225 protein-coding genes, 2 tRNA genes and 5 pseudogenes (2 of these 232 running past the window's edge) are annotated in these 230,686 nt (G+C 34.2%); 135 read left to right on the top strand and 97 right to left on the bottom strand.

Annotated features, from left to right (window positions below; translation table 11 throughout):
* The 5 genes from SYN6308_RS04980 to SYN6308_RS24445 all read left to right on the top strand — a co-directional run.
* Positions 1–174, top strand: the 3' portion of a protein-coding gene (locus tag SYN6308_RS04980) for a type II toxin-antitoxin system RelE family toxin (RefSeq protein WP_017293336.1). The gene continues 138 nt to the left of window position 1, outside the view; only the last 174 of its 312 coding nucleotides appear in the window; its start codon lies off the left edge, out of view; its stop codon occupies positions 172–174.
* A gap of 185 nt (positions 175–359) precedes the next feature.
* Positions 360–590 carry a hypothetical protein gene (locus SYN6308_RS04975; protein ID WP_017293335.1) on the top strand — a complete coding sequence of 77 codons (231 nt, stop codon included), beginning with the start codon at positions 360–362 and terminating at the stop codon, positions 588–590.
* Positions 571–765, top strand: coding sequence for a type II toxin-antitoxin system RelE family toxin (locus tag SYN6308_RS04970; RefSeq protein WP_017293334.1), 195 nt, complete (start codon positions 571–573; stop codon positions 763–765). Before SYN6308_RS04975 ends, SYN6308_RS04970 begins: the two co-directional genes overlap by 20 nt.
* Positions 766–933: 168 nt before the next feature.
* A complete protein-coding gene (locus tag SYN6308_RS04965) occupies positions 934–1,275 on the top strand; it encodes a hypothetical protein (protein WP_017293333.1) in 342 nt (113 codons plus the stop codon).
* Positions 1,272–1,451 carry a hypothetical protein gene (locus SYN6308_RS24445; protein ID WP_144051396.1) on the top strand — a complete coding sequence of 60 codons (180 nt, stop codon included), beginning with the start codon at positions 1,272–1,274 and terminating at the stop codon, positions 1,449–1,451. Before SYN6308_RS04965 ends, SYN6308_RS24445 begins: the two co-directional genes overlap by 4 nt.
* A gap of 43 nt (positions 1,452–1,494) precedes the next feature.
* Here the strand turns inward: SYN6308_RS24445 and SYN6308_RS04955 are convergent, their stop codons facing one another.
* On the bottom strand, positions 1,495–2,388 hold the full coding sequence (locus SYN6308_RS04955) for a bile acid:sodium symporter family protein (protein WP_017293331.1): 894 nt from the start codon (positions 2,386–2,388) through the stop codon (positions 1,495–1,497).
* A gap of 210 nt (positions 2,389–2,598) precedes the next feature.
* Complete coding sequence (pheS, locus tag SYN6308_RS04950; protein WP_017293330.1) at positions 2,599–3,594, bottom strand: phenylalanine--tRNA ligase subunit alpha; 996 nt, start codon at positions 3,592–3,594, stop codon at positions 2,599–2,601.
* 264 nt (positions 3,595–3,858) lie between these two features.
* On the opposite strand from pheS, the gene SYN6308_RS04945 reads away from it, so the two are divergent.
* From SYN6308_RS04945 to pyrF, 4 genes are all read left to right on the top strand, one after another.
* A complete protein-coding gene (locus SYN6308_RS04945; RefSeq protein ID WP_017293329.1) occupies positions 3,859–4,524 on the top strand; it encodes a response regulator transcription factor in 666 nt (221 codons plus the stop codon).
* A 48-nt stretch (positions 4,525–4,572) separates the two neighbouring features.
* Positions 4,573–6,015 (top strand): FAD-dependent oxidoreductase, encoded by a 1,443-nt coding sequence (locus tag SYN6308_RS04940; RefSeq protein WP_017293328.1) that lies wholly within the window; start codon positions 4,573–4,575, stop codon positions 6,013–6,015.
* 4 nt (positions 6,016–6,019) lie between these two features.
* Positions 6,020–6,658 carry a dTMP kinase gene (gene tmk, locus SYN6308_RS04935; RefSeq protein ID WP_017293327.1) on the top strand — a complete coding sequence of 213 codons (639 nt, stop codon included), beginning with the start codon at positions 6,020–6,022 and terminating at the stop codon, positions 6,656–6,658.
* A 246-nt stretch (positions 6,659–6,904) separates the two neighbouring features.
* Entirely contained in the window at positions 6,905–7,597 is a 693-nt protein-coding gene (gene pyrF, locus SYN6308_RS04930; protein WP_144051395.1) for an orotidine-5'-phosphate decarboxylase, read from the top strand.
* On the opposite strand, the gene SYN6308_RS04925 is transcribed toward pyrF, so the two are convergent.
* From SYN6308_RS04925 to SYN6308_RS04910, 3 genes are all read right to left on the bottom strand, one after another.
* Entirely contained in the window at positions 7,594–8,787 is a 1,194-nt protein-coding gene (locus SYN6308_RS04925; RefSeq protein WP_017293325.1) for a substrate-binding domain-containing protein, read from the bottom strand. The two genes, pyrF and SYN6308_RS04925, sit on opposite strands and share 4 nt — an antisense overlap.
* 395 nt (positions 8,788–9,182) lie before the next feature.
* Positions 9,183–9,908 (bottom strand): hypothetical protein, encoded by a 726-nt coding sequence (locus SYN6308_RS04915; protein WP_017293323.1) that lies wholly within the window; start codon positions 9,906–9,908, stop codon positions 9,183–9,185.
* A gap of 11 nt (positions 9,909–9,919) precedes the next feature.
* Positions 9,920–11,647, bottom strand: a complete 1,728-nt coding sequence (locus SYN6308_RS04910; protein ID WP_237741258.1) for a VWA domain-containing protein — start codon at positions 11,645–11,647, stop codon at positions 9,920–9,922.
* Between the two features lie 146 nt (positions 11,648–11,793).
* Between SYN6308_RS04910 and SYN6308_RS04905 the strand changes: the two genes are divergently transcribed.
* The 6 genes from SYN6308_RS04905 (at position 11,794) to SYN6308_RS04880 (ending at position 14,151) form a co-directional block, all read left to right on the top strand.
* A complete protein-coding gene (locus SYN6308_RS04905; RefSeq protein ID WP_017293321.1) occupies positions 11,794–12,090 on the top strand; it encodes a hypothetical protein in 297 nt (98 codons plus the stop codon).
* A 6-nt stretch (positions 12,091–12,096) separates the two neighbouring features.
* Positions 12,097–12,498: a type II toxin-antitoxin system VapC family toxin gene (locus tag SYN6308_RS04900; RefSeq protein WP_017293320.1), complete on the top strand. Its 402-nt coding sequence runs from the start codon at positions 12,097–12,099 to the stop codon at positions 12,496–12,498.
* 120 nt (positions 12,499–12,618) lie between these two features.
* Entirely contained in the window at positions 12,619–12,915 is a 297-nt protein-coding gene (locus SYN6308_RS04895) for a hypothetical protein (protein WP_017293319.1), read from the top strand.
* An 8-nt stretch (positions 12,916–12,923) separates the two neighbouring features.
* Entirely contained in the window at positions 12,924–13,325 is a 402-nt protein-coding gene (locus SYN6308_RS04890; RefSeq protein WP_017293318.1) for a type II toxin-antitoxin system VapC family toxin, read from the top strand.
* A gap of 120 nt (positions 13,326–13,445) precedes the next feature.
* Complete coding sequence (locus SYN6308_RS04885; protein ID WP_017293317.1) at positions 13,446–13,742, top strand: hypothetical protein; 297 nt, start codon at positions 13,446–13,448, stop codon at positions 13,740–13,742.
* A 7-nt stretch (positions 13,743–13,749) separates the two neighbouring features.
* A complete protein-coding gene (locus SYN6308_RS04880) occupies positions 13,750–14,151 on the top strand; it encodes a PIN domain-containing protein (protein ID WP_017293316.1) in 402 nt (133 codons plus the stop codon).
* Positions 14,152–14,344: 193 nt separating this feature from the next.
* Here the strand turns inward: SYN6308_RS04880 and SYN6308_RS04875 are convergent, their stop codons facing one another.
* Positions 14,345–17,161 (bottom strand): DNA methyltransferase, encoded by a 2,817-nt coding sequence (locus tag SYN6308_RS04875; protein ID WP_017293315.1) that lies wholly within the window; start codon positions 17,159–17,161, stop codon positions 14,345–14,347.
* A gap of 76 nt (positions 17,162–17,237) precedes the next feature.
* Between SYN6308_RS04875 and pcrA the strand changes: the two genes are divergently transcribed.
* The 7 genes from pcrA to SYN6308_RS21760 all read left to right on the top strand — a co-directional run bounded on the left by pcrA (position 17,238) and on the right by SYN6308_RS21760 (position 21,779).
* Positions 17,238–19,562, top strand: a complete 2,325-nt coding sequence (pcrA, locus tag SYN6308_RS04870) for a DNA helicase PcrA (RefSeq protein WP_017293314.1) — start codon at positions 17,238–17,240, stop codon at positions 19,560–19,562.
* Between the two features lie 84 nt (positions 19,563–19,646).
* On the top strand, positions 19,647–20,003 hold the full coding sequence (locus SYN6308_RS04865; RefSeq protein WP_017293313.1) for a nucleotidyltransferase family protein: 357 nt from the start codon (positions 19,647–19,649) through the stop codon (positions 20,001–20,003).
* The gene (locus tag SYN6308_RS04860) at positions 19,982–20,452 is read left to right on the top strand and encodes a ribonuclease toxin HepT-like protein (RefSeq protein WP_017293312.1); all 471 of its coding nucleotides are present in this window, start codon (positions 19,982–19,984) and stop codon (positions 20,450–20,452) included. The genes SYN6308_RS04865 and SYN6308_RS04860 overlap by 22 nt, the downstream gene beginning before the upstream one ends.
* A gap of 187 nt (positions 20,453–20,639) precedes the next feature.
* Complete coding sequence (locus tag SYN6308_RS04855) at positions 20,640–20,981, top strand: nucleotidyltransferase domain-containing protein (RefSeq protein ID WP_017293311.1); 342 nt, start codon at positions 20,640–20,642, stop codon at positions 20,979–20,981.
* Positions 20,978–21,193, top strand: a complete 216-nt coding sequence (locus SYN6308_RS25970) for a HEPN domain-containing protein (RefSeq protein WP_083879524.1) — start codon at positions 20,978–20,980, stop codon at positions 21,191–21,193. Before SYN6308_RS04855 ends, SYN6308_RS25970 begins: the two co-directional genes overlap by 4 nt.
* Positions 21,194–21,219: 26 nt before the next feature.
* Positions 21,220–21,459 carry a DUF6364 family protein gene (locus SYN6308_RS04850; RefSeq protein ID WP_017293310.1) on the top strand — a complete coding sequence of 80 codons (240 nt, stop codon included), beginning with the start codon at positions 21,220–21,222 and terminating at the stop codon, positions 21,457–21,459.
* Positions 21,456–21,779 (top strand): type II toxin-antitoxin system VapC family toxin, encoded by a 324-nt coding sequence (locus tag SYN6308_RS21760; protein ID WP_017293309.1) that lies wholly within the window; start codon positions 21,456–21,458, stop codon positions 21,777–21,779. Before SYN6308_RS04850 ends, SYN6308_RS21760 begins: the two co-directional genes overlap by 4 nt.
* Here SYN6308_RS21760 and SYN6308_RS04840 read toward each other — a convergent pair.
* Positions 21,776–21,994 carry a hypothetical protein gene (locus SYN6308_RS04840; RefSeq protein WP_017293308.1) on the bottom strand — a complete coding sequence of 73 codons (219 nt, stop codon included), beginning with the start codon at positions 21,992–21,994 and terminating at the stop codon, positions 21,776–21,778. The genes SYN6308_RS21760 and SYN6308_RS04840 overlap by 4 nt on opposite strands.
* Before the next feature lie 84 nt (positions 21,995–22,078).
* Here SYN6308_RS04840 and SYN6308_RS04835 point away from each other — a divergent pair, with 84 nt between their 5' ends.
* The 10 genes and pseudogenes from SYN6308_RS04835 (at position 22,079) to SYN6308_RS21755 (ending at position 32,145) form a co-directional block, all read left to right on the top strand.
* The gene (locus SYN6308_RS04835; protein ID WP_017293307.1) at positions 22,079–23,128 is read left to right on the top strand and encodes an ABC transporter transmembrane domain-containing protein; all 1,050 of its coding nucleotides are present in this window, start codon (positions 22,079–22,081) and stop codon (positions 23,126–23,128) included.
* Between the two features lie 79 nt (positions 23,129–23,207).
* Positions 23,208–23,996 carry an ABC transporter ATP-binding protein gene (locus SYN6308_RS04830; RefSeq protein WP_017293306.1) on the top strand — a complete coding sequence of 263 codons (789 nt, stop codon included), beginning with the start codon at positions 23,208–23,210 and terminating at the stop codon, positions 23,994–23,996.
* Between the two features lie 135 nt (positions 23,997–24,131).
* Positions 24,132–24,446 (top strand): annotated as a pseudogene (locus SYN6308_RS04825) (asparagine synthase-related protein); the annotation flags it as partial.
* 242 nt (positions 24,447–24,688) lie between these two features.
* The gene (rsmD, locus tag SYN6308_RS04820; protein ID WP_017293304.1) at positions 24,689–25,213 is read left to right on the top strand and encodes a 16S rRNA (guanine(966)-N(2))-methyltransferase RsmD; all 525 of its coding nucleotides are present in this window, start codon (positions 24,689–24,691) and stop codon (positions 25,211–25,213) included.
* A gap of 58 nt (positions 25,214–25,271) precedes the next feature.
* Positions 25,272–28,370, top strand: coding sequence for an efflux RND transporter permease subunit (locus tag SYN6308_RS04815; RefSeq protein WP_017293303.1), 3,099 nt, complete (start codon positions 25,272–25,274; stop codon positions 28,368–28,370).
* A gap of 145 nt (positions 28,371–28,515) precedes the next feature.
* Positions 28,516–29,568, top strand: coding sequence for a class 1 fructose-bisphosphatase (fbp, locus tag SYN6308_RS04810; protein ID WP_017293302.1), 1,053 nt, complete (start codon positions 28,516–28,518; stop codon positions 29,566–29,568).
* A gap of 72 nt (positions 29,569–29,640) precedes the next feature.
* The gene (locus tag SYN6308_RS04805; RefSeq protein ID WP_017293301.1) at positions 29,641–29,904 is read left to right on the top strand and encodes a hypothetical protein; all 264 of its coding nucleotides are present in this window, start codon (positions 29,641–29,643) and stop codon (positions 29,902–29,904) included.
* 190 nt (positions 29,905–30,094) lie between these two features.
* A complete protein-coding gene (locus SYN6308_RS04800) occupies positions 30,095–30,319 on the top strand; it encodes a DUF433 domain-containing protein (RefSeq protein ID WP_017293300.1) in 225 nt (74 codons plus the stop codon).
* Between the two features lie 92 nt (positions 30,320–30,411).
* Entirely contained in the window at positions 30,412–31,701 is a 1,290-nt protein-coding gene (locus SYN6308_RS04795) for a lipid-A-disaccharide synthase-related protein (RefSeq protein WP_017293299.1), read from the top strand.
* A gap of 6 nt (positions 31,702–31,707) precedes the next feature.
* Positions 31,708–32,145, top strand: a complete 438-nt coding sequence (locus SYN6308_RS21755; protein WP_017293298.1) for a pentapeptide repeat-containing protein — start codon at positions 31,708–31,710, stop codon at positions 32,143–32,145.
* 164 nt (positions 32,146–32,309) lie between these two features.
* Here SYN6308_RS21755 and SYN6308_RS21750 read toward each other — a convergent pair whose 3' ends face one another.
* On the bottom strand, positions 32,310–33,716 hold the full coding sequence (locus SYN6308_RS21750; RefSeq protein WP_017293297.1) for an acyl-CoA dehydrogenase family protein: 1,407 nt from the start codon (positions 33,714–33,716) through the stop codon (positions 32,310–32,312).
* A gap of 193 nt (positions 33,717–33,909) precedes the next feature.
* Between SYN6308_RS21750 and SYN6308_RS04780 the strand changes: the two genes are divergently transcribed.
* The 3 genes from SYN6308_RS04780 to SYN6308_RS04765 all read left to right on the top strand — a co-directional run bounded on the left by SYN6308_RS04780 (position 33,910) and on the right by SYN6308_RS04765 (position 39,686).
* Positions 33,910–35,712, top strand: a complete 1,803-nt coding sequence (locus tag SYN6308_RS04780) for a serine/threonine phosphatase (protein ID WP_017293296.1) — start codon at positions 33,910–33,912, stop codon at positions 35,710–35,712.
* Between the two features lie 233 nt (positions 35,713–35,945).
* The gene (locus SYN6308_RS04770) at positions 35,946–37,343 is read left to right on the top strand and encodes an amidase (RefSeq protein ID WP_017293295.1); all 1,398 of its coding nucleotides are present in this window, start codon (positions 35,946–35,948) and stop codon (positions 37,341–37,343) included.
* 417 nt (positions 37,344–37,760) lie between these two features.
* Complete coding sequence (locus tag SYN6308_RS04765) at positions 37,761–39,686, top strand: FAD-dependent oxidoreductase (protein ID WP_017293294.1); 1,926 nt, start codon at positions 37,761–37,763, stop codon at positions 39,684–39,686.
* Positions 39,687–40,147: 461 nt separating this feature from the next.
* On the opposite strand, the gene SYN6308_RS04760 is transcribed toward SYN6308_RS04765, so the two are convergent.
* The 4 genes from SYN6308_RS04760 to SYN6308_RS04750 all read right to left on the bottom strand — a co-directional run bounded on the left by SYN6308_RS04760 (position 40,148) and on the right by SYN6308_RS04750 (position 42,724).
* Positions 40,148–41,569 carry an efflux RND transporter periplasmic adaptor subunit gene (locus tag SYN6308_RS04760; protein ID WP_026101928.1) on the bottom strand — a complete coding sequence of 474 codons (1,422 nt, stop codon included), beginning with the start codon at positions 41,567–41,569 and terminating at the stop codon, positions 40,148–40,150.
* Between the two features lie 103 nt (positions 41,570–41,672).
* On the bottom strand, positions 41,673–41,813 hold the full coding sequence (locus SYN6308_RS25115; RefSeq protein WP_192816146.1) for a hypothetical protein: 141 nt from the start codon (positions 41,811–41,813) through the stop codon (positions 41,673–41,675).
* 3 nt (positions 41,814–41,816) lie between these two features.
* Positions 41,817–41,906 (bottom strand): cytochrome b6-f complex subunit PetN, encoded by a 90-nt coding sequence (petN, locus tag SYN6308_RS21745; RefSeq protein ID WP_017293292.1) that lies wholly within the window; start codon positions 41,904–41,906, stop codon positions 41,817–41,819.
* A 68-nt stretch (positions 41,907–41,974) separates the two neighbouring features.
* The gene (locus SYN6308_RS04750; RefSeq protein WP_017293291.1) at positions 41,975–42,724 is read right to left on the bottom strand and encodes an LmeA family phospholipid-binding protein; all 750 of its coding nucleotides are present in this window, start codon (positions 42,722–42,724) and stop codon (positions 41,975–41,977) included.
* Positions 42,725–42,997: 273 nt separating this feature from the next.
* Between SYN6308_RS04750 and SYN6308_RS04745 the strand changes: the two genes are divergently transcribed.
* The gene (locus SYN6308_RS04745; protein ID WP_017293290.1) at positions 42,998–43,747 is read left to right on the top strand and encodes a hypothetical protein; all 750 of its coding nucleotides are present in this window, start codon (positions 42,998–43,000) and stop codon (positions 43,745–43,747) included.
* A gap of 91 nt (positions 43,748–43,838) precedes the next feature.
* Here SYN6308_RS04745 and SYN6308_RS04740 read toward each other — a convergent pair whose 3' ends face one another.
* The 3 genes from SYN6308_RS04740 to SYN6308_RS04730 form a co-directional block, all read right to left on the bottom strand.
* On the bottom strand, positions 43,839–44,432 hold the full coding sequence (locus SYN6308_RS04740; protein ID WP_017293289.1) for a TerD family protein: 594 nt from the start codon (positions 44,430–44,432) through the stop codon (positions 43,839–43,841).
* A gap of 81 nt (positions 44,433–44,513) precedes the next feature.
* On the bottom strand, positions 44,514–45,089 hold the full coding sequence (locus SYN6308_RS04735) for a TerD family protein (RefSeq protein ID WP_017293288.1): 576 nt from the start codon (positions 45,087–45,089) through the stop codon (positions 44,514–44,516).
* Positions 45,090–45,243: 154 nt separating this feature from the next.
* Complete coding sequence (locus SYN6308_RS04730) at positions 45,244–46,128, bottom strand: alpha/beta fold hydrolase (protein WP_017293287.1); 885 nt, start codon at positions 46,126–46,128, stop codon at positions 45,244–45,246.
* A 389-nt stretch (positions 46,129–46,517) separates the two neighbouring features.
* On the opposite strand from SYN6308_RS04730, the gene petP reads away from it, so the two are divergent.
* Positions 46,518–46,718, top strand: coding sequence for a cytochrome b6f subunit PetP (petP, locus tag SYN6308_RS04725; protein ID WP_017293286.1), 201 nt, complete (start codon positions 46,518–46,520; stop codon positions 46,716–46,718).
* 73 nt (positions 46,719–46,791) lie between these two features.
* Positions 46,792–47,892 carry a Get3/ArsA fold putative tail anchor-mediating ATPase NosAFP gene (locus SYN6308_RS04720; protein WP_017293285.1) on the top strand — a complete coding sequence of 367 codons (1,101 nt, stop codon included), beginning with the start codon at positions 46,792–46,794 and terminating at the stop codon, positions 47,890–47,892.
* Between the two features lie 143 nt (positions 47,893–48,035).
* Here SYN6308_RS04720 and SYN6308_RS04715 read toward each other — a convergent pair whose 3' ends face one another.
* Positions 48,036–48,821 (bottom strand): DUF4388 domain-containing protein, encoded by a 786-nt coding sequence (locus SYN6308_RS04715; RefSeq protein WP_017293284.1) that lies wholly within the window; start codon positions 48,819–48,821, stop codon positions 48,036–48,038.
* A 133-nt stretch (positions 48,822–48,954) separates the two neighbouring features.
* Between SYN6308_RS04715 and SYN6308_RS04710 the strand changes: the two genes are divergently transcribed.
* Positions 48,955–49,548 (top strand): helix-turn-helix domain-containing protein, encoded by a 594-nt coding sequence (locus tag SYN6308_RS04710; RefSeq protein WP_017293283.1) that lies wholly within the window; start codon positions 48,955–48,957, stop codon positions 49,546–49,548.
* A gap of 120 nt (positions 49,549–49,668) precedes the next feature.
* Here the strand turns inward: SYN6308_RS04710 and prfB are convergent.
* Together prfB and SYN6308_RS04700 are read right to left on the bottom strand one after the other, a co-directional pair.
* A protein-coding gene (gene prfB, locus SYN6308_RS04705) for a peptide chain release factor 2 (RefSeq protein ID WP_144051394.1) occupies positions 49,669–50,773 on the bottom strand; the annotation gives its coding sequence in 2 pieces (ribosomal slippage) (positions 49,669–50,700 and positions 50,702–50,773; 1,104 coding nt in all).
* A gap of 316 nt (positions 50,774–51,089) precedes the next feature.
* A complete protein-coding gene (locus tag SYN6308_RS04700) occupies positions 51,090–51,665 on the bottom strand; it encodes an RNA recognition motif domain-containing protein (protein ID WP_017293281.1) in 576 nt (191 codons plus the stop codon).
* Between the two features lie 510 nt (positions 51,666–52,175).
* Between SYN6308_RS04700 and SYN6308_RS04695 the strand changes: the two genes are divergently transcribed.
* Positions 52,176–52,352 (top strand): NblA/ycf18 family protein, encoded by a 177-nt coding sequence (locus SYN6308_RS04695; RefSeq protein WP_017293280.1) that lies wholly within the window; start codon positions 52,176–52,178, stop codon positions 52,350–52,352.
* Between the two features lie 151 nt (positions 52,353–52,503).
* Positions 52,504–52,818 carry a nucleotidyltransferase family protein gene (locus SYN6308_RS04690; protein ID WP_017293279.1) on the top strand — a complete coding sequence of 105 codons (315 nt, stop codon included), beginning with the start codon at positions 52,504–52,506 and terminating at the stop codon, positions 52,816–52,818.
* A 238-nt stretch (positions 52,819–53,056) separates the two neighbouring features.
* Here the strand turns inward: SYN6308_RS04690 and SYN6308_RS04685 are convergent, their stop codons facing one another.
* From SYN6308_RS04685 to SYN6308_RS04670, 4 genes are all read right to left on the bottom strand, one after another.
* Positions 53,057–54,064: a sirohydrochlorin chelatase gene (locus tag SYN6308_RS04685; RefSeq protein ID WP_026101927.1), complete on the bottom strand. Its 1,008-nt coding sequence runs from the start codon at positions 54,062–54,064 to the stop codon at positions 53,057–53,059.
* Between the two features lie 345 nt (positions 54,065–54,409).
* Complete coding sequence (locus SYN6308_RS04680) at positions 54,410–55,252, bottom strand: Rpn family recombination-promoting nuclease/putative transposase (protein ID WP_017293277.1); 843 nt, start codon at positions 55,250–55,252, stop codon at positions 54,410–54,412.
* A 79-nt stretch (positions 55,253–55,331) separates the two neighbouring features.
* Positions 55,332–56,261, bottom strand: a complete 930-nt coding sequence (gene prmC / locus SYN6308_RS04675; RefSeq protein ID WP_026101926.1) for a peptide chain release factor N(5)-glutamine methyltransferase — start codon at positions 56,259–56,261, stop codon at positions 55,332–55,334.
* 1 nt (position 56,262) lies between these two features.
* Entirely contained in the window at positions 56,263–56,718 is a 456-nt protein-coding gene (locus SYN6308_RS04670) for a hypothetical protein (RefSeq protein WP_017293275.1), read from the bottom strand.
* A gap of 608 nt (positions 56,719–57,326) precedes the next feature.
* On the opposite strand from SYN6308_RS04670, the gene SYN6308_RS21740 reads away from it, so the two are divergent.
* The 5 genes from SYN6308_RS21740 (at position 57,327) to katG (ending at position 65,025) form a co-directional block, all read left to right on the top strand.
* Positions 57,327–58,103, top strand: coding sequence for a pilus assembly FimT family protein (locus SYN6308_RS21740; protein ID WP_017293274.1), 777 nt, complete (start codon positions 57,327–57,329; stop codon positions 58,101–58,103).
* 47 nt (positions 58,104–58,150) lie between these two features.
* Positions 58,151–58,597 carry a type IV pilus modification PilV family protein gene (locus tag SYN6308_RS04660; protein ID WP_083879522.1) on the top strand — a complete coding sequence of 149 codons (447 nt, stop codon included), beginning with the start codon at positions 58,151–58,153 and terminating at the stop codon, positions 58,595–58,597.
* Positions 58,578–59,504 (top strand): PilW family protein, encoded by a 927-nt coding sequence (locus tag SYN6308_RS04655; protein ID WP_017293272.1) that lies wholly within the window; start codon positions 58,578–58,580, stop codon positions 59,502–59,504. The genes SYN6308_RS04660 and SYN6308_RS04655 overlap by 20 nt, the downstream gene beginning before the upstream one ends.
* A 235-nt stretch (positions 59,505–59,739) precedes the next feature.
* Positions 59,740–62,343, top strand: coding sequence for a hypothetical protein (locus SYN6308_RS04645; protein WP_017293270.1), 2,604 nt, complete (start codon positions 59,740–59,742; stop codon positions 62,341–62,343).
* A gap of 501 nt (positions 62,344–62,844) precedes the next feature.
* The gene (katG, locus tag SYN6308_RS04640; RefSeq protein ID WP_026101925.1) at positions 62,845–65,025 is read left to right on the top strand and encodes a catalase/peroxidase HPI; all 2,181 of its coding nucleotides are present in this window, start codon (positions 62,845–62,847) and stop codon (positions 65,023–65,025) included.
* 662 nt (positions 65,026–65,687) lie between these two features.
* On the opposite strand, the gene SYN6308_RS04635 is transcribed toward katG, so the two are convergent.
* Positions 65,688–65,774, bottom strand: a tRNA-Ser gene (locus SYN6308_RS04635).
* 250 nt (positions 65,775–66,024) lie between these two features.
* Here SYN6308_RS04635 and SYN6308_RS04630 point away from each other — a divergent pair.
* The 3 genes from SYN6308_RS04630 (at position 66,025) to hslO (ending at position 67,848) form a co-directional block, all read left to right on the top strand.
* Positions 66,025–66,306, top strand: a complete 282-nt coding sequence (locus tag SYN6308_RS04630; RefSeq protein ID WP_017293268.1) for an RNA recognition motif domain-containing protein — start codon at positions 66,025–66,027, stop codon at positions 66,304–66,306.
* Positions 66,307–66,537: 231 nt separating this feature from the next.
* Positions 66,538–66,852, top strand: coding sequence for an STAS domain-containing protein (locus SYN6308_RS04625; protein WP_017293267.1), 315 nt, complete (start codon positions 66,538–66,540; stop codon positions 66,850–66,852).
* A gap of 96 nt (positions 66,853–66,948) precedes the next feature.
* Positions 66,949–67,848, top strand: coding sequence for an Hsp33 family molecular chaperone HslO (gene hslO / locus SYN6308_RS04620; protein ID WP_017293266.1), 900 nt, complete (start codon positions 66,949–66,951; stop codon positions 67,846–67,848).
* Positions 67,849–67,959: 111 nt separating this feature from the next.
* Here the strand turns inward: hslO and SYN6308_RS25735 are convergent, their stop codons facing one another.
* Positions 67,960–68,088, bottom strand: coding sequence for a hypothetical protein (locus SYN6308_RS25735; RefSeq protein WP_017293265.1), 129 nt, complete (start codon positions 68,086–68,088; stop codon positions 67,960–67,962).
* A gap of 109 nt (positions 68,089–68,197) precedes the next feature.
* On the opposite strand from SYN6308_RS25735, the gene lipA reads away from it, so the two are divergent.
* From lipA to SYN6308_RS04570, 9 genes are all read left to right on the top strand, one after another.
* The gene (gene lipA / locus SYN6308_RS04610; RefSeq protein ID WP_017293264.1) at positions 68,198–69,112 is read left to right on the top strand and encodes a lipoyl synthase; all 915 of its coding nucleotides are present in this window, start codon (positions 68,198–68,200) and stop codon (positions 69,110–69,112) included.
* A 145-nt stretch (positions 69,113–69,257) separates the two neighbouring features.
* Entirely contained in the window at positions 69,258–70,430 is a 1,173-nt protein-coding gene (locus SYN6308_RS04605; RefSeq protein WP_017293263.1) for an NAD(P)/FAD-dependent oxidoreductase, read from the top strand.
* A 310-nt stretch (positions 70,431–70,740) separates the two neighbouring features.
* Positions 70,741–70,998 (top strand): type II toxin-antitoxin system Phd/YefM family antitoxin, encoded by a 258-nt coding sequence (locus SYN6308_RS04600; RefSeq protein ID WP_017293262.1) that lies wholly within the window; start codon positions 70,741–70,743, stop codon positions 70,996–70,998.
* Positions 70,999–71,003: 5 nt separating this feature from the next.
* Positions 71,004–71,258 (top strand): Txe/YoeB family addiction module toxin, encoded by a 255-nt coding sequence (locus SYN6308_RS04595; protein ID WP_017293261.1) that lies wholly within the window; start codon positions 71,004–71,006, stop codon positions 71,256–71,258.
* 253 nt (positions 71,259–71,511) lie between these two features.
* Complete coding sequence (locus tag SYN6308_RS04590) at positions 71,512–71,964, top strand: SRPBCC family protein (protein ID WP_017293260.1); 453 nt, start codon at positions 71,512–71,514, stop codon at positions 71,962–71,964.
* A gap of 67 nt (positions 71,965–72,031) precedes the next feature.
* Positions 72,032–72,958 carry a class I SAM-dependent methyltransferase gene (locus SYN6308_RS04585; RefSeq protein WP_017293259.1) on the top strand — a complete coding sequence of 309 codons (927 nt, stop codon included), beginning with the start codon at positions 72,032–72,034 and terminating at the stop codon, positions 72,956–72,958.
* A 319-nt stretch (positions 72,959–73,277) separates the two neighbouring features.
* Positions 73,278–74,147 carry a carbohydrate kinase family protein gene (locus tag SYN6308_RS04580; RefSeq protein ID WP_017293258.1) on the top strand — a complete coding sequence of 290 codons (870 nt, stop codon included), beginning with the start codon at positions 73,278–73,280 and terminating at the stop codon, positions 74,145–74,147.
* Between the two features lie 161 nt (positions 74,148–74,308).
* A complete protein-coding gene (locus tag SYN6308_RS04575; protein ID WP_390090986.1) occupies positions 74,309–75,094 on the top strand; it encodes a M15 family metallopeptidase in 786 nt (261 codons plus the stop codon).
* A 226-nt stretch (positions 75,095–75,320) separates the two neighbouring features.
* Positions 75,321–75,749 (top strand): YlqD family protein, encoded by a 429-nt coding sequence (locus SYN6308_RS04570; protein ID WP_017293256.1) that lies wholly within the window; start codon positions 75,321–75,323, stop codon positions 75,747–75,749.
* A gap of 121 nt (positions 75,750–75,870) precedes the next feature.
* Here the strand turns inward: SYN6308_RS04570 and SYN6308_RS04565 are convergent, their stop codons facing one another.
* The 3 genes from SYN6308_RS04565 to SYN6308_RS04555 all read right to left on the bottom strand — a co-directional run bounded on the left by SYN6308_RS04565 (position 75,871) and on the right by SYN6308_RS04555 (position 81,303).
* Positions 75,871–77,217, bottom strand: coding sequence for a cytochrome P450 (locus SYN6308_RS04565; RefSeq protein ID WP_017293255.1), 1,347 nt, complete (start codon positions 77,215–77,217; stop codon positions 75,871–75,873).
* 94 nt (positions 77,218–77,311) lie between these two features.
* The gene (locus tag SYN6308_RS04560; RefSeq protein WP_017293254.1) at positions 77,312–80,887 is read right to left on the bottom strand and encodes a glycosyltransferase; all 3,576 of its coding nucleotides are present in this window, start codon (positions 80,885–80,887) and stop codon (positions 77,312–77,314) included.
* 59 nt (positions 80,888–80,946) lie between these two features.
* On the bottom strand, positions 80,947–81,303 hold the full coding sequence (locus SYN6308_RS04555; RefSeq protein WP_017293253.1) for a hypothetical protein: 357 nt from the start codon (positions 81,301–81,303) through the stop codon (positions 80,947–80,949).
* 40 nt (positions 81,304–81,343) lie between these two features.
* On the opposite strand from SYN6308_RS04555, the gene SYN6308_RS04550 reads away from it, so the two are divergent.
* Complete coding sequence (locus SYN6308_RS04550; protein ID WP_017293252.1) at positions 81,344–81,613, top strand: DUF6439 family protein; 270 nt, start codon at positions 81,344–81,346, stop codon at positions 81,611–81,613.
* Between the two features lie 30 nt (positions 81,614–81,643).
* Here the strand turns inward: SYN6308_RS04550 and SYN6308_RS04545 are convergent, their stop codons facing one another.
* The gene (locus SYN6308_RS04545; RefSeq protein WP_017293251.1) at positions 81,644–83,206 is read right to left on the bottom strand and encodes a glucosyltransferase domain-containing protein; all 1,563 of its coding nucleotides are present in this window, start codon (positions 83,204–83,206) and stop codon (positions 81,644–81,646) included.
* Positions 83,207–83,396: 190 nt separating this feature from the next.
* On the opposite strand from SYN6308_RS04545, the gene pntB reads away from it, so the two are divergent.
* The 5 genes from pntB (at position 83,397) to SYN6308_RS04520 (ending at position 87,746) form a co-directional block, all read left to right on the top strand.
* On the top strand, positions 83,397–84,833 hold the full coding sequence (gene pntB / locus SYN6308_RS04540) for a Re/Si-specific NAD(P)(+) transhydrogenase subunit beta (protein ID WP_017293250.1): 1,437 nt from the start codon (positions 83,397–83,399) through the stop codon (positions 84,831–84,833).
* Between the two features lie 189 nt (positions 84,834–85,022).
* Complete coding sequence (locus SYN6308_RS04535) at positions 85,023–85,565, top strand: hypothetical protein (RefSeq protein WP_017293249.1); 543 nt, start codon at positions 85,023–85,025, stop codon at positions 85,563–85,565.
* Positions 85,565–85,918 (top strand): hypothetical protein, encoded by a 354-nt coding sequence (locus SYN6308_RS04530; protein WP_017293248.1) that lies wholly within the window; start codon positions 85,565–85,567, stop codon positions 85,916–85,918. Before SYN6308_RS04535 ends, SYN6308_RS04530 begins: the two co-directional genes overlap by 1 nt.
* Positions 85,919–85,927: 9 nt before the next feature.
* Positions 85,928–86,440 (top strand): hypothetical protein, encoded by a 513-nt coding sequence (locus SYN6308_RS04525; protein ID WP_017293247.1) that lies wholly within the window; start codon positions 85,928–85,930, stop codon positions 86,438–86,440.
* 109 nt (positions 86,441–86,549) lie between these two features.
* The gene (locus SYN6308_RS04520) at positions 86,550–87,746 is read left to right on the top strand and encodes a DNA double-strand break repair nuclease NurA (RefSeq protein WP_017293246.1); all 1,197 of its coding nucleotides are present in this window, start codon (positions 86,550–86,552) and stop codon (positions 87,744–87,746) included.
* A gap of 97 nt (positions 87,747–87,843) precedes the next feature.
* On the opposite strand, the gene SYN6308_RS04510 is transcribed toward SYN6308_RS04520, so the two are convergent.
* On the bottom strand, positions 87,844–88,410 hold the full coding sequence (locus SYN6308_RS04510) for a hypothetical protein (RefSeq protein WP_017293245.1): 567 nt from the start codon (positions 88,408–88,410) through the stop codon (positions 87,844–87,846).
* Between the two features lie 412 nt (positions 88,411–88,822).
* Between SYN6308_RS04510 and SYN6308_RS04505 the strand changes: the two genes are divergently transcribed.
* The 3 genes and pseudogenes from SYN6308_RS04505 to urtE all read left to right on the top strand — a co-directional run bounded on the left by SYN6308_RS04505 (position 88,823) and on the right by urtE (position 92,027).
* On the top strand, positions 88,823–89,737 hold the full coding sequence (locus SYN6308_RS04505; protein WP_017293244.1) for an NAD(P)H-dependent glycerol-3-phosphate dehydrogenase: 915 nt from the start codon (positions 88,823–88,825) through the stop codon (positions 89,735–89,737).
* Between the two features lie 344 nt (positions 89,738–90,081).
* Positions 90,082–90,813: pseudogene (gene urtD / locus SYN6308_RS04500) on the top strand (urea ABC transporter ATP-binding protein UrtD); the annotation flags it as partial.
* A gap of 512 nt (positions 90,814–91,325) precedes the next feature.
* Positions 91,326–92,027 carry an urea ABC transporter ATP-binding subunit UrtE gene (gene urtE, locus SYN6308_RS04495; RefSeq protein WP_017293242.1) on the top strand — a complete coding sequence of 234 codons (702 nt, stop codon included), beginning with the start codon at positions 91,326–91,328 and terminating at the stop codon, positions 92,025–92,027.
* A gap of 18 nt (positions 92,028–92,045) precedes the next feature.
* On the opposite strand, the gene SYN6308_RS04490 is transcribed toward urtE, so the two are convergent.
* Positions 92,046–93,164: an FAD-dependent oxidoreductase gene (locus SYN6308_RS04490; protein ID WP_017293241.1), complete on the bottom strand. Its 1,119-nt coding sequence runs from the start codon at positions 93,162–93,164 to the stop codon at positions 92,046–92,048.
* A gap of 170 nt (positions 93,165–93,334) precedes the next feature.
* Between SYN6308_RS04490 and SYN6308_RS04485 the strand changes: the two genes are divergently transcribed.
* Together SYN6308_RS04485 and SYN6308_RS04480 are read left to right on the top strand one after the other, a co-directional pair.
* Positions 93,335–93,946, top strand: a complete 612-nt coding sequence (locus SYN6308_RS04485) for a DNA-binding protein (RefSeq protein WP_017293240.1) — start codon at positions 93,335–93,337, stop codon at positions 93,944–93,946.
* Positions 93,947–94,573: an RES family NAD+ phosphorylase gene (locus tag SYN6308_RS04480; protein ID WP_017293239.1), complete on the top strand. Its 627-nt coding sequence runs from the start codon at positions 93,947–93,949 to the stop codon at positions 94,571–94,573.
* Between the two features lie 82 nt (positions 94,574–94,655).
* Here the strand turns inward: SYN6308_RS04480 and SYN6308_RS04475 are convergent, their stop codons facing one another.
* Positions 94,656–94,955 (bottom strand): hypothetical protein, encoded by a 300-nt coding sequence (locus SYN6308_RS04475; protein WP_017293238.1) that lies wholly within the window; start codon positions 94,953–94,955, stop codon positions 94,656–94,658.
* 117 nt (positions 94,956–95,072) lie between these two features.
* A complete protein-coding gene (locus SYN6308_RS04470) occupies positions 95,073–95,411 on the bottom strand; it encodes a hypothetical protein (protein WP_026101923.1) in 339 nt (112 codons plus the stop codon).
* A 79-nt stretch (positions 95,412–95,490) separates the two neighbouring features.
* Here SYN6308_RS04470 and rsmI point away from each other — a divergent pair, with 79 nt between their 5' ends.
* The 4 genes from rsmI to SYN6308_RS04450 all read left to right on the top strand — a co-directional run bounded on the left by rsmI (position 95,491) and on the right by SYN6308_RS04450 (position 98,389).
* Positions 95,491–96,318 (top strand): 16S rRNA (cytidine(1402)-2'-O)-methyltransferase, encoded by an 828-nt coding sequence (rsmI, locus tag SYN6308_RS04465; protein ID WP_017293236.1) that lies wholly within the window; start codon positions 95,491–95,493, stop codon positions 96,316–96,318.
* 241 nt (positions 96,319–96,559) lie between these two features.
* On the top strand, positions 96,560–97,765 hold the full coding sequence (locus SYN6308_RS04460; RefSeq protein WP_017293235.1) for a tetratricopeptide repeat protein: 1,206 nt from the start codon (positions 96,560–96,562) through the stop codon (positions 97,763–97,765).
* A gap of 112 nt (positions 97,766–97,877) precedes the next feature.
* Positions 97,878–98,096, top strand: coding sequence for an addiction module protein (locus SYN6308_RS04455; protein ID WP_017293234.1), 219 nt, complete (start codon positions 97,878–97,880; stop codon positions 98,094–98,096).
* Complete coding sequence (locus tag SYN6308_RS04450) at positions 98,093–98,389, top strand: type II toxin-antitoxin system RelE/ParE family toxin (RefSeq protein ID WP_017293233.1); 297 nt, start codon at positions 98,093–98,095, stop codon at positions 98,387–98,389. The genes SYN6308_RS04455 and SYN6308_RS04450 overlap by 4 nt, the downstream gene beginning before the upstream one ends.
* On the opposite strand, the gene sfsA is transcribed toward SYN6308_RS04450, so the two are convergent.
* From sfsA to SYN6308_RS04430, 4 genes are all read right to left on the bottom strand, one after another.
* The gene (gene sfsA / locus SYN6308_RS04445) at positions 98,352–99,107 is read right to left on the bottom strand and encodes a DNA/RNA nuclease SfsA (protein WP_017293232.1); all 756 of its coding nucleotides are present in this window, start codon (positions 99,105–99,107) and stop codon (positions 98,352–98,354) included. The two genes, SYN6308_RS04450 and sfsA, sit on opposite strands and share 38 nt — an antisense overlap.
* 61 nt (positions 99,108–99,168) lie before the next feature.
* Positions 99,169–99,645 (bottom strand): Dps family protein, encoded by a 477-nt coding sequence (locus SYN6308_RS04440; RefSeq protein WP_017293231.1) that lies wholly within the window; start codon positions 99,643–99,645, stop codon positions 99,169–99,171.
* Between the two features lie 198 nt (positions 99,646–99,843).
* Entirely contained in the window at positions 99,844–100,344 is a 501-nt protein-coding gene (locus SYN6308_RS04435) for an anti-sigma factor family protein (RefSeq protein WP_237741257.1), read from the bottom strand.
* 47 nt (positions 100,345–100,391) lie between these two features.
* The gene (locus tag SYN6308_RS04430) at positions 100,392–101,054 is read right to left on the bottom strand and encodes a sigma-70 family RNA polymerase sigma factor (protein ID WP_026101921.1); all 663 of its coding nucleotides are present in this window, start codon (positions 101,052–101,054) and stop codon (positions 100,392–100,394) included.
* A 362-nt stretch (positions 101,055–101,416) separates the two neighbouring features.
* Here SYN6308_RS04430 and SYN6308_RS04425 point away from each other — a divergent pair, with 362 nt between their 5' ends.
* The 5 genes from SYN6308_RS04425 to map all read left to right on the top strand — a co-directional run bounded on the left by SYN6308_RS04425 (position 101,417) and on the right by map (position 107,536).
* Positions 101,417–102,328, top strand: coding sequence for a branched-chain amino acid transaminase (locus tag SYN6308_RS04425; protein WP_017293228.1), 912 nt, complete (start codon positions 101,417–101,419; stop codon positions 102,326–102,328).
* Positions 102,329–102,442: 114 nt separating this feature from the next.
* A complete protein-coding gene (locus tag SYN6308_RS04420) occupies positions 102,443–103,132 on the top strand; it encodes a phosphatase PAP2 family protein (RefSeq protein WP_017293227.1) in 690 nt (229 codons plus the stop codon).
* 159 nt (positions 103,133–103,291) lie between these two features.
* Positions 103,292–105,043 (top strand): ArnT family glycosyltransferase, encoded by a 1,752-nt coding sequence (locus tag SYN6308_RS04415; RefSeq protein WP_017293226.1) that lies wholly within the window; start codon positions 103,292–103,294, stop codon positions 105,041–105,043.
* 369 nt (positions 105,044–105,412) lie between these two features.
* On the top strand, positions 105,413–106,654 hold the full coding sequence (locus SYN6308_RS04410) for a hypothetical protein (protein WP_017293225.1): 1,242 nt from the start codon (positions 105,413–105,415) through the stop codon (positions 106,652–106,654).
* Between the two features lie 27 nt (positions 106,655–106,681).
* On the top strand, positions 106,682–107,536 hold the full coding sequence (gene map / locus SYN6308_RS04405) for a type I methionyl aminopeptidase (protein ID WP_017293224.1): 855 nt from the start codon (positions 106,682–106,684) through the stop codon (positions 107,534–107,536).
* 111 nt (positions 107,537–107,647) lie between these two features.
* Here map and SYN6308_RS04400 read toward each other — a convergent pair whose 3' ends face one another.
* Positions 107,648–107,938 (bottom strand): Mo-dependent nitrogenase C-terminal domain-containing protein, encoded by a 291-nt coding sequence (locus tag SYN6308_RS04400; RefSeq protein ID WP_017293223.1) that lies wholly within the window; start codon positions 107,936–107,938, stop codon positions 107,648–107,650.
* A gap of 211 nt (positions 107,939–108,149) precedes the next feature.
* Between SYN6308_RS04400 and pgl the strand changes: the two genes are divergently transcribed.
* From pgl to SYN6308_RS04380, 4 genes are all read left to right on the top strand, one after another.
* Complete coding sequence (pgl, locus tag SYN6308_RS04395) at positions 108,150–108,857, top strand: 6-phosphogluconolactonase (RefSeq protein WP_017293222.1); 708 nt, start codon at positions 108,150–108,152, stop codon at positions 108,855–108,857.
* A 95-nt stretch (positions 108,858–108,952) separates the two neighbouring features.
* Positions 108,953–109,462, top strand: a complete 510-nt coding sequence (locus tag SYN6308_RS21735) for an FHA domain-containing protein (protein ID WP_017293221.1) — start codon at positions 108,953–108,955, stop codon at positions 109,460–109,462.
* A gap of 3 nt (positions 109,463–109,465) precedes the next feature.
* Positions 109,466–111,802 carry a DHH family phosphoesterase gene (locus SYN6308_RS04385; RefSeq protein ID WP_017293220.1) on the top strand — a complete coding sequence of 779 codons (2,337 nt, stop codon included), beginning with the start codon at positions 109,466–109,468 and terminating at the stop codon, positions 111,800–111,802.
* Between the two features lie 323 nt (positions 111,803–112,125).
* Entirely contained in the window at positions 112,126–112,767 is a 642-nt protein-coding gene (locus SYN6308_RS04380) for a DNA-3-methyladenine glycosylase family protein (protein ID WP_017293219.1), read from the top strand.
* 121 nt (positions 112,768–112,888) lie between these two features.
* Here the strand turns inward: SYN6308_RS04380 and SYN6308_RS04375 are convergent, their stop codons facing one another.
* Both SYN6308_RS04375 and SYN6308_RS04370 read right to left on the bottom strand, forming a co-directional pair.
* On the bottom strand, positions 112,889–113,467 hold the full coding sequence (locus SYN6308_RS04375) for an esterase/lipase family protein (protein WP_026101919.1): 579 nt from the start codon (positions 113,465–113,467) through the stop codon (positions 112,889–112,891).
* Between the two features lie 121 nt (positions 113,468–113,588).
* Positions 113,589–114,671 (bottom strand): PIN/TRAM domain-containing protein, encoded by a 1,083-nt coding sequence (locus SYN6308_RS04370; RefSeq protein WP_017293217.1) that lies wholly within the window; start codon positions 114,669–114,671, stop codon positions 113,589–113,591.
* Positions 114,672–114,851: 180 nt separating this feature from the next.
* On the opposite strand from SYN6308_RS04370, the gene SYN6308_RS04365 reads away from it, so the two are divergent.
* Entirely contained in the window at positions 114,852–115,151 is a 300-nt protein-coding gene (locus SYN6308_RS04365) for a YggT family protein (protein WP_017293216.1), read from the top strand.
* A 194-nt stretch (positions 115,152–115,345) separates the two neighbouring features.
* On the opposite strand, the gene SYN6308_RS04360 is transcribed toward SYN6308_RS04365, so the two are convergent.
* From SYN6308_RS04360 to SYN6308_RS04350, 3 genes are all read right to left on the bottom strand, one after another.
* Positions 115,346–116,131 (bottom strand): phosphate ABC transporter ATP-binding protein, encoded by a 786-nt coding sequence (locus SYN6308_RS04360; protein WP_017293215.1) that lies wholly within the window; start codon positions 116,129–116,131, stop codon positions 115,346–115,348.
* Positions 116,132–116,213: 82 nt separating this feature from the next.
* On the bottom strand, positions 116,214–118,082 hold the full coding sequence (gene pstA, locus SYN6308_RS23265; RefSeq protein ID WP_017293214.1) for a phosphate ABC transporter permease PstA: 1,869 nt from the start codon (positions 118,080–118,082) through the stop codon (positions 116,214–116,216).
* Positions 118,075–119,214 carry a hypothetical protein gene (locus SYN6308_RS04350; RefSeq protein ID WP_017293213.1) on the bottom strand — a complete coding sequence of 380 codons (1,140 nt, stop codon included), beginning with the start codon at positions 119,212–119,214 and terminating at the stop codon, positions 118,075–118,077. Before SYN6308_RS04350 ends, pstA begins: the two co-directional genes overlap by 8 nt.
* A 257-nt stretch (positions 119,215–119,471) precedes the next feature.
* Between SYN6308_RS04350 and SYN6308_RS04345 the strand changes: the two genes are divergently transcribed.
* Positions 119,472–120,548 carry a PstS family phosphate ABC transporter substrate-binding protein gene (locus SYN6308_RS04345; RefSeq protein WP_017293212.1) on the top strand — a complete coding sequence of 359 codons (1,077 nt, stop codon included), beginning with the start codon at positions 119,472–119,474 and terminating at the stop codon, positions 120,546–120,548.
* Positions 120,549–120,794: 246 nt separating this feature from the next.
* Here the strand turns inward: SYN6308_RS04345 and SYN6308_RS04340 are convergent, their stop codons facing one another.
* On the bottom strand, positions 120,795–121,682 hold the full coding sequence (locus SYN6308_RS04340; RefSeq protein ID WP_026101918.1) for an IS982 family transposase: 888 nt from the start codon (positions 121,680–121,682) through the stop codon (positions 120,795–120,797).
* A gap of 333 nt (positions 121,683–122,015) precedes the next feature.
* On the opposite strand from SYN6308_RS04340, the gene kaiC reads away from it, so the two are divergent.
* Genes kaiC through SYN6308_RS04325 form a run of 3 tightly spaced genes read left to right on the top strand, consistent with a single transcriptional unit; the run spans position 122,016 to position 125,052 of the window.
* Complete coding sequence (gene kaiC / locus SYN6308_RS04335; protein WP_017293210.1) at positions 122,016–123,536, top strand: circadian clock protein KaiC; 1,521 nt, start codon at positions 122,016–122,018, stop codon at positions 123,534–123,536.
* Positions 123,537–123,588: 52 nt separating this feature from the next.
* Positions 123,589–124,530 (top strand): protein translocase subunit SecF, encoded by a 942-nt coding sequence (gene secF / locus SYN6308_RS04330; protein WP_017293209.1) that lies wholly within the window; start codon positions 123,589–123,591, stop codon positions 124,528–124,530.
* A gap of 51 nt (positions 124,531–124,581) precedes the next feature.
* The gene (locus tag SYN6308_RS04325; protein ID WP_017293208.1) at positions 124,582–125,052 is read left to right on the top strand and encodes a DUF2214 family protein; all 471 of its coding nucleotides are present in this window, start codon (positions 124,582–124,584) and stop codon (positions 125,050–125,052) included.
* 297 nt (positions 125,053–125,349) lie between these two features.
* Here the strand turns inward: SYN6308_RS04325 and SYN6308_RS04320 are convergent, their stop codons facing one another.
* From SYN6308_RS04320 to SYN6308_RS04310, 3 genes are all read right to left on the bottom strand, one after another.
* Entirely contained in the window at positions 125,350–127,470 is a 2,121-nt protein-coding gene (locus SYN6308_RS04320; protein WP_017293207.1) for a GumC family protein, read from the bottom strand.
* A gap of 78 nt (positions 127,471–127,548) precedes the next feature.
* Positions 127,549–129,114: a polysaccharide biosynthesis/export family protein gene (locus tag SYN6308_RS04315; RefSeq protein ID WP_017293206.1), complete on the bottom strand. Its 1,566-nt coding sequence runs from the start codon at positions 129,112–129,114 to the stop codon at positions 127,549–127,551.
* 23 nt (positions 129,115–129,137) lie between these two features.
* Positions 129,138–129,560: a hypothetical protein gene (locus SYN6308_RS04310; protein WP_017293205.1), complete on the bottom strand. Its 423-nt coding sequence runs from the start codon at positions 129,558–129,560 to the stop codon at positions 129,138–129,140.
* Between the two features lie 372 nt (positions 129,561–129,932).
* On the opposite strand from SYN6308_RS04310, the gene tnpB reads away from it, so the two are divergent.
* Entirely contained in the window at positions 129,933–131,111 is a 1,179-nt protein-coding gene (gene tnpB / locus SYN6308_RS04305; RefSeq protein ID WP_017293204.1) for an IS200/IS605 family element RNA-guided endonuclease TnpB, read from the top strand.
* A 24-nt stretch (positions 131,112–131,135) separates the two neighbouring features.
* Here tnpB and rplA read toward each other — a convergent pair whose 3' ends face one another.
* From rplA to rplS, 6 genes are all read right to left on the bottom strand, one after another.
* On the bottom strand, positions 131,136–131,846 hold the full coding sequence (rplA, locus tag SYN6308_RS04300; RefSeq protein WP_017293203.1) for a 50S ribosomal protein L1: 711 nt from the start codon (positions 131,844–131,846) through the stop codon (positions 131,136–131,138).
* A 168-nt stretch (positions 131,847–132,014) separates the two neighbouring features.
* Positions 132,015–132,440 carry a 50S ribosomal protein L11 gene (gene rplK / locus SYN6308_RS04295; protein ID WP_017293202.1) on the bottom strand — a complete coding sequence of 142 codons (426 nt, stop codon included), beginning with the start codon at positions 132,438–132,440 and terminating at the stop codon, positions 132,015–132,017.
* A gap of 15 nt (positions 132,441–132,455) precedes the next feature.
* A complete protein-coding gene (nusG, locus tag SYN6308_RS04290; RefSeq protein WP_017293201.1) occupies positions 132,456–133,070 on the bottom strand; it encodes a transcription termination/antitermination protein NusG in 615 nt (204 codons plus the stop codon).
* Complete coding sequence (gene secE / locus SYN6308_RS04285; RefSeq protein WP_017293200.1) at positions 133,070–133,309, bottom strand: preprotein translocase subunit SecE; 240 nt, start codon at positions 133,307–133,309, stop codon at positions 133,070–133,072. The genes nusG and secE overlap by 1 nt, the downstream gene beginning before the upstream one ends.
* Positions 133,310–133,417: 108 nt before the next feature.
* A tRNA-Trp gene (locus tag SYN6308_RS04280) sits at positions 133,418–133,490 on the bottom strand.
* 114 nt (positions 133,491–133,604) lie between these two features.
* A complete protein-coding gene (gene rplS, locus SYN6308_RS04275) occupies positions 133,605–133,994 on the bottom strand; it encodes a 50S ribosomal protein L19 (protein WP_026101917.1) in 390 nt (129 codons plus the stop codon).
* A gap of 145 nt (positions 133,995–134,139) precedes the next feature.
* On the opposite strand from rplS, the pseudogene SYN6308_RS21720 reads away from it, so the two are divergent.
* Both SYN6308_RS21720 and SYN6308_RS25730 read left to right on the top strand, forming a co-directional pair.
* Positions 134,140–136,695 (top strand): annotated as a pseudogene (locus SYN6308_RS21720) (AAA-like domain-containing protein); the annotation flags it as partial.
* Positions 136,696–137,580 carry a WD40 repeat domain-containing protein gene (locus SYN6308_RS25730; protein WP_306301636.1) on the top strand — a complete coding sequence of 295 codons (885 nt, stop codon included), beginning with the start codon at positions 136,696–136,698 and terminating at the stop codon, positions 137,578–137,580. It begins immediately after the preceding pseudogene.
* 229 nt (positions 137,581–137,809) lie between these two features.
* Here SYN6308_RS25730 and SYN6308_RS04265 read toward each other — a convergent pair whose 3' ends face one another.
* Positions 137,810–138,451 (bottom strand): cofactor assembly of complex C subunit B, encoded by a 642-nt coding sequence (locus SYN6308_RS04265; protein ID WP_017293197.1) that lies wholly within the window; start codon positions 138,449–138,451, stop codon positions 137,810–137,812.
* A gap of 57 nt (positions 138,452–138,508) precedes the next feature.
* Positions 138,509–139,246 (bottom strand): response regulator transcription factor RpaB, encoded by a 738-nt coding sequence (gene rpaB, locus SYN6308_RS04260; RefSeq protein ID WP_017293196.1) that lies wholly within the window; start codon positions 139,244–139,246, stop codon positions 138,509–138,511.
* Between the two features lie 440 nt (positions 139,247–139,686).
* On the opposite strand from rpaB, the pseudogene SYN6308_RS23260 reads away from it, so the two are divergent.
* The 3 genes and pseudogenes from SYN6308_RS23260 to mgtE (SYN6308_RS04245) all read left to right on the top strand — a co-directional run bounded on the left by SYN6308_RS23260 (position 139,687) and on the right by mgtE (SYN6308_RS04245) (position 146,414).
* Positions 139,687–142,541: pseudogene (locus SYN6308_RS23260) on the top strand (class I SAM-dependent DNA methyltransferase).
* A 290-nt stretch (positions 142,542–142,831) separates the two neighbouring features.
* On the top strand, positions 142,832–144,763 hold the full coding sequence (locus SYN6308_RS04250) for an ABC-F family ATP-binding cassette domain-containing protein (RefSeq protein WP_017293195.1): 1,932 nt from the start codon (positions 142,832–142,834) through the stop codon (positions 144,761–144,763).
* Between the two features lie 253 nt (positions 144,764–145,016).
* Entirely contained in the window at positions 145,017–146,414 is a 1,398-nt protein-coding gene (gene mgtE, locus SYN6308_RS04245) for a magnesium transporter (protein WP_017293194.1), read from the top strand.
* 108 nt (positions 146,415–146,522) lie between these two features.
* Here mgtE (SYN6308_RS04245) and SYN6308_RS25725 read toward each other — a convergent pair whose 3' ends face one another.
* Positions 146,523–146,657 carry a hypothetical protein gene (locus SYN6308_RS25725; RefSeq protein WP_017293193.1) on the bottom strand — a complete coding sequence of 45 codons (135 nt, stop codon included), beginning with the start codon at positions 146,655–146,657 and terminating at the stop codon, positions 146,523–146,525.
* A gap of 20 nt (positions 146,658–146,677) precedes the next feature.
* Between SYN6308_RS25725 and SYN6308_RS04235 the strand changes: the two are divergent.
* Positions 146,678–147,052 (top strand): annotated as a pseudogene (locus SYN6308_RS04235) (RNA-guided endonuclease InsQ/TnpB family protein); the annotation flags it as partial.
* Here the strand turns inward: SYN6308_RS04235 and SYN6308_RS21705 are convergent.
* The gene (locus SYN6308_RS21705; protein ID WP_017293191.1) at positions 147,049–147,231 is read right to left on the bottom strand and encodes a hypothetical protein; all 183 of its coding nucleotides are present in this window, start codon (positions 147,229–147,231) and stop codon (positions 147,049–147,051) included. The pseudogene SYN6308_RS04235 and the gene SYN6308_RS21705 overlap by 4 nt on opposite strands.
* A gap of 155 nt (positions 147,232–147,386) precedes the next feature.
* Here SYN6308_RS21705 and mgtE (SYN6308_RS04225) point away from each other — a divergent pair, with 155 nt between their 5' ends.
* Positions 147,387–148,787: a magnesium transporter gene (gene mgtE, locus SYN6308_RS04225; RefSeq protein WP_017293190.1), complete on the top strand. Its 1,401-nt coding sequence runs from the start codon at positions 147,387–147,389 to the stop codon at positions 148,785–148,787.
* Positions 148,788–148,808: 21 nt separating this feature from the next.
* Positions 148,809–150,335, top strand: a complete 1,527-nt coding sequence (locus tag SYN6308_RS04220; RefSeq protein WP_158412748.1) for a WD40 repeat domain-containing protein — start codon at positions 148,809–148,811, stop codon at positions 150,333–150,335.
* A 69-nt stretch (positions 150,336–150,404) separates the two neighbouring features.
* On the opposite strand, the gene SYN6308_RS04215 is transcribed toward SYN6308_RS04220, so the two are convergent.
* Positions 150,405–151,007 (bottom strand): tellurite resistance TerB family protein, encoded by a 603-nt coding sequence (locus SYN6308_RS04215; protein WP_017293188.1) that lies wholly within the window; start codon positions 151,005–151,007, stop codon positions 150,405–150,407.
* A gap of 432 nt (positions 151,008–151,439) precedes the next feature.
* Here SYN6308_RS04215 and SYN6308_RS04205 point away from each other — a divergent pair, with 432 nt between their 5' ends.
* Entirely contained in the window at positions 151,440–152,675 is a 1,236-nt protein-coding gene (locus tag SYN6308_RS04205; RefSeq protein ID WP_017293186.1) for an RNA-guided endonuclease InsQ/TnpB family protein, read from the top strand.
* Between the two features lie 50 nt (positions 152,676–152,725).
* Positions 152,726–154,036 (top strand): PQQ-dependent sugar dehydrogenase, encoded by a 1,311-nt coding sequence (locus tag SYN6308_RS04200; protein WP_017293185.1) that lies wholly within the window; start codon positions 152,726–152,728, stop codon positions 154,034–154,036.
* Between the two features lie 117 nt (positions 154,037–154,153).
* Here the strand turns inward: SYN6308_RS04200 and SYN6308_RS04195 are convergent, their stop codons facing one another.
* The 3 genes from SYN6308_RS04195 to SYN6308_RS04185 form a co-directional block, all read right to left on the bottom strand.
* On the bottom strand, positions 154,154–155,260 hold the full coding sequence (locus SYN6308_RS04195; protein WP_017293184.1) for a metallophosphoesterase family protein: 1,107 nt from the start codon (positions 155,258–155,260) through the stop codon (positions 154,154–154,156).
* Positions 155,253–156,227, bottom strand: a complete 975-nt coding sequence (holA, locus tag SYN6308_RS04190; RefSeq protein WP_017293183.1) for a DNA polymerase III subunit delta — start codon at positions 156,225–156,227, stop codon at positions 155,253–155,255. Before holA ends, SYN6308_RS04195 begins: the two co-directional genes overlap by 8 nt.
* Positions 156,228–156,438: 211 nt before the next feature.
* On the bottom strand, positions 156,439–157,236 hold the full coding sequence (locus SYN6308_RS04185; protein ID WP_017293182.1) for a hypothetical protein: 798 nt from the start codon (positions 157,234–157,236) through the stop codon (positions 156,439–156,441).
* Positions 157,237–157,522: 286 nt separating this feature from the next.
* Here SYN6308_RS04185 and SYN6308_RS04180 point away from each other — a divergent pair, with 286 nt between their 5' ends.
* On the top strand, positions 157,523–157,711 hold the full coding sequence (locus SYN6308_RS04180) for a type II toxin-antitoxin system HicA family toxin (RefSeq protein WP_017293181.1): 189 nt from the start codon (positions 157,523–157,525) through the stop codon (positions 157,709–157,711).
* Between the two features lie 3 nt (positions 157,712–157,714).
* Complete coding sequence (locus SYN6308_RS04175) at positions 157,715–157,930, top strand: type II toxin-antitoxin system HicB family antitoxin (protein ID WP_026101916.1); 216 nt, start codon at positions 157,715–157,717, stop codon at positions 157,928–157,930.
* Between the two features lie 9 nt (positions 157,931–157,939).
* Here the strand turns inward: SYN6308_RS04175 and SYN6308_RS04170 are convergent, their stop codons facing one another.
* Complete coding sequence (locus SYN6308_RS04170) at positions 157,940–158,176, bottom strand: hypothetical protein (protein WP_017293179.1); 237 nt, start codon at positions 158,174–158,176, stop codon at positions 157,940–157,942.
* Positions 158,177–158,288: 112 nt separating this feature from the next.
* Between SYN6308_RS04170 and SYN6308_RS04165 the strand changes: the two genes are divergently transcribed.
* From SYN6308_RS04165 to SYN6308_RS04130, 8 genes are all read left to right on the top strand, one after another.
* Entirely contained in the window at positions 158,289–161,909 is a 3,621-nt protein-coding gene (locus tag SYN6308_RS04165; protein ID WP_017293178.1) for an FtsK/SpoIIIE domain-containing protein, read from the top strand.
* A gap of 65 nt (positions 161,910–161,974) precedes the next feature.
* A complete protein-coding gene (locus tag SYN6308_RS04160; protein WP_017293177.1) occupies positions 161,975–162,265 on the top strand; it encodes a nucleotidyltransferase family protein in 291 nt (96 codons plus the stop codon).
* A 10-nt stretch (positions 162,266–162,275) separates the two neighbouring features.
* Positions 162,276–162,608, top strand: a complete 333-nt coding sequence (locus tag SYN6308_RS04155; protein ID WP_237741256.1) for a HepT-like ribonuclease domain-containing protein — start codon at positions 162,276–162,278, stop codon at positions 162,606–162,608.
* Positions 162,609–162,710: 102 nt separating this feature from the next.
* Positions 162,711–162,986 (top strand): hypothetical protein, encoded by a 276-nt coding sequence (locus SYN6308_RS04150; RefSeq protein ID WP_017293175.1) that lies wholly within the window; start codon positions 162,711–162,713, stop codon positions 162,984–162,986.
* An 86-nt stretch (positions 162,987–163,072) separates the two neighbouring features.
* Positions 163,073–163,366 carry a hypothetical protein gene (locus SYN6308_RS04145; protein ID WP_017293174.1) on the top strand — a complete coding sequence of 98 codons (294 nt, stop codon included), beginning with the start codon at positions 163,073–163,075 and terminating at the stop codon, positions 163,364–163,366.
* A 222-nt stretch (positions 163,367–163,588) separates the two neighbouring features.
* Positions 163,589–164,311: a GNAT family N-acetyltransferase gene (locus SYN6308_RS23255; protein ID WP_017293173.1), complete on the top strand. Its 723-nt coding sequence runs from the start codon at positions 163,589–163,591 to the stop codon at positions 164,309–164,311.
* A gap of 33 nt (positions 164,312–164,344) precedes the next feature.
* Entirely contained in the window at positions 164,345–165,409 is a 1,065-nt protein-coding gene (locus SYN6308_RS23250) for a hypothetical protein (protein ID WP_017293172.1), read from the top strand.
* A gap of 119 nt (positions 165,410–165,528) precedes the next feature.
* Positions 165,529–166,098, top strand: coding sequence for a Uma2 family endonuclease (locus SYN6308_RS04130; protein ID WP_017293171.1), 570 nt, complete (start codon positions 165,529–165,531; stop codon positions 166,096–166,098).
* Positions 166,099–166,129: 31 nt separating this feature from the next.
* Here the strand turns inward: SYN6308_RS04130 and SYN6308_RS04125 are convergent, their stop codons facing one another.
* The 6 genes from SYN6308_RS04125 to SYN6308_RS04100 all read right to left on the bottom strand — a co-directional run bounded on the left by SYN6308_RS04125 (position 166,130) and on the right by SYN6308_RS04100 (position 171,518).
* Entirely contained in the window at positions 166,130–166,678 is a 549-nt protein-coding gene (locus SYN6308_RS04125) for an NADH-quinone oxidoreductase subunit B family protein (RefSeq protein WP_017293170.1), read from the bottom strand.
* On the bottom strand, positions 166,666–167,382 hold the full coding sequence (gene hoxU / locus SYN6308_RS04120; protein WP_017293169.1) for a bidirectional hydrogenase complex protein HoxU: 717 nt from the start codon (positions 167,380–167,382) through the stop codon (positions 166,666–166,668). Before hoxU ends, SYN6308_RS04125 begins: the two co-directional genes overlap by 13 nt.
* A 179-nt stretch (positions 167,383–167,561) precedes the next feature.
* The gene (locus SYN6308_RS04115; protein ID WP_017293168.1) at positions 167,562–168,203 is read right to left on the bottom strand and encodes a Uma2 family endonuclease; all 642 of its coding nucleotides are present in this window, start codon (positions 168,201–168,203) and stop codon (positions 167,562–167,564) included.
* A gap of 130 nt (positions 168,204–168,333) precedes the next feature.
* Positions 168,334–169,926 carry a NuoF family protein gene (locus SYN6308_RS04110; RefSeq protein WP_017293167.1) on the bottom strand — a complete coding sequence of 531 codons (1,593 nt, stop codon included), beginning with the start codon at positions 169,924–169,926 and terminating at the stop codon, positions 168,334–168,336.
* A 110-nt stretch (positions 169,927–170,036) separates the two neighbouring features.
* Positions 170,037–170,543 carry a bidirectional hydrogenase complex protein HoxE gene (hoxE, locus tag SYN6308_RS04105; protein ID WP_026101914.1) on the bottom strand — a complete coding sequence of 169 codons (507 nt, stop codon included), beginning with the start codon at positions 170,541–170,543 and terminating at the stop codon, positions 170,037–170,039.
* 270 nt (positions 170,544–170,813) lie between these two features.
* Positions 170,814–171,518, bottom strand: a complete 705-nt coding sequence (locus SYN6308_RS04100) for a sirohydrochlorin chelatase (RefSeq protein ID WP_017293165.1) — start codon at positions 171,516–171,518, stop codon at positions 170,814–170,816.
* 23 nt (positions 171,519–171,541) lie between these two features.
* Between SYN6308_RS04100 and SYN6308_RS24820 the strand changes: the two genes are divergently transcribed.
* Complete coding sequence (locus SYN6308_RS24820) at positions 171,542–171,706, top strand: hypothetical protein (RefSeq protein ID WP_017293164.1); 165 nt, start codon at positions 171,542–171,544, stop codon at positions 171,704–171,706.
* A gap of 107 nt (positions 171,707–171,813) precedes the next feature.
* Entirely contained in the window at positions 171,814–172,575 is a 762-nt protein-coding gene (gene fabG / locus SYN6308_RS04090) for a 3-oxoacyl-[acyl-carrier-protein] reductase (RefSeq protein ID WP_026101912.1), read from the top strand.
* Between the two features lie 94 nt (positions 172,576–172,669).
* Here fabG and SYN6308_RS04085 read toward each other — a convergent pair whose 3' ends face one another.
* Entirely contained in the window at positions 172,670–173,281 is a 612-nt protein-coding gene (locus tag SYN6308_RS04085; protein WP_017293162.1) for an aspartyl protease family protein, read from the bottom strand.
* A 126-nt stretch (positions 173,282–173,407) separates the two neighbouring features.
* Here SYN6308_RS04085 and SYN6308_RS04080 point away from each other — a divergent pair, with 126 nt between their 5' ends.
* Positions 173,408–174,568, top strand: a complete 1,161-nt coding sequence (locus tag SYN6308_RS04080; protein ID WP_017293161.1) for a cysteine desulfurase family protein — start codon at positions 173,408–173,410, stop codon at positions 174,566–174,568.
* 47 nt (positions 174,569–174,615) lie between these two features.
* Here the strand turns inward: SYN6308_RS04080 and SYN6308_RS04075 are convergent, their stop codons facing one another.
* Positions 174,616–175,611 carry an aldo/keto reductase gene (locus tag SYN6308_RS04075; protein ID WP_017293160.1) on the bottom strand — a complete coding sequence of 332 codons (996 nt, stop codon included), beginning with the start codon at positions 175,609–175,611 and terminating at the stop codon, positions 174,616–174,618.
* A 390-nt stretch (positions 175,612–176,001) separates the two neighbouring features.
* Here SYN6308_RS04075 and thrC point away from each other — a divergent pair, with 390 nt between their 5' ends.
* Positions 176,002–177,108, top strand: coding sequence for a threonine synthase (gene thrC, locus SYN6308_RS04070; RefSeq protein ID WP_026101911.1), 1,107 nt, complete (start codon positions 176,002–176,004; stop codon positions 177,106–177,108).
* Between the two features lie 92 nt (positions 177,109–177,200).
* Here thrC and SYN6308_RS04065 read toward each other — a convergent pair whose 3' ends face one another.
* On the bottom strand, positions 177,201–177,566 hold the full coding sequence (locus SYN6308_RS04065; protein WP_237741255.1) for a 4a-hydroxytetrahydrobiopterin dehydratase: 366 nt from the start codon (positions 177,564–177,566) through the stop codon (positions 177,201–177,203).
* 112 nt (positions 177,567–177,678) lie between these two features.
* On the opposite strand from SYN6308_RS04065, the gene SYN6308_RS04060 reads away from it, so the two are divergent.
* Positions 177,679–178,098 carry a hypothetical protein gene (locus SYN6308_RS04060; RefSeq protein WP_017293157.1) on the top strand — a complete coding sequence of 140 codons (420 nt, stop codon included), beginning with the start codon at positions 177,679–177,681 and terminating at the stop codon, positions 178,096–178,098.
* Positions 178,099–178,144: 46 nt separating this feature from the next.
* Here SYN6308_RS04060 and SYN6308_RS04055 read toward each other — a convergent pair whose 3' ends face one another.
* Complete coding sequence (locus tag SYN6308_RS04055) at positions 178,145–178,723, bottom strand: TerD family protein (RefSeq protein ID WP_017293156.1); 579 nt, start codon at positions 178,721–178,723, stop codon at positions 178,145–178,147.
* A 12-nt stretch (positions 178,724–178,735) separates the two neighbouring features.
* On the opposite strand from SYN6308_RS04055, the gene lpxD reads away from it, so the two are divergent.
* From lpxD to SYN6308_RS04040, 3 genes are all read left to right on the top strand, one after another.
* Positions 178,736–179,785: a UDP-3-O-(3-hydroxymyristoyl)glucosamine N-acyltransferase gene (gene lpxD / locus SYN6308_RS04050; protein WP_017293155.1), complete on the top strand. Its 1,050-nt coding sequence runs from the start codon at positions 178,736–178,738 to the stop codon at positions 179,783–179,785.
* 277 nt (positions 179,786–180,062) lie between these two features.
* A complete protein-coding gene (locus tag SYN6308_RS04045) occupies positions 180,063–181,352 on the top strand; it encodes a CO2 hydration protein (RefSeq protein WP_017293154.1) in 1,290 nt (429 codons plus the stop codon).
* A 260-nt stretch (positions 181,353–181,612) separates the two neighbouring features.
* Positions 181,613–182,881 (top strand): dihydrolipoamide acetyltransferase family protein, encoded by a 1,269-nt coding sequence (locus SYN6308_RS04040; RefSeq protein WP_017293153.1) that lies wholly within the window; start codon positions 181,613–181,615, stop codon positions 182,879–182,881.
* Positions 182,882–183,004: 123 nt separating this feature from the next.
* On the opposite strand, the gene SYN6308_RS04035 is transcribed toward SYN6308_RS04040, so the two are convergent.
* Entirely contained in the window at positions 183,005–183,646 is a 642-nt protein-coding gene (locus tag SYN6308_RS04035; protein WP_017293152.1) for a Uma2 family endonuclease, read from the bottom strand.
* Positions 183,647–184,361: 715 nt separating this feature from the next.
* Between SYN6308_RS04035 and SYN6308_RS04030 the strand changes: the two genes are divergently transcribed.
* The 3 genes from SYN6308_RS04030 to SYN6308_RS04015 all read left to right on the top strand — a co-directional run bounded on the left by SYN6308_RS04030 (position 184,362) and on the right by SYN6308_RS04015 (position 187,884).
* Entirely contained in the window at positions 184,362–185,474 is a 1,113-nt protein-coding gene (locus tag SYN6308_RS04030; protein ID WP_017293151.1) for a geranylgeranyl reductase family protein, read from the top strand.
* 221 nt (positions 185,475–185,695) lie between these two features.
* Positions 185,696–186,235, top strand: coding sequence for a phycobiliprotein lyase (locus SYN6308_RS04025; RefSeq protein WP_017293150.1), 540 nt, complete (start codon positions 185,696–185,698; stop codon positions 186,233–186,235).
* A 119-nt stretch (positions 186,236–186,354) separates the two neighbouring features.
* On the top strand, positions 186,355–187,884 hold the full coding sequence (locus SYN6308_RS04015; RefSeq protein WP_144051393.1) for a M16 family metallopeptidase: 1,530 nt from the start codon (positions 186,355–186,357) through the stop codon (positions 187,882–187,884).
* Between the two features lie 114 nt (positions 187,885–187,998).
* Here SYN6308_RS04015 and SYN6308_RS04010 read toward each other — a convergent pair whose 3' ends face one another.
* The 3 genes from SYN6308_RS04010 to SYN6308_RS25720 all read right to left on the bottom strand — a co-directional run bounded on the left by SYN6308_RS04010 (position 187,999) and on the right by SYN6308_RS25720 (position 188,720).
* Positions 187,999–188,265, bottom strand: coding sequence for a type II toxin-antitoxin system YafQ family toxin (locus SYN6308_RS04010; RefSeq protein ID WP_017293147.1), 267 nt, complete (start codon positions 188,263–188,265; stop codon positions 187,999–188,001).
* Between the two features lie 6 nt (positions 188,266–188,271).
* Positions 188,272–188,529: a type II toxin-antitoxin system RelB/DinJ family antitoxin gene (locus tag SYN6308_RS04005; protein ID WP_017293146.1), complete on the bottom strand. Its 258-nt coding sequence runs from the start codon at positions 188,527–188,529 to the stop codon at positions 188,272–188,274.
* Between the two features lie 68 nt (positions 188,530–188,597).
* A complete protein-coding gene (locus tag SYN6308_RS25720; RefSeq protein ID WP_272943050.1) occupies positions 188,598–188,720 on the bottom strand; it encodes a hypothetical protein in 123 nt (40 codons plus the stop codon).
* Between the two features lie 182 nt (positions 188,721–188,902).
* On the opposite strand from SYN6308_RS25720, the gene SYN6308_RS04000 reads away from it, so the two are divergent.
* Positions 188,903–189,406, top strand: a complete 504-nt coding sequence (locus tag SYN6308_RS04000; protein WP_017293145.1) for a hypothetical protein — start codon at positions 188,903–188,905, stop codon at positions 189,404–189,406.
* A 90-nt stretch (positions 189,407–189,496) separates the two neighbouring features.
* Here the strand turns inward: SYN6308_RS04000 and SYN6308_RS03995 are convergent, their stop codons facing one another.
* Positions 189,497–190,231, bottom strand: a complete 735-nt coding sequence (locus SYN6308_RS03995) for a dienelactone hydrolase family protein (RefSeq protein ID WP_017293144.1) — start codon at positions 190,229–190,231, stop codon at positions 189,497–189,499.
* A 317-nt stretch (positions 190,232–190,548) separates the two neighbouring features.
* On the opposite strand from SYN6308_RS03995, the gene SYN6308_RS03990 reads away from it, so the two are divergent.
* Positions 190,549–191,196 carry a Crp/Fnr family transcriptional regulator gene (locus tag SYN6308_RS03990; protein WP_237741254.1) on the top strand — a complete coding sequence of 216 codons (648 nt, stop codon included), beginning with the start codon at positions 190,549–190,551 and terminating at the stop codon, positions 191,194–191,196.
* A gap of 116 nt (positions 191,197–191,312) precedes the next feature.
* On the opposite strand, the gene SYN6308_RS03985 is transcribed toward SYN6308_RS03990, so the two are convergent.
* Both SYN6308_RS03985 and SYN6308_RS03980 read right to left on the bottom strand, forming a co-directional pair.
* On the bottom strand, positions 191,313–193,049 hold the full coding sequence (locus SYN6308_RS03985) for an ABC transporter permease (protein WP_237741253.1): 1,737 nt from the start codon (positions 193,047–193,049) through the stop codon (positions 191,313–191,315).
* Between the two features lie 182 nt (positions 193,050–193,231).
* Complete coding sequence (locus tag SYN6308_RS03980) at positions 193,232–194,293, bottom strand: ABC transporter ATP-binding protein (RefSeq protein ID WP_017293141.1); 1,062 nt, start codon at positions 194,291–194,293, stop codon at positions 193,232–193,234.
* Positions 194,294–194,551: 258 nt separating this feature from the next.
* On the opposite strand from SYN6308_RS03980, the gene SYN6308_RS03975 reads away from it, so the two are divergent.
* Positions 194,552–195,901 (top strand): TldD/PmbA family protein, encoded by a 1,350-nt coding sequence (locus tag SYN6308_RS03975; protein WP_017293140.1) that lies wholly within the window; start codon positions 194,552–194,554, stop codon positions 195,899–195,901.
* Between the two features lie 97 nt (positions 195,902–195,998).
* On the opposite strand, the gene SYN6308_RS03970 is transcribed toward SYN6308_RS03975, so the two are convergent.
* Positions 195,999–196,400 (bottom strand): fasciclin domain-containing protein, encoded by a 402-nt coding sequence (locus SYN6308_RS03970; RefSeq protein WP_017293139.1) that lies wholly within the window; start codon positions 196,398–196,400, stop codon positions 195,999–196,001.
* Between the two features lie 272 nt (positions 196,401–196,672).
* Between SYN6308_RS03970 and SYN6308_RS03965 the strand changes: the two genes are divergently transcribed.
* Entirely contained in the window at positions 196,673–198,052 is a 1,380-nt protein-coding gene (locus SYN6308_RS03965; RefSeq protein WP_017293138.1) for a TldD/PmbA family protein, read from the top strand.
* A gap of 20 nt (positions 198,053–198,072) precedes the next feature.
* Here SYN6308_RS03965 and SYN6308_RS03960 read toward each other — a convergent pair whose 3' ends face one another.
* The gene (locus tag SYN6308_RS03960) at positions 198,073–198,336 is read right to left on the bottom strand and encodes a hypothetical protein (protein WP_017293137.1); all 264 of its coding nucleotides are present in this window, start codon (positions 198,334–198,336) and stop codon (positions 198,073–198,075) included.
* Between the two features lie 384 nt (positions 198,337–198,720).
* On the bottom strand, positions 198,721–200,601 hold the full coding sequence (locus SYN6308_RS03955; RefSeq protein WP_026101910.1) for a cation:proton antiporter: 1,881 nt from the start codon (positions 200,599–200,601) through the stop codon (positions 198,721–198,723).
* 219 nt (positions 200,602–200,820) lie between these two features.
* On the opposite strand from SYN6308_RS03955, the gene SYN6308_RS03950 reads away from it, so the two are divergent.
* From SYN6308_RS03950 to SYN6308_RS03925, 5 genes are all read left to right on the top strand, one after another.
* Entirely contained in the window at positions 200,821–202,494 is a 1,674-nt protein-coding gene (locus SYN6308_RS03950) for an ArnT family glycosyltransferase (RefSeq protein WP_017293135.1), read from the top strand.
* Complete coding sequence (locus tag SYN6308_RS03945) at positions 202,491–202,799, top strand: hypothetical protein (RefSeq protein WP_017293134.1); 309 nt, start codon at positions 202,491–202,493, stop codon at positions 202,797–202,799. Before SYN6308_RS03950 ends, SYN6308_RS03945 begins: the two co-directional genes overlap by 4 nt.
* Positions 202,800–203,363: 564 nt before the next feature.
* Positions 203,364–204,035, top strand: coding sequence for an HAS-barrel domain-containing protein (locus tag SYN6308_RS03935; RefSeq protein WP_017293132.1), 672 nt, complete (start codon positions 203,364–203,366; stop codon positions 204,033–204,035).
* Positions 204,036–204,292: 257 nt separating this feature from the next.
* Positions 204,293–207,112 (top strand): preprotein translocase subunit SecA, encoded by a 2,820-nt coding sequence (secA, locus tag SYN6308_RS03930; protein ID WP_017293131.1) that lies wholly within the window; start codon positions 204,293–204,295, stop codon positions 207,110–207,112.
* An 89-nt stretch (positions 207,113–207,201) separates the two neighbouring features.
* A complete protein-coding gene (locus SYN6308_RS03925) occupies positions 207,202–207,546 on the top strand; it encodes a hypothetical protein (RefSeq protein WP_017293130.1) in 345 nt (114 codons plus the stop codon).
* Positions 207,547–207,690: 144 nt separating this feature from the next.
* On the opposite strand, the gene SYN6308_RS03920 is transcribed toward SYN6308_RS03925, so the two are convergent.
* From SYN6308_RS03920 to dusA, 5 genes are all read right to left on the bottom strand, one after another.
* Positions 207,691–208,308: a DUF3011 domain-containing protein gene (locus SYN6308_RS03920; RefSeq protein ID WP_017293129.1), complete on the bottom strand. Its 618-nt coding sequence runs from the start codon at positions 208,306–208,308 to the stop codon at positions 207,691–207,693.
* Complete coding sequence (locus tag SYN6308_RS03915) at positions 208,293–209,231, bottom strand: TAXI family TRAP transporter solute-binding subunit (RefSeq protein WP_017293128.1); 939 nt, start codon at positions 209,229–209,231, stop codon at positions 208,293–208,295. Before SYN6308_RS03915 ends, SYN6308_RS03920 begins: the two co-directional genes overlap by 16 nt.
* Before the next feature lie 156 nt (positions 209,232–209,387).
* Positions 209,388–210,101, bottom strand: a complete 714-nt coding sequence (gene rnc, locus SYN6308_RS03910; RefSeq protein ID WP_017293127.1) for a ribonuclease III — start codon at positions 210,099–210,101, stop codon at positions 209,388–209,390.
* 96 nt (positions 210,102–210,197) lie between these two features.
* Positions 210,198–210,335, bottom strand: a complete 138-nt coding sequence (locus SYN6308_RS24815; protein WP_017293126.1) for a hypothetical protein — start codon at positions 210,333–210,335, stop codon at positions 210,198–210,200.
* Between the two features lie 5 nt (positions 210,336–210,340).
* The gene (gene dusA / locus SYN6308_RS03900; protein ID WP_017293125.1) at positions 210,341–211,363 is read right to left on the bottom strand and encodes a tRNA dihydrouridine(20/20a) synthase DusA; all 1,023 of its coding nucleotides are present in this window, start codon (positions 211,361–211,363) and stop codon (positions 210,341–210,343) included.
* Positions 211,364–211,507: 144 nt separating this feature from the next.
* On the opposite strand from dusA, the gene SYN6308_RS03895 reads away from it, so the two are divergent.
* Positions 211,508–212,458, top strand: coding sequence for a DUF4351 domain-containing protein (locus SYN6308_RS03895; protein WP_017293124.1), 951 nt, complete (start codon positions 211,508–211,510; stop codon positions 212,456–212,458).
* A gap of 324 nt (positions 212,459–212,782) precedes the next feature.
* On the opposite strand, the gene psb35 is transcribed toward SYN6308_RS03895, so the two are convergent.
* Entirely contained in the window at positions 212,783–212,989 is a 207-nt protein-coding gene (psb35, locus tag SYN6308_RS03890) for a photosystem II assembly protein Psb35 (RefSeq protein ID WP_017293123.1), read from the bottom strand.
* A 284-nt stretch (positions 212,990–213,273) separates the two neighbouring features.
* On the opposite strand from psb35, the gene SYN6308_RS03885 reads away from it, so the two are divergent.
* Positions 213,274–215,325 carry a GspE/PulE family protein gene (locus SYN6308_RS03885; RefSeq protein WP_017293122.1) on the top strand — a complete coding sequence of 684 codons (2,052 nt, stop codon included), beginning with the start codon at positions 213,274–213,276 and terminating at the stop codon, positions 215,323–215,325.
* A 275-nt stretch (positions 215,326–215,600) separates the two neighbouring features.
* On the opposite strand, the gene SYN6308_RS03875 is transcribed toward SYN6308_RS03885, so the two are convergent.
* A complete protein-coding gene (locus SYN6308_RS03875) occupies positions 215,601–218,420 on the bottom strand; it encodes a hybrid sensor histidine kinase/response regulator (RefSeq protein ID WP_017293120.1) in 2,820 nt (939 codons plus the stop codon).
* Positions 218,421–219,014: 594 nt separating this feature from the next.
* Positions 219,015–220,490, bottom strand: coding sequence for a glycogen synthase GlgA (glgA, locus tag SYN6308_RS03870; protein ID WP_017293119.1), 1,476 nt, complete (start codon positions 220,488–220,490; stop codon positions 219,015–219,017).
* A 556-nt stretch (positions 220,491–221,046) separates the two neighbouring features.
* On the opposite strand from glgA, the gene SYN6308_RS03865 reads away from it, so the two are divergent.
* Together SYN6308_RS03865 and SYN6308_RS03860 are read left to right on the top strand one after the other, a co-directional pair.
* Positions 221,047–221,802, top strand: a complete 756-nt coding sequence (locus tag SYN6308_RS03865; RefSeq protein ID WP_017293118.1) for a peptidylprolyl isomerase — start codon at positions 221,047–221,049, stop codon at positions 221,800–221,802.
* A 203-nt stretch (positions 221,803–222,005) separates the two neighbouring features.
* Positions 222,006–222,599 (top strand): Uma2 family endonuclease, encoded by a 594-nt coding sequence (locus SYN6308_RS03860; protein ID WP_026101907.1) that lies wholly within the window; start codon positions 222,006–222,008, stop codon positions 222,597–222,599.
* Positions 222,600–222,603: 4 nt separating this feature from the next.
* On the opposite strand, the gene SYN6308_RS03855 is transcribed toward SYN6308_RS03860, so the two are convergent.
* From SYN6308_RS03855 to SYN6308_RS03835, 4 genes are all read right to left on the bottom strand, one after another.
* Complete coding sequence (locus SYN6308_RS03855; RefSeq protein WP_017293116.1) at positions 222,604–223,251, bottom strand: glycosyltransferase; 648 nt, start codon at positions 223,249–223,251, stop codon at positions 222,604–222,606.
* Between the two features lie 21 nt (positions 223,252–223,272).
* Positions 223,273–223,638, bottom strand: a complete 366-nt coding sequence (locus SYN6308_RS03850) for a hypothetical protein (protein WP_144051391.1) — start codon at positions 223,636–223,638, stop codon at positions 223,273–223,275.
* A gap of 31 nt (positions 223,639–223,669) precedes the next feature.
* Positions 223,670–223,945, bottom strand: coding sequence for a hypothetical protein (locus tag SYN6308_RS03845; RefSeq protein WP_017293114.1), 276 nt, complete (start codon positions 223,943–223,945; stop codon positions 223,670–223,672).
* Positions 223,946–224,232: 287 nt separating this feature from the next.
* Positions 224,233–225,153, bottom strand: coding sequence for an Hpt domain-containing protein (locus SYN6308_RS03835; protein ID WP_017293112.1), 921 nt, complete (start codon positions 225,151–225,153; stop codon positions 224,233–224,235).
* Positions 225,154–225,434: 281 nt separating this feature from the next.
* Between SYN6308_RS03835 and queG the strand changes: the two genes are divergently transcribed.
* The 3 genes from queG to SYN6308_RS03820 all read left to right on the top strand — a co-directional run bounded on the left by queG (position 225,435) and on the right by SYN6308_RS03820 (position 227,492).
* A complete protein-coding gene (gene queG / locus SYN6308_RS03830; protein ID WP_017293111.1) occupies positions 225,435–226,379 on the top strand; it encodes a tRNA epoxyqueuosine(34) reductase QueG in 945 nt (314 codons plus the stop codon).
* Positions 226,380–226,410: 31 nt separating this feature from the next.
* The gene (locus SYN6308_RS03825; RefSeq protein WP_017293110.1) at positions 226,411–227,064 is read left to right on the top strand and encodes an HAD-IA family hydrolase; all 654 of its coding nucleotides are present in this window, start codon (positions 226,411–226,413) and stop codon (positions 227,062–227,064) included.
* Positions 227,065–227,375: 311 nt separating this feature from the next.
* Positions 227,376–227,492 carry a photosystem II reaction center protein I gene (locus tag SYN6308_RS03820; protein WP_017293109.1) on the top strand — a complete coding sequence of 39 codons (117 nt, stop codon included), beginning with the start codon at positions 227,376–227,378 and terminating at the stop codon, positions 227,490–227,492.
* 98 nt (positions 227,493–227,590) lie between these two features.
* Here SYN6308_RS03820 and SYN6308_RS03815 read toward each other — a convergent pair whose 3' ends face one another.
* From SYN6308_RS03815 to SYN6308_RS03800, 4 genes are all read right to left on the bottom strand, one after another.
* Complete coding sequence (locus SYN6308_RS03815; RefSeq protein WP_017293108.1) at positions 227,591–228,406, bottom strand: SWIM zinc finger family protein; 816 nt, start codon at positions 228,404–228,406, stop codon at positions 227,591–227,593.
* Between the two features lie 110 nt (positions 228,407–228,516).
* Positions 228,517–229,356 (bottom strand): M90 family metallopeptidase, encoded by an 840-nt coding sequence (locus tag SYN6308_RS03810; RefSeq protein WP_017293107.1) that lies wholly within the window; start codon positions 229,354–229,356, stop codon positions 228,517–228,519.
* 108 nt (positions 229,357–229,464) lie between these two features.
* Entirely contained in the window at positions 229,465–230,010 is a 546-nt protein-coding gene (locus tag SYN6308_RS03805) for a hypothetical protein (RefSeq protein WP_017293106.1), read from the bottom strand.
* 35 nt (positions 230,011–230,045) lie between these two features.
* A protein-coding gene (locus tag SYN6308_RS03800; RefSeq protein WP_017293105.1) for a lysylphosphatidylglycerol synthase domain-containing protein crosses the window boundary here: on the bottom strand, positions 230,046–230,686 show its 3' portion. The gene runs 277 nt beyond the window's last position; only the last 641 of its 918 coding nucleotides appear in the window; the start codon falls outside the window, past its right edge; the stop codon is at positions 230,046–230,048.

The following is a 230,686-nucleotide window of genomic DNA, read 5'->3' as shown; positions in this document are numbered from 1 at the left end:
AAATTTTTAACGGGAAAACTGAAAGGTTATCTTAGTATAAGGGCAGTAGGACAGCGTTATCGAATTATTTATCAGATAGAAAAAAGTGAAATTATTGTGATTATTTTGGCAGTGGGATTAAGATCAGAAGGTAATAAAGAAGATATTTATTCACGGTTTAAAAAACTTTTGTAGAACAAATAAAATTAAAAGTTATATCCGCTTATCTTTTCATTTAGTTATCGTAATCAACGTAAACAATATTTAAACAAGGTTTTAAGCTAATAAGTGAGGAAGTTCGATCGCGCAGCACCGTTTCACGATCGAACCCCTTAAAAGATTAACTATAATTGAGATTATACTGAAAATGGGAAATTAAAATGCGATCGCCAAATACTTTAACAAAAAATCAAGAAAAAAAACTTTCTTTGCAGTATATTACTAATCAAGAAGGGGAAAAAATTGCAGTTATTTTGCCCATTGAAGAATTTGAAGAATTACTGATGGATATAGAAGATTTAAAAGATATTTATGAAAGACAAAATGAAGAATTGACAGAGCATGAAGATTTTATTCAAGAATTAAAAAGCGATGGATTATTACCAAATTAAGTGGACTAATAGTGCTAAAAAAGAACTTAAAAAGTTAGACAAAAATATTATTCCTCGCTTAATTAATGCGGTTGAAGAATTAGCCAAAAATCCTTATCCTCAAGGAGTAAAAAAACTTGTTAATTCAGAAAATAATTATCGAATTAGGGTAGGAGATTATCGGATAATTTATTAAATAAAATCCTCTGCACTTATCATCTATATTATCAAAGTTGGCAATCGTCAAAGTATTTATAAAAGGTAAAATGAAGATACGATCACGAAGTGGCGCTGTGCGATCGAACACTTTTTGCTATAATAAACTATTGAATCATCAATTAAGTTTTTTAGAAAATGATAAATTATGGCTGATTTATCTCCAGAAAATAAACTAATAATCAATCATCTTAAAGATAGATTGTTAGAAATTTTGAACGAAGCTAAAAAAGTTGAGTTTTTGTTATTACAGCGTTTTGGTGAAAATTCAGAGACTTTAATCAGTTTAGAACAATTAACCGAAATTAGTGAACAAGCAAAATCTCGATTTTCTAAACTTTCTACTCTACAAATATATATTGCAGAAGCACAACCAGAAATCTCATCTTCTTTGCTACAATTTATCAATGAGTCAATTACGAATATTCAAACAAAAATTCCTGCCTTAGAACAAAGTATTATAGAAATTAAATTAGATTGGAGTTTATGATGAATCAAGAACCAAAAATCCCAAATCCTGAGAAAATTGCTCAAACTATAAAAAAAGCTCGTCTTGCTTGTCGAGAAATGGAATTAGCAGGATTAGAATTGGAGGAGGCGATCGCACTACTAGAACAAGAAAATCGTAATCAACGCAAAAAATATTTACAAAAAGTTTTAAGCTAATAAGTGAGGTAGTTCGATCGAATTTATCAAACAAACTATTTTTTTAATCCAATTTTTGGCTATTTTCATTTTTGAGATTCTGCTTACTATATAGATAACAAATAATGCTTCCCGTGATAAACATAATTAAAGAATAAATTGCAGGAGCGATGGCAATGGTAGGATTATTTAACAATGTACTAGATGTGGCGATCGTAATGCCTAGAGTACCATTTTGGATGCCAGATTCGATCGAAATAGCAGAGGATTGCCGAAAGTTTAAACCGACTAATCTAGCCACAACTAAGCTCAGGATAATCGCTAAAATATTTAATGTGAGAGTCGGTAAACCCGTTTCTTGAAAAAAGGGAATGACATTTTCTCTATCTTTTAAGATAGCACCTAAAACGATAATGGCAATAAAGATTCCTGATGCGATTTGAAAGGGTTGTTGTGCTTGACGAGCAAAATTAGGTTTCCAACTTCTTAGGTACATTCCTATTATTATAGGTACGATCGTAATAATAAGTATCTGAAAAATGGTTTTGACTACGGGTAAGGCAATATATTTTCCTTCTCCCATAAATATACTCATGGCAAAGTTAACCAGAAAAGGAATGCTAAAGATAGTAATAAAACTAGATATAGCAGTTAAAGCAATGGATAAGGCAACATCACATTTTCCTAGATAAGAGTATAAGTTAGAAGTTGCGCCTCCCGGACAAGCGGATAAGAGAATAATTCCAACGGCAAATTCTGGTTTTAAATCCCAAAAATACATTAAGGTAAATGCAATCACAGGTAAAAGGATTAATTGACAAAATAACCCTGTCAATACTGCTTTCGGTTCGATCGTAATTGTTTTAAAATCTTTGATGGTAAGAGATAATCCCATGCCTAACATAATTATTGTTAAGGCTAAAGGTAAGAAAACCTCGGTTAATAAATTTCCCTGCATGGAATTTTAAGTAAAGAGTAAGGAGTAAGGAGTAAGGAGTAAGGAGTAAGGAGTAAGGAGTAAAGATTAAGGAGTAAGGAGTAAGGAGTAAAGTAGGGGCTTAATATATTAAGCCCTCCCCCATCAGAAAATAATAACTATTTGTTAATTCTACCTGTCCACCTGCCTCTTATTTTCATTATCCATTTTCAATTCTCAATTCTCCATTATTTAGAATTGTTGTAAAAAACGAAGATCGCTGTTGTATAATCGGCGAATATCGTCAATTTTGTGCAAAATCATCGCAAAACGCTCCACGCCTAACCCCGCAGCAAAACCACTATATACTTCTGGATCATATCCTACTGCTTTTAGGACATTAGGATCAACCATGCCACAGCCTAACACTTCTAACCATTTTCCTTGCCATTGTACATCAACTTCTGCTGATGGTTCGGTAAAGGGGAAGTAACTAGCGCGGAAGATTGTGGGTAAGTCATCACCAAACATTTGTCTTAAAAACTCTTTGATTGTGCCTTTTAAGTCACTAAAAGTTAAGCCTTTATCAATGGCGAGGATTTCGATTTGATGGAAAACGGCGGAGTGGGTTGCGTCAACGGTATCCCTTCTATATACCCTACCCGGTGCTATAATCCTCAAGGGTGGCTCATTTTTTTCCATATACCTAATTTGTACGGAAGAAGTGTGAGTACGCAATAGGCTACCATCTTCAAAGTAGAAGGTATCTTGCATATCCCTAGCAGGATGATCTTCGGGAGTATTCAAAGCGGTAAAATTATAATAATCACTCTCAATTTGAGGTCCTTCTGCTATACTGTACCCTAACCCTACAAAAATATCTATAACTCGATCGATCGTACTTTGTAAAGGGTGAGATTTACCTAAAGCATAGCTAACCCCCGGCATCGTCACATCGAGGGTTTCGGTTAAGATTTGACGGTTAAATTCCGCCTGTTGTAACTGCGTTTGTTGATGGCTGAGGGTATCTTGAATTTGATTTTTGATGTCATTGGCAATAGCGCCAATACGAGGTCTATCTTCGGCGGATAATTTACCCATTTCCTTTAAAATAAGGGATAATTCCCCTTTTTTGCCTAAATAGCCTACTCTTAATTCTTCTAACTTTTGTAACGTTGATGCCGATTCGATCGACTTTTGTGCAGTTTCTTGTAAAATATGTAATTGAGATTCTATATTAGTAGTCATAAATAATAATAAACAGTAAATGGAGAATGGAGAATTGATAGTATTATCCACTGAAATTTAGAGTTCACCCTTCGACTTCGCTCAGGGTAAAATTTATTGAACGTTATTTTGTTAGACGTGCAATTTATTACACGTTGTGTGATTGATTCACCACCCATAATCACTTCTTACTCATTACTCATTACTCATTACTTCACTATTTTTTCATAGGACGGTAATTTTTAGGATAAGATTAAAATATGTTCCCTCAATTTAGTTGACATTATGCCTCTGCAAATTCTTGTCACCGATGATGATCTCGTTATTAGAAGACTAATTCAAGATTGTTTAGAAATACATGGTTATTCGGTTATTCTAGCAGGAAATGGAAACGAAGCCCTATATTTAGCTCAACAATATCATCCTCATTTACTCATTTCTGACATCAAAATGCCTCACAAAGACGGCTATCATTTAGTGAAAGAATTACGTCAAAATCCTCATTTTCGTTTGTTACCTGTAGTTTTTTTGACTAATAAACACTCGATCGAAGATAAAATAAATGGTTATCAGGCTGGTTGTGATGCTTACTTACCTAAACCTTTTGAGCCTAGTGAATTAACGGCTATTGTAAAGCATTTATTGGAACGATCGCAAATTATTCAAGCAGAATTATTATACACGGAAATTGAACATCAATATGCTTCTTCTTCCATGAATTTTAAATATAATTATCCTGATACTTTAACCCATAATAATCTACATTTTACTAATCGAGAAAATGAGGTTTTAAAATTATTAAGCCAAGGTTTATCTAATGTTAAAATAGCCGAAGAATTATATTTAAGTCCAAAAACGATCGAAAAATATGTTGGCAATTTATTAAGAAAAACTAACTCTAATAATCGGACAGAATTAGCTAGTTTTGCTTTTAAAAATAAGATTGTTTAAGTTGTTTAAAAAATAAAATAAAATTACGATAATTATCACAATTTAAACATGAAAAGAAAATATGATTTAGTCATAATTGGAGGCACGAAACAGGCTTTTTTTTCCGCAGAATATGCAGTTAAATTAGGTGCTAGAGTTGCTTTAATTATAGATAATGATTACTTTTTGAGCAAATATCAAAAGAATATTTCATTAAGTTCGATTATGAAGGAGCAATGCTCGATCGAGTTTAAAAATGAGTTATTATTATTAGATAATCAGATAAATTATCAAGATTTGATAGCAGAAAAAAAGAAGATTCTCTTAAATAAATATATACCTAATTTAGAGTTATTGGGAGTAGATATAATTTTCAGTAAATGTAAATTTAGTCAAGAAAAAAAGCTAACTTTATTAACAGATAGAGAAACTATAAATAGTTCAAGTTATTTATTAGCTATGACAGCCGAGCAACTTTTCTATAAGGAGAAAAAAGCTAATAAAAATAATCATATTTTAACCATTAATGAGTTACTTTTTACTAAAAACTGGGAAAGTTTACCCGAAAATTTAACCATAATTGGAGATGATATTACTGCTGTTTATTTAGTCAATAAATTACAGCAACTTAATAAAAAAATTACCTTAATTTGTCCTTCTCAACAAATTTTACCCTCAGAAGATGAAGATATATCTTATCAATTGCAATTATTTTTAGAAAGCAAAGGAATCAAAATCTATCTTAATACTAATGATACTGGTTTCGATCGCAAAGTAGGTCTGCTTGATCAAGCAACTTCCGATGACGATTTGAAAACACAGCGAGTCACAACTTCTGATGACGATTTGAAAACATTGCGAGTCACAACTTTAACAGAAAATGTATGGAGAGGGGATAATATTGGATTAAGCAACTTAGGTATTAAGAATCATCAAGGCAAAATCAAAGTTAACTCGAAACTGCAAACCAAACACCCAAAAATTTATGGTTGTGGTGACTTATTGGGGGGTTATGCTTTAGAATCTTTGACAGAATACGAGGCTAAAATTGCCGTTAATAATGCTTTATTTTTTCCTCATCAAGAGATTAACTATAGCAATATTCCCTATAGTTTAAAAACTAATCCCCCTATTTATCGATTAGCATATACAGAAAAACAAGCTAGATTTTTATTATCAGAAAAGACAAAAGTATTCAAAGTTTTTTGTTTATTAAAGTCTCCTCAAAATTGGCAACAAGAAATTACTTTTCTTAAAATTATTTTAAATAAAAATAACGAGATATTAGGATTTCATTCCTTCGGTTTTGGGGTAGAAGAATTGATAACAGCTATAACTTTTATCAAGAAGCATAATTTAAACTTAAACTATCTATTTAACATAAATTTTGCAAATCTTCATACTCAACAATTAATGGCAGAAATTGATAAATCTTGGAAAAAAGAAAATCAGAGACAACATCAGATTATACTAGATTTAGCAGAAACATTTTTTATTTGGAAACGCAGTTAATTTTATGATAATTAATACAGTAGAAAAACAAGGCTATTTTATCGTTTTAGAAGGTATAGACGGAGCTGGTAGTACTACCCAAGCTGATTTATTGCAAGATTATTTTCTTAAAAATGAAGAAAAAGTGATCATTAGTCCAGAACCTTCTAATGGTAAAATAGGTAAATTATTAAGGGAATTTTTAGCTAATCAAAATCTATTTTCTCATCAGGATTTATATGATCAACAAATGGCTTATTTATTCGCTGCCGATCGACATTATCACCTGTATAATAATCTTGATGGGGTAAAAAAACTCACGTCAGAAAATACCCATGTTATCACCACTAGATATTATTTTTCTTCCCTTGCTTATAATGCGAAAACTGAAAAAGAATTTGAGTTTGTTAGTTTTTTAAATAAAGACTTTCCTCCTCCAGATTTTTTAATCTATCTTGACATTCCTGTGGATATTGCTTTAAAAAGAATACTCGATCGAACTACCCTAGAAACTTATGAGACAAAAGAAAAATTAACCCAAGTCAAGGCAAATTTTGACAAAATTTTAGTCAATTATTCCCATAAATATTTACAGATAGATGCCACTAAAACTAAAGAAAAAATACATAGGGAAATAGTAGATTTTCTTTCCTTGAATTTGTAGGGGAGGTTGAGGCAAAGTTTAAGGAAATAATTAGGCATTGCCTCATAGTATTTTAAAGAGGAGGGGTATCCCAAAAGATATTAAGTAAAGTCATAAAAAAAATCAATATTTTGAGACTTTGTTTAAATAAAATTTAGATAATTTAGAAGTGATTTTTGATGATATAATTAAGGTTATTATGAATGTTTATTACCTAATTCTTAACCTTCATCAATATTCAATTATTCCTCTGCTGAGTATCACAACATAATGATCCAAGATAAAATTATTGTACCTCTTGACGTACCCGATTTAGAAAGTGCGATCGAGCTAGTTAAATTGTTACCAGAAGTCAGTTTTTGGAAAGTAGGATTAGAATTATTCGTTGCCACAGGTGCAGATATACTAAAATTTTTGCAGGATGAAAATAAACGTATATTTCTTGATCTCAAATTCCACGACATCCCTAATACCGTCAAAAGTGCTACTCGATCAGCTTTAAAACATGACGTTGACTTATTAACCATTCATGCCACTGCGGGGAGAGAAGCCCTAACTGCCGCCAAAGAAGTGGTAAAAAATAGTGGTACAACCCGTTTAAAATTGTTAGCCATTACCGTTTTAACGAGCATTAACACCCGTCAATTAGCTTTTGACCTCAAAATTCCTCTAGAGTTGTCTGAGTACGCCTTAAATAACGCCCTAATGGCTCAAGAATGTGGTATAGATGGAGCAGTGTGTTCTCCCCATGAAGCACAAAAATTAAAAGAAGTTTGTGGGAAAGATTTTATATTGGTTTGTCCCGGAGTGCGTCCAGTATGGGCTACAGCAGGAGATCAACAAAGAATTATGACTCCAGAAAAGGCATTACAAAAAGGTGCTGACTATCTTGTCATCGGGCGCCCTATCACTCAAGCGGAAAACCCTCCTGAAGCATGGGCTAAAATTATCAACGCCTAATTACTACGATACCAAACTTTTTGAATTTCATTGATTATTTCTGGATTTGGACTTGATTTAACAGTAACGGAAGGGTTAATTTCTACTCCTGAAATCCTTTGATTCCATGGGCTATTTATTAAAGATTGTAAATCCAGATTATTGACAGGGCGAAAACCATAGTTTGCAAAAATTATTTGTTGTTCATCTTCTGTTAAAAAGTCGAGAAATTTTTGAGCAGATTTTGCTTCAGCATTACTAACATTTTTCTGCACGATCGCACCCATAATAGTTGTTTCCATGGTAGGATTAGGATAGTAAATTTGATAGCCTTGGTTTTGATTTTGTTTTGCTTCCTGCCAACGATATAAAGCGATACTTTCATAAACCGTAGCCACATCAGCATCATTAACTCCCCTAGCGATGAACTCTTGTAGTAAAATATCAGTTGATCTAGGGGGTTGATAAACCGATTGTTTTATAAGTTGGAAAAGTTTGCTTATTTCTGGATTATTAACATCATTTACCGTTAAATTATTTTGATTTAACTCACTTTTTGCCCATAAACTTAAAGTTAATTGACCAGAGTTCGATCGAGTGGGATCAGTGGTGATAAAATCAAAACTACCCCATGTTTTTTTACCCCCTAATTTATCCCAATTTCTGGTAATTAAAGCATTTTCTAAAGTTTGCCAATTAAACTTATTATCAGGAAATAAAACCTTTCCTCTTTCTTCCCAAGCAATAGCTACTAATAAAGTTTTAGCTAAGGCTTGAGGAGGATTATAAAATATTTTTGTTTCCCCTTGGGCTTTTAATTTAGTTTCTAATTCATTAATTAATTCACCATTAGCAGGGATTAAAATAGTTGAATTAAAATCATTTTTTTCATCAATAAAATTAGTAATAATATCCTGTGAGCCTTGAAACTTTAAATCTAAATTAATCTGGGGATTTTCTTGCTCAAATTTTTTCTCTATCTCCTCCAAAACTTCTTTTAATTCTGTGCCACTAACTATAGTTATATTAGTTTTCAGTCCAAAAAAAGGCGGTAAATAAGTTATCCCTAAAGAAGCTAAAATAATTGCGATCGAAATACCTTGATTGATTGGTTTATTAGCATTATTATTAGTTGATTTATTCGCAACAATATTACCTGATGTTGAAGGAATTTTCAACATTGTTAAAAATTTTTGTGTTAACTTATTCATAACTTTTATCAAAAATAAACTATTTTCTCTTTATTATACTTTTATTTCTATTTTGTACTTAATTACTAAAATTAAAGTTATTATGAATAATAGATTTTTTATTCCCTCGTAGGGGTTAAATAATATTCAATCCTTCCCCCCTTGTTGATTATGGGAAATGCCTAATAGTATTTTCATCTTCTTGTGTATAAATTTTTTCTCGATTAAGATATTCTTCTTTCACTCCTAATTTAAAAGTAGGGAAAGAATAGTTTTTTTTAGGTTTAATTGTTATAGAAATATCCACTTCTTCCCCTTCTTGAATATTATCAGGTAAAGTTTCTAATCAAATAATTGTTTGTCCTTTTATATAACCTTTCATTTTTCTATGCTATTATTTTTTAATAATAATTATATTAGACTAATAAATCAACGTTATCTTGAAAATTTTTCAATTCTTCACTTAAACTTTTTAATTCTTGAATTTGCTCAGAATTACTAAGATCAGATGTTCTTAATTTATTCTGTAAATTTTGTAAAATTCCTCCTAATTCGATAATAATATTTACCAAAGAAAAAACTTGAGCTTCCCTTGCGTCTTGCCCTTCTAAGGCTAATTCTATATTATTTTGTAAGGTATTTTCTATTTGTTTTAATTGTCTTAATGCCATTCCTCCGCTATATTTTTGTTTAGTTTGCACTTCTTCTAATTGTTTGTTTAAATCGTCTATGGATAATAGAGAATCTCCCCCGTGTAATCTTCTACTTAGTCTCTCAATTTTTTCTGGTAATTCTAAGGTTCGATCGCACATATATTGTACAGTAGTTAATAAGTCTAATTGCCAAGAATCTTGTAAGAGTTTTTCAGCTTCTAGGCGTAAACTTTCAGATTTTTTGATTAATAATTGGGCTTGATTTTTAGCGTTATCTAATTCTGTTTCTAAAGCCGTATTTTCTATATCAATATCTTCCTCAACTTGCTTTTCTTTACTAGCTAAAACCATCGAACTGATGATCACGATCGAACCTGATACTGGTAACATAATAAAAGAGGATAAATTGGCAATTCTTACTCCTAAAAAAAGAGCAATACCACCGATTAAAACTCCTAAAGGATAATTGAGAGGATTAACTAATTTCATCAAAAACCTCCTTAAAATTCCACTTGCAAATTATTCATCACCTGATCTATAGTATTAGGATCACCTTTACGATAATAACCACTATTTATTTTGGCAATTTCTTCTAAAATTTGAGCATTAAATTCGCCATCTTTACCATAACCAACGGTAAAAAAAGCAATTCTTTCATCACTATTAAAACCACTTTTTTGTAATTCTGTTTCTAAATTTGCTAAACTTATGCCACTGCCAGAATCTTCTCCATCGGTAAGAATTAACACCGCATTAATGGTATTTTGTTTCAAATTTTTTCTTAACCAATCCCTTGCAAATAAGGCACTATCATATAATCTTGTACCGCCTCTAGCTTGTAAACTACTGATATATTTTATGCCCTCGTTTTTGCCTTCAGGAGTGCCTTTAATTATCACAGGAGGATTAATTTCATCACTAAAAGTTATTAAAACTATCTCCTCTTTTATGCCTAAATTATTCACATAATTAAACAAAGTATTTTTCACCGCCGTTATCTTTTCCCCTCGCATTGAACCAGAAATGTCCACAACGATCGCTACTTGGGAAGGTTTTTTGGCATAATCCTGCCAATTTTTCAGCATTGCCTCTACTACTTCAGGCTTGGGAGGGCGATAGGATTCATAATTAGGGTTAGGATTTACTCCAAATTGAGCGCTAAATTTGTTACTCAAGGGAATACCAGACACCCCGGGGCGCAATCCTAATTCACTGGCGAGGGTTTGCAATTCGGGAGTCAACATGAAATCTAATACTTTTTGTGCGCCTTCTCTTTCTTCGGGCGACACCCAAGAAGCGTTGGGTAACATCCCTCGAATGTTAGAGCTAAAGGTGGCTTTGGGATATACTGCTTGATACTGGTTATTGCCTTGACTGTTGGCACGAATAACTAAAGACTCATACACAGAGCCTACATTTGCCCAAAAAATGCCATTTTCTACCATAGAATTAGCTAAAGATGCCGTAGATACGCCGTAACGGGTAACTTTTTCTTGGATAGCTTTCACTTTATCCTGATATTTGCTTATATCTTCTATGGTTAAGTCTTGGGGAGGTTTATTGGCAACGGAAGCGAATTGAGCTATTAATGTTTGCAATCCAGAGTTCGATCGAGTGGGCGCCGTTTGGACAAAATAGATAGGTAGGGGTTGACTATTGGGATCTAATTCTTGATAATTATTATACTGGGCTAAATCTGTGTAAATATTAGCTTTTTTTTCCAAAGCAGGGGCTAACTCCTTAGTTGTCATAAACACCATGGGGCTAAAAACGATAAGAGGAGTATCAGTGATAGCAGGAATATACTCTTTTCCCGGGAAAATCTTGTCGATTTGATAAATAAACTGATTTTGATATATTTCTCCATCCACAGCAATTAAAGAGGGAAATCGCTCATCATCAGGAGAAATCCCCCCTGCGGATAATTGTTGAGCTAGTAATACAACTTCGTTGATGACATCACCACTTCCTTTGGCATCACAGGTTAAATAAAAGGGTTTTCCGTTACTCAATTTGGGATTAGTCGCATTAAGTTTTGTTGCAGTTTGTTGACAAAATTCCCCTAAATCGCTACCGACTAAAAATTTAATGGGAATACCCGCAGGTTGATTATTATTATTTACTGTGCTTTGGGTACACCCCGTTACCAATAAAAATGAAAGTATGGGGAATAATAACTTAGACTTTAAAACCATCGATCGAACCGTTATAGTTGATGATTTGATCATAGTCGATCGAGCCAAAAAATTAGATTAAGTAATTGTTAAGTTTAAAAGTAATTTAGATTAAACTAAACATATTTAAAAGGTTCGATCGAATTAATTTTAAGTTATAATCAGATTATCTTAATAAAAAATAAATAGAGGTAAATATCATGTTATCAACGGATATTAGACAAGAAATAATAGTTAAAAGAATAGAAGATATAGTATCTATTTTAATGTCAGAACGTCCTTTATTTAAAGAAGAACTTGATTATGACAAAACAGTGACACACTTAGCGGAAGTTTTTGAAAAAGCATTATCGGTAAATGAATTTAATAATGTATCAGAAGAAAGCCTTAAAAATCGTTGCAGTGGCATTATGTCATTACATCTTTTAGCTAAAATAGGTGAAGAATTTACCCCCAAACAAATGGCTATTTTTGATGATGCAATTAAACGTAAATAAAAAATTATGGATTATTTATTAGACACCAATATTGTTTCCTTCGCACTCAAACACAATTCAATAATTTTGCAAAAGATTGAATTAATTAAAGCCCAAGAAAAAAATATTTCTATCAGTTGTATCACTTATTTTGAAATTAGACGAGGTTTTTTAGCAGTTGATGCACCAAAACAAAGAAAAAATTTTGCAGAATTTTGCCTAGATTATCAAATTATTTTATTAGATGATTTAGCAATTTTAGAAAAAGCTGCTCAAATTCATGCTAACCTCAGATTAAGAGGTTTACCTATTCAAACCGAAGATATTTTAATCGCTTCTACGGCAATTATTAAAGATTTAATTATGGTTTCTAATGATAGTGATTTAACCAGAATTGAGGGTTTAAATTTAGAGAATTGGATAGAATAAATAGGCACTTTTTAGGTTGGGTTAAATGAAATGCAACCCAACAAATCGATCGATTCGTGAGGCAACTAATTTTAAGTTATGATAAGATAATCTTAATAAAGACTAAATGGAGGAAATATCATGTTATCAACGGATATTAAACAAGAAATAATACTTAAAAGAATCGAGAATATAGTATCTATATTAATGGATAAAGAGCCTTTTTTTAAAGAGGATCTCGATTATAGGGAAACGGTACATGAGTTAGTTACACGGCTTGAAAAAAACAAGTCTTTGGAAGAATTTAATGGGATGTCTGATGAAGAATTAAAAGATTTTAGTAGTAGCATAATGTCCTTAAATATGTTAGCAAAAGTGGGTGAGTCTTTTACTCCCCAACAGATGGCAATTTTTGATGAAGCAATTAAACGGAAATAAAAATTTTTATGGATTATTTATTAGATACAAATATTGTTTCTTTTATTATTAAAGATAATCTTCAGATTCTTCAAAAAATTAAAGACATTAAAGAACAAAATAATAAGATATTTATTAGTTGTATCACTTATTTTGAAATAAGGAGAGGTTTTTTAGCCATTGATGCACCTAAACAAAGGGAAAGATTTAACAAATTTTCTCAAAATTATCCGATTATTTTATTAGATGATTTAGCAATTTTAGAAAAAGCTGCTCAAATTCATGCTAACCTCAGATTAAGAGGTTTACCTATTCAAACCGAAGATATTTTAATCGCTTCTACGGCAATTATTAAAGATTTAATTATGGTTTCTAATGATAGTGATTTAACGAGAATTGAGGGTTTAAATTTAGAGAATTGGATAGAATAAATAAGCACTTTGTAGGTTGGGTTAAATGAAATGCAACCCAACAAATCGATCGATTCGTGAAGAAAATAATTTTAAGTTATGATAAAATAATATTAATCAAGACTAAATGGAGGAAATATCATGTTATTAACAGATATTAAACAAGAAATAATAGTTAAAAGAATAGAGAATATTGTATCTATTTTGATGGATGAAGATTCGTTATTAAAAGAAGATTTAGATTATCGAGAAATAGTAAAACATTTGGTAAATCTTACTCAAGAAAATTTGACCTTTGAAGACTTTGATAGTATGCCAGATAGCGAATTAAAAGAACATTGTAGCTTTGTTATGGCGACAGAAGTTTTATCAAAAATTGGTCACGAATTTACCCCTGAACAAATGGCAGTTTTTGATGATGCAATTAAAAGAAAATAGGTGATTTATGAGCTATTTATTAGATACAAATATTGTTTCTTTAGCTATCAAAGATAATTTAAAAATTAAAGCTAAACTCGAAGCAATAAAATTTCAAAGAAACAAAATTTATATTAGTTGTATCACTTATTTTGAAATTAGACGAGGTTTTTTAGCAGTTGATGCCCCAAAAAAAAGGGAAAGATTTAATCAAATGTACCAACAATATCCGATTATTTTATTAGATGATTTAGCAATTTTAGAAAAAGCTGCTGAAATTCATGCTAACCTCAGATTAAGAGGTTTACCTATTCAAACCGAAGATATTTTAATCGCTTCTACGGCAATTATTAAAGATTTAATTATGGTTTCTAATGATAGTGATTTAACGAGAATTGAGGGTTTAAATTTAGAGAATTGGATAGAATAAATAGGCACTTTTTAGGTTGGGCTAAATGAAATACAACCCAACTAAAACTATTGTAAAGATGTAAAATTTCACGTCTCTACTGCAATTTTTTCCAGATGTCTAATGTCTAAATAAATTAAAATAAATTAAATAAAATTGTTGTTGGAATAGGCTACCGCTTACCCAACCTACTGACGGGAAATAACAAAAACATTTATTTTTTTCTGCTTTTTTTCTTCTCTGTTTTTAATAAGGGTGCTGTGATATTTTCATATAAATTAAACAAAAATTCGATGCGATTTAATTCACTAGAAAAAGTCTGTTTTGTATAGCATAAATCCACTGCTTTGTCAAGGGCTTGATGCGCTTTTAATAAGTCCCTTGGCATGGTTAATCGATCGTACAAATCGGCTAAACTACTATCAGGATATTGTGTTCTAATATCAAGGATTTTTTGAGCTAAATTAGCTACTTTTTCCCGTTGTTTTTCCGTCACATTGTCAGGAAAAGGATAGTTATTATAAACAATTGAACTTGAGTATTGATAGTCACTTTTCATTCTTCCACATACATATTTAACCCATGTCATGTGCATTTCTGAGGTTAAAATTCCGAATAAAAATAAATCATGAGATGGAATAATTAAACAACTTCCACTAGCAATAATTTCTTTCTTATTAATACCAATAGGAATATATTTTCTATTTTCAGAAGATACTTTAGGTATCAGAATATAATCTATATTAGGTTGTCTAATTTCACCAAAAATAGATGGAGTTTGAGCAAGTTTTACTGTTGTTTTTCTTCCACTACTTTCACGATAATTTTTTACTTGTTTTATTGTTTCTAAAACTAAAGGCATTTTTTTTAATTCATTCGGGTTAACATCTACAAGCCATAAACACCAACGTTTGATATTATTAATAAATTCTTTTCCACCTGAATATAGTTTAATATATTGTTTTGCTAAAGGTTCTTTTTTTATAAACTCTTTTTTTTCTTCATCTGATAAAATTAAAATTCCATTATCTATCGGCATACTACCATAATTTATTGCAGGAAAATTCGATAAAGGTTGATTTCTTTTAGATATAATTAAATCATTACCTTCTACTAAATAAGGATTAATATTTTTAACAATTTTTTCAGTTGCTTCACCTCTAATATCAAGATAGTCAAAAAGTTTTTTTTCAAGAATATCGAAATTAGCAAAACCAATAATAACACAATGAACAGCCGCTTTTCCTTTTGCTTCATTAGTCCATTTAAAACTACGATGAGCAAAATGAATTTTAATGTTATATTTTGTATATAACTCCTGCCATAAAATGCTTACTTGTTCCCCCTGAGAAATAGAATTTGTACTCACAAAAGCACAACGAATATTAGTATTTTGAGTAAACTGAGAGGCTTTTAAATACCATGCACAAACATAATCTAAAACTCCTGCATTTTTTACTCCATTAAAGACTAAATTCATATCAGCTTTTTGGTGAGAATATTGTTCTTTCTTACCAACAAAAGGAGGATTACCAAAGATAAAATTAAAAGAAAAATTAGATCCTCCTAAATCCCCCTTAATAAGGGGTACTTTGCTATTATTCTCCCCCCTTAATAAGGGGGGTTGGGGGGGATCAATAATATTTTTCCAATCAATTTGTAAAGCATTTCCATGAACAATTTTAGCGGATTTTTTCAGAGGTAAACGGACAAAATATTGACCAAATTCATTACTAACTTTAATATTCATTTGATGATCAATTAACCACATAGCAACCTCGGCAATTCTCACCGCAAATTCATCATATTCGATGCCAAAAAATTGATCGACATCCACTTTAATAATATTGCGAATATCTAACTCTAATTGTCCTTGTTTATTTAACTCTTTTAAGATTAAAATTTCTAAATCTCGTAACTCTCGATAACTAACAATTAAAAAATTACCACATCCACAGGCAGGATCAAGAAATCTTAAATTAGCAATTTTTTCGTGAAATTCTTTGAGTTTATTATGATTAGTTTTTATCTTCTCAAACTCATTATATAAGTCATCTAAAAACAGGGGCTTAATAACTTTTTGAATATTTTTTTCTGAGGTATAATGAGCTCCTAAATTACGTCTTTGACTAGGATTCATCACTGCTTGAAACATCGAACCAAAAATCGCAGGAGAAATTTTACCCCAGTCTAAAGCACAGGCTTTTAATAACATTTCTCTCATTTCTCGATCGAAATAAGCTGGAGGTAAACCTTCTTCAAATAACTTGCCATTTATGTAGGGAAATTGAGCTAAATTTTCATCTAAAATTTTTAGTCTTTTATCTTCTTCACGATTTAAGGTATCAAAAATTAAGGTTAAATGTCCAGCTAAATCGCTACCATCTTCTTTGGTGTGTAAATCGATATATTCTTGGAAAATATTTTTATTAAAAATGCCTGTATCGTCAGCAAATAAACAAAATAATAATCTAACTAAATAAACCTCTAAATTATGTCCAGTATAACCAATATTTAAGAGTCGATCGTGCAATTCTCCCATTAATTCGGCGGCGTGAATATTAACGGGATCACTATCTTTATATTCTCGTTTTTTATACCCTGCTATAAAGTCAAATAAATGAACATGATCAACAAATTCAGTCAGTAAAAATTCATGGTTAACATCATTTTCTAAGTCGTATAATTTAAACTTAGCAAAGTCTGAAATGAGGATATATTTAGGCAATTCATGATCTTTTAATCCGGGGAAATAATCAATGGCTTGTTGATAGGCTTTCTCTAAATTTTTGCCTTTAGATTTATGCTCAACTAAAATAACTCCTTTCCATAATAAATCAATAAATCCTTGTTTATTGTCTAATTTTTTGACAGATTTTTCAAAGGTAGCAACGCGCCTTCTTGGCACTCCAAAAACATCAAAAAAATTATCCCAAAATGATTTAGCTTCAGCATTTTCTGAGGTTTCATTAGCCCATTCTCGACTAAAATTTAAGGCTCTATTTTTAATTTCATTCCAACTTAAAGGCATATATTTAGTATCCGATAAAATTCTTAGACCTTATTATGATAGAATTAGGTTTGATAGCTCTTTTAAATTCTGCTTTATGAACTCTAATCTTGATTTCCTTCATCATCTAAACCTCTGTCAACGTCAAGCCGTAGAACATTTTTGCGGACCATTATTAGTAGTTGCTGGTGCAGGTTCAGGTAAGACAAGAGCATTAACCTATCGTATTGCCAATTTGATCTTAACCCATAAAGTCGCCCCTGAAAATATTTTAGCCGTCACCTTTACCAATAAGGCGGCAAGGGAAATGAAAGAAAGAATTGAGAAAATTTTTGCGCAGAAAATAGCAGAAGAAAAACATGGGCAACGGCTAGATTTATTATCAGAATTAGAACAGAAAAAAATACAATCTCAAGTTTATAAAAATACCATAAAACCCCTCTGGGTGGGTACTTTCCATAGTTTATGTGCCAGAATTTTACGGTTTGATATAAATAAATATCAAGATGAAAAAAGTCGAGTTTGGCAAAGAAATTTTACGATTTTAGATGAGTCTGATGTCCAAAGTTTAGTTAAGCAAATAGTGACTAAAAAACTCAACCTTGATGATAAAAAATTCGAGCCTCGCAAAATGCGTTTTGCTATTAGTAAGATCAAGAATTTAGGGCTTACTCCTCAACAATATGCCATAGAAAATCCAGACTATAAGGGGAGAGTAATAGCTGAAATTTATGAAGAATATCAAGCTCAATTAGCAGGAAATAATTCCCTAGATTTTGATGATTTATTATTAATTCCTGTGCGTATTTTTCAACAAAATGAATCCGTTTTAGGTTATTGGCATAACCAATTTAAACATATTTTAGTGGACGAATATCAGGATACTAACCACATTCAATATGAGTTAATTAGGCTTTTATCTACTAATAATGAACCTAAAAAACAAGATTGGAATTGGCAAAATCGATCGATCTTTGTAGTAGGAGATGCAGATCAATCTATCTACTCTTTTAGGATGGCAGATTTCACAATTTTATTAAATTTTCAAGAAGATTTTGGGGATAATTTAGCGGATAATATCACCGAAACCATGATAAAATTAGAAGAAAATTATCGATCGAGAGAGAACATTTTACAAGCGGCAAATCACCTCATAGAAAAAAATACCCAACGCATTGATAAAGTCTTAAAAGCCACGAGAGGAGAAGGAGAAACCATCTATACCTATCGAGGAGATAACGAGAGAGAAGAAGCTAGTTTTGTGTGTCGAAAAATTCAACAATTAGTCAAAGAAAACCCTGAATTAAATTGGGGAGATTTTGCTATTTTATATCGTGTTAACTCTCAATCACGCCCCTTTGAAGATGAATTAATTAATAAAGGTGTTCCTTATAATATAGTAGGTGGTTTAAAGTTCTATGAAAGAAAAGAAATTAAAGACGCTTTAGCCTATTTAAGATTAATAATTAATCCCGCAGATACCGTCAGTTTATTGCGTATTATTAACACTCCTAGAAGGGGAATTGGTAAAACCACTGTTGATAATTTAATGACGGCTTCCCAAGAATTAAATATCCCTTTATGGGAAATAATTAATGATCAAACATCTGTAAATACGATCGCAGGAAAAGCCGCTAAAAAAGTTAATCAATTTGCGGAAATAATTAGCGATTGTCAAAATAGAATTAAGGAAAATTCCGCCTCAGAAATTCTGAATCAAATTCTCAATCTTTCAGGTTATTTAGACGACTTAAAACAACAAGGCACGGATGAAGCAGAAAACCGAGAAGAAAACCTCAACGAATTAGTCAACGCTATGCTTCAATTTCAAGAAGACAACGAAGACTCCAGCTTGGAAGGGTTTTTAAGTAGTGCTTCCCTCGCTTCAGATTTAGATAACTTGGAAGAAGGAGAAAAAGCTGTTTCCCTGATGACACTGCACTCCGCCAAAGGTTTAGAATTTAATGTCGTGTTTTTAGTGGGTTTTGAGCAAGGATTGTTACCCCATAATCGCAGTTTGCGAGATGAAATGGAATTGGAAGAAGAAAGACGGTTGTGCTATGTTGGTATGACAAGAGCTAAGGAGCAATTATTTATCACCTATGCTCGAGAAAGATATTCTTGGGGTAATTTAGATTATTGTACCCCTTCGCAATTTTTGGATGAGTTACCTGCAGATTTGCTCAGTAGTAATTTAAACTCCCGTCAATCTATCTCGAAAAAGGCTAAATCGGAAGCCGAAGTTAAAGCAACTTGTCAGGAATCATGGCAGGAGGGCGATCGAGTGTATCATCCCATATTCGGTGACGGTATTGTTACAAATTTATTGGGATTAGGCAAAAAAAATACTTTAGTTGTGCAATTCGAGTCAGCGAGAAAAATTATTAATCCCAGTCACACCAAACTAGAAAAAATTACTTAATTGATGTTTTTGTTTATTTTGTTGGGTTGCAATTTATTGCTCCCATTTTGATAAAATTTAGGAAAATCTTTTAAAAACTACTACATGACTTTGTTTTCTACTAAGAAACTCGATCGAATTATCGCAGAAGAACGATTAAAATTAGAAACTCAGCGTCAAAGCCTACTGAAAAAAACGTGTCAATGGTTAGATAAATTTTCGATCGAATATGGTATAACTCAAGCCTATATATTTGGTTCTGTTACTCGTGCAGGAAAATTTCATCATCATTCAGACATTGATTTAGCCGTGGAAACTATTAACCCAGAAAAACACTGTCAAGCCATTAGTTTACTCTCAACTTATCTTGAAAGAGATGTAGATTTAATCAAATTAGATTCTTGTCATTTTGCTCACCGTATTCGTCAAACAGGGATTTTATGGACAAAAACACCTTTATAATTTTAAAAGCTGATCTTAATGCCCAAATACAGTTAATGGCAAGTATTGAGCAAAAACTTCAAGCTCGATGTGAAAATTTAGAGTCAGATGATATTATTCGCTTAGAAAGTATTGCCTATCAAATTCATAATCTTTATAATGCCACAAAAGATTTATTAAAAATTGTCGCAACCTATTTTGAAAACCACATCACAGAAACTTCTCGATGGCATAGCCTTTTATTACACAGAATGAGTCAAGAAATACCAGAAATTCGCCCTGCTTTAATTTCCCAAGAAACCTACAATATTTTAGACAGTTTGAGGGGATTTCGTCACTTTTTTCGTCATGCTTATAATACAGCGATCGAATATAACCAGTTAAAATCAAATTTAGATAAAGCTCTTAATTTATCATCAAATCTAAAAAAAGATTTAAAAATATTTCTTGAACAAATCACCACTAATTAACCAAATATTTCTGCATCTAAACGCATCTTGATCGCCGTTACCATGCCATGAATAAGTTGTGTGAGCAAATTTTGAAGGCAATAATCTTAAAACGCTATAATCACAATTAATAAAATCAACATTTGTTAAAATTAATTCGATGTCTAATAATGTGAGCAATTTAATCAATTTAGGGAGATAAAAGTCAGTGCTAGAGTCGTCCATAAAAAACACTGTTAACCTAATCGAACCAAGTTTAAGAAGATTTGAAAAGTCTCTAAGATACTTATACGGGAAAGATATTGACAAGATTATTTTATTTGGTTCTCAAGCAAGAGGAGAAGCAACGATCGATTCTGATGTGGATATTTTAGTTGTGACTAAAGCAAAATTAACCGAACAAAAACGAGATGAATTAATTAGAGAAATTAGCGATTTTTCCATCAACGAAAATATTTTATTTAATGTTATTGAAATGTTAACAACAAGATTTGAATTAGAACAAAGTCCTTTGCTCATCAATATCCGTAGAGAGGGTATTGTCTTGTGAGGAGTAATACTGAAATCAAATTACTATTGAGCAAGGCTAAAGACACCCATAAAGCATCTTTAGTGCTGTTAGAGAATCATTTACTTGAATCTGCCGTTGGGAGAGCTTATTACACCATGTTTTATGTGGCTCAAGGGTTTCTTTTATCAAAAAATCTTTCTTTTTCGAGTTATAAATTAAACCATAAATGCTATTATAATCACAATGAATAAAACTAAAACTTGTTGAAATTAAGCTCATGGAAACGGAAACAATTACCTTAGAATTATCCAAAAATTATCTAATGTTTGCTGAATACTATGCCAAAAAATATGGTATCAGTATCACTGAGATGTTTGTTGATTATTTAAAGACTCTTGAAAAGATAGAGCAAAAATCTTATTATCCCTCCCTAGAAAAAATAACAGGATTTATTTCCGAAAATATAGACGCAGAAAAAGTTTATCAAGATTATTTAACCGAAAAATACAATCCGTGATTCTAATTGACTTAAATATTATTTTAGATGTAGTTCAACATCGACAACCTTATTACCCTTATTCAGCAAAAATCATCGATAGTATTGTTATGGGTAAAAATAAAGGTGCTGTTTCTATTCATTCCGTTACTACTCTTCATTATCTCGTTAATAAATACTGTGGTTTTGAAAAAGCCCAAGAAGTTATTGCTTGGTTGTTACAACACTTTGAAGTAATCTCTCTTGAAAAAAAAGATATATTAAAAGCCTATTCTCTGCAATGGAAAGATTTTTTCAACTCTCCTGTTTTAGCCATAACTCCAGAAAATTTTATCATCTAAAACAAACTCTCCCAACCATGTAAGATAAAATCGTAAAAATAAACATTCATTAACCTGATATGCTCAAATATGTCTGCATCTAAATCCATTGCGATCGCCGTTACCATTCCATGAATAAATAAAATTATCTTTATGCTGGTTAAACTATAGTCAAAGTCCATTATTATATTAAGATCAAATACTCTGGATTTATTGAAATCTTTAGGCTTCGTCATGGTTGTTGATCAAGTTGAGGCAAATGGTCAACAATTAATTATTTTAAAAAAAGTTTAGTTCTTTTATCAGTCACTTCAACAAATATGACAGTAGTAAATAAGTTAAAAAAATATATCTCAAAGCCTAATCTCTGGTTAGCTAGTATTGTTAAACAAAACTGGAGATTGGGTTTTCTCTCCATTGGATTAGGACTTTTTGCCTCCGTATTAGAAGGTTTATCAACCTCTTTAGTGTTGCCTTTGACTAGCTATTTAAGTAACAGTAATTCTTCACAAAATCAAAATGTATTTCCTAAACCCATTGAACAAATCGGTGAGTTTTTTGGCATAGAAAATCCTTTTGTCATTTTCGTTATCTTATTTTGGTTCGTAATAATTTTCAAAAATAGTACTAAATACTACTCAGATTTTAACATCAACAAATTAAAGTTTTATACAGGTAAAATTATCCGTGAACAAATTATTAACAAGTTTTTTGAATCAGACATATCTTTATATAATTCCGCAAAAACTGGTGAATTAACAGCTCTAATAAATGATCATACAGAACGTTGTCAGGAAATAAGTGCGAATTTTTTCACCCTTATTAGTGAATTTACAACGATTATTTGTTTATTAGCCGTTGCCATTTATTTATCTCCTCAAATAACCTTGATTGGTATCATTAGTTTTAGTGGTTTGGTATTCGGTTTAAAATCTTTATTATCTAAAATCAAAGTTAAAAGTCATAAAGTTGCTAATGAAACAACAATATTTTCAGGGTTAATTCTAGAAATTTTAGACGGTATCAAAGTAATAAAATCCTTTGATTTGGAAAATAACAAAAGGAAAGAAACTCAAATGACTTTAGATTCTCGATGTCATTCAGAAATACAGTTATACAAGTATGCTTGTGCTGTCAATCCCATAACTGAAACTTTAGGAATAAGCACATTGTTAGTAATTTTAATAGCTTTTTATTTTCTAGGCGATGGGAATTTTTTACCAATTTTGTTAACTTATACTATTGTGATGCTAAGAACAATACCTCGTATTAATTTTGCCAATAACCTTATTTCTTCTTTTTCAATTAGGGAAGGTAGTCTTAATCTAGTTTATCAATTTTTATGGGATATATACTTGGCGAGGGCATAACTTGAGTTTGGTGAAGGTAGGCAAAAGGCAAGTAGGCAAGAGGCAACTGTACATTTTGCAACATCAAATTATAACCTTGATGAGTATAACTCATCAAAAAATTAAACAAGGTTCTGTATCGTTTACGGGTATTAAGAAAAAAATATCCATAGAAAATGTTACTTTTCAATATCCTAATACTAAAAAATCAGTCATCAAAAATCTATCTCTAAATATTAAAAATGGACAAAAAGTTGCTTTAGTCGGACAATCGGGTAGCGGTAAATCAACTTTAGTAGATCTGTTAATGCGTTACTATGATCCCAGTGAGGGCAATATTTTTATTGATGGGCAAGACTTAAAAAATATAAATCTGTCCCAGTGGCGTTCTTATACAGCTATTGTCAGTCAAGATACTTTTCTGTTTAATAGCACTATTTTAGAGAATATCCGCTACGGTAATTTAACAGCATCGGATGAAGAAATCAGGGAAGCCACACAAAATGCCTATGCAATGGAGTTTATTGAACGTTTACCTCAAGGTTTAAATACAATAGTAGGACAGAGGGGAGTGATGTTATCTGGGGGACAAAAACAAAGAATCGCCATCGCCCGTGCATTTTTACGCAATCCTCAATTATTGATTTTAGATGAAGCTACCAGTGCTTTGGATACTGCTTCTGAAGTCTTTGTTCAAAAGGCGATCGACAAAATTAGCGAAGGGAGAACGGTTATTACTATTGCTCACCGATTATCAACTATAAAAAATGCAGATGTTATTGTGACAATGCAATCGGGAGAGATAATAGAAAAAGGTTCTCATGAAGAACTTTTAGGCAAAAAACATTATTATTGGAAACTTCATAATTCTGCTAATATAGCAACATAAAGGCAAGTATAATTGAATGATATAGAAAACTGAGGTACTACTAAAAAAATACTGTAGAAATTATATGAACATAGGTGGATTCTGTAATTGGCAAAAATCTAATATTTTAGATGTACCTTTAGCCCTTTAACAGATCAACGTTTTTTAGATTTCATGGCTAGTGTACCTACTTCCGAAAAAAATAAATCAACTTTGCGTAACCCTTTTAAATATGTTTTACCAAAAGAAATTCATGAAGTACCGAAGAAAGGTTTTTCAACTCCTTTACGCCAAATATTACAATCTGTTCAGACAAACCAATTATTATCTGATCACAAAATTTTAAATAAACAGGGTATTGATTCTATATTGAAAACACATCAATACGGACAGGTGTATAGAACTGGTTTACTATTTCGGATTTTAATTTTTGGGCATTGGCTTAATCATTTTCAACCAGAAATCGATTAATGAAATTAAATGATGAAAGTCATCCTTAAAAATTAATTGTAATCAACATATTTAATTTTTCAATATATTAAAACCAACAGTCGTTCATATAAAGAAAGCGAGTACCGTCGTTTCTCGATCGAACCATCTAAACTAGGATTAAAAGAAAGAGAATAACCAATGAGGATATTTGCTAAACTGATAACAAAGTACACATGAGAAAGAGTGACAAATTATGACAACAACACCTAAATTATTATAGAATGCGAATCTACGGCAACAGAGAAATTAAAACCCTATCAGGAAATGATACTCGCCCTACCACATCTAAAGTTCGGGAGGCTTTATTTAATATTTGGAAAGACTATCTTGAATCGGCATCTTGGTTAGATTTATGTGCAGGAAACGGTACAATGGGGGCAGAAGCCCTTTGTCGAGGAGTTTCTGAGGTGGTAGCCATCGAACAATCGTCTTTAGCCTGTCAAATTATTCGAGAAAATTGGCAAAAAGTAGCTCAAGAAAATCAACAATTTAAGGTTTTAAGGGGAGATATTTTACAAAGATTAAAGAGTTTAAAAGGACAAAAATTTGATCTAATTTACTTTGATCCACCTTATCACAATGATCTGTACGATCGAGTTTTAAACTTAATTTATGATTATGAATTACTAAAAGGACAAATAGCTGTAGAATATGATCCCAGAAAATCAAAAATTAGTGAACAACAAAAACTAACCTTAGTGCAAACAAAATTTTACGGTAATATCGCCCTTAATTTTTACTGTTAAAGTTATAATCGATCGTAACAAAACTTAATAGTCATTTCGATCGAACTCTACTAACATTATGTCCTTTCATGTGTCCACATGGTCAGTTAAAAATCCTGTCTCTGTCTTAGTCTTATTCCTGTGTCTGAGTATTTTTGGGATATTCTCCTTTTTTCAGTTAGGCATCAATGATCAACCAAACATAGATATACCCTTAGTTCAAGTTACCATAACTCAGCGCGGAGCAGGACCTGAAGAATTAGAATCTCAGGTGACAAAGTTAGTGGAGGATGCCGTAGCGCCCATTAACTTAGTGGATAATATTGTTTCTACCGTCAGTGATGGTGTGAGCGTCACGGTGATAGAGTTTGAATTGGAAGCAGACGCAAATCAGGCTACTAATGATGTTAGAAATGCCATCGCACAAATAAGACAGGATTTACCGCAGGATATTAATGAGCCGATCGTACAGAAGTTAGACTTTGCAGGAGGTGCTATCATGACTTATGTGGTATCCTCCGATAGTCGCTCAGTGGAAGAATTAACGGATATAGTAGATAGACGCATCGCTAGGGATTTAGCCAACGTTTCAGGGGTTGCCCAAATTAACCGCATCGGTGGTTTTGATAGAGAAGTAAGAGTCGATTTAGACCCAAAAAGGTTACAAGCCTATAATATCACCGCCACAGAAATTAATGAGCAAATTCGCAACCTCAATCTTAACCTCTCAGGAGGAAAAGCCGAAATTGGTGGACAAGAACAGAACATTCGTACCCTTGGCAGTGCCTTAACCGTCAGACAGTTAGCAGATTATCGAGTAATTTTAGACAATGGGGATACTATTCCCTTAAACCAGTTGGGTACAGTTAAAGATGATTTTGCGGAAGCTACTCAATTAGCCTACTATAATGGTGAGCCTGTAGTGGGTTTTTCTATTTTAAGGGGTACAGGTACAACCCTTGTCACTGTGGCGGATAATGTCGAGAAAAAGTTAGTCGAAATTAAACAATCTCTCCCCTCTGATATTAACATTGACTTGATTTTTACCCGTGCCACCGCCATTCGAGATTCCTATCAAGGTACGATCGATTCTTTAATAATTGGCTCTATACTTACAGTTATCAGTGTCGGTATCTTTTTAAGAGATTGGCGCGCCACCCTCATTACTGGTTTAGCCTTACCCCTTTCCATCATCCCGACTTTTATGGTGATGAGAGCGCTTGATTATACTCTCAACGGTATGAGTTTATTAGCTTTAGCCTTAGCTATGGGAAATTTAGTCGATGATGCTATCTGTATGATTGAAAACATTGATCAACATTTGAGCATGGGCAAAAAACCCTATCAGGCGGCAATGGATGCGGCGAGGGAGATTGGTTTAGCGGTAGTGGCAACCACCGCCACAATAGTTGCGGTTTTCTTACCCGTTGCCTTTATGGGAGGTGTGCCGGGGCAGTTTTTCCAACCCTTTGGGGTGACGGTGGCAGTAGCTACGATGTTTTCTACCCTCGTGGCAACTACCATGACTCCTATGTTAAGCGCCTATATTCTTAAACCAAAACCCCTTAACAAAATCAATGATTTATCTAATAATCGTCACAAAATTCATCCCTATGGCACGGTTTTAAAATGGGCATTACGCAATAAAGTTACTACCATTATCATCGCTATTGCTTTCTTTATCGGTAGTCTGCAACTTGTGCCTTATATTCCTCAAGGTTTATTTAGTGAAGGTGACACGGGTTTAAGTACTATTTCGATCGAATTACCACCCTCCTCTACTCTAGCAGATACTCGCTCGATCGCTTTACAAGTTACCGATAAATTAAAACCAAATCCAGTCGTTAAGAGTATTTTAGCGGATATAGGAGGAAGTAAAATTAACGAAGGTACGATGTATGTTAATCTTGTGCCAAAAGATGAGCGAGACATCACTCAACAGGAATTTCAAAGCCAAATGCGCGACTATTTTCGCACCATAGCTGGTGCAAGAGTGACATTTCGCTCTCAAGGTGCAGGAGGAAGCAGTAAAGACTTAACCATCGTCTTAAAAAGCGATAATGGACAGATTTTGACAGAAACTGCCAAAAAATTAGAAACGAGCATGAGGGGTATTTCTGGATTAGTAGAGGTGTCTTCTAGTGCCAGTTTAGTCAAATCTGAGATTATTATTCAACCCAACTTCCAAAAATCCGCCGATTTAGGGGTTTCTGTCAACTCGATCGCGCGTACCGCTTCCCTTGCTACCATAGGGGATAATGACTCTAATCTAGCTAAATTTAACTTAGTCGATCGACAAATTCCCATTCGAGTCCAAATTAACCCCTTATATCGTGGCAACATCGACACCCTAAAAAATCTCAAAGTACCTAGTAACAACGGTACATTAGTCACCCTAGCCAGTGTAGCAGATATTCGCCTCGCCAGTGGACCTGCGGAAATACAACGTTATAACCGTCAAAGAAAAGTGGAGTTGGGGGCAAACTTAGAAGGAATTGCCCTTGGGGATGCCTTAACCGCCGTCAATAATTTACCCGTCATGTCTCCTTTACCCAGTGAAGTATCTCAAGAACCTGCTGGAGATGCAGAAATTATGAGGGATATTTTCAGTCGTTTCTTAGGGGCTGTTGCCCTCGCCATTGGTTGTATTTATGGTATATTAGTTCTATTATATAGTAACTTCTTTTATCCCCTTGCCATTCTTATGGCGTTACCCTTATCTATCGGAGGGGCGTTATTAGGCTTGTTAGTCACTCAAAAAGAGTTAGGATTATTCGCCCTCATCGGTATCGTTTTATTATTGGGCTTAGTTACCAAAAACGCCATTTTATTAGTGGATTTTGCTATCTCAGGAATGAAAGAGGGAAGATCACAATTTCAAGCGGTGGTATATGCGGGAGTTTCTCGATTGCGCCCCATTCTGATGACATCCATTTCAACTATGGCGGCTATGTTGCCCATTGCCTTAGCTTGGGGTGCAGATGGTGAAATTAGAAGCCCTATGGCGATCGCAGTTATCGGAGGTTTTACTACATCAACCCTACTAACCTTAATTGTTGTGCCTGTCACCTTTACCTATGTGGACAATTTCGTCCATTGGTTAGGTAAGATATTTAAACAAGAGGAAGTAAAACAAGTGCAACAAGTCTTAGAATTAGAGGAAACCTTGAAGAATTAAGAATTAAGAATTAAGAATTAAGAAGTGGTTATAGGAGGTAAATCAATTTCTCAACGTGTAATGAATTATACGTCTAACAAAATCACGTTCAATAAATTGAACTCTAAATTTTTTATTAAAAACGATTCACTATTAACAAAAATCTATGGATTCATCAGAATTAATCATCCCAGAATATAGTCTCGATCGAGATTGTACCACCTTATCCCGTCATGTTTTGCAACAACTCAACAGTTTTTCCGCCGATGCTCAAGATTTGAGCGCCCTAATGAATAGAATAGCCTTAGCAGGAAAACTAATCGCCCGTCGTCTCAGTCGTGCAGGTTTAATGGAAGGTGTCTTAGGTTTCACCGGAGACAGTAATATTCAAGGAGAATCCGTGAAAAAGATGGATGTTTACGCTAACGAAGTCTTTATTTCTGTATTTAAACAAAGTGGTTTAGTGTGTCGTCTCGCCTCAGAAGAAATGGACAAGCCTTATTATATCCCCGAAAATTGCCCCATTGGACGCTATACTTTACTTTATGATCCCATTGATGGTTCATCCAATGTAGATATAAACTTAAATGTCGGCTCAATTTTTGCTATTCGTCAACAGGAAGGAGAAGATTTAGACGGAGAAGCCAAAGATTTATTGCAAGACGGCTCAAAACAAATCGCCGCAGGATATATTTTATATGGACCCGCCACAGTTTTAGTTTATACTATGGGTACTGGTGTTCACTCTTTCTTTTTAGACCCCAGTTTAGGTGAGTTTATCTTAGCACAGGAAAACATCCAAATTCCTGATCACGGTTCAGTATATAGTGTCAATGAAGGAAATTTCTGGCAGTGGGATGACTCTATCCGTAATTATATCCGTTATGTTCATCGTCATGATGGTTATACAGGGCGTTATAGTGGTGCATTAGTAGGAGATATTCACCGTATTTTAATGCAAGGAGGAGTATTTTTGTATCCGGGTACAACGGATAAGCCCGAAGGCAAATTAAGATTATTATATGAAACTGCACCTTTAGCTTTTATTGTTGAACAAGCGGGAGGAAAAGCCTATGATGGATTAACCAGAATATTGGATATTGTACCCGATCGAATCCATTATCGAACCCCTGTTATTTTAGGAAGTAAAGAAAATGTGGAGTTGGTGCAATCTTTTCTTAAACAAAATGATAATACATCAAATGTAATTGCGAGGTAACGAAGCAATCTCTTGTAATTAGAGGATCAATTTTTGAGAGACAACTAATGAACAAAATAGGAGAAAAAACTAATGACAGAAGTAAAAATTAAAGAAAAAATTAATAATTATTTAGATAAATTATCTACTCCTAAATTAGAAGAAATAGCTATTTATATTGAAAAAATTTATCAACTTGAATTTGATCAAAATAAATCTGAAAAACAACCATCAGCACTAGGGAAAAAATTAAGGGCTATTAGAGCTGAAATTATTGCCGAAGGAGAATCTTTATTAACAGCAGAAGAAGTGGAAATAGAGAAAAAAATTAGACAAGGAGAATATCGAATTAATTAACTAATTAAGTAAGTGAGTAAGTGAGTAAAATTAATTGTGCATTTTATTTCTCTCAAATCTTTGATAATAATGGAGTTGAATCGGGCAGCTTCGCTGTGCCTTTGGTATCATTTATATACAATTAATTTTGCCTAAGTACTTATATATGATAAAGACTTTTATATAATAATTAAAACTAAAAAACTTGATTATGAATTACCAAGATATTATTACGATCGAATCAGGAAAACGTAGTGGGAAACCATGTATTCGAGGGATGCGTATAACTGTATATGATATTTTAGAATATTTAGCAGGAGGTATGACAGAAGCAGAAATTCTTGAGGATTTTTCAGAATTAAAACCCGAAGATATTAAGGCTTGTTTATTGTTTGCTGCCGAAAGGGAAAAAAAATTATTTGTTGCGGCACTATGAAGCTATTATTATGCAATTTTATGAAAGTAAAACAGAAAGTATTTTAATCTTAAATTGAATAAAAAATTATCTTATCAAAACCTCGATCGAATATGAGTAATCCAGTAAAATTATTAGTAATAAGTAATGGACACGGTGAAGATATTATTGCTGTAAAAATTATTAACAAAATTAGAGAAATTAGCCCTAATATTTCGATCGTATCCTTACCCTTAGTCGGCGAAGGTTTTGTCTATACTCAGGAAAATATACCCCTTATTGCCCCCGTGAAAAAAATGCCGTCAGGGGGTTTTATTTATATGGATAATAAACAGCTATGGAAAGATGTTAATAACGGTTTAATTAGCTTAACTTTTACTCAATTTAAAGCTGTTCAATCTTGGGCAAAAAAAGGCGGTTATATCTTAGCAGTGGGTGATATTTTACCTCTTTTATTTGCATGGTTAAGCGGTGCAAATTATGGTTTTATTGGTACAGCAAAATCAGAATATTATTTACGAGATGAAGAAGGTTTTTTACCAAATATTTCTAAAATTGATCGCGCAGCGCCACTTCGTGATCGAATTTTTGGCTCAATCTACTATCCTTGGGAAAAATGGTTAATGAAAAATAAACGCTGTTTTGGTGTTTTTCCCAGAGACTCTATCACCACAGAAGCTCTACAAAAAAATGATATTTGTGCCTATGACTTTGGTAATCCCATGATGGATGATTTATCCATTGCCTCTACTTATCCCGATGAAATACACTTATTAAAAATTTTACTCCTTCCCGGCTCAAGACTTCCCGAATGTATAGATAATTGGCAATTGATCCTTATGGCTATTGATGATATTATTGATAGTCAATCTCAAGATTTAATTTTTGTGGGTGCGATCGCACCTTCATTAAATCTCAGTAATTTTACGGAAATATTAAAGCAAAAGGCATGGCAAGAAGCCCCAATAAATAAAATAAATTCAGTAAATATACTGATTAACGATCGACATGGAATAGTATTTACTAAAAGAAAGGCAAAATTAATTTTAACTCAAAATGCTTACGCCCAATGTTTGAACTATTGCGATTTATCTATAGCTATGGCAGGTACAGCCACCGAACAATTTGTAGGATTAGGGAAACCTGTTATTGCCTTTCCGGGTAATGGGGCTCAATATAACCAAAAATTTGCTCAAAATCAAAGCCGTTTATTAGGCATTTCTCTACAATTAGTTAATCACCCTCAACAAGTAGCAGAAAAATTGCAACAATTATTGTCTCAACCAGATTTATGGCAATTCATCGCTGTTAACGGCAAAAAAAGATTAGGAGATACAGGCGCATCGCAAAAAATAGCGAATTTTATTATCAAAAAAATAAACCCTTTAATGGATAATAGTTAATCAATTATGGATGTTCAAGAATTAATCGAAAGATACCATCGAGGAGAAACCAATTTTCAAAAAGTTGATCTTCATGGGCAAATACTAGGGAATATTAATTTAAGTCGCATCAATCTCAAAGAAGCCGATTTGAGTGACGTTAATTTAGTTGGTTGCCTTTTACCCCAAGCTAATCTCAAAGAAGCTAATCTTAGTAATGCTATTATCCAAGGGAATTTAACGGAAATCAATCTTATTCAAGCTAATTTAACCAGTGCTAATTTAACCGAGTCTGATTTAACCGATAGTAGTCTTCGTAACGCTATTTTAACAGAAGTCAATTTTTCCCATGCCATTTTAACCTGTAGCCTTTTACACGATAGTAATTTGAAAAAAGCAAATCTCAGTCATGCCAAAATGGTTAACTGTCTTTTAAGTCGTGCAAATTTAACCGATGCAAAATAGATTGTGAATTTTAAAATTAATTAAAATAACTTACATCTTTGTTGCCTTTTGCCTTTTGCCTTTTGCCTTTCATAAAGTAAACATACAATTAATTTTGCCGACTCACTTATCCCCTAGTTTTCCTGTTTCCCTGTTTTTCTATCTTCCCTAACCTCCCCAACTCCCTAACCCCCTAATAAAAATAAAGACTCCTGTAAGACTGGTATTGTCTGCCCTGATACGCTATAAACTAAGGCTTCTCGATAATAACGGTTAGCAGAATTATCATCCTGATTTGCTTGTCCTTTACTGCTAATAATACCAGCCATCGAGCTACGAAATGCTAAATTAATTGCCTTACCTCTTAAAGATAATTTTTCCCTAAAATCTGCATCTGGATTGTCAACCATAGTTAACATATTAACTTGTAAATCTTCTATTTCTTGTTTTAGTTGATTATAAGTATCATTTACTTGGGTTAACTGCAATTTTTGGCAATTCTCCCTTAATATTTCCAATGCACCTTGAGCGCAACCGAGGGCAAAAAACCCATTATGTAAGACATTTTTCTTATCTTTTTCATGGATAGCATTGGCAGGTTTAATCATTATCACATCTTCTTCAGATAAAAACCATTGATTCAAAGTTGCAGTTACCGTATTTGTACTATTCATCGCACAAAGTTTCATTACTGAGCTAAACTGTAAATTTTGTTGAGGAGAAAAGGGTAAAATTCCATATAACTCAGTTCGATCGATCATAGTCGCACCAATGATAAAATAATCAAAAATCCCATAACCCGTAATCCAAGGCACAAAACCCGTTAATTCATAACCACCCTTAACAGGAATAGCCCTTAAACATGGTTTTCCTTGTCTTCTTAAATGGGAAAAACCAACTCCACAAAAGAGATTTTCCTCAAGAATTTTTGACAAATATTTGTGCTGAATTTCTGCACTACTTTGAGCTAACATCACCATCGCACTTTGATGCTGAGTTTGTAAAAAAGATAACGCCCCAGAATATTTTGCTATCATTATTTGCCACGAATAAAAACCCTTATTACTCATCCCTAAACCCCCTAAATTTTTACCTAGTTTTAATCTCAAGAAATCAGGATTAACTCTATTCATTAAATTTAACTTTTCTTTAAGAATATCAGGATTTCGATCGAGCAAATGAGCTTGAGGTAAAATTTCTGTCTTTAAAAAATCTTCAGCACTATTTAAAATAAGAGTTTCTGAGTCGGGAATGGAGTTATTTTCCTCTAGGTTTTCTACCGCTATTAATAAAAGTCTTTCCTTAAACTTTCCCTTCAGATTTGCTTTGTTTTCCCTAATTTCTGCAATTTTATTTTTATCTAAATTATGACTAAAAATAAGAGCTTCTATTACCTCATAAACATCCGCTATTTCTTCCATCAAATCAGATTCTTGAGCCGTTAAAACTTCTTGGGATTCTTCCACTAATTTTTGTTTAAGCGCTTTTTTATATTCATTAATATTTAATACTTTTACTTGACTTTTTTTATTCTTTGTGTTGATAATTTCTGGTATTTTATCTCTAACTAATTTCGGATATTTAGGGATCATAAATAGGCTTTGTCCTATATATTTTTTAATCTTTTGTAATTGCTTAATATCTTAAACCCATCTCCTGTCTTCCTGTTTGTTTTCCTATCTCCTAACTTCATCAACAAATTTATAGTTCACCTCTATTATTGATCAATTTTTTTCAACCATCAACTATATAATGTTTAATTATAAGTAGTCAGGATGATGCGATATGTCGATCGAAAATAATTTAACAACTCCAGTATATCAATGTGTTATTAGTTGTGATAAAAAGAAAAACCCCACTATTCCCTTTGTTTTTCCTACGGATGAAAACCTTTCCCCTCATAGATATATTTTAACTTCTCCCCTAGAAGATACTTCTTTATCTCCATTTTTTAGTAGTAACGATCGTCACTACTATGCCTTAGAAGTGGAAGACACTCAACCCACCCAAAGAGGCATTTTAGACGATAACTTAGATCAAGTAGAAAGTTTTGAACGAGACAGTTTAAAACAAGCAGGAATCCCTGATTTAGCCTTTGCATACCTAACTTTAACCGAGTATAACCCCACCATCCCCGAACTTTTAGACGGTTGGGAAGACGAAGAAAACGATCAAGAATTTATTATTATCAGTCAAAATCAAAATTATCCAACCTTAGAAAAATATTTAAGCACTACCCCGTTAGAGATAACCAAAGTTTTACCCTATCTACAAAAAATGGCAAAACTCTGGAAAAGTTTTTCTAAGATAGAGTGTTGTGAAACTTTACTGCGAATTGATAACTTAAAAGTGTCCGATGAAGGTACATTAATCTTAGATAAAATATACCTCGATCGAGCCAATGATCCCCCATTATTACGACAATTAGTAGAAATATGGGCATATTTGCTCGAAGAATTAAAAGGAGACTATAAAACCATCATCACCGACTTAATGATCAAAATTGAATCAGGAGAAATTGATGATATTAAAGAACTTCGATCGGAATTACAATCAATTCTACAAGAAATAGAAATGAAACTAATTTTAGCCCAAGAACAAGAAGATCAAGAAGAAGATGTGATCTTCATACCCGGAGAAGACGAATTACAAGACTTAGTCAATCAATTTGAAGACGAAGAATCAGACGGAGAAGAAGCCACCCAGATTAACAATCCCGATGGAGATGATCAACCTACCGTTGTTTTACCCATGAGACTCTTAAGCGTAACCGACGTTGGCTTAAGTGACATCGGCAGAAAAAGAGGACACAACGAAGACTGTTTTGCCATTGAAACATCCATTCGGAAAAAAGAAAGCTCTCAAGGCTCATATTTTAGCGCTAAAGGACTCTTTATCGTATGTGATGGTATGGGAGGTCATGCTTCTGGAGAAGTCGCCAGTGCCATGGCAGTAAAAAATATTTATCGTTATTTTCAACAACATTGGACAGATGAAATACCCAACATAGAAGTAATCAAAGAAGGAATCCTCCAAGCTAATGAAGCCATTTATACCGCCAATATTCAAAAAGGGCAAACAGGCTCAGGAAGAATGGGGACAACTTTAGTCATGACACTTCTTCAAGACACCAAAATTGCCATTGCCCATGTCGGCGACAGTCGTATTTATAAAGTAACCCGCAAATGGGGATTAGAACAACTCACGGTAGATCATTCCGTAGCACAATCAGAAATTAAACAGGGCATAGAATCAGACGTAGCCCATGCCAGACCTGATGCCTACCAATTAACTCAAGCCCTCGGACCGAGAGACAATGCTTTTGTCAATCCTGACATTAACTTTTTTGAACTCAAAGAAGATACTTTATTATTAATGTGTTCTGATGGTTTATGTGACAATGACTTATTAGAAAATCATTGGGAAACTACGTTATTACCCTTAATTAGTTCTAAAGCCAACCTCGACACAGCAATTACCCAAGTAATTGATCTAGGTAATCAAATCAACGGACACGATAACATCACCTGTATTTTAATTCGCATCAAAGTACAACCCAACCTTGAGCATCAGAATCCCATTTTTTAGAAAAGTAGGGACGCAAGGTTTGCGTCCCATATAAGGTTTGCATCCCATATAAGGTTTGCATCCCATATAAGGTTTGCGTCCCATATAAGGTTTGCGTCCCATACAAGGTTTGCGATGGAGGTAGGGGTTTATGGTATAAACCCCATTGGTATAAACTCCATTGGTATAAACCCCATTGGTATAAACCCATTGGTATAAACCCCGTTCAAGAAGAAGTAAAATATTTTAACCTTATGACAAATAATCTCGAATCTCTCTCCGCTTTAACATTAAGTAAATTAATCCATGACAAAGAAATTTCCCCTCTGGAATTAACTACCTTTTTTGCCGAAAGAATTACTAAAATTGACCCCCAATTAGGTAGTTTTGCCCATATGTCGATCGAAACCGCCTTAGAATCCGCCAAAATTCAAACCGAAATACTAGGAAAAACCCCAGACACTGCCGAATTACCCTTATTTTTCGGTATTCCCACAGCCATCAAAGACTTATACCCCGTCAAAGGAATGCCCATAAGCTACGGCAACGGCTTCATCAAAGATCAAATCTCCGACTACGATGGCGGTATCGTCAGCAAAATTAAACAAGCAGGATTTATCATCATCGGTAAAACCGCCACATCCGAATTAGGCTCATTACCCTATATCGAATCTGTAGGAATGCCCCCCTGTCGCAATCCTCATAACCTCGAATATACATCAGGCGGATCAAGTGGCGGAGCTGCTGCTGCCGTAGCAGGAGGATTAATTCCCATTGCCCCCGGCTCAGACGGAGGAGGTTCTGTACGAGGACCCGCTTTTTGCTGTGGTTTAGTGGGTTTAAAGCCCTCCAGGGGACGTATTTCTAATGCCCCCGTAGGAGATTATTTAGGAGGAATTGCCACCCACGGTTGTTTAACTCGTACCGTAGCCGACAGTGCCGCCCTATTAGATGTTCTCTCAGGATACATCACAGGAGACCCTTATTGGTTAGATAATCCTGAAACTTCCTTTTTACAAGCCCTAACTCAAAACACAGGTAAATTAAAAATTGCCTTTGCCACAGAGGTTTTACCCACAGGAAAAGCCCATGACATTATACAGTTACAAGTAAAAAATACCGCCCATAAATTAGAAGCCATGGGACATCACTTAATCGAAATTGTCCCTGATTTCAGTACCTTAGTAGAGCCTTTTATTACCATTTGGCGATCGAGTATTACAGTCGCAGGATTTCCAGATCAAATATTAAACCCTATGAATCGATGGTTAAAAGAGCAATCTCAAGATTTAGGAGAATATTTAAGAGCATTACACCAAATGCAAGTGATTTCCCGACAAATAGTCGCCCTTTTCGATGATTTTGACGTTTTACTCTTGCCTACTTACCTTCAACCCCCCATTCGAGTGGGAGAGTGGGCTGATTTATCCCCAGAGGAAACCCTACAAAAAATCATTGAATGGATTACTCCTTGTCCTGCTTTTAATGCCACAGGGCAACCCGCTATGGCTATTCCCACAGGCTTTACTCCCCAAGGCTTACCTATAGGCGTTCAATTAGTCGGCAAACCTAATGATGAAAAAACTATTTTACAATTAGCTTATCAGTTAAGCGAGGAAGCATCTAAGTTGACTGGTGAGGGTAGGCAATAGGCAACAGGCAACAGGCAACAGGCAATTTCTCTCAAAAATTTCCCCTTTTTTAAGCAGGGTTTTTTCAAGGAGGGAATCTTTTTTTCATCAAAACTCATTACTTATTACTTATTACTCATTACTTATTACTTATTACTTATTACTTATTACTTATTACTTATTACTTATTACTTAAAAAACACCTTGACGATCGTTGCTTTTTCTGTTAAAATTTATATAATGGGAGTATAAGCATTTTCAGAAATAGACAAAAAGATTCCCATTATGATCTTTATATTATTGTGACATAATAGTTAGCAAAAGTCAAGATAAAATAAGATTTTTTTTCTCCCCCATTCAAAAGAAAAAATCGAGGGATATTTTTGGTAAAGTAATGTAAAGTTTATTTACATCTTATTTTAAAGTCAAAAGTATTCCATGAATAGTTTTATCTCTCGTCGTAATCTGCTTAAATTATTTACTTTTACGGGTATTCTCGGTATTCTGGGTTACTCAAGGGTAGTAAAACCTCAACCAACTATTCATCGATGGGATACTTTAACTCTACCTCGCAAACTTAGTAACCCGAAAAAAGTAGTCGTCATTGGTGGTGGCTTGGCGGGTTTAGCCTCCGCTTATGAATTGAGTAATCGAGGTTTTGAGGTGACTCTGTTAGAAAAATCGCCTCAGTTGGGGGGTAAAATTGCTAGTTGGGATATTCAAGTGGGGGAAGATAACTTTAAAATGGAGCATGGTTTTCATGGTTTCTTCCCTCAATACTATAATCTTAAAAGTATTGTTAAGGAGATTAGTATTGAAAATAATTTTCAATCCCTTGATTATTATTCGGTATTGTTTAAGGGTGATAAGTATAAGCCTGAGAATTTTCGCCCTAGTCATTCTTCTTTTCCTTGGAATATCGTTGATTTAGCTATTTCCTCCCAAAATTCTCTCCATTGGGGCATTAATCTGGCAAATCCTGAACATTGGCGCGTTTTTCATGCTATTACTAGCTTTAATATTCCTGATAGTTACTATAGCTTAGATGATATTTCTGTTACTGATTGGGCAAATAAAGGTATCCCTCAAGGTTTGTTTGATTTATATTTCCTTCCCTTTGCTAAGTCTTCTCTTAATGCTCCTGATGTTTTAAGTACTGGTGAACTAATGCAGTTTTTCCATTTCTATTTTTTTGGTAATCCCGAAGGGTTGGCTTTTAATGGTACGATCGATGATATGGGTAGGAGTTTAGTTAATCCCATTGCGGAAAATATCACTAATAATGGCGGTAAAATTATCACGGAAGCGACTATTAGTAAGATACATTGTCAGGGAGATAAAATCAGCTCGATCGAGTTTTATCAGGGTGATAATATTAGTAATGTACCCTTTTGGATTGAACAGAATCCTTTATTACAAGATAATCAGTATGATTATTATGGTGCTGGAGATGCTTTATTTGCGGTGGTGAAGGATACGGATAAAGCCCTTTCTCTCAGTTGTACCCATCAAGGATGTACAGTTAATAAACAAGATGATGGTAAGTTTTTATGTCCTTGTCATGGTGCAGTTTATGATAATGATGGTAAAGTTATCAATCCTCCTGCTAAACGCAATCTTAACACCTATAAAGTTATTGCTAGAGAAGATAACCGAGTTAAATTAGTGGCGAATAATCCTAAGATAGCAAATAAACCTAGTTCGATCGAGGCTGATTATTTTGTCATGGCAACGGATGTTAACGGCATCAAACATCTATTTAACTTAATGGAAGGAGAAGAAAACACTTGTACGCAAACTAAGAATCAAGTAGAAAGTTTAGCATTAGCCGATCCTTTTGCTGTAGGGCGTTTTTGGTTAGATAAAGATTTTGATTGGCAACATAGCAATTTTGCCTCCTTATCAGGTTATCGCCTAACCGATAGTATCACCCTTTATCATCGCATCCAAACTGAATATAAAGCATGGGCGCAAAAAACAGGAGGAAGCGTTGTCGAGTTACACGCCTATTGTTATAAAGAAAAAGAATTTCCTACCCAAGAGGCAATACTAGAGACATTTCGACAAGAATTACTAGAAATTGTGCCAGAATTAGCAGATGCCACGATTTTACATCAACAATTAGTCAACCAGAAGAATTTTTCGGGATTTCCTCCTAATAGCTTCAAGATGCGCCCTTCTACGGAAACGGAAATTAAAAATTTGATGTTTGCAGGAGATTGGGTGAAGATGCCTTTTCCTTGCGGTTTGATGGAGAAAGCCATTAGTAGTGGTTTACTTTCCGCCAATGCCATACTCTACCAAGAAGGATTGCAAAGACGAGATTTATTATCAGTGAATCCTTCGGGATTGTTAAGTATATAGGGTCTGCTGAAAAAGTCTTTTGATGAGGATAGGAGAGAGGAGTCAGGAGACTGGAGATAGGAGAAATACTGAAACATCAAGGTTTTGATGCTGTTGATACCTCAGTTCGATACAAGAATGTCTGATTTAGGTAGGTTGCAGGTTGCAGGTTGCAGGTGTAGTTTTCAGAAGATGATATAATTCTATCAAAAAATTGAACATAAACAAATCAATTAAGATATATTTTTTGTCAATTCTTTAACCTAATACCTAATACCTGACACCTAACACCTTTACAGCACCGAAAATTTTATGTCGAACTCAGGTTGTTGATAGATAGAATAAGTATAGTTGTATTTTAAAAAATAAGGTCAAAAGTGTCGAATTTTTGAATAAAAATCCTTAAAACTGCGCACTTTTTTTCTTAATGTATTATGTATAAACTTTTGATTTTAATAGCTTTCTGATTTATTCAGCAAACCCTACTTAGGTGATTTTTTATTTCTTGGTAAGTCAATAAAAACTCGATCGCCCGGTTGTAGTCCACTCAAAACCTCAGTTTTATCATCAACGGAAGTACCGATCGAAATCGGTTGAAATTTAGGCTCGTTATTTTCATCAGGAATCATTACCCCCGTTTTACCTTCTTCCGTGACAATGGCAACCGTAGGCACAACCACCACATTAGTTAATCTATCCCCTAAAAAATTAACCTCCACATTCATCTTCGATAATAGTTTTTCTTGCCCAGTTAGAATCGCTATTTTCACTTCAAAAGAAGTTACATTTTGCTCGACGATCGCCTCTGGTGCGATACTTTTAACCACACCTTCAAACACTTGCTCAGGGTAAGCATCGGCAATAATTTGAACGGGTTGCCCTAACTTGATTTGATTTAAGTCAATTTCGGGAACTTTTGCCACAATTTCTAAACCTCTTGCCAAAGCCACGATCGAACTAGAAGTAGCGGAAGCTGTAGCAGAAGCGGAAGTAGTGGGAGTCACAAAAGCTCCTTCCGTGGCAAATCTTTGGGTAACAATACCATCAAAAGGAGCGGTAATATAGCTTTCTTCGTATTTAATTTTGGCAATTTCTAAATTAGCTTGGGTTGCTTGAATATTGGCTTTAAGCCTTTCCATTTCGGCTTTTCCACTTAATTGCCTTTCTTCCATCGCAATCTTAATTTCTGCGATCGCAGCTTCTAAACGCTTAATTTCTGGGTCTTCTGTAGTTTGTATTTCTTCCATCCTACGCAGAAGTTGTTGAATATTTGCTTGAGCTACAACATACACATTACCTAATTCATCAAACTGATTTTGACTGATAACTCCCTCTTTTAACAGATTCTCGTTACGTTTTAATTGAACTTCTGCTAATTTTAATCTTGATTCTGCTTCCCTTAGTTGTGCTTGAACTTGCTCAATCTGGCTAGGAATACGACGTTTTGACTCTTCTAAACGGGCTAAGGCTTGATTGATTTGAGCCGTATAAATTTGTATGTCTCCCTGTAGTTTAATATTGGATTCCTGTAAACCTGATTGTGATTCTCGTAATCTGGCTTCCGCTTGGATTCCTTGAACATATAATTCCTGATTATCCATGACGGCAATGGGTTGTCCTTGTTTGACGATCGCACCTTGATCTACCAACAACTTAACAATTTTCCCCGCATTTTTCGGACTAATATTCACACTTTGTATAGGCTCAACCGTACCACTAGCTCTAATTTCGAGATTGAGAGTTTGTTGAGTAATGGGAACGGTATATTGATCAATAACCGTAGGAGTATTGCTACGATTCATCATCACATAACTAGCGATGGCTACAATAATAATGCCACCGCCCATAATGCCAAAAATCCAAGGCAGGGGATTATGTTGTTTTTCCAAGTTGCTTACCGTCATAGGGGATTGGGGGATTAAGGGTATTAGGGGGATTGAGGAAAGAAGATAAGTTGTGAAAATACTTGATTCCTCATTCCTCATTCCTCATTCCTAATTATTTATATTATAGTTTTTTATCTCGATCGCGCTGACGACGATCGCGCCATTCCAGAGTCGAGAGATAAAGAATACCGCCACTCACAAAAATTAATAAGACAATGGCGACAATGAATAGAATATTGAGAATAACTGGTGATGATTCCACAATTTAGAAACCTTTTCTACCCCATACTACCATTGCGATCGACCATGTGAAAAGAGCTAGAACTCCAGCCCAACCTAAAGTAAGAATATCCATAATTAATTACTACATTTAAACTCTAATTTTAAAACTATTTTATATTATCATTAATAAGCTAGTCCTCGCTAGGACATTTTAGGGAGATGAGTGATACCTGCCATGGCCAAAAAACTTAATTTTCCATCTTCAGTGGAGACATGATTAATCTTCAAAGAAATACCATCCACCGATAAACGATCTAAATTTAAAACTTTCAAAGATTCATCTAAAATAGCTTTAATGAGAATAGGAGAAAATTGTGTTCCTTGAGTACATTCAACCTCATCCATTAACAGATTTTTACCAATGGTACAAATACGGGGTTTAATGATTAAACACACACTTTCGAGGGAATTATCCTCTAAAATCTTCAACTTTGCCTTAATCATAATGCGCCCATCCGCTAAAATACGACAGTCCACCCTAAAAAACTTCACTTTAACAGGATGATTGTGACGAAGAATTTCATAATTTTGTAATTGTCGATTAAGATTATTAATATTTAAAGCAGATTCAATGTCCTTTTCATTTAAAACAATAGACGCATTTCCCTTGCTAGGTTGAGTTAATTGTACATTTCCCATTAAAGCCTTAAAAGGACTAACGGCGATATTATTTAAGGTAATTTTCATTTTTTCTAACCTTAAATCTTTTTGCATTATTAAACCAGAACCATCTATATCTAAAGATTCTAACACTCCTTGTGCTAATTTTTGAGGATTTGTTTTTACCTGTACCCTTAAATGATCTGCATTTTTAATCTGACTTTTAAAAGCCATTTCTGCAATTTTATTAATAGTTTTTTCCCCAAGATTATCCCATGATTTTTGAAACATAGCTATTTATTATAAAAATTAAATTTATCGATTTTTATTAGTTGTTATCTCAGATTTTATTAAGTATTGTAACATTAACTGAGATTTTTTTTTAGCGATAATTAAAATCTGTTTATCTTCTGTTTCCTATTTTCCTGTCTATTCAAAATCTCACCATTCAAATGGGGATACCATAGATAAGAAAGATTAAATTTTCAGAAAAATCATCGTGACTAAGGTAAAAATAAGCTATTCTTAAAGTAATCTCATTTATCACAATATTTTATATTTTTCATGGCTTCAACACCACAACTTCAGACATCTTCTCCCGAAAATCTCATGTTAAATGACATTGAGGAGTTAACTGTATCTCTTGTTATCAAAAATTTTAATCCTAGTTTATTGAGCTACGAACTTCTTACTATGAGCGGTATTGTTCCATCGGATTGGGAATTAGCAAGACAACCAGTCAGTAATCCTCGTGGCTCACAAGTAAGTTTTAAAAATGGTGTTAATATCATTGCACAACCGAACAATATTAGCTTTGTGGAAGGTTTAGGTAATAAAGATATTAATAGTCTTCAGTTTGCCAATATTGCGCAAAAATATGTTAATAAAATGTCTAATGCTGAATATCAAGGTATCAGTATCAGTCCTAAAATTATTGTGCCATTTAGTCAGGAAGAAGATGGGGGTAAAAACTTTATTAATAATACCCTTTTAAATCAAGGGGCATGGTTTAATTTTGGTAATATTACTCCTCAAGCATCTTTAAATTTATTTTATCAGCTCGATCGAGCTCAATTAGTTTTAAATATCAATCCTGCAAAATTACAACAACCTAATGAGATAACTATTTCGGCGGTACTATTTGCGGGTAGTTTTAATTATAATTTAAACGACTTAATTGGAGATTTACGCATCAAAACATTAATGGATATTACTAATTCTTGGCAGAAAGATTTAGATACTTTTAGAGAGTTAATTTATCAAAAATTCTTACAAAAAGCAGTTTCTGAAAAAGCTAGTTTATTTGATAGTTAATTAAAAGTTTGTAGTAATGGCTAAAGCCATTGATTCATAACCCCTAAAGGGGTTACTACGAACTTATATAACAAAAATATTGACGATATTGTTAACTATAAAGTTGAGCAATATCTCCTAAACTTTTAGCGATAAAACCATCACCTTTTGCCGTCATTTCCCAATCATCATCAACTCTGGTTAACTCTGCCATAACCATTCCTGTTTTTCCCTGATAACCATTAGCGGAAAGAGTATAACGAGCAATTTCTTGTTTATTTGTCATATTAACTAGACGCACAAAGGCATTTTGTACTTGTCCAAAATCTTGTTTTCTTTCAAAGGCATTATAAATATTAACGACAAAAATTAATTTGCAAATATTATTCGGAATTAAGGGTAAATTAACGATAATTTCTTCATCATCACCATCTCCAGAGCCTGTTAAATTATCCCCTAAATGATTAATTGCAGAAGAATAATGACGTAAGTTTCCAAAATAAACAATTTCACTATTAGATTTTAATTTTCCTTTGGCATCTAAACACAAAACCGAAGCATCTAAGTCAAAATCTGCTTGAAATAAACCTCCTAATAAGCCCCCTTTTTTTGCTACATCCCACCCTAAACCACACATTACTTGTTGCAATTTTGGAGCTTCTTTTTTCAGTGAAATTCGTTGTCCTTTTTGTAAATTAATACCCATAATATTTGATTTTTTAATTCTTTATCATTAATTTTTGATTACTAATTCCTAACTCCTAATTCTCAATTTTCCATTAATTTTTTATTGATAACGATTTACTAATGATTGTAATCCGCCTTGATAACCTGCACCCACGGCATTCATACGCCATTCGCCATCTTTGCGATAAATTTCAGCCATAATCAAAGCGGTTTCGATCGAAAAATCTTCTTCTAAGTCATAGCGCAAAACTTCTTCTTTCGTTTCCACATCAACTAAACGCACAAAGGCATTTTTTACCTGTCCAAAATTTTGTCCCCTTTTTTGGGCTTCATGGATAGTAACAGTAATAGCAATACGAGCTACTTCAGGAGGCACTTTTCGTAAGTCAACGATAATAACTTCATCATCCCCATCTCCGTCACCGGTTAAATTATCTCCCATGTGTTTAACGGATTTTTCGGCATCGGGGCTAGTAAGATTGTTATAGAAGATAAAATGTTCGTCAGAAATCAGTTTTTCATTAGAGTTCAAAAGAAAGATAGAAGCATCCAAATCAAAATCATATCCAGTGTCAGTAACATTGACATCCCAACCTAAACCGATAAAGGCGGCATTCAATCCGGGGGCGATTTTATCTAAGGAGACTCTTTGACCTTTTTGTAATGATATAGCCATGATTGTTTATCTTGAATAAAGTTTTCTATTTACTTATCAGTCTCACTTTTCTATTTTATGCACCAAATCCCAAATAATTTGTGAAGTTTTATTGACTATATTAATTTTTTTCTCTTTACTGAATTTCTAATTCCTAATTTCTCATTTCTAATTCCTAATTATTAATTGCCCATTGAGTAATTAAATCGTTCACTTGTTCGGGAACTTCGTCATGGGGACAATGACCTGCTTTGAGGTAAACTTCTGTTAGCTGGGGATAATATTGCTTGAATTTTTCTCCTCTTTCTTTCGATCGCATCCAAGGGTCAGCTTCCCCCCAAATATTAAGTAAAGGACACTGCATTTTCTGTAACAATTGATCCACTTTTTCCCCTTGAGGACTTTTGAACACAGAACCAAACACTTGTAAAGCTCCTTCATCACAGGAAGGGCGATAAATGTCTTCTACTAATTGATCGGTTATGGCACTAGAATCTAAATAGACTTTCTCAAGGGTTTTACGAATATTTTTCTTGTTACGCAGTCTTTGAAATAAAAAGTAAGTAATCCAATTTTGTCGGAATAACCAACCGCTCATTTTTTGCATCGTATTGGGTTTTTTGGTAACAGTATCGGAAAAAGGACCTGCACTATTAAGTAATATCACCCCTGCTACGTTATGATGATATTCGGCGGCGACACATAAACAAGCATAACCCCCCAATGAATTACCTGCTATCACCGTTGGTTGTTTAATTACTTCGGTGATGAAATCGTTTAATTGTTCTCGCCACAGATTACCCGTATATTCCCATGCAGGTTTGCTCGATCGACCAAATCCTAACATATCGATCGCCCAGACGGAGAAATTTTCTTGTAATTGATAAATATTTTTACGCCAATGATCTGTGGACGCACCAAAACCATGTACCAATAATAAGGTCGGTTTGTCACTGTTGCATGAACCTGCTTGTACATAATAGATATTTTGTTCGCGCCACTGCCAATAATTTCCCTCAACGGCAGGTACATCATGAATTGAATTAGTTGCGACTGTCATGGATTTAAAATTGCATTTTATTAAGTTATATTAACAATTATAACGATTTATCAACAGTTATTAGGTTTCAGGTTTAAAATCCTCAAACATTGATTTGTTAGTCAAAGGATTTACTTCAACATTTCGACGATTATGGTTCGATTACGCTCACCAACCACTCAAAACTATAATTAACAAGAAATCTAGCCATTTTTACTGATTTTAAAATCAATTATTATTAGAAATCATGATATTTTTTGTAGAATTTGGTGAATTCTTTAACCTAATACAGAATCCTTGACACCTGACACCTTTACACTACCGAAAATTTTATAGTTTACTCAGGTTAGAACATGGTCAGATTCCGATAAAATAAACAGTTGTTAATTAAATAAATATTAGAAATTGTTATGGAAGTAGGGCAAAAAGTAAAAATTTGTCGTCTTAAAGAAAAAGTCTCTGCTGAAGTTATTGAAAAAGCACAACAAGGACAACAAGGGGTTATCAAATCTTTTAAAATGACTGATGGTAGTGGAGTAGGTGTTTTTGTAGAATTTCCTGATGCTACTACTAATTGGTTTTTTGAAGATGAAGTGCAAGTAGTGCAATAATTAGGAATGAGGAATGAGGAATTAGGAATGAGGAATTAGCGGTTAGGTTGAAATTTATTTATTTACTGTTAATATGGCTTTTATTCTGACATTCTTAGGTAAGGGAGGCATTGGTTGTACCACTACAGCGATCGCATCTGCAAAAAAATATGCTAGTCTAGGCAAAAAGGTTTTATTGGTGATACAAGACTCTACTCCTTCCGTGTCTTTGTTGATGGGGAGTGAAATCACATCGACTATTACTGAAATCAGCTCGAATTTTGACGCTATTCAATTACAAAGTAGTCAATTATTAGAAAATAGTTGGGAGGAGTTAAAAAAATTAGAAGCTCAATATCTTCGATCGCCTATACTAAATAATATCTTTGCCCAAGAATTAGCTTTGTTACCGGGAATGGATGATGCTTTAACTTTAAATTATCTACGAGAACAAGATCAAACAGGTAAGTATGATGTTATCGTTTATGACGGTAAAACTAGCCTTAATACTTTAAGAATGTTTGGTATTCCTGAAACTCTCAGTTGGTATGTCAGACGGGTTAAAAATTTACTGGAAAATTCGGATATTGTGAAAGCCTTATCTCCTTTTGTGCAACCTGTCACCAGTGCGGTGTTAAATGTGTCATGGAATGCTGACAATTTTGCCCAACAACCCACTAATGAAGCTAATCAAATGTTAGAGCAAGGAAAAAATGCCGTTAATAATCCTAGTCGTGTGGCAAGTTTCTTGATTACTAATTCTACTCCAGATTCGATCGAAACTGCTAGATATTGGTGGGGAAGTGCGCAACAAATCGGTTTAACCGTTGGGGGTGTTTTACTCAATCAAAGAGAAATTACCCCCGAAATTGAACAGGCTTTCAATCTTTTAACCATTAATTCTATTCCTAACATAGAATCTAGCAATATTGACGAATTATCATCTGCTTTACCCGATTTTCAAAAACAAGCCTTAAAAGCGCCATCTCCTTTAAGTATTGATACCAATAAGCGAGAAATTAAGATATTTTTACCCGGATTTGATAAAAAACAAGTAAAATTAAGCCAATCTGGACCTGAAATCACTATTTCTGCGGGTGATCAACGTCGTAATATATTCTTACCAACTCCCTTAAAAGGGCAATCGGTGAAGGGTGCTAAATTTCAGGATGCCTATTTAATTGTCAGTTTGTAGGAAGGAAAAAGTGCTCAGTTTTGACGATTTTTATTCAAAAAGTCAACACTTTTGACCTTATTCTCGATACTATATTTATATTTTTTGTATCGTACAAAATCTCAAAACCTTGATGTTTCAGTATTTCTCCTATCTCCTATCTCCTATTTTTTGGGAATTTCGATGGGAATAGGAGAATCAGGTACGGAAATTAAATCGATTAAACCTAATTGAATGTAAGGCAACATTAACCTTGTCATCTGCATAATATCTTGATTTAACTGTAAACTCAAATCCCGTAAAGAGTTTTTGCCGTTAAACAGCTTCACCATAATTTGAAAGGTTTTTGGGGAAGTTTTTTGTTTTAGTTGATCTGGTTGTCGAACTAAAGGGCAATCATTCGGAAATCGATCGGCTAATTTTGCACCCTGCCAGTTTTGCCAATCTTCCCACGCTTCCACTATAACCTGATCTGCGTCAATAAACACCAATTGACTGGGTAAAGATTGAGATGTATTGAGTTGAAATACTATCTCCATGGCTTGGGTTACATCAAATAAAATTTCGACAATGGCACTGCGTATAATTTGGTTTAATTGTTGTCTAGTAACTATTTGTTGTTCTAACCAATAATTGAGTAATTCATATTCCCAACATTTTCCCAAACTATCTTTATTTAAAGCATTTTTGTCGATCGAGGGCAAGTAGGTTATTAAAGCTGGGGCAAATCTTGTCACATTTCTTACCCAACGTCTGACAGGATGTTTTCCTCCAGTAGCATAGATAATTCTTCCCAAATAAAGATAAAAAGTCCATTCTTCACCTTTAGATGAACCTAAGATCAATTCTCCCGTAAATTGTGGTTGTTTAAGGGTTTGAAATAGATTAGACTGTCTTGAACCGATAAATTCTTTAATAGGAACTTTGGGGGATTTGCTGGAGTCTGTCATTACTACAATTTAGATTCAACGATTAAGTATAATTGATCCTATGATAAACAGTTATGATGAAATAAAATTTATACTAGAATTAGTTTATCTTGATTTGAGCAAGTTCAATAACTATTTTAAGGAATAGAGATAAATGAGGGAAGTAAAGACAGTCTTACAAGGTTTGATGACACAAAACGACATCGGAAATTATCTTGAACTCAGTCGTAAAAGTAAAGTTTCTGAACTACAATTTTATCGTTTAGAGAATAATTTATTAGATCATCTTCCTTTGGGGGTGTTAAAAAAAATTGCCACCACTTTAAATATTCCTTTATCTTCATTAATTGAACAGTTAACTCACCAGATCGATCGAGCTTCCTTTAATGATAGCTTATCTGTAGAAAATGACACTTTAATTAAAGAATATCAACAAGAAACTATCTCTATTTTAGAGTCTTTATTATTACAGTTACCCACCGTTGTTTATGCCGTAAAAAATAACCCTGATTTACCTGCTAATCGTCTTTTGCCACTGCTTGAGCCGATTAATCAATTGTTGTCTTCTTGGGGGATAAGCTCGATCGAGCAGGTGGGTGATATAGTGGACTATAATCCTCAAGAACATGAATTAATGGATAACGATGATCACGAAAACATCACAAAAGTAGAAATTCGTTATGTCGGTTATCGTCAGCAAGATAAATTATTATACCGTGCCAAAGTAACACCCGTATTTAATGAGTAATGAGTAATACCTGAGTTCGACATAAAATTTTCGGGTTAAATAATATAATCTTCTGAAAATCAAACCTGTTACCTGTTACCTGCTACCTGATACCTGCCTCAGTTATTAATTATTAATTATTCATTGTTCATTATTCATTAAATAGGCTTCCACAAAATTATTTAATTCTCCGTCTAAGACATCATTAACCGCCGTTGTTTCTACATTGGTGCGTAAATCCTTAACCAGTTGATAGGGATGGAAAACATAGTTACGGATTTGAGTACCCCAACCCGCTTCCACTATATCCCCTCGAATTTCGGCAATTTCCTTCGCTCTTTGTTCTTCTGCTACTACTAATAGTTTCGCTTTAAGTCTAGCTAAGGCTTTTTCTTTATTCTGTAATTGTGATCGTTCCTGAGTACATTTTACAGCGATACCCGTAGGAAGATGAACAATTCTCACAGCAGTTTCCACCTTATTAACATTTTGCCCTCCTTTACCGCCCGATCGAGTGGTAGAAATATCTAAATCTTTGTCGGGGATGTCCAAACTAATAGCATCATCTCCCAAATTGGGCATAACATCAACTCCTGCAAAACTGGTTTGTCTCTTACCATTAGCATTATAGGGCGAAATTCTGACTAAACGATGAGTACCCTTTTCCCCTTTCAAATAACCAAAGGCATATTTCCCCTCAATTTCTAGGGTAGCGGACTTAATCCCTGCCTCGTCTCCCTCAGAAATTTCCGCTAGGGCAACATGATAATTTTGTTTTTCTGCCCAACGGGTGTACATTCTCAACAACATTTCCGCCCAATCCTGAGCATCCGTACCCCCAGCACCAGCATTAATCGTTAAAATAGCACCCTTTTGATCATAAGTACCATTAAGTAACTTCTGCAATTCCCACTTATCCAATTCTTTCGTTAAGGAGATAATGTTATTTTCTGCTTCGCTACATAACTCCTCATCGGTTTCTAATTCTAATAACTCAATAATTGCTTTAGTATCATCTACCCTAGTTTGCCATTGATAAAACTGCTCTAAGTTTGATTTAAGATCATTTAATTGCTGTAAAATTGCTTGGGCTCGATCGCCACTATCCCAGAAATCTGGTTGGGATGCCACTTGTTCTAAATCGGCAATTTGTGCCTTAATGTTGGGGATGTCAAAGATACTCCTGAGTTTTACTCAGGCGCTCACTGATACTGCTAATATCTCTTTTTAAATCTGATAATTCCATATTTACCATAACGATTTTTTCTTTTTTGAGGGGACAGAAAAATCCCCATTGACACTGATCAAAATTCAGTATTTTACCTAAAGCCTAAAACCTAACACCTAAAACCAACACACTTTAATTACCTGAGTGAACTATAAAATTATTGGTGAGAACTGACTTGGAAGACAGGCAGACAGGCAGACAGGGGGATTATATTTCTTGTGAATCAATAAAATTCTCTCAAAAATGTACAAATATTGAAAATTTTTCTTCCTGTCCACTTGTCCACTTGTCCACCTGTCTCGTCTTCACCATTTTTCTTCTGTCGAACTGAGGTTTAATTGGGAGTTTGAGTCGCAAACATTTCTTTTAACTGGCTTAACTGACTAGCCCAACGGGGATCGGGTTGAATCGATTCGGATACAGAAACAGGTCTGTCACCTTTTGGTTTTCGATCGCCACTTTTACGAGTTTTCTTCGTAGTAGCTTTTTTAGGTCCTTCACGGCGACTAGGTTTAACGGTGTTAGTTTCCTCCGCTGGAGTTACCACCGTTGCTTCAGTGTTAGATTCACTAGATTCTCCTTCTTTAGCTTCCGTGTCAGAACCATTTTCATCTTTTTCCCCTTTAGTACGAGGTAAGGCTTTTTCAATCAATAGGATAAAATCAGCACCATTTTCATCTTTAAAAGGTTCACCATTATAGACAAAAACTTGCTCGTTATATTTACTAATAAATAAATCGGCATCTTCATCGGTAGGTACTGTTACAAAGCCAAAACCACGACATTCGTTTTTTTTGCGCTCTTTGATTAACTTCGTTGTGAAAGAAGGCTCAAACTCACTGAACATTTTTTCAAAACCTTCTTTTTCTAATTCTGCTTTAGGTAACTTGACATAAAGACGTACAGACATTGAGTTTTCCTCCAAAATTATATGTAATAAATTTTTCTAAGATTTATAAAGTTACCACAGATTAACTCTTATATTCACAACAAATGAGCTAGTTAACTACTATGAGTTGAACTAACTCTACATCGCTGATGATTTAACGTTGTCTCAGTATCTTCTGAAGACTGGAATATCATTAACTGCTTTGCTATCAATTGGGTTGTAATAAAATTATTTTAATTGAATTGAGAATAATCTGAAGTTTTTTATATATAAGTTATCCTTAATCTCTTGATCCTATCATAGTTATATCTTTCTGTTAACCATTTTCCTCGATCGAAATCACTTTTTTTCTCAAGGTGTTATCATTTTGATAATGATATAGGTATTTATGCTTATTGTTCAAAATGAGCAGTTTAAGATAATGAGCTATGATAATCATTAAGGTAGTTATTTTTGCTAGGAAAGTTAACGGCTTATCCCAGATACAAGAATAACAGGTTTTAGCTCTAAAGTAAAGGAGAATCTAAGATTATGTCTAATTCTGTAGAACTGTCTCTCGAACAGCAATTTAGTTTACGTTCTTTTCAAACTCAAGTTAATAATATGAGTCGGGAACAAGCAAAAGAATTTTTGATAAAACTATATGAGGAGATGTTAGTTAGGGAAAATGTTTATAAAGATGTCCTCAAACATCAATGGGGATTGTAAATAATAAATAATAAATAATAATTAATGAGTAATAAGTAATGATTAATAAGGTAGGGTGGTGATTGTCCACCAAGCACTAACGAATTGAGGGATAGAAATAAAGGTAATTACTTCTTATCCTCATGTAGTTTTTTTTATTTAAGGGTTGATTATGATTACTGTAACAGAGAATGAATTAGATATTCTCAAGGAAAAAATCAAAAAAATAAAGTTAGAAATTGAAAAGGAATACCAGATAGATGAGTTAGGATTATTTGGGTCTTATGTTAGGGGTGAGCAAACAGAAGACAGTGATATAGATTTATTAGTTACTTTTAAACCAGAAGCTAAATTCGGTTTAATAAAATATTTGAAATTACAAAATTTACTAAGCGATAAACTAGAAAAACAAGTTGATTTAGTCATGAAAAAAGGATTAAAACCCTACATTGGGGAACAAATCTTGAAGGAGGTTATTTACCTATGAAAACGAGTGTAAAAGACTTTCTTAACGACATTTTGAACACCATAAATTCTATTAATCTGTTTATTGATAGTTTTACCTTCGACAGTTTCTGTGAAGATGAAAAAACTGTATCTTGACTAATAATTTTCCCCTCTCGGTTAGTCAGCGAAGTCGAACTATCATCATTTTTCTTCTGCTTCACTCAGTTTTTTGTTGGGTTTCGTTTCCTCAACCCAACCTACAAATTAATTGTCAGTAGTTATGGGGTTTGCCAGATGCGTTTATGGTAGTCGATCGGATCTATTAAGGGATCGCTGTTATCATGGTGATGATGATGGTGTCCGTTATGGTGATCATGATCGTGGTGGTGATGATGGTGATCATCGTTGGCTAGGGCGTTGAGGCGGAATTTACACATTTCACAGTTCATTTTTACTTCCCCTAAGTGGGTTTCTATTTCCCTTTCCCTAATCAACTCTAGTAATTCTGATTGAATGCCCATTTCGGGTAAACAAGTTATGTCGATGTCGGGATATTTCTGTTGATGTTCTTCGGAAATGGTATATATTTTTTTCATCAAAGCGCCCATGAAAAGGAAGTAAGGTAGAACAATGATTCTTTTCGGTTGATATAAAAGCGCACGGCGGAATCCTTCTTCTAGGCGAGGGTGGGTAATGCCAATAAAACAAGTTTCTACGGTATTATATCCGCTACCTTCCCATAAAATTCGGGCTAGTTTATAGACATCGCCGTTAGCATCGGGATCACTTGATCCCCTACCAATAAATAACAATACGGTTTCTGCTCTCGAAATATTATGGGGGTTGTTTTCTGGTCGATCGAGCTGTGCAAGACGATTCTGCCATAAATTGATGATACTGGGGGTAATGCCAAAGTGTCGCCCATAATGAAACTGTAGCTGAGGATATTTAAGACGAGTTCGATCGAGTTCATTTGTCACATCAAATTTATTATGACGGGCGGCAAATAACAATATTGGCAAAGCGGAAATATCGGTATAACCCTGATTAACACAATATTCGACTCCTTCCATGATGTTGGGTTCGGTTAATTCCAAAAAACAAGGTATTACGGGGCGCGATCGATCTAATTCTTGATAAGTGTGGACAAAATCCATAAACACTTGACGACCTTGCTCATCTCTTGTACCATGACCAATCATTAGTAACGGACGTTGGTAAGGTAAAGGTTTTAGTACAATACTATTGTATGCTGATGATATTTGGTTGAGAGAGAGAGTTTGCATTAAATTTTTAGATGAATAGAGGTGATAGATATATTTACTCAATTATATCGATCCCTTGAAATCTAAGTAATCCTAAATAGGGGGATAATGTGAAGAAAAATGGTAAATCAATTCTTACTGCCTTATTAGAATATACTTGTCAATATCACAACTTTATGGTATAAAGATATGCTTTCCTATTCCCAGTCTTCATCAATATCAAATTATTCCTGTGGTGAATATATATTAAAGTTCGATCGTGCAGTGCCACTTCGTGATCGAGGTATGAGTCAATTTCTCCAGAAAAAATAAAACATTTTTTTTAGTAAGGTTTTTAAACCTTATTATACAAATTTTTGGAGAAAACTAATGAGAATTAAGCCAAGAAATTAAATCTTGTGACGAAGAAAAATCTAATAACGCTTCCCCCAAATCTTCTAAGGTTTCTAATGATAAATTACGGATTTTTAACTCTAAATCAGGAGATACATTACCTAATTTTCGCTTCAGTAAACGAATAACTAAGCTAATTTCTTTCTCAATACCCTCTTGGATACCTTCTTGTTTAACATCCTGAAAATATCGAGTTTGTCTTAAATCATCTAAAGTAAACATGGATTCGATTTCCTCCCTTGTAAGTTGATTGAGTTTATAGACTAAAACTGTTTGTATCAATTCTAAGATTTTTCTTTGCTCATTGGCATTATCAATGGTTTGTTGACTTTTAGTCACCGCTTTTTGAGCTTTAGGAATTGCCTCGCTATCTTTTCCCACAATTAAGGAGACAATTTCTAATTCTATGGATGATGTTTCGGAGATTTCCAATTCATCTAAATAGAAGATTTTGATTTGCCCATTATCTAATAAACCTTGATATTGACGTGGTAATCCCAAATCTAGTTTTCGAGTGGAAAACAACGCCACACCCTGCCAATTGTTGTCAGGTTGATATTGCCCCAAATAAACAAAGATTTCTGTTAAAAAACGCCACCAAAAGTCTTCTTTTTCTTGAAATTGTACTTCGATAAAGTAAATTACTCGATCGACTTCTCCCTCTGGGGGTAAAAAAATACCGTCAAAGCGTCTTGCTAATTCTTTGATTTCCCGTGAGGAAAATTGATAACCTTCTATGGGTGGTTGCTTGAGTAATTCAAATAGAAGATTCGGAAAAATCAGAAATAGTTGGTAAAAGATGGTGTCTGTTCGCAAAACGATGTTAATGTAATTGATTTATTACCTAACATTTTAAGCTATTTTCATCCCCGTTTATCATTAAATGCGTTCTTGCTTAATCAGATTGTACGGTAGTGAAACGGCGCTGTGCGATCGAAATCCTCTCTAAATTAGCTAAATCTTTCTCAATTTCAATATTATAATATTGACCATTTTTGAGTAATAAATCCTTGACTATTTCTCCTTGTCCTGCCATAATTTCTAATAAAAAAAACCCATTGCTAATGAGATAATCAGAAGCATTATTAATTAATTCTCGAATATCATTTAGCCCATCTTCTCCACCATCTAAAGCAATTTTTGGTTCATGATTAACTACTTCTGGTTGTAATTCTAAAACCAATTTTGAGGGAATATAGGGAGGATTAGAAATGATACCGCTACAGCTATTTTTAAGCCCATGAATAGGGTTAAACCATGAGCCATGATAAAATTTAATTCTCTGAGAAAAACCTAATTTAAAGGCGTTTTCTTGGGCAATTTTTAGGGCTTTTTCACTCTTATCCACTGCGTAAATTGTGGCTTCGGGAAAAATATCCGCCAAGGCTATGGCGATCGCACCGCTACCTGTTCCCAAATCTAACCAATTTCCCGTTCTTAAATGGGGATATTCCCTAGTTAATTGTAAAGCTCGATCGATCAATAACTCCGTTTCAGGACGAGGAATCAACACATCTGGGGTAACTTTTAAAGTAAAATTGCGCCAGTGACACTCACCAATTAAATATTGAATTGGGCAACGTTTTTCTATCCTTAAAAGCCATAACTTTTGTAACTCTTCAAAGGATATTTTACTCTTTATTTGTTGATTATCGGAAAAACTATTTAACTTTAAATTCAGTTTATTTAAAGTAGTTAATTCTGTTAATAAATATTCCAATTCAAATAAGGGAATATCATTAATAATAGTTTCCTGTTTTGCCCTTTGATACCAGTCTAATAATGGTAAATGAGCAATAAAAAATGGATAATTTAACAAAGTCATACTAAATTTTATTTTCCCGATCATTAAAAGATTTTAGTTTTTCTTTTTCTAGGTGTAAATTTTGTTCTAACTCCTGTAATTCTTCCCGTCTCGTTTCAATTTCTAGGCGTATTCTCGTTAAATCTTGACTTTGAGATGTTAATTCCTGTCGCCATTTTTCGATACGGATTTGTTCTTCAGAAACATTGATATTTGTATTAATATTTCCTTCTACTAAATATTCCCTGACTATTTTTAATACCCAATCCTTCGCATCTCTACATCGAATAATTTGATCTCGATCGTCCAACTCGACCAATAATAATAATCCCTCAGAGAAAGTTTGGGCATCGTCTTGAAAAGAAATAAATTTTTCATGACAAAATGTCCATTGTAATTTACACTCCTCTACCGCCAGTAAATGTAACTCTAACTTCCCTGACATAATATTTTTAGTAACTTGAGCAAGATATAACATTATGATAAAAATTTTATGGATTTTAGCTTTTATTGGTGATATTTATGAACTTACCTCAGTTCGATAAAAGAATTCTTGAGGTTAATAAGTTTCAGGTGGCAGGTGGCAGGTTAACAATTTCTTTGTTTAGATCAATTAATTACTTAATTTAATTTGGATAAAATCAATTTTTGTTCAACTTTTTTACCTTATCTTTACCTGATACCTAACACCCTTTCCGATACCTTATCTTAACCGATGATTTTATGTCGAACTCAGGTGAACTTGTGTATCTGCCCCCTTGCTCCCCCAATTCTGGGGATAAGAACAAACAAAACAAATCTTCTGGAGTAGAAAGAAAACTACTCCCCCATGGTTGGGGGTTGGGGAGCTAATGGGTAAGTCCTAGTTTAATATTTTAAATCTACATAAAAAAATCAATTTATTTACAAGGTATTAATTAAAATACATTCAGTGTTTTTAAGGAAACAATATAATTTCTCTGTTTACTTTACATAAAATTTATAAATAAAATCCGTATTCGTACTGATATGGTTAATGATTTAACGGTTTATAATATACTAAATGTGATCAAAAAAATCCCTAGCAATTCGAGGAACAAAAGATATATGGTAAAAAAAACAAAAATTCTACTAAATATATCTAGGCTTTTAAAATATCAAAAAAATAAAGGTTATACTCTCATTGAAATCCTTGTTACCTTAGCCGTATTTGGTATTTTAACCGCCATCGCTGCTCCCACCATTCTACAACAAAGAGGAGAGTCCACCGCCGAAATAGACGGGAAAGATCAATTTCAAGGTATTTTACAAAAAGTTCGTAATGGAGCAATTGCTAGTACTTCTGCCATGAGAATTACACCAGACCCAGATCAACCAAATAATAAATTTTTGGTGGAAATCGCCCAAACCAGAGGCTGTAATTCAGTCACAAAATTATCAGAAGATGCAGTGAACACAGCAGACATAAAAGTTCTCTCCTCCGCAGGGTTTAATGTGGGAGACGTTATTACAGTAGGTGGTGCGGAATCTGATATTCTGGGAACTCCTGATGCGGTGACTCTTACATTAGGAGCGCCTATTAGTAAGCCAAAAGATGCTGTAGTGGAATTAGCTGATAACTGGTCAATAAATAGTCGTATCGGCGGAAATCGTGATGACGTAACTTTACCCGAAGATAAAAGAGATAAAAATAATATTAAACCTTTAGCTACCTTTACTGCTGATATACCAAATTGGACGATGTGTGTGAATGGTCGAGGTATCGTTTATATTTTAGACGCAAATAACACTCCAAAAAATTCTTTAACGTTAACTTTTAAAAATGTTAATTCTAAACAAGAAGAAACAATAACTATCAATCAAGGGGGGGCAATTAGTAATTAATTATTAGTAAATTATTTAAAGTAAACCATTGTTCACAAATAAACCCGATGACTAAACCAAATTTTTCTTCACAACTTAAATATTACCTTCTCACTCACAAAAAGAAACCACCAGAAGGATTCTCTTTGGTAGAAATCATGGTAGCCATGACGATTTTAAGTATTGCCTTCGCTATTAATTTACAGTTTTTATTGTTGCTCCGAATACAAAATTTAGAACAAAAAGTAGTAACGGGTGCAGTTTCTTTAAGCAGAGAGATTTTAGAAGGAACCAGAGCTCGATGGAATACTACGGTGGAAACTATTCCACAATTCAGGCAAACACCAACATCAGTAACCCCCATCGTCACTACTAACCTCAACAATCCGGGTACAACAACTTTTGCGCTCTCGGAAGGACGAAGAAAAGATTTTGGTGGTTACAAATATAACGTAGTTGTCAATATCTGTAGCAATGAAGACCCCACTATCATAGATGATAACGAAGGGTTTTAGCCTCATTGAAATGATCGCCAGTACGGTGATGGGAACGATTATTTTGGGGTTTGCCTTAGGGGGTTTTATTAGTATGAGACAAAGTTTTGTGCTAGATAAAGGGGGAGGAGATGTTAACCAAAGATTGAGAACTATTTTTGCTACCATCGGTCCCGATCTGCAACAGTTAGGACAAGGATTAACTAATACTTCTATCCCTTTGCCTTTAGTGAAGTTAGAAGTCTTTAATGCAGGAACAGCTAATGAGACTTCGGCAATTACCACAAGAAAAGTTATTATACCCAAAGTTTTAACCCCGGAAAGCCAGTTAGACAAAAATACGGTAAGTACAACCATCGTAGTAAAAGAGGATAGTGATACTCTTACGGAATGGAAAAATACCAGAATTAATAACGGTGGTAAGATTAGAGCTTCTATATTGAATAGTCTAGGGCAAGAGCAATTTTTTGATTACATAGGAGAAAATATAGATACGAGTGTTTCTCCTCCTATCTCTACTATTACCATAGCTAGTACCACTTGGGCTAACGATTATCCCCCCAATAGTTCAATTTATTTAATGGATAAGAGAAAGTATGAGGTAAAAGATAATACTCTCACCTTAACTGTCAATGATAATAACACCTTTAAGTTAGTGGAATATGTGGAAAAGCTGAATATTGTTGCCACGATCGAAAGTCGAAATAATAGTGGAACGACTTTTTTCTCTGAATGTAAAGGAATTCCTGACACTGGCACACCAACGAATTGTAACACTGCTCCCATTGGTTACAAATTTGAAAACATAAGAGCGATCGATGTCAAAGCCACGGTTAAACAAAAGGGAAATGACCATCAGAAAAAACAATTAAATGAAGAAAATTTGACTATGTCTCAAAAATTCTTCCCCCGTAACACCATTAACTAACAATGCCATGAAAAAAGATGATTTAATCCCCAGACAATATTCCTCGGTTAAGCCCCTGCCCCCAACCTTGGGGGAATCAAACTTGGTGAAAGTCCCCAGTATTGGGGATTTAGGGGCGGACAAAATAACTTGAGCGACTAACCGAACAGTATTGAATCCCCATTTAACACAAGAAAAATCTTATTGCAAAATTATTTACACTTAAAATTTTTATTATTAAATCACAAAAAACATTATGAAAACTAACCGCAATTTTTCTCCTAAAAATTTACTTCTTTTCCATCTGCTAACAGCTCAAGGTAATGGCAAATCAAATCAACAACAGGGTTATATTTTAGTGGTTGCCATCGGCATTGTTCTGGCTTTAAGTGGACTTATGGCATTATATGCTAAAACTATTAATCAATCGGAACAGGAAACCACCACCGCTTTAGCTAGTAGCAATACGGGGTTTTATGCGGCAGAATCAGCGTTAAATATTCGAGCAAATAAACTCAGAGAAATATTTTTAAATTATGGAACTCCCAAAGGTACTTCTCCCAATAAAGCTGATGCCTGTTTTATTTCTGGAGCTAATAAAGGTTCAGGAGATTTTGCTTGTGAAGAAAAACGCATAGAATCCCCCGATAAGAGTGATACCTTAGTTACTACCTATGTAACGGAAAAAAATGGAGGTGAAGGAGTTGTGGGAATAGTACCTCAAGGAGATGCTTATCAAGGTTTATCCATGCTAGAAGTGGGGCATTCTATTTATGCCCTTAGTTTTAAAGATGATATAAATAATAAATCCGATGGGAAACAAGCAACGGCGATTATACAAATGGATGTGAAAAGTCGTTTAATACCTATGTTTCAGTTCGCCACCTTCTATGTAGATGATTTAGAGATTTTCCCCGGTGCCGCCATGACTCTAAGTGGTCCTGTACATACCAATGGTGATCTATTTTTAGGTAGTAATGTGAGTTTGGACATTAAAGGTCAAGTAACTACAGTTAAAGATATTTATAGTCGCCGGAAACACTTCCCCACTCAAACATTTCCTGATGGAAGAGTTAAAATATCTACTGCTTTACCAGATCCCAATGGTAGTTTCTTAAAAAATTTACTTCGATGGGGATCAGGTAGCACTGCTCAAACTCCAAATCCAATGGATCCTCAGAAGATCGCAGACAACTGGGGAAGTCAAATAAAAGTGAGGACAGATGCCCCTGTTTCTATTCCCGAACCGAGTATTTTAAGTAAGGAAGGGAAGGATGGGAAGCCTGGGGAATATTATGAGAAAGCTGATATTCGCATTACATTTAAACCTAGAGCGACTTCCAATGCTAACTACTTAAATACAGTTCCTTTTGAAATCACAGCGATCGATCGAAGTCCCACAACTCCTGTGGAAGTTGAGCTGACAGAAGCTCAACGAAAAAGTTTAAGACAACCTGTTATGGTGGGAGCAGATTTAGCCGCTATTCCTGCCGGTGATTATAATATTTGTACCCCAGTTCCCCTAACAAATCCTCACTTAACAGATCCGATTTTAGCTAGTTGGAGGAATGCTTTAAACTCCACAAACAGAAATACATTGGATAACACTTTTACGCAGGTTGCTAATTGGTGGAACGGTTTAACTGCAGCTCAAAAAAATACTTTAGCGAATAAAGTTCAAGATTATCTTGTCAACAGAATCCAATCTCAAGATCAACCCCTGAGTTTTGCCTCATTCTCAAGACAGACAAATCCTAGTCATAGTGTTACTTATCCAACTACTCCTCTTATTAATCCTCTTAATTTCCCCTCAACGGCTCCTAGCGGTTTTACAACTACCGAATGGAATAATATCAGGAACATGACTCCTCAACAAATAGCAGGTTTAACAGGGCGTTGTTTTGTGGCTGCCCCGATCTTAGAAGTGGGACGAGATGCGAGTGGTCACACAACACCTTTCCGTTATGTTAATGTCAGAGAAGGCAACCGAGAGATGAGACTATTACAGTTAAATATCCAAAGTTTAGCTATCTGGAATCGTGATGGAAAGTATCTAAATGGAACAACTCTTACTTCAACGGCAAATTTACTTTATGTCTCTGAAGAGCCTGATAATAGTGCCCCTGTCAATTCTTTTCAACGTCTTGGTTTAGCGGCGAAGGATGACACAGAAGGAGGTATGGTTATTCACGCTAGAGTTGATGATAGTGCCACAACTCGTAAGGCATCATTGCTAACAAGTCCCTATGGTTTTGCCTTCGTTAGAGGACAACAATTATTTGGTTTAGCTCAAACCACTAATCACCCAGACCCTACGGGTTTAACCATTGCTTCAGATCAGGCTATTTACGTTCAAGGAGATTATAACAACGTTAGAAAACAAAATACCGATCCTCTCACTAGCAGCACTAATAGACAACCTGCTTCTATCCTTGCTGATTCTTTTAACGCTCTTTCTAATGCTTGTCTAAACAATGATATAGCTATTAATCATGAAGGGGGAACTGGCTGTTCTGTCCCAAGCAGGGTTGATGCTAGGGATACAACTTTTAATGCGGCGGTTCTTGGAGGAACAGATATTAGCACTGTAAATTCTAGTGATACAGGTTATAACGGCGGTTTAGAGAATTATCCTCGTTTTGCCGAAAATTGGACTAACAGAACTTGGACGTATCGGGGATCGTTTGTTAGTATCTCTAAACCTCTTTATGTGAGCGGTTTATGGGGTCCGGGTTATAATGCACCGATCAGAAACTGGGATTATGATCCAGACTTTAATGATCCTAAAAAGTTACCTCCTTTAACTCCTCAATTTGTGGTTCTTAAACAGGAGTCTTTCATTCGTAGTTTCGATCAATAATAAGTTAGCTTTTCCGCTGTAAGAAGCCCCACGTTGTATTTTTCCTTGTGCAAAAAGACTCACAAAATCAGCGTGGGATGAATTACGTTAAATAGGGATTGCTGAAAAAGTCTTTTGGTGAAGGGGATGTGTTAGGTATTAGGTTAAAGAATGAAAAATCAAGGTTTTGAGACTTTGTGCAATACAAGAGAATATAGAAATATTATTAAAAATAACCTGAGTTCGACATAAAATCATCGGTTAAGATAAGGTATCGGAAAGGGTGTTAGGTATCAGGTAAAGATAAGGTAAAAAAGTTGAACAAAAATTGATTTTATCCAAATGAAATTAAGTAATTAATTGATCTAAACAAAGAAATTGTTAACCTGCAACCTGCAACCTGAAACCTGCAACCTGAAACCTGCCCTTATCAAACATTCTTGCATCGAACTGAGGTGATATAGAGTCGTTTTGGTATCAATTAAAATAAACGTATATCAACTTACCAAAGGTAAAAACAATATGGCAACAAGCAGTGGAAAATGCCCTGTAATGCACGGCGGTGTGACTACAAGCAGTATGTCGAACATCGAATGGTGGCCCAAGTCGCTAAACCTTGATATTTTAAGTCAGCACGATCGAAAGACTAATCCCCTCGGTGCAGACTTCAACTATCGGGAAGAGGTGAAAAAACTTGACACAGCATCCCTCAAACAAGATTTACACAAACTGATGAGAGACAGTCAAGATTGGTGGCCTGCCGATTGGGGACATTATGGCGGTTTGATGATTCGTATGACTTGGCACGCCGCAGGAACTTATCGTATTGCCGATGGTCGAGGCGGTGCTGGTACGGGGAATCAGCGTTTTGCTCCCCTCAATTCTTGGCCCGATAACGTCAACTTAGACAAAGCACGTCGTTTACTTTGGCCTATCAAGAAAAAATACGGTAACAAACTCAGTTGGGCAGATTTGATTGCCTATGCAGGTACGATCGCCTACGAATCTATGGGCTTAAAAACCTTCGGTTTTGCCTTTGGGCGAGAAGACATCTGGCATCCCGAAAAAGATATTTACTGGGGCTCGGAAAAGCAATGGTTAGCGCCTAGTGATAATCCTCAAAGTCGTTATTCTGGGGAACGAGATCTCGATAATCCTTTAGCCGCAGTGATGATGGGTTTAATCTACGTCAATCCTGAAGGGGTGGACGGTAAACCAGATCCCCTCAAAACCGCCCATGATGTGCGTGTCACCTTCGATCGTATGGCGATGAATGACGAAGAAACCGTTGCCCTTACCGCAGGAGGTCATACTGTAGGTAAATGCCATGGTAACGGCAATGCAGAGTTACTTGGAGCTGAACCTGAAGGAGCAGATGTGGAAGATCAAGGTTTAGGTTGGATGAACAAAACTCACCGTGGCATTGGACGCAACACTATGAGCAGTGGCATTGAAGGCGCATGGACAACTTACCCGACTCAATGGGATAACGGTTATTTTCATTTACTACTTAATTATGACTGGGAATTGAAAAAAAGCCCTGCTGGTGCATGGCAATGGGAACCCATCAACGTCAAAGAAGAAGATAAGCCTGTGGATGTGGAAGATCCCTCTATCCGCCGTAACTTGGTGATGACTGATGCAGATATGGCGATGAAAGTAGATCCTGAATATCGCAAAATTTCAGAGCGATTCTACCATGATCCTGAATACTTTGCCGATGTTTTTGCCCGTGCATGGTTCAAACTTACTCATCGAGATATGGGACCTAAAACTCGTTATATTGGTACAGAAGCCCCCCAAGAAGATTTAATTTGGCAAGATCCCATTCCTGTAGGTAACAGCAATTATGATGTTCAAGGGGTGAAAGAGAAAATTGCTAACAGTGGTTTAACCATTAGTGAAATGGTATGCACTGCTTGGGATAGTGCCAGAACTTTTCGAGGTTCGGACAAGCGTGGAGGAGCGAATGGGGCGCGTATTCGCTTAACTCCTCAAAAGGATTGGGAAGGCAATGAGCCTGTACGTTTAGCGAAAGTGTTGGCTATCCTCGAAGGTATCGCTCAAGATAGTGGTGCTAGTGTCGCTGATGTCATCGTATTGGCGGGTAATGTGGGTATTGAGAAAGCCGCACTTGCAGGAGGGTTTGACATTACCGTCCCCTTTTCTCCAGGGCGTGGTGATGCAACGGATGAGATGACTGATGCCGAATCCTTTGCACCCCTCGAACCCATTCACGATGGCTACCGTAATTGGTTGAAGAAAGATTACACCGTTACTCCCGAAGAATTGATGCTCGATCGAACCCAACTAATGGGATTAACAGCCCCTGAAATGACGGTTTTAGTAGGCGGTATGCGTGTTTTGGGTACTAACTATGGTGGCACTAAACACGGTGTATTAACGGATAATGAAGGGGTATTGAGTAATGATTTCTTTGTGAATCTAACAGATATGAATTATTCATGGAAACCTGCTGGTAAGAATCTGTATGAAATTTGCCATCGCAAAACTGGTCAAGTAAAATGGACAGCGACAAGGGTTGATCTTGTGTTCGGTTCAAACTCCATTCTTCGTGCCTATGCGGAAGTTTACGCGCAGGATGACAACAAAGAGAAGTTTCTGCATGACTTCGTAGCTGTTTGGACAAAGGTGATGAATGCCGATCGATTTCTCAACCCCAACTCAATACTGCTCGGTTAGTGTCGAAAACGTTTTGGTGAGGGTAATTAAGAATTAAGAATTAAGAATTAAAATTTCATTGAAGTTCTTACCCCTTGCCCTTTGCCCTATCCTAACCGACAATTATAAATTCCTTAACCGAGCAGTATTGAACCCCGACTAATTTTTCAGTATGTAAATTCCACTAAATGATTAGCGGGGTTTCAGTATTTGTTACCCTCAAAACTTTCAGTGACATCCTCCCGCGCTGATCCTGTAGGATCGATCGATAAGATAGACTCTGGTATTACCTGAGTGAACTATAAAAATAGATGAGGGCTGACTTGGAAGACAGGCAGACAGGAAGATTGTATTTCTTGTGAATGAATAAAATTCTCTCAAAAGTACATCAAATATTAAGAATTTTTCTCCCTGTCCACTTGTCCACTTGTCCACCTGTCTAGTTTTCATCATTTTCTTTATGGTTCACTGAGGTTATATCAGATTACATGGAGAGGTATAGAAAATATTTTTGAGGAAAAAGGTTAATCTTATTTTGTTAGTTGTTTATTAAGTGATACGAAATTACTTGATTACCAATAAAACTATAGTGATTATGGTAAGAATGAGAATAAATTGAGAATAAAGTTAAGTAATTCACTAACTGTGATAGTAAAACTCTTTAAAAACAAAGATAAAAACAACGGAGAGAGAGGGATTTGAACCCTCGAAGGTTTTTACACCTTAATAGTTTTCGAGACTACCGCATTCAACCGCTCTGCCATCTCTCCTAACACAGATACTCAATTCTAACAGGGTTTGTGACTTAATTCAACGTCCCCTAAAGAAATTTTTTTCTGCTAACAAGAAGACAATATTTAACTGAATATGATAAATTTGATATAGTGTTAATTTGAGGTTCAGTTCGGTAACAGTGTTTGATTCCAGTTTTGAAAGGTTTTATTCTCCGTACAATATGGAAAGATTCATGTCCGTTGTCTCAATTACCCTGTGTGTAAATTAAGATTTGGGAGCAAGTTTATGTCCATATATGTAGGGAATTTATCCTATGATGTCACAGAAGAAGATTTACAAGCTGTCTTTGCTGATTATGGTGAAGTAAAGCGTGTACATTTACCTGTCGATCGTGAAACAAAAAGAATGCGTGGTTTTGGTTTTGTCGAAATGTCTAACGACAATGAAGAAGAAAAAGCTATTGAGACTTTAGATGGCGCTCAGTGGATGGGAAGACAAATGAAGGTAAATAAAGCCAAACCCAGAGAAGAAGGTGGAAACGATCGTCGTAGAAATTTCCGTGATTAATATTTCTGTATAATTAATTAGAATTATTTGAAGACTACTGTTTAGTAGTCTTTTTTCGTTCTAAGATTCATTTTATTTATGGTGGTTGTAATTTATCTTCACCAATCATGAGGAATGGGATATTCTTATTGCCATTTTCATAAAAAAAATGATTATGATAGCCTAATATAATCTAAATTTTAGTTTTAAAAAAGTATAATCAAGACAGTTTTAATGAGGAGTTAAAAAATTATGCACGATCGAGCTATTTATACCCCAGAAGGTATTATAAACGAAACGAATAAAAGCAATTTTCAACAACAGTTATTCAATTTTATCCACAACACAAGTAATCAAGATATTTTTGTGGATTTTCAAAGAGTTGAACTGGTGGATGGTAGTGGCTTAGTGGTTTTAGTTAATGCTTACAATGAAGCCAAAAATCAACGTAAAAATTTCTACCTATTCAATGTTTCTCCGTCGGTAAAAATGATCTTTGAAATTAGTCAATTAGATAAAGTGCTTGGTATTAGGGAATTTAACCAAAATGATTTATTAGTAGCGTAAAGATGAATATTAGGATATTAGGAATTTTTCTGCCCTCAAACATAACAAAATCAGAGATAATAAAATAAATCTTTGTTAAGAAATGTAAAGAACTATATGGCAGATCAATTAATTCGAGCAACCGCCGCTAACGGAGGAATTAGAGCAATAGGAGTTATCACCACAAAAGCAGTGGAAGAAGCTAGACGCAGACATAACTTATCCTATGTGGCAAGTGCAGCTTTAGGACGGGCAATGTCATCAGGATTATTACTAGCATCTAACATGAAAAAAGAAGGCTCACGAGTCAATATCAATATTAAAGGAAATGGACCTTTGGGTACTATATTAGTGGACGCAGGATTAGATGGTACGGTAAGGGGATATGTACAAAACCCTACTGTTGAATTACCGCCTAATTCCATAGGGAAATTAGACGTAGGCGGTGCCGTGGGCAATGACGGTTATTTGTATGTGATTCGAGATGTGGGTTATGGTTATCCTTACTCTAGTACTGTAGAGTTAATTTCTGGAGAGGTTGGGGAAGATATTGCTAATTATTTAGTTACTTCTGAGCAAACTCCCTCGGCTTTATTAGTTGGGGTTTTTGTGGGTAAAGATGGAGTGACGGCTTCGGGAGGCATTTTATTGCAAGTGTTACCCAAAGCAGCGCAAGACCCTACTTTAGTAGAGACTTTAGAGTCTCGTGTTAGTCAGTTAAAGGGTTTTACTCCTTTATTACGACAGGGTAAAACTTTATCGGATATTTTTCGAGATTTGTTAGGGGATTTTGATTTAGAGATTTTCCCAGAAGTGCAAATGGTAAGATTTGATTGTGGTTGCTCTTTCGATCGAATTTTGGGGGCATTGAAAATGTTAGGGGTAGAAGAATTAGAGGATATGATTGTTAAGGATGGAGGCGCAGAGGCGACTTGTCATTTTTGCGGTGAGGTTTATCAAGCAGATGTGGAAGATTTAACTCAACTGATACAAGACTTACGGTTGACTGGTAATTAGGCGTTGTCTCATCGTATTTTGATGAAAGGGGGTGTTAGGTGTACCTGAATTCGACATAAAAATAGATGATGAATGACTTGGAAGACTGCGAAGACTCCGAAGACAGGGAGATTATATTTTGCATTTTGCCTGAATCCATAAAATTATTTTAAAGGGCATCGAAATATTAGTCATCAAAGCCTGTGCCATAACGGCAATAAGACTATCTTGAACAAATTTTTCTAAAATATTTGATAACATCGACGACATCCTCTGATAGATAATTTATAATCTACTCTATCAGAGTCTTTCATTTTAGTATTCCTGTACGCATTGAACGGGCTACACCTAACACCTAATACCTAACTCTATGACAACAAAAACTACCCTCGTTAATTTACCCTCTTGGTTACGATCGAACATTGGTAATGCTTCAGAAATTTCCAGAGTACAAAAAATTGTCAAACAACGGAATATCCATACAATTTGCGAAGAAGGAAAATGCCCTAATCGGGGAGAATGTTATAGCCGGGGTACAGCTACTTTTTTGTTAATGGGTAATGTTTGTACCCGTAGTTGTGCATTTTGTCAAGTGGATAAAGGGCATTCTCCCATGACATTAGACGAAAATGAGCCTCAAAAAGTCGCCGAAGCAGTTAAATTGTTAGGGTTAAGATATGTGGTGTTAACTTCTGTGGCAAGGGATGACTTAAAAGACGGAGGCGCATCTTGGTTTGTTAAGGTGATGACAACGGTAAGAATTATGAATCCAGACACCTTGATAGAAGTCTTAACTCCAGACTTTGGCACAGGCAAAAATGCTTTACAACAGCAAAGAGAAAGCATTAAAACCATTGTGGAAGCCAATCCTGCTTGTTATAACCACAACCTCGAAACCGTTGAAAGATTGCAAAATCCTGTGAGACGGGGTGCAAAGTACGATCGATCCTTACGAGTTTTAGCTACAGTAAAAGAATTAAATCCCCGCATTCCCACTAAATCAGGGTTAATGTTGGGATTAGGGGAAACAAAAGAGGAAATTATTACTACCCTCAAAGACTTACGGAAAATAGAGTGCGATCGTATTACCATAGGACAATATTTAAGACCATCTTTAGAACATTTACCAGTACAAAAATATTGGACTCCTGAAGAATTTGACGAATTAGGCAAAATAGCCGAATCATTAGGATTTAATCATGTGCGTAGTGGTGCATTAGTACGAAGTTCCTACCACGCAGGAGAATGGAGAATGGAGAATGGAGAATGGAGAATTAACAATTAATTATTTCCCCCCTCTTCCCCCTCTCACCTTCATCATTCTACTTAGATGCGTTTCAGCGTATCCCCCATCTCTTGCTTTCATCAAAATTAAATTATTCCTTTGTATAAGGTAGAATGAAAGACAAATTCAGTGGAGTAATAGCAACGTGAAAAAAATTGTCATTCTTGGTGGTGGATTTGGAGGGCTTTATACTGCATTAAGATTAATCCAATTAAATTGGACTCAACAACCACAAATCACGATTATAGATAAAAACGATCGTTTTGTGTTTTCTCCATTACTTTATGAATTAATCACGGAAGAAATGCAAAGTTGGGAGGTAGCGCCCCCTTACGCTGATTTATTGGCGAATACCTCTATTCAATATATTCAAGATACTGTCACCGATGTGAATTTCAACACCCAAGAGGTTACTTTAACTAATTCTAAGGTAACTTACGATCGATTGGTGGTAGCTTTAGGGGGTATAACTCCCGATGACATGGTAAAAGGTGCGAAGGAATATGCTATCCCTTTTCGTAGTTTGGAAAATGCCTATATACTGAAAGAAAAATTAAGGACATTGGAAAATTCTGACAAAGAATTTATCCGAGTGGCGGTGATAGGAGGGGGTTATAGTGGCATAGAATTAACTTTAAAAATAGCGGATAGACTAGGAAAACGGGGTAAAATAAGGATAATCGATCGAGGTGATGATATTCTGTCTAATTCTCCTGAATTTAACCAAAAAACTGCTAAAAAAGCTCTGCTCGATCGTAAAATTTGGTTAGACTTAGAAACCGATATAGTGGAAATCGAAGAAAATCAAATCTCGATCGAATATAAGCATAAAATAGATACCATTCCTGTCGATATAGTATTGTGGACAGTCGGCACAAAACCCGTCAAAATTATTAATAAACTATCTCTGCCTCAAACTCCCCAAGGCAAAATCAAAATTAATTCTTATTTACAAGTAGAAGACTATCCCGAAATTAGCTCCATGGGAGACTTAGTTGAATGTTATGATCAACATGGTAAAATCTTACCTAACACTGCACAAGTTGCCTTTCAACAATCAGATTATTGTGCATGGAATATCTGGGCAACTATCGAAGAAAAACCCTTGTTACCCTTCCAATATCAACCCCTAGGGGAAATGTTAGCATTAGGCAAAGACAACGCCACCCTAAGCGGTTTAGGCATCTCATTAAACGGTGATTTAGCATACTTAGCGAGACGTTTAGTCTATCTTTATCGTTTACCTACTTTTGAGCATCAATTAGCTGTAGCTTTAAAGTGGATAACTAATCCCCTTAGTCAGCTAGGAAACATTTAAAACTCTAAATCTAGGGCGATGCACCGCCCACCAAAATTAGACTGGGTTGATTTAAAAAGATACGGTAAAATAACTTATCTGTCTTCATAATTTTTTACTGAAATGTTGGGTTGTAATTACGTTTAACCCAACCTACTTATTAAGATTATTGGTTATTAGGATTAGCTAACCAGTTTTCTAAATCTCAATCGTCATTAGAAGGTAAGGAGACAATCTCTATCAGTCATAGCAAAGCACGAAGCAATCTTTTATAATTAACCATATAAGTACATAAACGGTAAACCAAAAATTAAATCAATTTCTAACCATTATGGATGCAATCACTTATACTCAGGCTCGAAAAAACTTTACTGGTGTCATGAATCAAGTTTGTGAAAATCATGCTCCAATTATCATCACTCGTCAGTCAGAAAAACCAGTGGTAATGATGTCTCTTGAAGATTATAGCTCGATCGAAGAGACATTATATTTATTACGGAGTCCAGAAAATGCCCAACGACTTTATAAAGCATTAGGAGAATTAAAACAAGGAAAATACGAAAGTCATGAATTAATTGAAGAGGAATAATAATCATGAAAATTTCCTTTTTAGAAGACGGTTGGCATGATTATTTATATTGGCAAAATCAAGATAAAAAAACATTAAAAAGAATTAATCAAATCATTAAAGATATAGAAAGAAACCCATTTGATGGTATTGGCAAACCTGAACTCTTAAAGTTTGATTTTAGTGGATTGTGGTCAAGACGTATTAATCAAGAACATCGATTAATTTATCAGTTATTAGACGATGAGATTATTATTATTCAGTGTCGTTACCATTACTAATTTACTAACTATAGCATCAATTTTTTGGAGGTAACTAATGAATAAAATACATGATATTCATAAGTAAATATGATTTTAAGAGTATTCGATAATATAACTTATCGGTTTTCACTTTTGAGGATTTTTTCTGTTATTTTTATGTATAGTATCAGAGTTAGAAAAGAAAATATAGGGGAAGGTTCGTGCTTTGCAATGACAGAATAGTTCGATCGTATATCCCCTCAAAAAACATCAGGAGAATGACAAAGGTTTTATGGTTAAATTTCAATATTCCAGTCAAATTAAGGCTTCTGTAGAGAAAGTTTGGCAGTTTCACGAAAGAGATGATATTCTCGAATTACTTACTCCTCCTTGGCAACCTGTCAAAGTAATTCGCCGACAAGGGGGTTTAAATATTGGTGCGACTAGCGAATTTTTGCTGATGTTTGGCTTTATCAATATTCTTTGGGTAGCCCGTCATACTCAATACCAACAGTATAAACTATTTACGGATGAACAAATCGAAGGACCTATGGATTCATGGGTACATTATCATCGTTTTGAGGCTAAAGGTACGGATACTATTTTAACGGATTCGATCGAGTACCAAATACCCGGTGGTTGGTTAAGTGATATTATGCTAGGGTGGTGGGTAAATTCTCGCCTTGAAGATATGTTTCGTTATCGTCATCAAATTACTAAAAACGAATTAGAAATTCATAGGTAATAGGTATTAATCAATTATTATTCATTTTTCATTAGACATTTTTCATTTTCCATTCTCAATTATTTATATGACATCAAGCACGATCGAACTTAAACAAAATTTTAGTACAAAATTAATCAACGGATTACTCAATATTAAACCCTTAGCGGAATTTGCGAAAGCCCAAGCTCGAAAAATGATCATCAAACGAGCGCATCTGATTGGGGTAAATTGGGAAGATAACGTGCAGAATCTGCAAAATCATTCTTGGCAGGAAGAAATTAACGCCATCGAAAATCCGAATCTTCAATATCCCCCCTATTATTTAACCTCTTTTCATGCCTACGAAAAAGGTAATATGAGTTGGGATGCCGCTTGGGAATTAGAATCTGCCGCTTATAGTGTGCATTCTACTATCTACTCGAAAACTCCCCAACCTGATGGCGATCGAAATCTGAGAAAAAGCTATCATGAATTTTTACAAACCCAAATATCAACAAATCCTGAGAATATCTTAGATATTGGTTGCGGTGTCGGTTTAAGTACATTTGCTTTACAGGAAGCCTATCCTCACAGTCACATTTCAGGGTTAGATTTATCTCCCTATTTTTTAGCGGTTGCCAAATATCAAGCACAACAGAAAGGAAAAACCATTAATTGGATTCATGACGCAGGAGAAAATAACAATTTACCCCTCGAATCTTTTGATTTAATTTCCAATTTTTTAATCTTTCATGAATTACCTCAATCGGCAGCAGAAAATATTATTTCCCATAGTAATAAACTCCTTAAAAAAGGTGGTTTTTTTGCCATCATGGACATGAATCCACAATCAGAAATTTATCAAAAAATGCCTCGTTATGTCTTGACTTTATTAAAAAGTACTGAGCCTTATTTAGATCAATATTTTAGCTTAGATATGGCATCTGTGTTCACTAAATATGGATTTTCAACCCCTAAAATTGTGCCTATTAGTTGCCGTCATCGAGCTATTATTGCTCAGAAAATTAATTAAGAATTAAGAATTAAGAATTAAGAATTAAGAATTAAGAATGTTACCCTCTTTCAAAAATTTAGAGTTCAATTTATTGAACGTTATATTGTTGTCCGTGTAATTCATTACACGGTGGGCTATTGATTAACACGCTATTCCCTATTCCCTATTCCCTATTCCCTATTCCCTATTCCCTATTTCCTATTCCCTATTCCCTATTCCCTATTTCCTATTCCCTATTTCCTATTCCCTATTTCCTATTCCCTATTTCCTATTCCCTATTTCCTATTCCCTATTTCCTATTCCCTATTTCCTATTCTTTATTATTAATTATCAATTTATGACTCATTCACAAGTAATTATTTTTGGTGAAGTTTTGTTCGATCGATTTCCTGATGGTAAAATGGTATTGGGTGGCGCACCCTTTAATGTGGCGTGGCATTTACAAGGTTTTGGAGTCTCTCCTTTATTTATCTCCCGTGTCGGTAATGACTCCGAAGGAGAAAAGATTAAACAAAGTATGAAGGATTGGGGCATGGATTTATCGGGAATACAAACTGATAAGCAATACCCCACAGGAGTTGTAGATGTAAAATTTAAGGATAATGAGCCTTATTATGATATTGTCCAAAATAGTGCCTATGATTTTATAGACTCATCTTCTATTCCCTATCTTGATAAAAATAGTCTTCTTTATCATGGCAGTTTAGCTTTACGAAATCAGACTTCTCAAGCAACCCTTGATAGTATCAAAAAGGATGTTTCTCCTTCTATCTTCTTTGATGTTAACTTACGATCGCCCTTTTGGGATTTAAGCTCGATCGAATCCCTACTATCGCAAACATCATGGTTAAAATTGAATCAAGATGAATTGCCCTTAATAGTACCTCAAGAAAAAAATACAGAAAGTCAAATTAATTACTTATTTAGTCATTATTCCTTAACCCAAATTACCTTAACTCAAGGCAAAGCTGGGGCAACTTCTTTCACCTCACCTCAGCAAAATTATCAAGTTTCTCCCTCTCAAAATACCGTCGTCGTTGATACCGTAGGCGCAGGAGATGCTTTTTCTAGTGTGTTAATTTTGGGTATCCTCAAACAATGGGATATATCTACCACCCTTCAACGGGCGCAAGAATTTGCTAGTAAGGTGGTAAAAATACAGGGGGCGACAAAATTCGATCGAACTTTTTATGATGGTTTTGACTAAATTTTATTTTTATATAGACAAAATCCTGAAACCTTGATTTTTAGGTATTTCTCCTATCTCCTCACTCCTAACTCTTTTCTCCTCCCCTCATCAAAATACTTTTTAAGCAACGCCTAATTAGTACAACAAAGGCTAAAATAATTAAGATTAAATCAAGAAATGTGAAGTCTATGGATGAAATTCCAGTTGCTTTAAGGGAATTACAAAAAACCCCCAGTAAGGGAAATCGATCGATCGAACCTAAAATACTGATTATTGGTATAATTGGGGCTACGGTGGGATTATTAGCAGTAGTTTTATTATTATTCAACAATGGCGATTCTGCCCCGTCACCACAGGTTAATAATACTCCAACCACGGAAGAAGAAGTTGTCACTAGCCCCGATGAATCTACCCCACCCCCTCCAAATGAAGAAGCAATCCCCGATAATATTTTAGGACATTTAGCCTACGAAGAAGCCCCTCAAAGTGAGTTAAAACCCATAACTCGTGATGGTGCGATTCGTTTAAGAGAAAAAGCCGCCGATAAATTCTTACAAATGCAGAGGGATGCAAGGGCACAAGGTATCATTTTAACTCCCATTTCTGGATTTCGATCGATCTCAGATCAAGAATATCTCTTTTTTAAAATTAAAGAACAACGGAAACAACCCACCTCAAAAAGAGCGGAAGTAAGCGCTCCACCGGGATACAGTGAACATCATACAGGATACGCTGTTGACATTGGAGACGGTAATGCACCTGCAACTAATTTAAACACCAATTTTGAACAAACTCCCGCCTACAAATGGTTAAGCCAAAATGCCGCTAAATATAGCTTTGAATTGTCTTTTACCCCTGATAATTTACAAGGTATCAGTTACGAGCCTTGGCACTGGCGTTTTGTGGGGGATACCCATAGTTTAGAAACTTTTTACAAAGCTCGTCAACTCACTAATAAATTATAGTAGTTACGCAAAACAATTATTTGTATGATTTTAATTTCCCACTCGGTTAACATAGATTCACCTGATTCTCTCAGAGGAGAATAGAACTAATATACTTATTTGTTTCAAGGAGGGTGATTGATTGATTTTCATGATTTTAACCACAATGATTGATTAATTCTCAATTCTCAATCATACTGAAAGTACAAAAAAAATTAGCATTAAAACGAGAGAAAATTTCTGTATCATGACAAACAAATTAACCTTAAAACGTCCAGTCAATGTCAAAGTAATTGTTACTCCAGCTTGGCAGGATGAAGCACAAAAACAGTTACAAGCACAAATTGCTCAAATTGACCAACAAATGATACAGTTAGATCAACAAGGTCAAAGTGCCATCGCTGAAATTAGAAAACAAGGCAGTTTACAAGCACCTCAACAAATTGAGAATATTCAAGGGCAAGTTAATCAGAAAAAAGGGGAAATGTTGCAACAAAAAAACCAATTTTTACAGCAAATGCAACAAGTGCAATTATTAGAATTAGGGCAGGAGGTTTTTCAAGCACAAATGGAAAGTTTTTTTGATGTTCAAGAAGGTGATAATTTAGTAGAAAAACTGAATGTGGAAATCATTTTACGAGATGGAGTAATTGAGGAAATTAGAGGAAGTTTATAAGAATTAAGAATTAAGAATTAAGAATTAAGAATTAAGAATTAGGAGTTAGGAATTAGGAATTAATAATTAAAAGTATCTCCTATTCATTCTGCATTCTGCATTCTCCATTCTGCATTCTCCATTACTTTTTGCCATTAAAAATCATTTTAACACCACTTTCTGGGCTTAAAACAACTCCTCTTCTTTTGGGTTTTAAGACTTTTTTTTCTGCTAGACTTAAATCATAATTCGTGATAATATGCACGATCGAAAGTTTCATTTCATACAAGGCTAAAACTTCCCCTAAACAACGTCTAACTCCACCGCCAAAAGGCATAAATTCATAGGGTGAATATTGACGATTTAAAAATCTTTCGGGTTGAAATTTATCTGCTTCGGGGTATAAGTCTTCTCGATGATGAGTTAAATAAATACACCCTAATAGTACTGTATTTTTAGTAATTTTTTGCCCTAATAATTCTGTCTCTGTCATCACCTGTCGAGGAAAAGTTAACATCGCTACGGGATGAATCCTTAAGATTTCGTTACAGACTGCGGTTAAATAGGGTAGTTTAAAAATACTAGCACCATCTCGATCGACATTTTCAGCTAATTCTGCTAGTAACTTTGTTTTAACTTCTGGTTGACGGTGTAACCAATATAACGCCCATGTCATGGCGATGGCAGTTGTTTCATGCCCTGCAAATAGCATTAACATTAATTCATCTCGTAATTCTAAGTCGCTCATGGGTTGCCCTTCTTCATCCACTGCCGTCAGCAGGGTGGAAAGAATATCGTTTTTATCCTGATTATTTTCTTGACGACGCAAATTAATTTCATTGTAAATTAACTCGTCTAATGCCTTTCTTGTACGAATAAAACTACCCCATGGACTCCATGCTCCGAAGTCTTTTTGCAGTTTATCATAGAATAAGAAACTAATGTTAATAGGGTTATTAAATCGATCGAGTATAGCTTTAATTAGGTCTTTCATTCTATCAAATCGATGGCCTTCTGACAAGCCAAAAACAATTTTCATGATGACTTGTAAAGAGATTTCTTGCATTAATTCCCTTGCAATAAAAACCTCTCCTTGTTTTAAATTACTAAAAATATTTTCAGTAATTTCTGTAATTAAATCGGCATAAATTTCCATTCTTTCTCCATGAAAAGAAGGCATCAATAATTTTCTTTCTCGTTTATGATTTTCACCATCTAAAGACAACAAGGAAGAAAAACCAACTACGGGAGTCAAAATACTATTTAATTCTCCATTCGCAAAAAATTGTTGTCGATCGTTTGTTAAAATTTGTTGTATAGCTTGGGGATGACTCACAAAAACTAATGAATCACTACCTAAACCCGATATACTAGCAGTGAAAATGTCTGGATGTTGTTTATAAGCCTCTCTTAAATATCCTACAGGATCAAGTACCCATTTAATTTTTTGTTGAATAATCGGAGTTGTTAAAACATTGATTTGTGCCATAAGCTAGAAAATTCAATAGGTTTGTAGTAAGGGTTTTAACCCTTATTTTAGCACTTCTATAAAAAAGATTTTGTTTTTATTCCATTTGAATATCTTACTTATCTAACTCGTGATTAATTAAGTTTAAATAATCTTGATATAAAACTCTATAATCATATTTTTTAGCAAAAATTTTCGCATTTTCACTCATAGATTTTAATAGATTATCGTCTTTTAATATTTGCTCGATCGAATCGGGATAAAGTCTTAAATTATCTTCAATAATACCATTAATTTTATGCTCAATATTATAACCACGAAAAGCAATATTTGTACCGATAATTACTTTACTAAAACTCATGGCTTCAGCAATTTTTAAAGATGAACCAGTACCCGATAATAATGGTACAATAACTAATTTAGCTTGTTGATAAACTAATGTCAATAATTCTGATTCTACCTTCCCTAAAGCGATAAAATTATCTTGATTTTCAGGAGGGCAACAATTACCAATCACAACAAATTTACAAGGAGGATTGTATTGTTTTTCTTGATATATGGAGGCAAGATTTTTTATTTCTTTCACCGCTTCCAGATTCGGAAAATGTCCACTACCCACAAATAAACAGTAATTTTCTGTCAACCAAGGATACAAGTTAAACCATTGTTGTTTATGATTAATAACTATATTTTGTTGAGCAATATTAAGGTTAACAGGATTAGGAATAACTTGACTATTTATGCCCCATTCTTCTAAAAATTCTTTGTCTTTTTCGGCAACACTAATAACATAATTAGCTTGTTTTAAGCTGTTAATTTCTTCTGTTAATAAAGTTTGATAAATATCGGTATTAGGGGATACTTGTTTGCATAAAATATCATGGGCAGTGATAATTAATTTAACTTGTTTTTGAGTACAGATTTTACTGACAACTTTCCCCCAAAAAGGATATTCTAAAATAACTATATCTGCCCAATCGACTATATTTTCTAGCCAAGTTTTAAACTTATAATCATTATCAAATTGATGATACATTTTCCAACGCCAATCTTGAGTAATAATATCGCTATTTTCTCTTAAGTTTTCTTCATCAGTTTGATTGAGGTTGTCGAAGTTATCCGAATTTTGCTCATAAAAAGTATAACGAATATTATCTAATAATAACTCTTTTTCTTCTCCTGTAGTAAATAACCAGATATGATTATTATTTTCTTGTAAATAATCAATTAATAACCCTACCCTTTGACTTGCTCCTGCTTTTCGTTCTAAAATGTCTCCCCAAGGGTATAAAATAGCAATGTTTTTACTTATTTTATCAGGAGTTCGATCGCTCAGCGCCGTTTTACGATCGAGCATTTCCCCATCATGATTTACCATAAAAATATCACTCATTATCTGATAATATTGAGCTTGATTATGTCCCCAAAGTAAATTAATAATTTTACTATGATGAATAGTATTTTTGGCAGAATTAAGAGGATAAAAATGAGGTAAAGTATAGGCTTTTAAAGTGGGATATTGATTAATAATTTTTTCAGTTAAATATTGATGATTAACTAAAATAACTTTTACTTGATTAAATAAACTAAACTCTTGTTTTAACTCCTGTAAGTCAATTTCTTGATTATTTTCTATGGCATACTGATAAGATTCTAATTGTGACACTTGACAAGTAATAGAAAGATGAGTTAATCCTAATTTGTTAACTAAAATTTGACTAGAAATGCTATCTAAGAAAATATTATTTATTTCCTGATTCTGTAGATAATTAACTAAACTCTCAGGAATAGATAAACTATTTATATCAACTAAATTTCTGGTTAAACTTTGTTGACTATTATGACAATCACGGAAATATTTTTCTTTGTCTAAACTGGGAATAAATTGAGGAGAATCTGCTATTTTTATCAACCAAATTTGTTGTAAATTATAACTAGCTAAAATCTCCTTTGCTTTGCTAAATAAATCATCATTTTCTGCTATCAATGGTGATGTTAAAGAATAAATAATCACAAAAATTTTACTATTACACCCTGTTAAATACTCTAAATGACTGAGGATAATTTGCCCTGTTATATCCAGTTGTAAAATTCGATCGAGCTGTATAATAAATAAAAAACTATGGTGATGATTGATAGTAGATTGAGAAATTATATCTTGATGATTATTAGTTAAATTCTGCTGAAAACTAGAGGGAGAAAATAAGCGATTCATCAAACTATCAGGGGAATGTTTTTTACACCAATTAAGACTAAATGCTTGAGCATTTTTTTGATATTCTTCAATATTATTAATCACCTTGATAATTTTTTGACTAATCTCTTGAGGATAGGTATAAACTTCTCCCCTTGTGTCGTCAATTTGACTAGCTAACCAAGTATTTGCAGGTACAATTACAGGCTTTCCTGCCGCTAAAGATTCCGTTAAAACTCCCGAAGTGCGATGACGATAACTCTTATTATCATAGGGAATAACTAACAAATCTGCACTCATTAATAGTTGATAATATTCCTCCGTTGTCATGGCATTTTTAATGATTTTTACCATACTTTCGGGATATTGTTCGAGGATTAATCTACTGCTTAAAATTCCTTTTTCACCACTATTAATATTAAAGTTAGATTGAATAGTGATTCTTAGTTTTTTCGTGATTAAATAATCTGTCCATAAATCTTTAATTATATTCGGTAAATGTAAGTAACCTTTTTCAATTCTTGCATCTCCTAAATAAACTAAATGTAAGGGTTGATTTTCTTTCTCTGTAGGTAAATTTTGCGATAATTTTTCTTGTCTAAAAGGTACAGGTATTTCGATAAACTCAATCGGTGATAAACTATTATATCGATCGACTAATTGAGGAGTATCGGTATAAAATCTCACTTTACTAGAGGAAAATTGACACTGATAAAATTGATTTAAACAGGCTTTAATGCCTATACCCTGAGCATTTTTGACGAGAGAATCGTCAATATCTCGTCTCAACATAATATGATATTGCGGTATCTTGGCGAGATTTTGCTTTTGTAATAAGTATAATAATTCTTCTAATTGTTCGATACCTAAAGTATGAATAAAAATATGATCATCGAGGGTTACTTGTAAATTATTAAGAGTATTTTCTAAGGATTCTTCAAAGGTTTTATGACTGATTTTAATAAATTTTAATAATATTTTTTTAACACTTTTATTAATTACCTTAAACGAAAATTTAATGACTCCTAAAATAATTTTTAATATGCCCCAGATGGTATGACTTAAAGGAACAAATTTTAGTAACTTAATATCTTCTTTTATCCATTGAATTAACCTAAATAAACTACCTTCAATTTTTTCTAATAAGACTCTACTTTTAGGCTGAGTTAATTTAAGTTTAAATAGTTGATAATCAATTTTTTGTCGATATTTATGTAGAAAATTATCTAAATTAAAGTCATCTAAAATATTAATTAAACTCTTAATTTTACTTTGAAAATTAGTTAATTTTTGGGTAGAATTATTAAACCAATCAACTTCAAATTCAGAAATAATTTTAATATTTTGTGGGTAAAAATCCGAAGAAAAATTTTTATTAGCAATAATAATCGCTTCATAGTTTAATCTTTGAGATGCTTCTGCAACAGATACGCTACATTCAAAATGATGTCCTTGTAAATCTTGTAAAGAATGATCAATGATAATAAATTTTTTCACGTTTAAAAATATAATAAAATAGAATTGGATTGGGCAATAGTTTGAGAATTTTATGAGCTTTAGGAATAGGTTTTCAAAAACCAACCAATTACAATACCAAGTCCGACAAAACGCACTATTTGCCAAAATGGTTCATTTAAACTACTCCATTTAAACAATTCACTCTCTAAGCGTACTTCTATTTGTGTTAATTCTTCTTCTAAGAAATGTAGCTCACTTTTGAGGGAGTCTTGATGATTATTTTTAGCTAATTTTTTAATTTCTTTTTTTCTTTCTAAGAGTTCCTCTTTTTTCGCTCGATCGAGTATAATTTGTTGATGACGGGCTTTGACTTTTTCTAGGGAAGCCTCGATATTAGCAATGGCTTCGGTAATATCAAATTCTGGGGTATCGGAGTTAGTTTCTTGGTCAGACATTCTACAATAAATACAGATAGTTAAGGAGAATTATAGCAACATGAGTTTAAATGTAGAATCAAAATCTGTAACGACAGACATGAGTAATTTGGAATTAGCACAATTATTGGCAGAAAAAATGACCATTAGCTCCTATGATTGGCATAGACTGAAAAATAATCGCAAGGCTCAAGCATTACAACAATTAACGGCTAGTTTAGTCTATTTACTCAATGATGAACCAGAAGAAGCATTAGAAAGAATTAATCAAGCTCAAGGTTGGCTCGATCGTACCATAAAACCGTTACCTTGCCCTACCCATGGTCATTAAAATTACCTTAGGAATTAATATTTAAGATTTTTATTCATTGAAGGTAATCACAAACACATTGTTATTTTCTAAATAAATATTATATAACTGACGTTTTAAAACCGGTGGTTTAAGAGGTTGATAATAATCTTTATCATCTGAATAAAAATCTTCTTTCGGTAAAGATTCAATTTCTATTCCAAAAGTTTTTAGTTTAGTTATACCAAAATTATCAGATGATAAGTATTGATAAGCAAGAGGTTGAATAATAGGATATTTTTCTAAAGATTTTTGTACTAAATTATTTGGTTTTAATGTGAAAACTTTTTCAGAATTAACAAATGAAATTTTGGCTTTATCTAAAGGTAGTGAATAGTCATTACTTAAATTTTCTATATCTCTTAAAATTGACATTCCTATTCTTTCTTCATACAGATTTTGTTGATGAGTAACATTTCCAAAAGTTAAACTTATATTGATAAATGACAAAGCTATTAAAGAGAAATAAAATATTAGCAAAAGATTAAAATACTTAATATTAAAATTAGATAATAATTGTACTAAAAAGAAACAAGAAAAACAGACAATAGCTGTAAATCCTAAAAAAATTCTAGTATGCAAAGGTGGATTAAGAAGAATATAACTAGGAAAAATAAACGATGTTATTATAATCAAATAGTAGAAAATAGCTAATGCAAAACTGATTAATTTATTCTTTAATAGTGTATCTTTTGTTTTGTCGAATAAACATTTAAAAATAATCGTAAAAATGACAAAAAATCCTAATAAATATAGTAACCATATTATTGTGCTTGTTCCCAAATGAAATTTGGTTAAATTCCAAGAGCTAAGTATATTATTAATTATTGTTTGAGGTAAGTTATTAAATGTGGGTAATTGAGAACTTTTTAAGGTATATTCATCTAGTTTATACTGATTTTTTATTGGTATATATAAAATCATTGACGATAACAAAATATTCCCAAATATCAAACAATTAATAATGGATTTTTGATAATCTTTTGTTTGACATAATTTAGTTAATAAATAGAAAATAAACCCTACAAAATAAAAAGATAAGCTAGTTTGATAAAAACATAAGACGACTATTAATAATAAAATACTTAAAGAATAACCTATTACTAAATGATAAGTAATTTTAAGATTTTCTCTGGTATAAATTGCTAAATATAAACTAAGTATTCCAGATAAAATCGCTAAATTCATAGTTAAAGAATCCAGCACAAAAGCATACATAGAAAGATTATAAGGATTAAGAATAGTGATAACACCAATTAAAACTAATAAAACTTGGTTTCTTATCTCAAATATTCTGGCTAAATAAATAATTCCTATCGAAAAAAAAGCTATACCTAATACTTGAGGAAGAGGAGAAATATCCGTAAAAGGTTTACCTAATTGTAAAAGTGTAATGATTATAGTCGCTAAAGGACGAGCATTAAAATCCCATCCCATATTACCATCGACTAATCGCCAATAATCATCTAAATATAATGTGTTAGCTTGAAATAAGCTGATTAAACTAAAAAGAGATATTCCTAATATCCACAGAAAAGCTTTTATTTCTTGTTTTGTTAATATTAATAATTTCATTTTTTAATGATTAAATTATGTTTAAGTATCTCTATTTCATACCAATTTATATTTTGTAATAACTAAAAAATCACTAATAAATATATTTTAAAAGATTCTTAACAATTAAACACTCATAAATTGCATAACCTAATAGTAGAGCATTATTTATTCTCTATTGTCAATTACTCAAAGTACGAATTAAATATTTATGAGCAACAATTTAATTACGGTGGCTTATATTGCCGCCAGTGCCTTATTTATCCTCAGTTTAGCGGGTTTATCTAATCAGGAAACCGCTGGAAAAGGCAACATTTATGGTATCGCTGGAATGGCGATCGCATTTTTAGCTACAGCTTTTAGTGCTGATGTTACAAATTACACAACCCTGATTACTGCTATTATTCCCGCCGTGATAGTGGGCGCAATTTTAGCTAGTAGGGTAGCCATGACATCGATGCCTGAGTTAGTGGCAATCTTACATAGTTTTGTTGGTTTAGCCGCCGTTTTGGTGGGAGTGGGCAACTATTTACAACCAGAATCTGGTTTAATTGGTGCGGAGGAATTTATCCATCAAATCGAAATTTATATTGGTGTCTTCATTGGCGCTGTTACTTTCACTGGTTCGATAGTGGCTTTTGGTAAACTACGCGCTATCATTAGTTCAAAATCCCTCATGTTACCTGCTCGTCATTTCCTTAACTTGGGGATGTTAGGCGCAACTATTTATTTCGGTTATGCCTTCCTTCACACTGAATCTGGTTTACAACCCTTGTTAATCATGACAGGTATCGCTTGTTTATTGGGGATTCACCTTGTGGCTGCCATTGGTGGCGCTGATATGCCTGTAGTTATTTCCATGTTAAATAGCTACTCTGGTTGGGCTGCTGCGGCTGCTGGTTTTATGTTAAGCAATGACTTGTTAATTATTACTGGTGCGTTAGTGGGTAGTAGTGGTGCGATTCTAAGTTATATCATGTGTAAAGCCATGAATCGATCGTTCATTAGCGTTATTTTAGGCGGTTTTGGGGAAGGAAGCACAAAAACAACCTCCGCTACCACCCAACAAACGGGAGAAGCCGTTGCCTCCAATATTGAAGAAGTTGCGGAAATGTTAGTTAATGCTAAAAGCGTTATTATTACCCCCGGTTATGGTATGGCGGTAGCTCAAGCTCAACATGGAGTATCGGAAATTACTAAAATTCTTAAAAGTCGTAAAGTTAATGTGCGTTTTGGCATTCATCCCGTAGCAGGGCGTTTACCCGGTCACATGAATGTATTGTTAGCAGAAGCAAATGTACCTTATGACATCGTTTTGGAGATGGATGAAATTAATGAAGACTTCCCCGAAACCGATTTAGTGTTGGTTATCGGTGCGAATGATACTGTTAATCCTAGCGCATTAGAAGACCCCAATAGTGCCATAGCAGGAATGCCCGTATTAGAAGTATGGAAAGCAGAAACTTGTGTGGTAATGAAACGTAGTTTAGCCACAGGTTACGCAGGAGTAGATAACCCCTTATTCTATAAAGAAAATACTCGAATGCTTTTCGGTGATGCTAAAGCCAATGTTGATTCTTTATTAGTGGCATTGAGAGAGAAAACCAGTAAAGGTAAATCTAGTACAAAAGTTTTAGTTAATGCTTAATTAGGAGTTAGGAGTTAGGAGTTAGGAGACAGGAGAAATACTTAAAAATAAAGGTTTTTCATCTGTCTAACTCAGATAACTTAGATACGTCTTAGTTTATCACTTCTTCAGATTTTTTTTGTTTGTAAGAATGAATGTTTCGTGTTATTATGAAAACACTAACTGGTAGCATTACAAATCAGAGAAAAAATGATTAAGCAAGAAAGAGTGAAATTAATTGCAAGAGTAGCGAAAGCATCGGGAATTGCTAAATATGCCATCGAAAAAAAAATTACCGATGAAGATTTACTGAAGTTATCTGAACATTTAGACATTCTCAAATTAGTTAAATCATCCAATGATTATAACCGTTATTGTCAAGCACAAAAAACTGCAGAAGCTAACGCTAAGTTAAAACAATTTTTAAATCCAGATAATTCCGAAGTAATTAAGATAGGAAAGTGGTTATTTGAGACTTTATCGAAGAAAGGAGAGGAAAGAAAAAACCATTTGTTGGAGAATAATTTGGTTCATAAAGAAGATTATAATGGAGCAATTACCGATTTAAAAGAAGTTATTAAAGAACAACAAAATGGACTTATTCAAACAACTGAAAAAGCAGAAGAAATCATTAAAGATTTTGAAATAAAAAATGATAAATTACGCAAACAATTAGATTCTATTCAACTTTATATAACTAATAATTATGGGATGAATACTTGGAATGAAATCAGAAAATATTGGGAAAAATAATGAAAGTAATTGAAAATCTAAATTATCGTCAATGGCAAAAAAGAAATACTGATTTTTTTGATAAGTTAACTAAAATTCAACAAAAAGAAGTTAAGAAAGAAGGTTATCGTAATCTTGGTTGGGATAGTGTTCAAAAATCATGGTTAATTTTACAAAAATTTGCCCCTAATATTATTAATATTTTTGATTATAAATTAGCAAAAGGTGATTTAATAGGTGCGATCGATCTAGCAATTATCGATACAGATAATATTAAGGAAACTGCTAAAAATACCGTCGAATATTTAACTAAAAATACCGATAGATTAAATAAATTAGCTGAAGAAACTCTAGCAAAATATGAACTTTTATAAAATTTTATTATGACTGAAAAAAAACTAAAAAAGTTAATGTTAGATAGTTTATACAATGCCCAAGAAATTAATCAAATTTGGCAAGAAAATAGACATAATCCTTTAATTAAACATCCTGATTATGGCTGGATTAGTCCTCATAAATATCGTAGTTTATTTGTTAATAAACCTTGTCCTTACTGTGGTAAAAAAATGGTTCAAGGAAATAATTATTCGACAAATAGTAAAGAAATAGCCATTAAAAAAGGTTATGAATATCAATATAAAAATAGTCAAGGAAAATTAATTAAAACAATTAATCAAGCAGGAAATATCTATTATCATATTAACTATGTCACTTTAGATCATAAATTAAATAAAGCTCGTTTTCCTGAATTATTATTTGACTTTAATAATTTAGAAGTAATTTGTTGGCGTTGCAATAATGAAAAGAAAGATGATAACGCTTTTGACATTAAAAAAGATTTGGATTATTTTACTGATCTATTGAATATAACAAACGATCGTTATCAACTATTATAAATCTCCTAACTTTTATTTTGCTCAAAGTTATTTGATTAAGAACAAAAGTATTATAATATTCTTAAAATATTCCTTAATTCTGAGAATACTTCTTGATTAATTCTTCATTATGCTTGATTTAGCAAAATTAGCCCGACAAATGCCTAATATGGGGCAACAAATGCAAAAAGAGGCTTTAGCTAGTGTCGAAAGATTAAAATTAGCTCAATCTTTACTCATTGACACCGAAAAAAATCTGGATACCCTCATTAAAACTCAAGAAGAATGGCTCGATCGACTCATTTTTACTCCAGCCACTCCCCTTGAGCCGATTACTACTTGTATTGACATCGAATCTGCTCCCGTAAGTCATAGTGTATTTTCTGCCGATGGCTCACAAATTGCCCCTTCTCATCATGAAATTGCCTACTGTTATCTAATTAATATCGGGCGAATCATGTTGCACTATGGACAAAATTTTCATCCCCTTCTCGATACCCTTCCCGAAATTTACTATAAAAACGAAGACTTATACGCCTCCAGAAAATGGGGTATTCGCACGGAAGAATGGATGAGTTATAAACGCACTGTTGCGGAAGCGGAAGTATTAGCAGAAATGGCTTGTACATGGGTTAATCCCCCAGGGGCGCATTTTAATATCCCAAATTTAGCCATGACTGATGGTTCTCTAATATACTGGTTTTTGGATACTTTACCCATAGAAGCACGAGAGCAAGTTTTAAACCCTATTCTACAGTCTTGGGAACAATTACGGGCAACGAATATTCCCATTGTGGGTTATGTCAGCGCTTCTCGCAGTATGGATGCTATCAACTTTTTACGTTTTCTGACTTGTCCTTATGATACTCCAAATTGTGTCGTTAACTGTAGTGATGTGATTGATAAAACTCCCTGTCAAAAAGTTGAGCCTTTGCGGGATGCTACTTTATGGGGAAGTATTTTAAAACCCCGTCAAAGAAGTGCTATTTTTCGCAGTAATTCCCGTATTTTAGATATATATTGGGAAAAACAACGAACTCATTTTTGTTATCTCCATGTGGGAACTGAAGTTGCAAGAGTAGAATTTCCTGAGTGGGTAGCGGAAAATTCCACCTTGTTAAATCAGGCTTTAAGTCTTACCCTTACCCAAGTTGATAAGGGTTTTGGTTATCCCGTTGCCTTAGCGGAAGCCCATAACTTAGCTGTAGTTAAAGGGATCGATCGAAGTCGTTTCTTTGCATTATTAGAAGAACAAATGATTAAAGCTGGATTAAGAAATGTTGGCACATCCTATAAAGAAGCTCGAAAACGAGGTAGTATTGCTTAAAAAATGAAGAATGGAGAATGGAGAATGGAGAATGGAGAATGGAGAATGGAGAATGGAGAATGGAGAATGGAGAATGGAGAATGAGTAACGCACCCTTTTAATTTTTGTTAAGTCGATCGAGCCGTAATTCAAGTTGACTTTGTTTAGTTTCGATCGATTCTAATTTCTCTAATATTTGTTTCAATAATTTCTCTTGTTTAGGGCTAAAATTTTCCGAAATAACTTCTTGAGAATTAGTATTTAATAAAGATTTACCTAGAATAAAAGGAGACTTAAAAAGCATCAACCAAAAGTTAACAAATAATGAGGGAATCATCTGAATTATGCCCCAAATTGTCAAAATAAAGATAATTATTAGTACGATCGAAATAAAAGGATGAGAAACAAAAAAAGCTATAGTGGGGTGATTTGTTACCCAATTATTCCATAATGATTCTAGGGCAGATTGGAGGTTATTATAAGCAATAGTAGTCATATTATTGGCTTTAGAAACACCATCTTGAATAATATTTTGAGTAGTTGTCTGAGCATTATTTAAAGTATCTACGGTGGAATTAGTAATATTATCAGAGAGATTAATGGCTTTATTTTCGACATTTTTGAAAAAAATTTTGCTCGTCTCAATACCATTATTTACCTTTTCAGAAACTGTGAGTAATAACATATTTTTGATCATAATTTAGATATTTTTTCTCATTGTTACATAAGATTTATTTTTATACAACTAATTTAACTTCCTTCTATCAATGTTCATTTTCTTATCAAATCTTTAGGTTAAAATGTTAAAGTTTTAAGGTATTGAAGGGTTAGGGAGATTTTTTCTAATAATTTATTTTCTAATCAGAAAAAAATCTAGATTTTCTGTCAATTATAGTGTCGGATTAAATCAAATTTTGAAAATGAAAATCTCCTACTTTGATATACAATTTGTTGATGAGGATTATTTAGATTAAAATTTGTTGAGTATATAAGACCTCTTGCAAAATAAAAAGTAAAATCTATTTTAGGGTGAAATTTCTTAACTCATTACTCATTACTCATTACTCGATTTCTGCAAGAAGCCTATAGTATTATTTATGACAAAAATCACTATTATCGGTGGAGGAGCATGGGGTAATACTCTTGGTTACTTACTCACTCGATCGAACCAAAAATATCAGTTATGGAGTCGTCATCAACAAGAATCTTTAACAACTATAACGCAGGATGCCGATATAATCATCTCCGCAGTATCAATGAAAGGAGTTAGGGAAGTTATTCAACAGTTAGGGGAGACTAATCTTAAACCTGATACAATTATCGTTACTGCTACTAAAGGATTGGATTTAGAAACCACCCATACCCCCTCTCAAATTTGGCAAACCGCTTTTCCCCATAACCCCATCGTAGTATTATCAGGACCTAATTTAGCAAAAGAAATTCAACGAGGTTTACCCGCCGCCACCGTAGTATCAAGTAATCATCACCCATCGGCGGAATTAGTGCAGAGTGTTTTCGCATCCGATATTTTTCGAGTATATATCAATGATGATCCCATTGGTACAGAATTAGGAGGTACACTAAAAAACGTCATGGCGATCGCATCTGGGGTATGTGATGGTTTAGAATTAGGTACAAATGCCAAAGCCGCCTTACTAACAAGGGCATTACCTGAGATGATCAGAGTAGGAGTGAAACTAGGCGCACGCATAGACACATTTTTTGGGTTATCAGGATTAGGAGACTTATTAGCTACCTGCGATAGCCCATTATCTCGTAATTATCAAGTGGGTTTCGCTTTAGCAAAAGGCAAAACTATCCCCGAAATTTTAACTATCTTAGAAGGTACAGCAGAGGGAATAAATACCACCAAAGTTTTAGTAAAATTAGCCCACAATCAAAATATTTCTGTCCCCATAACCTACCAAATATATTTATTATTAGAAGAAAAAATTACCCCTCAAATTGCCGTAAAAAATCTAATGGCTAGAGAATTAAAAGAGGAGTTTTAGATATAATATAAAGTTCGTTTAAATATTAATAATTAATGGCTAAAGCCATCACTACAAACTTTTTTAATAATTTATGATTAGAAACCTTTATCCCGCAAAGAAATAAATTTCATTGCTGATAGCACAACTCTACTAAAGTGAGTCAATTTTCTAATCATAAAAAATAGCTAGATTTCTTGGTAATTAAGGTTTTGAGTTAGGTTAAATTCAGACTTTAAAATTTACCCGCTTACAGGATTTTAACCCTTCATTATTTTGTAACAATCACTACCGAAAATGATTCGTTTAATAAATTATATTATTTAGGCTATAAACAAAAAAGCCCAATTATTAATATATAAATAATGAGTGATACTATATTAGAAATTGACGATTTAACCGTAAGTTTTGACGGTTTTAAAGCCTTAAATCATCTCAAATTCAAAATGAATAAAGGTGAATTAAGAGTAATTATTGGACCTAATGGAGCAGGAAAAACAACTTTTTTAGATGTTATTACTGGTAAAGTTCAACCCACAGAAGGCAACGTATTTTTTAAAGGTAAAAACCTCCGAAAAATTAGCGAACATCAAATAGCAAGAATGGGTATTGGGCGCAAATTTCAAACCCCAAGAGTCTATTTAAACCTAACAGTAAAAGAGAATTTAGACTTAGTAGCAAATAAGACAAAAAATGTTTTTTCAACCCTGTTTAATAAACCCACCGAACAAGATAAACGTAACGTTGCCAGTTTACTCGAAACCATCGGTTTAACCGCCAAAGCAGAATTACAAGCTGCCTTGTTGTCTCACGGGGAAAAACAACGATTAGAAATTGGAATGTTAGTAGCGCAGTCTCCTGATTTATTATTAGTAGATGAGCCTGTAGCTGGTTTAACCGATGAAGAAACAGAAAATGTCGGTAATCTGCTGTTAGCTTTAGCCGAAAATCATTCTATCATTGTCATTGAGCATGATATGGAGTTTGTGCGACAGATAGCGAAACAAGTTACTGTTTTACATCAAGGCACTGTATTATGTGAGGGTACAATGAATGAAATTCAAAATGATCCTCGTGTAATTGAAGTATATTTAGGGCAGGAAACCTCCTTAGAAAGAGATGAAATTGTCATAGTGCGTATCGCCGCAACTATGGCATGGGCAGATTTTAATTTAACTCCCGAAGAACAAGATATAATTATCACTAATTTAAGTAAACAATTTGCTACTTCTGAAGAAGACGAGTTGCAGTTAAAAGAGGAATTAGTTAACTTTTTAGCTGAAAACATCCCTTTAATTGATTTAATTCCTTTATTAGAAACTCAGGAAGAAAAGGAAAAAGTTTTACAATTAAGTTATCAAATTATTAGTAATCATGGTATTAATGAGTTAGAAAATCAAGTTTATCAAGAGTTATTAGAATTGCTTAATTTACCTCAAGAAGTAGTCGATCGTATTGTCTTGTGATAATTCAATTCTTTTTTTTCTCACGCAAAGACGCAAAGGCGCAAAGTTTTTGATGTGTCAATTAATTAATTGCATAAGGAAAAGAAGAAAATTTTACAAACTTTTATTTGTTATTACTCAATTTTAGCTTTAGTTTTATTATTATGTTAAATCTATCTAGTTTGAATGTTTATTATGGTGAAAGTCACATTTTAAGAGATGTGGATTTAAGTATCAATAGTGGTGAAATGGTATGTTTAATTGGGCGAAATGGGGTAGGTAAAACTACCTTGTTAAAAACCATTATGGGGTTGTTAAAATCACGCACAGGTGAGATTAATTTTAAGGATAGAGTTATTGATAAAGTTACCACAGATCAACGTGCTAAATTAGGTATCGGTTATGTGCCTCAAGGTAGGGATGTTATTCCTCGTTTAACCGTGAAAGAAAACTTGATTTTAGGTTTAGAAGCTATCCCCAAAAATGTTAAGGTAAAAAAAGAAATTCCTACGGAAATTTTTGAGTTATTCCCTGTTTTAAAAACTATGTTAAACCGCATGGGAGGCGATTTAAGTGGTGGGCAACAACAACAATTAGCCATAGCAAGAGCATTAATGGGAAAACCTAAATTATTGCTTTTAGATGAGCCAACAGAGGGCATTCAACCTTCGATTATTTTAGAGATTGAATCAGCAGTAAAAAAGATTATTAAAGAAACTGGTATTTCTGTTCTTTTAGTCGAACAACATTTGCATTTTGTCCGTCAGGCTGATCGATATTATGCTATGCAAAAAGGCGGTATTGTTGCCTCTGGTTTAACCAGTCAATTAAGCCAAAGAGTTATTCAAGAATTTTTAGCTGTTTAATTATAGTTTGTTGATTGTTTAATGGGGAAATTGTTTCATAAAATTATTGTCAAGATATTGTTTCCAATACCATATCAATGGAGATTGTACGCAAATATTACCCCAACTTGCTACAGCATTTTTATTTCCTGTACCAATAATGTTTAAATAGTTTTTTTGAGGATAATATAATGTTAGAGATTTTTTAGTTAAAAAATTACATAAATTTTGATATAAAGGCATACCTTGTTTTACCGCAAAAACTCCTGCTTTTGGGCAAGGATAATCTCTTATATTAGCAATATCTCCAGAGGCAAAAATATAAGGATAATTGACACTTTGAAGGGTATTTTTTACCATTATAAAACCTTGGGTATCGGTTTCGATCGAGCTATTTTTTAACCAATTAGGTGCGCAGGCTTGAGTTACTAAAAAATTATAATCTGAATCAATATTTTTCCCTGAAAATAGCGTAATTTTTTGACTATCAATACTTTTAACTTCCTCATTAAGATAAATATTAACCTGATTTTGTTCTAAAATTTTAGTTAACTTTTTACTCATGGATAAACTATGATTAGAGATAATTCTTTTCCCTCGATGAATTAAATTAATCGTCAAATTTTCTGCTGATAAAATCTTAGTTAATTTATGATGAATATTTAAGGCTAATTCTACACCTCCTGCACCCCCTCCAATAATTGTTAAAATCATTTTATCATGAGGCTTATTATCAGCTAAATCAATAATTTTATGCCATTTTTCCAGAAATAAAGGGATGGGTTTAATGGGAATACCATATAGATTAGCACCTTTAATTTGACTCTTTTCAGGGCGACTACCAATATCTAAAGATAAGACATCAAAACTTATTTTTAAACCTGATTGACAACTAACTATTTTCTTATCTGCATCAATATTAATAACTTCATCAATTATTAATTCTATTCCTGCAACTTCTGCTAATTTTACTAAATTAATATGACTGTCTTCATAGCTATAAAATCCAGAAATATATTCAGGCAACATTCCCGAATAAGGCGTATTTTTGACATTGCTAATTAAAGTTACTTTTACTCCTGATACCTTCTTTTTACTCCATAATTTAAGCACGATCGAATGACTATGACCACCCCCCACTAACACTAAATTAAGCATAAAATTATGATTCTTTTACAGTAGCTATAATTATATTTTAATAAATAACAAACCGCTCAAATAAAAATAACAAACCCTAATTATTTCGATTGCCAATTTTCCTCTTGACATCTCTTACCTATAAATGCCAAACTATAGTTATTGACATCTCTTACAGGAGAAATATAATTATGATTGCAACCATTGAAAAAGAAGCATCAGAATATGCTCATTTACTAGAAATTTTAGCTACTGATGAACAGAATATTTTAGTGAGTAGCATAGCTAAAATAAAAACAAGTATAGAACTTCGATCGACATCAAAAACCCATAAAGATAAAATCGTAAGCACTACAAAAAACGATCGAACTATCGAAAAATTAACCAACGGTGAGAGTTATACTTCAGCAGAAAAAATAGAATTAGAACTGGAAACCTTACAACGATATTTTGAACGTCGTCGAGAATTATTATCTAATTCTTTTACCGCCCCTCAAGTAGCTAAATTACTAGGCACTTCAAGACAAACACCCCATGACAGGATAAAAAATAAAAGTTTATTGGCTGTGCGAGATAATGGAGTGTGGAAATTTCCTCTGTGGCAATTTGATGCGGAAGAGGCGGATGGTGTGATTGATGGTTTACCAGAAATACTCAAAAATTTATCGATTAATTCAGAATTTGCTAAACTTAACTGGTTTATGCACCCCTTACCTGTTTTAGATGGTTTAACTCCTGTGGAAGCCCTAAAACAAGGATTAAAAACCAGAGTAATTGTCGAAGCAATGGGGGGAGGTGCTTAATTGGTAGTTATTGCTTCCCCACCGCCCAAAAACAAGCCAAATCCTCTTTTTTACGATTTACAAGTTAATACAGAATTAGTGAGAATTTTTGATCCCACCACTAAATATAAGACTCAAGCTCTTACGTTTCGTTATTTTGGAGCATTACATCGCTTTGATCATCATCCCAGTGGCAAAAAGCCTCAATTAGATTCTGAAAGGGGAATTTACTACACTGCTTTTACTTTATCAAGTTGCATTGTCGAATATTTTGGTGATAGTGGTGTAATGGATATTCAACAACAATGTGTTTCGATCGTACAGTCAACTCGTTCTCTATTATTATTGGATATTAGAGGTAGTGGTGCTATGAGAGCAGGTTCGGTGTCAGCGTTAGCAAAAACCGCCGATAGAGAGCTTTCTCAAAAATGGTCAAGATATTTCTATGAAAATGAGGAAATTTATGGAAAAATAGACGGAATTATCTACTTTAATGCCCATAACGACGAGGAAGCGATCGCACTTTACGAAAGAGCAGAAAATGATTTAAGTTGTAATCAGGATCAAATTATCAGACTAGATGATATTAGATTACGTTCTCATATTCAACGGATAGCACTAGATAATAATTTGATTTTTATTCCTTAATAATACTATAAGGTAATACTTATAAGGTTGTATTTTGTGCTTGATTTTTGAGTGAACATATTTTTAAAAATTTCATTATTCATTAAATAGAAATACTCTCTAAAGATTCAATAATTTGTAATGTTTCTTTTTGTTCATTTTTATCATCTAATTCTGCCCAAGACTCAAATAATTGTTTAAATTTTTCTTCATTTTGCTCACTATTATTAATTTGATTAATAGCATTATCCCAAGCATTAATAGATGTCTTTTTTGTCATTATACTTTGACGAAACAAACGCACAAAGTTTAATAATTCGGGGATATATTCTTCAGGAGTTTTTTTAATTTCTGTTAATAAATCTAGTCTTTGTTTGGTTGCTGTATTTTGAGAATTATTCATAATTATTTACTAGGATTTTTTGATAAATTTTGTTAATTTTTCCTACATTTATAATAACAGGAACTACTCAACAGCAAGGCGTTATTATTTTAAAGAAAAAATAGTACTTAATTCTAATTATTGATTCAAATATTGATCTAAATCTTCGATTAAACGGGTTAATTCTGCTTCTGAAGTTAATCTTAATCGATCGTCCCTCACTGTAATCAACATTTTTGCAGAAAAAGGATTACCGTAGATATTCGGGTTACAAAAAACCTCAAAAAATACATCTCCCGTGTGTTGATATTCCATGACTTTTTTCGGGGTTGGTTTGCCTCCGCTTTTCGCTTGTATCGCAATTTCTTTTAAACTTTCCATCAAAAGTGCGATTTCTTGTTTCAGTTTTTCTGCCGCACTCATACTAAAATTGAAAGAGATTGAACCTTGAAGAAGATTAACGGTAAATTGACTCATAAAAATTACTCTGGTTAATTGAATTATTGTCTTTTTCCATTGTTCATCGTTCATCGTCCATTGTCAATTTATCAACATCGTGACAGGAATACTTTATTTAGTAGCGACTCCCATCGGCAATTTAAAAGATATTACTTTTCGTGCGATCGAAATCCTACAAAATGTGGACTTAATCGCCGCCGAAGATACCCGACACACGGGCAAATTATTACACCATTATCAAATCAAAACCCCTAGTATTAGCTATCATCAGCATAACCATCAACAACGGGTTAAGGAATTATTAGATAAGCTATCTCAAGGATTAAATATCGCCTTAGTCACCGATGCAGGTACTCCGGCTATTTCCGATCCAGGGTATCATTTAGTGTTAGCCTGTATAGAAACTGAGATCAATATTATCTCCATTCCGGGCGCGATGGCAGGAATAAATGGTTTAATTGCCTCTGGTTTAACTACGGAAAGATTTTGTTTTGAGGGTTTTTTGCCCACCAAAAAGAAGTTACGGGATAGTCTTCTCCAAAGTTTACAACAGGAAAAGCGCACTATGATTTTTTATGAAGCGCCCCATCGTCTCCAAAAAACTCTTGCAGATTTCGCACAATTTTTCGGTGAAACTCGTCATCTTGCTTTAGCTAGAGAATTAACTAAAATTCATGAAGACATTTGGCGTGGTACTATTAAAAGTTCGATCGAACTCTATCAACACAAAGAACCAAAGGGAGAATATACTATTATCCTAGACGGAAATCATCAATTAGAGCAAATCAATTTATCCGAAAACGATCTTATCGCTGAAATGACAAAATTAACACAGCAAGGCATGAGTAAAAGTGAAGCCAGTCAACATCTAGCCCAATATACAACTCTTTCTCGCCGAGAAATCTATAAACTAATGAATAATTAACAATAGACATCTCCAATAATTCAGGGAAAACGGGCTAAAGCCCTTACTACAAACTATTGCAAAATATTTTTTGGAGAAGTCAAATGTTATCTTAAAGATTTTGAGTTCAATTTATTGAACGTGATCTCGTTAGCAGTGTAATTCATTACACTGCGATTCATGGATTAACGCCCTCATTCCTCAATCTGGGCTTAATATATTAAGCTCCTACATTCCTCATTATTCTATCTATATTAAATTTATGAAGGTAAATATTTCTAAACTTTCTTTAACAACTTTTGTCTTTATTCTATTTTTATTTACGGGTAAATCTTCTCTAGTTTTGGCACAAACAGAAGAAGTAAAAGTTAATCCTTTATTAGTCGATTTTAAAGATGAATTATTACCTACTATCAAACGAGATTTGACAGGTATAGAAAGAAAAAGAATCCAAGCAAAAATTAATGATTTAGACACTTTAGCTTTAGAAGAATCTCAGGCAGGAAATGATGATATTGCCTTCGCTTTGTGGTATCGATCGATCAATTTAAGTAGAGCATTGGGCACAAAAGAAGAAATTACGATGATTAGTAAAGTCGGCAAAATTGCATGGGATAAAAGTCGTAATGAAGATATTAATTTTTTAAATGAAAGACTACTTAAATTAGAATTAGAATACACTAAAGATAATAATATTAATCCTGAATATTTACCCCTATTTATTGAAGGCTATGAAGCGTTACATAACCTTGATAAATCAATCGCAATTAACAAAAAAAATCTTGAATTAGCAAGAGCAAATAATGACATTTCTACTATTAAAACGGCTTTAGAAAAACTAGGTAGATTTTATCTAGCAAAGTTTGATTATTACAGAGCAGAACCGATTTATCAAGAGTTATTAAATATTGCTAGACTTGAACTAGATTATCTTGCAGAAGGGCTTTATTTACGTCAATTAGCAGAAATTAGTGGCGAAATTATTAATCCTGAAAATGCCATAAAATATAAACGAGAATTAGCAGAAAATTATGTTAAAAATCAAAATTTATTAAGACTATCTTTGATAAAAATCTCCATCGGCGATGATTATAAAGCCTTAAAAAAACCCGATGAATCAGCAAAATCTTATCAAGAAGCCTTCTCTTTAGCTTGGTCATTACAACAATACTCGATCGCTGGAGATGCCTTAGAAAAACTAGGTATTCTTTACCAAGAATATGAACAATTAGACTCCGCTTTAGAAATTTATCAAGAGTTAATTAAACTGCAACAACTCTCTTATAATCACTATGGTTTAATGAAAAGTTATGATTCTATGGGCATAATTTATCAGAAAAAAAACGACTATTCTTCTGCTCTCAAATCTTATGAAAAAGCCCTTGCTATTGCTCGTAGTTTAAGCCATCAAGAAAACTATTTTATAACCAAAATTGATGAACTTCAAAACGTTAATAATAAAGAATAAATTATTCTTTATTTAGTCAAGAATAGTCAAAAATCATTTTGTTTAATATTAAAATGACACAAAATGCTAAAAATCAGTTAGACTAAAATTATTGAATCATACCGTTGACTTTATGAACAGTCTATTATCTGAACAAATTTTACCATTAACTATTGCTGAAAAACTTAAATTAATAGAAGATATATGGGATAGTGTTATCATTTATCCTGAGAAAATTCCTTTAACTCAAGCTCAGAAAGAAGAATTAGATAGACGTTTAGAATTTTATGAAAATCTTGAAAATCAAGGTGAATCTTGGGAAATAGTTAAGGAAAAAATTATCAAAAAATGACTTATAAAGTAAAAGTTTCAGAAGATGCACAATTGGATTTAGATGAGGCTTATCAGTGGTATGAATCACAAGTTAATCAATTAGGTTCAGAGTTTATCCGAATCGTAGATAATAATTTAGCTTTGATTCAAAAAAATCCTTTTGCTTATCCCGTTATTCATAATAATATTCGCCGTAAATTATTACCAAGATTTCCCTATGGCTTATTTTATTTAATTAAAGATGATATGATTTTTGTATTAGCTTGTTTTCATGTTAAACGAGATCCACAACAGAGAAAAAGACGTTTTTAAGGATCGAACTCCCTAAATATTCAACTCCGAGAGGAGTTATTTCAAAACGACAGGGCAAGATTATCACCCCTTTTTCTCTAGCTTCATCAAATAACTTTCCATAGGTTCGATCGAACTTATGTCCCACTTCAAAAACTGTACAGTCCGATCGGGCGATAAAATATAACATCACCCTCTTAACCGAAGAAGGCAAATCCATCAATTCTTGTAAATGCTTTTGTCCCCTAGTAGTTTCAGTATCAGGAAATAAAGCAACGCCATTTTCCGCAAGGGTAGTATTTTTCACTTCCACATAAATATCGCAATCCCCTCCCGACAAGACAAAATCAATGCGACTTTTGCCATCATGACCAAATTTTACCTCACTTTTCACCTGAGTATATTGTTGTGCTAACTCAGGAATTAACTGTTTTTCCAAGGCTAACTTGATAATTTTATTCGGTAACGCCGTATTAATGCCCACCCAAACGGGATTTTCTTCCCCAACTTCGATCATTTCCCATGTATAAGCCAATTTACGCTTCGGGTTATCACTTTTCGACACCATTACCCGACTATCGATCGAACATAATCCTAACATGGGACCCGTATTTGCACAATGGGCAGTAATCAATTCTCCCGTTTCCAATTCGATGTCAGCGAGAAAACGCTTATATCTTTTTTTGAGGATACCAGAGATTAAGGGCGGATAACGATATAAAAAAGTGTCAATAGTCATTTAGTAAATAGAGAATAGTAGGGTGGGCATTGCCCACCATTTATAGAGATATTGACAAAGTTTAAAGAATACTTCTTAACATCCAAGCGGTTTTTTCATGAATACTCATGCGTTGAGTTAATAAATCCGCCGTTGACTCATCATTAGCTTTATCGACGATCGAAAATATACTTCTAGCAGTTCTTACTACAGCTTCATTGCCTTCTACCAATAACTTTACCATGTCTAAAGCGTTGGGTACTTCTCTTGTTTCTTCAATGGAAGATAACTCTGCATACTGACTATAACTACCCGGTGCAGTATATCCTAAAGTTCTAATTCTCTCGGCGATACTATCCACTGCTAAAGCTAATTCTGTATATTGTTGTTCAAACATCAAATGTAAAGAATTAAATAATGTTCCTGTTACATTCCAATGGAAATAATGAGTTTTCAGATATAAAGTATAGGTATCTGCTAAAAGACGGCATAATCCGTCAGCAATTTTTTGACGATCGTCTTCTTCTATACCAATATTGACAGGAGAGTTACTATTCATGAGGTCTAAATTTATAAATGTTTATTAATATATAAATTATAGTTGATTTACTGTTAGATAAAACTTATCTATAGTTACTCACTATAGCGTTTACTTTCTGCTTCTACCAGTCAAGTCGGCTTGATACTGTCCACAGACGTTAATTCGGCTGTAACCCAACCTATTTTTTCTATAATTACTTCTTCAGGTCTTGGGTTTTTATTTATTATCAGGCATTTCGATAAGAGAATGATCTAAAGGAATCATTAAATTTTCTTGTTGAATACTAGACATATCGATTAAAGGCTCATTTAACGCAATAATTAAAGCCTCATCATTAGATGTCGAGTTATTATTTTGAGCCATTTGTAGTAACGGCGTTCTATTAGGGCTAAAAATACCGCTTATACTAGCTAATATTACCGCAGCGATCGCACCGCCACCCCATAAAAATATTTTACGTTGTGTTTGAGTTCGATCGATCCTAGCAAAAACCGCATCCGATAATTGTTTTGCCGTACATTCCGAAGAAGGAGTAGGTAAATTATTAAATTCTTGACGTAAATATAAAAGTCGTTTGTATAAACCCTGAATTTCAGGATCATTCGACAACAATTCTTGTACTTCTTGCCGTTGTTCGGCAGTGACTTCTCCATCCAAATAGGCGCTTAACAATTCAAAAGTACATTTATCGGGGGGGTAAGAATGGTTACTCATCATATTTATTCTCCTTGATTTATCGTGATTTATAATAGTTAAAAATGAAATTATTGATTATTTTCTAAGTAGGGTTTTAATAATAATTGCAGTCTATTTCTTGCTCTAGCAATTCTTGATTTTACCGTACCCAGAGACACTTGCGTAATGTCGGCAATCTCCTCATAACTTAAACCTTGTATTTCTCTTAATACGATCGTTGTGCGAAAAGTATCAGGTAAATCAGCAATAGCTTGTTTCAATTGATCATAAAATTCAGCCGTGGTTAAATTATCTTCAGGGGATGGTAAATCCGAGGCTACTTCCCATTTTAACTCATCATCTTCCACCATAATAGAAGCATCCAAAGATAAAGGCGTAGCATGACGTTTACGTTTTCTTAACTGATCATAAAACAAATTGGTCGCAATACGACTCAACCAACCCTTAAATTTATTTGGTTCTTGTAAACTTTTAATTTTCTTATATACTCTAATCCAAACTTCTTGGGCAATATCACCCCTATCTTGCCAGTCGGGAGCTAAATTATACAATATCTTATCCACATAAGCCTGATGACGGCGTAACAACTCAGAAAACGCCTCCCTATCAGGTTGACTACCTTCCTGACAACGCAAGATTAAATCAGTATTGGATAATTGTTCAACTTTCACTTTTTGCTGTATAAACGGTATAGACAAATTAGACCAAGATAGAGGAATAGAGGAAACCATAATATATTCTATGCTGATTTAAGAATAGTTGCACTTAATTTGACTATTTCTCTTGATAAAATGTTCCTGAAATTATTGTAGAAAGACTGGAGGATTTGGGTATTGGGGGATTTGGGGAGAAAAGAGTTAATTAGACTTCTCCAAAAAAGATTTTTTATTGGCTCGTAGGCTTCAGCCCTCGTTTTAGCAATTAATGGAGATGTCTATTGATAACGGAAAGATATGTCGAACTAAGGTAAAATACCAGAAGATACTTTCTTCATTGTTCATTGTTCATTGTTCATTCTTAGTTCTTAATTCTCCATTCTCCATTAATGATATGATATAACGATCTATAAAAAGACCGTTAAATCACACACATCATGTCAGATTTTTTACCTATCGCCTATTTTGAAGGCAAATTTCTCCCTTTTAAAGATGCTAATATTTCGATCGCAACTCATGCGTTACATTATGGTACAGGTGCTTTTGGTGGATTAAGAGGCACAATAAACCCAGCTAACCCCCAACAAGTGTTATTATTTCGTTTAGATCGTCATTGTCAAAGATTAAGCAATAGTGCAAAATATTTACATTACGAGTTATCGGCGAGTAAGATTGAAGAAGTAATTAGAGACTTTGTTAGTAAAAATAAACCAAGTAAACCTTTTTACATTCGTCCTTTTGTTTATACATCAGATTTAGGTATTGCACCAAGACTTCATAAAATTGAAAAAAACTTTTTTGTCTATGGTTTAGAAATGGGAGACTATCTTTCTCCCGATGGTATCAGTTGTCGTATTAGTTCATGGTATCGTCAAGAAGATCGTAGTTTGCCCTTGAGAGGTAAAATTAGTGGAGCATATATTACCTCTGCTTTAGCGAAAACCGAAGCCGTTGATAGTGGTTTTGATGAAGCAATTTTGATGAATTCCCAAGGAAAAGTTTGTGAAGCTACGGGAATGAATATTTTTATGGTAAGAAATAATAAATTAATTACTCCTAGTTTAGATCAAGATATTTTAGAAGGAATTACTAGAGATAGTATCTTAACCATTGCTAAAAGTTTAGGTATCGAAATTGAGCAAAGAGAGATAGATAAAACCGAATTATTTATCGCCGATGAAGTCTTTTTATGTGGCACGGCAGCAAAAGTTACTCCTGTGAAAAGAGTCGAAAATTATCACCTTCCTCAAGAGAAAAATATTACCCTAAAAATTAAGGAAAAACTAACTGCTATTACAGAAAATAGAGACACTGAATATAAAGATTGGATTACTGTTATTGATGTTTAATTTGGGAGATTAGGAGTAAGAAGTAAAGAGTAAGGAGACAGAAGATAGTTGTTAATTATTAATTATTAATTATTAATTGTTAATTATTAAAAAGGTATGGTAAATTAAATTTCAATGAAAGTCAAGCACTTATTAAAACCACAAAAATTTTTCCATCATTTTAATAAGGTTAACCTTTTTTTTTCTAGTTTAGCCTTGTTATTTTTTATCCTGATTAGTATGATAGTTTCTACGGGAAAATTAAAACCCTTAGATGAATATTTATTAGTCCAACTTCATGTAATTTTACCAGATTGGTTTTTTTATATTGCTAGGGCTTCTTATTTTATTGGAGAAGCAGAAGTTGCTGTTTTTATTGTACTTTTTAGTTTAGGTTTTTTAGTGTGGAAAAAGTACTGGGAAGAAGCACAAGTTTTAGCTTTATTTTCTTTAGCTATTCTGATTTTAATTGATAAAATTTTCAAACCTTTTTTTGCTGTTGCACGTCCAATCGATCGATTAGTTGATAACGCTTTCGGTTATAGTTATCCTAGTGGACACGCTTCAGGTAATTTAATTTTATACTTTTTATTAGCTTATTTTCTCACACAAAAATTTCCACACAATAGAATTTATTATTATGGTATCGCCACATTTTCAATCATATTAATGGGCATAAGTAGTGCTTATTTAAGAGTCCATTGGGTAAGTGATATTTTAGCTTCTTATTGTCTAGGATATATCATGTTTAGTTTAGCAATTACTTTGTTAAAAAGTAGTAAAAATAATCAGAATAGGAGAGAGGAGTTAGGAGAGAGGAGTTAGGAGAGAGGAGTTAGGAAAAACACTGATACATAAACATTAATTTTAAGTGTTAAAAATTAAGATAAAAATATGTTGTAAAAAAGGAATTAAAAATGTAAAATTTTTGAATTAAAATATCAGAAATTTATTAATATATTTAAAAAATCATAGCTAAAAAAAATGCAAATTGATTGGAAATCTTTGTCAAAATCTCCTGATAAATTATGGATTATTTCCCTTGTTTCTTTATCCTTAATTTGTGGAGTTGCTTTCTTTTGGAATCTGGGAAATATTGGTTTAATCGACAAAACTGAGGCTTTATATGTTGAAGTTGCTCGACAAATGGTGTTAACTAATAATTGGGTTAGCCCTCATTGGAATGGTACTTATTTTTATTCCTATCCTGCGGGGGGTTATTGGTTTTTAGCGTTGAGTTTTAAGCTATTTGGTATGTCGGAATTTGCGGCGAGATTACCTGTGGCATTAAGCGCAACGGCGGTAGTTTTCATGGTGTTTTATACCCTTCTTCATTTTGGCTATATTCATAACAAGCCTCAAAATTGTCTTTATCTATGGTTAACGGCATGGATTGGGGGAGGAATCATGGCGTTAAATCCTGCTTGGATTGCTTGGGGAAGGGTTGCTGTATCGGATATGTTGTTATCTAGCTCGATCGCACTGGCTATGTTAATCTTTTTTGTGGGGTATGGTCAACCGCATAAGCCAAAATTGCAAAGGGTATGCTATTCTACTTTTCCAATTTTATTATCGATCGCCGTTTTAGTCAAGGGTCCCATCGGAGTTATTTTACCCGTGTTAGGAATCGGCAGTTTTCTGTTATATGTGGGCAAATTCTGGGAAATATTCTGGGAAATTAAGCCTTTTCGCACTATAGCTATTTTTCTTGGCTTAACTCTCCCTTGGTATATCGCCGCCATCATTATGGATGGAGAAATATTCGTCAATGAATTTTTAGCGGTTAGTAACTTTAAACGTTTCACTACTGTAGTTTTTGACCATCCCGGTCCTTGGTACTATTATATTATTTGGGGTGCTGTGTTTATGGTGCCTTGGGTGATTTATTTTCCCCTTGCCCTTGTCAATTTATCCTGTTGGCGTTGGCAAAAAGTAAGGCAATCGGCACGAGAAACTCAATTAGGCTTATATTGTTTTTGTTGGTTTATCACCACTTTTATCTTTTTCTCCGCTGCCGCCACCAAACTGCAAGGTTATATCTTACCAGTCGCCCCTGCCGTTGTCATTATCCTTGCTTTATTTTGGGGGCAAAAGTTACAAGAATCTTCTCCTAAATATGAGAAATTATTTTTAGTTAGTGCGATGCTCAATTTAATTATTTTACTGGCACTTTCGATCGCATCTGCCATAAGTGTTAGTTTAATAGGAGAAGACACTTCTGCTCCAACTTTTGCGGAAAATTTAGGAAAATCAGGAATACCCATAATATCAGCTATTTCTTGGGGATTAGGAGTAATTATTGCCATAATTTTATTATTAAAAAAACGTTTATGGCGTTGGTTTTGGAGTGCGAATTTAGTCGGATTTTTTACCTTTGCCACATTTGTTTTTCCTCCCTTAATTCCTTTACTAGATACGGAAAGACAGCAATCTTTTCGAGAAATTTCCTTAGAAGTAAAACAACAAATTTTACCCGAAGAAGAAGTTTTTTTAATCGGATTTACTCGTTATAGTATTGTTTACTATGGTGACACATCTGTTAATTTTGTTCATGGTATAGAAGATTTTAAAGCTAAATTAAATGAAGTAAACAATCAGGAAAATGACACTATTTTATTAGTGATAGAATCTAAATATTTAGAAGATAGTGAATTAAAAGATATTGACTATGATTTATTAGCCGAAAAACAAGCCTTTAAATTAATTAGAATTAAATCAGAAGCGATAATAAATTAATGGAGAATGGAGAATGGAGAATGGAGAATAAGAAAGATTGATTTTTAGGATTTTATCATCAACAGCCTTGCAATAAATTGAGTCTGTTGGCGAAATAAATCTTAATATAAAACTTGACAAAAAGTCGTTTTTGTACGATAATTTTCCTCGCAACACTGCTCGATTTATTGCGAGGCACGAAGCAATCTCGAAGCTAACAGCGAAAATCGGCTAAAGCGATTTAATAACTGACGTTACCCACTGATTCAAATGTTAAGTTAAGGGAGGTTTCAGGTAGCAGGTGTAAGATTAATAGAGAAAAACATCTACAATGAAACACTGTGACTAAATTAAGTTAATCTAAACTAACAGGCTTTTTTTCAGTAAATCATGGCACAAAAAAATAATTCCCCATCCACCCCCCTTATTTATTACGTCTCTCCTAGTGGTAAAATTCATGAGCGCAGTTGTCGTCATTGTCAACCAGATAAAGAAGGATGGCAAAAATTAGACTCCTTTTTACAAGGTTTCACCGAAGGTTATCAACCTTGTCGCCTTTGTTGCCCTTCGGAAGCGGAAATAAAAATATTACAAGAAAAATCTAGTATTTCGATCGTTGACAAAGAAGATTCTGTTACTCCCCAAGAATTACCAAGCATTGAGGAAACTACTATTCCTATTTCTCAAGAATCATCAAATATTGAGGAAACTACTATTTCTCAGACGGAAGAAACTCAAACAATCCCCGTCAAAGAAGTAACAGATAGTGAGGAGACTTCACCTAAAGTCAAAGATAAGGAATCCGTTAAAGAGGAAGTCAAAAAGAAAAAATCAGTTAAAGAGAGTAAATCTGAGAAAACTCAAGATTCTACCTCTAATGATGTCAAAAATGACAAATCTGAGTCGAAAAAGGATGCTAAGACTAAAAAACAACCTTCTGAGAATAAACAAGAGAAGGTAGAGAAGGTAGAAAAAAAGCGCTATAAAATTTTAGCGGGGAATGGTTGTCATCAGGCGATCGCAGAATTACAAGGAATATTAGTTCCACCACACAATGAAGAAGCGCCCTTCCTCCTGATTTTACCTGACGGATTTCAGATGGAGGCTACCTTTAAAAATCCTCGTCTTAAATGGTTAGCTCATAATACAGACGCAGTGGTTGGTTCTCATTGGTTTCGAGTGTATCCCAAAATGAAGGATGATAAGTTAATTAGTGTACAAATCATTGCTTGGGATAAGGGAATGCCGTCTAATCCTAGGGGAGAAGAAACATGGGAGTTTATAGGTGTATGGACTGCCCAAAGAAATGTTACTGTGCAACGATCGATGACAATGGATGATATTAGAAAAATAGCGAAAGAAACAGGGTTTATTAAGAAGTTTAAATATACTTTTATTAATTCCTTTGATTTTGTTAAACAGAAAAAATTATGGATGGGATATGTCTATAAATTAATTTGCAAAAGAAAAGGGGATGTTTTAGAAATTAAAAAGGTAATTCCTTATGCTTGTCCTCGTATTAAACCTGAACCAAAAAACTTTATAAAAGACAATAATCGAGACAATAATTATAATAAAGGGGATAAAAAAGATTTTAAACCTAAAACTTTTAAACCTAAAGTAAAAGAATAATTAATATATTTAGTAATAATAAAAAAGATGAAAAATTTAAGAGATTTATTATTTAATCCTCTCAAAAATGAGCGATCGAACCCACCGAAAACAAAAGGACTTCCCCCCATGAAAAAAAGTAAAAAGGGGATAGAATTAAAAACGGAAGCGGAAATCGAAATTATGCGAGTGTCGGGAAAAATTGTTGCCACGGTGTTAAAAGAAATTGAAGAAATGACAAAACCGGGCATGACAACGGCGGATTTAGATGCCTATGCCGAAAAGAGAATCAAAGAAATGGGGGCAACTCCTAGTTTTAAAGGTTATCATGGATTTCCAGCTTCTATTTGTGCCAGTATTAATGATGAAGTAGTCCATGGTATTCCCAATCCTAAAAAAGTGATTAACATGGGGGATATTGTCAAAATTGACACAGGCGCTTTTTATAATGGTTTTCATGGTGATTCTTGTATTACTTTTCCTGTGGGCAAAATCAAACGCAATGCTGTCAAATTATTAGAAGTGGCTGAAGTTGCTTTATATAAAGGGATTGAGCAAGTAAAAGCTGGAAATTATCTCATGGATATTGCGATCGCAGTTCAAGATTATGTGGAAAAAAATGGCTTTTCAGTGGTAGAAAATTTTGTAGGACACGGTGTGGGCAGAAACTTACACGAAGAACCGTCTGTCTTCAATGTGCGCACGAAAGATTTACCCAATGTACAATTAAAAGCTGGAATGACACTAGCTATTGAGCCGATTATTAATGAAGGGAAAAAACAAACTCGTACCCTAAAAGATCGTTGGACGGTTGTAACAGTAGATAAACAATTATCTGCCCAGTTTGAGCATACCGTATTAGTGACTAATGATGGTTATGAAATTTTAACCTTGAGAAATTAATCAGGAATTAGGGGTTAGAGAGTTGAAAAAAATTGGTGAGAATGTGATGTTATCCTCTAATTTAAGATAAAATATACCCTTGATAAAATTATCTTTTTTTGATACTAATAATTAGCAATATGGGCTAATATCTTCACCAATTTCACTTAAAAAACATAAAGCCTTAAACCTTAATATCATTAGATTATCGTAAAAAGGATTTAGTTTACATAAAGGCGGAATAGTCACAATTTTTCGATCGAACACACAAATATCTTGAGCAAAAGGGCATTGACTAGGAATTAAACTAACTATTTTTTTAGCGATATTTTTCTCTTTAATTTCCCAAGAATCTAATTTATTTTTAATGTGATTAAAGGGAGATATTAATAAACCTTTCCAAAACTTAGTATAACCAAACATAATCTTTTACCTTTTTGTTATTAGTTTTCCTTAACTGTTTTTAGTATAGCTATAAAAAATAAAAATATCAATAGCGAAATAGATAATTTTTACTTATTAATAAGATTGTGAAAATGAGTAAACCTAGAGACAGAATGTATTGCGGTAGAGGTCGATCGAACTCAAGTTAGAATTTATACTGTAGATATTCTTTCCAGATAAGATAAAATTCATGGTACAAACTAAAATACTTGCCGATAAAACTGCTTTGATTGCCACGGCAACAGATTTTATTATTGAGAAAATCAGAAGTTCGATCGAGCTTACAAACAGATGTACGATCGCCCTAGCTGGAGGAAATACTCCTAAACCAATTTATGAAGCCATCGCCAAAACTGATTTACCTTGGGATAAAATTCATATATTCTGGGGAGATGAGCGTTATGTCTTGCCAACTCATGCCGATAGTAACGAAAAAATGGCAAGGGAAGCATGGTTAAATCACGTTAATATTCCCGTGACGAATATTCATCCCATGCCCACAGATGGAGAAAATCCCGACACCGATGCCCAAAAACATCATCAAGAGATACTCGACTTTTTCGGTTTAACCTCTGGTTTTCCTAGCTTTGACATCATCTTATTAGGTATGGGAGACGATGGACATACGGCTTCTCTTTTCCCTTATACTAAAGCCTTAGAAGTGTTCGATCGACTAATTACCGTCGGAAATCGAGGCGAAAGTTTAAGACTAACCTTCACCATACCCTTAATTAATCACGCAAACTGTGTCATTTTTTTAGTAGCAGGAAGTAGTAAACAAGAGGCTTTAAAAGAGGTATTTAGTGACACAGGCAACCCCAATCAATACCCCAGTAAATTTATTAATCCCCAAGGAGAATTAATCTGGTTTCTTGACAAATCTGCCTTAAATAATTAACCGTTAACAATTTTGCCTTATTCCTCCTTTCCTATTTCTACGGAAAATTCGTTTTTGCGATAAAATGTTGATCACAACCTCAAGAGAAATTCTATATGATTAACGAGTCATCAGAAATTATCACAGACGTAATTGGTAGCCTAGAAGATGTTGGCAATACTGACGTGGTAGGTAACTTAGAAGATATTAGTAATATCGATGTCGATTTATTTGAAACAGATTCTTCTGTTTCACCCACAGCAAATATTATCGATAATTCGACTCAGATTCAAAGTTATAAAGCTAGTCTTACCCATGTACAAACAGGAGTTATTTTAGAATTGCCCACGGAATTACCAGTAATCCACATTGGGAAACCTAACGAAAAAAGTCCTCCCGATATAGACGTATCAGGTTTTCCTCATTCTCAGGTTGTTTCCCGTATCCATGTGGATATTATTGTGGAGGGTGATACTTTTTTCCTTGAAGACACTGGAAGCGCTAATGGTACTTATATCAATCATACACCCTTACCGACAGGAAATCGTCATCGGCTCAAAAATGGAGATCGTATTGCCTTAGGAAAAGAAGACAAAGTGAGTTTTATTTTTGATACTATAATTTAATTCATGGATAGCTACTCATGGGAAATAATCCCAAGCATTGATATTCCTCAATGGTTTTTGGCAGAAATAAAGACTGATGTCAATAATAGTGACATAGATTTTTTAGGGCAATTACTCTGGAATCGGGGGATTCGAGACATTGACAATTTGAGGGAATTATTGAATTGTCATGAGACTCAATCCCTTTCTGGAGATGAATTTGGGCAAGAAATGAAAAGAGGAATCCAGAGTTTACAACAAGCATGGGTGAATCAAGAAAAAGTGGTGATTTGGGGAGATTCCTTCATTGATGGAGTGATAGCCACAGCCATATTAATAGAAGGTTTAAAGCCTTTTTTTTCCTTACAAAATCATCAATTAAGTTACTATATTTCTCCCACTGAAATTAAGGGATTAACCCGTGAAGGTATCGATTTATTAAACCAAAGGGAAGTTAAGTTAATTTTAGTAGTCGATATGGGGTGTCAAAGTCTTGAGATGATTAGTTATGCTCAAGATTTAGAAATAGATATAATTATCATTGACCATCATATTTTACCAGTTGCACGACCTCCTGTTATTTCTTTTCTTAATCCGTTAAATTTCGCAGAAAATCATCCTTTTTATCATCTCTCGGCGGTAGGAATTGCTTATAAATTGTTAGAGAGTTTATATCAAGAATTTTCTCAGGAAAAACCTGACAAATTGTTAGATTTAGTTGCTTTAGGATTATTAGCTTCGGGAGATAATATCAAAGGAGAATCTCGTTATTTACTTAAAAAAGGTATCGAATTAATCTCATTAGAAAAACGCCTTTATATTACAAGATTAATCAAAACTTGTGAAAATAGTAAAGATAAAATTACCGACTATCAAAAAGGTTTAGGCATTCGATTAAATGTGTTTAATAGTCTGTACAAAAAAGATAATTTATTGTTAAAGTTATTAACTACAGAAAATCCTCGTTTATGGGGAGAATTGGTGATGAAAGTTGAGCAATCTTATCGAATTTTTGTAGAGTTAAAAGAAAAAATTATTAAACAATTTAAGCAAAAAATTGCTTCTTTAGATTTATCTAACAATAAGATTATTATTTTGCACAATAATTCATGGGATAGAAAATTATTACCTTTAATCTCTCGCTTTTTAAGTCAAGAATATAGACATCCTATTATTTTATTTTCTAGTGACGAAAATTCGATCGCGCAGCGCCGTTTTACGATCGAGCAGCGCCGTTTTACGATCGCGCAGCGCCACTTCGTGATCGAGTATGGTTATTGTTATGCTCATTCTAGTCTTAATTTATGGGAATTACTCCATAATCAAAGGGATTTATTAATAAGTATCACGAAATATCATCAAGAAATAGAAATATCTTTACCATCAGAAAATATTAACTTATTGACAGATAATCTTAATCAACAATTAAGGAATAAAAGTAATAGTTTATCCTCGACAAAAAAGATTGATTTGATAGTTTCGATCGAACAATTAGGGAAAAAATTATATAATGAGTTAAAATTAATTGAACCTTTTACCTTTGATAATCCTTACCCGAAATTATTAATAAAAAATTGTTGGTTTACAAAAACTTCTGATAAAAAGAAGGATAATCATGGCAACAAATTACCCCTAAATACGGTTTATTTTACCTTAAATGATGAGAGTTGCTCTCAAGGAATTGAAGGGAAATGGGAAGGACATTATAACAATGAAATTAATCAACAATCTCGTTATGATGCTATTATCGAGTTAGATTATCATTTACAAAAAAATCTCTATTTTGTCAAGATAATCGATTTAAAAATTGCACAGGAAAACACTACTTTTTACCGTAACATTAACCATCTTCCTACTATTGTAGATTATCGATCGAACCTTACCTTATTAAATAATATTGATCATCGTGAAATTTTAGTCAACGAATGTCCTTTACAATGGCAAGAAATCACCGATAAATCCCAAAAAGCGATCGACAATCAAAAAGATTTAGTTTTAGCCTATCAGCATCAAAATAACCTCGATATAGAACAACTTTGGCAAACTTTAATTAAGCTAATTAAACAGAATATACAGAAAAGTGAGGAGATTTCGATCGAAGAAATATTACCCTTATTAGCTATTAAAAAAGATACCTTAAAAATTATCTTAAATGCTTTACAAGAAATCAATATTAGTTATCAAATAGTTGGTAATAAAATAAAATTTAGACAAAATCAAGCCAACTTTTTGCCAGAAAATTATGTAAAAGTTAAAAATATTTTTGAAGAAATAATATATCAAGAAAACTTACAAAAAAACTATTTTTATCAAGCACCAATTCCCATCATTCAAGAAGAAATTAAACTAATTTATGACTAAAAAAATATGTTATATTTATCTGCAAACCATAAGAAAATTTTTTCTAAATATATTAGTTTCCCTCTCCTGTAGCAGCAGTTTTTTCAAAGTCGGGGTAAAATTGTATTTTGTAAGTTCAATTTCCACCAAAAATATCATGATTTTTAATGATAATTAATTTTTAAATCAGTAAAAATGGCTAGATTTCTTCTCAATTATAGTTTTGAATTAAACCAAATTTTGAGAATGAAAACGCCCTGCTGTGGGAGAGGGTTAGGGGAGAGGGTTAGGGGAGAGGGTTAGAAAATTATTATCAGTATTAAATTATTTTTATAAATAACTTTATGTCAATTAATCACAAAAAATTAGTAAAACCTATTACTCCATTGTATTGGCAAAAAGCCCTCGAACTTCTTACACATCAAGATAAAATAATTGGTAACTTAATCATCACTTATCCCGATGAAATATTGACAAATCATCATAACCCCTTTCATACACTAATTAGGGCAGTAGTAGGGCAACAAATCTCAGTGAAAGCCGCCGAAGCAGTCTGGCAAAGACTTGCCACCGTCTTAGAAAGTATTACTCCCCATAGTTTTTTGACTTCAGACAGGGAAAAATTACGTCAATGCGGATTATCCCGACAGAAAATTAATTACATCACCAACGTTGCCAACGCTTTCCATGATGGACTTTTAACCCCAAATACATGGGAATACATGAGTGATCATGAAATCATTAAACAGTTAACCCAAATCAAAGGTATTGGTGAATGGAGTGCGCAAATGTTTCTAATCTTCCATTTACATCGTCCTGATATACTACCATTAGCTGATTTAGGATTAATCAACGCCATCTATCAACATTATGGAAACATGACAAAAGCTGAAATAATTACATTGTCACAACAATGGCAACCTTATCGCACTGTCGCAGTGTGGTATCTTTGGCGTTCTCTTGATCCCTTTGTCATTCAATATTAACCTAGAAGATGAAGATATAGCAATACTCGTTTTAGTGAGGTACGAAAATTTTCGTTGAAAGGCAATAGGCAAAACAAATGTACGTCATAATAAAAAAAACGCCATAGATGAATGTTAAATTTTAAGTATTTAAAAAAGAATTAATTTCATCAAAAACTCTTTGATCACTTAACATCCATTTATGGATTAAAATAGGAATATCAACCTCTTTACCGATACCTAAAATAGAACTATTAGCTGGAAGAATCATCAAATCAAAAGGAGTCCAAATAATTAAACAATTAATCATTCCTAATGTTTCCTTGACATCGTGATTTAAGTCTTGTAAAAACTCACTATTCGGACACATTTGTTGAATCCCTTTTAAGGGAGGAAGATAAGCTAAATTAGTACCATTATTAGGTGCAGAAATGCTAATATATCGATCGACTTTAGTTAACCCATTAAGCCTTTGAAGATAATAACGAGTGACTAATCCTCCCATACTAAAACCAAGCAAAATTATTTTTTCTTCAGAGGGGAATTGAGTATCAATAAATTGTTTAACTTGTTGTGCCAAATCCCGTAAATCTGCACTACCAAAATTAGGAATTAAATCAAGAGTATAGATAGTAAATCCCTTATTTTGAAAATAGGATTTCATGGTATCAAAAACATTGCCCGTATCAGTAATACCATGAACCATTAAAATAGAATTCATGTGATAGGTAAAAAAGATGAATATATAGAAAGATAAAAACTGTCAAATTTCCTTGAATTTCTTAACCAGAAACAATGATACTTGACAGTTAACCTTTGCGTGACATACTCTAACAATGAAATTAAGAAACCATAGCAGAAGCATTAGTTTTAGCAAAAATCATTCTTCCTGCGGAGGTTTGCAAAGCAGAAGTAACAATAACTCTCATTTCCGCGCCTACATAACCATTAGCTTCTTCTACTACCACCATTGTACCATCTTCTAAGTAACCAATACCTTGACTGGGTTCTTTACCATGTTTGAGAATTTTTAAGTCGATATAGTCGCCGGGTAAATAAATAGGGCGCACAGCTTGAGCTAAATCGTTAACATTAAGTATTTCAATTTTTTGTAAACTAGCCACTTTACTTAAATTAAAGTCGTTAGTAATCAACATAGCGTTGATGTCATGGGCAAGGTGCAATAATTTTGCGTCAACGGTGGTGACATCTTCATATTCTTCGGGATGAATGACAATTTTATCTGGATAAGTTTCCTGCATCTGATTTAAGATGTCTAATCCTCGTCTGCCTCGCACTCTTTTTTGATCATTAGTAGCATCGGCTAATTGTTGCAATTCGTTTAAGATAAACTGGGGGATTAAAATTTGTCCTTCCAGAAAACCAGTAGAGAGAAGTTGTTGAATTCTCCCGTCAATGATACAGCTAGTATCTAAAATTTTGGTGGCAACGGGTTTTAATGTGCCTTCTGCCACTAACATGGATTCGATGCTGTTGGGGTTAATCAGTCGTAAAAATGTACGCCCGTGAGCATCTGCAAGGGATACCCCTAAAACCGCAAACATCACACTACCAAGTATTGCCATCATAGGTTTGATGAAACTGAAGTTACCCGGTATGGGTAAAAGGAAAATTGGGGCTAACATTAAATTAGCTAAAAGTAATCCTATCACTAAGCCGATGGCTCTAGTAATAATAACTTCGATGGGAGTTTTGCGAATTTTTTGCTCTAGTCGTCTGTAGGTAGTTTGGGCAACTAATCCTAATGCTAATCCGATGATGGAAGCGAATCCTGCCGCTAACCATCTCAAAGCCTGAATATTGGATATTTGATTTTGTATATCATCGGGTAGAATTTCAATAACATCGAAACCTACTCCCGCAAAGGCTAGAACAAAAATACTAATAATAATTACGTCAATCATAAAATTTGATCCTCGTTTTGGATACAGATAAGGTCTATTATAATCTTTCGATCGATCCTAATCTGTTAAGTAAGGTTAACTAAAATCTATTTTAACTTTTTTCGTTTTGAGTTGTTTTCTTCTCAAAATGGGTTCGATGGTTGTGGTAAAATCAGATTATAAATTAGAGATAAAATTTATATGAATCTTGCAATTATTGGTAGTGTGTTATTAGGGATTTTATTACTGATAATGACAGTATTATTTATTTTTCGCATCGTTTTAACGTGGTATCCCAACGTCAATTTAACGGAATTTCCCTATAAATTAGCTTATTTACCTACAGAACCATTTTTAGCACCTACCCGTAAAATAATTCAACCTTTAGGGGGTATCGATATTACTCCAGTGGTGTGGCTTGGCATTATTACCCTATTAAGAGAAGTATTGTTAGGGCAACAAGGCTTAATTACATTGGCGATTAGACACAGTACAATTTAACACCCTGGGGTATTAGGGTATTGGTGTATTAGGGGGATTTTTTCTAATAATTGATTAATTAATAGTTAAAAACTTTCGTATCTGCCACTATATATTAGTTTCAGAAATTAACATTTTCAACTTTGAAAACCCCCTGCTTAAAAAAGGGGGAATTTATTGAGAAAATTGGTATCTTTATTTCTGAAAATTACTTCTTACTTATTGATGGCAATTCCTCCTGAAGTGTAGGCTAAAGTTTCTTGATTATCAGGGTTAAGAAATATCTTTTCGACACTGTTTTGTTCTACAATAAACCCAGTTTTATTACCTCGATCGTCCTCTCTCATATCCATATAAATTACATCATCACAAATACGAGCAATTTGTTTGAGATCATGAGTAGTGATAATGATGGTATAATCTTTCTTTAATTGATATAATAAATTCTCAATTTCGAGGGTAGAAATTGGGTCTAATGCAGAACAAGGCTCATCTAATAGTATAATCTCTGGTTGAATAGCGATGGCTCTTGCTAAACAAAGTCGTTGTTTTTGCCCTCCCGAAAGATTCATAGCGTTTTTATGAAGGTGATTTTTTACCTCATCCCATAAACCGACTTTTTTTAATGAATCTTCTACTAAATCATCCAGATTTTTTTTATAACCATTTGCTTTTAAAGTCATAGAAATATTTTTATAAATTGATGTAGGAAAAGGGGCAGGGCGTTGAAATAACATACCAATAACCCTACGCAATTGCACTAAATTGACATCAGAATCGTAAATATTCTGCTCTTTAAACAAAATATTTCCCTTAATTTTCATGCCATCAACAAAATCATTAAGGCGATTAAAACACTTTAATAGAGTACTTTTTCCACAGCCCGATCGACCTATAATGCCAGTAATTTCTTGAGGCTTTATGTCTAAATAAACTCCTGCAATAATCGGCAAATTTTGATATAAAACTGTCAAATTTTCTACTTTAATTATACTATTCATATTAATATTTTTTAAATTTTAAATAAGTTATTAATAAATACACTCAACCTGAGTACAATTATTAATTGTTAATTGTTAATTATTAATTGTTAATTGATGCTCGGATTAATAGGGAAATTAAATTGAGAATTAATAGTATCACCACCAAAACAATAATGGCGGCGGCGGCTAAAGATTGAATCTCCTCCTTCGGATTTTGTAACCAATAGAATATTTGTACTGGTAAAGTTGTATAACTACTGGTTAAACCTTCCCATGACAGAGGGGGTAAAAATCGCACGGATGCTTTTGCACCAACTCCAATTAAAGCGGCGGTTTCTGCTAAAGCACGAATTTGGGCAATTAATACCCCCGTAATGATGCTGGGTAAGGCACGGGGAATGACTAATTGTTGTAATACTTGCTCTTTTGTCATGCCTACGGCATAGCCTCCCTGTCTTAAAGTTTTGCCAACATGTTTTAAGGCGCTACGACTGGTAATAATGAGGGTGGGTAAAGTCATCACTGTTAAAACTAATGCACCAGAAAGGATACTATAACCCCCAGTGACAGGTTTTAACAAACGCACAAAAATTTCTAAACCGAGTAAACCATAGATAATACTAGGAATAGCCGCTAAATTGGCGATACTGACTTCTAAAAAGCGATTTAAGGCGTTATTTTTGCGATATTCTTCTAAATAAATGGCACTTCCCACCCCCAAAGGTACAACCATAATTAAACTAAGAATAAATAACCAGACACTGCCGACTAAACCGGCTAAAATCCCTGATTCTTCTACCCGACGAGAGGAAAAACTGGTTAAAAATGTCCAGTTGATGCGGTGTAAGCCCATTTCTCCCACATCCCATAAGAGGATGATGAGGAAAACAATGCCTATCATACCAGCACAAAAACCACTAATTTTTAATATTTGATCTAGTATAATTCTCGGTAAAGAAATTTTACTATGAAGATTAATTATTTCTTTTTCTATGGGTAATATATATTTATTTTCTGAGTTGTTAGTAACATAATTACTAGATATTTTTTCCTTGAAACTACTCTTATTTTCGCTTTTTTCTTCCCTATTTTGTAACCAATAACTAAAGGTATTTAAGAAAAATGTTGCTAAAAAGAGAATAAATCCCACGGTAAAAATAGTTTTAAACATAATCGAGTCAAACTCTACTGTGCCTAAACTTACTCTAATAATAAATGATGTGATGGTTTCGATCGAATCAAAAGGATTTAAAGTAAGATTCGGTTTTTGCCCAGAGGCAATAGAAACAATCATAGTTTCACCAACCGCTACAGAAGTTGCCAAAGTGATAGCAGATAAGACTTTAGGGAAAATAGCAGGTAAAAGAATTAAACGAATAACCTCTTGTTTAGTTAATGCTAAAGCATAGCCAGAATTGCGTAATTCAGGAGAAAGAGAGATTAAAGCATCTTCTGTTAAAGAAGCAATAATAGGAATAATCAAAATTCCGATACAAATACCAGCGCTTAAAGCATTAAATCCGCCAAGGGAAGGGAAAAAATAACTTTGTAAAAAAGGAGTGAGAAATAAAAGAGCAAAATATCCATAAACAACTCCCGGAATACCGTTTAAAGATTCCAAAGAAATTTTTAAAATACCTCTCCATTTATTAGAGGCATATTCTGCTAAATAAATTCCTGCTAAAATGCCTAATGGAATGGCGATAATTAAAGAGATTAGAGTTACTAAAAAAGTACCAGAAAGTAAAACAATTATACCAAATTGAGCATTACTATAGTTAGGAGTCCATTCTTTACTGGTAAAAAAATTAAAGATAGAAATTTCTTGAAAAAATTGCCAAGTTTGAGTAATAAAAATAGAGAAAATAATGAAAGTAATAATAATAGGAATAAATCCTAAAATAGTAAAACAAATTTCCTGCCATGATTTGGGATTTTTTACTAAATTTACTGAAGATGTTTTATACATTATCTCCTCCTTCGACTAAATTAGTTAATTTATTTAAAGCTAATTGTGTACCTTCAGAGTTGCGAGTTAAACTTTTAACTACCACTCTATTTTCTTGTGCAGTATTAACCAAAATTTTAATTTCAGGTTTCAATTGTTTTGCAATACTATTAACACTTGCTGTGGCTTCTGCAATTTGTAAACTCAGTTTTTTGATTTCTTCAGCAATCATATTAAAAGATAAACCTCTCCCATCATCTGCAGGTAAATTAGCTACCATTACCCCAGCTTGAAAAGATAAATTTTCGACTCTTTTACTAATTTTGTTAATTAAATCTGTTGCCTGATTGACATTCTTAATTTTCTCTTGAAAACTATCGCCAATTTCGTTAATTTGTTCGGTAAATTGAATCATTAATTTTACACTTTCACTTAAGGCTGAAAAGGTATTTTTTCCTTCTTTCGATAAGAGTAAACCTACTTCAGAAAATCTGTGATTCAAATTATTAACTTTTTGAGTTTCTAAGAATAATTGATTTTGTTTTTCTTCTAATTCTTCGGTTTGATTTTTAAGTAATTTATTAGCTTTTTTTAAGTCTTTTTGTTGTTGTTCTAATTGCTCTGCATACTCTTTTACTTTTTGTTTTTCTAGTTCGATCGTACTTGCATAATCCCTTAAATTTTGTTCTTGTTCTACCAGTTTATCATTAATTTCCGAGAAAGTTTGAGCTTGATATAAAATTAAAATACTTAATTCTAACATTCCCACTTCTTCCCCTTTTTTAGTAACAACTATGGGTTCATATATAAAGTCTGGACTACGTTCTAAAGCAATCTTTACGGCTTCATTTATGCCCGTTTTTAAGGGAATTTTAAGAGGTTCATAATTAAAACTTTCTATAAGTAATTTAATAGGACGTTTACTATAAATATCTCTAGCATATTCTTTGCTCATTTTTTCAAAGAATTTTCGCCGAGAAATAATGCCAAATACCTCATTATTTTTAAGAATAAAAACCCCTGAAAGTTTTGGATTTAATAGTAATTGTTCTTCTACTATTTCTGTAGAAACCTTAATATCAACTCTATAATTATCTAAAGGTAATTGTTTAAGAGTGGTGTAATATTGATTAATATTATGTTCATTTTTCATGGTATAAGGTAATTGAGCCTCAATAGCAAATCATAAATTTAAGGGGATTATAAGTATAAATTTTACAATAATTTTAAGAATAATTATTTTTAAATTGTGGATGATTAATCTTTAATTGTCAATAGTTTTATTTCTTAATTTTTCATTAATTAAAACTTAACCTATTCTTAATTTTATAATAACCTTAATTACTAGATTGATAAGTTATATTTTAGACAAATAAAGAAGTAAATGTATTAATAAAGACAGTAATTTTTATGAAAATTAAAACTAACAAAATCAGTAAATTATGGTTATCTTTTCCCTTAATTATGATCTTAATGGGAGTACAATCTTGTGGTAAAAATAACTCAACGGCAACAGTTACCCCTCCCCAAAAGAGTGATTTAACAGGTAATATTAGTATTGATGGTTCATCGACAGTATTCCCTATTACTCAGGCTATGGCGGAGGATTTTCAAGATGATAATGAAGGGGTAAAAATTGCTATTGGCGTTTCTGGCACGGGGGGCGGTTTTAAGAAATTTTGTGCTGGAGAAACGGATATTTCTAACGCTTCTCGCCCGATTAAAAAGGAGGAGATAGAGAAATGTCAACAAGAAGGCATTGAATATGTAGAGTTACCTGTGGCGTTTGATGCTTTGTCGGTGGTGGTTAATCCTGAAAACGATTGGGCGGTATGTTTGACACAAAAAGAATTAGAAACCATCTGGAATCCTTCTGCTCAGGGTAATGTAACTAATTGGAAACAAGTTCGATCACAAAGTGGCGCTGCGCGATCGAGCTTTCCTGATGTACCATTAAACTTATACGGACCGGGTACAGATTCGGGTACGTTTGATTACTTTACGGAAGCTGTGAATGGTAAAGGAGGAGAAAGTAGGGGAGACTATACCGCTAGTGAAGATGATAACGTCATTGTACAGGGTGTTGGAGGCGATCGAGGTGCTTTAGGCTACTTTGGTCTTTCTTATTTAGAAGAAAACTTAACGAAAGTGAAGCCCATTTCCATCGATGATGAAGATGCTAGTAATGGTGAGGGTTGTATTGAGCCTAGTATTGCTACCGTAGAAAATGGTACATATCAACCCCTAGCTCGTCCTATTTTTATCTATGTGAAAAAAGCATCTTTACAACGCCCCGAAGTCAAAAGTTTTGTAGAATATTATCTCAGTAAAGAGCATAAATCGATCGTGGATGAGATCGGTTATATTCACTTATCTGATACCGTTTATGATAAAGCCTTAGCCCGTCTTTCGGCAGAAAAAACAGGTACAGTATTTCCTGAAGGTTCAACTATTGGACTTAAACTAGAGGAGGTGTTGGATAATTGAGAATGGAAAATGGAGAATGGATAATTAGACATCGATCGTATTTTATAGAATAAGGTTAAAATCTACAAACCATTGAAGAACCCCACCTTACTTCACCTGAGTTCGATATAACAGTGAACCTGAAAACAATGTAAAATAAGGGTTTTGTCTTGATTGATAATTTTTATCTAAAAATAAGCATGAAAAACCAGAGCTAAAATTATTCTTTTTTAGCCTAATATATCTACTTTTATATAGTTATTAAGTTTAAATTACTAATGGGGATAAAGAGTTTATTTCCTCTTTTTCTAATTGTAATTTAGGTTTTTTATCTTGCCATGTATAAGCGATTAATCCACCAATTACATTTACCAAAAAATTAATTGGACTTCGGTGTCGTGAATGAACTATTTGGGATATATTTTGTAACTGGTCATTGACAGTTTCAATTAAAGAGCGTTTTCTTAACATCAACTTTTCCCATAATTCTAATAATTTATTTTTCATCTTTTTTTTGAATGGGATAATTAATTTAATATTTCTTTGATATGGTTCTTGGAATAAATCTTGGGAAATATATCCTTTATCCCCAAATAATCTACCCCATATATATTTTGTTAAATAAGGAACTGTTTTTCGATCATCAACATTTCCTGGTGTTATTTTAAAAGCCAATATTTCACCTTGCTCATTAATAACCAAATGAAGTTTAAAACCATAGTACCAGTCGATAGAGCTTTTCCCCCAATGAGCAAAGTTCTCAAAAACTTTATTTCTTTTCGCTCTTTTATTGTGGCAAATAGCAATACCCATTGTGTCGATAAAAGAGATTCCAGTACATAGTCCTTTACGAGTATTGAGATAAAAAATTAAAGGAATTAAAGCCGAAGATTTTAGTTCAACAAAACGATTGTAACTGACCAAATTAGGAAAATCTTGAAGATGATAAATCTGAATATGATCTTGATAATAATGTTTAAAGTTCCGATAACTGGAATGATGAAAATAAATAATAATAGTCATAATTTCACTTAAGGATAATCGACTATTTTTGATTCTTTTTTTCTGTGTAGATAATAAAAGTTGCTGATTAAAAGATGGTTCAAAAATTAAACAAAAATTATCAACCTTATAGAAGAGTCTTTCTAAGTCTATAACAATCAATTTTAAAAAATAACATATTGATTATGAAATTAATAAAAAAGAAAAGGAGATATTAGCAATGAAATTTAATAAATATTTCACAAAAATTAACTTATTAATCTGGGTAGAGCTGTTAATCTATTAAGAATTCTAAAGTAGTGAAAAACAGTATAAAACCAAAACTCATATTAGTTAATAGTTTGAGACTATTTTCTTATATCGAACTCAGGCTAAAGAGGGAAGGGGTATTCTTGCTCCCATTTTGATAAAATAAAACTTGCATTGTCAGTAATCAGACTAGATAATATATTATTGTTGATGATGTTGATTATAGAGAGAAAATGAATGAGTCAAGAAACCGATTTAGATATTGACTACATAGAAAAGCTAGAAACGGGGATTCCGGGTTTCGATTTTTTAGCAGAAGGAGGATTACCTAAAGGAAGGGCAACACTCATTTCAGGTACAGCAGGAAGTGCTAAAACTGTGTTTGCTTGTCAATTTTTAGTGGAAGGTGTTAAATTAGGAGAGAATGGTGTTTTTGTAACGTTTGAAGAACCGCCTAAAGCCATTAGGTGCAATATGTCGGGTTTTGGTTGGAAAATCAGGGAATGGGAAGCGAATCGACAATGGGCTTTTGTGGATGCTTCTCCTCAACCCGGAGAAATTCCTATGGTGGCAGGAGAATATGATTTAGGGGCGTTAATTGCCAGAATTGAGTATGCTATTCGCAAATACTCCGCCCAACGGGTATCTTTAGATTCTTTAGGCGCAATTTTTAGTCATTTGGCAGATAGCGCCCAAGTGAGAAATGATTTATTTAGATTGGCTTCGGCGTTAAGGGAGTTGGGTGTCACTGCGATTATGACGGCTGAACGTACACAAGAGTACGGAGAAATTAGCCGTTATGGAGTAGAAGAATTTGTGGCGGATAATGTGGTGATTTTACGCAATGTTTTAAATGATGAAAAACGTCGCCGTACGATCGAAATCTTAAAGTATCGTGGTACAGATCATCAAAAAGGAGAGTATCCTTTTACCATTATTCCCCGTCAAGGTATGGTAGTTGTACCCTTGAGCGCGATCGAACTAGAGCAACATTCATCTAATATTAGGATAACCTCTGGTAGTGAAGAATTAGATCGGATGTGCGGAGGTGGATTTTTCCGAGACTCCATTATTTTGGTGTCTGGGGCGACAGGTACGGGTAAAACCCTGATGGTGACAGAGTTTATGGCAGGGGGAGTACAAAATGATGAACGTTGTTTAGTCTTTGCTTTTGAAGAAAGTAGAGAGCAATTATTCAGAAATGCCACAGGTTGGGGAGTGAACTTTCAGCAGATGGAAAAAGAAGGCAAACTCAAAGTAGTGTGTCGTTATCCCGAAACTACGGGGTTAGAAAACCATCTTATCAACATGAAGGAAACCATCAAAGAATTTAAACCAAATCGAGTGGCGGTAGATAGTCTTTCCGCATTAGAGAGGGTATCAAATCTTAAAGGTTTTCGAGAATTTATCATTGGCTTAACTTCTTTCATCAAACAGCAGGAAATCGGCGGTTTATTTACTTCCACTACTCCCACATTACTAGGGGGTTCATCCATTACAGAAGCTCATATTTCTACTATTACCGACTCGATTATTTTATTGCGATATGTAGAAATGTATGGAGAAATGCGTAGAGGTATAACGGTATTAAAAATGCGAGGCTCGATGCACGATAAAGATATTCGAGAGTTTACCATTGATCATCAAGGAATGCACATCGGGCATCCATTCCGTAACGTTACAGGTATTTTAGCAGGTACACCCATGTACACAACTCAAACGGAAGTTGAGCGTCTTAGTAACCTATTTGAGGAATAATTAGGAAGTTTAAACTGATATTATTAAAAAAAACTATTAATTATCAATATTTATGAAATTTAGCGTTGTTAAATGGGAAAAAGTCTGGTGGAGTATCTCGGCTTTTCTTTGTATCGGTAGTATTTTGGCGATGATTATTTCTTATACTACCACAGGTAATATTTTGCGTCCTAGTCTGGATTTTGTGGGAGGAACTAGGTTACAGCTAGAATTAGATTGTACTATTGTCAATAATTGCGATCGAGCTATTACAGTTAATGAAGTAAGAGAAATATTAGAAACGGAAAATTTAGCCACTAATAGCAGTATTCAGATTGTCGGAGAAGATAAACACGGTATTTCTATTCGCACCAAAACCTTAGATGTGGATGAGAGAAGCAAATTACAAGAGGTTTTAACGGAAAAAATCGGTGTTTTTGACCAAAAAACCATACAAATTGATACCGTAGGACCTACCATAGGGAAAGAACTTTTTATCTCTGGTATTTTAGCCTTAGTAGTCTCTTTTACAGGAATTATCGTTTATCTAAGTTTTCGTTTTCAAACAGACTATGCTATTTTCGCCATTGTTGCCTTATTTCATGATGTTTTAGTGACGGCAGGAGTTTTTGCTATCTTAGGTTTAGTGGCTGGGGTAGAAGTGGATACTCTGTTTTTGGTGGCTTTACTGACTATTACAGGGTTTTCGGTTAATGATACCGTAGTTATTTACGATCGAATCCGAGAAACCAGCCAAAATACTGATATTGACAACATGAATGACATAGTAGATCAAGCCGTATTGCAGACTTTAACTCGATCGATCAACACCAGTTTAACCACTCTTTTACCCGTAGTTGCCATTTATTTATTCGGTGGTGATACTTTGAAATATTTTGCTTTAGCTTTAATTGTGGGCTTTGTTTGTGGAGCTTATTCTAGTATTTTTATTGCCAGTACTTTGCTAGGTTGGTGGCGAAAAACTATGATGAAAAAACAAACTGTTCAAGCATAAAATTTTATTATTTAAGTTCAAATTTTTACCATTATCAGGAGTTTATTTACCATGTGGGCTAGTGCTATTGTTGCTTATTTTCATTATCTCAGTATCGGAGTTATTTTCGCTTCTCTTGCTATTGAATTTTTTACCTTAAAAGAAGAATTAACTGTTAAAGAAGCATGGCGTATTGTGTTAGCAGACAGTGCCTATGGTATAGGTGCGATCGTCATTTTAGCTACGGGTGTTTTAAGAGTTTTATACTTTGCTAAAGATACCGCTTATTATATGAATCAACCAGTTTTTTGGGCTAAAATTACCGTTTATTTAATAGTAGGAACAGTATCTCTTTATCCCACTATTTCATTTTTAAAATGGATTAAATCTCTCCTAGAAGAAAAAGCTCCAGAAATGACGATTAATCAATATAAAAGATTAAAAAATATCATTGTTTTTGAGTTAATCGGATTTAGTATTATTCCCTTATTAGCTTCTATGATGGCTAGGGGAATCGGCACAAATTACCTGAGTTCGATATAAAAATAGGTGAGGGCTGACTCTCGTTGACAGGAAGACAGGAAGACAGGAAGATTGTATTTCTGATGAATGAATAAAATTCTCTCAAAAGTACATCAAATATTGAGAATTTTTCTCCCTGTCCACTTGTCCACTTGTCCACCTGTCTAGTTTTCATCATTTTCTTTATGTCGAACTGAGGTCGACTTGTCCACTTGTCTCGTTTTCACCACTTTTCTTCTATCGAACTGAGGTGTCTCGTCTTCATCATTTTTCTTCTGTCGAACTGAGGTGAGGTTGATTTCAATACTCTTATGATACCTATTTCTTATTTTTTAATTTCTGATTTGTTTGATTGTGATAATGTGAATAGTTAGAGTAATAATAATAATTATCAGTATCAGCAGTAAAGCCGTTGAGTACTAAGCCTACAACATTAACCTCCGCTTGGATTAAAGATTCTTTTGTTCCTGCTAACATGGATGTATTTATTTTTCCTTGACGTATAACCACTAACATTCCATCGCTCATTCTACCTAATATTTGAGCATCCGCAGCGACACTAATAGGGGGTGCATCAATAATAATTAAATCATATTCTTTTTTTATTTCCTCAATGAGGTATAACATTTGAGATGAGCCAATTAAGGCAACAGGATTAGATTGATTATTTCCTGCGAATAAAATATCTAAATTATCCATCACCGAAACTACTGAGTCTGAGATTAAGGCGTTATTTTCTTTCTGTAATAAGTTACTTAATCCTAAGCCGTTATCTATATTTTTCCAAATTTTCTTTTGTCCGGGTTGTCTTAAATCTGCTTCAATTAATAAAACTTTTTTACCTATCCCCGCTGCAGCAAGGGCGATATTAGCCGAAATTGTTGATTTACCCTCTTTAGCTACAGTACTGGAAATCGTGATGACTTTTAAGGGTTTTTCTTCTGTATCCATAAAATTGAAACTAGCAACAATAGCCCTAAAATTTTCAGACACAGGAGAAGATGGATTGTCTTTAACAGGTAAATCACTGGTGATATTATCGATTTTTCGGCGATAAAAATCAGGAATATTTCCTAATAATGGGTAGCTAAAATAATATCGAATTTGCTTAATATTATTAATTCCTTGATCTGATTTTTCTAGTAAATAAGCCACTAATGAACCAGCTAGAATACCTCCTAAAAATCCTTGAATTAAATAAGTTAACGCACGGTTAGTTGTGGGTTCTTTTGGTACAGAAGCAAATTCTGCCGATCGAATATTTCCTTGAGTATTATTAATAGCTATTTGTACATCTTGATAATTTTTAATTAAATTTTGTAATAAATCACTTCGAGCATTTAATTCTCTTTGTAATTGTTCTTGTTCAAACTCTAAATTTGGTAAAATATCCACCCTTTCTCGATAGTTGTCGATGAGTTGATTTAAAGATTTTAATCTGGCTTCTAAACTGGCAATTTCTCGATCGAGATTAGCATATTCAGCTAACAAAATATTTTGATTAGAACCGGGTTGATAAATGTCTTCTACATTAGTTTGAGGTGAATTTCCCTGAATATTAACATTTTGAAGATATTTTTGTAATTGTTCTTCTAAAACATCACGTTTTTTTTCTAAAGAAATTAATTGAGGATGCTCATTTCCTAAACGAATTTTTTCTTGTTCAATGACAGTTTTAATTTCTTGAATTTCTTTGATCAATGAAGCCACAATAGGAGATTCATTAACAAATGTGGAAGTAATACCACCTTGGGAATCCACAGGAAAGATTTTTTGGAGGGAATCTCTACGAGATTTTTGAGAGGCTAATTGAGCTTCTACTTCCGCTATTTGACTGTCTAATCCACTTATAATTTGAATGGTAGAACCTGCTTCTGCGGTAATGTCAAGAATACGATTATTTTGTTTAAAGTTTTTTAATTTTTCAGCAGTTTTTTCTAATTCTTTTTGACTTTCAGGAATCTGTTTTTCTAAAAAACTAGCTAACTCTCTAGTTTGAGCAACTTTTTGATCTTTGTCTAATTGCACATAATTTTTTATCCAAGTATTAACAATTTCTGTCGCTAATTCGGGATCTTCAGCAATAAAAGAAAGCTCAATTACATCGGTTTTTTCAGGATTTATTACCATTAAATTTGTCGATAATTTTTTCGGGTCTAAATCTAAAGGTAACTGTAAATCAGTCATGACTTTTTTCGCCAAAGTATCAGACTTAATTAAGACGACATCATTACTTAATTTTGTTTGAGAACCCAAGGCAAAAGGGTCTGCTATATTAGGGCTTGTTGTTTCAAAAATAAGTGTTCCACTAGCACGATAAAGGGGAGCGGCTTTTCTCGATCGATCGTAACCTAAAAAGAAGAACACGAGGACAAAGACTAAGGAAGCCGGTAGCCATCTTTTACGAATAATTTTGAGATAAATAAAAAATTCTTCCATAGGAATAAAATTTATTGATGAAGATAGAAAAGGGGTTGATAGGGAGTTGGGGAATTGGGGTGTTAGGGAGATACTTTGTTAATTATTGCCATCTAGTCGATCGATTAAAACTGCTGTATTAGCAATAATTCCTAAGATTTGAGCAAAGGGATTAATGATCGCAAAAGTAGCGTCGGAAGCCACGGCAAGGTTCGATCGTTCGACAAAGATCACATCATTATTTAATAAAGGTGGATTGTTTTCATCACTTAAAGGGGAGCTAAAATCGACTTTGATCGATCGTCTTGTGACTGTACCATCAGGGTTAAGACGTATTAATTGAGCGATACTTTCGTTGGCACGGCGATTATCAAATCCTCCTGCTTGTAAAAGGGCTTGTTGTAAACTCACGTTAGGGGGTAACTGTTTTAATCCTGCACTTTTAACTTCTCCTACCACACTAACATTAATGGTATTGGGAGAAAAACTTGCTATGGCAACTTGACGAACTTCATTATCCTTAATCGTTTCTATGGTAGGAATAAAAACTCGATCGCCGTTTTGCAATAAAGCATCTTCTCTAAACTCCCCCGTTTGCAATAATTGCCACAAATCAACCTTAACTGTTTGTTCTTGTCCTGATGGTAATGTCCGTCTAACTTCGATGTTACGAATATCTGCTTTTGCCGTTAAACCACCAGCCGTTTTAATGGCTCTGGAGGCGGTGGGTATTCCTGCTAAACCTTCTTGATTCCTAATAGTAGTCGTGTTTTGAAATCCTAAACTATCGGTTAAATTATTAGCTCTGACATCATCGCCACTTAAAGTATAGGGACCGGGACGATTCACTTCTCCCACAATACTAATACTAATGGGAATGCTCAAGTTTGCCGAAAAATTCGCCGTTGCTACCCTTAACACTTCTACAGGGTTAATTTCTGTGGCACTAGGAATAATAATTCGATCGCCATCCCGTAACACAATATTTTGACTCAAATCACCGTTTTCCAGAAAATCCCAAAAATTGACGGGGATAATATACTCTTGCCCTTTATAACTTCTAATCACTTGCACCCTACGAGGATCAGCAGAAGCATTAATTCCATTAGCTAACTGTAAAGCCATAATTAAATTAGGAAATTTTCTGCTTATCTGATTACCAACATTACCAGTACCCTCAAAAGGCACAGAATAAGAGCCAGGAGTTCTTATTTCTCCGACAATAGCTACGGTAATCGGGCGAGGGATAACTAAATTTACACTGACAATGGGGTCTTTTAGTAATCCTAAATTTACATATTTGTCATAGATAAGAGATTCTGTTTCTGCTAAGGTTAACCCAGCTACAGAAACACGATTAACTAAGGGTAAACTAATTGTACCATCAACTAAAACAGTATATTCTTTACTATACTCAGGCACATTAAAAATATCTAAGGCAATTACATCTCCTGAATCAAGGGTATAGGGAAATTGTTGACTGACATTAGCTTGTCTTGTGGGTAAATCAAAAGAGTTATTATTAGAATTGTTGGTATTATTGCTAGGAGATAAAGGTTTTAATGGTTGTCTGGGGTTAATGTTTTGGGCAAACACCAATGGAGCATAGCTCAATAAGAACACAAAAGTTAAAAATAATTTATGACTTGAACCAATTTTAAACATATTAAAATAATTAAATGAGTATTCTATTTACTAGCAGTATAGTCGATCGAGTTTAAACAAATTTTATCAATAACATTGGCATATTTATCTATAGCAATATCCTTAGTAAAATGATCACAAAAATATTCTCTAGCATTATATGCCATTTGTTCACAAAGTTCTTTATTATGATACAGTTTTAAAAAGAAATTTGCTAACCCTTGAATATCTCCATTTCTAAAACTTTCTCCGCATTGAGCTTTTACCACTAATTGATTTAAAAAAGATGTTTCTGGAGAAATTACCCCCAAAACATTTCCTCCTGCTAAAGTAGAATAAAGTTTACTCGGTGCCACCACTCCTTCCATATCTTCAGCAATAGAAATTAAAGATATATCACAAGCCGTTAAGGAATATTGATTAAAAATTAAAATCTTAGTTCGATCGTCTGATTTAGAATATTTCATTTAAGAAAGTTTGTAAAATTGAGACCATAAAAATAATCTTATATTTTTAATATAAAATTTCACTCTTGAAAAAGACTACCCTAGAAGAAATTTTACCCTAATTCTGTTTTTGTATAACATTTTTCTAATACCTATTTTTAATTTTTAAAATTGCATATTCAATAATATTAATAAAATGCTCATTATTTGATAAAAAAAGTCAAAGAACAAAAAAAAGGGCTTTCGCCCTTCATTTTCACAAAATTTTTGTTTAATTTATCAAAATCTTTGGGTTTTAAACCCCGCACTTCAGGGCGGCTTTATATTTCTTAATGTTTTTACCATTCCGCAAAAAGTATGTTAAGATAAGAAAAGAAGTAAAATATTGGTCAAATGTTAAAAGCGTACAAATATAGAATCTATCCGACAACTGAGCAAAAAGTCTTACTAACTAAGTCTTTCGGTTGCTGTCGGTGGTTTTACAACCATGCTCTTAATTTAACTAATGAAACTTACAAAGCAACGGGAAAAGGTTTAAGTCGCAATGAAATAATTAATAAACTACCTGAGCTAAAGAAGGAGTTTGAATGGTTAGCAGAAGTACCTTCTCAAGTTCTACAACAGGTAGCTTTAGATTTGTCTCGTGCTTTCCTGAATTTTTTTGAGAAACGGGCTAAATTCCCTAAATTCAAAAAGAAAGGTAATAGACAATCTATTAGATTTCCTCAAGAGATAAAACTAGATGGTGACTACTTGACTTTACCTAAGTTGAAAAAGGTTTACTGTAAGGTATCCCGTTTGCCATTCGGTAAATTGAAGTCAGTAACGGTATCTGTAAATCCATCAGGGCAGTACTTTGCTAGTTGTCTTTATGATGACGGTAAAGATAGCCCTGAGCAAAACTCTGAGGGGAAAGTAATAGGTATTGATTTGGGCTTAACTCATTTTTGTATTACTAGCGATGGGAGTAAACATGGGAATCCTCAACATTACCGTAAATATGAGCAAAAGTTAGCTAAAAAACAAAAACAATTAGCTAGAAAACAAAAAGGCTCTAATAACCGTCATAAAGCAAGAAAAGCCGTCGCTAAAGTACATGAAAAAATAACGAGATGTAGAGAAGATTTCTTACACAAACTATCACGCAAAATAGTTGACGAAAACCAAGTCACTTGTGTTGAAAATCTAGCAATAAAAAACATGGTGAAAAATCACAAATTAGCTAAGTCAATTAGTGACTGTGGTTGGGGACAATTCTGCACTATGCTTAAATATAAAGCAGAATCGGAAGGTAAAATTTACCTCGAAGTAGATAGATTCTTCCCTAGTTCTAAAACCTGTAATAACTGTTTACATCAAATAGATAAGTTAAGTTTAGATATTAGAGTGTGGCAATGTCCTAAATGTGGAACGATACACGACAGAGATATTAACGCTGCTATCAATATCAGGGATGAAGGTTTGCGTATTTTAAAAGCGGTGGGACACATCGCTATAGCTTCTGGAGAAAGAGTAAGACCGAGTAAAGGCACTGCTTTTACTCGGCATCTTTCTGTGAAGGAAGAATCCTAGCCGTTCACGGCGAGGAGTTGTCAACTAGTCATTTAATTTCAAATCTCTTAAAGCATTAACATCTAGTTCGATGGAAGGCCCCATAGAAGAAGATACAAACACAGTACGCCAGTAACGACCTTTTGCACCAGAGGGGCGCTGACGATCGACAGTTTCTTGTATTGCTTTCAAGTTAGATAATAAATCTTCTGCTGAGAAGGAAGATTTACCGAACAAGACATGAACAATACCAGTTCGATCGGCACGAAATTCTAACTTACCTGCCTTAAATTCACTGATAGCACCAGCTAAATTAGTAGTTACAGTACCACCTTTAGGAGAAGGCATTAAACCTTTAGGTCCCAAAGCACGACCTAATTTAGCGATTTTAGGCATCATATCAGGAGTTGCGATTAACACATCGAAATCCATCATTCCCTTTTGAATTTCATCGATTAAATCTTCTTCTCCCACAATATCCGCCCCCGCAGATTTAGCTTCTTTGACTTGCTCCCCTCTGGTAATTACCGCAACTCTGACGGTTTGTCCTGTACCTTTAGGTAAGCTAACAGTAGTTCTTAACTGTTGATCCGTATATTTAGGATCAATGCCTAAGCGGATATGAACTTCTGCGGTTTCATCAAATTTTGCCGTTGCGGTTTCTTTTAACAATTGCAAGGCTTCTAAAGGTTGGTAAGCTCTAGCTTCCACTTTAGAGGCGGCCTCTTTATATCTACGACTGACTTTTTTACTCATTTTAGATTATGTGTCTCCTTGGGTAAACTAACGAAGTTATACTTTATGCCGTCATTTTGCCTTAGTTTAGATTCTGTAGCTAAAAAAATGACTTTTAGAGTATGATTAAACCTCTCCCCAAAATAAAATTACTTTTAATTTGAACGATCGAGATTTTGTTGATTTTTTTTAGTCAACAACGGTAACGCCCATATTACGAGCCGTACCAGCGATAATTTTCATCGCCGCTTCAATGTCATTAGCATTCAAGTCTGGCATTTTAGTTTGAGCGATTTCTTGTAATTGAGCTTTAGTGATTTTCGCTACTTTATTACGATTAGGTTCTTTTGAACCACTTTTAATTCCTACAGCAGTTTTGATTAACTCAGAAGCTGGAGGAGTTTTAAGAATAAAGGTAAAACTACGATCTTCAAAAACAGAAATTTCAACGGGAATAATCATCCCTACTTGACTGGCGGTTTTGGCGTTATATTCTTTACAGAATGCCATGATATTCACACCGTGTTGTCCCAAAGCGGGACCAACGGGGGGAGCGGGGTTTGCCTTACCTGCGGGTAAAGCTAATTTGATTAATGCAACGACTTTTTTTGCCATTGTTTAAGTTTCCTTTTATCCTTGTTTTTCTACTTGATTAAATTCCAATTCTACGGGAGTGTCACGCCCGAAAATTGATAACAACGCCTTGAGTTTGCTTCTTTCGGTACTAACCTCAATTACTTCTCCGGCAAAGTCTTTAAATGGTCCTGATAGTACTACTATTTGATCTCCTACCTGCATATCAATTTTGACCACAGGTTCGGCATCATCCATTTGTTTGAAGATTCGATCGACTTCTGAGGGAGATAACGGCATGGGTTTAACATGACCTCTACCTCTGCCTACAGCTCGTCTCTGTTCTGCTCCCACAAAGTTAATGACGTTAGGAGTATTTTTCACCATCTGCCAAGCATCATCATCTAAGATCATTTCTACTAGCACATAGCCGGGTAATACTTTTTCTTCGCCACTATAGCGACTACCATCTTTGCGTACTTTTACCGTAGGGCTTTGAGGGATTCTCACTTGCAAAACTCGATCGGCTAGATCAAAACTATTAACTCGTTGTTCGATGTCAGTTTTGACTTTTTTTTCGCATCCTGCACCCACCTGTACCACATACCAGCGGGGTTTTCCCACTGCCCTTTTAGGAGGAGATTCTAATTCATTTTCTGGAGTAAAAGTCATCAAAACACCTTCCCAGCTGCCCAGCCAAATACTTTATCCACTAAATAAATTACAGTCGCTACTAATGTTACCATTAGAATTACTGCCACCGATTCACTGAGTAATTGTTGACGGGAAGGCCAAACCACTTTGGCTAATTCTTGTTTTGTTTCCTCCACAAAATTAGACTTATCGAGGTTGTTATTTTCCCCAGAAGCAGGATCAACATTTTTAGCCTTGACAGTTTCTTTATTTGTCACAATAGTTCCCTCACTAATAGACGTTTTTCTGGGTTGATAATTTCAACACCAATATTTTTTCTCTATTATAGAGTTTGTTAACCTATTATTTTTCTTGGGTAAAACCAACACGCCCTGGAGGACTCGAACCTCCGACATTCGGTTTTGGAGACCGACGTTCTACCAACTGAACTAAGGACGTATATATTATCAATATAACGATTTTTGTTAAATTTTGTCAAGTTTTTGCTTAATTTAACTTGTTATAGTTTGTTGGAGCTACACAGCAAGAATTTTAGTTAACACCATAAAGAGACTATTTTTTGGCGGTTTTTCCTTCCAGAGGTCGATCGAAACGTTGTTTAATGCGGGTTGCTTTACCGACTCTGTCTCTGAGATAATAAAGTTTAGCGCGTCTCACTTTACCACGACGGATTACTTGAATATTGGCTACTACGGGAGAATGAATCATAAAGACTCTTTCCACGCCAACACCTTGAAACACACGTCTCACGGTAATAGTTTCGTTGATACCGCCATTACGCATGGCGATAATTGTACCCTCGAAGGGTTGTACTCTTTCTTTGCCTCCCTCTTGAATGCGTACACCGATTTTCACGGTATCACCGACATTGATGGAGGGTAATGAACTTTTGTCTTTCAGATATTCAGCCTCGATCGACCGAATAATCGCATTTGCATTTATAGACATGGAGATTTATTGCTTGAAAACTCACAATTCTCTATCATAACTTTTATCTGTTTTTCTTGTCAATAGATAATTTGATTAAAAAGTTTTTTGATCAGGTTCTGGACTCTACCCAAAAGAGAAAAGAAAAGCCGATGTCGAACTTTACAAGGCATTGCAACGAGGGGATTTTTGCTATGTACTTAATAGCCGACAAATGGGAAAATCATCCCTTTTAGTTAGAACTCGTCATAAGTTACAACAAGAAGGTTTCCAATGTACTAGCGTTGATTTAACGGTTATTGGTAGTGACAATATTACCCCAGTACAATTATACAAGGGAATCATCGCTGATTTGTGTCGGGGTTTTAAATTATTAGGTAAATTTAATCTTAAAAAATGGTGGGATAGTCAAGGAGATTTATCTTTAATTCAAAAACTAAGTATTTTTATTGAAGATGTTTTATTCGTTGAATTTCCCACGGAAAAAATTGTTATTTTTATTGATGAAATTGATAGTATTTTAAGTTTGCCTTTTAGTGCAGATGATTTATTTGCTTTTATTCGTTTTTGTTATAATCAAAGGGCTTCTAATCCCGAATATAATCGCCTTGTTTTTGCGGTTTTTGGAGTGGCTACCCCTTCAGATTTAATTAACGATCGAAAAAGGACACCTTTTAATATTGGTATTCCCATAGAATTAACGGGTTTTACTTTTAGTGAAATTCAACCATTGATCGCAGGATTACAATTAAAACAAGGTAATGCAAATGTTATTATTAAAGAAATTTTAAAATGGACTAATGGACAACCATTTTTAACTCAAAAAATTTGTCAATTATTAGTCAATCATAGGGAAAATAATGCTAATAATGAATTAACAATTTCTCCGAGTAATGAGTCTTTTTTGGTAGAAAATATTGTTAGGGGAAAAATTATTAATAAATGGCAAGTTAATGATCAACCTGAACATTTAAAAACGATTCGAGATCGAATTTTATATAATCAGCAAACTTTAGGAAATTTGTTAGAAATATATCAACAAATATTATTAGGAAAAGAGGTATTTGTTGACAATACTAGAGAACATATTGATTTAATCTTATCGGGATTAATTATTAATCACAATGGTCAATTATTGGTCAAAAATAAAATTTATGAACAGGTTTTTAATTTACAATGGATTGAAAAAAAATTAGAACGAATACGCCCTTACTCACAAACTCTACAGACATGGGTTGAATCGGGAAAAAATGATCAATCTCGATTATTAAGAGGACAAGCCTTAAAAGATGCTCAAAATTGGTGTAAAGGTAAAAGTTTGACTCAATTAGACTATCAATATTTAAGCTATAGTGAGGAGTACGATCGACAAGAAAGAGAACAAGCATTAGAGGCACAAAAGAAAAAAGAAATAGAGGCAAGATTAATTGAAGAACAAAAAACATCAAAATTACAACGATCGTTATTATTTACTATTACCATCGCTTTTTTAATATCTATTAGTTTAGGAATCGGGATAATTCAACAATATAGACGAGTAAAAGTTAGTGAAGAAAAAGCTAAATTAAATGAAGTAAAAGCTCTTCTTTCTTCCACTCAAGGACAGTTTGCGTCTAATCAATATTTAGATTCATTAATTGATGCTATTAAAGCAAAAAAAAGAATAACAGAAATTGATAATATTGAGACAAACATCTTAAAAAAAGTAGATTTATCTTTAAATAGAGCTTTGTTGAATGTGGTAGGAAAAAATCGATTATTAGGCTATAAATCTATTGTAGAAGATATTGTTTTTAGTGATGATAATAAATTAATTTTTACCATTAGTAGAGACAACATAATTAAAATATGGAATCGACAAGGAAAATTATTAAATTCGATCGAGCAAAATGATCAAAAATCCGATTTAAGAGCTTTAGGTATAACTAAGAATAATCAATTAATTATTACAGGTAATTCTGGGGGAATTGTCAAAATTTGGACAATAGAAGGGGTTTTAAAAAATAGTTTTCTGGCTCATCCTAAAAAAATTTTTTCCCTTGACATTCATCCAGAAGGCAAAATATTCGCTACAGCAAGTGAAGATAATACTGCAAAAATTTGGACATTAAAAGGACAATTAATTAGCACCTTAAAAGATCATCAACATCATGTTAGGCAAGTGAAATTTAGTCCTAATGGCAAATTAATTGCTACGGCAAGTTTCGATAGCACCATTAAATTATGGACAACGGAAGGGAAACTCCTGCGCACCTATACAGGACATAAAGGAGAAATTGATGGTATGGATTTTAGTTATGATAGTAAATTTATCGTTTCAGGGGGTCAAGATAATACAGTAAGACTATGGTCGAGTGGGCAATCGGGCGGTAAAATTATTGGGAAACATGACAATAATGTTATGGCAGTAACTTTTCATCCTCAAAAAAATATAATTGTTTCCGCTGGTTGGGATAAAAATATTCGACTTTGGACGATCAAAGGCCAACAAATTGCCATTTTTAAAGATCAAAAACAACCCATTAGAATTCTTGCCATTAGCCCTGATGGACAAACTTTGGCATCTGGTAGTTATGAAGGAGATATAAAATTATGGCGATTAGAAAATAATCTAGTGACAAAATTTAATGAGCATCAAAAATCAATTATTTCTCTTGCTTTTAGCCCTGATAGTCAAATTTTAGCCTCTAGTAGTTGGAGTGATAATAATAATGTAATGATGTGGAATCTTCAAGGTAATTTGTTATATAATCTTAAAGGTCATACTGCACCAGTTCTTAATGTTATTTTTAGTCCAGATGGTAACAAATTAGTTTCCTCTAGCAAAAATAATGTCATTAAATTTTGGGATCAAAAAGGTGAGTTAATCAAGACTTTAACAGATCATCAAGATTCTATTTATGGGATGACATTTAGTTCTGATGGTGAAAAATTAATTTCTTCTAGCAATGATAAGATTCTCAAAATTCGAGAAAAAGATGGTATGACTCTTAAAACTCTGACTATTCCTGATGGAATTTATTATTTAGCTTCTCATCCTAAAAATAACTTGATTGCCACTAGCAATTCTGGTAGGAATGTAAATATTCTTGATTTAGATGGTAATGTCATTAAAACCTTAATTGGTCATCAGAACAATATTTGGGGTTTGGATTGGAGTTTAGATGGTACATTTATCGCCTCCTCTAGTACAGATCAAACGGTTAAACTGTGGTTTCTGGACTCTGGAAAGGGAGAACTTGAACAGACTAAAACCCTGACTTTAAAAGGGCATAACGCTACTGTAAATAAGGTTTCTATTAGCCCTGATAGTCAAATCATCGCTTCGGCAGGATGGGATCAAACCGTTAAAATTTGGGATAGAAATGGAAAATTGCTCAAAACTTTAGCAGGACATAAAGAGAATGTAACCAGTGTAATATTTAGCCCTGATGGTAAATGGTTAGCTTCTGGGGATGATGAAGGCACAATTATTCTTTGGAATTTAAAGGAAGTGATGAAATTAAATGATGTAGATTATGCTTGTAATTGGATTAAAGATTATCTTCATCATAGTTTAGATGTGGAGGAGGTCGATCGAACTCTTTGCGATGGAAGTTAACCTCAGTTTGATATAAGAAAAGTGGTGAAAACGAGACAGGTGGACAAGTGGACACCTCAGTTCGACATAAAGAAAATGATGAAAACTAGACAGGTGGACAAGTGGACAAGTGGACAGGGAGAAAAATTCCCAATATTTGATGTACTTTTGAGAGAATTTTATTCATTCATCAGAAATACAATCTTCCTGTCTTCCTGTCTTCGGAGTCTTCCAAGTTATTCAACAAACCCTACTTATCACTCAGGGTAAGCGCTATTTTTTCACTAATACCTTGAATCCATGATTCATCTTGTTTAGTGTAGCTACGGGGAATATTTGTTGCCACTATAAGAGCCCCCTGATTTTGTAACGGAAGACAAATTAACCCTTGAATATTAGGAGGTAAATAATCAAATTCTACCTTTCCCGGATAGTGTTTTAAATCCACTAAATAGACTGGTTTTTGTGTTGTCATTACCCGTTGCAAAATAGTTCCTACATTAACACTATTATTCGTACCTAAAATACCTCGGCGTAATAAAATTTTACCCTGATAATAAACGACGATCGACTTAGTAACAGTATTATTGAGAATGAGATGACTTGACCATGCTAACTCAGTTTTAACGGTATCAGATAAATCAGGAGCAAATTCCATACCTTCCTCACCAATTAAAGTGACGCTTTGAGGAGGTACAGATTTTATTTGTCTTAACAAGATACTGGTTAATAACAGCATAGCACAGAGAATCACCCCCAGAGCGTCCGATCGAGCTTGAGAATCTAAGAGAGTAGGGGTAGTTAAACGATTAATCATTAACAGGAAACCCCCCATCACTCCCGCAACTAAGGGCAAATTTTGAATAAACTGATTTTCTTCTTTTTGAGACACATTAACAATTAGCAATTAACAATTAACAATTTAAAACTATCCACTATTCATTATTTACTAACTGGTTTTTTTCTCACCCGGCTCTAAAATTCTCTGAAAAAGATAACCTGTACCCCTAGCTGTTAAAATAAGTTCAGGATTACTGGGGTCTTCTTCTAGTTTAGCTCTTAAACGGGATACATGAACGTCCACTACCCTTGTATCGACATGACGTTCTGGAGTGTAACCCCATACCTCTTGTAATATTTCCGATCGAGAAAAAGCATCACCCGATTTACTGACTAATAACTCCAGTAAGCTAAATTCCATACCCGTTAAGCGAATCCTTTGATCTCCTTTATACACTTGTCTTTTATTTGTGTCAATACGAATAGCATTAACAGAGATTACGCCAGAGCTAGGGATTCCCGCTGTGCCAGTTTTATCAATTCTACGCAACACAGAACGAATACGAGCCTCTAATTCTTTGGGGGAAAAGGGTTTAACTACATAGTCATCCGCGCCCAACTCTAACCCAGTAATTCGATCGGCAACATCTCCTAAAGCGGTTAACATAATAATTGGGATGTCTGATTCCTTGCGTAATTCCTGACATACCCCATAACCGTCTAACTTTGGCATCATCACATCTAACACCACTAAATCTGGTTGAGTAGCATGGAAGGTTGCGATCGCATCTTCACCATCAGCCGCCGTGACAACATCATAACCAATCATTGATAAACGAGTTTCTAAAATACGGCGAATACTAGCCTCATCATCCACTACTAAAATTTTTTCTTTCTGATTCTCCAAAGTTTTAACTCCTACAAAATTTTTAATATATTTTTGTCATATAAAGCAATAATTGTATGACTACTTGCAATTAATCATAATTATTACCAATTGTAAAATAAGAAATGTGAAAAAATCTTAATTTTAATAAACTATTATTCAATCTAGTTTATTATAAAATGTCACTCATTTATTAACTTCAAGCACAAAATAGCCGTAGATTTACTGCCCTTTGCCAAGTATTAATCAACAAAACATGATATAAGAATCCTAAATGATTTATGGGCAATCCTCTTTTAATTACCTCAACTTTGGAGGTTAGGGGCGAAAATTTTACAACTGATTTAGGATTGCAATATATACTTATATATTGCGCAAACAAGTTTAATTTTTACGTCTCTTTCCTTTCTGCTATCTTCACCGAAAATTTTACATTTTCTTAATTCCATCACCATAAAATTATGCCTTTAAGCTGGAATGAAATCAAAAATCGAGCCATTACATTTAGTCATGAATGGCAAAATGAAACCTCCGAAAATGCCGAAGCAAAATCGTTTTGGGATGATTTTTTTCATGTTTTTGGAGTCTCCAGAAGACGGATTGCCACCTTTGAAAAATCCGTAAAAAAATTAAACAATAAACAAGGTTTTATCGATTTATTTTGGACTGGAGTTATTTTAATTGAGCATAAATCCAGAGGTAAAAGTTTAGATAAAGCCTATGAACAAGCCATGGATTATTTTCAAGGATTAAAAGAATATGAATTACCTAAATATATTCTCATTTCCGACTTTCAAAAATTTAGATTGTACGATTTAGATAATGATACAATCAACGAATTTGAGTTAACAGAATTTGTTAATAATGTCCATTTATTTGACTTTATTGCCGGGTATGAAAAAAGAGTATATCAAGAAGGCGATCCTGTCAATATCAAAGCCGCCGAATTAATGGGAGAATTGCACGATCGATTAAAAAAAATTGGTTATACTGGCCACGAATTAGAAGTTTATTTAGTAAGACTATTATTTTGTTTATTTGCTGACGATACGAATATCTTTAACAAAGGAATTTTTCAAGAATATATTGATTTACATACCAAAGAAGATGGAAGGGATTTAGCAGGACATTTAGGCTTAATTTTTCATATATTAAATCAACCTGAAGATAACAGATTAACAAATTTAGATGAAAATTTAGCTCAATTTCCCTACGTTAATGGCAAACTATTTGAAGAAGTTTTGCCTCCTGCATCCTTTGACAGTGAAATGCGAGAAATGTTATTAAAAGCCTGTAGTTTAGATTGGGGAAAAATCTCTCCTGCTATTTTTGGTTCGATGTTTCAAGCGGTTATGAATCCGAGCCAAAGACGTAATTTAGGTGCTCATTATACCTCTGAAAAAAATATTTTTAAAGTTATTAAACCTTTATTTTTAGATGATTTATACACAGAATTTGACAAGATAAAAAATAATCAAAATAAACTCAAAGAATTTCACGAAAAAATTGCTAATTTAAAATTTCTTGATCCTGCCTGTGGATGTGGTAACTTTTTAATTATCACCTATCGAGAGTTAAGAGAATTAGAAATAAAAATATTAAAAGAGTTATATAAACAAGAGCAATTTATTGATATAAATATCTTCATTAAAATCGATGTCGATCGATTTTTTGGCATCGAATATGATGAATTTGCCGTAAGAATTGCAGAGGTTGCAATGTGGTTAATTGATCATCAAATGAATATTAAAGTTAGTAATGAATTTGGTCAATATTTTGTGCGTTTACCTCTGAAAAAATCCGCTACTATTATTCATGGTAATGCTTTACAATGTGATTGGAAAAATATTATTGATCCCCCCCAACCCCCTTTGAAAGGGGGGAGAATAATAAAAAAGTCCCCCTTATTAAGGGGGAGAAGAATGGAAAAGTCCCCCTTATTAAGGGGGATTTAGGGGGATCAAATTTTTCTTGTGATTTTATTTTAGGTAATCCTCCTTTTGTGGGGAAAAGTTATCAAAATTCTCAGCAAAAAGCTGACATGAATTTAGTTTTTAATGGGGTGAAAAATGCTGGTGTTTTAGATTATGTTTGTGCATGGTATCTCAAAGCCTCTCAGTTTATCCAAAATACTAATATTTGTTGTGCTTTTGTGAGTACAAATTCCATTTCTCAGGGTGAGCAAGTGGGTATTTTATGGCAGGAATTATACACTAAATATAAGATAAAAATTCACTTTGCCCACCGTACTTTTTCTTGGAGTAATGAAGCTAAAGGTAACGCCGCCGTTCATTGTGTTATTATTGGGTTTGGTTTAGAAAATGTCGATCGAAAACGTCTTTTTACCTATGAAAATATTAAGGGAGAAGCCACCGAAATTAATGTAAAAAATATCAATCCTTATTTAGTGGAAGGTAATGATTTAATTATCTTAAAAAGAAGTAAAGCTATTACTCATGTACCTACTATAAAATTTGGGAATCAACCTATTGACGGTGGAAACTTTATTATTGAAACAACAGAAGAATTAAATAAATTTTTATTAGAAAAAAATAGTTATAAATTTATTCGTAGATATATGGGAAGTTATGAGTTTATTAATAATATTAATAGATGGTGTTTATGGCTAAATAATATAACTCCTGATGAATTAAGACAAAATAAAAAGATTTATGAAAGGGTAGAAAAAGTAAGGGAATTTAGATTAAAAAGTACAAGGAAAGAAACAAGAGATTTAGCTTTGACACCAACAAAATTTGCCTTTATTTCTCATACGGAGACTGATTATATTATTATTCCAAGTGTTTCATCTGAAAATCGAAAATATATCCCTATTGGCTTTATTTCTAAAGAAATTATTACCAGTAATCTTTGTTTAATTATTCCTGATGCGGATTTATTCTTATTTGGAATATTAACCTCAGAAATGCACATGACATGGGTTAAATATGTCTGTGGAAGGTTAAAAAGTGATTATCGTTATTCTAATTCTATTGTTTATAATAACTATCCTTTCCCTGAAGATATGACAGAAAAACAACGGGAAAAAGTAGCAAATTTAGCTCAAAAAATCCTCGATATTAGAAATAACTATCCTGACAGTAGTTTAGCGGATTTGTACGATCGATTAACCATGCCTAATGACTTAATAAAAGCTCACCAAAATCTTGATAAAGCAGTAGATTTATGCTATAGAAATCAAACTTTTACCAGTGAATTAAACCGCATCGAATTTCTATTTAATTTATACCAAAATATGACAGCACCATTATTAAAAACTGAGAAGAAAAAAGCCTCTCCTAGTACTAAAAAATAAACACTTTTGACCTTATTTTTAATAGTGCTTGTATATCTCATGGACTACACAAAAGGATTCAAAACCTTGATTTTTCATTCTTTAATCTAAAACCTAGCACCCTAATCGATAAATACTTTTTCAGCAAACCCCACTTACAGTTTGTCGAAAATTAGTTCTTTGGTTTTCATACTCTCATAATAATATATTGTGATGTGCGGAATGGGGGATCAAAGATTAGGAGTTTTGAACAATCGATCGCCTAGGATATAGTTAGAAATAAGAGAATTATTATTTACGAATTATTTAAAATGGCTATTATTACAATACAATCTCTCTCCAAAGATTTTGGCATTAAAGAAATTCTGAAAAATGCTACTTTCAGTATCGATGATAAGGATAAAGTAGGTTTAATTGGAGTTAATGGTTCGGGAAAGTCAACTCTACTGAAAATGTTATCAGGTTTAGAACCCTATGATGGCGGTGAAATGGTGGTAAAATCGGGAGCAAAAATTATTTATCTTCCTCAACAACCAGAAATTGAAGCGGATAACACGGTTTTAGAGCAGGTTTTTGTCTATAGTGGCGAACAAATGCAGTGGATTAAGGAGTATGAAGATTTATCTCACCGCATCGCCCATGCAGATACTGTCACTCAAGAGCAGTTAATGGGTAAGTTAGAAAGGGTGACGGAAAAAATCAATGCGGCTAATGCTTGGGATTTGGAAACCAACGCTAAAATTATCCTTGATAAGTTGGGCATTAGTGATTTTGAGGCAAGAATGGGGGATTTGTCGGGGGGTTATCGCAAAAGAGTTGCCCTTGCTTCGGCTTTAATGGCTGATCCTGATCTATTATTGATGGATGAACCTACTAACCATCTCGATGCGGAGTCGGTACAATGGTTACAGGAATATCTGCAAAAATTTCAGGGTGCAATTTTCTTGATTACCCACGATCGATATTTTCTGGATCAAGTTACAACTCGTATTCTGGAGATCGATCGAGCGGATATGTACAGTTATAGTGGTAACTATAGTTATTATTTAGAGAAGAAAGCGTTAGCAGAGGAATCTGAGGCTAGTAGTCAAAGAAAACATCAGGGGGTACTCAGAAGGGAGTTAGAATGGCTTAAAAAAGGTCCTAAAGCTCGTAGTACGAAACAAAAAGCAAGGATCGATCGAGTATATGATATGAAGGATAAAGAGTTTAAACAGACTCAAGGCAAAGTAGAAATTGATACTCCTAGTCGTCGCATCGGTAAAAAAGTCATCGAATTAGATAATATTAGCAAATCTTTTGGCGATCGAACCTTGATTAAAGATTTTACCTACGAATTTGCCCCCGATGACAGGGTAGGAATTATTGGCGGTAACGGAGTTGGTAAGTCAACCCTGATGAATTTAATTATGGGCAAAATTGAACCCGATAAAGGTAAAGTAGAGATCGGAGGTACTATTCATATTGGTTATTTTGATCAACATTCCGATAGTTTAATCACCGCCGCCCAAAATGAACAACGCGCGATCGAGTATATTAAAGATGTTGCTACTTATATCGAAACCAGTGACGGCACTCAAATAAGCGCATCCCAACTGCTAGAAAGGTTTTTATTTACCCCTAATCAACAATATTCTCCCATTGCCAAACTTTCGGGAGGAGAAAAACGCCGTTTATTTTTACTGAAAATGTTAATTAGTAATCCTAATGTACTAATTTTAGACGAACCCACTAACGATTTAGATGTACAAACTTTGGCAGTGTTAGAAGAGTATATCGAATCTTTTAAGGGTTGTGTAATAGTAGTATCCCACGATCGATACTTTCTCGATCGAACTGTAGAAACTATTTTTGCCTTTGAAAGTAACGGCAACTTACGCCAATATCCGGGTAACTATTCCGTGTATTTAGACTATAAAAACAAAGCGGAAAAACAACTTCAAGAAGAAAAAAATAGCAATAATAAATCAGTCAAACAACCTAAAAATACTATTGAAAAAGAGCAAAAATTTTCTCAAAATAATCAAAAAATGTCTAGTTATCAAAGAAAAGAATTTGAAAAACTAGAAATCAAAATTATTCCCGAATTAGAGACAAAAAAAGTAGAAATTGAACAACAGTTATATAACGCCAATCAAGACTATGAAACGTTAAATAAATTAACAGAAGAATTAGCAAAAATTAATGAAAAAATAGATCAAGCTACTCACAAATGGATGGAATTGGCTGAATTACAGAGTTAGTTTTTATTTATAGCAATCTTAAATCAGTTGTCATAATTTTAAATTATTCGTTCGTAGGGGTTGAATATTATTCAACCCATCCTCCCCTTTTATCTTCATCATTTTATGGCTCACTCAGGTTATTTTATAAATTCATGGGGAAGTCTCATTAACAATTTTCAAAGGAAAATTTTTTCAGATCAACCAATCAAAGGTTAGAATTAAATTCCAATAGCGTTAATGTTTTAAAATCAGTTAATGAGGAGGTAAACTGATGAGTGACAATAAGACGATCGAACAAAATGATTCTCGCCACGAATTAAGGGAGTTAGTTCACTCTCAATTAGAATTGTTATTAGCACAAAATAATCTGGAAGGTGCAAAAACATTATTAATTCCCGTGCAACCTGTGGATATTGCCGAAGCCATTGAATACCTCCCCGATTCAGAACAGGCGATCGCCTTTCGACTATTAGACAAAAATAAAGCGATCTATGTATATGAACATTTAGAAACTACAGTACAACAAGCATTAATTGAAGACTTTAAACGACAGGAAGTACTAGATATTGTTGGTAATATGTCTCCTGACGATCGAGTTCAGTTATTCGATGAGTTACCCTCAGAAGTTGTCAGTCGCATTTTAGCAGAATTAAGCCCCGAAGAACGTCAAGCCACCAATCTTTTATTAGGTTACGAAGAAGATACTGCAGGGCGTATCATGACTCCTGAATATGTGGCATTTCCTAGTAATTTAACCATTGGGGAAGTTTTAAGCCAATTAAGGGCAAAAGCAAAGGTATCAGAATTAATTTACTATATTTATGTTCTTGATGATGCTAGTCATTTAGTGGGGGTTGTATCCCTGCGAGATTTAGTAATTAATCCTCAAGACAGCATCTTAGAGGAAATTATGAGCAAAGATATTGTCTATGTTAAGACAAATTTAGATCAAGAAGAAGTTGCTCGATTAATTCAGCGTTATGATTTTCTAGCTATCCCCGTAGTCGATCGAGAATTGCGTTTAGTAGGAGTTGTCACCGTTGATGATGTGATTGATATTATACAAGCAGAAGCCACGGAAGATATATACGCCCTCAGTGCTTTATCTGCCGATGGGGATAATTATTTTCAGATGAATATTTTTGCTGTTGCCAAAAAAAGAGTTACATGGTTATTGGTGTTATTAGTAACCAACAGTTTTACTGGTACGATTATTGGCGCTCAAGAAGATATTTTGGCAGAAGTAACGGTGTTAGCCGCTTTTATTCCCTTGTTAATCGATAGTGGTGGAAATATTGGTACTCAGTCATCTACGGTGGTAATTAGGGGAATTAGTACCGATGAAGTGAGAGATTTAGGGGTAGGTAAAGTAATTTATCGAGAGGGAGTCGCAGGGTTAATTTTAGGGGTAGTTTTGGGGCTTATTACCATGGTTTGGGCTTATTTATTACCTCAAACCGAGAAAAATGTCAATATTTCTTTTACTGTAGGAGTAAGTTTGATCTGTATTTCTTTCTTAGCCTCGATCGCAGGTTCGGCTTTACCCTTTCTCTTTAAGCGTTTAGGACTCGATCCCGCCCTCATGTCTGGTCCTTTTATTACTACAGCGGTGGATGTTTTAGGGGTGTTAATTTATTTTAATGTCGCCCGTGTTATGTTGGGATTTTAAACAGAAGGATTAACTATCTTGAGTTTATCTTCAATAATTTGCTGATTTTGCATATTTTCAGAATAAATAATATTACATTAGGCTAAATTTTCCATTAAGGGTAAACTATTAATCGATCGAAATATATTCTAAAATTAATAATCTTAAATAATCTAACATCTGTAAATAATTCTTTAACAAAGGAAAATTTAATTCTTTATTAAAATAGAATTGACTAATATTAGGAATATTAAATATTTGCATTTTTTGTAGTTGATTAATGTTTAGCCAAAGCTATATCTGATGTGGGATGGGGAACTTTCATCAATTACTTAGACTATAAACTCAAACTTCATGGTGGGTTATTACTCGAAATTGATCGATGGTTTCCTAGTTCTAAAACCTGTTCTAATTGCTTATATCAAATGTCAGAAATGCCGTTAGATGTAAGAGAATGGACTTGTCCTAGTTGTGGTACAGTCCACGATCGAGACGAGAATGCCAGTAAAAACATTAGGGCAGAAGGCATCAGAATTATACAGACGGATGGAATAGCCGTTTCTGCATCTGGAGGCACTGTAAGACCAAAGGGCGGACGCAAGTCCGTCTTGAGGCATGAGCCTGTGAAAGATGAAGCCTACACTATACCGTTAGGTTAGTGTAGGTAGTTCACAGGATCAATTCTTTTTCTTTGAGAATAATCTAATATGTTATGGGCAATGGATACATAACTAGCCTTATGCCAATTAGTTAAATATCTTTTGATTTCAGCAATTTCTATATCATTGTATCCTTGACTGAGTTCTAAGAAAAAAGAATCTATTGGTAATTCTGTCATGATGGTTTTATATATTCATAAAAATACTTTTATATAAATAATTGGTTCTATTTGATTGTAAGAGGAAAATTTTTTCAGATCAACCAATCAAAGGTTAGAATTAGATTTCAATAGCTTTAAGATGTTTTGTAATCAGTTAATAAGGGGGTAAACTGGTGAGTGACAATGTAACAACGATCGCACAAAATGATTCTCGCCATGAATTAAGAGAATTAGTAAGTTCTCAATTACAATTACTATTAGAAAAAAATAATCTTGAGGGTGCGAAGGCTTTATTAGTACCAGTGCAACCGGTGGATATTGCCGAAGCCATTGAATATTTATCCCCATCGATGCAGTTAATCGCTTTTCGATTACTCAATAAAACCGAAGCCATAGATGTTTATGAACATTTAGAATCTAGTGTACAACAAGCTCTGATTGAAGAATTTAAGCGACAGGAAGTCTTGGATATTGTGGATAAAATGTCCCCTGACGATCGAGTAAGATTATTTGATGAATTACCCGCTACAGTAGTTAGTCGCATTTTAGAACAATTAAGCCCTGAAGAAAGACAGGCGACTAATTTACTTTTGGGTTATGAGGAAGACACCGCCGGGAGAATCATGACTCCTGAGTATATCTCCCTTAAACAAACCTTAACCGTAGAAGAAACCCTCGATCGAATCCGCTCTTTAGCCAAGGCTTCTGAGTTAATCTATTATATGTATGTCACCGATGCTTCCCGACATTTAGCAGGTATTGTTTCCCTACGAGATTTAGTATTACATTCTCCTCATCAACTCCTTGAAGAAATCATGACGAAAGATGTGGTTTATGTTAAAACTGACATGGATCAAGAAGAAGTAGCTAGACTAATTCAAAGATACGACTTTTTGGCTGTGCCAGTGGTGGACAAAGAATTACGTCTAGTAGGCATTGTTACCGTAGATGATGTTATCGATATTTTAGAAAGGGAAGCCACCGAAGATATTTACGCTTTAGGGGCGGTACAATCAGACGGTGATAACTACTTTCAGACTAATCTTTTTACCGTAGCCCGAAGACGGGTAACATGGTTATTAGTCTTGTTACTTACTAATACCGTCACAGGAAGTATTATTGGTGCGCAAGAAGACGTATTAGCACAAGTTACCGTGTTAGCGGCTTTTATTCCTTTGTTAATTGGTACAGGAGGAAACATTGGCACTCAGTCTTCCACTGTCGTTATTCGAGGTTTAAGCACTGATGAAGTGAGTGATTTAGGCACGGCTAAAGTTATTGGTAGGGAAGCCTTAGCAGGATTGTTATTAGGTTTAATCTTAGGAGTTTTAGCAGGTATTTGGGCTTATTTATTACCCCAAACGGAACGAAATATTGTTGTAGCGACTTCTGTGGGAGTAAGTTTGGTCGCTATTTCTGTATTAGCTTCCGTTTCTGGTTCTTCTTTACCCTTTCTCTTTAAGTCTATCGGACTCGATCCAGCTTTGATGTCTGCACCCTTTATTACTACCGCCGTGGACGTTTTAGGGGTGTTGATTTATTTTTCGATCGCCCGTACAATGTTAGGGATTTAGGAGGAATATCTAATGATTTTTATGATTATATTTTGGTTGGAATGGCTGGAATATTTAGGGGTTTTATTAACTATTATTGGCTTAGTTCTTTCTTTTAGTTTTGGCTCTAATAATTTATTATTTATTGCTATTACCATTACTTTTATTTTAAATATTTTAAATCGAGTTCGATCGGAAAATCGTAGTAAAGCTCGTATTGCTGGAGCTTTAAGTGTGCAACTGAAAAGATTTTCTGCCGATGTAGAAGAGATTAACCAAAAAATTAATCAATATATTGAACAACAAAAAACTCTCACTTCTCCTCCTAAAATTGCTAGTACTGTTCAAAAATCCGATAATCAAATTATCGCCTCTCTACAACAAGACGTAGAAAATATCAATAAATCTTTAACCAGTATTATTGACTATATCCAAGAACATAAATTAGAAGGTAGAATTAAAAATTTAGAGCAACTTTATCAGGCTTCTCAATCTTCCCGTAAACCTGTTAATTCTTCTCCTAATACCCCCAAATTACAATTACCCGATCGAACTATCTTAACTCAAGCACAAAATTATGATATTGAACCACCGCCGAAAATAGCTTGGAAATGTATTCATATCATTAACGCCCATAGTCAATCTGTCACCGATTTAGTGATTACCCACGACAATAAATATTTACTAAGTGCTTCATGGGATCAATATCTCAAAATTTGGGCTTTAGATAGTGGTCACGAAATTGATAGTGTTAAGGCTTCAGATCAAGGAATAGTAACGGTAGGTGCTAGTAACTTAAATTATTTAGATCATGGTATCGTTACAGGTAGTTTAGATCAAGTAGTCAAAATTTGGTCATTAAAGATCGATCGTCAAACGGCGCTGCGGGAGCGAAATTCCCCTAGATTAAAACTGAATCATACCTTAACCAACCATACAGGCTCAATTCATGGTTTAGAAATCGCCTCTGTTAAACAAATTATTATCAGTGGTAGTTATGATCAAACTGTCAAACAATGGGATTTACAAAGTGGACGTTTGTTAGAAAGTTGTTTTGATGAAAGTGGTGCGATTAATGCCATTGCCATTCATGAAGACAGTGGTTTTATTGCTAGTGGAGGCGGTGATGGTGAAATAACCCTTTGGGAATTAGGCGGTAACAAAAAATTAGGTTTATTAGTGGGCAATGTAACTTCTTTAGAATCGATCGCCATTAGTAACTCAGGGAGTTGTATCGCTGGAGGTTGTACTGATGGTTCAATTAAAATTTGGCACTTACCCACCACCGAATTTAGTTTATTTTTAGAGATAGAGCCCTCGATCGAGCTACAAGGACATCACGGACAAGTGATGGACTTAACCTTCAATAGCGACGGCAAACTCTTATATAGTGGCGGTGTTGATGGCTTAATTAAAATTTGGCATCCTGCCACCTCCAAAGAATTGGGGCATTTAAAAATAGCCGATGATAACCGTATTTTTTCTCTTTCCTTGAGTCAAAATGGTGAATTTTTAGCTGCAGGAGGAGTTGACGGTACGATTAAAATTTGGCAACAAACAGGAAATTAAAAATCAGGAATGAGGAATGAGGAATTAAAGAGGCTTCAAAAATAAAAAATTCACTTTAGCCTCGGTATATTAAGTTGCTAATTTTTTGATACTTTCAAGGGTAACTTTTTGACCAAAAAAACTGGTAACATTATGTATAAGCGCCTTAAAAGGATGTTGAAACTTATCTAACTCCTGAGAGGCTTCCAATTCTATTTTTGTCACAATATCATTACTTAATTCTAATAATTCCACCAGTTGACGATAAACAGCTTTTTCATCAGGACAAATTAAATTACCTTCATCATCAGCACTGGCTTTAATTACCATATAAGCTAATTTTACAGTCAAACAACGATCCTCGATCGAACTTAAACGACTAACTAAATCCGTTAAAGGAATGGGATTGTATTTGTAATTATTTAAAATATCTTTAAAAGCAGACTCTGCTTGAATTCTCGCCTCTATTTGCTCATAAACCACAGGATTAGTCGAAAAAGGATCATATAAAGTCATATTATCCTCCATATAAGCGATCGGTTCTGGATCAACAGGCAAATCTGTCTTAAACTGTTCTATTAATACTTCCGTTTCCTCCTGACTCAAATCACCATCTGCCCATGCAACAGCACTAAGAATCTGTAAAATAGTGGAGTGAGACTCTGGTAATTGAAAATCTATTTTTTCTGACATGACATATCAACTCCATGGAATAAAATGTTGACTATTACTATAGCAGACATATTCTTGGGAATAAGAATGTATTTTTTTATCTTCCTATTGCCTATTCCCTTTGACAATCTAAATAGGGTTTGCTGAAAAAGTTTTTTGATGAGGTTAGGTTTTAGGTTAAAGAATGAAAAATCAAAGTAGTGATCGAACTAGAATAAGTAAGATAAAGTGAGAAGTATAATAAAGATTCAATAAAAATATAGTCAAATATCTTCATATCTAGTATAATATCAGCTATAAAGTTATCAGATTATGCCAAAAAAACAGGTATTAGTTATCAAACGGCATGGCGAATGGGTCAACGTCGTGGACAGCTTAACGCTTATCAACTACCTACAGGAACTGTTGTCGTTAGAATAGAAGATAAGTCTGCTTCTATTGAAGAATTAAGCTATGAGACAAGTTGAGAGACACATAATTAAAGAAAGTCATCCTCACTGGAAAGAGATAGATAAACTATGTTTTCTTTCCAAAAATCTCTATAACTATGCGAATTGTTTAGTGCGTCAATCTTTTATTTTTCAGAAAACTTATTTAAACTATAATCAGATATATCATCAGGTAAAAAATAGCTCAGATTATCGAGAATTACCTAGTAAAGTAAGTCAACAAATATTAAGGATATTAGATAAAAATTGGCAAAGTTTTTTTGAGGCAAATAAAGCCTACGAAGAAAATCCATCCAAATTTAAAGGAAAGCCAAGACTGCCCAATTATAAAGATAAAATAAAAGGGAGAAACTTATTAGTTTATACCATTCAAGCTATCAGTAAAACAAGTTTAAAAAAAGGAAAAATAAAACTGTCAAAAACAGAAATAGAGTTTCCCACAAAAGTCGAAAATATAGCTTGTGTGAGAATAATTCCCAGATTAAAACAGTATGTAATAGAGGTAGTTTATGAAAGAGTAAATAAATGTACAGTAAATAATCCGAACTCTGTGGCGGCAATAGATATAGGAGTGGACAATTTAGCAGCGTTAACATCAAACCAAAAAGGATTTACACCGATACTGGTTAACGGACGGGTGCTAAAAAGTATCAACCAATTTTACAATAAAATTAAGGCAAAATTACAGAGTAAATTAAAAGGGAAATCTCCCACATCTTCTCGAATTCAAAGATTAACAGCAAAACGAAATAATCAAATAGAAAATTATCTTCATGTCTGTAGTCGATGGATAATAAATTATTTAGATGAAAGAGGAATAGGACAATTAATTATAGGCAAAAATCCCCTATGGAAAAAAGAGGTAAATAATGGGAAAAAAAATAATCAATCATTTGTAAATATCCCTCATGCTCGTTTTGTAGAAATGTTAAAATACAAAGGAGAAATGGCGGGAATAAAAGTGATTATAAGTGAAGAAAGTTATACATCCCGTGCTAGTTTTTTGTCATTAGATGAGATTCCGACTTATGGGGAGGAAAAAGAGGAAAAATACAAGTTTAGTGGTTATCGAGAATCGAGAGGAATGTATAAGCAAAAAGGAGCAAAAAAACGCATAAATGCGGACGTGAATGGTTCTTACAACATAATGAGAAAAGTAATCCCAACAGTTTTTGACGGAGGGATAGAGGGCGTTGTAGTTCGTCCAGTTAGGATAACTCCTAATCAAGCTAAAAATTAGTTGATGTTATATTTGACTATATTTTTAGTAACTATTAATTAGAAGTAATAATGAAAGTAAAATATTTACCATTGATCTTGGTTTTGTCTTTAATTTCTTGTACTGCCAATAAAGCAGAATCCCAATTAATAAAACCATCTCAAAGCCCCTCAATTTCTACAGAAATATTAAATCCTGAACCCATTGAAATCAAATTAGAAGATTTACCGTCACCCTTTTCTTCTGATAGCGCCTCAAAACCACCTCAAATCTTACCCATTCCCTCTCCTAGAATTTTTAACTTACCCGAAGGTTTTACGGTGAATGTTTATGCAGAAGGATTAAACAACCCTCGTTGGTTAGCTTTAACTCCCGAAGGTCATGTTTTAGTAACAGAAACGAGAGATAATCGCATTACCTTATTAGAGGATACAAATAATGATGGTGTTGCCGATCGAACTTCTGTTTTTGCTGACAAATCAAATGGTTTAAACATTCCTTTTGGTATGGCTTTTAGGGATAATTACTTTTTTTTAGGGAATCATGATGCCGTTAAACGTTATGATTATACTCAAGGACAACTGCAATTAGAAGGTGAAGGAAAACAAATCGCCACTTTACCCGGTGGAGGATATAATCAACATTGGACAAGAAATGTTGTAGTTTCTCCTACGGAAGATAAACTATATGTTTCCATTGGTTCTCGTAGTAATGCAGATGTAGAGGAGTTGCCGAGGGCTTCCATTCAGACGATGGATTTTGAAGGCAATAATCAAGAAACCTTTGCCTTTGGTTTACGCAATCCTGTGGGTTTGGACTTTCACCCCGTCACCAAAAAACTATATACAACGGTGAATGAAAGAGATGGTTTAGGGGATGATTTAGTACCTGATTATTTTACCAGTGTAGTCAAAGGAGGCTTTTATGGTTGGCCTTATAGTTATTTGTCTCCCAATTTATTAGACCCTCGTTATGAGAATGATACTACTAATTCTGAGTTGGTGAGTCAAACTATTACCCCTGATGTGTTAATTAAATCTCATTCAGCACCATTAGGAATGCAATTTTATGACGGCGATACTTTCCCAGAAAAATATCGTCATGGTGCATTTGTGGCTTTTCGAGGTTCGTGGAATCGCAATGAGGGAACGGGTTATAAATTAGTGTTTATTCCTTTTGATGAACAAGGTAATCCTAAAGGTTATTATGAGGATTTTTTAACGGGTTTTTTGATCGATCGAACTATTCCTTCCACATGGGGAAGACCAGTGGGAGTATTGGTTTTACCTGATGGTAGTTTGTTATTTACAGAAGAAGCTAATGGTGTTGTCTATCGGGTGCAATACTCCGAAGACAGGAAGACAGGAAGATTGTATTTCTGATGAATGAATAAAATTCTCTCAAAAGTACATCAAATATTGAGAATTTTTCTCCCTGTCCACTTGTCCACTTGTCCACCTGTCTAGTTTTCATCATTTTCTTTATGGTTCACTGAGGTCCTATCGATCTACAACATCTCTACGATAAACGATGCCGTTATGTCCTTGGATGAATCTGGGTAATTCTTGATGGTTAATAACTTGAAAATTTGGTAATCCATAGGTTGTATATTTTGTTAAGTATTTTTCCTTAAAATTAATATCGATGACTGTCAGGGTTTTTTGAGGAGGAATGTCGGTATTGAGCAGTTGACGAGCGCCTGAACCTAATGCTCCAGTGTGTAATAATTGTAAATCTCCTTTGTGGGCAGGATAATAACCGTGTTGATGTCCACTGATATAAGTATGTACATTATATTTTTCTAGTACAGCTCTTAGTTGTTCAGGATTGTTCAAGACTTCTCCCACTTTGTCTCTACCTTTGGCAACGGCATATAGGGGTAAATGTCCGATAATTATTCTCATTTTCGCTTCTTGAGCAGTTTTCGATGCGAGGCTTTTTTCTACCCATGCTAGTTTATCCCTAGGGATACGACTGGTTGAACCATCCCAGACTAAAAAGAAAATTCCGTTTTGTTCAAAGGTATAATAGAAGGGAAATTGCGATCGATCGAGAAAATTTACCCTAGTGTTATGACTCGGATTGTGCCAATACTCTACAGCTAAATCTCTTTCTTGTTGAAAAGTAAATTGATTGTTACTGATAGCACCCGATGCGTCATGGTTGCCAATGGTGAAGCCAAAGGGAATGTTTAAATTTCTGATGGGTTGGGCGATGTGACTATCAAAAGCCTTCCACATAGCTCGTATTTGTTGGGGAGTGAGGGTGGATTTTTGCCCTGCTATCATGTCACCGCTACATAATATTAGATCAGGTTGCCAAAAAGGGATCATTTTTACTGCTAAATCTACCTCTTTTTCGTATTCCGTTGAACCGTAGGCACTATTTAAGTCACTAATTACCAGTAATCTGACATCTCCTCGTGTCGGTTGTCGAGGGTTATATTGTGTAATAATTTGTTGAATTTCTGGAGAAAAATTGTTTTCAGTAATTACTTGTGAATAACTGTTATTTTTCCCTAAGTTTGACAGAAGAATAAAGACAGTTAAACTGATTAAAGTTACTATTAATAACTTGAGTTTTTTATTATTGATTAAGTTAAACATTGCACAACTCAATAATTTTAGTTTCTAAGGTATTTAAGGGATCAGCTCCTAGTTTTAAACTTGATTCTAATTCTAGTAAAATAGGTAAACTAGATAATAATTCTTTGCTCGATCGATTTTTAATTTCTTGTCTTAAAAAATAGATTCTTTTTGGGTTGCCTATATCCGCAGATTCAGCAATTTTTTTCTCGTCTTTTTCTCCTAATTCGATCATAGTTTTGACGATCGCCCATGTACGAAATTGACCAACTAAAGTGGCAACAATCCTCAACGCTGGTTCATTTAAGGTAATTAAATCTTGTACTAAAGTTAAAGCTAGGGATATATTTCGATCGAGAATAGCTTGGGCTAATTGTAAACTATTTTGAGTACTAACATTAACTAAACTTTTGACAGTTTCTTCATCAATCGGTTGTGAATTATCCCCTTGATAAATTGCTAATTTTTCTAATTCTTGCCACAACAACCGACTATCATTTCCCACACAACTAGCTAAAATTTTTATGGCAGAATTGGTTAAATTTATTTGTTTTTCTTGAGCAACTTCTTCAACTTTTTTCACTAAAATTTCTGTTTGCCAAGGAGAAATTAAGGAAAATTCTACTACTTTGGCATATTTACTAATTAACTTTGTACTTTTAATTCTGGCATCGGGTTTTTTGCTAGTGGTTAATAAAAAATGTGTGGAGTCTGGTATCTGAGGAATTGTACGTTGTAATTGGGTTAATAATTCTTCGGAACAACCTTGAAAGATATTTGTTTCAAGCAACCATACAAATCGATCGCCCCCACCAAAGGGAGGAGTCATTACCTGCATTAAAGCCGAAAGTATGGAATCTTCCTTATCTCCAGCAAATTTGTCATAATTGAACTGTATCCAGTCTCGATCGAGGTTATCTTGTTTTAAGGTAGAAATTGCCTGACTCATGGCAAAATCATCTTCACCCCAATATAAATAAATTGTCATAGAATGTTGAATAAATAAATATTAAGAGATTTTTATTTTCTGAAATTAGACATAAAGTTGATTTACGTCTTCAATATTCATCCTCGATGCTACTCCTAATGATAAGCTCGATCGAACTCCATGGTTAAAATAAAAAACTATAGTAAGATTTTTAACACTAGAATAATTGATAATTTTCTCAAATTTTGCGTTACCTAAAAAGTCTTTTTTTTTACCAGTTGATAAACTTATTAATAAGATTAATTATTTCTTGTTTTTGTGCCTTATCTCCACTAATAGTTAAAACAATCTCAGAATTATCTTTTAATAATAATTTAGTTTGATAACTATATCTTGGCGGTTCGTATTCCTCGTATTCATTTAATCTAATTTCTTCTAAAATAGCTTTGTTTATCATCGACAATTTATACTCTTGTGTTTTTGTTTGAGAGAAATTTTTGGAAACAATAGAAAAATTTTTTGTGCCTTTATCGAAAATATAATTAGTTTCTATATAATGCTTAAAGGCATAATTAACGATTAAAGAAATGACAACAATAGAAATAACATTAAAACTAAGGTTCTTTGCATTATAATCGTCAATAATATTTAACTCATTGACATCAGAATTACTTAGATTTCTAAAAAAATAGTTAATCTGATTCATCTTTTCTGCTTGAGCTTTTTCACTACCACCAAAAAAAGGAGTTTCTATAAGTCTTCTTCCATTTTCTTCTAAAATTACTAGATAACCATATTCAAATCTTTCGGTTTGTGCTTTCAGATTGGCAGAAATGGGGTATTTATAAGTGTAACTACGAAAGAGATCATGAACTGTAATTATACATAATCCTTGATTCGGTTCGGGTTTATCGCAATCTAAAGTGGTACGATAAAAAAATAATCGTAATAACCAAATAGCCCCAAATAACCACAAAAAAGCGATTATAATACTAATCAAACGAAGGGAATAGTTGACTTTTCCTTTTTCTATATTTAAAGTCTTCCTATTGTTCTCTATAATCTTCATAATCTTGATCAGACAAAATTTTGGCTTGATTATATCGATCGAATCTTAAGATTAGGTTAATAAACAATGGAAAATTAATAATCTCGTGTCTTTTATTCCTTATATAGTTTATGTACATCTTCAATATTCATCCTTGATGCTACCCCTAATGATAAGCTCGATCGAACTCCCCCAAAAACCCGATCATGAAAACATTCATCTAGTAGTACAGATTTACTTAAACCTACTCTTTATTTTTCACCAAAAATAAATATAATTTAGTTAAAGATTAGTAATTAATACATTAATGAAAGTTAGAGATGTACTTAAACGACTAAAAAAAGATGGATGGTATCAAGTTAGAATGCGTGGCAGTCACAGAGTTTTAGCACACGATCACAAATCTGGTATCGTAGTTGTACCGGGAAAGCCTAGTGATGATATTCCCATTGGTACACTGAACGCAATTTGGAAACAAGCACAAATAGGAGATTAAATGATGACACAATACGCAGTAATTTATGAAAAAGGAGAGCATAATTGGGGTGCGATCGTACCTGATTTGCCCGGATGTGTTAGCATTGGGGATACTTTAGAAGAAGTGCAGGAAAATGTGAAAGAAGCGATCGCACTCTATCTGGAAGTATTGCTAGAAAGGGGAAATAATATTCCACAACCTCGAACACAAGTGGGATTTGTCGAAGTAGCTGCTTAGTTTTTCCTATTATTTAACAGGCGATCGAACCCCCCCCAAAACTCGATCGAACCCCCCCCAAAACTCGATCGAACTCCCCCAAAACTCGATCGAACTCCCCCAAAACTCGATCGAACTCCCCCAAAACTCGATCGAACCCTCCTCAAAACTCGATCGAATCCTCCTCAAAGCTCGATCGAACTCCCCCAAAACTCGATCGAACCCTCTCTCTTTCCTGTCATTGCGAGGAAACGAAGCAATCTCCAAAGCTCGAACTTTTCGACATAAAACTTAACATTGTGTAATATTACTTTATGCTTGTCTTCTGGAAAAATTGCTACATTAACAAATATATTGATTTTACAACTCTAAAAATTGTATGGACAATAACCACAAATATTTATACAAAGATAATCTTGATGAGTATTATCGCAGTTTAGAAACTATTGATAGCAACTACAATGAACTAAATAACGCTAAGTGGGAATTATCTAGGTATCAAGAAAAACTGCAAGAAGGTAAGCAATTAGTTAAATCCTTTGGTTTTAGTGATCAAGATGTTAACAATTTGCCTTCAGTTCGGTTGCAAAAAAAAACAGACGTACAACAAATTGATGAAATTTTAGTTTCTATCAAGCAAACTTTTGAGACAATCAAGGAAAACGAAAGAATTATAGATGATTCAACTAAGCAACTAGGTTCTTATAAAAACAGCAACTCCTCTTTGTCAAATAAGTTGGAAGAGTTAGCAAATCGAAAGCTGAGATTAATAATTATTAATTTTATTATTGCCATAAACGCTGTTTTTGCTTTTCAAGGTTATTTTTGGTGGATGTGGTATGTTCTTATGTATTTACTTCGTACATTGTCAGTTTTCACCGCTATTCCTTTTTTTTTGAATATAGGTAAATTAAGAGAAATAGCAAAAGAAAGAGAAAAATTAGAAACCAAGATTCATGAATTAACAATAAAAGCAAATCAAGCAAAACATGAGATTAAACAAGATGAAGTAAGAATCTTGGAGTTGCTTTCTGAGCTTAATGAAAATACTAAATTAGCCAGTCTAATCCAAAAGGAACAAGCGCAACAATTTGAAAGGGTATGGCGTGAGCAGATAGCCAAAATTAAAGAAATCATGGAGAACACTGAAACTTCAGAGTCACCTGATATTCCTCCTCGTTTATTAACCCTTAATTGGGATGATCCTTTATGGACTCCCTCAGAAAATGATCCTACCCATTGGCAACCTCAAACCAGTGGTTTAGCCCCTGATATTGTGCGTATTGGGGAGTTCGAGCTAGATTATGATGATAAATTTGCTAAATTTCCTGCCTTTCTTCCTATTCGAGATTTTTCTCAAGAATTAACTAATTATACATCAGGACATATTGCTTTTTATTCAGAAGATACGAACTCTCGTCAAACTGCTCTTTCAGCTTTACAATCCATTGCTTTTAGAATAATTAGTAGTTTCCCCGTGAGAAAATTAAAGGGAATATTTATTGATCCTATCGCTATGGGTAATACGTTCCCTTTTAGCAATTTACATAATTTTATTACTGATCAAAAAACCTATACTCGTGCAGATGACATTCGGGAACAATTACGGGGTTTGACAGAACATATTGAACAAGTCATTCAAAATTATTTAAGTAGTAATTATGCAACTATAGAAGATTATAATTTCGATGCAGGGGCGATCTCCGAACCCTATCGTTATCTATTTATCGCCGATTTTCCCACGGGTTTTGATCAACGCTCCTTAGAGGATTTGAAAAGTATTCTTCTCAATGGTCCGAAAGCTGGAGTTTATGTAATCTTGCATATTGATAATACTTTAGAAAAACCGAGAAATTTTGATTATCAAGTTTTTGATGATTTTTGCTCAATAATTCGTAAACGTCGTAAATCAGGAAAACGTTTCGATGACTATTTTTTTGGAGTCACAATCCCCTACCTTGAATCATGTCGTATTTTATATACTTTAGATCAACCTCCCTCTAATGAGCTATTTAATTCTATGACAGAAGCGATAAATAACGCCATTAGAAACGTTAGGGTGGACACGATCGCCTTTTCCAAACTTTATCCTGCACAAGATTGGTTGGCAGACAGTCGTAAAGAAATTAGAGCGCCTATTGGTTTAATGGGTGCAAGGGATAAACTAGAATTTTGGTTGGGGGAAAATCAAGATAGTCAAATAGTTAGTCATGGTTTATTGGCAGGGGCGACAGGATCAGGTAAAAGTTTTACCCTTCATGCTAGTGTCATTAGTCTGGCTATGCAGTATTCTCCCGATGAATTAGAACTATATCTATTAGATTTTAAAGAAGGGGTAGAATTTCAGATTTATGTAGATCATGAAAAAGGTAAAAAAGGCAATGGTATTGAGAACTTAAACGACAGTGAAGAATTAAACGAAAGCAATGCTTTACCCCATGCTAAAGTTATTTCTATTGAGAGCGATCGAGAGTTTGGCTTGAGCGTTTTAGAATATGTCAATCAACAGATTGAAGAACGAGGTAATCTCTTTAGAACAAAAGGCAACATCAGTAAATTACAAGATTATAGAGATGTCACTGGGGAAAATTTACCTCGTATTTTAGTGGTAATCGATGAATTTCAATGTATGTTTGAGGAAAATGATAATATTACCAACCGTCTTAATTTAGTCATTGACAATATTACTCGCCAAGGACGTGCATTTGGTATTCATCTGTTACTAGCTTCTCAAAATCCAAGGGCTTCTAATATGAGAGGAGCTATTTATACCCAGATTAATTTACGCATGGTGCTACAAATGGATCAAAATACGGCATCTTCTGTCTTAGCGGAGGGTAATACCGATGCCATTGATTTATTGGATAAACCGGGTAAACTGATTTATAACAAAAATTTCGGTCAGAAAAATTTTAATGAAATTGGTCAAGTTGCCGATATATCAGCACAAGAAAGATATAATGCGTTAACTCATATTCAGAATGTGGCACAACAAAGACAATATCAGCGTTCTCAACCGCTAGTCTTATTTTATGGTTCAAAACCTACAAAATTACAGGATAATCGCCAATTACTGCAATTAATGAAAATGAATAAATGGTTATCTTTAAAAGACTTGAATAAACAAGTTATTAAAGAACCTGATTGGATTGTGCAGGAAAGTCCGAGCGTATTTTGGTTAGGTGAACCCATGCGCATCGGTAATCACACCAAGGGAATATTTCGCCGTCGTCCTCGCAGTAATATGTTATTGGTGGGAAATTCAGAAGAAACCATTTTCGGTATTATTGGCGGTATTATCATTAGTTTAATGCACTGCTATCAACCGCAAAAAGCGAGGTTTAATATCATTGATTTATCGATCGAAGATGAGGATAATCTTTGGACGGAAATGACTCTTAATTTTAGAAATAATTTTGACAGTTTTTTCCCCATTAAAATTGCCAAAAGATACGGCGACAGTGAAGCTGAAATAATGAAAGCAGAAACTTTGTTAAAAGAGACATTTGAGGAGTTTGAAAGAAGGTTAAAGCTAAGAGATGAAAACCCCGATTTGAACCCTAATGAATTAGGAGAATCTTTATTTTTTATCTATGCAGTGGGGGGCTTAAATCGAGCTCAAAATTTACGTCCAGTCATGGGAAGAAGGGATGAAGAACCATCGGAAGATGCTCAAAAAATTCTCAAATTAATTTCTCAAGGTTCAGAATTTGGTATTCACACCATTTTATGGTTAGAAGATATGAAGGCTTTTAACAAACTTAGCGGTAATAATCGCCAGTGGCTAGGGAACTTTGATTTACGGGTTGCTTTAACTATGCCTGGGGAAGATTCTCGTTTATTGTTAGGAGAAGCTGTCGCCGAAAAATTACCAAGATTAAGGGGATATTTTAAGGATGAATCTGCTACCGTTGGTTTGGATAAATTTAAACCTTATGCTGTACCAACTAAGGCAGAAATACGAGAATATGCCACTAATTTTAATAAACGTTCTGAATAGAGGAGGATTCAAAAAATATTTAGTCATAATTGAGAGAAAATCAGTTTTTTTGGAGATATTTTCTTATGAATAAGCAACAAGTTCTCGATATTGTCAAAGCTCATCAAGCTCAACTCCGTGATTTTGCCGTTAAAGAATTATTTTTATTTGGTTCGGTGGCAAGGGGAGAAGAGACAGAAAATAGTGATATAGATTTTTTAGTTGATTTTAGTCATCCAGTAGGATTGTTTACTTTGTTGAGGTTAAAGGGTTATTTAGAGAATTTATTGGGTTCTTCCATTGATATTGGTACACCTGATTCTCTGCGTCCTCATCTTAAGGAAACAGTGTTAAAGGAGGTGATTCGTGCCATCTAGGGAATTGTCGTTGCGAATTAATGATATGTTGACGGAGATTACGGTTATTGAAAATACGGTAAAAGACTTAAATTTTGATACCTTTTCTCAAAATCAACAGGCTTTACGGGTAATTTTATACGGGTTAGCTGTTATTGGTGAAGCAGTGGCAAGAACAATTGATGAATTAGAGCAATTTGATTCAAACATTCCTTGGAGTCAGATTAGAGGATTGCGAAATATGGTAATTCATGAGTATTTTCGCCTGAATTTAGTCATGATTTGGGAAACGGTACAGATTGATTTGCCAATACTGAAGGAGTTTTTATTGCAGATTCAAAATGATTTAATTAACACTGAATAATTTTAGATAAAATTAAACCTTATGCTGTAACAACTCAGTTAGAAATGCAACGAATACCACTAATTTAAACAAACGTTCTTAAACAATATAGGAGAAAAAATCATGGCACGAGATATTGATATTGACATCGATGAATTAGAGAAATTTATTGATGTTTTACGAGATTTTCAAGATATAACCAGCGATAAATTTAAAGCAGTACAACAGGGCTGGAATCATTGTGATGAATCTTGGGAAGGCGACTCTAAAGAACGCTTTACAAAAGATTTTGAAGAGACGTGCGATCGAGTTACCAGAACCTTAGAATCGGGAGACGATGCTTTAGAATGGCTCAGAAAATATCTGGAAATTCTCAAAGATCTTGAAAATAGTTATTAGATTTCTCCCACAAGAAAAAAGGGCTAAAGCCCCCACTACAAACCTATAATGTCTCAATTTTGTTTAATTAAAAAAGGAGTAAAAAAATGGCTAAACAAACAAAATTTAGTACCGATGATGCTGAAGATTTGTTAAAACAATTACAACAATTTAAAGATGTTTTAAATGATGAATGGTCAAGGGTTTTAAATCAATGGAGTAACCTTAAATCCGTTTGGCACGATCGACAATTTGATCAATTTGAACCCCTCTTTGAAAAATTCATTGGTAATTACCGAGATACAGAAGAAGAAAACGAAAAATACATCAGTTTTATTCAACAAGAAATCAAGATTGCTGATGAAAGAAACCAAAGATTAGGAAATCTTGGCAATTTATAGATTTGTCGATTTTTAAGGTGAGTTAGACTGAATTAATTTAGCATTTTTTTACATCACAAATAGAGTTCGATCGAATAGACTTTCAAGAAGTTTATAGGGGTTGAAGAATATTTACCCCGTAAGAGTTTTAACTCTTGTTGTACTAATTTGTGAAGAAGTCTAAGAGTCATAACTTACCTGTAAATTAATAAGTTATATTGTATATTAATTGAAGAAATTATTATGAGAAAAAATGTAAGTTTAGACATAGAAAATCTTAACACCTTACTCCATCAAATCCATGACTTTCATCAAACATTATGTCAAGAATGGGCTAATGTAGCTAGTCAATGGAATAACCTTAAATCCACTTGGCGTGATAAACAATTTAATGAATTTGAGCCTAAATTTGAGCAATTTTCTGCCAATTATTATGAAGAAATAGAACAATGTGAAAAATATATCACTTTTTTAAGTCAAATAGTTAAAATTGAAGACACAAAACAGTTAAATATAAATAATTTGGTCGCAAAATTTACAGGTGGTGGTCAAGTTAATATTAATAATTTACAATCCATTTCTCCCCCCCCAAAAAAACCTGTTGATATATCCTCCGTCAGCGATTTTGCCAAAAATTTAGAGTATAAAACGGGGTATGGTTCTTTTGAATCCTTTGAAGTCAAATCTCAAGCTCAAATTCAAGCTGTTTTAGCTGATGGTAGTGTAATTGCTCGTATAAAGGTAAAAAAAGAAAAAGATGGAAGAATTTTTATTCAAGATATTGATGTAGCAAATGATTATCGCCGAAAAGGAATTGCAACGATGTTAGTGTATCATCTCGAAGAGAAATTTAAACAAGGAACACAACTCTATTTTGTTGCCAATGATGCACCAAAGTTCTGGAAAGAAATGGGTTTTAAACCTGTTAATAAAGACGAAAAAACAGAATATTGTAAAACTTTATAAATAAGATTTTTAGCAATTTTTTACATAGGAAAAATGAAAGAACCAAAAAAGGAATATTGGCAGGATAAAGCTAGTAATATGGTTATTGTTTTTGGAGGACTTATTGCATTATTAACTCCTCTTTTACTTAATGCTAATCTTAGAGGTAATTTTTCTACCTCTAATTATAATAGTAGCAATAATAATACTGCTACAAACAACAATGTCAAAAAACAAAATTTGACGAAAAGAGAAGTAGCCAAATTACACAAAGATTTTGAACAGCAAATTAAATCTGTTGAAGCAGATCAATATCGTAAAAATTATATATTAGATAATCGAAGTCAAAGTGAAAAAGATCAAAGGGAATCTTTTGTTTCTGCATGGTCAAAAATAGAACCAGAATTAGCTCATTTTTTGGGTGAATGGTCTGGATATGAAGTTGTTTTATCTATTTATCCTTCAACAACAAAGAATAAAGTTTGTATTATTAACACAGGAGAGGGTTTTGGAAGTTTTTCTACAGGGACTTTATCTAATGGTGCAATTATCACCAATGATGGATGGGCTATTATAACAAATCAAAAGTATATTGCTACATATGGATTTGAAAATAATCAATGGATTTATTATAGTGGCGAAGTTCCCTTAAATTCCCCCATGCCGTTGAGGAGTGTTAACAGTGTTATCAATGATGTATATGAAGTTCAAGAAAAAAATAATATTATTGGCGGATTTGATGCAAATGGATGTACCTTATCCACTGATAGAAATATTCAATCCGATGTTTCTAATCAAAATAATATAACTACTATTTTCGATAATGAGTCATTTCCTAAAGATACTTGTGGCGATCGAATGCCTACTAATATCAACGAATTTCCCGTAGATTTTTATCCTGTTTATGTTAATTTTAGTTCAGAAAATTTACGATTAGTACAAAGTCGTTTTTGTAAAGATGCTTACTCGATGACAAGAAAAGAGATAGGACAAAAAGCCATTCAAATAGGTTCATTTACCAGTTACGATCGAGCCGAACAATTCAGTAAATTTCTCAAAAATAAAATTGGTAGTGGGGAAGTTGGGCAACCCCGTCGTGTGGAAAAACCACCCCGTTAAAATTACATAGTAAAAAAACAAGCAATTTAATTGTTCTTGAAACCATCGATCGAACCCTCAAACCTTTAATATCAATGTTAAAATAAACCATTATTGCTATAGGCAAAGTCAAAAAAGCTATGACTCAAACCCTTTCCAAAGCCATTACCTTAGAGGAATTTTTGCAACAATCAGAAACAAAACCACCTCAAGAATATATAGACGGAAATATTTACACAAAACCTATGCCTCAAGGACAACATAGCCGTATTCAATTAAAATTAGCTAACGCCATTAACACAGTAACAGAAGATACTGAAATTGCGATGGCTTTTCCTGAGTTGAGATGCACTTTCACTGATAAATCCATTGTGCCTGATGTGGCGGTTTTCACTTGGGAGCATTTACCAGTTAATGATGATGGTACAATATCTAATCAATTTTTGTTGCCTCCTGATTGGATAATTGAAATATTAAGCCCTGAACAATCCATGAGTTTAGTTACGAAAAAAATTGTTCATTGTCTAACTAATGGTACTCAATTAGGGTGGTTAATTGATCCTAATCAAAAAATAATTTTTACCTACGCTAATAATAGTCATCCTTTATATTTTGACGTAGAAAATGAAGTAATCCCCGTGCCAGATTTTGCTCAAGAATTAAAGCTCACTTTAGGGGATATTTTTGGTTGGTTAAAGGTGAAAATTTAAAGAATTACTCTGATAATTCTAGTATTTATAGTTAACCAAATTTGATCATTTCTCGCCCTTCCATGACAGGTTTTTCTCCTTTTAAAAGAGGTGCGATGGCATCTTTAATGCGTTGGGCAGAAGGAGGGCAACCGGGTAAGAATAAATCCACTTCTACCATGTGATGAATAGGCTGGACTTTTTCGAGCAATTCTGGTACGATATGAGGGTCTTTTGGTATTTGTCCTGAATCGTCGCTTAACTCAAGATAACAGCGTTTTAAGACTGGATCAGTACCATTTAACATATTTCGCATGGCTGGTACATTGGCGGTAACGGCACAATCCCCGAAGGAGATGAGAAACTTGGTTTTTTTGCGTACTTCTAAGAGTAATTCTAGGTTTTCCTCATTGGCGATCGCACCTTCCACCAAACAAACGTCAACGTTATCAGGATAGTGCTTGATGTCACTGGCAACGGGGCTATATACAACGTCAACGGCTTCGGCGACATCGAACAAAAATTCGTCTAAGTCGAGGAATGACATATGACAACCTGAGCATCCTGCCAACCATACTGTAGCAAATCTTATCTTGTCCATTGGTGTTTCTCCCGTGCATTACTTAAAAATTCAACTTTACTGCGATCTTTTACCATTTCGGCGGTAGTGCTACCTTTACGGAAAATGCTACCTGTAGGACAAGCATCCACACATTTACCGCAAGATGTACAAGCATCAACGTCTCCCCAAGGCTGATTCAATCCACTAATAATTTTAGCGGCTGCCCCCCGAAAGGCGACATTCCACACATGGGCGGTTTCAATTTCAGCACAGACTCTCACGCATCTGGTACATAGGATACAGCGATTGTGATCAATGCCAAATTGGGGGTGAGATAAGTCCACATCTCGCTGAGGGAAGCGATAATTAAATCTAGTGTGATCCATGCCTACTTCGATCGCTACGTCTTGCAGTTGACAATTATTATTAGCGACACAGACGGCACAAACGTGATTACCTTCGGCAAAGAGTAATTCAACGATCATTTTACGATATTCTTGTAGCTGTTCTGTTTGAGTAAAAACTTCCATGCCTTCTTGAGTTTCAGTAAGACAACTAGGCACAAGGTTCGGATTACCTTTAATTTCTACTAAACATAAGCGACAAGCACCCACATCAGAAACCCCCTCTAAATGACACAGGGTAGGAATAGGGATTCCTGCTTCTTTTGCCGCTTTCAGAATACTTGTACCAGTTTCCACTGCTACGTCAATTCCATTAATTTTTAGAGTATTTACAGACATATTTTTTAGTGAATATTTTATAGTAAAAAAATGATATTTATAGCTAGAGTAAATTATCTAAATCATGCCAATTATTAATACTAAAAATAGCAGTAGTAATTAAGTCTAATTTATCTAAGGATAACTTTTCTAGGTTCGATCGAATTTTTAACTCCTTGAAAAATGTTTTTTATTAATATCTATAAATTAAATTTTTCTAATAACCAAGCATTTACTTGACTATGATTTTTTTCACGAGTCATTCTTAATGCTTCTTCTAACAAGGATAATTTTAAGTGTGGTAAAACTAAAGATTCTCTAATGCGATAACTACCTTGATTCTCTATTTTGAAAGCAATTATTTCACTTTTTTTAACATCGACAATCCAATATTCTTTTACTCCTATTTCTTCATATAATAATCGCTTTTCTCCTCGATCGTCCTTTAAAGAATAATTAGCTATTTCTACGACTAAAGTGGGGGGAGGAAAATCATCTAATTTGATGATACTTGTACCGTAGGGAATAGCATTAACGATGTCACCGATATAGTAAGATAAATCTGGTTGTGCTTCCTGATAGCCTGTTTTACGATAGCTACAGTTATCCTTTCCATTCAAGTTAATATTTTTTAAAGCACTATAGTTATTTATAGCAGTATTGACGATCGAATGATCACTAGCATGATCATTTCCTAATGGTGACATTTCGATTCTTAATTTACCTTGATAATAATAGAATTTGCCCTTTTCATAATCAGGATTTTCCGTGAGTTGCATGAATTCTTGCCAGTCAGCATCTATCCATGTATCACTAATTATTTTTGTGGCTAAGAGAGTCATTTTTTTTACCCTTTTTATTAGTTGAAAATATGCCCTAAATTTAACTAATTTTTAGCTAAATTTAGATATAAAAATTAACGATTTTGTTAAATTTTAGAAAGGCTAATGGTGGGCATTACCCACCCTACTATTAGGATTTTAGTAATTGTAAATATTCCTCTTTAAAATAGTTTAAAGTGCTTAACACGGGATTAGGTGCAGTTTGCCCTAAACCGCATAAACTGGTAGCTTTCACCATGTGAGATAATTGCTCTAGTTTACTAATATCCCCTTCCGTCGCTTCCCCGTTGAGGATTTTAGTCAACATTTGATACAATTGCACTGTACCAGTACGACAGGGAATACATTTTCCGCAGGTTTCCCCTCGACAAAATTCCATATAAAATCGGGCAAGGGCTACCATATTAGTATCTTCATCTATAACTATCATGCCTCCTGATCCCATAATAGTACCTAATTCCTTGAGGGATTCGTAATCTACTGGGGTATCAAAATATTGAGAAGGAATACAACCCCCAGAAGGACCTCCTGTTTGTACAGCTTTGATTTCATTGTTACCCGGCACTCCTCCTCCCATTTCTTCAACGATTTGCCGAATACTTGTACCCATCGGCACTTCGATCAAACCTGTATTATTAACGTTACCTGTGAGAGCAAATACTTTTGTACCCTTACTTTTTTCTGTACCAATATTGGCATACCATGCACCCCCCTCCCTGATAATTGGTACGATGTTGGCGTAGGTTTCTACGTTGTTGATTAAAGTTGGGTATCCCCATAAGCCTGATTGGGCAGGATAAGGTGGGCGTGGGCGTGGATTACCTCTTTCTCCTTCTATGGAAGCGATTAAGGCTGTCTCCTCCCCGCAGACAAATGCCCCTGCACCCACTCTAATATCAATCTTAAAGTCAAACAGGCTATTAAATATTTGTGTGCCTATCAAGTCTTGTCTTTTTGCCTGTTGAATGGCTTTTTGTAATCGTGCGATCGCCAGAGGATATTCGGCTCTAACGTAGATGTAACCTTGATTTGCTCCCACGGCATAACCTGCGATCGCCATACCTTCAATAATACGATGAGGATCACTTTCAAGAACACTTCGATCCATGAAAGCACCCGGATCACCTTCGTCAGCATTACAAACGATGTACTTTTGTTGACTAGGCATTTTAGCAACGGTAGCCCATTTTAAGCCCGTAGGATAACCTCCTCCTCCCCTGCCTCGTAAACCACTGGTAATAACTTCTTTAACTATTCCCTGGGGTGTCATTTCATGCAAAGCACGGTATAGCTGTTGATAACCTCCTACGGCAATATATTCATCGATGCTTTCGGGGTTGATTTTACCGCTATTTTCCAACACAATGGACATTTGTAAAGCAAAGAAGGGATGATTATAGTCACCCATAGGCGCGGTGGCTTCTTCCTCACCTTTGAGCGCTTTGACGATCGAACTAGCATCTTCGGGGCGCACATTCTCATATAATAAGTTAAGTGGGGCAACCTCCACTAAAACTCCCTTACCGCAAAACTTCATGCAACCCACTGGCACTACTTCTACTTCGTCCTGTAATCCCTGAGATTCGATCGAACTTTTTAACTCATTAATAATAGCTTCTGAACCAGAAGATTTGCAACTAGCCGCGCCACAGCATAAAATTCTTATGGCTTTACGTTTAGCTATGGTTTCTTCTGCTATGTATTCTAATCTACTTAATTCCATACAATTTGTCTCCAAGTTTTTTGATTGGTTATCTCACGCAAAGACGCAAAGGGTTTTTCCTGTTTTTTCTGTTTTCTCGACAAGCTAAACACAAGATAATTTTTCATTCCTCATTCCTCATTAGATTTCAGCCATTCCTTCACTTGGGATAACACCAACTCGGCTGTCTGTTTTCCGCATACTTTACCATCGTAAACCGCCGCAGGTGCTAAACCACACGCCCCAATACAACGGGCAGTCATTAAGGATACTTTACCATCGGGAGTTGTTTCTCCTTGATGTAAATTTACCTCCTCTGCTAACTTATCCAGTAATTCTGATGAACCTTTTACATAACAAGCTGTACCTAAGCAAACTACACAATTATGCGCCCCCGAAGGTTTCAAGGAGAAAAGATGATAAAACGTAGCGACACCAAAAACTTGACTTAAGGGTAATTTTAGTTGATGGGCAATGTAGATTAAAACATCTTCTTCTAAGTAACCGAAGGAAGATTGGGCTTTATGTAAAATTTCAATAAGTGCATCTTGACGATTTTGATTTCTTTTAATCGTTATATCTAATACCTTGAGACGTTTATCACCTGTATTGGCTTTTTCAGATGGAGATTTTAACATTGTACTAGGCATTTTTGCTTTTTATTTTCCTTTCTATTTCGGAAAATAACCCCTAATGGTTAAGATTATCTTTCATTACCCCCTCATTTTAAGCCAGTAATTTGAAAGGACATCAGAAAGTTAACATTTAATAATAATTAGGAGTTAGGAGACAGGAGACAGGAGACAGGATAAATACTACAAAATCAAGGCTTTGATGTCTCATGATATTCAATAAATATAATTTTCTCAAAAAAATAATGCCAAAAGTGTTGATTTAAAGAAGAATGTTTAATTTTCTATTTGCTTTAAGATAACTTCTGCTAATTCTACTGTTGCACCTAACGGTTTTAATAAGATTAATTCAATTTTGTTATAGTCTCGTAATCTTTGTATTTCCTGCACGATCGAGTCTATAATTTTCCCTGAAAATAAAAAGTACGGTAAAATTACTATTTTTTTTACTCCAGAATTGACCATATTATCGATAATTGTCCATAAATCAGGTAAAATTGACCAATACGCAACTTTAGCGTTCAATTTTTCCCCTATAATCTTTGATTCTTCTTTTCCCTTTTCAAGTCTTGTGCCATGACAAAATAACACTCGCTCAAAGTCTGGATATTCTTGATATTTACACTCTAATAAATCGATTAAATCTTTACTTCCCCCCATCAAGGGCATTAATTCAAGGGTGATAGAAACATTTTTTTGAGCAGTATTTACTTCTTCGGGAATATCTTCTAAAACGTGAGTACCAGAAAACAAAAATAAGGGTATAATTTTTAGAGTTTGATAATTATATTTGAGACACTCGATCGAAAACTCCACAATACTATCCGATAAAGGTTTTTCTCCCAATTCTAAATAAGCCGTAGTTAAAAGACAGTTACCATCTAAACCCTTCACAATTAAATCCTGTAATTGCTCTAATTGTTTACGATAACTTGAATTTCGACTACCATGCACCACTAAAAGATAAGCTGAATTAGACATAGATAAAGAATTAAGAATGGAGAATGGAGAATGGAGAATGGAGAATGGAGAATGGAGAATGGAGAATGGAGAATGGAGAATGGAGAATGGAGAATGGAGAATGGAGAATGGAGAATGGAGAATGGAAAATTAAGAATGGAGAATGGAGAATTGTTGTTAAAACACTATACGACTTGAATATTATTTAACCCTTACAAGCAAATGAAACATCTTTTATCGATAATTTTATCATTTACCCTTGATTAACTTTAAGGTAAACTAACCCATGCAGAGTTATATCACTATTTTAAATAATATGGAACTTTTACCCCCTAATTTTCAAAGATTAAAAGATCAAGTCGCTATTATAACAGGTGCATCCAGAGGTATTGGTAAAGCTACTGCCTTCGCTTTAGCTTCCGAAGGTGCAAAAGTTGTTGTTAATTATGCTAGTAACAGTCAAGCCGCCGATGAAGTGGTTACAGAAATTACTGAAGCAGGAGGAGAAGCCATTGCTATTAGTGCCGATGTATCTCAATCTGAGGCGGTAGAAGCTATGTTTAAACAAACTGTCTCACAATGGGGAAAAGTTGATGTTTTAGTCAACAATGCAGGAATTACTAGAGATACTCTTTTATTGCGCATGAAATTGGAAGACTGGCAACAAGTGATTAACCTTAATTTAACAGGGGTGTTTTTATGTTGTAAATCCGCTAGTAAGATTATGCTTAAACAAAGAAGCGGTAGAATTATTAATATTTCATCGGTAGCAGGACAAATGGGCAATCCCGGACAAGCCAACTACAGTGCCGCTAAAGCTGGAGTTATCGGTTTAACTAAAACCCTCGCTAAAGAATTTGCTAGTCGTGGTGTCACCGTTAATGCCGTTGCACCCGGTTTCATTGAAACAGATATGACTCAAGGTTTACAAGCTGAGGAAATTTTAAAAGCAATCCCTCTTAATCGTTACGGCAAACCCGAAGAAATCGCAGGAATGATTCGTTTTCTTGCGTGCGATCGAGCTTCTAATTATATTACAGGACAGGTGTTCAATGTTGACGGCGGAATGGTGATGTAAATTAGACTTGTCTCCTGAAAGGCGGTTAATGATCAAATCCACAAAATCAATAAAACTTTAACAGTTATTGGATCATTGTTTTTGTGGCATTCTCTTAGTTCGATCGAAACTTGAAAATAATAGTTTCTTCCGCTTGTTTAAACTCTATATCAAATAAGTCAAAAACTACCTCCCTACCTAATAAAATTTCTTCACAATCGTCCATTTGTAACCAAGCAAAAGGAGCGGTAAACTCATGGGAGTCTATTCTTAAACGTAAATTACGCAGTAAATAACTAACACTTCCCCCAACACTATCTCCTTGTAAAATTAATTCTTCAGGTAGTTTCGTTAAGCCTAAATTTAATCCTAATTCCTTAGAAATCAAACTAATATCCGCACCAGAATCCACTAACATTTTTATCGGCAGAGGATTTTGTCCTAATATTGTAACTTCATATTTCGGTTGCCATTCATGTTTTTTGACATTTCTAAATCTAATGGGATAAAACTTTAATGGCTCGGTAAATTCTGTCTCATAAATTCTTTCGATTATATATTTTTGAGTTCTATCTTGAATATTTTTGATCATTTCCCCGTATTGAGGATGATGAGCAATAATTCCATTACAAGTATAAGCAACCCATTCTCCCCGATATTTTTTTAATTCTTTTCGATGTGCTTTATACCATTGGGCTGGAGTTTGATACTCATTATTATCTGTCATAACCGTTATTTTTTTGACTCTTTCTTTTTGATTTTAGCTAATAATTTTTAGCTTCTGATAAGAGATTGCTTCATAACTTTCTAATGACTATTATTATAGATATACCTGAGTTTGAACTTTTTGATTATGATCGATCGACCGATATATTTAGACAATCATGCTACCACAAAAGTTGATCCTCGTGTATTGTCGGCAATGATGCCTTATTTTAGTGAATATTACGGTAATCCTTCTAGTAATGCTCACCTGTACGGTTGGGAGGCTCAAGAAGCCGTTAAACAGGCTAGAAATACCATTGCACAAGGGATTAATGCCGAAGAAAACGAGATTATTTTTACCAGTGGTGCAACGGAGGCAAATAATTTAGCTATCAAAGGAGTAGCGGAGGCTTATTTTAGCAAAGGGCAACATATTATTACAGTAGAAACAGAACATAAAGCAGTTATCGAACCCTGTGAGTATTTACAGACGTTAGGATTTGAAATAACTTTTTTGCCTGTGGAAAAAAATGGTTTATTAGACTTAAATTTATTAACTAAAAATATTCGATCGAACACAATTTTAGTATCTGTAATGACAGCAAATAATGAAATAGGAGTCATTCAAAATATCGCACAAATTGGAGCTATTTGTCGTGAAAAAGAGGTTATTTTTCATACCGATTCCGCCCAAGCCATCGGTAAAATTCCTTTAGATGTGCAAAAAATAAACATCGATTTAATGTCTTTAACTGCCCATAAAATTCACGGCATAAAAGGTATTGGAGCATTATATATTAGACGAAAAAATCCCAGAGTAAAATTAGCCTCTCAAATACAAGGAGGAGGGCAAGAAAGGGGATTTCGATCGGGTACATTATGTACTCCCCAAATAGTCGGTTTTGCCGAAGCCGTCAAAATTGCCCTAGAGGAAGCAGAAGCAGAAAATCAACGGCAGAAACACCTAAGAGATTATTTATGGCAAAAATTGAGCCAATTAGAAGGAATCTATCTCAATGGAGACTTAAACCAAAGATTAGCAGGAAATTGCAACATTAGTATTGACGGGGTGGACGGTTCAGCATTATTATTAGCATTACAGTCAAAAATAGCCGTATCATCAGGTTCAGCTTGTTCCTCCACCTCCACAAAACCAAGTCATGTACTCAAGGCTTTAGGGCATTCTGACAGTTTAGCGAAGGCTTCTTTACGTTTTGGTATCGGACGTTTTAACACCAAGGAAGAAATCGAAGAAGTCGCCGAATTTACCCTTAAAACTATTAATATTCTACGTCGATCGAGCCGATAAAAAACTCCCCTCGCCTTTTGGGAGAGGGGTTAGGGGTGAGGGCAAATCTATTCTGTTTGAAAAATATTTTGAATCATTTGCTTTTCTAAACTAAGCACGATCGAGCTTAATTCTAACACCTCCGAAGGGGATAAACGCCACCCCAACGCCCCAATATTTTCCCTAGCCTGAGTCAAATTTTTTGCCCCCGGAATCGGAATTGTACCTTGACAAATACACCAATTAAGGGCGGTTTGTGCCATGGTTTTACCATTATCTTTTGCCATTATTTCTAATGTTTGTAATAATGGTTTAATTTTCGGTAATAATCCTTTAAACAAGCCTTTTCTCGGTCCAGACGGCAAATTTTTCAAATCTTGATATTTACCTGTCAAAATACCTAAAGTAAGAGGACTATAGGCAATAATTTGAATGCCCAACTCCTCACATAATTCTTTTAATCCTAACTTCACAAAAGGATAGGTAGAAAGCAAAGAATATTGTACTTGAAGGGTACTAATTTTTACTCCCTGTTGCTTTAAATAATCATAGGCACGTTGTAAATTTTTTGCCCCATAATTAGATAAACCGATACCTTTCACCGCTTTTTGATGATATAACTGAGCTAAACCATCCCATAAAGGCTTTTCTTGCCAAGGGAGATATTTCGCAGGAGACCAGTGCATTTGCACTAAGTCGATCGATCTCCCCAATCTTTCCGCCGATTTTTCACAAGCCTTCACCATCGATTGAGGAGTCAAACGCCAAGGATATACCGCTAGTTTTGTGGCGATCGAAATTTCATCTTGATGATCTCCCTGATATTCTTTAGTAAACTTACCTAAAAGACTCTCACTTCTGCCCTCTAATTTTCCCGTGCCGTAGGAATCCCCCGTATCAAACCAAGTAACACCCTGAGAAACATGAAGATTAAAAACCTGTTGTAATTCCTTATCCATAGTCGTATCATAACCCCAAAGGAAACGATTACCCCAAGCCCAAGTACCGCATCCCATAGGAGAAAGCAACAAATTATCAGCAACTTTAATTTTTGATTCGATCATAAGATAATGAATAAACACCTAATGAGTAATGAGTAAATACTCACCACTTATAGAATAGAATTACTATATTTTTATTTTACTTAACGACTAATAATAACTCAGAAATCAGGATACAACAAAGCTGTTATCAAGAGGTAGATTTGAACCAATGATAACACAAAATGTCCTAATTTCGAGATATTAATTCAGTTCAATTAATAAATTAAAAGAAAAAGAATCTAGTTAGATATTAACTCATTACTCGTTACTCATTACTTATTACTTCAATTCAAAGTCAAAATACCCCCACCCAAAATTTCGTTCACCCGTGAGATTAAATTATTTCCCTTCAAGTATAATTGCCCCTTTTATGGCATAATATAGGATGCTGTCTATTTATATTTAACACCCGTGGTAGCGACGCAAATTCATCCAAGTAATACAAGTCACCATTTGAGAACAGGCTGGAGAGGCTTAATCGAAGAATATAAACAATATTTACCCGTCACTCCAGACACCCCCATTATCACTCTGAGAGAAGGCAATACTCCCTTAATTCCTGTACCCGTCATTTCTAACATGATCGGTCGTGGCATTAAAGTATTTGTAAAGTATGACGGATTAAATCCCACGGGTTCGTTTAAAGATAGAGGTATGACAATGGCAATCTCCAAAGCCAAAGAAGCAGGAGCAAAAGCTGTCATCTGTGCAAGTACAGGAAACACATCGGCGGCGGCGGCGGCTTATGCCACCAGAGCAGGAATGAAAGCCTTTGTAATTATTCCCGATGGTTATGTAGCTTTAGGAAAATTAGCTCAAGCCCTCATTTATGGTGCGGAAGTGTTGGCAATTCAAGGAAATTTTGACCATGCCTTGACGATCGTGCGACAAATTGCCGATAATTATCCTGTCACCCTCGTTAACTCTGTCAATCCTTATCGCTTAGAAGGACAAAAAACCGCCGCCTTTGAAGTGGTTGATACCTTGGGTTATGCCCCGGATTGGTTAGCAATTCCTGTAGGTAACGCAGGAAATATTACCGCCTATTGGATGGGTTTTTGTCAATATCATAGTGAAAATAGATGTGATAAACTCCCCAAAATGATGGGATTTCAGGCTTCAGGAAGTGCTCCTTTTGTGGAAGGACATCAAGTATTAAAACCTGAAACTGTAGCTACTGCTATTAGAATCGGTAATCCAGCTAACTGGGAAAAAGCATTAGGGGTAAGAGAAGCCTCTCAAGGGCAGTTTAACGCCGTCACCGATAGCGAGATATTAGAAGCCTACCGTATTTTAGGACGAGAAGAAGGGGTTTTCTGTGAACCTGCTAGTGCGGCTTCTGTCGCAGGGGTGTTAAAATTAAAAGATCAAATTCCTGATAATGGAACTGTAGTATGTGTTTTAACTGGTAACGGCTTAAAAGACCCTGATAATGCCATGAAAACTAATAAAGACGGCATTCGATCGGGCATCAAAGCCGACTTACAAGAAGTAGCTCGAATTATGGGATTTGAGTAAATGGAGAATGGAGAATGGAGAATGGAGAATTTAGTTCAATTTATTGAACGTAAAATATTAGCCGTGTAATTCATTACACGGTGGCTTGTTAATTATTCTTTGTGGATTTTCGTAATTTCATGGGCTAAATCAACGTCTTTTTGAGTAATACCTCCTGCATCATGGGTGGTGAGGTGAATGGTTACTCTGTTGTAAGATATAGAAATATCGGGATGATGCCCAGATTTTTCCGAAGGCTCGATTAATTTATTGACAAATGCCATAGCTTCAATGAAATCCTTAAATTTATAACTAGCTACAAGAGCTTGTCCGTTAGTCATCCAATCTGGTAAATTACCTAACTGTTGTCTGATCTCAAGTTCGTTTAATATCATATAAGTTCGATCGATATTTTGTACTAATGGTGAATGCTCATATAATGAGCTAATATCTATATATTGACACAAAAATATACTCAACTGTTTATCGTTTTGATTTTTTCTTTGTTCGTAGTCAGGGTTTTAACCCTTATTTTACCAATTTTTTCTAAATTTCTATTAAACAGATAAATAAAATAATATTACTATTCTTATGTTAAATATTTCTTTTGTTTGTTATCTAATAGTTGCTTTATTTTCTCTTATTTTTGGAGTAATTTATCTCACTCGTAGTCAGTTTATGCCTTATCATGAGATTGCCCTAAGTAAGAATTGGGAAGAATTAGAAGAAACTTTACAAACATTATTATTAGCATTGATGCGCATAGCTGGAGGTGGTTTACTCGCAACAGGTTTGATAATTTATTTACTTATTTATAGTTATTTTATTACTCAAGAAAAAATCTTACTAATAATTCTTCCTTTTCCGTGTTTAATTACTTCTTTTGCTTCGATAAAAGCCACATTAATGGTAACAAAAAAAACTCCTGCTAAACCACCTTTAAAGTTAAGTATATTTTGTCTAATTTTAATATTTATTGCTATCTTTAACTCAATAATTTTTGTTGTTTAAATTCCTAATTCCTAATTCCTAATTCCTAATTTCTCATTCCTAATTCCTAATTGCTATATTTGTCTAAGAGGGATTGTAAACCTCCTTCAAAGCCACTACCAACGGCATTAATGCGCCATTCTCCATCTTTGTTGTATAATTCCGCCATGATAACTGCTGTTTCCACAGAAAAATCTTCTGTTAAATCGTAGCGTAAAACTTCTTCTTTGGTTTGCACATCCACGAGACGAATATAGGCATTGGTAACTTGTCCAAAATTTTGGTGTCTCTTATCAGCTTCGTAGATGGTGACGGTAACAACAATTTTAGCAATGTCGGAGGGTACTTTGCGCAAATCTACAATTAAGCCTTCATCGTCTCCTTCTCCGTCTCCCGTGCGATTATCCCCCAAAAGTTTGATAGACTGATCAGGATCAGGACTAATTAGGTTATTGTAAAAAATAAAGTGTTTTTCTGATACTAATTTTTCGTTAGCACCTAAGAGAAACACGGATACATCTAAATCAAAATCCCCTCCCGTATCTGTGGAGTTGGTATCCCAACCTAAACCAATAAACCCTGCCACAAGGCTAGGCGCAACTTTTGCTAATGAAATTCTTTGTCCTTTTTGTAGTGATATAGCCATAATCTAATTTATATGAAATTTAGTGATCTTATTAGTCAATTATCCCCCCAAGTTCATAGTCTTACTGCAAATCCCGATCGAAATCCTGAACTTTATGATATTATGTCGATCGATCAAGGGGATGTTAATACATTAAGTTATATTGAGGGTGATAAATTTGCTAAAATGGTGGGCGTTACTAACGCTTCTGCCCTTATTTTACCACTAGATTCATCGTTACAACAATTAGCGACAGAAAGAGGTATTGCATGGTTAGCGACTCCTTACCCTCGTCTTACTTTTGCCCAAGCTATTGGTTTATTTTATCAACCCTTTTTACCTTCCCCTCAAATTCACCCTTCGGCGGTGATTGCAGAAGATGTCATCTTAGGTCAAAATGTCTCTATTGGTGCGAATGTAGTGATTGAAAAAGGATGTTCGATCGAAGATAATGTTTGTATCTTCCCTAACGTGGTGATTTATCCTCAAGTAAAAATAGGTAAATCAACGGTTATCCACGCTAACGCTACTATTGAAGAAAGAAGCCAAATCGGTGCTAATTGCGTTATCCATAGTGGGGCTGTAATAGGAGGAGAAGGCTTTGGTTTTGTGCCGATTCCCGAAGGTTGGTATAAAATGGAGCAATCTGGTTATGTTGTCTTAGAAGACGGAGTAGAAATTGGTTGTAATAGTACAGTCGATCGTCCTGCGGTGGGTATCACTCGTATTGGTAAAAACACCAAACTAGATAACCTAGTCCACATCGGGCATAATGGCGATATAGGGGAAAACTGCGCCCTTGCAGCTCAAGTAGGGTTAGCCGGAGGAGTAAAATTAGGTAATCGGGTGATTTTGGCTGGACAAGTTGGGGTTGCTAATCAAGTACAAATAGGTGATAATTCGATCGCATCCGCCCAAACAGGCATTCATAATGACGTAAAATCTGGAGAAACAGTCTCAGGCTCTCCCGCAGTGCCAAATAAATTATACTTAAAAGTATCGGCTATCTATAAAAAATTGCCAGAGATATATAAAATAGTCAAAGAATTACAGAAAAATTCTTCCTCACAAACAAAGGAATAAGAATTTAAAAATATTTAAGTTAAAATTATAAAATACACAAAAAATACAGCTTAATGTATTAAGATTAGTCGCTTTAGCAGACGGTAGCTATTAGCCTTGTCAATTTATTGCAAGGCGATTTATGAGATATTACCTAAATCATAAATAGTTGATTTTGTCAAATTTTCTGTAACAAATTATTTTCTAAACAGACTCATTTGTTTTTTAGTAGTTAACGAAAATAAAACAAGGCAAAGTTAAGCTATGATCTTTTGAAAGTAAAGGTTAGAGAGTAACTATGATCAAAACCCAAGTAAAAATTCCCCCTTCTACCCATGAATTTGCTGATGTTATCCATCGTTTAGAGGCTGGTGGCTCAATGTTACCAGATACTCCCGAAAATTTAATGCAAATTATCGGTATCTATAAAGCCTATGCTGTGCCGATGGATTTTTATTGGCGCGACTTACTCTATATCGCTGAAAGAGTTTTTCTTAACCCCCTTCCTTTCTTTAAATATTTCATCTCCCAAGAATATCTCGATTTGCCTAACCATTACGCAGGAGACACCGCCGATTTACGCATCTGGCGAGGAAAAGCAACGGCACATCCAGAGTTACTTGCCTTTATGGAAAAAGGGGAAACTGGTAAAAAGCCTAAATTATTCCATCATTTACTGCACGATCGAGTTAACATGGAATTTGCTGAGGCTTGTATGCGCGCGATGCTATGGCATGGTAGAGATATGGGCATGGGAAAATTTGATGCTTATCTTGACAGCGAAGAATATAAAGCCAATGCCGATGTCGCCATCAAAGCCTACTGTAAAAATAATCCCATGATGTTAGGCTTATACAAACTTTTCCCTGAGATGTTGTTAGAACAAGTGCGACAACTTTCCTATTATGCTAATCTAGGCTTATTCTGGGAAGTCATGGCGCCCGTTTTCTTTGAGATGTCAGATATTTATGACGAAGGCGGTTTTAAAGGTGTGCCTGATGCTATGAATTTTTTAGTTAACGGTATATTTGCGATCGCAGGAAGACCAATATATCATCATGTATATATAGAAGGCAAATGCTATGAAATCATCCCCAAATCTAAAGGATTTACATGGTTATACGAAGCCGCTTTACCCTACGTTGAAGCCGTCTTTTATCGCACTTCTCCCTTTCGAGGCACAAAATCCTATAACGCCCAAGCCAAACAAATCCCCCATGAGCAAAAAGATTTCCATTATGGTATTCTCTATGCAGATGTTTTTCCCGTGGGTAGTGCTGGAATCCCCCCCACTTTGTTAATGGATGATATGTTGCATTTTTTACCTCCCTATCTCATCGAATACTATCAAAACCACTGTCGAGGAGAAGATGATATGTTGATTCAATTAGGGGTAACTTTCCAACGATCGATGTATAATGTAACCTCAGCAGTAATTCAGGCTTTGCGCACGGCTTTACTATATCCCCTTGATGACGAAAATCCCAAGCATTTAATGAAAAATCGTCAATTTTTTGAGATGCAAATGGATAGATTTAAACGCCCCGAAGCTCGATTAAGAGATATTCAATCTCAAGATTATCGTTAATTTTTTCTCAGGGAAAACATAAATTTCTTAACTTATTACTCATTACTCCTTACTCCTTACTCCTTACTCCTTACTCCTTACTCCTTACTCCTTACTCCTTACTCCTTACTCCTTACTCATTACTCCTTACTCATTACTCCTTACTCTACTTCTGACTGACAATTTTCCCTCTCCTATAGCACCGTTTCACGATCGAACTCAGGTCAACCTAGGGTATAATTAGGAGTTTGATGAGTAAATAGAATAAATTGTAAATTATAATGATTCACGATATTTTTATGCCCGCCCTAAGTTCGACTATGACAGAGGGTAAAATCGTTTCATGGGAAAAATCCCCCGGAGATAAAATCGAGAAAGGAGAAACCGTTGTTGTCGTAGAATCAGACAAGGCGGATATGGATGTCGAATCCTTCTACTCTGGCTATTTAGCCATTATTTTAGTACAAGCTGGAGAAGAAGCTCCTGTTGGCAATGCGATCGCATACATTGCAGAGACAGAAGCTGAAATCGAGGAAGCAAAACAAAAAGCGAATAAAACTCCAACAGCAATCGCTACCACTCCTGCACCAGAAACTAAACTAGCGGTAGAAACTGCCTCCGTTGTTACCGCCGAAGTTCCTACTCCTGCGAAAAGTAATGGTAGAATGGTGGTTTCTCCTAGGGCGAAAAAACTAGCAAAACAATTAAAAGTTGATTTAAGTTCGATCGTGGGAAGTGGTCCTAATGGTCGTATAATTGCAGAAGATGTGGAAAAAGCCGTTGGCAAAACTGCCACAGCGCCATCAGTTGCCCCCGTTACCATCGCCCCAACTCCTCAACCTACGGTAACTGTTGCTCCTATTGTCAACAATTTAGCAGGAGAAACAGTACCTTTCAACACTTTACAACAAGCCGTTATTCGCAACATGATGGCAAGTTTACAAGTACCCACTTTCCAAGTAAGTTATAACATTAACACCGATGCCCTAGATAGTCTTTATCGCAAAATAAAATCTAAAGGTGTCACCATGACGGCATTATTGGCAAAAGCCGTTGCCCTCACATTACAAAAACATCCCGTTGTCAATGCAGGTTTCACCGAAGCAGGTATTAAATATAACGAAGGCATTAATATTGCCGTTGCCGTTGCTATGCCAGACGGAGGTTTAATCACTCCTGTCATCAAAAATGCTGATAAATTAGATATTTATTCCTTAGCGCGGAGTTGGCAAGACTTAGTAAACCGCGCCCGTGCTAAACAATTACAACCTGATGAGTACAGTACTGGTACATTTACTCTTTCTAACTTAGGAATGTTTGGAGTTAATGACTTTACGGCTATCTTACCCCCCGGCACAGGTGCTATTTTAGCCATTGGTGGTGTGCGTCCTACTGTTGTAGCAAATAAAGATGGTTTATTTGGTGTGAAAAATCAAATGACTGTAAATATTACTTGTGATCATCGTACAATTTATGGTGCTGATGCGGCAGGATTTTTACAGGATTTAGCTAAGTTAATTGAAACGGATACCCATTCTTTGACTTTATAATTTGAGGTTGTCTCATCGTCTTTTGATGATGGGAGGTGTTAGGTTTTAGTCGCCTCAAGCAGAGTTTTTTCATTGTCGGGGCAAAATTTACAACAAATACTGATTAATCTTTTACCGCCAATATCAGCTTTTTTCTGAGTCACTTTTTGCCTTCTCTGGTTTTGAGGGAAATTCTACTCTTTGATAAATGTCTGTTAAAGGTATTTCCCAAGCTATGGATTCTAATAATAATTTTTCTTCTAATTTCTTATATTCTGTTAATACCCATTTACCTTGTTGATTTTTAGCAAATTGTTCGATCGAATATTCATATTGATCGATTAAAATATATTCCTGTAGAGATTCTAAAGAACGATAATACTTGAATTTTTGTCCTCTGTCATAGTCTTGGGTAGAGAGAGATAAAACTTCGATGATAATTAAGGGATTAGTGATAATAGTTTTACTGTCATTTTGATAAATAGGGTTATCTCTAACTATCATGACATCAGGATAAGTATAGATGTTTTCTTCGGGGATAAATAATTTTACATCACTCATAAATATTTCATAAATTTGTTTTTCTATTGTCAAAGGAAATTGACGACAGAAATTTAAGGCAATTTTATTATGATTAATTGTTGCACCAGCCATCGGGATAATTTCTCCATTGCGATATTCGTTTTTAGTTTCTGCTTTTTCTTCTAATTTTAGGTATTCTTCAGGGGAATAATACTTGATTTGATTTTCTGGGGAAGTTAAGGTTTTTTCGGTTAAGGCTACCATGATTAATTATCTAATGATTGATTATGATTTATTGTAGATTATTTTTTAATTCATCAAGTCTTTGATGATAATAGTCGTATTCTTTATAGTCTTTTTCCAAAATTCTCCATTAGTATAACCATATAAAATTTTAGCAATTAATAACGTCGATCGCGCAGCGCCGCCTTTGGCGATCGAACTTAAAATAATTAGGGTTTGCTGAATAAGTCAGAAAGCTATTAAAATCAAGGGTTTAGACATAATACATTAGGGAAAAAGTGCACCGTTTTGAGGATTTTTATTCAAAAATTCGACACTTTTGACCTTATTTTTTAAAATACAACTATACTCATTCTATCTATCAACAGCATCAAAACCTTGATATTTGAGTATTTCTCCTGTCTCCTGTCTCCTCACTCTTATCTCCTACCTTCATCAAAAAACTTTTTCAGCAAACCCTAATTAGAATAATATATAGTTTAATAGATGTGTTAACAGTGAATAATTATGTCTGTGTACTTGACAAAAAATATATAAAAGTAATTGACTTACTTGTCTTGATTGTAATGTATAAAACAAGGGATAGTGTGAAGTTAAAACATATAATTTTGTAATAAAAAAAATCAACAAATTTAAAATTTGAGGGAACTTTTAGGGCATTTATCTGTTCTAATTAAGTGAAGAATAAATCATTTTCAAAAAATTATTTTTCAAGTCCTTTAATTTTTATTTTGTTATGTATGATTGTATTGTTGTTGGAACTGGACCGGCTGGAGCGACGGCGAGTTATCATTTAGCTAAAAAGGGGCATTCTGTCTTAATGTTAGATAAGGCTAAGTTACCTCGTTATAAACCCTGTGGCGGTGGGGTTTCTTCGGTTATTCAAAAATGGTTTGATTTTGACTTTACTCCTGCTATTTCTCTTAAAAGCGATCGAGTCTATTGTACATGGGAACATCAGGAATCGATCGAAGTTAGTATGGGTAATCATCCGATTTGGATGGTAAGACGGGATGTTTTCGATTATTTTATTGTGCAACAAGCCGTCAAACAAGGGGCAATTTTAAGAGACGAAACCGAGGTTATTGACATTGATTATAAGCTCGATCGATGGATTGTGAAAACCCCGAAGGGAGAATTTAATGCCCGTTATTTGATTGGTGCGGATGGTGCAAAAGGTGTCATGGCGAAATTATTAGGATTTCGTCAACAAAAAAAATTGATAGCAGGTGCATTAGAAGTAGAGATACCCTATCAAAAACAAGAAAATAGAGACACTTATTTTGAGTTTGGTTTAGTTAAACATGGTTACGGTTGGAATTTTCCTAAAGCTGATGGTTTTTCTATGGGCGCAGGAGTTTTTACCCGACAAAGAAAAGCACAAAGTTTTCATAAAATCATTGAATATTACGCCTCTTTATTTAATCTTACCCTAGAACAAGCCCAACAGCATGGACACCCCATCGCCATATGGAATGGCAATCAAAAATTACATACTGACAATGCAGTATTAGCTGGAGAATCCGCTTGTGTAGTTGATCCTTTTACAGCAGAGGGTATAAGACCATCAATTTTTAGTGGTTTAAAAGCCTCAGAGGCAATCCATCATAGCCTTTCAGGGGATATTAACGCCCTTGTCAAGTATAGTGAAATCATGACAGAAGAATGGGGTAAGGAGATGATTTGGGCGCAACGATTAGCACAGGTATTTTATCGTTTTCCCCGTTTTGGCTATAACTTGATGACTAAAAATCCCAAAAGTGCCGTCACCATGACGAAAATTTTTAATGGGCAATTAAGCTATTCCCAAGTTGCCCAAAAAGCCCTTAAGTTAATGAGAAATAATTAGGGGTTGCTGAAAAAGTTTTCTGATGAAGGTAGGTATTCGGTTTTTGGTGTTAGGTTTTTGGTTAAATAATGAAAGATGAAGGATTTGAATTTAAAGGTGGTTTAATTCTTAATTCTTAATTCTTAATTCTTAATTCTTAATTCTTAATTCTCCATTCTCCATTCTCAATTCCTAATTGCCTTATAATGATCGATCGAGATATAAAAATTATTTTAGATTGAATGAATATTAATACTTTTTTAGAAAACTCTGTTGGTGAATGGTTTTCTCAGCGTAGCACTTATAATATTGTGAATAATGATGTTGATAATAGTAAGGCAAATCTAACCCTTAATCTTCTTCCCCCTACAGATGCTGACATTGTCTCATTATCTCAAGAATATAATCTTAACCCAGAACTGAGTTTAGGCTCGATCGCGCAGCGCCACTTCGTGATCGAATCTAAATGGGATAACTCCCCCGATTGGGGAAAACCCAAACAACAAGGGGATAGTTTGATGGTGATTTTTCGAGATGATGACGAAGACAATCAAGGAAAATTTTTACGAGTTGTTAAAAATAAAGAGACTTTAATGGGTAAATATGTTTTAGCCGAAGATGAATCCTTAACCTTTATCATCGAAAAAGATGGGCATTATATAGAAGAAAGAATTTGTTTTGCCAGTGAGAATTTAAGATTACGCAATACCATTATTAAATATGATGAAAAAGTTGTACAAACTTCTTTTTATTCCGAAATCCGCAAAATAATTAACAATTAAAAATTCTTCCATTCGACCTTCTCCATTCTCCATTCGACCTTCTCCATTCTCCATTCGACCTTCTCCATTCCCCATTCTTCATTCTTCATTCTTCATTCTCCATTCTCAATTATAGAAATATGTTTAAAAAACTGTTTTATTGGACATTAATAATATCCTTAATGTGGAGTTTTAACCCCAGTTTAGGATTAGCAAAAACTGCTATAAATAATCAATCTCAGTCAATACAGCCCTATTTAGAACAATTTAAAGCGAAAATCACTGAATTTACCTTAGATAATAATATAAAATTTATTGTCCTAGAAAATAAAAAAGCTCCCATAGTCTCTTTCGTTACCTATGTCGATGTAGGAGGAGTAAATGAGCCAGATGGGCAAACAGGAGTAGCTCATTTTTTAGAACATTTAGCCTTTAAAGGTACTCCAGAAATTGGCACAACTAACTATGAAGAAGAAAAGGTTATTTTAGCAAAAATGGATCAAGTTTTTGAACAAATAAAACAAGCCCAAAAAGAAAATAATCAAGAAAAATTAGAGCAATTAAACACTCAATTAGAAGCCTTAAATCTTCAAGCTAGTGAATTTGTGAAACAAAATGAATTTGGGCAAATTGTGGAAATCGAAGGGGGAGTTGGGTTAAATGCCGCAACCTCTGCCGATGCCACTGTCTATTTTTATAACTTTCCTTCCAATAAATTAGAGTTGTGGATGTATTTAGAATCAGAGAGATTTTTAAACCCCGTCTTTCGAGAATTTTATACCGAAAAACAAGTCATTTTAGAAGAAAGAAAACTGCGCACTGATAACTCTGCTATCGGTAAAATGGTAGAGACTTTCCTTGATACTGCTTTTACTCAACATCCCTATAAACGCCCTGTTATTGGCTATGAAACAGATATAGCTAATCTTACCAGAGAGAATGTACAGGATTTCTTTGAGGCTTATTACGGTGGCAGTAATATCACTATTGCCATTGTTGGGGATGTGAATCCCCAAGAGGTTAAAACTATGGCACAGAAATATTTTGGGAGATTCCCCACTACCACGAAACCTGCTAATTTAACTATAACTGAACCTAAACAAACTAAAACTAAAGAAGTAACAATTAAATACCCTTCCCAACCCATTTATTTTGAAGGCTATCACATCCCCGACTTAAACCATCCCGACTATGTAGTTTATGACATCTTAGGCTCAATTTTAAGTAACGGGCGCACTTCTCGTCTTTATAAATCCTTAGTAGAAGACAAAAAAGTCGCTTTAACTGCCACTGGTTTTACTGGTTTTCCGGGGGATAAATACCCTAATCTAATGTTATTTTATGGCTTATCGGCGCCCGATCGAACTTTAGAAGAATTGCAAACTGCCTTACATTCGGAAATCGAAAAATTAAAAACTCAACCCGTCAATGAGGAAGAATTAGAAAGAGTTAAAACCCAAGCTAAAGCTAACTTATTAAGAGGTTTAAATTCTAATGCAGGAATGGCAAGATTATTGACAGAATATCAAGCAAAAACAGGAGATTGGCGTAATTTATTTACCAGTTTAGATGAAATTTCTGCTGTCACTGTTGAGGATATTCAAAGAGTTGCCAAAGAAACTTTTATCTCTGAAAATAAAACTATTGGCAAATTAGAAACGATTAATTAAGGGTTGCTTAAAAAGTATTTTGATGAGGGGAATTATTCGGTTTTAGACGATCGATATTTTGTTAAAATTATGTTCGATCGATTTTTGTCATCTTAACCCATAAAATCGATCAATTTAAAACAAATCTGAATGACTACCAATTCTAGTCAAAAATAAAGTTTCTTCATCATATTTATAGATTAAAAGCCAGTCGGGTTGTATATGACATTCTCTAAAATTGGCATAATTTTCTGAAAGATTATGATCTCTATTTTTCGTTGGTAAAGGTTCTTTTTTCACCAGTTTTTCAATGATTTCTACTAATAATTTGATTTCTTTTTCTGATTTTACCGCTTTTTTAAAGTCCTTTTTAAATTGGGATGTTCTATGTATTTTAAGCATTTTTAATTAATCATTCAAGTCTTGAAAAAGCTCATCGACAGAATCAAATGTTTCACCAATTTTTGTTTCTGTATCATTCATAGCTGAAATTGTTATTTGATTTGGTATTTTCACATCAAAAGGCAACCCATTGTGTAATAAAACTTGTGCATAAAAGAGATTTACTGCTTCATCAGGAGTCATACCAATATCAATAAATATTTGTTCAACTTTTGTTTTTAATTCTGCATCAGTTACTGCTTTGATGACTGCATTCTTCGACATTATATTACTCTAAATATTAATAAATTAATTGATCATTTTATCATAAAACTAAATTTAAACATTATTAGCTAAGCGTCAATTTCTTCGGGATAATTACGGAAATATTCTTCACTAACTTGTAATAAGTTTTTATATTCTCTCATGATTACAATAATCTCTCTAATTATAGTTTGCTTACTATATTTTGACAAGATTTGACAAGAGGAGACTTTCAGATTAACCTAATTTGATCAGAGTTTCCCTTTTTCTCAATAGGAATTGAAAGGAGAATTTATTTAGTGGTTCGATCGATCTCAAATTAACGAGATTCTACCATGAATTACTAGAAAATGTCTCTTACGTCAAACTTCAACATATTCATTCTATTAAATTTATGATTTCTCAGTTTTATAAAGCAAAAAATACTTTCTTATTAATAGCAATAATTTCTGGTTCATTCTTTTTAAATATTGGTAAAATTCAAGCACAACATCAACATCACCATCAACATAATGAAGTTAAATCAGAAGAAAATCATCATCATAAATCGATCGAACTCTCTGATAATGATACCATTCCTACGATAAAAATTATGATATCTCCTGATAAAATTAAAGGGTGGAATTTAGAAATTCAAACCAGTAATTTTGTCTTTAAACCCGAAAATGTCAATCAAGATAGTAAAATAAATGAAGGTCATGGTCATTTATATATTAATGGGAAAAAAGTAACTAGAATTTATGGAAATTGGTATCACATTCCAGAATTAGCTAAAGGCAAAAATGAGATAAAAGTTACCCTAAATACTAACCTCCATGAAGACTTAATTTATAACAAAAATGTCATCGGAGACGAAATTATTATTATGAATAATGGAGAATTAAAAATGGAAAATTGAGAATTTAAAACTTACCAATTTTTTCTCCCATCTCCCCATCTCCCCATCTCCCCATCTCCCCATCTCCCTATCTCCCCATCTCCCTATCCCCTAACCTCCCAATTCCCTAAATAACTCCAACACCTTCTGCCATGCGTCTTTTGCTGACTCCTGATGATAACTCGCCCTTCGATCGCAAAAAAAGCCATGATCTGCGTTAGGATAACGGAAGATGCGATGATCTAGGTTATGTTTTTGTAGCTCGTTTTCGATTCGATCGATCTGCTCAAGGGGGATACTAGCATCTTTTTCCCCAAAGAAACCGTATAATTTGCCTTTTATGTCCTTTGTTCTGGTAATTGTGGCATTTTTCTCATTTGGACACCAATCCGTTATTCCCGCCCCATAAAATGAGGCTGTGACTTTAATATCTGGCAGAGTTGCCGTTAAGTATGTTACATGGCCACCAAAACAAAAACCAATACTACCAACTCCGGTTTTCTTCACCTTGGGTAAAGTATATAAGTAATCGATCGTTGCTTGTATATCCCTTAACAATTCTTCAGCCTTAGTCTGATTTTTATACACTCTCCCTAGGGTAATATCTTCAGGAGTATATCCCACAGAAAAATTAGGCGCTTGACGTTGATAGATAGCAGGTGCGATGGCAGTATAGCCTTCTTTTGCTATACGACAAGTAACATCTTGAATATGCTCATTCACCCCAAAGATTTCTTGAATCACAATAATAGCAGGGGTTTCCTCAGTAGTGTCAGGTTGGGCTAAAAACCCTTGAATTAGTAAATCGTGATTTGGTATATTAACGATCGACGTGGTAATGTTCATTATTAAGGTTGAATTGAGAATTGAGAATGGATAATAAACATAATTTTAATCGAAAATTTCTAAGTTCAATTTATTGAACGTTATTATGTTAGCCGTGTAATTTATTACACGGTGGTTTATGGATTAACACCTAAAACTTTCATTATTCATTCCTTATTCCTCATTCCTCATTCTCCATTCCTCATTATTCATTCCTCATTCTTTCTTGATATTAGCTACAAAAATAAAGTAGAATGCAGAAAATATTTAACATTCAGTACTATTAATTTTTCATGGAGACGCAGGAAATTAGCGAACTTTTTTCGTTATTTCATAATTTGAATACAGAGACTATAGAATGGCTTGTTTCTATGGCAGAAAAGGATAATTATGATTCGGAAGAAGTGATGATTGCAGAAGATGACTGGGGAAAAGCAGTTTATTTCATTGTGTCAGGGTGGGTAAGATTAGAAAATATCTATTCTCAAGAAACCGTTACGATCGAAATTATCGGAAAAGGTGGTAGTGTAGGAGAAGCTGGAATTTTAGACGGAGTAAACAACAATACCAGAGTTGTCGCCATGTCAAAGGTAGAAGTTTTGACAGTATCAGCCCAAAGATTTATTCAAATACTATTTAGAGATTCTCAAATCCAAAACCGTTTTTTAAAATTAATGGTGAGTCGAGTCACAGAATATCAAAAATATAGTCAATTTTATCGTCAAACAGGAAAAGTAAGACTAGCCACAATACTAATTTCCTTAGCCGATAAATATGGTAAACTCACGGAAAAAGGCATACAACTTTATAATTTTCCTTCGCAAAATTTAGCTGATTTAGCACAGTTAAATATCGAAGAATGTAGTCAAATTATTGATAAATTCAAGCATAAAAATTTAATTAATATAGATGTTAATTCTCAAAGTCTTTATCTTCCTAATATAAAACAACTTCATCATATCATCGGTAAATTAGGCAATGAATAATGAATAATGGAGAATGGAGAATGGAGAATGGAGAATGGAGAATTAAACCACATTCAAATTTATTTAAACCCTTAATATTTCATTATTTAACCTAAAACCTAACACCTAAAATCTAATTAAGTTGACATTAATAAGGCTTTAGTTTCTGACATTCCTACATGATTTAATGCTCTTTTTAGTTGAAAATTAGCGCCGATGATGATTAAAGTTTGAATTAATAAACCCCCTAACATCGTGAAAGGATAGGTTAAATCAACACCCACTAAAGGAAATGCCGAAAATAACCACACAATACCAAATTCTGTACCTTTTGCCCCTAGAATTGTTAGGGTTAAAAATGGACTAAAAATTAAACTACCAATTATGGAAGATGCAATTAAATTTCTCTTTTGATTTTTAATCATTAACAATAATTGAAAAATTGTGCCATAAATAATGATCATCATGGCTGAAAATAAAAAGCCAATTACGTTAGATAATTTATCTTCACCAGAGAAAAAAATGAAAAGTGAAGGCATTAGATATAAAGTAATTATACTAACGTTAAGTACGATCGAAAAAGGAGAAGGACTTTTTTCTCCTAATAATAAATCTGTCATCTGATGACGAGAAGAAGATGAATTTTCATGACGAAAACGAGCCCAATCTTGTAACGTTTGACGATGGGGAGTTATAGCAGGAATTAATAACAAGAAAAAGAGAAAATTAAATACTTGTAAAATCGTTAAATTCTCATCATTTCCCCCATAATTTATATCTTGTAAAGTAAATCCCAGATTGAAAACAATAAAACAAGCGCTGATAAGATAACTATGATGTTTAGAAATTACTGTCTCTGTAGGATTGTGAAAACGGCGTTTTACCCCTTGCCATAACCAAAATGTCCAAATTCCATAATTAGCCACAACGAATAATAAACCAACGAAGGAATTACGCCACCAAAAATTACCGTAGAAACTTAAGTCATTTAAACTATCTAAGGATAGATAATTAACCGTTTCAGGGGCAAGAAATGTTGATTTAACCAGATAAGGTAAAAATATCGCAGGATTAAATAATACTAGCCAATCCAAACTTGTCGCACTAAGTCTATTAGCTTCTAAGAATACTCCCACTGTAGTAAATAATAAGAAAAATACTACCATACTGCCTAACCATGCTTGAAAATTGCCTAATCCCGTAGAAACTAAACTAAATAATAAACTAGCAGTATAAAAGAATAAACAAGCTACCACTAACAAGCCATAAAAAGCCAGAATCAAAGGGAAAGAAATATTGGCTTTTAACCCTGCGATCGAATGTAAAGGAACTGCTAAAATACCGAATAGATAGACTAAGATAGGTACACCTAAAATTTTTCCCCCTAAAATTGTCGTAGCAGACTGAGGAGTGAGACGGATAAAATTAAAAGTATTTTTAGCATTTTCTTTCGACACATCAGCGATTAACATATAACAACCGACAACCAAAAGAATAAAAATTCCCATGACACTCATAGTGATAAATAAATCTAACCACCATAACTCTTTGATAATTTGTAAATTACCTAATAAATCAACATTACAAATACGAATGGAAGAATAAGAATTTTCTTCAATAATACCAGTACAATAACGGCTATAACTTCCCTCTTTTAAAGATAACATTCCTTTAAAATAGACAAAAAGCAAAAATTGACCGATTAAACTAGCGATAACGACAATACTAAGAGTTTTCGGTTTTAATCGCCCTTGAATTTCTCTAAATAGCTGAGGATTCCATTCCCCAAGATTATCAATTATCCGAGAATACATTTGGGATACCATACAAATACTTATCTCCTTAACGGATTTTATTTGATTATTATCCATCATGATAACTAAGTTCAACAGAAAGTTATTGAAGATAGGAAAATGACAATAAGTGAGTAGGCAAAATTAATTGTATGTTTACTTTGTAAAACGCAAAAGACAACAAAGATGTAAGTTATTTTAATTAATTTTACTCACTTACTTAAATGCTTCTTAGCTTACCGAAATACCAAAACCTGATAATTTTATGAAGCAACGGGAAATATTTGTACTGTTTTTGGAACAAGATCAAGTTTAACTTTTGTGCCAACGGGTAATTGTGTTTTAACATCCGTACGAGCGTGAAGCCTTTTTCCTGATAAAGTTTGTAAACAATAGCGATATTCTCTGCCTAAAAATTCTCTTTCTTCAACAACTGTTACCCCTTCTTCGTCTGCTTTTAAAATTACATCTTCCTGACGAAACATTAGTTCTCCTTTGTCGAAATTTACAGGAGTATCAATACACCATTCTCCTAATTCTGTACACCATAAATTACCTTCTTTGGTGGCTTGTAAAAAGTTGGCTTGAGTCACAAATTCCGCCACAAATTTACATTCTGGGCAAGTATAAATATCTTCAGGTGTACCTAATTGTACTAATTTCCCTTGTGCCATAACTCCTATGGTATCAGCGATCGCCATTGCTTCTTCCTGATCATGGGTAACAAAAATAGCCGCAGTATTCGTACTTTTAAGAATTGTTCTCACTTCATGGCGTAATCTTTCCCTAACTTGTACATCTAAATTACTTAAAGGCTCATCTAATAAGATTAACTCTGGTTGAGGTGCTAAGGCACGCGCTAAGGCGATTCTTTGTTGTTGCCCTCCTGATAATTCGTGGGGATAACGTTTTTCTAATCCCGTCAACCCAACTAAATGCAAAACCTCTGTAACTCTTTTGAGTATATCTTGATTGTTAGGCCGTGGTTTTTTGCTTTTTAAGCCAAAGGCGATATTTTCCGCTACGGTTAAATGAGGGAATAGGGCGTAATCTTGAAATACCATGCCGGTACGTCTTTTTTCTGGCTCTACCCAACGTCCTTCTCCTGTAACTATTTGTCCACCTAGTTCGATCGAGCCTTGAGAAGATTTTTCAAAACCAGCAATAATTCTTAAAAGGGTAGTTTTGCCACATCCAGAAGGACCTAATAATCCTAACAATTCGCCCTGTCTTAAGCTAAAATTAACTTGATTAACGGCAGGAAGGGAAGTTCCTGTAAACTGTTTAGTTACCCCTTTTACTTCAAGAATTAATGAATCTGTCATGATTATGTTTTTAGATAATATAAAAATTTTAATAAGAATTGTTCTCAATAATTCTAATATACCATGACGATCGACAATTAACAATATTTATTGAGTAAGAAGTAATTGAATAGGGAGTAATGAGTAATGAGTAATGAGTAATGAGTAAGAAAGAATTTAGGTGTTAATTCTCAATTCTCAATTCTCAATTCTCAATTCTCAATTCTCAATTCTCCATTTGACCTTATCATATTAGAAATCTTAAAATATTTTTGGAAAATGTCTCATTCGTTACACAATATCAATTCTTGGAAAAACTCTTTTAATATAGTTAATGAAAAACTTTATAATCAACTCAAAAGTGATGAATATTTAATTGTACAATTAAGAGCAGAAAATACTCAATTTATTCGCTTTAATAACGCCAAAATTAGACAAACAGGAGTGGTAATTGATGGAGAAATTACTTTAAAATTAATTACCAATAAAAGGGTAACTTATGCTGAATTTCCCTTGACGGGAGATGTGGATATTGATGTTAAAAATGCTTTAGATAATCTTGTTTATGCTCGATCGACCTTAGAAAATTTACCAGATGATCCCTATATTATTATCCCTAAAAATCAAGGCTCATCCCACGAAATTTATGAAGGAAAATTACTTAGTTATGAAGAAGCCATAGAAGAAATTTTAAAGCCCGTTCAAGGATTAGATTTTACGGGATATTATGCGGGGGGTTCAATTATTAGAGCTAATTATAATTCTTTAGGACAAAAACACTGGTTTAGTACCGATTCTTTTTTCATTGATTACTCTTTAATTAACCATAATGAAAAGGCAATCAAAGGCACTTTTTCCGCTAGAGATTGGCATAAAGAAAAATATCACCATCAAATTGACTATCATCAACAGGAATTACAACAATTAAATTTACCGATTCACGAGGTGAAAAAGGGCAGTTATCGCACCTATCTTGCACCTTGTGCCGTTGCCGACTTATTGGGGATGTTTTCATGGGGTGCTATTAGTGAAGCATCTTTGCGTCAGGGAGGAAGTGCTTTAGCAAAACTGAGGGAAGGGGAAACTTTATCTCCCCTATTTCATCTCAAGGAGAATTTTCATAGTGGTAATGTACCTCGTTTTAACGATTTTGGGGAAATGTCAGCAGATGAATTACCTTTAATTGTGGAGGGTGAGTTAGTTAATAGTTTAATTAGTAGTCGCACTGCCCTTGAATATGGGTTAAAATCGAATGGTGCGAGTAGTTATGAAGCATTACGATCGCCCGAAATTGCAGAGGGTACATTATCAGAAAACGAGATATTAAAAGAGATAGACACGGGATTATATTTGTCTAACTTACATTATCTCAACTGGAGCGATCGAACTCAAGGAAGAATTACGGGCATGACTCGTTACGGTTGTTTTTGGGTAGAAAATGGAGAAATAGTGGCAACTATTAAAGATTTGCGGTTTGATGAATCTCTATACTCCTTTTTTGGCAAAAATTTACTCGCTTTCACCGATTTTCGAGAGTTTATCCCTGAAGTGAGTACCTATGAAGCTCGATCGTTGGGGGGTTCACTTGTACCCGGTGCTTTAGTGGATAACTTCACCTTTACCTTATAAAGCAAAAAACCTTCTTAGAAATTTCCAGCAAATATTTTTTCGTAGGGATTGAATTATTATTCAACCCTCTACAGGATTTTAACCTTTATTTTGTTAATTATCCCATCAGAATTACGTTATCGATGACGTGAATAACTCCGTTATCCGCTTCAATATCTTCCATGATGACAGTGGCATTTTTCACCTCAAAACCATCACTACAGTCGATCGAAATTGGTGAGCCTTCAATAGAGATTACAGAATCCATCTTTTCTAAATCAGCTTTCATCAATTTTCCTGACACCACATGATAGGTTAAAATTCGGGATAATTGGGGAATATTTTGTAATAAAGTAGTAATAGTGCCGGGAGGAAGTTTCGCAAAAGCATCATCCGTGGGGGCAAATACAGTAAATTTACCTTCGCTTTTCAACACATCCACTAAATTAGCGGCGGTAACGGCGGCAACAAGGGTTTTAAAGTTATCGTTATTAACGGCAATATCGACTATATCTGGCATTTTTTTCCTGTAATAAACTATTTGAAATCTAATGAGTGAAATTTAGGAGATAGGAGATAGGAGATAAGAGAAATACCTAAAATCAAGGTTTTGAGACTTTGTTGATACAAAATTAAACAAATTTATTTTAACCCACATTCCGCACGTCATCTAGTACTATGAGAAGATTATAAAAAATCTCCTCACTTATCAAGTAAAATACAAGTAAAAATACTTGATTTTTTTTCTCTTTAATAAATTTTGATTTAACTCCAAACTATTTCTAATTAGTTATGCAAGATTATCGTAACCTTCTCTCGGATTTAATGAGTCGTTATCGTCACCGTGTGGATTTTTTGAGTATTCGGCTGGAAAAGTCTGAGGGTAGTAATATTGTGATTAAAAATAATCAAACTGAAAATCTCAGCGAGGGTACTTCTGTTGGGGGGCAAGTTAGAGCTTGTTATAAGGGGGGTTGGGGATTCGCTACTTTTAATGATTTAACTCAGCTATCCTCCAGAATCGAGGATGCTATTACTTCGGCTTTACTTATCGGGGATGATGAAACTATTTTAGCTCCTGTTATTCCTATACAAATTTCCTGTGAGTTACCTTTAACGGGTACAAATCCTCGCTTGATTCCCCTTGCGGAAAAAAAACGACTGTGCGATCGATACGATCGTATTTTAAAAGAAGTTGATGAAAAAATCACCAGTAGCTTGGTTAGTTATAACGACTCTCAACAAACGATTCTCTTGGCTACTTCTGAAGGCTCAATGATTCAACAATCTTGGATGGATTGCGAAATGAGATTTAGTTCGATCGCATCCAATGGTAATATAGTACAAACGGGGAGAGAAACCACAGGCACAAGAAAAGCCTTTGAAGACCTAATCAACCTCGAAAATATTGTTGCTAGTGCTTCTAAAAGAGCCGTTAATGCCCTTAAACTGCCTTCCGTACGAGGGGGGAAATATACGGTGGTTATTGACCCAATTTTAACGGGTTTATTTGTCCATGAAGCCTTTGGTCACTTGTCTGAAGCTGATATGGCTTACGAAAACCCCGATTTGTTGGAAGTAATGACAATGGGGCGTAAATTCGGAGGGGAAGATTTACAAATTTTTGACGGTGCAATGCCCGAAGGACATCGAGGCAGTTATTATTATGATGATGAGGGTACACCAGCCACTACGACTCAATTAATTAAAGATGGTGTTTTAGTGGGAAGGCTACACTCAAGGGAAACCGCAGGAAAATTGGGGGAAATGCCCACGGGTAACGCTAGATGTTTAAATTATCATTATCCTCCCATCGTGCGCATGACTAACACATGGATAGGAAGGGGAAAAACTCCCGTGGCGGATTTGTTTAAGGGGATAAAAGAGGGAGTTTATGCTTGTAATTGGATTGGCGGTATGACTAACGGTGAAATGTTTACCTTCACCGCAGGAGAGGCATGGATGATTCGAGATGATGAAATTGCTGAACCTGTCAAAAATGTTACTTTATCGGGTAATGTCTTTAAAACTCTAGCAAATATAAGCTCGATCGGCGATGATTTTTATTGGGATGAATCAGGAGGATGTGGTAAAGGTGGACAAAGTGGTTTACCTGTAGGTTGTGGTGGTCCCAGTTTGCGCATCAAAGATGTGGTTATTGGAGGAGAATGAGTAAGGTGAAACTAAAATTTTTAATTAAGAAGATTAGGATAAAGTATTTTACCTAAACCTGCTAATAATGCTAGAATAACTCCACCAATTACGGTTCTAGCTATAAAATCTAAATTATCGATTCTTTTATTCGTATCGTCTAATCTTTTATTAATTCCATTTTGCCCTTCTTTTAATATGGCTACTTCTACTTTGAGATCATTTAATTTATCATTAACTTGCTCAAATTTAGTGTTAATAAAATCTTTTAATTCTCTTAAATCGTTATCTGTTACAGTACTCATGTTAAAATCCTCCTAGTTTATTAAAAATTAACACACAAATCGAAATAAAATAGAACAATTTGATGTTAGAAATTGGTTTAGATTGCTTCAGATTGCTTCGTGCCTAGCAATGACATTAATATAACAGTATTTAATTAGGGTTTGCTGAATAAATCAGAAAGCTATAAAAATCAAAGGTTTAGACATAATACATTCACCAAAAAGTGTGCAGTTTTAAGGATTTTTATTCAAAAATTCAACACTTTTAACCTTATTTTTTAAAATACAACTATACTTATTCTATCTATTAACAGCATCAAAACCTTGATGTTTCAGTATTTCTCCTATCTCCTGTCTCCTAACTCCTATCTCCCTAATCGATAAAGACTATGAGGCAAACCCTAATTAAATGGGTATTTCCTCTACTTCGGGTAATTTATCTAGGGAAAAACGAGGGGATTTGATATTACCAGAGAGGCGTTTTAATAAGTCCGATCGAGGATCGTGTAATATGTAAATAATTTCATCATCAACTTTCCATTCTTCTCCCACTGCCAACACCCTTAATTTATCGTTTCTCTTGATTAGTAAGGGCAATAATTCGCCCTTGGTAATAAGACTTTGTAAATGTTTTTGTTGTAGTTCGATCGAGCTAGATTTAATGGTAGTTTTACCTAGCTTAAATTGTCCATCGGTGAGATATTTATTCCATGTTTTGATGACTAATTGGGGTAAAAAAGCCTGATTTATTTTTTGTTTATTAGCGTTAATTTTTTTATCTTCATGGTTAGGAAAAACCGCTAAAACTTTCGGAGGAGCAAATTCTTCTAAGGCTCGTTGGGCAATCATTAAGTTAACATCACTATTATTGGTTAAGGTGATTAGTGTGCCGACTGACAAAATTCCTGCTTCTTCTAACACATCATGATCTAATCCGCTACTCTCTACCACAGGCAAGTTATCTTTTTTGGCATTTTCACAAGCCTCTTTATCGGTGTCAATTAAAATCACTGATTCTCCTTCGGCTAAAAATAGTTTAGCAATTAATCGACCTAAGGGGTTACATCCTATTATCATCGCTCCCGTAGCTTGATCGATCGTAATTTTTAATAAATTTGCCACCCAACCTGCACTTAATCCTTGTATAAATACTGTCATCATAATGGTAAGAAATACTAAACCTTTGATAGAGTCTCCCCCGTTAATGCCATTTTTGGTGAGTAAAATGGAAAATAAAGAAGCTACGGAAGCTGAAACGATGCCTCGGGGTGCAATCCAAGCTAAAAAGGCTTTTTGTCGCCAATTCATGCCATTTTTCCATGTACAAATTAAAATACTCAAGGGGCGCACGATTAACATTAATACTAATATCGTAAAAACACTACCCCAACCTAGTGCAAATATACTGTCGATCGACAAATCCGCTGCTAAGAGGATAAATAACACGGATACCCCTAATGTCGTCAGTTGCCCTTTAAAACGCAATAATAATCTTTCTTCAGGAATACTAAAGGCTTTTAAGACAATTCCTGCGATAACTGTTGCCATTAATCCAGACTCACTAATAATGGTTTGAGCTAGTCCAAATGTACCCCAAACCCCGGCTAACACCACTAAATTTTTTAAATCTTCTCCTAAGAAATTGGCTTTTTTCTGAAATGTGCCTAATAGCCAACCACTGATACCACCAATTATTGCACCAACTCCTAAACGAAACACTAATCCAGAAATAATCTCGATCGAATAGGCAGATTGATTAATAATAGTATCTAACACCACTACTGCTAAGATAGCACCCACAGGATCAATTAATACCCCTTCACCCTCTAAGATGGTGGCTACCCTCTTATCCACTGCCACTTGTTTTAATAATGGACCTACCACTGTAGGACCTGTTACTACCACTAAAGAAGCGTATAAAAAAGCAATTTGCCAAGGAAACTCCCCCAACCAATGGGCAGCCATTCCACCGCCTAAAAAGGTGATTAAAGTGCCGATGGTAACTAAATTACGAATACTTCCTGAAACTTGCCCTAACTCTTTTAATTCTAAGTTTAAACCTCCTTCAAAAAGGATGATTGCCACCGACAATGCCACTAAAACTTCTAACCCCAAACCTAATAATTCTGGATGTAGAATTGCTGTACCATCTCTACCTAAAGCGATACCAAAGATTAGTAAAAATACAATACTAGGTATTTTCAAAAATTCTCCTAATACTTGGGCGCTAATTCCAGCAAAAACGGTAATAATAATTTGTAGCGTAAGAGCAAATGAACCATCCATAATAAATGAGTAATGAGTAATGAGTAATGAGTAATGAGTGATGAGTAAAATATCTCCCAATACTCTCTTTCCTATTTGTACACCTTTCCACCTGTTTTTTCCTCTTTCGATACTCTCTAATCGATTAATTTTCGATCGAACTGAGGTTAGAATATATGTTAACTCATTAATCAATTAAGTATTCAAACTTCTACCTTTTATCTTCTCAATTATTACACTATGAATCGCTCTACTTCCACCGATGAAATCTCCCGTTATTATACTAAATCAAACGATCGATGGTGGGAATTTTTAACTTTTTTTAGTCTTTTTATTTTAGCGATCATTTTATATACTTTTCATTTAGGTAATCTGCCTTTGAGAGATTGGGATGAAGGCACTTTTGCTCAAGTGGCGAAGGAAATTTCACAGTCAAGATTTGATGATTGGCGATGGCTTTTTCCTACCATTTGGGGTGAGGCTTATTTGAATAAACCTCCTCTGATTCATAGTTTGACGGCGTTAGTTTATACTTTTTTCGGTATCAATGAATTTTCTACTCGTATTGTGGGCGCTTCCTTGACGGCTTTATCTGTGCCTTTGCTTTATGGGGTAGCCAGAGAGTTATTTTTACCTCGTTATTATGCCTTTTTCTCAGCTTTAGTTTACCTTACCACTATGCCAGTAGTTCGTCATGGAAGATTAGCGATGCTAGATGGTGCGGTATTATGTTTTCAAATTTTGATGATATTATTCGTCTTAAAGGCAAGAAGGGATTTAAGATGGGCGTTACCTGCTGGAATTGCTTTTGGTTTGATTTGTCTGAGTAAAGGATGGATGCTAGGATTTTTGTTAGGCTCGATCGTACTCTTATTTTTAATGTGGGATACTCCCCGTTTAATTTCTTCTGTGTATCTGTGGTTAGGATTCTTTTTAGGCTTGTTACCAGTTATTGGTTGGCAAACGGCACAATATCTCCATTATGGTGGGCAGTTTATCAATACTTCCGTCAAAGATCAATCCCTCGATCGAGTTTTTACCGCCGTGGAAGGTCATCGAGGCGCAATCTGGTATTATGCGATCGAGTTATTAAAATACCCTCACCCTTGGATTTTTATCTCCATAGTAGGTATCGTCATCGCATGGCAAAATCGGAATTGGAGTTGGGCAAAATTTATTTTAGTGTGGAGTTTTAGTTATTTAATCGCCGTTTCTGTTATGGGTACAAAACTCCCATGGTATATTATGCCCATATATCCAGCACTTTCGATCGCCTCTGGGGTAGCATTAGCAGAAATTAAATCTTTACCTTCTTTTATATCTTATCCTCGATCGTTCATTATTTTATTTGGTTTTCTTTCCTTTGCCGTCACCGCAGGATTTTGCTATTTTCTGTTAACCCAACCTGACAACCAACATTTTTTAACTCTTTTAGCTTTATTAGCAGTTACATTTTTTATCACCACAATTTTACTGCTCAAAAAAGATATACAATTTATCGGTGTTTTATTTTGGGGAATGTATGTGTCATTGATGGTGTTTTTTAGTTCTAATTTTTGGCTATGGGAATTAAACGAAGCCTATGCGGTTAAACCTATTGCCCAAATTGTTAAACAAGAAATTCCCCCCCAAGAACAAGTTTATATTTTTTTTGATTACGATCGACCTTCCATGAACTTTTATAGTGAAAGACGAGTCATTCCTGTTAACCTAGAAAAAATACAAGAATTGAAAGATACTTCATCATACTTATTAATAAATAAGCAAAATTTAGCCCAACTAGATTTAATTTCTGACAAAAATCATTATTGCCAGAAAAAAGAAAATCTGAAAGATGTAGGTTCGATCGGTAATTGTTGGAATTACATAGAAATTCCCGAATCACCATATATGTTATTAAAACCAATTAAATGAAATATTATAAACCCTCAGATAATTTAATAAAGAGATTTTTTATTGATGCAAAAAAGAAAGGAATTAGACATTTTATTATCGGTTTATTATGGTTTATCTTCTGGATGATGATCTATGCTATTAGTATCTTTATTCAACCTGAATTGATATTTATTCCTATGGTATTTAATTTACCATTAGCTTGTTTTTTTTTAGCAGGAATAATTATAGAAACACTCTTTGTTTATTATTCTAATATAGATTCATACTATGATTTTATCGGTAAAGTATTTGTGTTATTCTTCACCTATAGCAGTCAGTTATGAGTTGTGAAAATTATCTTATCATCAAAGGCAAGAGGCAAAAGGCAAAAGGCAAGATTAGTCGTATCTTCGATATTTTTTCTAATAATTTATTTCTCACAAATGATTCCTGATTGCTATATGGACTTAATTATTATTATCGAGAATTTATTTATCAAGAAGTAAAACCTTTAACCAAAAGACTAAAATCAAGAATTAAAGAATTTTTTATGTGGTTATTTCCTTGGTTAATTTTAGTCTCAATTTTATCTCGATTAAGTGCGATATTAGCATAAAATTTATTATATAATTTTAAATTAATTAAAACAATATATTTTCTTTTTCCACTGTCTTCAGTAGGGTGGGCATTGCCCACCAACCACCACAAAAAACTTTTTCAGCAACCCCTAGTTATTTTGCGTAACTTCTATAGTCAAGATAAAGTGTTGGGGATTAGGTAAAAAATTAATAAAAAGCTGTTAATAATTAATTTTTTCTCGATTAATTTAATTAAATAATTGAACAAATATTAATCTAAAACCTAAAATCTAACACCTAAAACCTCCCCTATTTAAAATTACTTAAATTATGCGTTTACCATTACCAAAATTAAACAACGACGATCGAAAATCTGACCATATTGGAGAAGTAATTGAAACCTCCACGATCGAATTTTTAGCCCAATGTTTAGAGCCCGAAGAGCTAAATTTTCCCGCCATGCCACCCTTTGGTAGTTGGGTAAAATCCTTTGACGAAGAATCAGGCAACAAAATCTATTCCCTCGTCACCAATGTTACCACAGCCCCCATCGATTCCGTTCACAGAGCAAGGGCATTAGGTTTAACTTTAGCAGAATTAAAAGAACAACAACCGCAAATTTTCGCTATGTTAAAAACCGAATTTCGTGCCGTCATTATCGGTTTTGAAACCCCCGTCACCAGTGACAATAACCCCTATAGTCCTTCCAATGGTAACATATTTCAATACTTACCCCCTCGCCCCCCTCAAATTCATCAAGCCGTCTTTCATTGCACCGCCGAAGAAATAATTAAATTTACGAATAATCCTGATTTTTTGAGGGTGTTATTACAAGTGCAAAATACCCCCGTTGAATCCCTCATCGCTGCCACCTTAAGAGAAACTTATGGATTACGAGGAGGAGATCGATCGTGGTTAGTCAATGCAGGGCGTACTTTAAGCGTTTTATTAAAAAATGACTATGACTGTCTTAAGTATATTTTGAGTCAAGTACACTGGTAAATGAGTAATGAGTAATAAGTAACTTTAATTGTTACAAAAAAAATGAGTTCAATTTATTGAACGTGATCTCGTTAGGCGTGTAATTCATTACACGACGGGTTTTTTGATTAACCCCTTCTCCATCATCCATTATTAATTCTTCATTATCAATTCTCCATTATCAATTCTCCATTCTGCATTCTCCGAATACCTCTTAACTCAGAAATGATATGATGAAAAATTAATTAATATATTGAAACAAATTATAAAAACTAGGTATGTTTAAAAAGCTATTCGGAGATCCAAACGCTCGTAAACTGAAAAAGTTACAACCTCTCATCGCCGAAATTAACCTCTTAGAAGAAGACTTTAAAAAACTTACAGATGACGAAATGAGGGCAAAAACCGCATCTTTTAAAGAGATGTTAGCCAAAGCCAAAAATCGTGAAGAAAGAGATATTATTTTAGATGAAATTCTCGTGGATGCCTTTGCCTTAGTCAGAGAAGCAGGAATAAGAGTTTTAGGAATGCGCCATTATGATGTACAGATGTTAGGGGGAATTGTTTTACATACTGGGAAAATTGCCGAGATGAAAACAGGGGAAGGAAAAACCCTCGTGGCGACTCTCCCCGCCTATCTTAACGGTTTAACAGGAAAAGGAGTTCATGTTGTCACCGTTAACGATTATCTCGCCCGTCGTGATGCGGAATGGATGGGGCAGATTCATCGCTTTTTGGGCTTGAATGTGGGCTTAATTCAAAGTGGCATGACTTCTCCTGAAAGACAAAAAGCCTATAACGCTGATATTACCTATGCCACCAACAGCGAGTTAGGTTTTGACTATCTACGGGATAACATGGCGACGGATATATCCGAAGTGGTGCAAAGAGTGCCTAATTATTGCATCATTGACGAAGTTGACTCAATTTTAGTGGATGAAGCGCGTACTCCCTTAATTATATCAGGGCAAGTGGAGCGCCCTATGGAAAAATATATGGAGGCGGCGAGAATCGCTCAATTATTGATTAAACAAGTAGAGGAAGGAGACGGCGGACATTATGAGGTTGATGAGAAAGCCAGAAGCGTACTTTTAACCGATGAAGGTTTTGGTAAAGCTGAAGAATTGTTAGGGGTTAAGGATTTATATGATCAAGAAAATCCTTGGGCTCATTATATCTTTAACGCCATTAAAGCTAAAGAATTATTCACTGGGGATGTTAACTATATTGTGCGCAACAATGAAGTTGTTATCGTTGACGAGTTTACAGGAAGGGTTTTAGCAGGAAGAAGATGGAGTGACGGCTTACATCAGGCGATCGAGGCTAAAGAAAACGTAGAAATACAAAGAGAAACACAAACTTTAGCGAGTATCACCTACCAAAACTTTTTTCTACTCTATCCTAAACTATCAGGGATGACGGGAACGGCGAAAACCGAAGAAACAGAATTTGAGAAAGTATATAAACTTGAAGTAACCATTATACCCACTAATCGCCCGTCCGATCGAGCGGATTTACCCGACGTAGTCTATAAAACTGAGATAGCTAAATGGAAAGCCATTGCCGAAGAATGTCAGGAAATGCACGAAACCGATCGACCTGTACTTATTGGAACTACCAGTGTAGAGAAATCGGAATTGTTAGCTAAATTGTTAGCAGATAAAAAAGTACCCCATCAAATTCTTAATGCGCGCCCAGAAAACGTAGAAAGGGAATCGGAAATTGTCGCCCAAGCAGGAAGAAAAGGAGCAATTACGATCGCAACTAATATGGCTGGACGTGGTACAGACATCATTCTTGGTGGTAACTCCGACTACATGGCAAGGCTAAAAATTCGGGAATACTTAATGCCGAGCATCGTCATGCCCGAAAATGATCAATTAATGGTAAGTGTACCCGGTATTGACATGAATAAAAGGGCTAAGGGGGAAGGTTTTGGGGCAAATAGTAACGGCAAAAAAGTCAAAAACTGGAAACCCTCCTCCGATATTTTCCCCTGTCAACTATCCCCTGACACTGAAAATAAACTCAAAGAAGCCGTAAAATTTGCTGTTGAAACCTACGGGCTACAAAGTTTATCAGAATTAGACGCAGAAGAAAAAATTGCCGTAGCCGCCGAAAAAGCTCCTACTAATGATCCTGTTATTATTAAACTCAGAGAAGTATATCGATCGATCCGACAAGATTATGATTCTCTTACAGACGAAGAACATAAATTAGTAGTCGAAAAAGGCGGTTTACACGTCATCGGTACAGAAAGACACGAATCAAGACGCATAGACAACCAATTAAGAGGTAGAGCAGGGCGACAAGGTGATCCCGGTTCAACCCGCTTCTTTTTAAGCCTAGAAGACAATTTACTGCGGATTTTCGGAGGCGACAGAGTCGCAGGATTAATGAATGCCTTTCGAGTCGAAGAAGATATGCCCATCGAATCAGGGATGTTAACCCGTAGCTTAGAAGGAGCTCAGAAAAAAGTCGAAACCTTCTACTATGATGCTCGTAAAAGCGTTTTCGAGTATGACGAAGTAATGAATAACCAACGTCGTGCTATATATGCTGAACGTCGTCGAGTCTTAGAAGGAAGAGAGTTAAAAGAGCAAGTCTTACAATACGCTACTCAAACGATGGATGAAATTGTTATGGCGTACGTTAACCCCGAATTACCCCCAGACGAGTGGAATTTAGAAGGATTAATCAGTAAAGCCAAAGAATTTATTTACCTCCTCGAAGATGTCACCGTCAAAGACTTAGAAGACATGACAGTAACAGAAATGAAAACATTTTTACATGAGGAAGTCCATAAAGCCTATGATTTAAAAGAAAATCAAATTGAGCAAATACAACCTAGCCTCATGCGTCAAGCAGAAAGATTCTTTATCCTCCAACAAATTGACACCCTCTGGCGCGAACATTTACAAGCAATGGACGCACTACGAGAATCCGTAGGATTACGAGGTTATGGACAAAAAGACCCGTTAGTCGAATATAAACAAGAAGGTTACGAAATGTTTTTAGAGATGATGATTGACATTCGGCGCAATGTCGTTTATTCTCTATTCCAATTCCAACCCCAAGCACAACCCCAAGCGGTTTAACTGATGAGTAATAAGTAATAAGTAATGAGTAATGAGGGAGTTAGAGTCTTAATTCTCCATTCTTAATTCTCCATTCTCCATTCTAAATAATGCTGAGTCGTCAAAAAGAGTCTGTTACAATAGTTGCTTTACCTGATTCCACTGCTGAAGAAAAAAAGTTTCAACAGGAAAGATTAAGAGACGTTTATTTACTTTTAGAAAACCTCACTTTAAATGAGGAGGCAACGATTAAACTAATTATTGATGGGCTTTATGATATAGGAATTATTAATATCATAAATAAAAAAATTCCCAATCGATCGATGAATCAATTAGCTAAATTTCTGGCTAAAACTCCTAAACCTTTATTTAAAATAATTGCTTGGCAATGGGTGAAAAAAAATCTCCCTAATAAAGTCACTAATTGGCTTCATAATAAAGTCAAATTCAAGTAGAATTTGAAAGATTTGGTGGGCATACCTACTATCTCTTAGGTGATTTCTAATAATAAATATACCTGCATGATCCCCCCTAACCCCCCTTAATAAAGGGGGAATTATAAAGGAAATTGGTAAATTCTTTTTCGGAAACCACCTTAATTAACGTCTAATTTCAAATTGTCCTCGACAACCTTCATCAACCCAGATGCCATCTCGATCGTAACCCCATGTACTTCCTTCCCAACATCCAGAATTACTAAGCTGTCGTCTAAGTATAACTCGATCGCGCCGACTAAGGTTTACAGGGCAACGGGTGAAATTACCTCGCTCTGAACCACAGGTTATTGTACCATCAGAAGAGTTATTACCCGAACCAGAAGCAATGGCGGCGGCGATGGCACCTACCGCTAACACACCCCCGATAATTGCCCCTGTATTATCTCCTCCAGTATTGGGATTATAATTATTATTGTTTCCTCCTCTATCTCTCACCGCAAATTCAGCACTACAACCTCGATCGACCCAGATTCCATTTCGATCGTAACCCCAAGTACTTCCCTCACGACACTGAGCATTACTAATTTGACGCACAAATCTCACACCGCCTCTGGTATCCACATTACAAAAATTATAACGACCTTGACGAGATTCGCAAGTAATTCGACTTTCCGCCGCCGCAGGATTGGCTTGAGAAAAGAAACCAACACTAATAGCACTAATTAAAGCTAATTTATGTAAATTTTTCATGATTAATTCTCCTCTTAAGGTTTGACGCATTTAGATATTCTCGTTAATTGTTTTGACTGCAATGGTTTTAAATCAACCTGTTTCCAGATGGGATTTCCATTTTCTTGTAACCATCCTAAATTATCTTTAATTAAAGATGCCACAAGACTTACTTCAGTACAATCATCCTTTTCCACTGTAAACAAAAAAGATTGAATCCCTAAAGTTTCTACTGCTTCCGTTTGCCAAGCATAGGTATTAGCAGGTAAAGTAACAGGGGAATACAAGAAAGAATAAAATTCATCCTCAGCACTCATCGTCAAAGTTACAGGCAAAAGATGAAAATTATCTTCTGGTAAAACTTGCTCTTGCAATACTTTTGACGGAACTCCAGCAACATAAAACAGAGCATCAATATTACCGTTACGAAGTTCATGAATACCTCTTTTAATATCATAGCTAACTAACTCTTTAGGATTGATCTTTAATTGATACAGTAAAGTCGAAGCCGTCATAGTTGTACCACTCCCCTCCTCACCGATAGAAACTCTTTTTCCAGTTAAATCTTGTAAAGTTTTAATATCTTTACGCGCGACAACGTGGATTTGTTCTTTAAAAAGAGGTAAAACATTTCTTAAACTTTCCGCTTTGAGGCTAATTTGTCCATCATCGTTAGCAAAAATATTTAAAAAAGCTAATACATCTCCTTGCACAATACCTAATGCTATACTGTCGTAATTGAAAACATCATGAATATTTTGTAACGCTCCTTTAGTGGGTATCACATCAATATCTATATTATGTTTTTCCCCTAATTTTTCCATGTCTTTACCGATGGAATAATATTCCCCCACTTCATTGCCTGTTACTAACTTTATTTCCGTTTGAGCAAGGCTGGGATGAGGGAGAAAAATAAAGGGTATTGTCACTATTCCTAGTAAACCCCCCAACAGAGAAGATAAAGGTTTTTTCATATTTGAAATTTATCTCAATAATATTAACGTTTTAAGTTTAGTCGATCGAGAATATTTTTATTCAATTAAATATCAAAAATCTGTAGGGGCATAAGGTTTATGCCCTGTAGGCATAAGGTTTATGCCCTGTAGGCATAAGGTTTATACCCCATTAAATCATTCTTTGGAAATGACAAGGTTAAAAGCATCTTGGGCGGCAGCTTGTTGGGAGGCTTTTTTGGTTGCCCCTTTTCCTTTCCCTAACAGTTTATCTTGTAACCACACTTCCGCAATAAATCGATCGTTCTCATCTTCTAATATAGGATTTTGGGTTACTTTATAGATAGGTAAAAGTTTATATTTTCCTTGTGTCCATTCTTGTAGTGCATCTTTATAATTTTGTCGTGCAGGATCAGCATGGACTTGAATGGCTTTTTCCTGTAGGATAGGATCGAGCCAAAATCTAACTAAGTCCATATTTTTGGTACTCTGATATAATGCCCCTAATACCCCTTCAAAGACATCCGCTAAACGAGATACTTTACCCCATTTATCATTTCTCACGTTGGGTGTCATTAAAAGGTATAAATCGAAACCGTATTGTTCGGCTATTTCTGCTAAAAATCGATCGCTGACTAAGATCGATCGAATTGCGGCAAATTCCCCTACAGGTAAATCAGGATAGATTTCTAACAACAATTCGGCACTAGCTAAACGCACCACGGCATCCCCAACAAACTCTAATTGCTCATAGTTTTTCGTGATGGAAATACTAGGATGAGTTAAGGCTAAATCTAATAACTCCCAGTTTACCCTTGATACATCTTCTATTCCCAGTCTTTGTAAAAGTTTTAGTAATTCTCTTTTTCTTCTGGTATCTATTATTTCCATGTATTCTTAAAAGTAAAAAATTAAAAGTCAAGTTTTTTGATAAAAATTATCAAAATAGCACATTTATTGATGTAGAGGTTGAACATTTTTCAATCCTCATTCAATCATTGATGTTAAAGTTTTCTGATTCCTTTTAAATAATAATAAAACATTATTTTCTAATGCTTCTACATCATTTTTACCGATGATTATTTCTCTATAAATATCCTTAGCAATTAATATTTGCTCAAACATTATTTTTATATCTGAAAGTAACCTTTTGTCTTGTGTCGTAAAGCCTCACGAACGATATTTGAACCCCCGATACTGGTATTGCCATTTTCTGCTAGGTATCGTTTCCAAGCCTTTGTTCCTGTTTGACCTGCAAAAATTTGCAAAAGATGGCGCATCATAGTATTTAATTTTACGTTCCTTGATGTCCAAAAGTCAATATAAGGATATAAAGATTCGATAATTTCTTCTCGACTAGGTATTTCTTTATCTTCTCCATAAATATCTCGATCGACATAAACAAACAGATAGGGGTTATCATAAGCAACTCGCCCCATCATTACTCCATCCACATAGTTTAAATGTTCTTTGGTTTGCTCGATCGAAGTTATACCCCCGTTAATCTCAATGATAAGGTGAGGAAATTCTTGTTTGAGTCTATATACGTCTTCATACCGTAGGGGAGGAATATCCCTATTTTCCTTCGGGCTTAATCCCTGTAACCATGCCTTTCTAGCGTGGATAATAAATCTTTGACAACCACTGTCAGCAAGGGTTTTGACAAAATACACCATATCTTCATAGCTATCTTGATTATCAATGCCAATACGATGCTTTACTGTCACGGGAATATTAACCGCATTTTGCATTATTTCTATGGCTTTTGCCACTTTTTCGGGTTGTGCCATCAAACAAGCCCCAAAGTTGCCATTTTGTACCCTCGAACTAGGACACCCTACGTTAAGATTAATTTCATCATAGCCCCAGTCTTGCCCAATTTTGGCACATTCTGCCAATTGTTGGGGATTATCTCCCCCTAGCTGTAAGGAGACTGGTTTTTCTTCCTCAGAAAAGTCTAATAGTTTGGCTCGATCGCCGTATATAATGGCTTGAGTTGTAATCATCTCCGTATAAAGGAGCGTTTTTTTGGTCATTTGACGCATAATATACCGAAAATGTCGATCGGTATAATCCATCATCGGGGCAATACTAATTATCGGAGGTAAAAAATTCACTGGTAAAAATCTTAATGGGTATATTTTCTCAAACATTAGACATCGATCGTCTTTTCGGTAGAGACGTAAAATTTACAGAAAAATTACTTGTCAATATAATATAGCTCGATCGAACTATCAATATCCTTAATTTTTCATGATAGAATAAAGTGAGCAAAATGATTATTTATCAAGGACAAAATGATTGATCATGATAGATTATTTAAGGAATTAATTTCAACATTTTTTAGGGAATTTATCGAGTTGTTTTTTCCCGAAGTCCTAAATTATGTGGACACAAATTCTATAACTTTTTTGGATAAAGAAGTTTTTACCGATGTAACGGAAGGAGAAAAACATGAAACCGATTTAATTGCTCAGGTAAAATGGAAAGGGAAACCCTCTTTTTTTCTAATTCATATTGAAGCACAATCAGAATCTCGCAAAGGATTTGAACAAAGAATGTTTAATTATTTTGCTCGATTACATGAAAAGTATGCGATACCCATTTATCCTATTGTCATTTTTTCCTATGATAGTCCTCAAAAACAAGCCCTTAGTCAATATGAAATAACCTTCCCTGATTTTAAAGTGCTAGATTTTAATTATAGAGTCATTCAACTAAATCGGTTAAATTGGCGTGATTTTTTAAATCAACCAAATCCCATAGCTTCTGCTTTAATGGCAAAAATGAAAATAAAGTCAACAGAAAGAGCGAAAGTGAAGGCTGAATGTTTAAGATTATTAGTTACCTTAAAATTAAATCCTGCTAAAATGCAATTAATATCAGGTTTTGTCGATACCTATTTGCGTTTAGAAGGTGAGGAAGAAGAACAATTCCAAAAAGAAATTGCTAATTTTAACCCCCAAGAACAAGAGAAAAGTATGGAAATTGTAACCAGTTGGATGCTCAAAGGTATTGAGCAAGGTATCGAGCAAGGTATTGAGCAAGGTATCGATCGAGAAAAAGAGTTAATTATTCGTCAAATTAAGCGAAAATTTGGTAATATTGACCAAGATTTGCAGTCACAAATTAAAGCGTTGAAAATTGAGGATGTGGAAACTTTAGGAGAGGATTTATTTGATTTAACCTCGATCGATCATTTAAAGCAATGGTTAAATAATTTTTCTTCTGAGAATAAATCAAAATAAGATCGAACTGTTATATAAAACTTACTCATAGTTACCTATGACGTTTACTTCTTGCTTCTACCAGTCAAGTCGGCTTGATACTGTCCACAAGCGTTGATTCGGGTGTAACCCACCCTACTTTTATTATTCTAATTAATTGATTAATCTTGAATAATAACTAATTTTTATTTAATTTAATCTTTAAATTAAATAGTTTTAACAGTCTTGGTTATCGACTTCATTAAAAGCTAACATATTTTAAAAAAAATGTCAACCTTTATCCCGTGAGTAGGTATAAACAACTATAATAAACTATTAGTTAACAGTTAAAAGCTCTTAACTTCCTTATTCTTTTTCCTCAGATTTATTGACTTTAACATCAGGAATGAAATTAGGTTTTTCCGCTTCCTCCCAACCTACAGGACGTTTAGAGCTATACCATGCGATCGAACCAATACCCACGGCTGCAATAAACCCAACCACATAAACCGCTACAAAATATATGGGAAAAGTTCCCGTTTTTGCTACTTCTGCTAAGAATAAATTATCCATAGTATCAATTAATATTAAAATAAGATACATTATAACTCTTAGGGTGATTTGTTTTTATTAAAATAGAAGATAAGTAAAATGACGATTCAATTCAATGTCAATTCTTAGGGAAAAATATCATAACTCCCATCAGATTTTTATATTGATTCTATTTTGACGATCGTAGCATAATTAATTTAGACTTTAGTTTTTTTGCTTAAAATAATATTGATGCCTAACTAAACATTTTAGCTAATTAATTATTTATAAAAAATCTTATTATAAATATATTTAAAGAATATACTATGACTCAAACTCCTATTTCTTCCTCCGCTCAAAAACAAGAAAAATTGAGAACTGCTCTTGTTAGTCCAGACTACTTCAATCCTTTTGGAAATAAACTAATACAATCAGGGTACATTAATAAAGATCAATTAAGAAACGCACTGGTAGAGGTACGAAATAGCAAAAAACCCCTTGTTAAAGTTTTAGAACAACTTACTCAAAGGGCATTATCTCCCGAATTAGTTCGTCAATATAAACAACATCATCTATTTGAACTAAAAATTCTTTACGGTGTGGATTGTGTTGATCCCGAATCGGAAGACATCGCCTCAGAACACATGACGGAATTAATTGAATCCATCATACCTATACAAATATGTCGTAATCGTAAATTATTACCTTTACAGCGTATTGATGGTGATCCTCCGATATTAGTCATCGCCATGGTTAATCCTGATGATTTACAGGCTTTAGACGATGTCAAAAAACTATTGCGCTCAAAAGGATTAGGATTACAAAGAATTGTGATCACCGAAGAAGATTATGATAAATTACTGGCTAAATATTATGTAGAAGAAAAAGAACGCAAAAAAATACAAGAAGCGAAAAACAAGAGAAAAGAGCTAGAACAATTAGGAGATGTCAGCTCTATTGTCGATGATTTAGGAGAGACTAATTTAGAAGATGGAGACGAAGAAGGAGGAGATGATTTAGCTTCTTCTAATGAGGCAAATCAAGCACCTATTATTGAATTAGTTAACAAAATTTTAATCAAAGCTATACAAGAAGGAGCTTCTGATATTCACATTGAACCTCAAGAAGAAACTTTTCGAGTTCGACTGCGTAAAGATGGAGTATTGCGACAATATTTTTCCCTTCCTAAACACATTATCCCCGCAGTAACTGCCCGTTTTAAAATTATGGGAGAATTGGATATTTCTGAGCGTCGCTTACCCCAAGATGGAAAAATCCGTCGTAAGTTTCAAGGGCGTACCGTTGATTTTCGCATGAATACTTTACCCAGTCGTTACGGGGAAAAAGTTTGTTTACGGATTCTGGATAACTCTGCCACTCAATTAGGGCTAGATTTCCTCATCAGTGATCAAGAAACCTTAGAAAAAGTCAGGGATATTGCTAGTCGTCCTTTTGGCTTAATCTTAGTTACAGGACCTACAGGATCGGGTAAATCCACCAGTTTATATTCCGTTTTAGCGGAAAGAAATGATCCGGGGGTGAATATTAGTACAGCAGAAGACCCGATCGAGTACGCTTTACCCGGTATTACTCAGGTTCAGGTAATTCGAGAAAAAGGCATGAACTTTGCATCTATTCTACGGGCTTTTATGCGTCAAGACCCTGATATTATTCTTGTGGGTGAAACCAGAGACGCTGAAACCGCTAAAACTGCGATCGAGGCCGCTTTAACAGGACACTTAGTATTAACAACCCTCCACACTAACGATGCAGCAGGGGCGATCGCTCGTTTAGATGAAATGGGAGTTGAACCCTTTATGATTTCTGGGGCATTACTAGGGGTATTAGCTCAACGTCTCATGCGTCGAGTTTGCAGTGAATGTAAAGAAGCCTATCACCCCACCAGAGAGGAATTAGCCCGTTTTGGGATGTCCGCATCTAATGAAGATTCCGTGACTTTTTATCGTGCCAAAACCTTAAATGGGGAGGCTTTACAAACTGCGAATGCTAACGGTACAGTTTGCTTAAAATGTGGCGGTAGTGGTTATAAAGGACGGGTAGGGGTATATGAATTTATGGTTATGAGTGAAAGACTAGAAAAACTCATCAACCAAGGTGCTACTACCGACATGATTAAGGAAGCCGCCGTAGAAGAAGGCATGACAACCATTTTGGCTTACAGTCTTAACTTAGTCCGTCAAGGACACACAACTTTAGAGGAAGTTGAAAGGGTGACTTTTACCGACTCTGGTTTAGAATCGGAATTGAAAGCTAAACGTAAAACTTCTTTAGTTTGTAGTAATTGTGATGCTGAGTTAGAACAACAATGGTTAGATTGTCCTTATTGTATGACTCCTCGTTTTAGTGAAGCCAAGTAATACAGGTGGACAGGTGGGGTGGACAAGTGGACAGGAAGACAGGGAGACAGGTGGACAGGTGGACAGGAAGACAGGTGGACAGGTGGACAGGTGGACAGGAAGACAGGTGGACAGGAAGACAGGTGGACAGGTGGACAGGTGGACAGGAAGACAGGTGGACAGGTGGACAGGTGGACAGGTGGACAGGTGGACAGGTGGACAGGAAGACAGGTGGACAGGAAGACAGGTGAGGTGGACAAGGAGAGTTTTTATTCTTAATTCTTAATTCTTAATTCTTAAATTAGCCTTTGGATGGTTTCAATCAATATGTCTTGATTAAATTTCCCTTTGATAATATAGGCATTTGCCCCAGCTTCTGCCCCTCGTTTTCGATCGTCATCAGAAGCTAAAGAAGATACTAAGATGACTGGTAATTCACTAAATTGATGATCTTGCCTAATTTTTGTAGTAAATTCTAAACCATTGAGGTTGGGCATTTGTATATCGGAGACTACGGCATCAAATTTGCGGGTTTTGATTTTGTGCCATGCGTCTAAGCCGTCAACTGCCGTGACTACTTCAAATCCTGCACCTTCTAAGATGCGTTTTTCTTGGGTTCGAGTGGCGATCGAATCCTCTGCTAATAAGATGGTAGCTCGATCGCGCGCTTTTTCGGCATCGACATTTCGAGCGACTTTACCTGTTAAATTGCGTTTTTGGATGGAGGCAAGTAAATCTTGAGGATTGAGAATAGTACAGACTTCCCCTGTGCCGAGAATAGTTGAACCACTTACGTTACGGATTCTTTTTAAAAGTTTACTCTGAGGTTTAATAACTACGTCTTGAGTATCTGTCACTTCATCTACCAATAACCCAAATTGCTCTTTGCCGATATGAATGACAACACAGGGAATACTACGCTGAACAGTGGTATTGTCTTGAGATACTCCTAACTCCAACAACTCGGAGAGAAAAGCCACTGACACCGCAGAATTATCGAAGTTGATGGTTTGTTTGCCTTCTATAGCAAAAATTTCATCGGGGGAAACTAATAAGGATGTTTGGACAAATTCGATGGGGATGGCGTGGGTAATGCCAAAGATTTTGACTAATAAAACGTTAGCGGTGGCTAAGGTTGTGCCTAATTGAAGGCGGAAGGTTGTGCCTTTGCCAGTTTCAGAGATGATCTCGATCGAGCCTTTTAATCGTTCAACGTTAGTTTTCACTACGTCTAAACCAACACCCCTGCCCGAAACTTCTGTAATAAAGGTACGAGTGGAAAATCCGGGTTCAAAAATTAAGGCTTGAATTTGACTTCTAGTCATGGCGCTTAACTCATCAGGGCGATATAAACCCCGTCTTAACGCCGTTTCCTTAATTTTTTCGATGTCTAAACCCCTACCATCGTCTTGAACTTCGATGAAAATATTACTAGAAGTCTGATAACCTTTAAGTACGATCGTACCTTGAGGAGATTTACCTGCATTGATTCTTTCTTCGGGAGTTTCCAATCCATGATCAATACTATTACGAATTAGATGTAAAAGAGGGTCTTTGATTAACTCTAAGATATACTTATCGGCAACGGTGTCTTCTCCTTGAATAACTAATTCCACTTCTTTATTTTCCTGTTTCGACAAATCTCGCACTAAACGAGGGAAAAAACTAAAAACATTAGATAAGGGTAATAATCGTAAGGTTTTGATTTTTGATTCTAATTGATCTGCAATTAATTCTAACCTTGTACTGTTATCATTGGCAGAATTTTTTAAGTCTTGAATTAGGGTTTCAATACGATTTTCAAAGGTATCATTTTCTCCTGTATAGATGTTACCTTTACGATAACGATTCTGCATTTTACCCATTTTCCAATCTTCCCAAAGATTGACCATTTGTTCCATCTGGGAGGCAAAATGAGCAATGCGGATTTTGGTAACGGTTAATTCCCCCGTTTGAGTCATTAATGCGTCTAAATGACGGGTTTGAACTCTAATGGTATCGATTTTATAGGGTTCTTCTTTGTTGTTATTATGATTGTTTGCTGATTTTTTCTGCTGTTTTTGTGATGATTGTGGTTTTATTTCGGGGGGAGATTGTTGAACTATTTGAGTCTCTGCTGTGGGGGGTGTTTCCTCTATAAGAGGTGTTTCAGGTACTATATCAATGGTGATTTCCGGAGATTCTTCTGAATCTAGTAAATCCATGGTGTCAAATTCTAGGAAATCGTTTGACTCAGGGAAAGATTCTTCGATCGCGCTGCGCCGTTTCACGATCGAATCATGATTTTTAAAGGTTAAGATTTGTAATAGTTGATTGGGATTGATACCGCTAGGTTTACCTGTGGTACTTTCAAAGATGATTTCTTTGATACCGTGTAAAGTATCTTTGAGACGAGGATACATTACATTTTGATAGCTGTCGATGTTTAACTCTCCTTTTTGTGCCATTCTCATTATTTCTTCTAATCCAGAGGAAATCACAGCAATACTTTCTATGCCCATAATCCGAGAATCCCCTTTTAAACTGTGCAATTCTCGTAATAAATAGTCAAATCGATCGTAATTATCCCAATGATTTTTTAAGTCTTCTAAAGCCGATTGTATGTTTTCAACGTGTTCTATTCCTGTTACTAAATAAATATCCCTTAATTCTTCGTCTTCAATATAAACAGGATTAGGATCAATTTCTGTCATGGTGATATGTATTTCTACACCGATGGAGGAAGTTTCTTCTTCACCATAAACACTCTTTATTAAATTATTTAAGGTTAATTCTACATCAATGTCACTAGGTTCATCGGTAACGGCTTCATGAACTAATTTTTTCATAGCGTCTAAAGTTTCATAAAGTCGATCGCTAATATTCGGAGTTAGAGTTAATTTACCTTTTTTTATATCTCCTAAAATATCTTCAATGGAATGGGCTAAATTTTCCACTGATTCCACTTCCACAATCCGAGAATCCCCTTTTAAACTATGGGCTTCTCTTAATAATTCTTCGATCGAGTCTAACTCATTCGGGTTTTTTTCTAACTCTAATAAACCCGTTTCCATTTTTTCTAAATGCTCTTGACTAGAAATTTTATAAATTTCTCTCAATTCATCATCTTGTATCATAGCTTTACCCCATGAATTTTTAATTAAATCTTATCTATAACTGACAATATATAAGCATTTTCTTTATTTTCAATAATTTTTCAAATGTTTCTATAATAATCATTGATTGATCATAAATTTATTGCTGTGTCTATCTATAAGATATAACTAATTCTTCCGATAAAGACTATTTATTTATCAACGTTAATATTAATTTTTGTTGCCTAAAACTATAGTAGCAATGTTGAGGTATTAAAGTATTAGGGTATTAGAGTATTAGGGGGATTTTTTCTAATAATAAAAATCAATTATGATTTAAAAACGTGATATTTTTTATGAAAATTGAGTTCAATTTATAAAAACGATATCTATTAGATGTAGATTGCTTCGTGCCTCGCAACGCTGCGCGATTCATTACACGTTGGGATAATGGTTTCGACTCACAAAACGCCCAGCAGGAGGATAAAATTAACATAATTGCCTCGCAATAAATTGACGAGGCTAACAGTTTTCGTTCAATAAATTGAACTCATAAAAAGTAATTTTGCCTCGACTTTGAAAATGCCTTGCTAAAAAAAAACAGGGTTTGGGAGACGATCGAAAATTACCTTAATTTTATTTATGCCGTAAAAAGTCGTAAAGATCGATATATCTTTGGGCGGGATTTTTCCATGAATAATCATAATTCATCCCTTGTTTTTGTAATTTTTCAAACTCTTTCGGAAAATAATGCCATAATCCGATCGCCCTTTCTAAACCTGATTCTAAGGCATTATAATCTGTTTGGTAAAAAACAAATCCGTTTCTTTTTTCTTCGGGGTGATTTAAGTCGTTATCTTTATCAAAAACGGTATCAATTAAACCGCCAACGCCACGCACTACGGGCACTGTACCATATTTTAACCCAATCATTTGAGTTAAACCACAGGGTTCGTAATCGCTTGGTACAACAATAATATCCGCTCCTGCATAAATTAAATGGGCTAATTCTTCATTAAAACCTAGTTCTAAGTGACAGTCTGGATTATTATTGAGATAGTATTTTTCATGGCAAAACCAGTTGTTAATAGAGGCTTCTGTAGCTGAACCTAATAGGACAAATTGAGCGTTACGATGAAGAGAATAATATAAGGCATGGTGTACTAATTCTACTCCTTTTTGTCGATCGAGTCTGCCAATATAGGCAACGATGGGTTTTTTATTCTCCTTCAATAATAGTCTTTCTCGTAAGGCTTTTTTATTTTTGGCTTTATCTTCAAGGTTATCGATATTGTACTGATAAGGGATAAAAGTATCTACTTCAGGATTCCAAATATTTCGATCGATCCCGTTAAGAATACCATTAAACTTATAATGATGAAGTTCTAAAGTATGTCCTAAACCGTAACTAACACCGCTATATCTTGCCTCCCAAGCATGGTGAGGGGAAACCGTATTCACATGGTTAGAATAAACAATACCCCCTTTCATCATATTCAAGGCAAAAGGATTAAAATTGTCTTGGAGTCGATCGTAGTTAAAATAGTATTCATCGTTATTTAAACCCGTAGCTTTTAATACTTCCTTGCCACAAATTCCCTGATGTTTAAAATTGTGAATGGTATAGCATACTCGTTGATTCGCCATACCATGCCATTTATACATCTCATACAGCATCACAGGAATTAACCCCGTTTGCCAATCATGACAATGGATAACATCAGGGCGCTTATTACTCACAAAAAGAAACTCTAAAGCCGCCTTTGAGAAAAAAGCAAACCTCATATTGTCATCTTCTTGCCCATAATAACAGCCTCGATCGAAGAAATGATCTTCTGAATGGGGTTGTATAAAGAAACATAATCGTCCATGTACCCAACCACAAAACACTGAACAATGAATAGTACTATCATACCAAGGCACAAATAAATCTTTATAGGCATCATGTAAACCCCAAATATGATCATAACGCATACAATCATACATAGGCAAAATAATTTCTACTGTATGACCTTGATTTTCAATTTCTCGACTCAAGCCATAGACAACATCCCCTAATCCTCCTGCCTTAATTACAGGTGCGCACTCTGAAGCAATATGAACTATATACATAGAGAGCTTTTAACCTCTTGAATTTTATTTTTTTTTAAATTGATACATTTTATATCAAAACTTCGTCATTTTGTAAAGAAATGTAAATAATGGAGAATTGAGAATGCAGAATGCAGAATTGATAATGAAGAATAAATGGGTGTTAGGTGTTCATCAATAACCTATCGTGTAATTAATGAATCGGTTGGCGAAACAATTTGTTACAGAAAATTTGACAAAATCAATAATTTGTAAGTGATTTAGATGGTATATCATAATCCACCAAGAAATAAATTTCATGGTTAATAGCACAAGCGATGCACTGTATCTCGACTACGCTCGATAACCGAGTCGAAGTGTCGGCTAAAGCGACTAATTTCAATACACAACAACGTACTATTACAGTAAATAATTTTGATATTGAAATTAATTTATTTTTTATTTTTGGAGATGTTTATTATTCATTCTCAATTCTCAATTCTCCATTCTCCATTCTCAATTCTCCATTTTCCATTTTCCATTTTCCATTCATTCGTTGCTATAGTATTTTATGTTATGTTTTTTTTGATTACTATTTATGAATCCTAGTTTAGAAGTCGGCAATATTGTTATTACTCAAGAAAATATATTCTCTTTTTTAGCAGAAAAACAAATGATCGCCCCCCTTGCCAAAGAAATTATTTTAGATAGTGCGATCGAACCTATAGAATGTACACCAGAAGAAACTGCTATGGCTGAACAACAATTCTTCATGCAGATGCAGTTAAATCCCCAAGATACGGAAAAATTAAAGATTTGGTTAGAAAAAAATTATTTAACTAGAGAACAACTACAAAAAAGAATTTTAAGGGGTATAAAACTAGAAAAGTATAAAGAAAAAACTTGGGGAACGGAGTTACAAAATTATTACCTCAAGCGGAAAAAACAACTAGACAAAATAGTTTATTCCTTAATTCGTACTCGTAATGCAGGGGAAGCCCAAGAATTATATTTTCGTGCCTGTGAAGGAGAAAAAGAGTTTACGGAATTAGCAAGGCAACATTCTCAAGGTGCAGAAGCCGAAACGGGGGGATTAATTGGACCAGTGGAATTAAATGTACCACATCCAGAAATTGCCCAAAGATTAATGACTTCTCAACCGGGGCAGGTATTACCCCCTTGCCGAATTGGGGAATGGGTGGTTGTTTTAAGGCTAGAGAAATATATCGCCGCTCAATTAGATCAAAATATGAGGAGAAGATTATTAGATGAATTGTTTAATTCATGGTTGAGTGAAACCATCCAAAAACAAGTTAAATTCAACTTTGAACTCCCTGAAGTTCTGTCAAGCTGACTTTTTCATGACTTGCGCATTTTTACAAAAAATCGAAGGTTTTGAGATTTTAAAATAACCTCGAAATGACATTTGCGCAAGTCTGAACTTTTGATTTATTAAAAGTCAAATAATATCGAGTTTTGTGATTTTCGATCGATTCTTTGCTCATATTTTTTGATAAAGCTATCATAGAATTAAAAATAAACAACGGAGAACAAAATATGATTTTAGCAACTCCCATAAAAACCGAAGAAAAAAAAGTTTATAGCCGTGAAGAATACTTAATTTTAGAAGAAAAATCAGCAGAAAAACACGAATACCATAATGGAGAAATTATCGCTATGACAGGAGGCACAACTAATCACAATATTTTAGCAGGAAAATTTTACGCCTTATTATTATCTCTTTTAGATGATGAACAATATCAAATTTATATCGGAGATGTGCGTTTATGGATAGAAGATTATAAGCGTTATACCTATCCCGATGTCATGGTAATAAAAGGAGAGCCTATTTATGAAGGAAAGGGAATAAGTACGGTTATTAATCCTATTTTAATTGTCGAAGTTTTATCTAATTCTACTAAAGATTATGATCAAAATGATAAATTTGACAGTTATCGTACGTTACCAACTTTTGAAGAATATCTTTTAATTGATCAATATCAATATTATGTGAAACAGTTTAAGAAAACTCCACAAAATGAATGGTTATTAAAAGATTATCGAGGAGAAAATGCGATAATTAAGTTAACTTCAATTCACATTGATATAAGTTTAAAAGAATTGTATAAAAAAGTAAAATTTAATAATTAAAACATTAAGTTCGATCGACAATATCGAGCTTATAATCATAAACTATAGCAGAAGTATTATAAATTATTTCCGATTCAATTTCTCTTAAAATACGATAATAAAAACTTATTTCTTTAGGGTTAATTGTAGTTAAATTAAGATATTTTTGTTGTTTAATAAAGTCTTTTCTTAGGGCAATATTAGCTATTTGATGGTCATAAAAATTGTTCCTTGGAAACTTATTTTTAGAGATAAATTTATGATATAAATTACTTAATTTTTTGAACATATGATCGTTTTTAACTGTACAAATTTCTCCAGCAACAACGTTAATTTTAGAGTCTTGAAAAGGATTAATTATCTGTTCTAGCCAGTCTTCATCTGGACAATAATTTCCATCAAAAAAAATAAGAATTTCCCCTTGACAAATATCTAATATAGTTGTATAAATCTCCCTAAACTCTAAGTTTTTTCTATTAATAACTTGATATTTTTTGATAATTTCAGTAAAATCTTGAGATTGTTTTTTGAGAGGAATATTATTAATAATAATAACCTCATATTCTCCTAATTGTTCTCCTTGATTTACTACATTTTTCAACAAGTTATCAAGATATTTAGGTACATTATTAAGCACAATTACGATCGAAGTAAAATAAGATTTATTCAGCAAAATTAATAACTATTTTAATGACTATGGGTTAGTAGGACTTGAATTACTCCGATTATCAAGTATCCGAAGAATACGCCGTGTAGAACGTGATGGAGATGTTTCTTCTTGGGGGGTTGTGATGACATTACCGACATTTGTTACTGGATTTGTGGGAGAAGCCGTATTTTCGCCAGTGGGTGACACGGGAGGATTATTGGTTGCGGTAGGAGGTGGAGGAGTTGTAACCGTATTGGGAGTTGTGGGCTTAATGACATCGCAGACAAAACCAAGATTAACTTGATTTCCGTTAGCGTCAATTAAATAACAAGGAGAAGAACTATGAGAACGCTCAATAAATGTTACGATCGGCACGATCGAAAGAGTAGTTAAAAGCAGATATTTATTCATAATAAAATTTATGGTGATGATAATATTTATTTTAACTTTTTTTGAGGGTAAAATCTGCACAATCGATGGCTAATTCAGTATTAGCAATCAAAGGTTGTAAGGTACATTTAAGACGATAATTATTAGTAAAATATTGACATCGACTACAAGGAATTTGGTGCATAATTTCCCCTCGTTTTTTAATATCTCTTAAACTAACAATTAAGGTGGAGATTAAAATACCAAAAAAAACCCATGCTATGACAAAATAGATAGGTTGTAAATAAGGACTAGCTCGATCGAGCAAATTAGTTAAAAAAGGCAACATAAGAATTAATAATGAACAATTAACAATAAACAAATTATCCCCAACTTCCTGTCCACCTATCCACCTGAGTGAGCGAAAAAATAGTTGGCAAGTCAGATAATGTCTCGAATGTTAGGGTGTTAGGGTGTTAGGGGAAAATATCCTCAATCCCCCAATCCCCCAATCCTCCAATCCTCCAATCCCCAATACCCCAATCCTCCAATCCCCAATACCCCAACCAGCGAAAATTTAGGCATTCCCAACCAAAATTTCGTTCACCCTATCCACCCGTCCACCTGTCTCCTTGTTTAATGAGTAGCTTGGAGTAAATTCACCAACTTAGAAATTTGTTCTCGATTGAAAATTTTAGAAATGGTTTCAGCCGCAATACTAGGATCAACACTGATTAAAACTTGTGGTAATTTAGAGTAAGCTAATTGTTCTAATCCCTGAGAAGGAGCAATTTCTGAGCCTTTACCCACTTCTAAACAATCCCCTGCTAATTTCACTTCTTTAATGACGACAGGAGCTAATAAACGATAGGAATGTTTCGGATTAGCGATCGCCTGTTTTGCACATTTGATCAAGTTTTGCCAACCATTTTCTGTGGGTGCAATTTGACCTAGTTTATCGCAAATAGTTTGTAATTGTTGTCGATTACTAGGGGTTGCATCTTGTTTAAAAATAACTAGCATTTGTTGCAATACCTGCCTGACTTGGGAGACAACTTCATCACTAGGAATCGCTGTCAGGGAAGGACTAGAAGCACGAACAGAAGCAGAAGTAACGGAAGGTACTGGTATTTCTCCATCTGCTAATTGTTGAATATAATTTAATAATTCCACAAAATGAGGCTCGGCGGTTTCCATAATTTGCTCACCTTCGTCATCAGATAACCCTAAAGGTCCTTGTAAACGTTCTAATAAATCCTGTAGAATATCGTAGGCTTTGAGAAAAAGGCTTTCTAGGGTTTGATCTGTCTGAATGGGATCATCTCTAAGGATTTTAAAAGCATCTTCCAGACGGTGAGCCGTTTTGGAAATACTATTAAAATTCAACATTGCAGCTCCCCCTTTAATGGAATGAGCCGCCCTAAATAGTTCATTTATACTTTCTTCATCGTTCACCGCAGAAGATAAATCTAAAATCCCTTTTTCGATGGTTTCTAAATGTTCTTTTGCTTCTTCGATAAAATAGCCGACAATTCTCTCGTTATTTCCGTTATCCATAGCCTTTACTCCCACAAACTAAAAACTAAATGCTTGAATCTTTGATTATAATAATAACTGATACTACCTCAGTTCGGAATAAGATTTATGAGCTTTTTAGTATTATATTATTAACCGCTTTGCAATAATTTTTTTGACGGTTTTTTATATAGTGTCAAAAATCTCTAAACTTCTCCAGAAATTAAATTTTTAATAGCCAAAACTATTATAGAGACGTAGAATTTTACGTCTCCACCTCAAGTCTGGTTGATCGGTTCATTCTTCATTCCTAATTTTTACCAATGAATAATATTACTATGATCAGTAAAGATATTAAACAAAAAGCCTTAGATATTGGTTTTCATAAAGTGGGAATTGCTAATGTTAATCTTGATAGCGACAAACAAGCGGAAAATAAACAAAGGCTTCAAAGATGGTTAGATAAAGGTTATCAAGCTGATATGGCTTGGATGAGTAACTCAAAACGACAGGATATTCTGCAATATTTTCCCGAAGTAAAATCGATCGTCTCTGTCGGGTTAAATTATTACACTCCTCATCAGCACAGCGATTCTCCAGATGTTGGCAAAATTTCTCGTTATGGTTGGGGAAGAGATTATCATAAAGTGATAACAAAAAAACTCAAAATTCTTGCTTCTTGGTTAACCACTCAACAGGATGATATACAAGTCAAATATTGTGTTGATACGGCTCCCATTCAAGATAAATTTTGGGCGCAACAGGCGGGAGTTGGCTGGGTGGCTAAAAATGGTAATGTGATTACTACAGATTATGGTAGTTGGGTTTTTTTAGGAGAAATCCTCACTAACCTTGAACTTAAGCCCGATCGAACTCATACTAATCATTGTGGTACTTGTACAAGGTGTTTAGATGCTTGTCCTACTCAGGCGATTACTGAGCCTTTTGTGGTGAATGCTAATCTTTGTATCGCCTATCATACGATCGAAAATCGTCAACCAGAGTTACCCCCAGAAATCGCCTCAAACTTAAATGGTTGGGTGGCAGGGTGTGATATTTGTCAGGATGTTTGCCCTTGGAATCAAAGATTTGCAAAAGTAACAGATATTACAGATTTTTTTCCCTATCCTGATAATCTTAATCCTAAATTAATGGATTTAGCGCAGATAGATGAAGTAGAATGGAATAAGCGTTTTCAAGGTTCTGCTTTACGCCGTATTAAACCTGAAATGTGGCGACGCAATGCACAAACCCTAATGGATAAGTAAAGTATAAGGTTTTATCCTTATAAGAGATTGCATGACAGAAACAGTATTGATATTTGATTTTGATGGTACTTTAGCCGATAGTCGCAAAACGTTGGTAGAAATTGCCAATAATTTAGCCTTAGAATTTGGGTTCGATCGAGTTACAGAAGATGAGATGCTTCGATTAAGTCATTTAAGTTCGAGAGATATTTTTTATGAATCCCCTATTCCCCCTTATAAAATACCATTTTTATTGAGGAGAGTTAAAAAAGAATTAAATCAAAAAATTGCTAGTCTTGAACCTTTTGATGGCATTCAAGAGGCTTTAAGTAGTCTTAAAAAACAAGGATATAGATTAGGTATTTTGACATCGAATTTAAAAGAAAATGTGGTTGATTTTTTAAATAATAATAATTTAGATGAATATTTTGATTTTGTTTATTCAGCTTCCACCTTATTTGGTAAACATAAAATTCTGAAAAAAATTATCAAAAAACATAATTTATGTAGAGAGAAAGTAATTTATGTCGGAGATGAAACTAGAGATATTGAAGCAGCAAAAAAAAGTCAAATAAAGGTTATTGCGGTTACTTGGGGCTTTAATTCCGCTTCAGTTTTAGCTAAATATGAACCAGATTTTATCATTCATCTACCAGAACAATTAACAGAATTTATTACTTTATTTCAACATAATAATAAATTTTGAAAGAAAGCAAGTTTGGAGATAAAATATTACTTAACCTATTATTAAATGACTAGAATCTATGGCTTGGAATGAATCTGAGTGAACCATAAAATTTTTGGTGCTGTAAAGGTGTCAGGTGTCAGGTATCGGAAAAAGCTAACATATTTTAAAAAAAATGTCAACCTTTATCCCGTGAGTAGGTATAAACAACTATAATAAACTATTAGTTAACAGTTAAAAGCTCCATAAATTATTCCTGTATAATTCCTAATTTATCATCCTCTTTGAGGTAGAATATAGCAAGTATTAAATCATTCGGAGTATATAAAAAAATGTTAACTCTTAAAATTGTTGTAAATGTTGTTGTAGCCTTTTTCTTGTTATTATTTATCTTTGGTTTCCTTTCTGGAGATCCAGCTCGTAACCCCGGTAGTAAAGACTTAGAATAATATTACATCAATTTTGATCATAAAATAAATTATACAATTTGATCTGAAGGTAGGGCGATGTACCGCCCACCATTTCAACATAATTTATTTTAAAAACCCTAAGTAGCCGTCGTGACAGTACTAAGTTCTTTGGGTATATTTTGATATACTTGAGTTAGATACTGCATCACTGCTTGAGAATCATTGTAGGGTAACGGAATATCTCCTAACACTTCGAGGATGGTTTTATTTTCCGTTGATGGTACAATAACCACTAAAGAGGAATCTAAGGCTTCTTCATATTGCCAAAAATTATCGATCGACAAAGGTGCAGAAGTTTTGTTAATATTAGCTTTACGCTTAGGGGGAGATTTAATTTTACCTAATATTTCAGGTTGTAAAGGTTTACCTGATAATTGATGACTACGAGAAACTCTCAAAGCCTCTAAAATTTGCTCTTTATTTCTACCCCTTAATTGAAATATTATAAACGGGTCTTCGCTAAATCGATCGCCCAATTGATAGTAAATTGCAGCAATATGTTTACAAGGATTCGCTTTGTCTGGACAAGTACAACGAGATTTCACATCCGTTAAATTAAAAGGAAATAAACTTAAACCATTTTTAATAAAAACTTGTTCAATTTCTGAGGGCATTTCCCCCACTAATAATTGTGCCGCCAAAATCGCCTTTTCTGACATAGTGCTAATAACATATCCCCAATCTTCATCGGAAAAAGCATCTAAAGATAAGGTAACTCGATAAGGCTTTTCTTCTGTGCCTTGTACATCTGCGATTAACTGAGATTGTTTAAATTCTATATTTAAAATATTACCTTCTCTGGCATAATTACGTCCTCTTTCCAGTCTTTTTTTATAACGATAAGAATCTAATAATTCCAACCATTTTTCCACCCACCATTGTCTATTAATCATAACTATTTTTTCTTTAAAAGAACAACATAAAACAATTAATAATTAACAATTAATAATTAATAATTAATAATTAACAATTAAATAATTTTCCCTAACACCCTTTCCGATACCTATTCCTTTCTTCTCCATTCGATCGAGCTTACATTATAGTATCGACTAAGTTGCTCATAAAGTAAAGGATGATAAGTTTGTAAAAGTCGAGGTTTAAGGAAAAAACCCTCCGTTACCACCGCAAAAAATTCCGCAGGATTAAGCGCCCCATAGGCATCAATTACCGTTGGTTGCTGGTTTTTTACCCCTTGACAATGGTTATAATATTCCTGTGTAAAAATTTCCCTCCATGCCAAACTTTCCTGTAAATTTCTTAAACGAGGCATTCCCGTAGCGTTACCAAATGCTTGATCTAATTGATGAGCAAACTCATGTAAAATGACATTTTCACCCTTAGAAGGAAATTGAGATTGTTTCGCTACTTCTGTCCATGATAAATAGATTACCCCATCATGACCACTTTTATTTCCCACGGAAGATAACCCTAGTAAAATAATCGGATTTTCGGGAGATTTTTGGTTTTCTAAAATTATGTCGGGATAAACATAAATATATTTTAAATAAGGAAAATAGTTACGTTTATTCTCTTTATCTCCTAACAATAATATACAGGCTTGAGATGCGATCGACAATTTTACTTCCTCAGTGATAATAAAACCATTTTTACCTACAAATTGTTTTTCCTCCAAAAAAACCTTAATATAATCCTGTAATTCTAACTTTAAATCAGAAGGTAAAATGCGATATAAATAAATATTATGTTCTAAAAAATTAGCCCAATCAATAGGAAAAATAGCTTTTTTTAGAGATTTTCTTCTTGTTTTTACTTGATAAGGAATGATTAAATAATAAGTAAAAATAAAAATAATAATCAATAAAAATAATAAAATATCAAGCATATATAGCAATTATATTTGGATTGTGAGAAAAAATATTCTGTCAAGGTGTTAGGTATTAAATGGCTAAACCCATCATTAAAACAGCTATTTTATAATTAATTAGCTAAACTAAATATTGGTAAAAATTGCAGAAATTGTCCAAATATCCACTAACCAAAGAAAAAAGGTAAATACCAACAAAAAAATATACATCCAAGGTTGTGCTAAAGGGCGAATATCTGTTGTATCAATATTTGTTTTTAGCTGTACTTCCTGTACCATACGATTAAAACCAGCTACTCTCATAGGTAATAAATAGGCTTTATCTCGACTCTTGGTAACAAAATAATATACCATGCCACCCTGCCCCGTAGTACGCATTTTGAGAGTATCAATTTCCTGCCACGACAAACTCCATCCCTTACGCCATAACCAACTTACCCATTGAGGATAACCGACTTTAATGCCTTCATCGCTGACGGTGACTCTTTCACTCAATACCATCATAAGCACGATCGAGCCTAAGATCAAGAGAAAAATTAGAAGCCCTAGAGGAAAATCAATCGATTTTAATTTTGCTAAAAAAGGGAGAGGAATTGTTAGGGCAAAATAAAGGTTAAGTAGAGTTATTTTAATTAGAGGTGAAATAGGAAAAATCAAGGGAGAATTATTCATAACATCAGCATTAAATGGGTTATTATTATAATAATTTAATTTTCATATTTATAAGAAAAACTAGCAAATCCAGCAGTAATTAACTCTGCTAAAATGCTACTAATTCTAAATAATGCTATCACGATTAAGACAATTTGAGAGGGAAAAATAGCAGAATCAAAACTAGCAATAATTGTCGCTTCAAAAATGCCAATACCTCCGGGCGCACCGGGTACAATTAAACCTAATAACCAAGCAAAACTAAAGCTACTTAATATTTGAGGAATTAAGGTTAATTTTACTGGCATAAAAGCGATTAAAAGAGATAAAAAAGCGAAGCCTCTTATCAGTAAAAAAATTATTTCTCCTAATAAGGGTAATAGAGGATATTTGGTTAACGTTGCTGTTTCATTACTGCCTTTACTTTTTGCTAATTTACACAATAAAGGATTAAGAATTTTGGGATGAATACCGATTAAAATAACGATAATTAAGATATAAGTTAGTAAAAATAACGGACTAAAACTTAAAGTTATTATCCCAAAACTAGCACTAATAAGAGTGATTAATAATGCTGACACTGCCATTAATAATGGTTCAATAATAACACTTACTGTTGCGATCGACAAACTATCACCTTCTGCTTGAATTGCTTTGACTCTGCCGAAAAAATGCCAAACATTACCGGGTAAATATT

It is taken from the genome of Geminocystis herdmanii PCC 6308 (assembly GCF_000332235.1).
Lineage (GTDB): Bacteria > Cyanobacteriota > Cyanobacteriia > Cyanobacteriales > Cyanobacteriaceae > Geminocystis > Geminocystis herdmanii.
This window is presented reverse-complemented; position numbering and strand designations above follow the sequence as displayed.

Coding starts and splice junctions, on each gene's coding strand:
- SYN6308_RS03935 (WP_017293132.1), top strand. CDS start 203,364: ATGCGTTTACCATTACCAAAATTAAACAACGACGATCGAAAATCTGAC.
- SYN6308_RS04660 (WP_083879522.1), top strand. CDS start 58,151: ATGACTAAACCAAATTTTTCTTCACAACTTAAATATTACCTTCTCACT.
- SYN6308_RS25735 (WP_017293265.1), bottom strand. CDS start 68,088: ATGTTATCAAATATTTTAGAAAAATTTGTTCAAGATAGTCTTATTGCC.
- SYN6308_RS04780 (WP_017293296.1), top strand. CDS start 33,910: ATGTCGATCGAAAATAATTTAACAACTCCAGTATATCAATGTGTTATT.
- SYN6308_RS04510 (WP_017293245.1), bottom strand. CDS start 88,410: ATGTTATTACTCACAGTTTCTGAAAAGGTAAATAATGGTATTGAGACG.
- pcrA (WP_017293314.1), top strand. CDS start 17,238: ATGAACTCTAATCTTGATTTCCTTCATCATCTAAACCTCTGTCAACGT.
- SYN6308_RS04915 (WP_017293323.1), bottom strand. CDS start 9,908: ATGAAATTAGTTAATCCTCTCAATTATCCTTTAGGAGTTTTAATCGGT.
- SYN6308_RS04195 (WP_017293184.1), bottom strand. CDS start 155,260: ATGTTTAACTTAATCAATAATAAAAAACTCAAGTTATTAATAGTAACT.
- SYN6308_RS04770 (WP_017293295.1), top strand. CDS start 35,946: ATGACAAATAATCTCGAATCTCTCTCCGCTTTAACATTAAGTAAATTA.
- SYN6308_RS04830 (WP_017293306.1), top strand. CDS start 23,208: ATGAGTATAACTCATCAAAAAATTAAACAAGGTTCTGTATCGTTTACG.
- SYN6308_RS04205 (WP_017293186.1), top strand. CDS start 151,440: ATGAGACAAGTTGAGAGACACATAATTAAAGAAAGTCATCCTCACTGG.
- SYN6308_RS04625 (WP_017293267.1), top strand. CDS start 66,538: ATGCACGATCGAGCTATTTATACCCCAGAAGGTATTATAAACGAAACG.
- SYN6308_RS04590 (WP_017293260.1), top strand. CDS start 71,512: ATGGTTAAATTTCAATATTCCAGTCAAATTAAGGCTTCTGTAGAGAAA.
- SYN6308_RS04520 (WP_017293246.1), top strand. CDS start 86,550: ATGCTTGATTTAGCAAAATTAGCCCGACAAATGCCTAATATGGGGCAA.
- SYN6308_RS04490 (WP_017293241.1), bottom strand. CDS start 93,164: ATGCTTAATTTAGTGTTAGTGGGGGGTGGTCATAGTCATTCGATCGTG.
- SYN6308_RS04895 (WP_017293319.1), top strand. CDS start 12,619: ATGTTATCAACGGATATTAAACAAGAAATAATACTTAAAAGAATCGAG.
- pgl (WP_017293222.1), top strand. CDS start 108,150: ATGGTACAAACTAAAATACTTGCCGATAAAACTGCTTTGATTGCCACG.
- SYN6308_RS04940 (WP_017293328.1), top strand. CDS start 4,573: ATGAAAAGAAAATATGATTTAGTCATAATTGGAGGCACGAAACAGGCT.
- SYN6308_RS25725 (WP_017293193.1), bottom strand. CDS start 146,657: ATGCAAATATTTAATATTCCTAATATTAGTCAATTCTATTTTAATAAA.
- queG (WP_017293111.1), top strand. CDS start 225,435: ATGAATAATATTACTATGATCAGTAAAGATATTAAACAAAAAGCCTTA.
- SYN6308_RS04585 (WP_017293259.1), top strand. CDS start 72,032: ATGACATCAAGCACGATCGAACTTAAACAAAATTTTAGTACAAAATTA.
- SYN6308_RS03885 (WP_017293122.1), top strand. CDS start 213,274: ATGACTCAAACTCCTATTTCTTCCTCCGCTCAAAAACAAGAAAAATTG.
- SYN6308_RS04115 (WP_017293168.1), bottom strand. CDS start 168,203: ATGACTCTCTTAGCCACAAAAATAATTAGTGATACATGGATAGATGCT.
- SYN6308_RS04695 (WP_017293280.1), top strand. CDS start 52,176: ATGTCTAATTCTGTAGAACTGTCTCTCGAACAGCAATTTAGTTTACGT.
- SYN6308_RS04165 (WP_017293178.1), top strand. CDS start 158,289: ATGGACAATAACCACAAATATTTATACAAAGATAATCTTGATGAGTAT.
- SYN6308_RS03950 (WP_017293135.1), top strand. CDS start 200,821: ATGAATCGCTCTACTTCCACCGATGAAATCTCCCGTTATTATACTAAA.
- SYN6308_RS04525 (WP_017293247.1), top strand. CDS start 85,928: ATGACTGAAAAAAAACTAAAAAAGTTAATGTTAGATAGTTTATACAAT.
- SYN6308_RS04835 (WP_017293307.1), top strand. CDS start 22,079: ATGACAGTAGTAAATAAGTTAAAAAAATATATCTCAAAGCCTAATCTC.
- SYN6308_RS04545 (WP_017293251.1), bottom strand. CDS start 83,206: ATGAAATTATTAATATTAACAAAACAAGAAATAAAAGCTTTTCTGTGG.
- SYN6308_RS03805 (WP_017293106.1), bottom strand. CDS start 230,010: ATGAATAATTCTCCCTTGATTTTTCCTATTTCACCTCTAATTAAAATA.
- SYN6308_RS03960 (WP_017293137.1), bottom strand. CDS start 198,336: ATGAGTACTGTAACAGATAACGATTTAAGAGAATTAAAAGATTTTATT.
- SYN6308_RS04015 (WP_144051393.1), top strand. CDS start 186,355: ATGTTTAAAAAACTGTTTTATTGGACATTAATAATATCCTTAATGTGG.
- tnpB (WP_017293204.1), top strand. CDS start 129,933: ATGTTAAAAGCGTACAAATATAGAATCTATCCGACAACTGAGCAAAAA.
- SYN6308_RS04025 (WP_017293150.1), top strand. CDS start 185,696: ATGAATATTAATACTTTTTTAGAAAACTCTGTTGGTGAATGGTTTTCT.
- SYN6308_RS04085 (WP_017293162.1), bottom strand. CDS start 173,281: ATGACAGATAATAATGAGTATCAAACTCCAGCCCAATGGTATAAAGCA.
- SYN6308_RS03850 (WP_144051391.1), bottom strand. CDS start 223,638: ATGAATAAATATCTGCTTTTAACTACTCTTTCGATCGTGCCGATCGTA.
- SYN6308_RS04350 (WP_017293213.1), bottom strand. CDS start 119,214: ATGAAAAATGAACATAATATTAATCAATATTACACCACTCTTAAACAA.
- SYN6308_RS21705 (WP_017293191.1), bottom strand. CDS start 147,231: ATGACAGAATTACCAATAGATTCTTTTTTCTTAGAACTCAGTCAAGGA.
- SYN6308_RS03875 (WP_017293120.1), bottom strand. CDS start 218,420: ATGATACAAGATGATGAATTGAGAGAAATTTATAAAATTTCTAGTCAA.
- rplK (WP_017293202.1), bottom strand. CDS start 132,440: ATGGCAAAAAAAGTCGTTGCATTAATCAAATTAGCTTTACCCGCAGGT.
- SYN6308_RS04710 (WP_017293283.1), top strand. CDS start 48,955: ATGAGGGAAGTAAAGACAGTCTTACAAGGTTTGATGACACAAAACGAC.
- SYN6308_RS04600 (WP_017293262.1), top strand. CDS start 70,741: ATGGATGCAATCACTTATACTCAGGCTCGAAAAAACTTTACTGGTGTC.
- SYN6308_RS04110 (WP_017293167.1), bottom strand. CDS start 169,926: ATGGAATTAAGTAGATTAGAATACATAGCAGAAGAAACCATAGCTAAA.
- SYN6308_RS04060 (WP_017293157.1), top strand. CDS start 177,679: ATGTTAAATATTTCTTTTGTTTGTTATCTAATAGTTGCTTTATTTTCT.
- SYN6308_RS04185 (WP_017293182.1), bottom strand. CDS start 157,236: ATGAAGATTATAGAGAACAATAGGAAGACTTTAAATATAGAAAAAGGA.
- SYN6308_RS04700 (WP_017293281.1), bottom strand. CDS start 51,665: ATGTCTGTACGTCTTTATGTCAAGTTACCTAAAGCAGAATTAGAAAAA.
- SYN6308_RS04055 (WP_017293156.1), bottom strand. CDS start 178,723: ATGGCTATATCACTACAAAAAGGACAAAGAATTTCATTAGCAAAAGTT.
- SYN6308_RS04975 (WP_017293335.1), top strand. CDS start 360: ATGCGATCGCCAAATACTTTAACAAAAAATCAAGAAAAAAAACTTTCT.
- SYN6308_RS03915 (WP_017293128.1), bottom strand. CDS start 209,231: ATGAAAAAACCTTTATCTTCTCTGTTGGGGGGTTTACTAGGAATAGTG.
- SYN6308_RS04310 (WP_017293205.1), bottom strand. CDS start 129,560: ATGAAATATTCTAAATCAGACGATCGAACTAAGATTTTAATTTTTAAT.
- rplA (WP_017293203.1), bottom strand. CDS start 131,846: ATGAGTAAAAAAGTCAGTCGTAGATATAAAGAGGCCGCCTCTAAAGTG.
- prmC (WP_026101926.1), bottom strand. CDS start 56,261: ATGACTTTGTTAAATTATCCATTTTTTATTGCTCATTTACCATTATTA.
- hoxU (WP_017293169.1), bottom strand. CDS start 167,382: ATGTCTGTAAATACTCTAAAAATTAATGGAATTGACGTAGCAGTGGAA.
- SYN6308_RS04040 (WP_017293153.1), top strand. CDS start 181,613: ATGATTCACGATATTTTTATGCCCGCCCTAAGTTCGACTATGACAGAG.
- nusG (WP_017293201.1), bottom strand. CDS start 133,070: ATGACTTTTACTCCAGAAAATGAATTAGAATCTCCTCCTAAAAGGGCA.
- SYN6308_RS04130 (WP_017293171.1), top strand. CDS start 165,529: ATGACTCAAACCCTTTCCAAAGCCATTACCTTAGAGGAATTTTTGCAA.
- SYN6308_RS04425 (WP_017293228.1), top strand. CDS start 101,417: ATGTCAGATTTTTTACCTATCGCCTATTTTGAAGGCAAATTTCTCCCT.
- lipA (WP_017293264.1), top strand. CDS start 68,198: ATGACAACAAAAACTACCCTCGTTAATTTACCCTCTTGGTTACGATCG.
- SYN6308_RS04760 (WP_026101928.1), bottom strand. CDS start 41,569: ATGACGGTAAGCAACTTGGAAAAACAACATAATCCCCTGCCTTGGATT.
- mgtE (WP_017293194.1), top strand. CDS start 145,017: ATGAGTGACAATAAGACGATCGAACAAAATGATTCTCGCCACGAATTA.
- psb35 (WP_017293123.1), bottom strand. CDS start 212,989: ATGGATAATTTATTCTTAGCAGAAGTAGCAAAAACGGGAACTTTTCCC.
- SYN6308_RS03895 (WP_017293124.1), top strand. CDS start 211,508: ATGATTGATCATGATAGATTATTTAAGGAATTAATTTCAACATTTTTT.
- SYN6308_RS04875 (WP_017293315.1), bottom strand. CDS start 17,161: ATGCCTTTAAGTTGGAATGAAATTAAAAATAGAGCCTTAAATTTTAGT.
- SYN6308_RS04360 (WP_017293215.1), bottom strand. CDS start 116,131: ATGAATAGTATAATTAAAGTAGAAAATTTGACAGTTTTATATCAAAAT.
- SYN6308_RS04715 (WP_017293284.1), bottom strand. CDS start 48,821: ATGACAGACTCCAGCAAATCCCCCAAAGTTCCTATTAAAGAATTTATC.
- SYN6308_RS04925 (WP_017293325.1), bottom strand. CDS start 8,787: ATGAATAAGTTAACACAAAAATTTTTAACAATGTTGAAAATTCCTTCA.
- SYN6308_RS04840 (WP_017293308.1), bottom strand. CDS start 21,994: ATGACGAAGCCTAAAGATTTCAATAAATCCAGAGTATTTGATCTTAAT.
- SYN6308_RS04315 (WP_017293206.1), bottom strand. CDS start 129,114: ATGTTTAAAATTGGTTCAAGTCATAAATTATTTTTAACTTTTGTGTTC.
- SYN6308_RS24445 (WP_144051396.1), top strand. CDS start 1,272: ATGATGAATCAAGAACCAAAAATCCCAAATCCTGAGAAAATTGCTCAA.
- sfsA (WP_017293232.1), bottom strand. CDS start 99,107: ATGACTATTGACACTTTTTTATATCGTTATCCGCCCTTAATCTCTGGT.
- SYN6308_RS04580 (WP_017293258.1), top strand. CDS start 73,278: ATGACTCATTCACAAGTAATTATTTTTGGTGAAGTTTTGTTCGATCGA.
- SYN6308_RS04035 (WP_017293152.1), bottom strand. CDS start 183,646: ATGGTAGCCTTAACCGAAAAAACCTTAACTTCCCCAGAAAATCAAATC.
- SYN6308_RS04175 (WP_026101916.1), top strand. CDS start 157,715: ATGACACAATACGCAGTAATTTATGAAAAAGGAGAGCATAATTGGGGT.
- SYN6308_RS04080 (WP_017293161.1), top strand. CDS start 173,408: ATGATCGATCGACCGATATATTTAGACAATCATGCTACCACAAAAGTT.
- SYN6308_RS04325 (WP_017293208.1), top strand. CDS start 124,582: ATGTGGGCTAGTGCTATTGTTGCTTATTTTCATTATCTCAGTATCGGA.
- SYN6308_RS03860 (WP_026101907.1), top strand. CDS start 222,006: ATGATTTTAGCAACTCCCATAAAAACCGAAGAAAAAAAAGTTTATAGC.
- SYN6308_RS04630 (WP_017293268.1), top strand. CDS start 66,025: ATGTCCATATATGTAGGGAATTTATCCTATGATGTCACAGAAGAAGAT.
- SYN6308_RS04000 (WP_017293145.1), top strand. CDS start 188,903: ATGATTTCTCAGTTTTATAAAGCAAAAAATACTTTCTTATTAATAGCA.
- lpxD (WP_017293155.1), top strand. CDS start 178,736: ATGAAATTTAGTGATCTTATTAGTCAATTATCCCCCCAAGTTCATAGT.
- SYN6308_RS04505 (WP_017293244.1), top strand. CDS start 88,823: ATGACAAAAATCACTATTATCGGTGGAGGAGCATGGGGTAATACTCTT.
- SYN6308_RS21740 (WP_017293274.1), top strand. CDS start 57,327: ATGGTAAAAAAAACAAAAATTCTACTAAATATATCTAGGCTTTTAAAA.
- SYN6308_RS04800 (WP_017293300.1), top strand. CDS start 30,095: ATGAATTACCAAGATATTATTACGATCGAATCAGGAAAACGTAGTGGG.
- SYN6308_RS04010 (WP_017293147.1), bottom strand. CDS start 188,265: ATGCTTAAAATACATAGAACATCCCAATTTAAAAAGGACTTTAAAAAA.
- SYN6308_RS04450 (WP_017293233.1), top strand. CDS start 98,093: ATGACTTATAAAGTAAAAGTTTCAGAAGATGCACAATTGGATTTAGAT.
- SYN6308_RS04180 (WP_017293181.1), top strand. CDS start 157,523: ATGAAAGTTAGAGATGTACTTAAACGACTAAAAAAAGATGGATGGTAT.
- SYN6308_RS04740 (WP_017293289.1), bottom strand. CDS start 44,432: ATGGGTATTAATTTACAAAAAGGACAACGAATTTCACTGAAAAAAGAA.
- SYN6308_RS04815 (WP_017293303.1), top strand. CDS start 25,272: ATGTCCTTTCATGTGTCCACATGGTCAGTTAAAAATCCTGTCTCTGTC.
- SYN6308_RS04400 (WP_017293223.1), bottom strand. CDS start 107,938: ATGTTTGGTTATACTAAGTTTTGGAAAGGTTTATTAATATCTCCCTTT.
- SYN6308_RS04745 (WP_017293290.1), top strand. CDS start 42,998: ATGGCTTCAACACCACAACTTCAGACATCTTCTCCCGAAAATCTCATG.
- SYN6308_RS04435 (WP_237741257.1), bottom strand. CDS start 100,344: ATGATGAGTAACCATTCTTACCCCCCCGATAAATGTACTTTTGAATTG.
- SYN6308_RS04805 (WP_017293301.1), top strand. CDS start 29,641: ATGACAGAAGTAAAAATTAAAGAAAAAATTAATAATTATTTAGATAAA.
- SYN6308_RS04470 (WP_026101923.1), bottom strand. CDS start 95,411: ATGAGTCAATTTACCGTTAATCTTCTTCAAGGTTCAATCTCTTTCAAT.
- SYN6308_RS04885 (WP_017293317.1), top strand. CDS start 13,446: ATGTTATTAACAGATATTAAACAAGAAATAATAGTTAAAAGAATAGAG.
- SYN6308_RS03970 (WP_017293139.1), bottom strand. CDS start 196,400: ATGCCAGATATAGTCGATATTGCCGTTAATAACGATAACTTTAAAACC.
- SYN6308_RS04565 (WP_017293255.1), bottom strand. CDS start 77,217: ATGGCACAAATCAATGTTTTAACAACTCCGATTATTCAACAAAAAATT.
- SYN6308_RS04380 (WP_017293219.1), top strand. CDS start 112,126: ATGTCAATTAATCACAAAAAATTAGTAAAACCTATTACTCCATTGTAT.
- SYN6308_RS04730 (WP_017293287.1), bottom strand. CDS start 46,128: ATGACAGTCGCAACTAATTCAATTCATGATGTACCTGCCGTTGAGGGA.
- secA (WP_017293131.1), top strand. CDS start 204,293: ATGTTTAAAAAGCTATTCGGAGATCCAAACGCTCGTAAACTGAAAAAG.
- dusA (WP_017293125.1), bottom strand. CDS start 211,363: ATGTTTGAGAAAATATACCCATTAAGATTTTTACCAGTGAATTTTTTA.
- SYN6308_RS04655 (WP_017293272.1), top strand. CDS start 58,578: ATGATAACGAAGGGTTTTAGCCTCATTGAAATGATCGCCAGTACGGTG.
- urtE (WP_017293242.1), top strand. CDS start 91,326: ATGTTAAATCTATCTAGTTTGAATGTTTATTATGGTGAAAGTCACATT.
- SYN6308_RS03815 (WP_017293108.1), bottom strand. CDS start 228,406: ATGATTAATAGACAATGGTGGGTGGAAAAATGGTTGGAATTATTAGAT.
- SYN6308_RS04030 (WP_017293151.1), top strand. CDS start 184,362: ATGTATGATTGTATTGTTGTTGGAACTGGACCGGCTGGAGCGACGGCG.
- SYN6308_RS04385 (WP_017293220.1), top strand. CDS start 109,466: ATGGATAGCTACTCATGGGAAATAATCCCAAGCATTGATATTCCTCAA.
- SYN6308_RS04200 (WP_017293185.1), top strand. CDS start 152,726: ATGAAAGTAAAATATTTACCATTGATCTTGGTTTTGTCTTTAATTTCT.
- SYN6308_RS04910 (WP_237741258.1), bottom strand. CDS start 11,647: ATGATCAAATCATCAACTATAACGGTTCGATCGATGGTTTTAAAGTCT.
- pheS (WP_017293330.1), bottom strand. CDS start 3,594: ATGACTACTAATATAGAATCTCAATTACATATTTTACAAGAAACTGCA.
- SYN6308_RS04150 (WP_017293175.1), top strand. CDS start 162,711: ATGGCACGAGATATTGATATTGACATCGATGAATTAGAGAAATTTATT.
- SYN6308_RS03835 (WP_017293112.1), bottom strand. CDS start 225,153: ATGGATAACGGAAATAACGAGAGAATTGTCGGCTATTTTATCGAAGAA.
- SYN6308_RS04100 (WP_017293165.1), bottom strand. CDS start 171,518: ATGTCTAATTCAGCTTATCTTTTAGTGGTGCATGGTAGTCGAAATTCA.
- SYN6308_RS04795 (WP_017293299.1), top strand. CDS start 30,412: ATGAGTAATCCAGTAAAATTATTAGTAATAAGTAATGGACACGGTGAA.
- SYN6308_RS04865 (WP_017293313.1), top strand. CDS start 19,647: ATGACTTTGTTTTCTACTAAGAAACTCGATCGAATTATCGCAGAAGAA.
- SYN6308_RS04850 (WP_017293310.1), top strand. CDS start 21,220: ATGGAAACGGAAACAATTACCTTAGAATTATCCAAAAATTATCTAATG.
- SYN6308_RS04345 (WP_017293212.1), top strand. CDS start 119,472: ATGAAAATTAAAACTAACAAAATCAGTAAATTATGGTTATCTTTTCCC.
- SYN6308_RS04670 (WP_017293275.1), bottom strand. CDS start 56,718: ATGTTATATCTTGCTCAAGTTACTAAAAATATTATGTCAGGGAAGTTA.
- SYN6308_RS04535 (WP_017293249.1), top strand. CDS start 85,023: ATGATTAAGCAAGAAAGAGTGAAATTAATTGCAAGAGTAGCGAAAGCA.
- SYN6308_RS03825 (WP_017293110.1), top strand. CDS start 226,411: ATGACAGAAACAGTATTGATATTTGATTTTGATGGTACTTTAGCCGAT.
- SYN6308_RS21750 (WP_017293297.1), bottom strand. CDS start 33,716: ATGATCCCTAAATATCCGAAATTAGTTAGAGATAAAATACCAGAAATT.
- SYN6308_RS04215 (WP_017293188.1), bottom strand. CDS start 151,007: ATGTCAGAAAAAATAGATTTTCAATTACCAGAGTCTCACTCCACTATT.
- SYN6308_RS04530 (WP_017293248.1), top strand. CDS start 85,565: ATGAAAGTAATTGAAAATCTAAATTATCGTCAATGGCAAAAAAGAAAT.
- tmk (WP_017293327.1), top strand. CDS start 6,020: ATGATAATTAATACAGTAGAAAAACAAGGCTATTTTATCGTTTTAGAA.
- SYN6308_RS03945 (WP_017293134.1), top strand. CDS start 202,491: ATGAAATATTATAAACCCTCAGATAATTTAATAAAGAGATTTTTTATT.
- SYN6308_RS04945 (WP_017293329.1), top strand. CDS start 3,859: ATGCCTCTGCAAATTCTTGTCACCGATGATGATCTCGTTATTAGAAGA.
- SYN6308_RS23255 (WP_017293173.1), top strand. CDS start 163,589: ATGAGAAAAAATGTAAGTTTAGACATAGAAAATCTTAACACCTTACTC.
- rsmD (WP_017293304.1), top strand. CDS start 24,689: ATGCGAATCTACGGCAACAGAGAAATTAAAACCCTATCAGGAAATGAT.
- SYN6308_RS04365 (WP_017293216.1), top strand. CDS start 114,852: ATGAATCTTGCAATTATTGGTAGTGTGTTATTAGGGATTTTATTACTG.
- map (WP_017293224.1), top strand. CDS start 106,682: ATGAAAAATTTAAGAGATTTATTATTTAATCCTCTCAAAAATGAGCGA.
- SYN6308_RS04965 (WP_017293333.1), top strand. CDS start 934: ATGGCTGATTTATCTCCAGAAAATAAACTAATAATCAATCATCTTAAA.
- SYN6308_RS21735 (WP_017293221.1), top strand. CDS start 108,953: ATGATTAACGAGTCATCAGAAATTATCACAGACGTAATTGGTAGCCTA.
- hoxE (WP_026101914.1), bottom strand. CDS start 170,543: ATGTTAAAATCTCCATCTGAAAAAGCCAATACAGGTGATAAACGTCTC.
- SYN6308_RS04690 (WP_017293279.1), top strand. CDS start 52,504: ATGATTACTGTAACAGAGAATGAATTAGATATTCTCAAGGAAAAAATC.
- SYN6308_RS04250 (WP_017293195.1), top strand. CDS start 142,832: ATGGCTATTATTACAATACAATCTCTCTCCAAAGATTTTGGCATTAAA.
- SYN6308_RS03920 (WP_017293129.1), bottom strand. CDS start 208,308: ATGCGTCAAACCTTAAGAGGAGAATTAATCATGAAAAATTTACATAAA.
- SYN6308_RS04765 (WP_017293294.1), top strand. CDS start 37,761: ATGAATAGTTTTATCTCTCGTCGTAATCTGCTTAAATTATTTACTTTT.
- SYN6308_RS04415 (WP_017293226.1), top strand. CDS start 103,292: ATGCAAATTGATTGGAAATCTTTGTCAAAATCTCCTGATAAATTATGG.
- SYN6308_RS04720 (WP_017293285.1), top strand. CDS start 46,792: ATGGCTTTTATTCTGACATTCTTAGGTAAGGGAGGCATTGGTTGTACC.
- SYN6308_RS04145 (WP_017293174.1), top strand. CDS start 163,073: ATGGCTAAACAAACAAAATTTAGTACCGATGATGCTGAAGATTTGTTA.
- SYN6308_RS04955 (WP_017293331.1), bottom strand. CDS start 2,388: ATGCAGGGAAATTTATTAACCGAGGTTTTCTTACCTTTAGCCTTAACA.
- pntB (WP_017293250.1), top strand. CDS start 83,397: ATGAGCAACAATTTAATTACGGTGGCTTATATTGCCGCCAGTGCCTTA.
- SYN6308_RS04890 (WP_017293318.1), top strand. CDS start 12,924: ATGGATTATTTATTAGATACAAATATTGTTTCTTTTATTATTAAAGAT.
- SYN6308_RS03955 (WP_026101910.1), bottom strand. CDS start 200,601: ATGGATGGTTCATTTGCTCTTACGCTACAAATTATTATTACCGTTTTT.
- SYN6308_RS04440 (WP_017293231.1), bottom strand. CDS start 99,645: ATGAATAGTAACTCTCCTGTCAATATTGGTATAGAAGAAGACGATCGT.
- katG (WP_026101925.1), top strand. CDS start 62,845: ATGGCAACAAGCAGTGGAAAATGCCCTGTAATGCACGGCGGTGTGACT.
- fbp (WP_017293302.1), top strand. CDS start 28,516: ATGGATTCATCAGAATTAATCATCCCAGAATATAGTCTCGATCGAGAT.
- SYN6308_RS04485 (WP_017293240.1), top strand. CDS start 93,335: ATGATTGCAACCATTGAAAAAGAAGCATCAGAATATGCTCATTTACTA.
- SYN6308_RS04075 (WP_017293160.1), bottom strand. CDS start 175,611: ATGATCGAATCAAAAATTAAAGTTGCTGATAATTTGTTGCTTTCTCCT.
- SYN6308_RS03965 (WP_017293138.1), top strand. CDS start 196,673: ATGCAAGATTATCGTAACCTTCTCTCGGATTTAATGAGTCGTTATCGT.
- SYN6308_RS04970 (WP_017293334.1), top strand. CDS start 571: ATGGATTATTACCAAATTAAGTGGACTAATAGTGCTAAAAAAGAACTT.
- SYN6308_RS04160 (WP_017293177.1), top strand. CDS start 161,975: ATGAATAAGCAACAAGTTCTCGATATTGTCAAAGCTCATCAAGCTCAA.
- SYN6308_RS03975 (WP_017293140.1), top strand. CDS start 194,552: ATGTCTCATTCGTTACACAATATCAATTCTTGGAAAAACTCTTTTAAT.
- SYN6308_RS04410 (WP_017293225.1), top strand. CDS start 105,413: ATGGCACAAAAAAATAATTCCCCATCCACCCCCCTTATTTATTACGTC.
- secF (WP_017293209.1), top strand. CDS start 123,589: ATGAAATTTAGCGTTGTTAAATGGGAAAAAGTCTGGTGGAGTATCTCG.
- SYN6308_RS04555 (WP_017293253.1), bottom strand. CDS start 81,303: ATGTCTGACCAAGAAACTAACTCCGATACCCCAGAATTTGATATTACC.
- SYN6308_RS21755 (WP_017293298.1), top strand. CDS start 31,708: ATGGATGTTCAAGAATTAATCGAAAGATACCATCGAGGAGAAACCAAT.
- SYN6308_RS24820 (WP_017293164.1), top strand. CDS start 171,542: ATGGAGAATGGAGAATGGAGAATGGAGAATGGAGAATGGAGAATGGAG.
- kaiC (WP_017293210.1), top strand. CDS start 122,016: ATGAGTCAAGAAACCGATTTAGATATTGACTACATAGAAAAGCTAGAA.
- SYN6308_RS04320 (WP_017293207.1), bottom strand. CDS start 127,470: ATGGAAGAATTTTTTATTTATCTCAAAATTATTCGTAAAAGATGGCTA.
- petP (WP_017293286.1), top strand. CDS start 46,518: ATGGAAGTAGGGCAAAAAGTAAAAATTTGTCGTCTTAAAGAAAAAGTC.
- SYN6308_RS04735 (WP_017293288.1), bottom strand. CDS start 45,089: ATGGCTATATCATTACAAAAAGGTCAAAGAGTCTCCTTAGATAAAATC.
- SYN6308_RS04905 (WP_017293321.1), top strand. CDS start 11,794: ATGTTATCAACGGATATTAGACAAGAAATAATAGTTAAAAGAATAGAA.
- SYN6308_RS04375 (WP_026101919.1), bottom strand. CDS start 113,467: ATGAATTCTATTTTAATGGTTCATGGTATTACTGATACGGGCAATGTT.
- SYN6308_RS04900 (WP_017293320.1), top strand. CDS start 12,097: ATGGATTATTTATTAGACACCAATATTGTTTCCTTCGCACTCAAACAC.
- SYN6308_RS03985 (WP_237741253.1), bottom strand. CDS start 193,049: ATGATGGATAATAATCAAATAAAATCCGTTAAGGAGATAAGTATTTGT.
- SYN6308_RS04220 (WP_158412748.1), top strand. CDS start 148,809: ATGATTATATTTTGGTTGGAATGGCTGGAATATTTAGGGGTTTTATTA.
- SYN6308_RS04045 (WP_017293154.1), top strand. CDS start 180,063: ATGATCAAAACCCAAGTAAAAATTCCCCCTTCTACCCATGAATTTGCT.
- holA (WP_017293183.1), bottom strand. CDS start 156,227: ATGACAATTTATTTATATTGGGGTGAAGATGATTTTGCCATGAGTCAG.
- SYN6308_RS25730 (WP_306301636.1), top strand. CDS start 136,696: ATGATGTGGAATCTTCAAGGTAATTTGTTATATAATCTTAAAGGTCAT.
- rnc (WP_017293127.1), bottom strand. CDS start 210,101: ATGGAAATAATAGATACCAGAAGAAAAAGAGAATTACTAAAACTTTTA.
- glgA (WP_017293119.1), bottom strand. CDS start 220,490: ATGTATATAGTTCATATTGCTTCAGAGTGCGCACCTGTAATTAAGGCA.
- SYN6308_RS03865 (WP_017293118.1), top strand. CDS start 221,047: ATGAATCCTAGTTTAGAAGTCGGCAATATTGTTATTACTCAAGAAAAT.
- SYN6308_RS03980 (WP_017293141.1), bottom strand. CDS start 194,293: ATGACAGATTCATTAATTCTTGAAGTAAAAGGGGTAACTAAACAGTTT.
- SYN6308_RS04460 (WP_017293235.1), top strand. CDS start 96,560: ATGAAGGTAAATATTTCTAAACTTTCTTTAACAACTTTTGTCTTTATT.
- SYN6308_RS03845 (WP_017293114.1), bottom strand. CDS start 223,945: ATGTTGCCTTTTTTAACTAATTTGCTCGATCGAGCTAGTCCTTATTTA.
- SYN6308_RS04645 (WP_017293270.1), top strand. CDS start 59,740: ATGAAAACTAACCGCAATTTTTCTCCTAAAAATTTACTTCTTTTCCAT.
- SYN6308_RS03810 (WP_017293107.1), bottom strand. CDS start 229,356: ATGCTTGATATTTTATTATTTTTATTGATTATTATTTTTATTTTTACT.
- hslO (WP_017293266.1), top strand. CDS start 66,949: ATGGCAGATCAATTAATTCGAGCAACCGCCGCTAACGGAGGAATTAGA.
- SYN6308_RS04475 (WP_017293238.1), bottom strand. CDS start 94,955: ATGAATAATTCTCAAAATACAGCAACCAAACAAAGACTAGATTTATTA.
- SYN6308_RS04005 (WP_017293146.1), bottom strand. CDS start 188,529: ATGTCGAAGAATGCAGTCATCAAAGCAGTAACTGATGCAGAATTAAAA.
- SYN6308_RS04370 (WP_017293217.1), bottom strand. CDS start 114,671: ATGATTGACGTAATTATTATTAGTATTTTTGTTCTAGCCTTTGCGGGA.
- SYN6308_RS03820 (WP_017293109.1), top strand. CDS start 227,376: ATGTTAACTCTTAAAATTGTTGTAAATGTTGTTGTAGCCTTTTTCTTG.
- SYN6308_RS04880 (WP_017293316.1), top strand. CDS start 13,750: ATGAGCTATTTATTAGATACAAATATTGTTTCTTTAGCTATCAAAGAT.
- SYN6308_RS04860 (WP_017293312.1), top strand. CDS start 19,982: ATGGACAAAAACACCTTTATAATTTTAAAAGCTGATCTTAATGCCCAA.
- SYN6308_RS03925 (WP_017293130.1), top strand. CDS start 207,202: ATGCTGAGTCGTCAAAAAGAGTCTGTTACAATAGTTGCTTTACCTGAT.
- SYN6308_RS03995 (WP_017293144.1), bottom strand. CDS start 190,231: ATGAACATTACCACGTCGATCGTTAATATACCAAATCACGATTTACTA.
- SYN6308_RS04595 (WP_017293261.1), top strand. CDS start 71,004: ATGAAAATTTCCTTTTTAGAAGACGGTTGGCATGATTATTTATATTGG.
- fabG (WP_026101912.1), top strand. CDS start 171,814: ATGGAACTTTTACCCCCTAATTTTCAAAGATTAAAAGATCAAGTCGCT.
- SYN6308_RS04455 (WP_017293234.1), top strand. CDS start 97,878: ATGAACAGTCTATTATCTGAACAAATTTTACCATTAACTATTGCTGAA.
- SYN6308_RS04750 (WP_017293291.1), bottom strand. CDS start 42,724: ATGTTTCAAAAATCATGGGATAATCTTGGGGAAAAAACTATTAATAAA.
- SYN6308_RS04125 (WP_017293170.1), bottom strand. CDS start 166,678: ATGGACAAGATAAGATTTGCTACAGTATGGTTGGCAGGATGCTCAGGT.
- SYN6308_RS24815 (WP_017293126.1), bottom strand. CDS start 210,335: ATGTTTGAGCAAATATTAATTGCTAAGGATATTTATAGAGAAATAATC.
- SYN6308_RS04570 (WP_017293256.1), top strand. CDS start 75,321: ATGACAAACAAATTAACCTTAAAACGTCCAGTCAATGTCAAAGTAATT.
- petN (WP_017293292.1), bottom strand. CDS start 41,906: ATGGATATTCTTACTTTAGGTTGGGCTGGAGTTCTAGCTCTTTTCACA.
- SYN6308_RS04685 (WP_026101927.1), bottom strand. CDS start 54,064: ATGCAAACTCTCTCTCTCAACCAAATATCATCAGCATACAATAGTATT.
- SYN6308_RS04420 (WP_017293227.1), top strand. CDS start 102,443: ATGAAAGTCAAGCACTTATTAAAACCACAAAAATTTTTCCATCATTTT.
- SYN6308_RS04430 (WP_026101921.1), bottom strand. CDS start 101,054: ATGGTTTCCTCTATTCCTCTATCTTGGTCTAATTTGTCTATACCGTTT.
- pstA (WP_017293214.1), bottom strand. CDS start 118,082: ATGTATAAAACATCTTCAGTAAATTTAGTAAAAAATCCCAAATCATGG.
- SYN6308_RS04550 (WP_017293252.1), top strand. CDS start 81,344: ATGAGTTTAAATGTAGAATCAAAATCTGTAACGACAGACATGAGTAAT.
- SYN6308_RS23250 (WP_017293172.1), top strand. CDS start 164,345: ATGAAAGAACCAAAAAAGGAATATTGGCAGGATAAAGCTAGTAATATG.